The following is a 230,686-nucleotide window of genomic DNA, read 5'->3' as shown; positions in this document are numbered from 1 at the left end:
AAATTAGAAAACCCGAATTTTATTGAAGAAAACCTAAATGACATTTGTGCTTCTATTCAATATACGATTATCGAAATTTTGATGGACAAATTAAAATTAGCCGTCAAAGAAACCGGAATCAGACAAATTGCCATTGGCGGCGGAGTTTCTGCCAATTCAGGTATCCGAACACGACTGAAAGAAAGCGAAGGCAAATATGGCTGGAAAACTTTTATTCCGAAATTCGAATACACCACCGATAATGCCGCAATGATCGGAATTGTAGGCTATCAAAAATATTTATCCAATCGTTTCGAAACTTCTGCAGTTGTTTCGAAAGCACGAATTCAATTTTAACTATGCAATTATTTTACAACCCGAATATAGACGAAACCACTGAAAGTTTTTCTTTCGATAAGGAAGAAAGCCGACATATCATAAAGGTTTTACGCAAAAAAGATTCGGATATCCTACACGTTACCAATGGCCTGGGATTTTTATTTGAAACCGAAATCACACTGGCTTCCGACAATAAATGTACTGTACAGGTGCTTTCCGTAACCAAAGCCGATCAGCCGAAATTTAAGCTGCATCTGGCCGTTGCACCAACCAAGATGAATGATCGTTACGAATGGTTTTTGGAAAAAGCAACCGAAATTGGCATTCAGGAAATTACACCTGTTTTTTGCGATCGTTCCGAAAGAAAAACCATTAATCCGGAACGTTTTGAGAAAATCATCCTTTCGGCCATGAAACAATCCAACGAGACATTTTTGCCAAAATTGAATCCGGCGATTTCCTTCAAAGAATTTATAAAACAACAAAACGAAGGCTTACAATTGATTGCCCATTGCGAAGAAACGGATAAAAAATCACTAAAAGAAGTTTTAAAGCCTAATGAAAATGTGACAATATTAATTGGCCCTGAAGGTGATTTCTCGGAAAAAGAAATTGCGCTGGCTTTAGAAAACAATTTCAAACCTGTGGCTTTGGGAAATACGCGTTTGCGTACTGAAACTGCTGCGCTTGTGGCTTGTCACAGTGTAGTTTTTTTTAATGAGAACAATTAATCAAAGATAATTTGTCGTCAGAATTAGGCTGGCTTTGTCATTTCGGCGAAGGAGTCCCGAGCGATAGCGAACAGAGAAAGCAAATCTCCGCAAGAAACTCGACAAAGATTGAAAACATCAGGAACGGAGCTGCTTGCGAAGATTTCTCCTCCTCGAAATGACACAACATACCGCATATAAAGAGCAAATTACCCGATAATTTATAATACATGAAAAAAATATTTTACTTATTATTTCTCGTTTCCCTTTCCTCCTTTTCTCAGGAAATTGCTTTGCTAAAATACAGCGGTGGCGGCGATTGGTACTCAAATCCTACTTCCCTGCCCAATTTAATCCAGTTTTGCAATTCGAACATTAATACACGAATTAAAGCAAAACCTTCCACTGTTGAACCGGGCAGCCCTGATTTGCTTTCGTATCCTTTTGTGCACATGACAGGACACGGAAATGTGGTTTTTAGCGACAGTGATATCAGTAATCTTCGGAATTATTTAACCGGTGGTGGCTTTTTGCATATTGATGACAATTACGGAATGGACCAGTATATCCGAAAAGAAATCAAAAAAATATTCCCCAATACTAATTTGGTTGAAATTCCGGCCAATCATGCTATTTTTCAGAAACCATTTCCTTTTCCGAACGGATTGCCAAAAATTCATGAGCATGACGGTACCCGCGCACAGGCTTTTGGAATTTTTATTGAAAACAGACTGGTGCTGCTGTACACCTACGAATGTGATTTGGGTGATGGCTGGGAAGACCCGGAGGTACATAACGATCCCGCTGCGGTAAGAGACAAAGCGCTTAAAATGGGCGCTAACATTATCAATTATATATTTACCAATTAAGAGTCAACAAGTGCAGCTTACCCACGAAGAAAATCAATTTAAAAGAAAAACGTTTCCTATAACGCTGGTTTGTGACCATATTTATTTCCAGCAGAATATCGGTTCCCTTTTTAGAATTGGGGAAGCTTTTGGTGTAGAAAAAATAATTTTTTCAGGAAAAGATATCCCGCTGACACCCCGAAAAATAAACAAAACTTCAAGAAGTACGCACCTTCATGTACCTCATTTCATTATTGAAGAAACAAAGGATCTCATTACTTACCTAATCGAAAACAACTTCGAAATTATTGCCCTGGAAATTGCCAGCAATAGTAAACCTCTCAAAGAAGTCATACTTCCTGAAAACAAAAAGATTGCACTTTTGATCGGAAGTGAGATTGATGGAATATGTGACGAACTGTTAAAAATTTCGAACCAGATTGTACACATAAATATGTTTGGTAACAACAGTAGTATGAACGTTGTACAAGCTGCAAGTATAGCTTTGTACGAAATTACTTCGTAAAAAAATAGTCGGTTTTTTTGTAAGAACTAGACTATACAAGGGTTTGTAAAATTCTCACAAATAATTTATTGTAAAAGTTTTGCCACAAAGTTTTTTTGTTATAAAATTGCGATATTGTTTAACTAATCAACAATATTATAACAAAAAACCCCTATTATTATGAAAAAAGTTTTTTTATCTGCAATTACAGCACTGTTGCTGTTTTCTTGTCAAAATGATCAATCTGAAAGTATGAATTCAGAAAAAAGTGCTATGGCGCGTCGTGCCTGTGCTACACAGGAAGTGTTAGAAGCACAATTGAAAGCCGATCCTACTTTGGCAATCAGAATGAATCAAATTGAAGCCTTTACTTCAGAGCAATTGATTAAAGGATTCTCAGGCCGTTTGGTAAATGGCAAAATCGAAATTCCTGTTGTAGTAAACGTTCTTTACAGAACTACAGCAGAAAACATTTCAGCTACACAAATTCAATCTCAAATTGATGTGTTAAACAAAGATTTCAATGCTTTAAATTCAGACTACAACAGTGTACCAGCACTATTTGCAGGAGTAAAAGCTAATGTAGGAATCACATTTGTATTAGATCAGATTATCAGAAAATCTACTACAAAAACTTCATGGGGAACTAATGACGCTATGAAAAAAACAGCTCAGGGTGGTTTAGCGCCAACATCTCCAACAACAAAACTTAACTTATGGTCTTGTACTATTGGTGGTGGAATTCTTGGTTATGCACAATTCCCTGGAGGAGCTTCTTCTACAGACGGTGTGGTAATCGATCCTAAATATTTCGGTTTATCTGGTTCTGCAAATGCGCCATATAACTTAGGAAGAACCGCTACTCACGAAGTAGGTCACTGGATGAACTTACGTCACATCTGGGGAGATGCAACTTGTGGAAGCGATTTAGTTTCTGACACTCCTACACACAACACTGCTAACTATGGTGTACCAGCTTACCCACATTACAGTACTTGTTCAGGAACTCCTGTAGAAATGACAATGAACTACATGGATTATACTGATGACAATGCGATGTACATGTTCTCTACCGGACAAAAAAACAGAATGGCTGCGATCTTCGTTACAGGAGGTCCTAGAGCTGGTTTTGGAATCTAATCCAAAAAGAATAAATAGTATGATTAAAAGCGGGATGTTATTTCATCCCGCTTTTTTTGTTTTCACCAATATATTCAAAAGCTTTTTCCCTATATTTACTCTAAAAACCCTAACATGATTACATCTAAAATTATATCTAACGGAATTTTAAGAGCTTTGGCAACTATCCTGATTATTGGGATTGTTTTGTATTTCTTATATACAATACAAACTGTAATTGTCTATTTATGCATTTCGCTCTTATTGTGTCTTATAGCCAATCCGCTGGTACAATTTTTAAAAAATAAATTAAAATTCGGTAATTCATTAGCAGCAACAACCACGCTTATCCTGTTTATTTTATTAATGGTTGGTTTTATCTTCTTATTTGTTCCGCTGATTATTTCGCAGGCCAATAATTTATCTTTACTGGATACTCATAATTTGCAGCAACAGTTTACGGAGACAGAGCGTAGTATTGAACTCTATTTCAATATTCCCCATGTTGATTTAAATAAAGTCCTTAAAAGTTCTAAAGTAACTTCCATGCTTGATTTTACTTATTTTACCTCCTTCATTAATTCTATCTTAGGCTTTATGGCAGATATGGGAATGGGGCTGGTTTCTGTATTTTTTATTACCTTTTTCTTTGTGAAGGATCAGGATGCCTTTAAAGCCTCGGCCAGAAGAATTCTTCCGGACAGTAATGAAGAAAAAATCCTGAACTCAATTGCCAAAATAAATCATTTTCTAACCCGTTATTTCATCGGTTTATTATTGCAATTGACGGTGGTGTTTATTTTATATTTAATCGTCCTGATCATCTTCGGAAATAAAAATGCTTTTGTGATTGCCTTTTTATGTGCGATCTTAAACATTATTCCGTACATCGGGCCTATTATCGGAACGGTACTGGCCGGAATTTTAACCATGATTAGTATGATAGGAATGGATTTTCAAAGCGAAATCCTGCCCAAAACCATCTATGTAATTATTGGTTTTTTACTGGTTCAGGCGATTGATAATAACATTAGTCAGCCTATAATTTCATCAAAAAGTGTAAATTCGCACCCGTTGGAAATATTTCTTATTACACTAATCAGCGGAATCACTTTTGGGATTGTCGGAATGATTATCGCTATTCCGGTTTTTACCATGATAAAAGTAATTTTAAAAGAATTTTTTCCTGACAACAAAATTGTCTCCGTATTAACCGAAAGAATTTAGCCTTGAACACTTCAATTTTAAGCAAACCTATTCAGGATTTTATAACTGAAAATAGTGGTGCTTCGATTTCAAAATTAGCCCTTCAGAAAAACCCTTTTCCGGAAACAGAATGGATTTTAATTTTAAATCAGATTGAAGCCAAAACAAAAGCGAAAGACAAGCTTCCAACCTGGTTTTCAACAGAAAACATTATTTATCCCGGCAAAATTTCGGTTGAACAAACGTCTTCCGAAAGGACTGCAGCTTACAAAGCTTCGTTAATTTCCGGAGAAACCTTAATCGATCTTACGGGTGGTTTCGGGGTCGATGATTATTACTTTTCAAAAAACTTCCGAAACATTACGCATTGCGAGATCAATGAAGATTTATCTGCCATCGTACAACATAATTTTGAACAGTTAAAAGTCGAAAATTGTACGTTTCATGCGGCTGATTCTAGTACAGTCTTAAAAGACTCCAGCCAAAAATGGGACTGGATTTATATTGACCCTTCCCGAAGAAATGATGCGAAAGGCAAAGTTTTTATGCTCAGGGACTGCTTGCCGAATGTACCGGAATTATTAGATTTTTACTTTGAAAAAACAGATGCTGTCTTGATAAAAACGGCACCATTATTAGATATTTCAGCAGCCCTTTCCGAATTAAAACACGTTAAAAACATTCATATCATCGCGCTTGAAAACGAGGTCAAAGAATTGCTTTTCGAAATTCACAATCGTTATTCAGGAGCCATCACGGTCAAAACGGCCAATATCTTAAAAGATAACACCGAAACCTTTGAATTCCTATTAGGTGATAATTCGGCTTTTGCATCGTATCATTTACCGCAAAAATACCTGTACGAGCCCAATTCAGCTATTATGAAATCGGGCGGATTTGATGAAGTCAGTTCTGTTTTCCAGATCAATAAGCTTCACAAGCATTCCCATTTATATACTTCAGATGAATTAATCGATTTCCCCGGAAGGGTTTTTGAAATTGAAAAATGTATTTCGTACAGCAAAAATGAAATGAAAACGGAACTCCAAAACCAACAGGCTAATGTGACCACCAGAAATTTTCCGGACACGGTAGAGAACATTAGAAAAAAATGGAAAATAAAAAATGGAGGAAATCTGTATTGTTTTTTCACAACTGATAAAAATGATCACAAAATAGTTTTAATTTGCAGAAAAATAACTTAAAAATGAAACAACTAATTACTTTAACTTTTTTTCTTTTAACCCTTACTGCATTTGCCCAAAAACCTTGTGAATACAGTGTAAACGTAAACGACTCTATTGGTACTTATAAAATAACAAATGAATACCTGATGAGCGAAAAATACTTTGGAGGCAGCTTCAGTTATGTTTTCTTTTCACTCGCACAGACAGACGGCCTCCCTACTTTAAATTTACAGCTCATCCAGAAAAGCAAAGATTTTATAAAAGCGAATTGTTTTGACAAAAATTCAAAAATATTCCTTCAGCTGGAAAACGGAAAAATAGTGACACTAATGCACATCAACCAGGAAAGCTGCGGTACGCTTATTCAGGATGAAAAAGATTTTAGCAACCGTGTCAATACAGGGATTTTTATGTTTATGAAAGACAATTACGAAGAGCTGAAAAAATCTCCCATCTCGATTATGCGAATCAAGTACCTGACCGATACAGAAGATTATATCGTAAAAAGAGAATTGACCTCTGAGCTAAATGGCAAAGTATCACATCCGAATACGTATTTCATGGAAAACATCAGATGCGTCGAATAATTAGTCACATTTCCATTTTTGGTTAGAAACACGATCTTTCAGGCCTGCTTTTAAATTATAATGCCACCATTCCGAATCAAAGGAATTGAAACCGTTTTGTATCATTACACTTTTCAGATACTTTCTGTTGGCCCTTACCGGTACCGGAAGTTTTTTAAAATTATGGCCGGCTTCCACTCCGAAATAATCGAAAGTGGTTCCCATTTCCAGTTCTGTTCCTTCAGCATTCACTAACGAAATATCTACGGCTCCTCCTCTATTATGGATGGAGCCTTTTTTAGGATCTGCCACGTATTCGGGATTCGGCACAATCTCCCACATTTTCTGCTGAATAGACAAAGGCCTGTAGCAATCAAAAAGCTTTATTTTGCAGCCATTTTTCATAAATTCTTTGTTGGCGGCTATCAGTGCTTTGACCGTCTTATACCGCAGCATACATTCGGCACAATCATAGACTTTTGCTTTCAGGAAATTATCTGCTGTTGCGTATTTCATATCGTAGATAAAATCATCACTGTATTCTTTTAAGTTGACAAACGTGGTATCGGCAACTTCAGGACTGCTGGTGTACGTTTCATTTTGGGCATTTACGGCAAAAGCCGCTAAAAAAATGCAGGCAAAGAATATTTTTTTTATAGCTGAATTCATGAAATTTCTGTTGTAAAGTAAGTAATCAAAAAAGGATTTACGAATTTAAGGAAATTAATCTAAAGTGATTGAAACCTAAATAGTAAAAAGTAAAACGAATAAAAAGTGTTTCCGTATTATTTTTTTGCAGCACAAATCTCATTTTCAAAACAGCTGTAGTCCCGCTATCCGCTGTATCTTTTACTTTTTAAAGAAAAAAGCAAAAGGATGCCGCTGCTATCGGGGCTGAATCATCGCTTTTTATATTTAGTACAATCTTTGCAAAAGCATCCGATAATAAATTTGAAGTGTAACAAAGGCATAACATAATCGTCTTACCGTTAACAATTTATATAAATATGGAATCAGCGAAAAAAACAGCAAGAATAGCAGGTTTATTGTATCTAATCATTGCCATCACCGGCGCTTTTGGAATTATGTATGTTCCGACAAAATTATTTGTGAGCGATGACATTAACCTTACTGCGAAAAATATTCTGGACAACGAATTACTGTTCCGTTTTGGGATCTTTAGTAATTTAATTTGTCAGACCGTTTTTGTATTTCTGGCTTTGACCTTATACAATTTATTTAAGAATGTCAATGGCCATTTAGCCCGGACTTTGGTCGCGTTAGTCATTGTGGGTGTTCCGATTGCGTTTTTTATCATTTTTAATGAATATTATATCCTGCTTATCCTGAAAGAGAATTTTATGAACAACTTCCCTTCTATTCAGCAAAATGCACTGGCCATGTTAAGCTTAAAAATGTATGGCAACGGAAATGTTATTATTGGAATTTTCTGGGGACTCTGGCTTATTCCGTTTGGGCAATTATCATATCAGTCAGGGTTTATCCCAAAAATCCTTGGTGTGCTTTTGATTCTTGGCGGCTTATGTTATCTCATAGACACAACAGCCTTTATTTTATTTACAGAATATCATTCCATAACCGGTATCTTAGTCGGAATTACATCTGCAACCGCAGAGTTTGCGATGGTAGGCTGGTTATTGATAAAAGGAGTAAAAACTAAAAAATGAATTTAAACTGGAACGACGTTAATTGGATTTTTAAACCTGAAGGTTCATTAAGAGACATTTATATTAAAAATGTAACTATTGAAGACTGGATTATAGTAATAGATCATCTCAATCAAAACTATAGCGTAAGGTATGGTAACGATATTGATAATAACAAGACAAATAAAATAGATAAAGAGTACGTACTTCAATATTTTAGTGATGAAACTGCAGGTATGGAAATAAAATTAGCATCTATTTTCATCGATAAGATAATGATAAACCTTCATTTTTTTTCTGATGAAGAAATAGAATTTGATATTGATCCCAAGGAAATAAACTCAAATACTGATTTAGAGATTATTATTGGGTTTATGAATGATATGAGCCAAATTCTAAACAAAGAAACAATTCTTACCGGTGAAGGAGAAAGTGATTATCCGCTTATTGCAGTAGATTATGGGCGCAAAAAAATAGTATTTGTTAGTAAAGAATGGATGTAAATGCTTAATCGACCATTAATTTTTTAATCTATCGAAAACTATAATTCCTTAAATTTGTTTGTACCCGTCGAAAAGAATTTCATTTCTGATTCTGAAACACGGTTAGGATAAAAAAGCCAACAACCTGCAAACAAGATTTTTAAATGATAATCATTAAACATTATATAGAAGATTTCTTCACTACTTTCAAAGGTTTTGAAGATTTCCAGCCCTGGGAAATTACCAATGACCTGAAACGTATTATTGAAAACATAATTCCAACCCTGAACGAAGATTACGTAATTACAGATCAGGTCGCTATTCATAAATCTGCCATTATCGAGGAAGGCGTTACCCTAAAAAACCCGGCAATCATCTCCGCCAATTGTTATGTTGGTGCACATGCGTATTTCAGGGAAGGTGTTTATTTAGAGGAGAATGTCCGAATTGGTCCGGGTTGCGAAATCAAAAACAGTATTATTTTTTCAAATACTGCAATTGCTCATTTTAATTATATCGGCAACAGTATTATTGGCAAAAATGTCAATTTTGAAGCCGGTTCGATTGCTGCCAATCATTATAATGAAAGAGAAAACAAAAAAATTTCTGTTCTTCATGATTCCCAAATAATTGAAACCCATTCCGAAAAATTTGGCTCACTAGTGGGTGACCATTCCAAAATTGGGGCCAATGCTGTACTGTCTCCCGGAACACTATTAATCAGAAAGTCTATCGTAAAAAGACTTGAACTGATTGAACAGGTTGTCCCTAAAGAGCAATAAGCATAGAAATATTTTAATTGACAGATTATGAGAAAAGCATTGGACTATTTTGTATTAGATGTGTTTACAAACAAGAGCTACAGGGGAAATCCGTTGTCTGTCGTCTTTACAGAAAATGAATTATCCCTATCTGATTATGAGGATATTGCCCGGGAATTTGGGTATTCTGAAACTTCTTTTGTGCACTATTCAGAGCAAAACCAATTGTTACAGGTAAGATCTTTTACTCCAATTGGATTTGAGGTAGACGGAGCCGGACATAATTTATTGGGGGCAGTGTGTGCAGCAATGTTAAAAGATAAAACTCTTTTTCCTAAAGATTCGCTGCAGCATGTAATCATGAAAACCGCATCGATTCCAATTTATATAAGCTTTAACGAACATAAGTTACCTGTTGTAAAAATGCTGCAAAAACCGGCGGTCATAGGAAATTCAATTCCGGCTGAACAAACAGCATTAGCATTGGGATTATCCCTAAAAGACCTCGATATTCCTGATTTTGTTCCCGTAATAGTACAGACAGAAGTTGCACATGCCATGATACCAATACAAACTATAGAAATCCTAAATGCTATCAAACCAGACAACAAGCTGCTCATAGAACTATCAAAACAATATGATTTTGAGGGATTCTACTGTTTTGCATTTACCGGCGAAAAGAAGGGGACTATTGTGCAGTCCCGTTTTTTTAACCCGATAATAGGTATTGATGAGGATGCAGCAACAGGAACTGCAGCGGGCCCGCTGGCAGGTTTATTTCTGCATCAAAAAATCATCGAAAAAAACAGCAGCTATCAGATATTGCAGGGTGTAAAATTAAACCAACCCTCCTTAATAGAAGTAGCAGTGAAAGATAACGGCGTATTGGTGGGGGGATCTTCTGTAATTACAATGGAAGGAAAAATTTATATCGAAGATTAATCTGAAAATTGCATTACAAAATTTAGTGCATTTTTAATCTTTACTTTGCGACAATTTTTTCTTGATGATCTGAAGTCTGGCTTCAATTTCTCCTATATCATTCAAAACCGTGGTATGATATTTTTCGTTTGGCTCATTAACCGCATTTGGATCACCATTATCAGGAGCAAAAAGATCATTCAGATCTACTTCCGGAAAATTCCTGCTTAAACTCATTAAAAATTCAGGGCTCATCTTAGCAGTTCTGTTTAGATATCTTCCAACCATAGCTTCACTAAAACCCATAATCAATCCTACCTCTTTTTGCTTAAGACCCTTCGCTTTAAAGAATCTTGCTAGTTTAACATTATACATATCTTTATATTTTTATTTAAAATAAAACAATTCGTACATTTTTTCAGTTAAAACATATGTTTTGTATATTATTTTTCTTACATTTACATTCTAATGCAAGATTAAGTAATAAATATCAAATATATGTCAAAATTAGTAAAAAATAATAAGGAGGACGAAGCGCATTCACACAATGTACAAGCTTATAATTTTATAGATGAGCATTTGCCTTATACTTATGTTGAGCCAACTATTCAATGTTTAATTCGAAAAGGATACCCAGCACCAAGTAAAACTCTTGTCAGAAATGTAAGAAATAAAATAATTTTCAGAAACGATATTCTTCTTGCATTGGTCGAAGTTGCGAATGAAAACAAAGAAGCTGTTGAAAAAATAAAACTTTTAACCTCGCAAAAAAATAATGACGAGTGTTAATTACTAAAAGCCCGAATATGTTACACCTAGATTCAGAACCATCAAATACTGTCATTACAGCATCAGATTACCAGGAGTTAGCTTCATTTCAAAACTGTCAGCAAGATTTTCGCGCAACAGAGGTTTATATCGATTTTGGTAAACCGCTGTACGGAATGTCACCGGAGCAATATCTGGAAGGACTCAGAAACCATAACGAATGTTTTCAGCCACTGAAATATCTCTGATCGGGATTTACAGGTACAAAAAAAACCACTTAATTAGTGGTTTTTTTTGTACTATTTGCGCGAAAAATCTAAGCCTTCTAAAAATTCCAACATTAAAAAATTCCCATATTTTCGGGTTTAATGGTAAATCCCAGTCGTAACATGCTTTTGTGTTCCTGATAATCAATTAAACTTTCTGTGTATCCTACAAACCATTGAAGTGTCAGATAATAATTTTCACTTTTATACGGCCTCCAGTTTACCTGTGTCTGCAAGGATCCGTAATTAATAAGTCCACTTCCCTTTCTGAAAAGAATATCCGCACTCCATCTTCCGGGTTGTATCTGGTAAGTGGCGCTCGCTTCACCATAACCCACATACTTGGTAAGTCCGGGATTATCGTCTTTATCAACAAGCGGGATCCATCCTCTTAACCCTACAATCCATCGTGGCGAAACTTGTGATTTGAGCGAAAAAGCAAGCATGTTCCAGGTTCTCGAATAAATAGAATCCCTTCCGTTTGATTCGTGCTCGAAAGCAACCGATCCATAGGTCAGCCTTCCGCCTTTTAAATAAAACGGGCGTACCAGGGCCACTCCGGGATTAAAATTAATTTCTGAGAACGGTTTTGAGCTGGCATAAATATCCCAAAACGCTTTTTGACTGTACATCAGATAAGGAAAAAAACCACCCCATAAAGGTTTTGAATTCAATCGCAGCTTAAAACTTACCTGATATTTGACATCGGCAGTATTGCGTGTAATATCTGTATTGACAGGTACTCCCGTTAAAAAATAATTGTCTTTGTGAACAGAAAAACTAGGTTCTTTCAGGAGCGAATCGGCGGCACGGAAATTTTTCTTAGGCTCTACTAGTTGTGAATTTGCAGTGATTGAAAACAAAGCGAAGCAAAGCAATAGGTATTTTAAATACATTCTTTAGGGTGTAAATTGGGGTTATTTTTAGTTTTGAAACTAATGTACGTCATTTCAACGACTCCTTTTAACTCAATAAATATAAGAGTTAACCCTAAAACCATCTGCCTGCCCTTACGTTTAAATTAAAAAACTAATCCTGTAATCTGAAAATTTCATCAAGCTCAATAACAGAGGTTCCGGCAGAGAATATTTTTGGTGCTTTGGTTAATTTTTCTGCCAGCACAGTTGTTGGCATAGGTTTGAATGTTCGGAACAAGCCGATCGCATTCAGCCCTTTTAGCAGGGAACCCATTATTTTTTCACCAAATCTATCTGAACCTGCTCTTAGCAACAGACCTGGTCTGAAGATAATGTATTGCTCGAAATCAAGCTGTGCAATCTTATCTTCAAGTTCTCCCTTTATTTTAGAATAAAAAACACTGCTTTTTGAAGAAGCTCCATAGGCAGACAACAACACAAGAGAAGAAACCCCGTTTTCCCGGGCTAATGCGGCGAAAGTGGCCGGAATCTCAAAATCTATTTTCCATTGGTTTTCTTTTGAACCTGCGGCCTTTAAGGTCGTGCCTAAACACGAGGACATAATATCACCAACGATCAGCTCCTTATAAGCATCTACAGTAGAGAAGTTAATAATGTGTTCGATGAGTTTTGGGTTTTGTTTTCCTGTTGGTCTCCTTACAAAGATCGTAATTGTTGTATAATCCTTATCTGCCAAAAGCCTGTCCACCAGTAATTTTCCTGTTGCGCCTGTTGCTCCAATAACCAATGCTTTCATAATAGTAATTTATTAAAAATGATTTCTAAATAAAATATAAGCAAATTAAGAATTAAAATCCACTGTGTATACTTTCATCGGCATCGCTTTGCCTCTTAAATGTATTTCTCAGCCTTCTGCATATTGATGAATTTCCGCCCTCGAAACCAGGATAGCATCTATAAGTCCTAGTCTAAAATAAAAAAAAACATCTATAAAAAAACAGCGAATAGCTCCTGTACTTGAGATTGATAGTTATTCATTAAATGCACTTTCATCTCCATTTCCATCTTTCTTTTAAGTCCATCTTTTTATGTCTAAAAAAAAATAAAGGTAAAATTTCTCCGAATAACCTTTTAGTAACAGTATCATAATATTTACGGATAGTACGATTTCTCTTTTTAAGTACTTAAAAGTAAGTAAGAATTATAATTCAAAATATTTAGAAGTACCATTTTCAAAATCAAGGTCGCTACTACCGATAAGCATTTTTTAATTGTCTGCCGGTTATAGCTATCCCATAATTTATCAATTGAATTTTAAATAGGTTATAAACAATTAAACTAGAATTATGAAAAAACAGAATCGAAAAAAGATTTTAGGTAAGGTCTTCATTATGATGCTATCGGCTCTTACATTCTCCTGTCAGGACACAACATTGGAGGAAGCAGCAGCTACCGCTACGGTAAAAAAAGAACAAAATTTCAAAAAAATGAGTACAGCGGCAAGTTCTGACCTGGCCAGAAGATGGGCTCCTATCCACTACAAAGATGTAGATGCCACAGGAACCTATGCCGAAGGAGGAAAATCAGATTACCTTACGGCTATTAACTATGACAATGACTGGAATGGGGAGAACAACTGGAACAACCTTCCTGCTTATGCCAATTCTTTAGCGGCACATTGTTATTATTCGGTAGTAGAATCAAATACACATTACTTTATTACGTATGCTTTTTTCTCTCCGAGAGACTGGACAGATAATCCCCTTCTATACCAACTGGACCAACATGAGAATGATTTGGAAGGTGTATTAATGATTGTAGAAAAAAACGGTTCTGCCTATGGTACCTTGAAAGGAGCTGTAACGGTAAGCCATTCCGATTTCTTTTCGTATGTACCCTCCGGAAGTTCTTTTGTAAGCGGACTGGAAAGTATTGACGGAACATTACAAATGAGAGACTTTAACGGGGAATTGCATCCTGTTACAGCCCAGGATGCCAAAGGACATAGTCTCAAAGCGTGGCCACAGCATGATATAGACGGAGATGGCATTATCTATTACCCTTCTGCAAGTGGAGTGGCACAAATACCATCTGATAATTACGACAACTATGTGGAGTACAAACTGGTCGATATTTTTGAAACCGGAGGATTATGGGACCAGCGATTCAACACTCAATTGTTTTCCAGTCCGGCCGGAGGATTTACAGGAAATGATTTTAAAACCGGTGGTGCCAACGCACCATGGGCATGGAATGACGGAAATGATGCCATAGTACAAGGCGGTGAATTTGCAACGGACCCAGCCAAATTAGCTGATAATTATTTTGACGGAGTCGGCAATTTTTCCCGTACGTATACTGATAACAAATATAATGCTGCTGCCGGAGGTATTGTAACTGTTTACCAAAATTGCAATTACACGGGTTATGCGATTGCTTTGCCTGTCGGAAATTATACATTGGCCCAGCTAAAATCGTATGGGGTTGTCAATGATGACCTGTCTTCTGTTCGCTTAGAAAATGGATACAAAATTACCCTGTATCAAAACGATAATTTTGGAGGAGAAGCTGTTGTAGTAACAGCAAACAACAGTTGTTTAGGAGGTTTTAATGATAAAGCCAGTTCTGTAAAAATTAGTGCTCTTTAAATTTTATTTTTATCTATCGTCTCTGCATTAATTTTAAATTTATACAACAAAAAAGCCACTCAATAGAGTGGCTTTTGATTTTAATAACGCAATAGCCAGACGTACGATTCAACGTTTTCTTTAATTGTGTATTTTAATTACGATTAATACCTGCTGACATTTCCAATTATTGTTCGTTCAGTTCGAAAAAGAACTAAAAGACGATGCAACTAAATCATTTTACAGCTTGTAAATTCAAAAAAAGAGACGACCCTTCAAGATCATCTCTTCTTTTTCAGTTAACCAAATAGTTATTCTGTAAAAATACCTCATCTGAAACACTACCCAAGTAACCTATTTACTTTTTCACCTGCATCATATTAATCCTTAACTTATTAGGATCAGAACCTTCTGAAAGGAAAACCAAATACTTTCCGTCAGTGGTTCTTCTCATAGTCTGCGCGGGCTGAATCATTTTTATTCCTTCCTTTTTTGAAGTATTTACTATGGTATCTTTTGTTTTTAGCAGATTTCCTTCATTGTCCAGCAGGGCAAAAGTGGTCTTCTGAATTTTAGTACTTTCCTGAGTCTTAAAAACATTCCAGGCTAAAAACAGCTTATCCTCAGAATAACGTCCAATCTGCATTCCCCAGCCTGCTGTTTCGTCTATAGCTGTACTCGCATAATTGGTCAGCCAATTCTCTTTGATTACTTTCTGTGAACTGGTTCCAATACCCGAAACAATAGCAACGCGAACATCCCTTACGATTTTATCTGTACTATGGTCCCTTTGCGTAGCATACACAATAGCCAGATTACCATTCGGTAAATTAATGACCTCCCCGGTTGATGATTTGGTAACGTTTTCACCACTTTTACCGGGAATATCAAAGTAGTTCAGGAATCCCAATCTTCCTTTATTAACATCCCAGCCCTCCACGAACAAAGATCGTTTCGGAAGTGCATCACCATGGGCAAGTGCCACATAACGGCCATCCGGAAGCGGCAGAAGTCTTTGATCGAAGTTGTGCGAAATATACCAGTCCCTCAGAAAAGTTCTTTCGCCTGTTTCCGCTTTGTAGAAGCCCAACCAGCCTGCCTGATGCCCTGATGCCCTGTGTCCCATGTAAACGCCGAAAGTATCTCCTGCTTTATTGTAAGTCATTATGGCCTGCCCGGCCTGCCCTGTAGCTATATTGGCCGGATCGCAGTCTTTCCATAGATCGATCGTATATTTTACAGTTCCATTACTGTCAAAACAATAAAGCTTTGGATTTTTGCGTAATGTATTGTCTGAATTTACATCGGAGGTTCCCATTATATAACGCCCGCCACTGATTTTATCATAACCCAAAAAGCGTGTGTTTCCAAGATTTAAGGCTGCCGGCAACGGATTCTCTGCTACTATCTGTTTACTTAGCAATGAAATCTTTGTAAAATGCCTGTGTCCATCCAGTGCCGTATTACTTCCCTCCCAATACACATCGATCGTATTATCGTCATTTGCAGAAAAGAAAATACTTGGCCAAACGGCAAATGTTGCATTTGCGGATGAAGTCAGTGCTCTCAGATTTTCGGGTAACGTCACTTCAAAAGAAGAGTAAGTATTTAGGGGATCATCATTAGTTTCTTCCACCACGACAGGTTTGACATCTCCTGTAACAGCTTCATTTTCATCTTTAGAACAAAACATAAACGCTAGAACGAAACTTAAAAATAGTATCTTTTTCATTGTTTTATTTTTAAAATGTTTAAAAAAATTTAGTTTAAATTTTCATGGTTTTTTAAATCGAGCGCAAAGTTATAACCTAATAAGCCGCAAGGTTTCCTAATTACAATAAATGGTTATTTACTGTAATAAGTGGTATTTAGAGGCTAATTAGTGGAAATATAGTTTTATACTTAAAAATGTAAAAGATGTTCTTCAACAAACAGGAATAGGGAAATGCCATGGAAATTATTTGCTATTGAGTTCGTGCTGCAAGAGATTAGAAAAACATAGTGCAATACTGAAATAAATAATAGTAATTTTATCTTTACAGAAAATGGATTTAAAAATGGCCTCTAATGGATCAACTACTTAGCTTCTTTGTTGCGGGAACAGCTTTATTACTTGCATTTTTGTTGTTTGCCAATATTAATCAGGCAAATGGTACCGTTAACCGATGGTTTGGCGCCTTTATTTTATGCATTTTTCTGATTCAGTTCAACGATTTACTGGAGAAAACTGAGTTTTTGCAAACGAGAATGCTTCTCAACGATTTTCTCGGCATAACCGATTTTATAGTAGCGCCTGTTTTTTATTTTAGCATCCTTTATTTTATTCAGCCTGACCGGCAATGGCGGGTAAAAGATAATTTGCATTTTGCATTTGCTTTGATAATCCTGCTCTTACTCTCTCTGTCACTCCTCATCGAAGTACCACCGCCTACAGCAGCCGATAAAAAGAGCGCCGCCGTAATCAGTGCCGTTTTTAATTTTGTTTTTTGTTTTCAGGTTACTGCGTATTGTATTGCCGCGTACCGGGAAATTACCGCTTACCAGAAGCATTTGTTTCTTTACACTTCCAATACCAGGGCAATCAATTTAAAATGGTTACAGAAGGTGGTGATTTGCGTTTTGATGATCACCAGCCTCTGGTTATTTGATATTGTTTTTAAAGCAGCAAAAACCAATACTTTTTTTGACCATTTTGCGAGTCTGATTTATCTGGGTGCGATTTTTTTTATTACCTACTTTTCATTAAAACAAAAGGAATTTTATCAGCCTGATAAACAGGAAAAAGAAGAAATTGAAGTCCTTATCACTGAAGCTTCAGTTCCGGATGTAAACCAGAAAAAACTAATTTCCGATACGGACTTAGAAGTCATGAAATCGCTCTTACTTCAGGTAATGGAAGATAAAAAACCTTTTTTGGACCCTGAACTGAGTTTATTCAGACTGGCATCCCAACTGGATATTTCATCTCATATTCTTTCTTACATCATCAATAAAGGATTTGATGAAAATTTTTATCAGTTCGTTAACCGCTATCGAATCGAAGAAGCTAAAAAACTGATTCAAAATCCTGCTATGGAGCATTTAAGTTTACTTGGAATTGCTTTTGAAGTGGGTTTTAATTCCAAGACTGTTTTTAACACTACTTTCAAAAAAGCGACCCATCAGACGCCGTCCGAATTTAAAAAAACAGCTTCGACTGCTGTATAAATACTGTTTAAGGTTTTTAAGAATAGGTTCTGATTCATAAATCAGAACTTCAGGACGGTAAATAATACTAATATTTGTATCGAATTTACCTAAAAACAAAACCTAAAATGCGATTGACAATCTTTAAAAAAACAACCTCAAAATTAAATTCGTACAAAACCAAAAGCACCGGATTAACCCGTCTTTTCATCGTGACTATTTTTGCTCTCTCCTTTAGCTCCTGCTCGGATGATGATAAAAAGGCGGCTCCGGAATATCCGGGAACTCCCGTAGACCTGGGAACCCATAAACTCATGACCTATACGGTTTCCGGTAAATCGAAATATCTGGTTGTTTTTGAATCAGGTCACGGAAATGATCACACCTCCTGGTACAGCACCGGACAATCATCAGAGATCTTGTCTATAGCCCATTTTTTAAATTCGGATGTGTTATTATATGACAGAGGCGGCTACGGAAAATCTGGTATCAGCACGGCACCCAGAAATATAAATACCTTACGATCTGAGCTTGAAAAAGTCGTGGATCAGTTTGCACAAGGCAGAAAAGTAATACTGGTTGGGCATTCGTTAGGAGGCGTGATCATTCGTGATTATGCTATAAAAAATCCGGCAAAAGTCGCTGGTTTGGTATTTGTTGATGCTTCTCATGAAAAGTACAATCATTTTTCACAAGAACAGATCGATGGCTTTTACAATACCTATAAAAATACTTACGGGACAAATTCCGGTATCGCACTGGAAACACTGCAGCTGATTGCGGATTTTAAATACGCCGCAACGCTGCCTAATCTGCCTGATGTTCAGGTTATTGCCATAACTAGTATGAAAGTTGATGCCGAACATGATGCCGCCGACAGACAATTATGGTATGATTCTAAAGAAGCACTAAAAGCCGGTGTGACTGATTTCACCCATATTACAACGGTAAAATCAGGACATTTTATCCAGCTTGAAGAGCCTGAACTTGTTTTGGGGAACATTAAAGTATTGTTAGTAAAACTGCCGCTTTAAAATTACCGATAAATAAGAGAATTGTACCGAGAGCCTGAAGAATTTTCTGCTGCAATGGGTATGAGTCATTCCAGTCTTTTCAAGAAGATAAGCTATTTCAAAATTAGATATAATATTCTGACAAATCCTGAGCCTGCTGACTCGTGACGTTCCTTTATATTTAACCGTTTTTTCTAACTTCGCTTGAATATTGATAGCTATGCAAATTATTGAAAATACCTCTTTTTGTTTATTTAAAAGTTAACTTTTAGTAATTCCAATCAAAACGCCCTTCGCGTACTTCCACTTTTTCACCTGAAGAATTGACGCCATCAAACCAAAAAGTTCCTGAAATAATTGATTTTTGCAAATCAATACGAGTAATTTTTATCTCACCAGTTTTCAATGTATTAGTACAATAAATATTTTGCACATTGGGAAAATAACTTCCTGCACCACCCGTAAAATCATTATCATCTTTAGAATTTTTATTAAGCATATAAGTTTGTCCAGCTATTAATGTAATTCTTTGTGTCTGAAGACTTACAGTTTTCACGCCACCACCTCTTAAATCTGAAAAAGCCATTGTGAAAAAATACTCTCCTCCTTGTAGTTGATAAAAACAATTCACTTCGGAATTATTACCTGCCGGATTTGCCAAATCAACTTTCCTTTAGCTAATTGCACAAATCTATTGTGTTAGATGTTAGTAGCTGGTTTGTTTCTTGATTTTTGGCAAAATATCTGTTTTAAATATCTCAATTAATTTCGGAACATCTTCATCGCTTTTTTGATATCCACCAGTATTTTTCGATTTATCAAAAGCTCCAACCAAATTCAGTTTTAGTGTATTTGAATTTTTCCAAAAAACCGTTTGTTCTTCGTAATTTAAATTATATTCATAATTTTGAATGCTAGATTTTTTAAATAAAAGTGTAACATAGTATTTATACCCATCTTCCTTTGAGCCCGTTGTGTCCGTAATTTGATACACAATTCTGGAATCCGATAATCTTAAATTACGCAATGATTTTTCTAAATTTAATTTTGAAACGGAATAACTATATTCTTCAAGAGGTTCAAAGGTTGAGCTAATTTGAAGAATTGCATAAAAAAAATAAAAGAATATTATTGAGCATAATATCCCGATTGAAATTAAAAATATTTTTAAATACTTCATATTTTTGTTTTGTCTTTTGTTTAGGTACTTGCCAATAAAGTTCCGTTACTACAGCTGGTTTGGTACTAAATTAAACCCATTTTTCAGATTTGACAAATCATTTAAAATACAAAACAATTTTCCCATTAAGCCAATTGTCAAAATCCGTAATACTAGCTATCCCCGGGCACTTTTTTATTTACTTAACGATTTACAATTATAATTTTCGAATGATTCCTTTAATTCTTCTTCAAATTCTTTCGGCATTTTTAATTTCACATTGCAAAAGTCCTTCATTTCATAAAGCTTTGTATTTTCATTGAATAGTATTGCTTTTGAAGACATATAGTCAGAATTATAAAACCAAATATTTGAGTTTTCATCAACGTATAGACACCAGTAATGATAGTTACTAAAAGTTTCATTTAGGCTCTGTTGAAATAGAATTTTATTTTGTGAATCTCTAATAGCAAATAGTATAGAATCATCTTTTAATTCTTTTACCAATATATTTCGGTGCTTAGGATTTCGAATATAATAAATTCCAGGCTCACTAATAAATCCAGATTTAATACTCTTACTTTCTAATACTGACTTTCCACACGATATAAAACAAAATAATAAAAGTAGATGAAATATTTTTTTTGTCATTTTCAATTTCGTTTTTTTTTAATACCCCATAACAACATTTTCTTCCTTTTTCATCACTCCTGCTTTTAGGCTTATATTTTAGCTCTGTTTCAAATTTACTTACTTTTTTACTTGAAACAAAAATCGTTTCGAATCTTTATTTTACTTTTTTTGAAACAGTTTTTGTTTCAAAATTCTTTTTAATTCTATTTTGAAACAACCTGCAAGAAAATTTAACCGGTAGCGTCTTCAGTAAAATTAATTATATTTTAACTTCGTTGCACAAGTCCCTTTCCGATCATAAAGCATTGCAGTGCACAAACAGTTTTTTCTTTCTTTACTGATGAGCATAGTGCAATTGACACAGGTCTTGCAATTTTATTAAAAAAGTTCATCAGCAGTAGGCTCCGAGAAGGTAAAGATTAGTACTAAATCAAAATCTATTCAATGATTTTGTCGAACCATTAAAACCCTGTAATTAATTTTAGTTAACTTTAAAAACTCGTACCTAATTTATTTTAATCAACTATAACGAATGTCCACTCTTTATCAAAGCCCAGAAATCATTATTCGCGAATTTTTACCTCAGGAGCAACAAATATTTTTAGATCTCTTTAAAGACACTGAGGTCACACAATACCTTCCTCTAACTTCACCGGAAAGATATGTGGAGATGTTTCAGGAACTCATTGAAAATTATAAAAACAAAAATCTTAGCCGATGGGCGATCTTCGATACTGTCAGTAATAATTTCATAGGAATCTGTGTTGCCCGCATTTTTGTACACAACACCAGCCAGATAGAAATCGGATATGTACTTAGCAAACCCTACTGGGGAAAAGGCATTGCTACTGAAGTATGCAGAGCTATAACGGAATATAGCTTTGCCAATACAAATACCAAAGAAGTGGTAGCCATTACAGCCCTGGACAACACTGGCTCACAAAATGTACTGCAAAAAGCGGGATTTGAGCGATTAAATAATCTAACACGAAATGAAGAAGAGCTGGCGTACTTCAGAATAGAAAGACCCTTGGTTTAAACGGATTTCGGAAGAAGGAAATCACTCAGCACAATTAAGCGGCACATACTACTAAAACAAAATCTAATAAAAACAAAAAAGCCACTCGATTGAGTGGCTTTTTGTGAACGCAGAAGGATTCGAACCTTCGACCGCCTGCTTAGAAGGCAGGTGCTCTATCCAGCTGAGCTATGCGTCCATTATTTTTAATTCCTCGACCGTCTGCTTAGAAGGCAGGTGATCTTAAATTAGTCGGGGTGGCAGGATTCGAACCTGCGGCCTCCTGCTCCCAAAGCAGGCGCGATAACCGGGCTACGCTACACCCCGAAAAGCAAATTATTATGCGGAGAGACAGGGACTCGAACCCTGGCGACGGTTACCCGTCGACAGATTAGCAATCTGCTCCATTACCGCTCTGGCACCTCTCCAAGCTCAAGGAACGTGTCCTGTTTTGCGGTTGCAAATGTAAGACAACATTCCATATCTCACAACTATTTCTGTGCTTTTTTTAATCTTTTTTCAATCTTTTTTTTAAACCACTTCACAATCAAACGAATAGAATTAACAAAAAATTGATATTAAATTTAAAATTCAGTCTAATTAATACAAATTGACTCAAAATTTGAATATATTCAAATAAACCGTAAATTTGCTTGATTAACTAATATTAACAGAAAATGAACAAAAGAGTTGTTATCGTTTCTGCCGTTAGAACACCTATCGGAAGTTTCATGGGAGGTTTATCTACCGTACCCGCACCAAAATTAGGCGCTGCCGCTATAAAAGGAGCCCTTCAAAAAATTAACCTGGACCCAAAATTAGTTGATGAAGTTTTCATGGGGAACGTAGTTCAAGCCGGAGTTGGACAAGCACCTGCACGTCAGGCGGCACTTTTTGCCGGTTTGTCTGAAGAAGTTGCGGCTACAACCGTAAACAAAGTTTGTGCTTCCGGAATGAAAGCTGTAATGTTCGCCGCTCAGGCTATTGCCTGCGGAGATGCTGAAATTGTAGTCGCCGGAGGAATGGAAAACATGAGCCTGATCCCGCACTACGTACAAATGCGTAACGGAAACAAATTTGGTCCTGCTACCATGCTGGACGGAATGCAAAAAGATGGTTTGACAGATGCTTACGATAACAACGCAATGGGAGTTTGCGCTGACTTATGTGCATCAGAGTACAAAATTACTCGTGAAGAACAGGATAATTTTGCCATTCAGTCGTACGAAAGAAGCGCCAAAGCATGGGATGCCGGAAAATTTGACAATGAAATTGTACCGGTCGAAGTTCCGCAAAGACGCGGAGAACCTGTTATAGTTTCCAAAGACGAAGAATACACCAATGTAAAACTGGACAAAATACCTTCTCTGGCTGCCGTTTTTACAAAAGACGGAACGGTTACTGCTGCAAATGCCTCGACCATCAATGACGGAGCTGCTGCATTGGTTTTAATGTCTGAAGAAAAAGCAATCGCCCTTGGATTAAAACCTCTGGCTTACATAAAAGGCTACGCCGATGCTGCACAGGAACCAAAATGGTTTACCACAAGCCCGGCAAAAGCATTACCAAAAGCATTAGACAAAGCAGGAATTGCCATTGGCGATGTGGATTATTTCGAATTCAACGAAGCTTTTGCGGTAGTTGGATTGGCCAATTCAAAAATTCTTGGTCTTGATAACGACAAAGTAAACGTAAATGGTGGTGCCGTTTCATTAGGTCACCCTCTTGGATGTTCAGGAGCGAGAATTATCGTAACTTTATTAAATGTCTTAGAACAAAACAATGCTAAAACCGGTGCTGCAGCCATTTGCAACGGTGGTGGCGGTGCTTCGGCAATTGTTATCGAAAGAGCTTAAAACTATATTATTTCAGGAGTTGTTTCAAATAGAAATAACTCCTGATTTCATCTTATAAATTACCCTAAATGTTCGGAATTTGCAACCTTGCCATAGTACCTGTTCGAGCTGAACCAAGTGACCGAAGCGAAATCGTTACACAACTTTTGTTTGGCGAGCACATCGAAATAATAGAACGTCAAAACCAATGGGCGCGAATAAAAATTCAGTTCGATGACTATGAAGGCTGGGTAGATTCCAAACAATATCAGGTTATTTCGGAGGCCAATTATAAGCAATTAAGCAATGAAGCCATTATTCTGAATGCCGATTTAATTGACTATATCAGTGCGCCGGAAAATCTATTATTACCCATTCCGCTTGGTGCTTCTTTGTCTTTTTTGAATAACAGCGAAATCAATACCTCTAATTTTGATTTTGAAGGAACCAAAACCAGCGGCATAAAACCTAAAAGTGCCTTGATCAATACTGCTTTTATGTATCTGAATGCACCTTACCTTTGGGGCGGAAAAACCCCTTTCGGAATCGATTGTTCCGGTTTTACACAAATGGTGTATAAACTAAACGGCTACAAAATTCACCGCGATGCCTCACAACAGGCGCTTGAGGGAGAACCTTTGAGTTTTATTGAAGAAAGTGAAGCCGGTGATCTGGCCTTTTTTGATAATGAAGAAGGGAAAATCATTCACGTGGGTATCATTATGGACAACAACTACATCATTCACGCCAGTGGAAAAGTCCGCATTGACCGTTTAGACCACTTAGGAATTTACAATCCTGAATTGAATAAACACACACATAACCTCAGGGTAATCAAGAAAATTATTTAATTTTTTCCCGCAGATTTTGCAGATCACGCAGATCTATAAAGAGAAAATCTGCCAAATCAGCTAAATCTACGGGAGAATTTTAAAGCCGTGTCATCCGCGTTTTAATTTTACGCATTAATTATTTAGCCACTGATTACACAGATTAACACAGATTTTTTTAAATCATTTCCAATCCATCAATCTGTGACAAAAATCAAATTCGAGAAAATTCGGGCAATTCGTGGCAATTCGTGGCAAAACCTTAAGCACTAATCCGAATCGTTTTCCTATACTCCGAAGGGCTATTTCCTCTCTGTTTCTTAAAAAATTTATTGAAATGGCTTTCATCCGTAAAACCAAATTCATACGCAATTTCGTTGATGCGTTTTTCACTAAACTGCAAACGGTGTTCGATTAATTTCGTTTTATAATTACTAATATATTGCTGCATCGTTTCGTTAGCGTGTTTCTTAAAATAACGCCCTAAATACGTATTCGAAATTCCAAAATACTCACTAAGCGATTCCGCTTTTATTCGTTCCGGATAATAAATATTGTTCTGAATGTATTGCAGGATATCCATCGCTTTTGCCTCACAGCCAATATTGACCTGTTCCGGCAGGTATTTCGCAATATTTCTGGCTACAATAATAATTAGCGTATTGACCAATTGCTGAATCAGTTCCTTATTATACACATCTTTATTCTGATGTTCGCGCATAATCGCTTCGATCATCACTTTTACCAGGCACTTATCTGAATCCAGTTTTAAGATACAGCCCGGCTGATGATTCGCATTTTGAAGTATGTATTCCAAACGCTGAATGTTTTCATTTTGCAAACTCGAATCCTTCAGGTAAATATCATTAAACCGCAAAAAGAAAAAGGTCGTTTGGGTTTCAATAGTAAAATTATGACAGTCTTCAGGCGTCAGCAAAAACATATGCCCCGCATCGTAAGTGAAAATATTTTTGTTGATACATTGTGAGCCGGTACCTTCTAAAATATAGACCAGTTCAAAAAAATTATGACGATCTCCAACATCCGGATATTCCTCCAGTGTCTCAAATGAAACCGTAAACGGTTCGTATAAATTTTCTTTTTTCATGTAGATGAATTTAGATTGCGGCTGCAAATATACCTAAAAAACACAAATATATACAAATTAAAGGTTGTAAAAATGGTATAATTTTGCTCCATAATTTTTTAAGCACAAAATACAACAACATGGAATATAGAAAATTAGGTACTACCGAACTCGAATTATCAGCCATTACATACGGCGCATTTGCAATTGGCGGAAACATGTGGGGTGGAAACGAAAAAAAGGATTCAATCGACTCCATTCACGCTTCAATTGACAATGGCGTCACCACTTTAGACACCGCTCCTTTCTACGGATTTGGTTTAAGCGAAGAAATGATTGGTGAAGCTTTAAAAACACAGGACCGCTCAAAAGTGCAGCTGCTGACCAAATTTGGTTTAGTGTGGGACGGAAGCAATAACGGCAGAGGGGAATTTTTCTTTGACGCCGATGACAACGGAAAAAAAATACCGGTATACAAATTCGCTTCCAGAGAAAACATCATCAAAGAAGTCGAAGAAAGCCTGAAAAGACTTAAAACCGATTATATTGATTTATTGCAAATTCACTGGCCCGACGCCACTACTCCTATTCACGAAACCATGGAAACGATGGACTTACTGATCCGACAAGGAAAAATCAGGGCTGCGGGAGTTTGTAATTACAGCGTTTCCCAATTGGAAGAAGCACAAAAAACCATCCAGCTGGCCTCCAATCAGGTTTCCTACAGCATGCTGAATCGCAGTATCGAAGCTGATCTGGTTCCGCTTACAGTTGCCCAAAATATCGGAATCATTGCGTACAGCCCTATGGAAAGAGGATTACTGACCGGAAAATATTTTACCGACAGCAAACTAAAAGACAACGATCACCGAAATGGGTATTTCGGTCAGTTCGATCTTCAGAAAGTAAAAACTTTAGTCGAAGAATTAAGTTCCTTAGCACACGACAAAGAAGCAAGTTTAGCGCAGTTGGTTTTACGCTGGACTACTTTACAAAAAGGCATTACCATAGTGCTGGCCGGAGCAAGAAATGCAGAACAGGCAATATCGAATGCCAAAGCAATGCATTTCGACCTATCCGTTTCCGAATTGGAATTCATCAATCAGGCCATTTCTAAACTATAATAATAATTTGGGTGTGTCCCTTCGGGTCGGGCTTTCGGCTATATCTTTTTTTTCGTTCCTCAAAAAAAGGATACCGCCTCTATCCCTCACACAACCTTACAAATACAGCAGAACATTTACATTATGAAGAACATATTTATCATCAACGGCGGGCAAAAATTTGCTCATTCAGGCGGGAAATTCAACCAGACAGTTCAGGACTGGACAACTGAATTTCTTTCCCAAAACAACAATTACGAAATAAAAACGACCAATATCAACAACGAAATCAACCTTCAGGAAGAGGTGGAAAAATTCGTCTGGGCAGATGTAATTATCTATCATACGCCTGTTTGGTGGTTTCAGTTACCGAATCTCTTCAAAAAATACATTGATGATGTTTTTACACAGGGACACAACAACGGAATTTATAAAAGTGACGGAAGAAGCCGCGTCAATCCGGATATCAATTACGGAACCGGCGGGCTTTTACACGGCCGAAAATATATGCTGACCACAAGCTGGAATGCTCCGAAGACAGCTTTTACCTTACCGGGGGAATTCTTCGAAGAAACTTCTGTGGATGACGGTGCCATGTTTGGTTTTCACAAAATGAACAAATTTACAGGAATGGAAAAACTGAACAGCTTTCATTTTCACGATGTTGAAAAAGGTGCGACCGCGGAAAACATTAGCATCTTTAAACAAGATTACACAAGACATTTAGAAGCAACTTTTAAAAATTTATAAATCATGATTTCAATTACAGCAATTTTCAACAGCAAAGCAGAACATGCTGAAAAACTACAAGACATGCTGAATCATTTGGTGACCGAAACCAGAAAAGAAACGGCCTGCGTACGTTACGATCTGCACCAGTCCGAAAATGTTTTTATTCTCTGGGAAGAGTGGCAAGATCAGCCGGGACTTGACCTACACAACAATCAATCGTATTTACTTGATTTTATTGCACAAAGCGAAGCACTGGTATCTACTCCGATTCAGGTGTATAAAACAACACAAATTTTGTAAAGAAATAAAAGTTTTTTTAGCCACGAATTGCACGAATTTTCACGAATTAAGCTTTTAAAATTGCGAAAAAAAATTAGTGTTAATTCGTGCAATTCGTGGCAAACAAAAAATCCTTTTTAATTTTATAATCTGTGGTAATTTTTTTTAAATATTACTTAATCCCGCCAAAAGCACCAAAACACATATTCTTGTGTAAAATTTCGACACTTTTAAAACCAACTTTCTTCATCAGGTCCAACTGGTAATTCATCGATCTCGGCGTGTCTTCCTTTTCCACATAATCCAATACTTTCTGACGGTATGCTGCACCGCCGATTCCTTCCAGATAGTCGCCATAACGCTGCCAGGTATAGTCGTTTAACAACTCGGTATCCTGCGTAATCAGGTCTGAAATCATAAAACAGCCTCCGGGTTTTAATAATTTAAATATCTTGGCAAAAGTGTTTTCCCAATCGGGATCATCACGCAAATGATGCAAAACAGCCCCGGCCAGAATAATATCAAAATGGTTTTCCGGTAAATCTACTTCGCGGATATCTCCCTGCTTTACTTCTACCCTTCCGTTTGTTTCTTTTGACACTCTTTCAAAAGCTCTTTCCAGCATGGGCAAGCTCAAATCGACGAGAGTGCAATTTAAATCCGATACTTTCGATAACATTTTTAAAGTATAATTTCCGGCTCCACAGCCAATATCCAGGACATTTTTGGCATTCGGAACAATTCTTTTTGAGGCTTCCGTGATGAGCTCCAGCGAAATGGTAGCGTCAATGGTAGCCACCTGACCCGTTTCTAAATTCGAAAATCGTTCGACATCATTGTCAAAGCGTGTTCTGATTTCTTCGATAGTTGATTTTTTCATAATTTTTAGTTTTAGCTTTTTGCTTTTGCCACAGATTAAAAGATTTAAAAGATTTTTTTTATACTGTGTGGAAATATGTTTGCCACGAATTCCACGAATTTGCACTAATTTTTTATTTTTCTCACGAACAATGCGGGTTTCAACGAGTTAACACAGATTTTTTCGCGTCTTTCAAAAATTTTAATTCGCGGAAATTAGTGCAATTCGTGGCCAACAAAAATCCTTTTAATCTTTTAATCCGTGGCAAAAAACCCGCGCAAACCCATTAAAATCCGTGGGTATTACTTTTTTTGTAAAAGTATTTCTTTCTTATATACTTCAAAAATACTTATTTTGTCAATTATTAATACTTAAAAGGTATTTATGGAATTACGACACTTAAAATATTTCCTGGCGGTAGCCGAAGAATTAAACTTTACAAAAGCCGCAGAGAAACTTTGTATCTCACAACCGCCTTTAAGCCGTCAGATTATTGAACTGGAAACGGAAATCGGTGCACGTTTATTCCATCGGAATAATAAAAAAGTAACACTTACCGAAGCCGGAAAATATTTCGAAAAAGAAGTCACAGCTCTTTTTCAGGACCTGGCACAAATTACAATCAAAACGCAGAAGATAGCGCAGAATGTTTCAGGAGAATTCAGCATCGCTTACATCAGTTCGATTTATTCCGGTGTGATTTCAGAATTAATACAACATTTGAAAGCCGCATTTCCTTATGTCAGTTTCAAACTTTTTGAAATTTCCACCACCAAACAAATCGCAGCTTTAGAGTTGCGAAAAATTGATTTGGGAATCATTCGCTCTCCTGTAAAATCGCCGAAAATAAAATCGCAATTGTGGTTTCGCGACGGATTCTCTGTTGTTTATAATAAAAGGAACCTTCAAATTAATTCTGAGGAAGAGATTTCAGGTCTGAAAGATGAAACTTTTGTGTTTTTCAACAAAGATTATGCGCCGCATTATCATGAAGTTTTACTGGAACTGTGTGCTTTTTATGGTTTTACACCCAAAGTAGTTCATGAATCCAACAACATTAATTCGATTGTACAACTCGTTAAAAACGGTTTGGGAATTTCGATTGTCCCGTCTAATATCGCACGAAACAATTCTGACCCCGAAATCGGATTTATAGAATTGAAAAAAGTCAATCTGTTTACCGATGTTTCCCTGATTACCTCAAAAGAAGACGAGTCGCAAATCACAAAAGTAGCTGTCGATTTTTTGTTGAAGAAAAATAGTTGACGCTAACGCTTCTTTATAATTTAATCTCATAAACTCGCAAAGTTTATTTTAGTTATTTGATTAGTTTGTCATTTCGAGGAACGAGAAATCTACGCAAGTAGCTCCGCAACGAGAGTCCAATCTTTGTCGAGTTTCTTACGGAGATTTCTCGTTCCTCGAAATGACAAACAGCACGGATAATGTATAGTCATTATACTTTGCGCCTTTGTGTGATTAATTCAAAGCTTTAAAAAACATCTTAAAAAAGGAAAACCGTAAAATTAAATTAGTGTAAGTTTTTAAATTGCATCCTATAATTGTGATCACGCAAAGTCGCAAAGATTATCATTTAAGCTCTTAATTGGAAAGATTAAAAATCTGTTGAAATCTGTGAAATCTGCGTTAACAAAAAACTTTGCGACTTTGCGTCTTTGCGTGATTAATTAGGAACCTAAAAAAACCTAGTAAATATTTGCTTAATAAAAAACAATTCGCAAAAATCAGTAGAATTCGTGGCAAAAAAGTTACAATTTATCACATTGAAATCACTTGAAAAGAATGAACTTTTAAATACCTTAGCAGCTTATTATAGTACCTAAATAAATTCAATAAAAATGGCGGAGCAATCTTCAATTCAGTGCCCAAACTGCGGAACGACTATCGATGTAAATGACATACTGAAACATCAGTTAGAAGACAGTATTCGTAAGGAATTCCAGCAAAAGGCCAATGCACAATCGAGGGAACTGGAGCTTAAAAATGAGCAATTCGAAAAAGCCAAATTAGAATTTGAAGCCAAAAAGAAACAGGAAAACGAACTTTTTGCAGAACGTCTGGAGCGTGAGAAAAAAGTAGCTGAAAAAGAAATCACCGAAAAACTAAAAACCAAACTGGACGAAGAAAACAAAGACCGTTTACTCGCCATGGAAAAGGAACTTTCAGAGAAATCGGAAAAACTTCGTGAGCTTAATAAGATGGAAGGTGAAATTGCCAAATTGCAACGCGAAAAACTGGAAATGAAAGAAGCCATTGAAGCTGAAGCACAAAAACAGCTTAATGCTACTTTGGTTTTAGAAAGAGATAAGATCAGAAAACAGGAAGAAGAGAAAAACGAACTCAAAATAAAAGAATACCAAAAGCAATCAGACGATCAAAAGAAACTGATTGAGGAAATGAAACGCAAGCAGGAACAAGGTTCCATGCAATTGCAGGGTGAAGTAATGGAATTAGCGATTGAGGAATGGCTGGCCAATAATTTCCCTTTGGACAGTATAGACGAAGTTAAAAAAGGCGCCAACGGAGCAGACTGCCTTCAGATTGTCAATACCCGCGAATTGCAAAATTGCGGTTCTATTTATTACGAAAGCAAGCGCACCAAAGCCTTCCAACCCGCATGGATTGAGAAATTCAAAAATGATATACGGACCAAAAGGGCCAATATTGGTGTGCTGGTGACTGAAGTGATGCCGGCAGGAATGGACCGAATGGGAATGCGCGACGGCATCTGGATTTGTACGTATGAAGAATTTAAAGGTCTTAGTGCCGTTTTGCGTCAATCTTTGATACAAGTGAGTCAGGCGGTTCAGGCACAGGAAAACAAAGGCGATAAAATGTCGATGTTGTATGATTTTTTAACCAGCAACGAATTCCGTTTGCAGGTAGAGGGAATTGTGGAAGGCTTTACACAAATGCAAAGTGACCTGGATTCCGAAAAAAGAGCCATGCAGCGTATCTGGAAACAACGTGAAAAACAAATCGAGAAAGTGGTGCATAATACGTTAGGAATGTACGGTTCGATTCGCGGTATCGCCGGAAACGCCGTTCAGACCGTAAGGGCTTTAGAATTGGATTTTATTGAAGACGATAAGGAGGAGGATTCTAAGGAATTGTTAGAATAATAATTGATTAATATAACACTGGTGGTTTTAAGGATTTAAATGGATAGACACGGATTTTTCTTTTTTTCTTTACTTGTGAAAACAAAAAAAACGCTAATCGACCTTCCTGAAAACGAGAAGTTTTCCGGAAGGATTAGAAAGTGTCAATCTCAGATTTTCGATTGAATAGGTGGTGGTACTTTGCAGCGCTTTGGTAAATTCGCCTTCTTTATTTCCGGGCGCACAAGCCATCATAGTCGAAATTACTTTTGAAAATCGCAACAGGTCTTTTTCATAAAAAATACTGCCGCTGATTGCATTACAGCCTCCGTAACCCATAAATTTATTTTCAGAAGAATTGATTTCGATTCTTGGTAATTCCCTTTGAAAATCGGTTACAAAAACTTTGAATCCGTTTAGTTCTTCCAGAACCCAGATATCGTGAAGACGATAATCGGTATTGTAATTGCCGCAGCCTTCTAATTTTGTAAAAGTAAGCTCTTTATTATTTTTAATTTCAATGGAGACTTTATAAGGAGAAATGGCTCCCGACATCGAATTCTGGCATTCCAGCTGCTGAATCGAAATGGTTGCGGTTGCGGTTGCATTAGCCACTTTATACATTTTTATATTGGCATCCATCGCTTTTATGGCTTCCTCCGCGGGAAAAATTAATTTCTCCTTCCCTGTAATTAAAGATGTAAATTCGATACCTTCCTTTCCCATTTTTACTCCCCAGAAAGGTTCGTTTCCGGTTCCTGTAAAGTAATATTTCATTTGATCCTCCTGAGTTCCGTATTCAGAAGTGGTTTCTTTTGTATCAGAAATTTTGCCGGCTGTCGGTTTACAACCTGTTATCAATGAAAGTAATAGCAGTATTAAAAGTGATTTCTTCATAGCATTTTATGTTAAGACGATCTTATCTATATAAAACATCGGTAAAATTCTTATGAATTTACAACATTTATTTGAAATTCTTATTTAGAATCTTTTCAAATTTACAAACATTCTCCCCTTTCAAACGTACACACAACCCGTACTACGTAAAAGATTACGCTGAAATACGTAATTAATGATTCATTCAATTTTAAAAAAACAAACATTGCTACGTATTTTTATAAGTATAAATACTTATATTTGCGTAGTAATACTTAATTAAAGAAGCGATGATTAAAGTAATAGTAGTTGGAAACGGCATGGTGGGTTACAAGTTTTGCGAAAAATTCATTGCAAAATCAGGACAGGAAAAATATCAGATTACCGTATTTGGTGAAGAACCGAGGCGTGCTTATGACAGAGTTCATTTAAGCGAATATTTCGGAGGAAAAACAGCAGATGACTTATCACTATCCACCAGCGAATGGTATTTAGAAAACCATATTACCTTGAACACCTCTGAATTAATTACTGATATTAATCGGGAAGATAAAACTATACATACGCACTTAGAGAAAACACATCAGTACGATTACTTAGTGCTGGCCACCGGATCTTCTGCCTTTGTCCCTCCTATTGACGGCGTAGAAAAAGAAGGTGTATTTGTATACCGTACCATCGAAGATCTGGATGCGATCATGGCGTACGCTAAAAAAATAAAACTAAAAGGGGCAACAGAAGCGGCAGTTTTGGGTGGCGGTTTATTAGGTCTTGAAGCAGCAAAAGCGGTGAGAGATTTAGGCCTGAACCCACATGTAGTTGAATTTGCTCCAAGATTAATGCCAAGACAGCTCGATAAAGGGGCCAGTGACATGCTTCAGTCTAAAATCGAAGAACTTAACATCGGAATTCATCTTAATAAAAGTACCCAATATATTGACGGAAACGAAAGCATAACGGGAATGATGTTTGCCGATGATGAATTGTTGAAAGTGGACATGCTGGTTATTTCGGCCGGAATTAAACCGCGTGACGAATTGGCCAGGGTGTCAGGACTTGAAGTTGGTTTGCGAGGCGGAATTGTGGTAAACAATCAGATGCAGACCTCAGATCCTTCTATTTATGCGATTGGCGAAGCCGCACTTTACAATCAAAACATTTACGGACTTGTGGCTCCGGGTTACGAAATGGCCGATGTGGCTGCCGAACAAATCCTAAAGGGTTCTAAAATCATGAGGGAAACCATCGACATGTCTACACAATTGAAATTAATTGGTGTGGAAGTGGCAAGTTTTGGTGATCCTTTTATAGAAAATGAAAATGTTACCGCTATTATTTATGAAAATAAACTAAGCGGTGTTTACAAAAGAATCAATGTCACCAAAGATTCCAAAACCCTGCTGGGCGGAATACTGGTAGGGGATTCCAGCGATTATAATTCGCTTTTTCAGATTTTCAGCAATGCAATGGCTTTACCCAAAAATCCGGAAGACCTGATTTTAGGTTCCCGTGATGGTGCTGAAGCCTCTTCATTAGGAAGTGTTATGGATTTGCCGGATACCGCCGTAATCTGTTCCTGCGAAAATGTGACCAAAGGAGCCATCTGCTGCAAAATTCTGGACGAAAGCTGTTCCGGTTTTTCAGATGTTGTGAAACAAACCAAAGCCACAACTGGCTGCGGAGGCTGCAAACCTATGGTTTCGGATCTGGTCAAAGCGGCGCAAAAATCCTTAGGCAAAGAAGTCAAAGATGTGATTTGTGAACATTTCAATTATACACGTCAGGAATTATTCGATCTGGTAAAAATCAATAAATACGAAAACTTTTACGACGTTATCGATCATCATGGTTCAGGTGACGGATGTGAAGTCTGCAAGCCTGTCATTGCTTCTATTTTCTCCAGTATTTATAACGATACAGCCAATAAACATGTCACCACTCAGGATACAAACGACCGGTTTCTGGCCAATATTCAGCGCAACGGAACCTATTCTGTAGTGCCAAGAGTGGCCGGAGGTGAAATTACTGCCGAGAAATTAATCGTAATCGGCGAAGTGGCCAAACAATTTGATTTATACACCAAAATAACGGGCGCCCAGCGTGTTGATTTATTCGGGGCACATCTGAGCGACTTGCCAAAAATCTGGAAAATTTTAATTGATAATGGTTTTGAAAGCGGTCATGCCTACGGAAAATCACTTCGTGCCGTAAAAAGCTGCGTTGGAAATGCCTGGTGCCGTTACGGAATGGACGACAGTGCCGGATTTGCCATTGAACTGGAAAACCGATACAAGGGAATCCGTTCTCCTCATAAACTCAAAGGCGGAGTTTCAGCCTGTATTCGCGAATGTGCCGAGGCGCGTGGAAAAGATTTCGGACTAATTGCTGTTGAAGGGGGCTGGAATTTATATATCGCAGGAAATGGAGGTGCCAACCCAAAACATGCCGTTTTACTGGCAGAGCAAATCAGCAAGGAAACCGTTATCAAATACCTGGATCGTTTTTTAATGTATTACATCCGCACCGCTGGTCCGCTGACTCGAACTGCCACCTGGCTGGAAAAACTGGACGGGGGCTTAGACTATCTGAAAGAAGTAATTATCGAAGACAGTCTCGGAATCTGCGAAACTTTAGAAGCTGAAATGGCGGCTTTAGTAGGCACTTTTGAATGCGAATGGAAACAAGTTCTGGAAAAACCAAGATTGTTAAAGCGTTTCAGCCATTTTGTGAACTCGGACGAGAAAGATGACAATATTGTTTTTGTTCCCTTAAGAGATCAGAAAATGCCAAAATCCTGGTCGTAAAAGCTCCAAAAAAAAGAAAAAAAATCAAAAATGTTTGCTGCCTTTCTTACCCTCCTTTTTACTGCTTAATCAGCTGCTGATTGTAAAAAGAAGGTAAGAAACAGGAACTTAAAAACACATTCCAATGGAAGAAATCCTAAATCAATACCAAACCGTACAGCTAAGTGATGCGACAACCTGGTTCAAAGCCGGTACAGTAGATGACTTTCCAACCAATCGCGGCGGCTGTATTAAATACAAGAACAAACAAATTGCCATTTTCAATTTCGCCCGCCGCAATGAATGGTATGCCTGCCAGAATGCCTGTCCGCATAAAATGGAAATGGTTTTGGCCAGAGGCATGACAGGATCTGCAGATGACATCCCGAAAATTGCCTGTCCGATGCATAAAAAAACTTTTTCCCTGGTCGACGGAACAAACCTAAACGGGGACGATTTTAAAATTGCCACCTATCCTGTTAAAGTGGTGGATAACGAAGTGTTTGTTGGTTTTATTGATTGATTTTACACAATCTTGTCATTTCGACGAAGGAGAAATCTTCGCAGGAAACTCTATTATCAAAAGCAAATATTAGTTGAAAGTGTTAATCTTTGCAGAGTTACTCATGAAGATTTCTCCTTCGTCGAAATGACAAAACTGTAGAAACTATTCTTTTGTTTCCCGCAGATTTTGCAGATTTTTTTTTGAGGAAGCTATAAGTAATCTGCCTGATCTGCAAAATCTGCGGGAAAAAACACAGCTCCTAATTTCAATAAAAGTACATTTTCAAAACATTTACACGAACAAGTTAATTCTGTATCTTTGAAATCTATTATTTAACCAAAAAAATGAATACACCTTTTCAAAAAGCAAGCGAGTGGATTGATGCCGAAAACGCTCAGGATCCTAACATCGAATCCGATCAGAATACCGAATATCCGAAAGAATTACTGTATTCCAACAGGATGTATGAAAGGCTGATGCAGTTTGAACCCGAAGCCTCCGAAGAAATTCAGATTGCTTCAAAAGCGCAGCATATCTGCCGATGGAAAGTAGCACGCGAATCCTACCCAATGGATCGTGTGGGTTATTTGAGATGGAGAGAAGACCTGAAAAAATTTCATGCCAAAACCACTGCCGGAATTTTAGAAAAAGCAGGGTACGATCAGGCTTTTATTGATCGTGTTTCTTTTTTGATTGAAAAAAAATTACTTAAAAAAGATGCCGAAACACAATTACTGGAAGATATCATCTGTCTGGTTTTTTTAGAATATTACCTTGATCCGTTTGTACACAAACACGATGAAGAGAAACTAAAAAATATCATCAAAAAAACCTGGGATAAAATGTCTGACAAAGGACACCAGGAAGCCCTGAAAATCAATTATTCTGAAGAAAACCTAAACTTAATAAAAGCGTCTTTAGGGTTGTAACTTATTTTTTATGAAAAAAAGCAATCAGGAAGCAGCGGATAAAATTACCTTCAAAAATTTACGCCGTCTGTATTTTTTTGCACTTTGGACTATTGCTATAACCATTATTTTAAGTCAGGTTTTAGTGCAGTACAACTTAAAACAGCAGCTGAGCGATTCTAAAATCATCAATATCTCGGGGAAGCAAAGAATGCTCAGCCAGAAAATTGTTAAAGAGATATTGATTTTACATTATGTTTCCGACACAGTACCTGCCAAACAAATTTCGCATTTAAAAAGTGTTTTGGAACTTTGGAAAACCACTCAAAATGCACTGGAAAATGGAAGCGACAGCTTGGCTTTTCCAAAGGAAAAAAGCGAAACGCTGCGTCAATTATATGCCGATATCAATCCAATTTTCAGCAGTATTACAAGCGATACCGATTTGTTTCTGCTAAATTTAAAAAACAAACGCAATCCGGCAGTTAATCAGAAACTGGTTCAGAATATCCTGAAAAACGAAGGTGCTTTTCTTTCGAAAATGAACCAAATCGTAAGCCAGTACGATCTTGAAGCCCACGAAAAAGTAACCGAACAACGCAAAATAGAATACTGGATTTTTGCTTTTACGCTATTTGTGCTGCTGATGGAGTTTTTCTTCATCTTCAGACCTACCAATAAAAAAATAGAAAAACTCATTGCCAAGCTTTTAACTTCTGAAAAGAAAGCCTTAAAACTGGCCTACGATACCGAAATCATTAGTGAGATCAAAGAAAACTCGGTTAAAGAATTAAAGTCACTAAATTATGCCATGGAAAATACGCTTTTGTATTGTCGTATAGCTCCCGATGGCTCCATTATACATATTGGGGAAAAATTTGCCAAACTTTTAAATTACACCAAATTCTCTTCGCGTAAAACGTTTTCCCAGGTTTTAACCACAGATGAAAAGGAACAGCTTAACATGGACCGCCTTATTTCTGAAAAGCAGCGCAGCGGCTGGCAGGGCGAAATGAATATCATTAATAAAGAAGGACAAAATATCTGGCTGGATTTATCTATGGTTCCGGTCACGATCAAAAAAGAAGAATCTGAACTTTTAATCATTTGTTTTAATATTACGGAACGCAAAAAAGCACAGCGCGAAGTGGAACGCCTGAATATTGAAAACAGCACCGAAAAAATCAATCAGCAAAAGATTATCTCCAGCAGAATTGTCGAAAACCAGGAAAACGAACAGAACCGGATTGCCAAAGAAATTCATGACGGAATCGGACAAATGCTTACCGGGCTTAAATTCAGTTTAGAAAGCATCAACCTGGAGGATAAGGAAAAATCAGCCCAGAAAATTGAATATTTAAAAAAACTATCTCTCGACATCATCAAAGGGGTACGCACGGCAACTTTCAATTTAATGCCTCCCGAATTAAGCGATCACGGTATTGTTTCATCCCTTTCGAAACTGACACAGGAACTTTCAAAACTGACCGGAAAAGAAATCCTCTTTTATAACAAAACGGATTTCAGCCAGCGTTTGGATTCATTAATAGAGATTAATATTTACCGTCTGACACAGGAAGCGATCAACAACGCCATAAAATATGCCGAATCCTCCCATATTATTGTACAGCTTTCGCACAGCCAGACTTTACTAAGTATTATCGTCGATGACAACGGAAAAGGTTTTGACATTACAGCTGTTGACAAAAAGCGAAACAGCGAATCCGGAATGGGATTATTATTTATGAAAGAAAGGGTTCAATACATTAACGGACGTGTTTTCATCAAATCTATTCCGGGTGAAGGGACGAGGATTACTTTTAATATACCGATCTGAGAATTTGATAATTAGATAATTTGACAATTAGATAATTACATGATTAGTTGTTTTTAGGTGTCGGTCATTTTTTAGGTATGCAATTTTATAATGTCGAATTGATTGTTTTTTTTTGATTTTCATTTAATCATTTCCAATCCTCCAATAATCCCATTATCAAATTATCCCATTATCAAATTATCTAATTATCAAATTATCTAATCGCCACATTATCAAATTTTCCAATTCAAAAATTACGTATCTTAGCATCTTCTTTAGATGAAAATACGTAAACATTCAGAATCAAAATTAAGTAAAAGATGGGAAATATAATTCGGGTAGTTCTTGCAGATGATCATGTATTTGTACGAGATGGAATAAAATCTTTACTGGAAAACGAAGCAAACATTGAGGTTGTGGGAGAAGCTATTGACGGGGCCGATGCTCTTGAAGTAATAGCAGCTACCCAACCGGATTTACTTATAGTAGATATTCGTATGCCTAACCTGACGGGCATTGAAGTAGTAGAAAAACTTAGAAACAATAATAACAATGTAAAAATTATTATGCTTTCGATGCATGAATCTGAAGAATACGTACTAAAATCCATCAAAGCCGGAGCAGACGGTTATTTACTGAAAGGTTCAAGCAAAGAAGAATTTTTAAAAGCCTTACATACCGTAGCCTTAGGTGGAAAATATTTTAGCGGGGATATTTCGTCTATCCTGATCAATCAGTTGACAAACTCCTCGAACTCCTTAGAACCGAAGCAAACAATAGGTGAAGAAATGATGATTACTAAAAGGGAAAAAGAAATCCTGACACTTTTATTATCCGGAAAGGGGAACAAAGAAATCGCGGAAGCCCTTGACATTAGCAAACGTACCGCCGAAGTGCATCGCTTTAATTTGATGAAAAAGCTGAAAGTGAAGAATTTAATGGAACTTTCGAATAAAGCAACGGAATATTCGCTCCTGTAATTTCTGTTTAAAAGATAAAAATCACCTTTTAAAAATAGTGTTTTAACAAAATACGGAATCAATTTTATGATGTTGGCAAATCTATCAAATTAGATAAAAATACTTAACAATAAATACGTATTAATACTTACATAGTACTTATATTTGATCAAACAAATCTGAGTACTATGAAAAACACAAACCCTTTATCACAATCACACAAGATTCTATTTCTGAATACTTTGGCCTTCACTGTCTGTTTTGCATGCTGGACTCTAAATGGCGTATTGGTTACTTTTTTGGTCGATAACGGTATTTTCCACTGGAGCGTTGTACAGGTAGGATGGCTGCTTGGCATTCCGATTCTGACCGGTTCCATCATGCGGTTGCCCATCGGAATCCTGACCGATAAATATGGCGGGAAATATGTTTTCTCGCTATTGCTACTCCTCTGCTCCATTCCGCTGTTTTTGCTTCCCCTGGCGGATAGTTTTTTTATGTTCGCCTTACTTAGTTTCTTTTTCGGAATGGTTGGCACCAGCTTTGCGGTCGGAATCGGATATACTTCTATCTGGTACCCGAAAGAATGGCAGGGCCGCGCGTTAGGTATTTTCGGAATGGGGAATGCGGGTGCCGCCATAACGACTTTTTTAGCGCCTTCCTTATTAAATCACTTTTCGATAGAAGATCCGCAAAATGGCTGGAAAATACTTCCTGTAATTTATGCTGTTTCACTTCTTGTCATTGGAGTCGCCTTTTTAATTTTCGCCAAAAACAAAAAAATAGAGAACCATACCAAAACAGTTTCCCAAATGCTGCAGTCTTTAAAAAGCGCCCGCGTCTGGCGATTTGGAGCCTACTATTTCTTAGTCTTCGGCTGTTTTGTGGCGTACTCCCAATGGCTGTTGCCCAATTTCATGAATGTGTATCAGACCAGTTTGGTAATGGGCGGTTTGTTTGCAACGTTTTTCAGTTTGCCTTCCGGTGTTATCAGAGCATTCGGAGGTTATTTATCGGATAAATTCGGTGCCCGAAAAGTCATGTACTGGGTTTTAAGTTCTTCTGTTATTTTAAGCGCTTTACTGATGATTCCGAAAATGGAAATTACAACTACAGGGCCCGGCGTTCTGGCAACTAAAAAAGGAACTGTTACCGCTGTTTCCAAAGAGAAAATTAAGATTGGTGAAACTGAATTTGCGGTTGCACAGCAAAATGAAAACGAGGCCGAAAATTCAATTTTCCCAACCAGCAGCTCGTGGCAGCAGGTTGTTGTAGCACAAAATCAAATCGTTAAGAAAAAAGAGCTCCTGGCCAAAGGAATCACCGTCATTAAGTTTGATGCCAATATGTGGGTTTTCCTCGTGCTGGTCATTTTAATCGGAATATCATGGGGAATCGGAAAGGCAGCCGTATACAAACATATCCCCGAATATTTCCCTACGGAAGTCGGCGTTGTGGGCGGTATGGTAGGCATGATTGGGGGTCTCGGTGGTTTCTTCGGTCCCATAATTTTCGGATACTTACTGACTGCCACCGGAATCTGGTCCAGTTCATGGATTTTTATATTAATTTTTTCAGCGATTTGCCTGATCTGGATGCACTATACCATCACTAAAATTATGAATGAAAAACAACCTGTTTTAGCAAAGGTGATTGACAGACAATAAGTACAATAAAAAGTAAAAACTTGTAATTTTTATCCGTAAAAAATCATTTAAACTTCTAAATTTGCCCCGGAATTAAACCAAATACCCATGAAAAAACTAAAATTACTTATTTTATTACTGGCAGGAACAGGCTTCGAAGTTCAGGCTCAGGAATTAGATGTAAACTTACAGATAAGGCCGCGTTTTGAATATAGAAACGGATATAAAACGCTTTTACCTGAAGGACAGGAAGGTACTTCACAAATTTCACAGCGTTCCCGATTAAATTTTAATTATAAACAAGATCAGTTTACGGTAAAACTGACTTTACAAAATACCAGAACCTGGGGAGATGTTGCCACTACTGCAACCGCTGACAAAAACGGCATTGCTGTTTTTGAAGCATGGGCGCAATATGATTTAACAGAAAAATGGAGTGCCAGAATGGGGCGTCAGGTACTTTCCTATGATAATCAGCGTATTTTAGGGGAACAGGATTGGGGACAGCAGGCACAAAGCCATGATGCCTTAACGTTTTCTTTTCATACTGAAAAACAACAACTGGATTTTGGAGGGGCGTATAATTCTGATGCAGAAAATACTTTTCAGACGCCCTATACTGTAGCAAATTATAAAGCCCTGCAATATGCCTGGTACCATGCTAACTTAGATAAATTAGGAGTTAGTTTTCTAGCATTGAATACAGGATATGAATATGCCAATATCGATAAAAAACTACTCGTTGATTACAAACAAACTTTCGGACCCTATTTAACTTATAAAACGGATAAAATAGATGCTAATTTTTGGGTGTACGGACAAACCGGAAAAAGTACAGACCGACAAGTAAGTGCGTGGAATGCCGCTGCAAATTTCGGTTACAATATAACCCAGTCGTTTAAAGCTGGTGTTGGGTATGAATTCTTATCCGGAAAAAATACTACTGACGGAAGCACTGTTATTAAATCTTTTAATCCGATTTTTGGAACGAACCATGGTTTTAATGGTTATATGGATTATTTTTATGTAGGCGGAGGCCATTTAAACAATGTCGGTTTACAGGATGCCTTTTTAAAACTAAATTACAATGTAAACAAATGGCAATTTGCTTTGATGCCGCACGTATTCTTAGCTGCTGCTGACGTAATTACACCTGTAGAAAAACTTGATTCTTACTTAGGAACTGAAATTGACTTTACTGTCGGCTTTAATTTCAAAAAAGAAATCACATTAACAGGAGGATATTCACAAATGTTTGGTTCTAAGACTTTAGAGTACTTAAAAACCGGGGACGCCAGTCATACCAACAATTGGGCATGGTTGATGATTTCTGTAAATCCAAGAATTTTTACCTGGAAAAAATAGTTTTTCTTCAAAATTAACACATCTATTTTACCCTTTTCATATTTTTTGAAAAGGGTATTTTTTTTACCTGCCTAAAAAATTGTTATTTGATTTAATTAGTTATATTTGAAGCGATTATGAACCCCCAATTCTATCCTATGAAACAATTTTTAAAATTTTCCATGCTTACTTTTATTGTAACTCAACCTGGTATTCCTCAAAAATACAATGATGCCTTAATTTCAAAAGGCTCAGAAATAAATTTTGCAAAAACACAAAAACGAGGAATTAAAAAAAACAACATTATTTACTATGTTGAAAATGACTTACAAACCATATCTGCTTACAAAAGCAACAAATTGAAATGGCAGACCAATGTAATTTCTGTTTGTGGAACACCAAAACGTGGAGAACCCCAAATAAGGTATGTAGGCTATAATGATACCAACAAACTTCTTATCGTGATGGGAAAACACAATTTTGCTGAAATTGATATCAATAGCGGAATAACAAAACTTGTTGGTTAAGATTTTCTGTAAATCCTGAATCTTTACTTTTACGAAATAAAATATAAAAATACATCCGGATTATTAAATCTCCTTTGTTAGGACAAAGGAGATTTTTTTTGTCGTAAAATTTAAAAATTAAATTCACAAAATACGTATTTATACGTAAAAATACTTATTTTTGTTTACATCATTATACGTGAATCATCTTAGATAAAGAAATTCATTTACCAGTATTCAAAAACGAGTTCTAATGCAAAATACCAAAATCAAAACTACCTGTTCGTATTGTGGCGTTGGCTGCGGTATTATCGTGACCAACGACGCTAAAAATGGCGTAATGGTCACGGGCGATAAAGAGCATCCTGTCAACAAAGGAATGTTATGTTCGAAAGGAATGAATCTGCATTACGTAGTAAACGATACTTCAGACCGGATTTTATATCCGGAAATGCGCGGCAGCAAATCGTATCCGCTCGAACGCGTAAGCTGGGACACTGCGCTTGACCGAGCTGCGGCAGTTTTTTCGTCGATTATAAAAAAACACGGACCGGACAGCGTTGGTTTTTATATCTCCGGCCAGTGTTTAACCGAAGAATATTACCTGGTCAATAAACTCGTAAAGGGTTTTCTTAAAACCAATAATATCGATACCAACTCGAGGCTCTGCATGAGTTCGGCAGTGGTAGGTTATAAAAAAACCTTTGGAGAAGATTCCGTACCGATTGCCTATGATGATATTGAAATGGCCGATACTTTTCTGATTACAGGTGCCAATCCGGCCTGGTGTCATCCGATTTTGTTCCGAAGAATCGAAAAACACAAAGAGAAAAATCCAAAAATAAAAATCATTGTTATTGATCCGAGACGAACCGATACTGCTGCTTTCGCTGATTTGCATTTGCAGATTATTCCCGGCTCTGACATTATTTTATACCATGCCATTGCCAAGCGCATCATCGAAAAAGGGCATGTCGATCATGACTTTGTAAAAAACAATGCTGAAAATTTCAAAGCCTATAAAGAATTAGTTTTAAGCACTTCTTTGGAAAAAGCCTCCAAACTTTGCGGCATTTCCGTCAGCGATATCAAACTTGCCGCTGACATCATCGGAAAAGCAAAGGGCTTTATCTCGCTCTGGGCCATGGGACTTAATCAGAGCGCTGTCGGGGTAGATAAAAACACGGCACTGCTCAATTTATCGTTATTAACAGGGCAAATAGGAAAACCCGGATCAGGACCATTTTCGCTGACAGGCCAACCCAATGCGATGGGCGGACGCGAAGTAGGCGGCATGGCAACCTTACTGGCCGCACACAAAGACATTGCCAATCCGGAGCATCGCAAAGAAGTTGCTGATTTCTGGGGAGTGGATTCAATTTCAGACCGGCCGGGCTTAACTGCAACAGAAATGTTTGAGGCGCTGGAATCAGGCAAAATGAAAGCCGTCTGGATCATCTGCACCAATCCCTTAGTAAGTTTACCAGATTCACGTCGTATCGAAAAAGCCCTTCAGAACGCCAAATTTGTAGTGGTTCAGGATATTTCACATAAGGCCGATACCGCCAAATTTGCCGATTTGCTGCTTCCGGCTGCTGGCTGGCTGGAAAAAGAAGGAACGATGACCAATTCGGAGCGTCGCATTTCCTATTTGCCAAAAGGAATCAACGCACCGGGCGAAGCACTTCCGGATATTGAAATTTTAATTCGTTTTGCTAAAAAAATGAATTTCCACGGATTCAATTTCAACAGTGCCGAAGAAATCTATAAAGAACACTGCGCTCTTACCAAAAATACCAATATCGATATCTCCTTCCTAAACTACCATCGCTTAAAAACAGAAGGCACTTTTCAATGGCCTGTTCCGGATTACGGACATCCCGGAACGCCACGTCTTTTTACCGATAAAAAGTTTTATACCCCTTCACAAAAAGCAATTTTCAATCTACCAACGGCTATTGAAAATACTTCGGAACAGCCCAATGCGCAATTCCCTTTTATCCTGACCACGGGAAGAGTCCGCGATCAGTGGCATACGATGACCAAAACCGGAAAAGTATCGCGTTTACTGACGCATACGCCGAGTCCGGTATTGGAAATTAATCCGATTGATGCTTTTAAGAACGACATTAAAAATGGGGATATCGTAATGGTATCCAGTAAAAACGGTGAAGTTCGTGTCAAAGCAAAAGTAACCGATTCCATCCGGGAAAAGGTTGTTTTTCTGCCCATGCACTGGGGAAAACAGCTTGAAAATGATCTGAACAGAACCAATAATTTAACCAATACAGTCGTCGATCCGGTTTCTAAGGAACCTGATTTTAAATATACGACTGTAGCAATCAGCAAATATGTAAAACCCTTTCAGAAAATTGCTATTGTGGGTGCCGGAGCTGCATCTTTCCGTTTCATTCAGAACTATCGCGAATTCAATACAACAGATGAAATTATTGTTTTTTCAAATGAAATAAATCCGTTTTACAATCGGGTCCTACTTCCGGAATACATGACCGGAGAATTTTCGTGGGAGCAATTGCTAAAAGTAAAGGATGGCGTTGCACTGCAAAAACTCAACATCACCATGAAAGCCGGTGTTGCGATTGACAAAATAAATTCCGCCGAAAAAACAATTCTGGACAGTTACGGAAACCTGCACGATTTCGATTCCCTTATTCTTGCGACCGGAAGCCGGCCTTTTGTTCCTGAGAATGCACAGTTACATCTTCCGGGACGTTTTACCATAAGAAGAAAGGAAGACGCCGACCGATTAAAAACGTATCTGGACAACACGGGACTGCCGGCTGAAGAACAGCATGTCGTCATTATTGGTGGTGGTTTACTTGGTCTGGAATTAGCGGCGGCCTTAAAGCATAAAAAGGTAAAAATCACTATTATCCAGAGAGCTTCACGATTGATGGAACGCCAGTTAGACCGGATTTCAAGTAAATTACTGGCCGAAGAAGTACAGCTACGTGACATTCAGATTTATTTTGATAATGAAGTAAGCACTGTTTTTGAAACCGATCGTGGCAACGAACTGGAAATTGCATTAAAAAGTGGCAAAATTATAACCGCCAACGCTATTGTTTACACCATCGGAACAATTCCCAATATTGAAATTGCACGCGAAACCGGACTTTCCTGCGGGCGTGGTATAAAAGTAAACCAGTATCTGCAATCTTCAAATCCGGATATTTTTGCGATTGGGGAAATTGCTGAATTCGAAAACAAATTATTCGGAATCACTTCTGCTGCCGAAGAGCAGGCAGATGTTCTGGCCAACTTTCTGGCCGGCGATATCAGCAGTTATTATAAAGGTTCCGTTTTAATGAATATTTTAAAACTGGAAGACATCAATTTATGCAGTATTGGTGCTATTGAAATTCCGGAAAATGATGATTCGTATGAAGAAATAATTTTTACCGATTTAAAGAAACGCTATTACAAAAAATGCATCGTTAAAAATGATTTGCTGGTGGGCGCGATTTTAATGGGAGATAAAAATGAGTTTGCCGAATTCAAAACGATGATTGAAAGTAAAATAGAATTATCCGACAAACGAAATTTACTGCTCAGGGGAAGTTCAACTGCCAAGCCTGTCTTAGGAAAATTAGTGTGTTCCTGCAGTCAGGTCGGAGTCGGAAATATAGAAGAAACCATAAAAAGCGGTGTCACTGATTTTACCGATTTATGTAAAAACACCGGCGCAGGATTAGGCTGCGGAAGCTGTAAAACAGAAGTCAAGGAGATTTTGGCGAAAACTCGTTAGTTTTTAGTCTCAGTCTCAGTTTTCAGTCACAGTATCCCGCGAGAATGAAAACTGCGACCGAGACTGCGACCGAGACCGAGACTGAGACTGAGACTGAGAAGTGAAACAAAAAAAACCTGAAACAAAAAACATGGAACTAACAAGACTAATAGTAAAAGGAGGCGTAATATCCCCGGGAGAATTGAGAGAAGTAGTGCACATGGCTATGGATCAGGGTTTGGAATCCATTTCGTTTGGTTCCAGGCAGGATATTATTTTCCCGAAGGGCATTCAGCCTTTGGAAAAAGAGAAAACAGGGAAACATCATTTTGTATTTCCGGACCAGAAAAGCGGGAATAATATCGTTTCTTCGTATGTTTCTACGGATATTTTCAGAAATACCAGCTGGCTGACGGGAAATCGGTATTTGTATATTTTAGAGCAGTTCAAGGAACAGCCCAAACTTAAAGTCAACATTACAGACCCTAAACAGCAATTGGTGCCCTTGTTCACCGGACATCTTAATTTTATTGCCTCTGAGCATGAAGATTACTGGTATCTGTACATTCGGTTACCCAAATGGGAACGCATGGAAGTCTACCCGGTTTTGATTTATAGTTGGGATATTGCCCGGTTTTATTACGAAATTGAAAGAATCACAGCCGAAGAATCAATTGGTATTGACCTTATTTTTAGTCTGGTCAGCGAAGCTTTAGATACCAACAACAGAACGATTGACCAACCTCTGAATGTTCCGTTTTATCCTTTCCCGTATTATGAAGGAATGAACAGAATGGGAATTGATCAGTATTGGCTGGGCTTGTACTGGCGTAACAATTTATACGATTTGGATTTCCTGAAACAAATGTGCGATTTGTGTTTTGACTGCAAAATCGGGAAAATATGCATTACGCCCTGGAAATCCTTTATTGTAAAAGGAATTCCGAAGGATAGAAAATTAGAATGGGAAAAATTCTTAGGCAAAAAAGGAATCAATGTACGTCATTCGCTGTTAGAACTGAACTGGCATCTCCCTGTGGCAATGGAATGGGCACTGAATCTTAAAACTTTTCTGGTTCGTACGCTCGATCAGTTTGATATCAGCACTTACGGACTGACTTTTGGCTTGTCAGAATACAATCGTGAAGGACATTACTTTACCTCGATTGTGGTCGAAAAAAATGAGTTGCCAAAAGATTTAGCTTCCATTAAAATCAGGGATACCTATAATATATTGTTTGCAAAAAATTTTGATCCCAATACACGTGAATATATAGTGCATTCGCAGGATATTGATAAACTCGAACTGCCGACTATTTTAATCGAATTAAGCCGGAAATATTTCGAAGAACTCGGGACTTCCGTTACCGAGACAACAGAAAATCCACAGAAAAAAGAGCAACCACAACCGGATGTTTATCAATGCCAGGAATGTTTAACGCTTTACAAATCAGAATTCGGAGAAGAAAGCCAGGGAATTCCGAAAGGTGTACTGTTTTCCGATTTACCCGAAACGTACTGCTGCTCCCTTTGCGAAGCCCCTAAAAGTAACTTCAGAATTCTGGAAATTGTCAGGAATTAATACTACACCTATTAAATTCCAATTTTTAAATTCCAAATTCCAAACTTTACTTTTCACAACCCATAACTCACAACTCACAACTCACAACTCATAACAAATAACAAATAACTCATAACCCAAAACTCACAACTCACAACTCAAAATTCACAATTATACAGCAATTTCCTCCATTTTTTCATGTAGAATTGTTAAGAGATTTTACTTTTTATTTTTAGGCAAAAAGTCAAACGATTTAATTTCAAACACTTAAGTTAAAAATTTACCCAAAAACTTAACATTGGAAGACTTGTTTAATGATTATCTTTACTTAACAATCACTTAACAATTTAGTTACATTAGAAATCATTCTTATCTAAAAGGACTTTAACATGGAAAACAACAACGGAGAAATTACTCCTGAAAAAATCGATTCAACAACACCTGAAAATATTCAGCCCGTTGCAGAAGATAAAAAAACTGTAACTACACCGCCTGCAAAAACGCCCGTTCGTAAAGCTGTTCCGGCTAAACCAACAACTGCCGCAGCAACGACCACAACACCAAAAGCAACGACAAAAACAGCCGCAACTACTACACCGAAACCTACAGTTCGAAGAGCTCCGGCAAAAAAAGTTACCGCTCCGGTTTCAACCATAAAACCTGAAGTAATAAAGGACGTTATTGAATCAAAAGAAGAAAAAACTATCGAAACCACTTCAAAAGAAGAAAGTAAGAAAGATAAATCAACAGATAAAAAGAAGAAAAAAGTGAAAGACAAGGACAAGGACAAGGAAAAAAAGAAATTAGCTAAGAAAAAAGATGAGGCTAAAAAAGACAAAAAGAAAGAGAAAGCTAAAAAAGCAAAACTAAAAGCTGCTGCTAAGAAAAAAGATAAAGCGAAAAAAGCGAAGGATAAAGCGAAAGCGAAAAAAATAGCCAAAAAGAAAGCTAAATCTCAGAAAAAAGCAAAAGCGAAAAAGAAAAAATAATGAACAGAAAGGTTTGACTTCTTAAAGTTGAACCTTTTTTTATACCTCTATTTGTTATTTGTGGAAGTTGAAATTATCCTCCAATCGCAATCATGCTGCGGTTATCGAAATGAAGTGAAGGATCATTCATTTCTTCAATAGTCACCATTCCTGCTCTTACTTTCTTTTTATTCCGGATCGATTCCGAGATCAGGCTGGTGATCAATTCACCATTTCGTAAAGGCGTCAGTAAATCCGTTTCTGAATTCGAAAAAAGACAGTTCTTAATTTTTCCGTTTGCCGTAAGACGAATTCTGTTGCAGCCATCACAAAACGGATTGGTAATAGAGCTTATGATTCCGAAATCACCCTGAAAATCTTTTATTTTAAAGGTTCTGGCCGTAAAGTTTTTTTCATCTTCCAGCTTCTGGATTTCTTCTGAAGAAAAGACTTTCGCCACTTCTGACAGAATTTCGCTTTGGGAAACCATTTTACTGCTGTCCCACTCGTTTCCGGCAAAAGGCATAAACTCAATAAAACGAACCGATAGCGGCAAAAACTTTGTTAACCGGACAAAATCGCCAATTTCATTTTCATTAAAATCTTTCATCAAAACGACATTTACTTTTACTTTAAAATCATTATTCAGCAGCAAATGCAGATTGTCAATTACCTTCTCAAACTGATTTCGAAGTGTTACAGTATGAAATTTAGACGAAACCAGCGTATCCAGGCTCAGATTGATGTTTCTGACTTTAAATTCCTTTAAAACAGCTATATGCCGATCGATTAAGATTCCGTTTGTGGTAATGGAAAGTGCAGTTCCTAACGTGGCTAATTTGGAAATAATTTCCGGGAAATCTTTTCGCAAAAGCGGCTCTCCTCCTGTTAACCTTATTTTGTCCACACCATTTTCGACGAAGATTTTGGCAATGGAGAAAATCTCATCGGCAGTCATTAAACTTGCTTTGGGAGATAAGGCAATTCCGTCAGCAGGCATGCAATATGTACAACGCAGATTGCATTTCTCCAGGAGCGAAATACGCAAATAATTGTGTTTTCGCCCAAAATCATCCGTTAAAATCGTGTTAGAGGGAATCATGATTTTTACCTTTTAAAATATGAAAAACATGCAGCAAATGCGGAAAAACAGCATCCATGGATTCTCTTGCGCCATTGGTGGAACCCGGTAAGGCCAAAACGACACTTTTACCTAAGGTTCCTGCCACTGTTCTTGACAACATCGCATACGGGGTGCGCTGCTGTCCATAATTACGAATGGCTTCTTCGATACCCGGAATTCTGCTCTCCAATAACGGAGACAAAGCTTCCGGTGTCACATCCCGCGGAGACAAACCTGTTCCGCCTGTAAAAATAACGAGCTGGTGCTCTTTGGTGAACGCTTTAACCTTTTCCTGAATAACATCAATTTCATCCGGAATGATTTCATAATGTCCGGTTTCTACTCCGTAGGAAGTTAGTTTTTCGACTATGATTTTTCCGGAACGATCTTCTTTATCACCTGCAAAAACGGAATCGGAACAAACAAAAACGGCTGCTCTAATTATGCTTGGAAATTTATTTTTAAAAGACGATTTCCCGCCTTCCTTCTGAACTAATCTGATGCTCGAAATTTCGATTTCCTTGTCGATTGGCTTTAGCATATCGTACATCGTAAGTGCCACGATAGAGGCACCGTGCATGGCTTCAACCTCTACTCCGGTTTTGTAAACGGTTTTGACATCGAAAATAATCTGAATGCTTAATTCCTCGATTTTATAAGCAACAGACGTAAATTCGATTGGAATCGGATGGCAATCCGGAATGGACAAATGCGTGTTTTTTACCGCAAACAAACCGGCCGTTTTGGCCATTTCCAAGACATTCCCTTTCGGAACCAGGTTATTTACTACGGCATCAATCGTTTCCTGTTTGCTTACTTTTACAATTGCAGTTGCAGTTGCAGCACGTAATGTATTTATTTTATGTGTAATATCTACCATTTCTTAGGTATTTTGCTTCCAGGTGAAAGCACCGTTTTCAAAAATTTCCTTACCAAAAATCGGCACATCTGTTTTTATCCAGTTGACGACAGCTTCTGTAGCTTCATAAACCTGTTTGCGCCTTGTAGCCGAAACGAATACAAACAAACAGATTTCTCCGGCTTTTACGATACCTAAACTGTGATAAATATGCATACAGGTCAAATCGAATTTAGCGAAAGCTTTCTCCCGAATGGTATGTAAGGCTTCGTTTGCCATATCTGTATACGCCGAGTAATCGATAGCTGCAACGGTATTCTCGTGAATCACATCTGCGCGAACCTGTCCCAGAAAAATATTGTGCGCCCCGATCGTGTGTTTCGACTGGTGTTTGGCGATCGATTCTGCAATAAATTCAGGAGAAATGGGTCCTTCTATAAATACATTTTTACTCATTGTTTATTTTTTTTTGCCACGAATGGCACGAATTATCACTAATTATTTCTATTCAATAACGCAAAATCTAATTATTTTAATTGTGCCCTTTTATTTTGTTGCCACAGATTGGCTTGATTTGATTGTTTTTTTTGCCACGAATTACATTGATTAGATTGATTTTTTTTTTGCCACAAATTACACGAATTCGCACTAATTCTTTTTGTTACCAATGCATTTTAATTCTCAATTGTTTTTATGTTAAGGCTTTTTCTTTTTTTAATAATTGATTTAAAACTACAGCTCCTCCTTTGATACTTTGTACTTTTTTGAAGTTATTTTTCAGGAGGATTTCCAATGCCATTTTACTTCTTATTCCGGACTGGCAGAAAATATAAATGGTTTTATCCCGGTCTAAATTTTGAATCTCCTTTTCTAATTCGATCAGGGGAATCTGAATACTGTTTTTCAGTCTTATTTCCGGAAGTTCATTCGGGTTTCGAACGTCTAAAAAAAGTACATCTTCAAGATCAATCTGGTTTAAAATCCTTTCGGCTTCAATTTCATTATTGTCTTCTTCAATTTTATATTTTTCTTCAAAAGCTATGCTGTCGATCCTGAAATCATTGTTTTTTTCGAAGCCATACTTTTGCTGTTCGTTATTCAAAATATTATACACCAGCAATTTACCACTCAACACTTCTCCTGTTCCCAGAATCATTTTTAGGACTTCACCGGCTTGTAACAGACCGATAATCCCAACTGAAATTCCGATTACTCCCGCGTCATTGCAATTTGCCGACAGGCTGTTTTCCTCCGGAAAGAGACATCTGTAAGTGGGTCCGTTTTGATAATTGAAAACAGAAATCTGTCCTTCAAATCTAAAAACAGAACCATACACCATTGGTTTATTGGTCAGCAGACACGCATCGTTGATCAGGTATTTTATCGCCAGGCTATCTGTTGCATCGACTATAATATCATAATTTTCAAATAACGAAATGGCATTGTATGCTGCTAATCTTTCTGCAATCGAATTGACTTTCACTAATGGATTTAGTGCTTCTAACATCAATTTGGCTTCATCCGCTTTATATTTTCCTACTGCAGCTGTGGTATAAATGACCTGTCTTTGCAGGTTTGAGATTTCAATCACATCATGATCTGCAATGCCAATTTCACCCACTCCGGCTGCAGCCAGATACGGAAGAACAGCCGCTCCCAAACCCCCTGCACCAATGACTAAAACTTTGGCTTTGGCTAGTTTCTCCTGCCCTTTTTCTCCAATTTCAGGGAGAATAATTTGTCTGTTATAACGCATCGGTGCATTCATACTATTCTTTTTTAACCTCCGGCAAAGGGTGGCAATAAGGCAACAATATCACTTGTCTGTAATTGATAAGCGGCTTGTTTTGGAATTATTTTCTGATTAACTGCAACGCTGAAAGCCATGGAATCCAATTGGTACTTCTCTTCTAAATCCTGCAATAAATCCTGCAGTGAAATATTCGAAGAAGGTACTTTCTCGAAAGCGCATTTCGTCTTTTCGGCAACAGCTCCAAAATATTTAATCTCGATCATTACTTTAAATTTAAATTTTGAAAAATAAATTCATCTTCAAAATGTTCCTGAAAATAGGATGTCAGTTTGGAGTTGTTTTTCACTACCTCCCCGATCACAATAATGGCCGGAGATGAAATATTCTTTTCGGATACTAATTTAGCAATTGAACTCATGGTTCCCACTACTTTCTGCTCGGAATTTTTTGTTCCGTTTTGAATAATGGCAATAGGTAAATCATCTGTGCGGTTTTCTTTATAAATCGAAATAATCTGATCTAACTTATGCATGCCCATCAAAATTACAACTGTAGCGGCTGATTTTGAGGCTAAATGTACATCTTTCGACAATTCATGATTGGAAGTTGTACCTGTAATTACCCAAAAACTTTCGGCTATCTGACGCTGTGTCAAACTTATTCCAACCGAAGCAGGAACACCTAAAGCGGATGAAATTCCCGGAACAACTGCTGTTTCCAGTCCAAATTTTTCTGCATATTCTATTTCTTCACTTCCTCTTCCGAAAACAAAGGGATCTCCACCCTTTAAACGCACTACATGTCCGTGACTGTTGGCCATCGAAACAATCAATTCATTAATCTGATCCTGCGTATAGGCATGACAACCTAAACGTTTCCCAACAAAAATAATTTCGGCCTGCTCGGCGTACTGCAATAATTCTTCATTGACCAGGGCATCGTACAGAACTACATCGGCAGATTTTAGCGCCTTGATTGCTTTAAGTGTAATCAGTTCAACATCGCCGGGACCTGCGCCTACAACTGTTAATTTGGGTGTTTTCAGGTTTTTCATACTGCTTAAATTAGATTGGTATCGAGATCGTTTAATTCATCAATCGAATTAATATTGCTTAAGTGAAAATTTTCATTTTCGGCTATATTGATAATCTGATGGGGAATTTTAGCTATTAAATCCATCATTTTCAGTTCATCTGCTTCTATGGCTTCTTTTATGACGGGAAGCACTTTTTTAGAATAAATTCCGATTAACGGATGCACCTTACTTTCCGAAGCAAAAACGGTAACGCCTGCTTCGTTATTATGTTTTGAAATTAATTCAGTCAATAATCCGGTTGAAATTAACGGAATATCACAGCTTAAGATCAAATTAAACTCGGTTTCAGAAGCTGTCAATGCAGTGTAAATACCGCCCAGCGGCCCTTTATCCGAAATAATATCCGGTATTTTCTGATAGGGCAGGTAATCGTATTCTTTGGTTGCCGTAATCAGTTTTATTTGGTCTGTGATGGGTAAAATCGCCTGAATAATATGTTCAATGAAAGGTTTCTTTTGAAACAAAACCAAGCCTTTCTCGGACTGCATTCTGGTGCTTTTACCTCCACAAAGAATAAATACTGTTAGCGTTTCCATGATTTTTTTATTTCAGGGGTTTACCAATCCTGCTTGTTTTTCTATATTCAGATTTTTTTCTTACTTATTTTTTTGGACTCTTATTTTTCTCTCGCAGATTTGGCAGATTTGGCAGATTTTTTTTTATTAATATTTTTATCTGTGGCTTATATCTTAAACCATTTTTTAAGGAAAAATCAATTTAACGCTTGCCATTAATATTACGGTTCCCAACACAAATTTTAATGTTTTATTGGAGAAATAGCCGCTTCCGTAAAATCCGCCTAAAACACCTCCGATAACTGCAATTGGAACCAGGTAAAAACTTTCCGCTGGAATTGTTTTTCCTCCCAGAAAGAATCCCAGTAACCCTGCAAATGAATTCACAAATATGAATAAACCCGAAATTGCTGCCGATTCTTTGATATTTGCCCATCCCAAAAACAATAAAATCGGACTCAGGATAATTCCGCCGCCAATCCCTAACATTCCGGATAATAATCCGATTGCAAATCCAATAATCAATGCAAAAGGAATATTTATAGGAACTGCTTCTTTTTCTTTAAAATTAAATATGCCGAATAACCTCAGCGCTGCAAAAACCAATACAATTCCGAGAATAATTTTATAAGCCGCATTGTCCAGCGTTACAAAACCACCCAAAAATGCAGCCGGTATCGACGCAATTGCAAAAGGGTAAAACAGCTTAGGCCGGAAATAATTCATTCGATAATAAAAGAAAAATGAAATACTCGAAACAAATAGATTCAGCAGTAAAGCTGACGGTTTCATTATCACAACCGGAAACGCAAAAATCGTCATCAAAGCCAAATATCCCGACGCTCCGCCATGCCCCACACTGGAATACAGGAAAGCAATCACGATTAAAGCAAAGCCAAACAGGACCATATTTTCGGAACTAAGGAGATTCATAGGTTTGTTTTGTTGTTTTAGGTTTAATTTTGTTTCAGGTTTCAGGTTTCAGGTTTCAAGTTTCAGGTTTCAAGTTATCTGCCTATTTACATACTACAATCTATAATCTATATTCTTTACTCTTTCTCACTAAAATCCCCCAATCGGCAACAAAGTCACCAATTCGTCTTTTTTGAGCATTTCCGCATCATTCGGAACAATCAGTAAGCTGTTGGCAATGGCGAAAGAATTTAGCATTGCGGAGCTTTGTCCTCCCAGAACCTCAACGTGGGTTTCATCATAGACAGCTTTCAGAAACAAGGTTTTCCCGGTTGTGTTAGGAATATCTGCATTTAATTTTCGAATCAATTTTGGAAGGTGAATTTCTGAGAAACCCATCTTATTTCTTATGGCCGGATATACATAAACATAAAAATTAGTGAGTGAAGAAGCCGGATTTCCGGGCAGTGCAAACACTAATGTATCTTTTCGCTTTCCAAAAAACATAGGTTTTCCGGGTTTCTGATTGATTTTATAAAACAGTTCTTCCACTTCATTCGCTATTAGGGCCTCTTTTACAAAATCATAATCGCCGACTGAAATTCCGCCGGAAATTAAAACGATGTCATATTGGGGCAGGATCTCTTTTAATACTTTTTTAGTGGCTTTCGGTTTGTCTTTTACCGTATAAACTTTTGTTTTTTTAATTCCGATGGTCTGAAGTGCCGCCTGAAGCATTACCGAATTACTTTCGAATATTTTTCCTTTTGGTAATTTCTTTCCGGGTTTTACCAGTTCGTTCCCGGTGACCAAAATGGCAACTTTTGGTTTTTTATATACGCTTATTTCTGTAATTCCCAAACAAGTTAAAAATCCAATTGCAGCAGGTGTAATCAGAGTATTTGCTTCAAAAACAATATCATCCTTCTGAATCTGCTCTCCTTTGCTGCGTACGTTGGCAAATTGTTCCGGCATATTGGTAATCAGAATCGATTTTTCGTTGGCCATCACATGCTCCTGCATCACTACTGTATCGGCATCGTCCGGTACAAAAGCGCCTGTAAAAATACGGACGGCTTCGTTGAATTCAAGTTTTGTATTCGAATAATCTCCGGCTTGTGACGTTCTTATTACATCATACTGATGTCGTATACTGTGCGTAAAAGCATAGCCGTCCATGGCAGACTGGCGAAAAGGCGGCATAGCAATGGGAGAATGCACTGTTTTTGCCAAAATATATCCTAACGCTTTACCCACCGGGATTTTCTGCGTTGGCATTTTTGAACTGTTTTCTGCTACGATTGTTAAAGCCTGACTAACTTGTATCATGTTTTAATATATAAACTAAGTATAAATACTTATCACAAATATAAGTATTTAATTATAGGATGAGTAAAAAGATTTATTTTATTTTAATGTCTATAAAATTAGTCTAATTTCTTCAAAATCAACTTTAAAACCAGCGTAGTTTTGCGTAAAAAATCATCAGGCCAACGCCAAAATGATCTTTCTCTGACGTTTTTCTACTTTTTCTATATGTTATCCTGAAATTAAAAAGAGGAAAAATAAGTATAAAATACTACAATTAAATGTTTTTAAAAAAATAATTTTAATAGTGATACGATTGCAATACAAAAATTTAAATTATTGATTTACAGTTATTTAAAATAAAAATTAGCCATTTAGCTCCTTTTATTTCTACTCTGAAAAAAAATAATTAAACTTTTTTTTGGATTTTATTATATTAAAATTAACTTTGTCTATAGGATTAGTAGAGTTTATAAATAATATTAGAAACCAAAAAACTATATTTTGAAAACAACCGAAAGCATATCGTACTACATTTTACCTAAAAAATATACATATAACACATTTTGTTATATGTGCTTCTGTTGCTAATCCTCTCAGCCTTATTCGGTCTGTGGATTAATTCCTAACCACAAAATCAATCTGATTCAAAGACGAATATTCCAAAATAACCACAATACAATTTTATTGAAATTACAAAAGTCTGTTGAATGCATTGATTTGTATTGAGCTGGCCTTGAAACAATACCTATAAATCCAAAAAAGAATTAATAACTAAACAAAACTAAAATGAAAAAAATGCAAAGCTGTTGCTGTAAATAAAAAAAGCCATTTCTGCGGCAACAGAAATGGCGAGGCTTAAAGAAAATTTATCGTGAAATAAAGAAAACAAGGAAGAGAGTTGAAAAATCAACTTTCAAGGCTCCTTGTTAATTACTCAAAACCATTACAAAGAAATGAAAAAAATATTAAAGATATACTCATTGCTTTTTCTCTTGCTTTCTTCGGCAGGAATTAGTGCCCAGAACACCACACCACTTATACAATCAAAGCTTGACGGAACCGTTGTCGATGACATTACAAATCAGCCTGTTATCGGAGCTTCCATTACGATTAAAGGTACAACTCACGGGGTTGTAACAGATGCAGAAGGAAAATTTTATTTTCAAACCGGTCAAAAACTTCCTTATACTTTAATCGTCAGTTATATCGGATACAAAAAACTGGAAATCATAGTAGATAAAAATCCGGTTACGATTAGTTTAAAAGAAGAACGACAGGAACTGGATGAATTAGTCGTTGTCGGGTACGGAACTCAGAAAAGAAAAGACATTACAGGTTCTGTAGCTTCTGTTCCAAAAGCCAATTTATCTCAGGTAACCTCATCGGCAGATAACTTATTAAGGGGTGCTGTTGCCGGGGTTGTAGTTACACAAAGTTCAGGTCGTCCCGGCGCTTCATCCAGCGTTCGTATTCGTGGAGGAAACTCGATTACAGCAGGTAATGAACCTCTATATGTTGTAGACGGGATTTTAATTTATAATGACAATAATAACGGTTCAGCAGGAGTTTCTTTTGCCGGAGCCAGTATCAATGTCTTGTCAACTATAAATCCTGCTGATATTGAATCTATAGAGGTTTTAAAAGATGCTTCTGCCACTGCCATTTACGGATCGCGCGGCTCAAATGGTGTCGTAATTATTACCACCAAAAAAGGCACAAAAGGTCAGGATAATATTTCCTATCAGGGTTATTTTGGATTCCAGGATGTTTCAAAGAAACTGCACTTAATGAACGCCGGTCAGTGGGCCAGTTTACGAAATGATGTTCAGGCCAGTATCGGCCAGGCTCCTTCTTTTACGGCTGCACAAATCGAAGATTTCAGAAATTCAGGAGGATACGACTGGCAGTCTGCCGCTTTTAGGTCCTCGGCTCCCGTACAAAATCATCAGCTGTCTTTTTCAGGCGGTGACGAGAGATCCCGTTATGCTATTTCTGCCGGTTATTTTGATCAGGAAGGAACCGTTCTTGGATCTGATTTTAAAAGAATCTCACTTCGTATTAACTACGAAAAAAATTACTCCCAGAATTTTAAATTTGGTGTGAATGCCAATTACAGTAATTCCATCGCAAATGGCGTTGGAACCAACGGAAGTGGCGGAAGAACGCCAAACCCTTTAGTGAGCGCCGTATTAACTGCTCCGGTTGTTCCGATTAAAAATGCTGACGGAAGTTATAATGTGACGAATAATATTTACGCAACTTCAGTAAACGGTTTCGTTCCGAATCCTATTAATGACCTGGAAAATACGATTAACGAGACCAAAATCAACCGAATTTTAACCAGTTTGTTCGGGGAATATAAAATCACTAAAAAACTGACTGCCAAAGTTGCCGTAAGCGGTGACGTTATTAATACGAAACAAAACTATTACGCACCTGCCAATACTACAAACGGTGCAGGAACAAAAGGTTTGGCTTCAATTGGAGACAGACTGGTAAGTTCTGTACTGAACGAGAATACCCTGAATTATAATACTACATTCGGCGAAAACCATAAATTTTCAGTTTTGGGAGGCTACACGCTTCAATATACGCAGGGAGAAACGGTAACTGCCGGAGCAAATACTTTTGTAAATGATTCCAATACTTTTAATGCAATCCAGGATGGTGTGGCTGTAAAACCGTATAGCGATGCCTTCGAAAGTGTCCTGAAATCATGGCTTGCGAGAGTAAATTACTCCTACAGGGGGAAATATAATTTTACGCTTTCCGGACGTGCGGACGGTTCGTCAAGATTTGGTTCTGAATCGCTTTGGGGTTATTTCCCGTCTGCCGGTTTCTCATGGAATATTACCGATGAAGAATTCGCTAATAACATCAAAGGCGTAACCGAAGCCAAACTTAGGCTTACAGCGGGAACAACCGGAAACCAGGAAATTGGAAATTACCTTTCGCTAGCGTCAATGGGTTCTGTAAATTATTCTTTTGGCGGTACTTTATATACAGGATTAGCTCCTACCCGTCTGGCAAATCCGGATTTGAAATGGGAGAAAACAACGCAGTATAATGCTGGTTTAGATTTATCCTTATTAGACCGAAAAGTAAATTTTGTTTTTGACGTCTATTACAAAAAAACAAACGATTTGTTAATTAGCGTTCCGGTACCCTTAACTTCCGGATATGCAAGTGTACTTCAAAACATTGGAGGTGTTGAAAATAAAGGTATTGAAATTGGCTTAACAACTGAAAACTTAAAAACAGAACATTTCTCCTGGAATTCCAACATTGTATTTTCTGCCAACAGAAACAAAGTAGTGTCAATTGGAAACGGAGTCAATCAGTTTTTCCCGGTCGTACCGAATGGTTCTTTATTGCAACAACAGCCTGTAACCGTAAAAGTTGGTTTGCCTTTGGGAACTTTCTGGGGATACAAAACAAATGGTATTTTCCAGACTCAGGAAGAAGTAAATACACAGCCGAAAATCAACAGCTTAGCCAATACAAAAGTGGGAGACCGAAAGTATGTGGATACCAATGGCGACGGAGTTATTACAGCGCTTGACAAAGGTAATCTCGGTACTTCCCAGCCAAAATTTGTGGCAAGTTTCAGCAACACGGTTTCGTATCACGATTTCGATTTGAATTTCTCTTTCCAGGGATCTTACGGCGCAAAAATATTCAATGCTTTAAACCAGCAGTTAGAAATTTCAACGCTGGGAACCAACGCCAATGTTACTTTAGAAGACCGTTGGACCCCAGCAAATCCAAGCAATGAAATTCCGAGAGCGTCCAGTTCTCCGCTGGGAATCGTTTCTGAGCGTTATGTAGAAGACGCTTCTTTCGTACGATTAAAATTAGTTACTCTGGGGTATACCTTACCAAAGAGTGTTTCGAAAAGACTGGGAGCCACCAGTGTGAAATTTTATGTTTCCGCAGAGAATCTGGTGACTTGGACAAAATATACCGGATATGATCCGGAGGTAAGTTCCTACGAACAAAATAACTTATATCCGGGAATTGACTTTGGTTCGTATCCAAACTCCAGAACATTCATCTCAGGCCTGAACGTAACTTTCTAAGTAAAAAAATATCAAATGAAAAAGATCATACTATTATTCCTTTTAAGTGCCGGACTGTTTGTATCGTGCGCCGATTTAGAGGTAACACCAACCTCTTTTGTAACCGAAGATAAGTACTTCAAAACCCAGGATGATGCCGTTGCCAGTGTAGCCGCTGTTTATGCTTCGTTAAGTCTTGATCCGGGCGAGCAGAGTTTATTCGGAAGAAACCTTTATTTCTTAACCGATATGGGGTCTGATTATGCAGCAGCGGGAGTTTCTGCTACAAATCCACAGGTAAGGGCTATGAGCGCTTTAACACATGATGCCACCAACGACCGTGTTCAGGTAGCGTGGAGACAAATTTATGCCGGAATTAACAGAGCAAATGTATCTATTGATAACATTCCGAAAGTATCAGGCTCAGAGACCGTAAAGACCAGATTAATCAATGAAGCAAAATTCATCAGAGGATTATTGTACTTTCAGGCAGTCCGTCTTTGGGGCGGAGTTCCAATTGTTTTACACGAACCGACTTCTATTCAGTTAGAAAGTTTAAAATCAAAAAGAGCCACTGTAGACGAAGTTTATGCACAGATTATTAAAGATCTGACGGATGCTGAAAGCCTGCCTTCTACTTATTCTGCAGCCGATGCAGGCCGTGCCACTTCGGGAGCTGCAAAAGCAATTTTAACCAAAGTGTACCTGACCCGAAAAGACTATCCAAATGCTATCGCAAAAGCCAGGGAAGTAATCAACGGCGGATACGGATATGCGTTGTTTGAAAACTTCCAGGATATCTTTACCAAAACAAAGAAAAACGGAAAAGAACATATTTTCTCTGTTCAGTTTGAGCCGAATCAGGCCGGAAACGGATCCAGCGGAAGTACTTTCCAGTCTACTTCTTTTACCGGATTTACAGCTACAGAACCTGCTGATATTATCTCAGACGTCGCTTTGTTTTATGATATTTATGCTGCCGGAGATACCAGAAGAGATGTGAGTTACGCCAAACAACTGGTCAATCCGGTTACAGGAACCCTTTATACTTTTCCTAAGCCTATTTTTAAAAAATACCTGGATTTAACCAATCTGGCAACGCCTGGAAATACAGCCATTAATTTTCCGCTTATTCGCTATGCTGATATTTTATTGTCTTTGGCGGAAGCCATCAACGAACAGGGAGCGCCAACTGCCGAAGCTTATGAATTGCTTAATCAGGTGAGAAGACGAGCTTTTGGAAAACCAATTACGACTACGGATGCCACTGTAGATTTGGCAGGACTGGATCAAGTCACTTTTAGGGCAGCCATTCAGGAAGAACGTAAAAAAGAATTTGTTCAGGAAGGACAAAGATGGTTTGACTTAGTGCGCTGGGGAACTTTGGTTACGGAAGTCAAAAAAGTAACCGCCAAAAATTCGGTTTCCGAAAAAAACAACCTTTACCCAATCCCGCAAAGCGAAAGAAATTTTGATCCGGTTGGGTTACCACAAAATCCGGGTTACAATTAAACGGCTTCTATTACAAGTAAAAAAAATGATTAAAAAACTGTTCCTTATTGCGTTGTTGGTTGTTGTACCATTTCAGCTGTTTGCACAAAAAAAGCAACCTAACATCATCGTCATTTTGGCAGATGATTTAGGTTTCTCAGATATTGGTGCTTTTGGCTCAGAAATTAAAACGCCGAACCTGGATAAGCTGGCTGAAAAAGGGCTTATACTAAACCAGTTTTATAATGCCGGGCGTTGTTGTCCTTCCCGGGCTGCATTACTCACGGGTTTGTATCCGCATCAGGCAGGTGTTGGGGACATGGTTCAGGACAAGGGGTTTCCGGCTTATCAGGGCTATTTAAACGAACATTGCATCACGATTGGGCAGGCACTTAAACTGGCAGGCTACAACACTATTGTTTCCGGAAAATGGCACGTTGGATTAGTACCATCGGCCTGGGCGGTTAATCGGGGGTTTGATGATTCTTTCACGTTACAAAACAATGGAAGCAGTTATTTTAACTCGGAACCTTTGTATAACGACGGGAGAAAAGTCACTTTTTTAAAAGGAGATAAAGAAGTTATCCGCACAGATACCTCTGCCTATCTGACTCAGGAGATTACCAATTTTGCTGTTAATTCTTTAGAAAAACAGCGAAACCAGCAACATCCTTTTTTTCTGTATGTAGCTTATAATGCTCCGCATTGGCCCATTCAGGCATTGCCGGAAGACATTGCAAAATACAAAGGCAAATATTTGGAAGGCTGGGATAAATTGAGAGCCAGGCGTTTTAAAAAATTAAAGGAAAAGGGAATCGTTGCTAAAAACTGGGACTTATCAGATCGTTTTGAAAAAGTGCCGGACTGGGAAAAACTAAGCCCCGAAGAAAAAGACAAATGGGATACCCGGATGGCCATTTACGCCGCCATGATCGACAGGATGGATGCCGGAATTGGAGAAATCCTGCAGAAAGTCAAGTCTTTGGGAGAAGAAGACAATACCCTTGTTCTTTTTCTTTCAGATAATGGAGGAAGTGCCGATGAGGTAAAAAACTGGAATTATGTGACACAAAAAAATGGCACTCCGGGTTCGGTTGCGTCGATTGACAGTTACGAAAGTCCCTGGGGAAATGTGAGCAACACGCCTTTCCGGTTATTCAAAAAGAACACCCACGAAGGCGGTATTGCTTCCCCATTTATTGCTTATTATCCAAAGCATATTAAGGCAGGTGCAATTAGCAGCAGGGTAAGCCATGTGATTGATATTTTGCCAACTTGTTTAGAATATGCCGGTTTTCAATATCCGGATTCTTTTCAGGGAAAAAGCCTGACCCCCTTAGAAGGTATTCCCTTAAAAAAGGAATTCGAAGGACAACATTCTGATGCGCATGAAGCTTTGTTTTGGGAACATGAAGGCAGCAAAGCAGTAAGAAAAGACCAATGGAAAGCGGTAGCTGAAAACAATCAGCCCTGGGAATTGTACAATCTTGCGACCGACAGAACAGAGACAAAAAATTTGGCAGAATCAGAACCAAAACTGCTCCAAAGCCTGATTGAATTACATCAGGAATGGTCTGTAAAAGTAGGTGTCGAAGATTGGAATAAAATAAAATAAAATAATACAGTAAAAATACTGGTTACATGTCAGGTAAATAAAACTAACAAACGCCAGCTAATCTGCAGGAACTAGTAACCAAAGCAAACAAGTAAAAATTATTACTTAATCAACTAAAAACTATTTAAAATGAAAAAAATTAATAACTACAGTACCATCAAAAGTCCTAAGAAAGGACTTCTGATTACCGCATTACTGGTTGCCCAATTCGGTTTTGCGCAAGAACAACAGGATGCGGGTTTTAAAGGCGTGATCGGCAAAACAATAGCGGATTCTAAAGAATATTGGCCGGAGCCTGTAAAAGCACCTGCCGGAGCACCCAATATTGTCTGGATCTTGTTAGATGACGTCGGATTTGGAGCTTCAAGTGCTTTTGGAGGCTTGATACAAACCCCAACTTTCGATAATTTGGCCAATAACGGTCTGCGTTATACCAATTTTCATACAACCGCTATTTGTGCCCCTACACGCGCCGCTTTATTAACCGGAAGAAATTCGGGAAGAGTACACGTAAGCGGATTTTCGCACACTGTTTTATCAGCAGGTTTCCCGGGCTGGGATGGCCGAATTCCGTCTGATAAAGGAACAATTGCCGAGATTTTAAGAGACAAAGGATATAACACTTTTGCCGTTGGTAAATACGGACTGACTCCGGATGAAGAAGCTTCTGACGCCGGACCTTTTGACAGATGGCCAACAGGAAAAGGATTTGAACACTTTTTTGGTTTTTTAGGTTCACAAACAGATCAGTACAAACCTGATTTAGTAGAAGATAATACGCATGTTGTTCCTGACGGAAGACATTTAACAGACCAGATTACAGACAAAGCCATTGGTTATATCACGAAGCAACACAAAGCGGCTCCGGATAAACCGTTCTTTTTGTACTACGCGCCGGGAGCGGTTCATGCACCTCATCAGGTGGCAGAATCCTGGAGTGATCCGTATAAAGGAAAATTTGATGAAGGCTGGGATGTGTACCGTGAGAAAGTATTAGCCAATCAGAAGAAATTAGGTGTCATTCCGGCAAATGCCATATTACCGGAACGCAATCCACTTATTGCCGACTGGAAAAAACTAACTCCGGACCAAAAGAAAGTGTACGCCCGTTTTATGGAAGTGTATGCCGGATACCTGACGTATACCGATCATGAAATCGGAAGAATCGTAGAACATCTAAAAGCAACAGGTCAATTGGAAAACACACTTATTTTTGTGGCCATTGGTGATAACGGAGCCAGTAAAGAAGGTACCACACAAGGTACAATCAACCAGAATCTTTTTGCCGGCGGCGTATCTGACGAAAAAAACCTTCAGGATAACCTAAACAACATCGGAGAAATCGGAACGGCAAAAGGCCTGAATACCAATTTCCCTTTAGGCTGGGCACAGGCAACCAATTCGCCTTTTAAAAACTGGAAACAGGATGCCCATTCAGAAGGCGGAACCCGTAACCCGCTGATTGTTTTTTATCCAAAAGAAATTAAAGAAAAAGGCGGAATCAGAAATCAATACAGCCATGTAACAGATTTACTTCCGACTACACTGGATATTGCGGGAATCAAAGCACCGGAAACTATTCGTGAAATCAAGCAGGACAAAATTCAGGGTTCTTCTTTCTACGCTTCCCTGAACGATGCCAAAGCAGAATCTTTACACAAAGTTCAGTATTATTATATTTTCGGAAACAGAGCGATTTACAAAGACGGATGGAAAGCTGCGGCGGCACATCTTCCGGATTCCTTTGCTTTAAAAAATTCATTAGGCAAAAACGAAACACCTGCCAAAAGTAATTTCGATACGGATGTCTGGGAGCTTTACAATTTAAATGAAGATTTTAATGAGCGCGTAAACCTGGCTAAAAAATATCCTGAAAAATTAGCAGAGCTTCAAAAATTGTTTGATGAACAAGCTAAGGAAAACAACTTGTATCCGCTAATTGACTGGCAGGATGTATTCAGCAGAAGAATACACAACAACGGAACGGATAAGAGTAAAAACCTTCAGGAATTAATTCGTCAGGCCAATAAACCTGCCGGTACTAATGAATAAAACTAAAAAAGTATGCAGAGTCATTTTCTTTTGCAACTAATGGCTCTGTGATGCAAAAAGTTAAATAATGACAAAAAACGACAAGTATTTAACAAATTTATCAAAAAACCAATCAATAAAATTCTACTAAATCTATAGAGTTAAACGGTTTTATTTTATTTTTGTGATACTATCCAATTTATTGATTTTCAGTATAGGTACAAACCTAAAACTGAAAGGACACTTAAAAAAAATAATAACAAACAAATAAGGTAATCATGAAACGAGTAGACTATGAAATTATCGGAAAAAAGATTGTTGTTGGGGCAATCGTATTTTTAGTTCCACTAGCCATTCTGGCCGGAGGTTTAGCATTAATCAATCAATTTTTAAAATAAGAAATCATGGCAATAGTTCAAAAAGAAAAATTAACGAGAGATTTAAGTATCAGTCTTTTAATATACAGTTTGCCTGTAGTGGCAATTTTCCTTTACTTTAAATTAACGAATGGCCTTGTGAGTGAATCACATATCACCTTACCCGCGTTTTTAGAGTTTGCACAACCCGCATTTCAACACATTCGAACTTGGGGATTAATTGTTTTCATGCTCGTTTTAGGGGCGATAGAATTTGCCGCAGGCTTATACGATGACGAGTGGACAGGCGAAGAACGCAAAATAGATATCGTTTGTTTCTTAGCGCCGAAATTGCTTTTGCCACCCGTAATTGCTTTTTTTAGCCTAACCGCTTTGCCTTACTTAATTCCGAATCTGGCCAATACCCTTTCATGGGTTCCGTTCTGGGGAGGATTTTTCCTGATCGCCATAGCCGATGATTTAACACAATACTGGTACCACCGTTTGCACCATCAGGTTCCGTTTTTATGGCGTTTCCACAGAACGCACCATTCGGCTCCTTACATGGGAATGGCGATGGCTTCCAGACAAAATTTTATTTATACGGTTTTCTTTTCTCAAATTTATCTGACGGCTACGCTGACTTATTTAGGTTTAGGATTACCCGCTTTGTTTGTACTGGTGATCAAAAGTTTCATCACTTTAGGGGCTCATTCCAGCATTGCCTGGGACAAACCATTTTACAAATACAAAGTATTACATCCAATTGCATGGGTTTTAGAGCGTTTGATCTCGACTCCTGCAACGCATCACGCACATCACGCCGATACAAGCGGAGATGGTGTCGGTCACTTTAAAGGCAACTTCGGCAATATGTTTTTTATCTGGGACATCATTTTCGGAACAGGTTTAATTACGCGTAAATTCCCGGAATCATACGGAATGAAATCCTATAAACAAGAAGAGTGGTATGCCCAGTTTTTATGGCCAATATTCAAATCTAAAAAAGAAGGAAGTGCATTGGCAGAAGGCGTTTTATCCGTTCCTCTAAAAGCAAAAGCAGAAATTGTTGCTGCCCCAGGTCCGGTCTACTACGACGAACCGGCTCAGGTATAAAACAGTCCGGAATAAAATAACGAAATCCGAAAACGGCAATCGGAATTATATCATAAAAAATTGGCAGTGCTTTTCAGGTTCAACTTTGAAATACACTGCCAACTTTTATAAAATTACAGAAAATCATGAAAAATAAAATACTCAAAAACAGTCTCTCAGCCCTGCTCCTCCTTTTTACCCTTGCAGGTTTTGCACAGGATAAAAGCTCAAGTGTCGTTTTGCTGGATGCTTTTTATTCAAAAATTAAAACCCAGAAAAACCCGCAGGTAATTGATGCCCGAGGCCCGGAAGAATTTGCGTTAAACCATATTGAAGGCGCTATAAATTTCAATACCAAATCAGAGAATTTCGAAAAAGCAGTGGCCGCCTTAAATCCGTCACAGCCGGTATTTATTTATTCCATTGCCGCTTACCGAAGCGGTCTTTTAGCAACAGAACTAACCAAAAAAGGCTTTTCTGAAATCTATATACTGGAAGGCGGAATTGCCAGCTGGATTGGCGGCGGAAAACCGTTTTATACCAATCTGAAAAGCAAATTGACTTTGCCGGAATACAAAAAGATTGTTGCCGATAACAACTATGTTTTAGTAGATATCGGATCTAAATATTGTGCTACCTGTAAAACGGTAAAACCAATTTTAGAAAACCTCAGAACGCAATACGGGGAAAAACTAAAAATCGTTCAGATTGAACTGGAAGAAAGCCCTCAGGTTATTGCTGATCTAAAAACCGTACGGGTCTTCCCTACTTTGATCTTGTATCAGAATGGTAAAATTGTCTTCAAAAAAGATGGCCTTGGTGATTTGAAAAATGATGTGGATGTGGCTTTGGCTTCTAAATGATCCTTTAATTTCTAATACACATTTTTTAAAATCAAAAATAAACTATGGCATTATCCAAAACAAAAAAGATCATTGTACCGATCCTATTCGTATTATTAATTCTGGTCCTATTTTTATTCTGGCCCATTAATACCGATGGAACTTTAATTAAGCCAGATCAAAAATTAGCCGAAGGAAAGACAGCTTTCCTTGCCCAAAAAGATACGTCAAAAACAGAAAAAAAGCCGAATATTATTATTCTTCTCGCCGATGATCTAGGCAAATATGATATTTCCCTTTACGGAGGAAAAGCTGCTCCTACACCACAAATAGACTCTTTGGCAGCTTCGGGCGTAACCTTTACAGATGGTTATGTTTCAGCTTCCATTTGTTCGCCTTCACGAGCAGGCTTGCTTACAGGCCGGTATCAGGAGCGATTTGGACACGAATATCAGCCCGGAGACCGCTATCCTAAAAACAATCTGGAGTACTACGCCTTTAAATACTTAATCAATACCAACAAGTGGAATTTAAATCCAAAAATAGCTTACCCGAATGAGGCTTCAATTGCCACTCAGGGCTTGCCTAAATCTGAAATTACCTTTGCCGATTTAGCTAAAAAGCAAGGATACAAAACGGCAATTATCGGAAAATGGCATCTTGGGCACAACAAAGGATTTTTCCCGCTGGACCGTGGTTTCGATTATCATTACGGATTTTATCAGGCCTTTTCCCTTTATACACCGGAAGATGATAATCCGGACATCATCAACCATCATCACAAAGATTTTACCGATAAAACCATTTGGGGAAATGGCCGTGTCGGAATCGGGCAAATTCGTCGTGATACCACCATTATCAAAAATAAAGCCTATCTCACCGAAACATTTGCTGATGAGGCAGAAACCTTTATCGATAAAAATAAAACAAAACCTTTTTTATTGTATGTTCCGTTTAATGCACCACATACGCCGTTTCAGGTTCGAAAAAAATATTACGATCGTTTTCCGAATGTAAAAGACGAAAACAAACGGGTCTATTTTGCGATGATCAGCGCGTTGGATGACGCGATTGGAAGAATAGTAGCCAAAGTCAAAAAAGAAGGACTGGAAGAAAACACCTTAATCATTTTTGCAAGTGACAACGGCGGTGCCGATTATACTTTTGCTACCACCAATGCCCCATTGAAGGGTGGGAAATTTTCTCATTTTGAAGGTGGCATCAATGTTCCTTTTGCCCTTTCGTGGAAAGGAAAAATCAAACCACATACGGTTTACAAAACTCCTGTAAGCTCTTTGGACATCTTTAGTACAATTGCTGCCGTGACCCATTCCGGTCTGCCAAAAGACAGGGTTTATGACGGGGTCGATCTGATCAGCACCGTCAATGATCATAAGATAGCACACAAAGATTTGTACTGGCGGTCAGGCGATGCAAAAGCAGTAAGAAGCGGTGACTGGAAATTAATCATCAGCGGAAAAACGCAGGAACAATGGTTGTATAATCTCGCAAAAGACAAATCCGAAACCACAGATCTTGCACAAAAAAATCCGGAGAAAGTAAAAGAATTACAGGCTGCGCTGCAAAACTGGGAAAAAGGACTGATCAAACCGCTTTGGCCGAACTTAACGTATTATGAATTCGATTTTGGCAAACAAAAATATTTTGTGGACTTATAACCGGCATCAGGTCGTGCAATTGTTCAATTGCCTCCAGCTTTAGTGGGAGATTAAAGAAGATCATTGCGAAAGGCCTTAGCCAAACAAACATTAGGCTAAAGCCAACCTTCTTTAACCTTCTAAATACCAAGCAGGAGGCAATTAAAAAAGCTTTAGGAAGATTGCAGAAAAACAATTAATAAATACGATTTGTAACAAAAATAAAACCCTTAAGTTGTTAAAATCTGTGACCTAGAATTGTTCAATTGCCTCCAGCTTTAGCTGGAGATTAAAGAAGATCATAGTGAAAGGCTTTAGCCAAAAAATAGGCTAAAGCCAACTTTCTTAACCTTCTAAATAGCTCCGGCTAAAGCAGGAGGCAATTAAAAAGAATAGAGACTTTCCATAATAATAACAATAAATAAAAAACACAATGTCAGCCCAATCCAAAAAAATCACCATTCACGAAGACTGGACCGTCGTTATTCTGGGATTTCTAATAATAGGGATTTCCCTGTTTCTCTTTCTTCCTTCAGTACCTGTTTTCAAATGGTCAAATCCGGCAAATTTACTAAGTGATGTTTTTGATTTAGAAAACCTTCAAATTCTTTTATTACAATTTGTCTATTTCCTTTCCATAGGAACAACAGGTGCGTTTTTGATTGGGAAACCGGTAAAAAACTTTTTAGTCGTTTTCCCGGTTGTTTATGTACTGACGCTAATTTCATTAATTATTGCCGGAAATACTTTCGTAAAAGGAATCAATCTGGAAGCCGTTATTTTCAGTCTGATTATTGGTTTGGCGATCGGTAATTTTTTCAGGCTGCCCGAATGGTTTCGTACGGCACTTTCTACAGAAGTTTTTGTAAAAATCGGACTGGTTTTGCTGGGAACCAGCGTTATCTTTTCAGACATTCTGAAAGCAGGTTCACTGGGACTGTTTCAGGCTTTGGTAGTGGTGCTGTCAGTTTGGTATTTTGCCTTCTGGCTTTGCCGTAAACTAAAAGTGGATGATGAACTGACCATGATGATTTCGAGCGCGGTTTCCATCTGTGGCGTTTCTGCTGCAATCGCGACTTCGGGAGCCATTAAGGGAGATTCGAAGAAATTGTCGTATGTCATTTCGATGGTCCTGGTAACCGCCATTCCGATGATGATTTTCATGCCGGTTATTGCGCGTTATTTCAATTTTCCCGAAGAAGTAACCGGAGCCTGGCTGGGCGGAAGTATTGATACCTCCGGAGCTGTTGTGGCTTCCGGAACCCTTGTTGGGGAAACCGCTTTAAAAATCAGTACGATTGTAAAATTCTCGCAAAATGTATTATTGGGACTGGCTGCCTTTGTGATCTCTGTTTATTGGACTTACACCAAAAACAGCTCTGCTGAAACTGCAGATTCAAAACCAACACTGGGAATTATCTGGGAACGTTTTCCAAAATTTGTTATTGGCTTTATTGCCGCTTCCCTTGTCTTTTCTTTTCTGCTTACTCCTGAAACCCGGGATAATGTAAAAGACAGTTTAAAGAATATCCAGGGACTTTGGTTCGCACTGGCTTTTACCAGTATTGGCTTAGAAACGAACTTCAAAGATTTGTTTAGCAATACCAGTAAAAAACCGCTATATGCCTTTTTAATAGCTCAGCTATTCAATATTATCCTTACGCTCCTGATCGCATTTGTACTTTTCAGTACCTGATCGGGTTTAAAATTTAAATACAACAGAGAATGAAAAAAATATCAATTACACTGTCACTGCTTCTTTCTGCAGCCTTTGTGGTTCAGGCACAAAATAAAATTGAAGCTACAAAACCCAATATCATTTTGATTATGGTCGATGATATGGGCTATTCGGATTTGGGAAATTATGGTTCGGAAATAAAAACACCGAATCTTGACAAACTGGCAAAGGAAGGAACCCGACTGCGTGAATTCTATAACAATTCCATTTGTGCCCCAACCAGGGCATCTTTACTCACAGGTCAGTATCAGCATAAAGCCGGCGTTGGTTTTTTTGATGTCAATTTAGGATTACCGGCTTATCAGGGATATTTAAACAAAGAGTCCCTGACACTGGGAGAAGTTTTTCGCTCAGGCGGATACAGTACCCTTTTATCCGGAAAATGGCACGTGGGTTCAGAAGATCAGGCACAATGGCCCAACCAGAGAGGTTTTGACAAATTTTACGGCATCTTAAAAGGCGCTTCGAATTATTTCGATACCAAACCCCTTCCCTTTGGAAAGACGCCTTATCCTGTAAAACTGATCCGAAATAATGAAGAACTGCATCCTAAAGATGATTCGTATTATTTTACAGATGAAATCGGGAATAATGCAGTTGATTTTCTGGACGAGCAGAACAAGGAAAATAAGCCCTTCTTTTTGTACCTCGCTTTTACCGCGCCACACTGGCCACTTCAGGCAAAACCGGTTGATATTGCCAAATACAGAGGGAAATTTGATGAAGGCTGGGATATTTTAAGAGAGAAAAGAATTCAGAAATTAAAAGAGAACGGCATTTTACCGGCAGATCAGACCGTAGCGCCAAAAGATCCTGAAGTTCCGGAATGGAATAAACTGACTTACGACGAAAAGCAGTTCTGGAAGGCAAAAATGGAAGTCTATGCGGCCATGGTAGACAATATGGATCAGAATGTGGGTAAGGTTCTGGAAAAAATAAAAGCGCTGAAAAAAGATCAGAACACCCTGATTATTTTCATTTCGGATAACGGCGCGCAGGGTGGTTTTAATACTTATAATCCGCTTGGAAGAGGATTAGTACGGAATGAAGGTCCTGTCGGAACTTCCGGATCCTTCGATTATCAGGAACAAAACTGGGCGTATTTGTCGAATACTCCTTTACAGCAATATAAAAACAATATGCACGAAGGTGGATTCAGTTCCCCTTTTATCGCCTGGTTTCCTTCTAAAATAAAAGCAGGAAGAATAGACAAAGGAACAGGACATATTATTGACCTTGCTCCTACTTTCTATCAACTCGCCGGAATTGAATATCCTAAAGAATATAATGGTGTGACCTCAAATCCTTTGGTTGGAAAGAGTTTACTGCCTGTTTTATTTGATAATGTTTCGCAGGTAGACAGAGGCGCACCATTATTTTGGGAAAGAGCCGGAAATCGCGCCGTAAGGGACGGTAAATGGAAACTGGTATCTATTTATCCGTCTTACGAATGGGAACTGTATGATATCGAAACAGACCGTGGCGAAACCAAAAACGTAGCGCAGCAAAATCCCGGAATCGTAAATAAACTTGCTGCCGAATATTTCGAATGGGCTGACAAAACGGGAGTAGTAGAATACAGCAAATTCAAGCTAAAAGCGGAACAGATGCCCGGCGGTGCTGCCCTTAAGAAATAGAAAATAATTTCCTGCAGGAGGTCTGAAAGTAAAAAGTTTAAGACCGATTTTTTTTTAGAAAACCAATTATAAACAAAAGGCGATTGCATTGAGCAATCGCCTTTTTATATAGTAAAGTAAGCTGAATTAATTTTATCTGAAATCGTTTAGTGATTTTTCAATAATCTCAAGACATTCCTGAATTTGAGATTCTGTCATCACCAAAGGCGGTGCCAGTCTGATTTTATTTCCATGAGTTGGTTTTGCCAACAATCCGTTGTCCCGGAATTTCAGGCAGATTTCCCAGGCCAGATCAGAATCTTCACCACAATTAATTACAATGGCATTTAACAATCCTTTACCGCGCACTAACGTAATCAGGTCATTTCTTTCTGCAATTTCGTTTAATCCTTTTCGCAAGATGATCCCCAAACGCTCAGCATTTTCAGCTAATTTTTCGTCTCTTACCACTTCAAGTGCCGCAATTGCAACCGCCGCTGCAACAGGATTTCCACCAAAAGTAGAACCATGTTGTCCCGGTCTGATAACATTCATAATTTCGTTATTCGCCAAAACTGCAGAAACCGGATAAACACCACCTGAAATCGCTTTTCCTAAGATTAAAATATCAGGCTGTACATTTTCGTGATGAACGGCCAATAATTTTCCCGTACGTGCAATTCCGGTCTGAACTTCGTCTGCAATAAACAGTACATTATGTTTTTCACAAAGCGCTTTTGCTTTCGCTAAATATCCTTCGGACGGAACGTAAACTCCGGCTTCACCCTGAATAGGTTCAACAAGGAATCCGGCAATATTTTTTGAAGATTCCAAAACTTTTTCCAAAGCTTCCAGATTATCATATTCAATTTTTATAAATCCGTCTGTAAAAGGACCGAAGTTTTTACGGGCACTTTCATCATTCGAAAATGAAATAATGGTTGTTGTTCTTCCGTGAAAATTGTTCTCGCAAACAATAATCTGAGCCAGGTTTTCATGAATTCCTTTTACTTCATACGCCCATTTTCTGCAAAGTTTAAGAGCAGTCTCAACCGCCTCAGCACCTGTATTCATGGGTAATACTTTATCGAAACCAAAATAATTGGTAATAAATTCTTCGTAATTCCCCAATTTATCATTGTAAAAGGCTCTTGAAGTTAAAGTCAGTTTCTGCGCCTGCTCTGTCATTGCTTTTACAATAACCGGATGGCAGTGTCCCTGATTTACGGCAGAGTAAGCCGATAAAAAGTCATAATATTTTTTTCCATCAACATCCCATACATAAACGCCTTCGCCTCTTTCTAAAACTACCGGAAGCGGATGGTAATTGTGCGCTCCGTATTTATTCTCTTTTTCGATCAAAACTTCTGATTTTGACGAAAGTATTTCCTGCTGATGTCCCATGATATTTTCTTTTTACGGAAACAAAAATATAAAAATTATTTATTTACAAGCAAAAAAAACTAACTTTTAACTCAATTAAGAGTTATAAAAATCAAATTTATTGTTTAAGTCGAAATAAAAGTCAATTTTCTATTTAACACCAAGTTTTCATTCAGACTTATTTCTATCTTTACATCCGGTAAATCAGTAAAAGTTAGCAACATGGATATCTTAGATGAATTTGACATAAAAATTATTAAAGAACTGGAAAAAGACGGAAGAATCGCCTTTTCGACGATTGCTACTAATTTAAAAATTTCAAATACGATGGTGCACCAGCGCATCAACCGTTTGTTTGAACAGGGCATCATTACCGGCATCAAACCGATTCTGAATGAAAAGCAGATTGGTTACGATTGGGCTTCTTTCACAGGAATTACACTGAATAAGGATTCGGACTCCGAAAGGATCATTGAAGCTTTAAAAGAAATTCCGGAGATTACGGAATGCTACTTTGTAACCGGATCGTTTACGCTGTACCTGAAAATCACGGCAAAAAACCACGAACATATGCGTAAAATATTATATGAAAAAATTGATAATATTCCCGGAATTGCCAAAACAGACTCCATGGTAGAACTGGGTTGTGCTTTTAAAAGGAACATAAGCTTATAAACAACTAATTATTAAATAATTAATCGACTAAATCATAGTTTGACAAACCTCATAAGAAATATCTTTTGAGGTTTTTTTGTAACATAATATTTCTGATATTTGTTAAAAATTGTAAAACTATGAAAAATTCAGCCCTGCTACTCTTCGCTACCATATTGTTTTCAAACACTATAAATGCACAATTGAAAACGGTGAAATACACTGACGGTGCTCAGGTATTAAATGGTTTATCTATAAAAGCTGCTAAAAAAAGCAGTCAGAATCCCGGAATCTTACTTTTACCGGCATGGTTAGGAATTGACAATGCTTCTAAGCAAATTGCCGAAAACTTATCAAAACTTGGTTATACTGTTTTCATCGCTGATATCTATGGTGAAGGAAACTATCCCAAAAATACTACTGAAGCAGGAAAACTGGCAGGTTATTATAAAACTAATGTTACCGAATATCATAAAAGAATCAATTTGGCTTTGCAGGAATTAATCAAATCCGGTGCAAATGCTGATAATATTGTTGCGATCGGATATTGTTTTGGCGGAACAGGAGTTCTTGAAGCTGCACGTGCACATCTGAACGTAAAAGGTGTTGCTTCCTTTCATGGTGGTTTAGGCAAAGATGCTGCAAGAGCCGTTGAACCTATTACAGCCAAAGTTTTGGTTTGTCACGGCGCAGATGATCCCTATGAATCTGCAGCAGAAATTACCGCTTTCCAACAGGAAATGCGTGACTCAAAAGCCGACTGGCAAATGATTTACTATGCCAATTCTGTACATTCTTTTACCAATCCTGAAGCCGGAAATGACAATTCAAAAGGAGCGGCTTACAATGCTGTTGCCGCCAAAAGATCATTCGAACATTTACAGCTTTTCTTAAATGAAGTTTTGAAAAAATAAGATTTGAAACAGCCCTTGAATTTGAAGGATTTAAATGGAATTGGCAAATATTATTATATGAAAATTTCGTTCAAATTCGTTTAGCTTCTATAGTTCGTGGCGAAAAAGAATAGCCCGCAGATTTAACAGATTGACACAGTTAGTAAAAAATTAATTAAATCTTTTACCACGGTAGCAATCAGGCGCAAACCGTTTAAATCCATTAAATCAGGGAGCAAAAAAAATCAATAACAAAACCAAATTAACCAAAAATTACCAATGTCACATAGTCCGATTAGAAAAGATAAAACCTGTTTAAACTGCAGGCATGTTGTGGAACAAAAATTTTGTCCGAATTGCGGACAGGAAAATACAGATAGCCGAAAAACATTTCACCATTTATTTATTCATTTTTTTGAAGACTTAACGCATTACGAAAATGCTTTCTGGAAAACGATCAAAAATCTGCTTTTTAAGCCTTCAACCCTAACCAAAGAATATCTTTCCGGAAAAAGGCTGTCGTATCTGGCACCCGTTCGTTTGTATATTTTTATCAGTTTTATCACTTTTCTTTTAATAGCTTTATTCCCCAGCAAAGTGAGTGAAGGACTAAATAAAAGTGAAAAAGAGCTGGATACCGCTCAAATAATAAGTCAGGCGAATAAGGACGGTGAAATGAAAATTTCCAGTAAGTTTTTTGACCTTAAACCCATGAAAGAAATAGATTCCATCCAGAAATATGGAAAAGAAGACGATAAACTTTCCGATTTTCAATACTGGGCTTATGAGAAAGTAGTTCACGTTACCGAGCATAATACTAAAAAGGAAATCATTGAAAAATTTATTGAGTCCTTTTTTCATAATATCCCCAAAATATTGTTTGTCATCATGCCATTTTTTGCTTTCTTTTTGTGGATTTTTCACAATAAAAAGAAATGGTACTATTTTGACCACGGGATTTTTACACTGCATTATTTTTCGTTTCTGCTTTTAATCTTTCTGATCTTGTTTATCGTCAACCGGGTAATGGGTTTATTTGGGGAAAATAGTCCTCTAACCGTTATATCCGATATCATAACATTTGTCGGAACAATATGGATGTGCTATTATTTTTATCCTGCACATCATCGTTTCTATGGGGAAACGAGAATTGTTTCTTTTATAAAAAGCGTATTTTTATTCTTTATAAACTCTCTTTTTATTTTATTTTTACTCATATTTTATATTTTTTACACATTCATCAATTTACACTAAACCAAAAATGAAAAAACTTGTAATTTTATTATTAATTACTTCTGCATTTTCATGTAAAAATGCGCAGCTGGCTGCCTCTAAGGACAATTCAGATCCAACCAAATACATGAAAGTCATCACCGAAAAGGATTTAAAAACAATGCTATACGTTGTTGCATCAGATGAAATGGAAGGCCGTGAAACGGGTTCAAAAGGACAGAAAAAAGCCGGTCTTTACATGATTGAGCAATACAAAAAGAACGGGATTTCATTTCCTAAAGGGGCAAAAGATTACTATCAGCCCATTCCGGCGGCATTCCTGAATGCAAAACGCAACGAAAATTTACCGGATTCCGAAAATATCTGGGCGTATATTGAAGGTTCTGAAAAACCGGATGAAGTACTGGTAATTTCAGCACATTATGACCACGTTGGAATTAAAAACGGTGAAGTTTACAATGGTGCTGATGATGATGGCTCCGGAACTGTAGCGGTTATGGAAATTGCAAAAGCATTCGCAAAAGCCAAAAAAGACGGACACGGACCAAAACGTTCTATCCTGTTCCTTCACGTTACCGGAGAAGAGCACGGATTACACGGTTCCCGTTATTATTCTGAAAACCCGTTGTTCCCAATTGCCAATACGATCACTGATATCAATATTGACATGATCGGACGCCGCGATGCAGAACATGCAAAATCCAATAATTATGTTTATGTAATTGGTGCGGACCGTTTGTCTACGGAATTACATAATACTGTGGTAAGCCAAAACGAAAAATACACTAAAGTAGACCTGGATTTTAAATTTAATGACCCGAAAGATCCAAATCATTTTTATGAGCGTTCTGACCACTATAACTTCGCAAAACATGGTATTCCTGCTGTTTTCTTCTTCAACGGAGTTCACGAAGATTACCATGGAAAAGGCGATGAACCTCAAAAAATCGAATACGATGCTTTAACCAAAAGAGCACAATTGGCATTTGTTGTCGCCTGGGATTTAGCGAACAGGGAGAACAGACCGGTAGTGGATAAGAAATAGGTACAGAGAGGCAAAGGGGCAAAGGTTCAGAGTTTTTTTTAGATACTGAGATACTAAGTTGCTAAGGTTCTAAGCAAAGAAAGCAAAAGGGATGAGTTTAAAAACTCATCCCTTTTTTTATAGTATAGATCCCAAAAAGAAAACCTTAGTAACTCAGAACCTCAGCAGCTCAGCAGCTTTTAAAAAAACCTCTGTACCTTTGAAACTTAGTACCTCAGCACCTTTCCTTTCGCTCAGTCTGACAAATATTGTGAAGATCCCGGAATTCGAATGAAATTTTGAACACAAAAAAATAAAAAATAGTTTACCCGACACACAAGTTTACAAAAAACAAAAAGGGATGAGTTTTCAAAAACTCATCCCCTTTTTTACAGTATAGATTCCAAAAAGAAAACCTTAGTAACTCAGGACCTCAGGACCTCAGCAGCTTAAAAAAAAACCTCTGTACCTTTGCCACTTAGTCCCTCAGCACCTTTCCTTTCGCTAAGTCTGACAAATATTGTGAAGATCCTGGAATTTAGATAAAATTTTGAACACTAAAAATAAAAAATAGTTTACCCGACACACAAGTTTACAAAAAACAAAAAGGGATGAGTTTAAAAACTCATCCCTTTTTTATAGTATAGATTCCAAAAAGAAAACCTTAGTAACTCAGCACCTCAGCAGCTTAGCAGCTTTAAAAAAAACCTCTGTACCTTTGCATCTTAGTACCTCAGCACCTTTCCTTTCGCTCAGTCTGACAAATATTGTAAAGATCCCGGAATTCGGATAAAATTTTGAACAACAAAAAATAAAAAATAGTTTACCCGACACACAAGTTTACAAAAAACAAAAAGGATGAGTTTTCAAAAACTCATCCCCTTTTTTTATAGTATAGATTCCAAAAAGAAAACCTTAGTAACTCAGGACCTCAGCAGCTTAGCAGCTTTAAAAAAAACCTCTGTACCTTTGCCACTTAGTCCCTCAGCACCTTTCCTTAATCATTCATAGAAATCAAAAACTCCTCATTATTTCTGGTTTTTTTGAAACGTTCGTTTACAAAATCCATCGATTCTACCGGATTCATATCCGACAGGTATTTGCGCATGATCCACATTCTTTGTAATGTCTTTTCGTCTAATAACAAGTCGTCGCGACGTGTACTTGAAGAAGTCAAATCAATAGCCGGGAAGATACGTTTGTTGGCGATTTTACGATCCAGCTGTAGCTCCATGTTACCGGTACCTTTGAATTCCTCAAAGATAACCTCATCCATTTTAGAACCTGTTTCGGTCAATGCAGTTGCGATGATACTTAATGAACCTCCGTTTTCCACATTTCTTGCCGCTCCAAAGAAACGTTTTGGTTTTTGTAATGCATTAGCATCAACACCACCACTTAAAACTTTTCCGGATGCCGGCTGAACTGTATTATAAGCTCTTGCCAAACGTGTAATGGAATCTAATAAAATCACCACATCATGTCCGCATTCTACCAGACGTTTTGCTTTTTCAAGAACGATATTGGCAATTTTCACGTGTTCCTGCGGCTCTCTGTCAAAAGTAGAAGCAATTACTTCTCCGCGAACACTGCGCTGCATATCGGTAACCTCTTCAGGGCGCTCATCGATAAGAAGAACGATAAGGTAAACCTCAGGGTGATTGGCAGCAATTGCATTGGCAATGTCTTTTAATAACATTGTTTTACCGGTTTTCGGTTGTGCAACTATCATACCACGCTGTCCTTTTCCAATTGGAGAAAATAAATCGATAATACGGGTTGAAACGGAACTGCCTTTTTCGGCCAGTTTGAATTTTTCAGAAGGAAAAACCGGGGTTAAGTGTTCGAAAGAAACTCTGTCGCGAACTACTTGCGGATCGTGGCCATTAATTTTAAGCACACGCACTAAAGGGAAAAATTTCTCGCCTTCTTTAGGAGGGCGTACCACTCCTTTTACGGTGTCTCCGGTTTTTAAACCAAATAACCTGATTTGTGAAGTGGATAAATAAATATCATCCGGAGAGGCTAAATAATTATAATCTGAGGAACGTAAGAATCCGTATCCGTCAGGCATCATTTCAAGCACGCCTTCACTTTCTATAATTCCGTCAAACTCAAAGTCTGAATCCCTGAAATTATTCTTTTTATTCTTCTGATTTGGATTCTGATTGCCGTTATTCCCGTTTCCATTCCCGTTTTGATTTGGATTCTGATTCTGATTCGGATTTTGAGCTGCCGGAACCTGATTTGGATTTGGATTCTGGTTTTTATTCTGATTCGGGTTTATCTTTTTTACCGGAGCAGGTGTTTCTGCTTTTTCAGCTGTTGCTGCCGGAGTATCAATAGTTTCAGGAGTTTCCTCGGTGACAACTTCTTTTACTGTTTCTTTTTCTTTCTGCTGAGCGACCTTTTTTTCGTAAGCTGATTTATTAAATTTTACGATTTTTGGTCCCTTTTTTTCAACTGTCTTTTTCTCTGAAGCTTCTGCTGCTTTCGGGGCCTCTTCCACAGCCACGGGAATTTCAGTTTTAACAGGGGTTTCATCCACTTTATCAAATTCCAAAACCGGGGCATTTTTGCTGATAGCGGCTTTTTTTACAGGAACAATCCTTGCTCTTTTGGGCTTGTCATCCACTATTTCCGCATTGGCGACAGCACTAACAGGCGGTGCCACGGTCGCTTCCTGGTGTGCTAATATCTGACTGATTAAGGTCTCTTTTTTAACGCCATTAAACTTTATAGTTTTAGCTAACTTAGCTATTTCTTGAAGCTCAGAAAGCTTCATTTCTTTTAATGCAGAAATATCAAACATGAATGTTCTATGAATTTAATTATTTTAACAGAAATACTGTAAAAGAATAGGTAGATAATTGTTTTGAATTGACCGCAGTATGAAGTGCTTACGGTATTATGATGCAATAATACGAATAAAATTTTATCATACAATAGTATTTATAAAAAAGAAAATATATTTTTGTAAAACAAATTCAGACCATGATACAACGAATTCAGACCGTATATTTAATTCTTACCTTCATTGTAACGGGGGTATTGGTGTTTTTTATCCCACTTTGGACATTAAGCAACGGAAAAGCATTTTATTTTATGCAGGATCAGGTGTACACTGTTTTACTGGGTCTGAGTACCATGCTGACGATTATCAGTATTATTTCATATAAGAAAAGACAAAACCAGTTTGTAATGGGCAGACTGAATATAATATTAAACTTAATTTTATTAGGATTATTTGTATATCGATCACTAAATTTATCTGGAGAGACAGTTACTGTTTCTGAGAAAGGTATTGGGATGTTTCTTCCGATTGTTGCTATCGTGTTATTAGTTTTAGCTAATAAGGCCATCAAGAAGGACGAAGATCTTGTAAAATCTGTAGATCGTTTGAGGTAAACCTATAAACTTAATTTATTTGTGTGAAAAAACCCGGATTTTATAATTCGGGTTTTTTTGTGGCTGCAAATTAATACCACATTATATTTAGCGTTAAAAGTGTTTTATTTGTAAGTTATTATTTATAAATTTGCCTGCACTATCAGAAAGGGCAATGAAGAAGAAAATCAGAATACATTTAGCAGACGACCATCAGGTACTTATTGACGGGCTTGCTAATTTATTAGGTACGGTCACAGACTTTGAGGTTGTAGGCCTCTCTCTCAACGGAGGGACTATTTATGAAGGTGTACTGGCCAGTAAAGCTGATATTTTATTACTGGACATCAGCATGCCTCTTAAAGACGGAATTAGTGTCCTCAAAGAATTCGGTCAAAAGAAATTTCCCTGCAAAGTCATTATTCTTTCGAGTTATGATGACTTAAAAATAGTAAAAGAAGTCATGAAACTGGGTGCCAGAGGCTATCTTACCAAAAAAAGCGCAGGCGAGAACATTATTGAAGCCATTAAAGCAGTAAACCGGGATGAAGAATATTTTGACAATTATATAAGAGAAAAAATCTTTGCCAGCTTCACGCACAACAATCCAAAATTAAATAAAAAGCCTTTTACCGGCAATCAACTGCTGAGCGAAAGAGAACTTGAGGTGATTACCCTGATATCACTTGAATACAGCGGCAAAGAAATAAGCGAACAACTTTTCATAAGCCTGAACACCGTAGAAACACACCGGAAAAATATAATGAAAAAGTTAAAACTCAAAAATGTGATCGGTATTGTAAAATATGCTTTAAAAAACAATTTGATAAATCCATGATTAGCCCTTTTTACATGTCCTTTTTAAGAAATATACTGATTTTTATTTTATTTTCAATCACAACTGCAGGTCCTGCTTCCAGCCGGGACAGCCTGCTTCCGGAAAAGACTGAAATCACTATCAATTCCATAAAAAAAGAACAGCTGCAGCTTATCAAAACCGACAATAAAAAAATCGTAAGCCTCATTATTATTCTCGTCATCCTGCTCATGATGTTATCTTATTTTTATTATCGCAACGGTGAATTAAAACGAAAAAACAAACAAAAAGATATCAAACAAAAAATACAGCTCAACATCATTAATTCCGGTATTGACGGTCAGGAAAATGAGCGTAAAAAAATTGCCGCTTTTTTACATGACAATATCAATTCTTTACTTTCTTCCGTTGGTTTACATCTCAATACATTCTCTACCCAACACAATATTCAGTCCGAGGAAATCACAAAAGCAAAGGCCATTTTAGAGGAAGCCCATGATCGGTTGCGCGATATGTCGCACGAACTTATACCCGCCCTTCTGGTTCGTTTCGGGCTATTGTTTGCTTTGGAAGATTTATGCGAGAAAAATACAAATCACAATATTCACTTCCAGTTTTTAAGTTCAGTTCCCGGCGAAAAAAGATATCCTGAAAAATTCGAAATGAAGATTTATTTTATCGTATCAGAACTCCTTAACAACATCATAAAACACAGTGGGGCCACAAAAGCCCAAATTTCTTTACGCGAAAACGAAAACTGGTTTATTCTAATTATTCAGGACAACGGAAAGGGATTTAACGCCGGAAAACAAAACGAAACGGAAGGTTTTGGCCTCAACCGGATCAGGGCACGAATTAAAAAATTAAAAGGAAGCATGACTATTATTTCCAAAGCAAATGAAAATACCGGAACTTCTGTAAAAATAAAAGTTCCGATTTCATAGAGGGTTATTTTTTACCGATTTCTATAATCTCCAGATCTTTGATTTTATCATCATCAATTACAAATCGCAACATGGTTCTCATTTGATGGAATCCGCTTTTACCGGCTGCCCCGGGATTCATATGCAATAAATTATTCTTTTTATCAAACATGACTTTCAGGATATGGGAGTGTCCGCAAATAAATAATTTAGGTGGGTTTGCCGAGATTTCTTCTCTGATATTTGGATTGTATTTTCCCGGATAACCTCCAATATGAGTTATCCAGACGTCTACATTTTCACATAAAAAACGATTGTGTAACGGAAATTCCAATCTGGCTTTTGCGTCGTCTATATTCCCATAAACACAGCGCAAAGGTTTCAGTTTTTTTATAGTATCAGTAACATTCAGATCACCAATATCACCAGCATGCCAGACTTCATCGGCCTGTGCCACGTATTTTAAAATCACATCATCTATATGGCTGTGCGTATCGGAAAGAAGGAGGATTTTTTTCAATTTTTTAAGGTACAAAGGTTCAGAGGTGCAAAGGTACAAAGATTTTTTGTGGAGGTACAAAGGTTCAGAGAGACAAACGCACAAAGGTTCCCTTTTAGCTACTGAACCACTATGGTTGTTGGCGCTAAGTATTGTTTTTTTTAAAGTTTTTACAGACGCCATGGAATCATAATTTAAACTTATTAACACCAATAAAATGTTTGTCTGAAAAGAAAACCTTTGAGCCTCTGAACTCTGAACCTTTGTACCTTTGTACCTCCAAAAAAAACTCAGCACCTTAGCTCTTCAGAATCTTAGGACCTTCAAAGAAAAAAATCTTTGTACCTTTGCCGCTCAAAACCTATGAACCTTTACCTTGAGATATTTTATTCAATTCGCATACAACGGAACACAGTATCACGGCTGGCAAATTCAGCCCAACGCCTCCTCTGTTCAGGAAACCTTAAACAAGGCACTTTCGGTTTTGTTAAATTCTTCTATAAATGTTATGGGAGCCGGGCGAACAGATACAGGAGTTCATGCGCAGCTAATGTATGCCCATTTTGATTTTGAAGCTCCGGTTGATACTGCGATGTTAGTACACAAACTCAACTCCTATTTACCAAAAGACATTGCGATTTTTGATCTTATCAAAGTTCATGATGATGCACATTGCCGGTTTGATGCGACGAAGCGAACGTACGAATATCACATCAACACTGTTAAAAATCCGTTTCTGGAGGAATTGAGTTGGTATTTTAATCAAAAATTAGACGTAGTTTTGATGAATGAAGCTGCGAAAATCTTACTGAATCACACCGATTTCCAGTGTTTTTCGAAAGTGAATACGGACGTAAATACATTTGACTGCACGATTTTTGAGGCGTACTGGACGCATGAAAACAACAAGCTTGTTTTTACGATTTCGGCGAATCGATTTCTCAGGAATATGGTCCGGTCTATTGTCGGTACGCTGGTCAATATTGGTTTGCATAAAATTTCACTGGCGGATTTTGAAAACATCATTGCCAGTAAAAGCAGAGAAAAAGCCGGGTTTTCAGTTCCGGCACACGGATTATATTTAACCGATATATCTTATGATTATATCACAAATTAGCCCTGATTGCAGTGAAAAGCTTTTTTGAAAAAAATATAGTTTTTTGTAATTTTTATGGAGCGACCAGCGGAAGCTTTATAAAAATATTACAAAAACATATTTTTAAGAAAAACTTGTAACGGAAAGCAGGAATAGCTCCTTAAAAGTAAATGAAAGCAAAAGCATTTGATACCCGTTTATTCAAACGAATCCTAAAATATACCAAACCTTACAAAGGGCGCTATTATGGCGTTATTATCTTTGCCGTTTCCCTGTCCGTTTTTGCAGCACTCCGCCCCTATTTATTAAAACAAACGGTCGACGGCTATATCAAAACACACGATCAGCATGGATTGCTGATGTACATCATATTGATGGGCGTTGTCCTTCTGATGGAAGTTTTCTCCCAGTTTTATTTTGTGTACTGGGCAAACTGGCTTGGACAGGATATTGTAAAAGACATCCGTACTAAACTTTTCAAACATATCTTAAGTTTCAGGATGAAATATTTTGATCTGGTTCCGGTGGGACAATTGGTTACCCGGTCGGTTTCGGATATTGAATCGATAGCGCGAATTTTCAGCCAGGGACTGTTTATGATTATCAGTGACCTGATGAAAATGCTGGTGGTACTGCTTTTTATGTTTTACATGAACTGGAAACTAACCTGGATTGTGGTCGTTGCCATGCCAATTCTGGTTTTCATTACCCGAATTTTCCAGCGTAAAATGCAGGTTGCCTTTGAGGAAGTTCGTACGCAGATTGCCAACATGAATTCGTTTGTTCAGGAGCGTGTTACCGGAATGAAGATCGTACAGCTTTTTAACCGGGAGCGAATTGAAGCCGAAAATTTCAAAGAAATAAACAACAAACACAAAGTGGCCTGGATAAAAACCATCCTGTACAACTCGATATTTTTCCCCATTGCCGATATTATTTCATCGATTACACTGGGACTGGTAGTCGTTTATGGCGGATTCCGAATTCTGAACGGGGACCATTTTACTACTTTTGGAGATTTGTTTTCCTATACGATGTTCATCGGAATGCTTTTTAATCCGCTGCGACAGATTGCGGATAAATTTAATGAGATGCAGCTGGGCATGATTGCGGCCAATCGTGTCTTTGATATCATCGACACTCAGGATCACATTCAGGACACCGGAACGCTGGAAGCACCTGTTTTTGATGGAAGCATTGAATTTAAGGAAGTCCGTTTTAGTTACATCCCGGAAGAAGAAGTCATAAAAGGAATTGATTTATCGGTTGCCTCCGGCCAGACGATAGCTATTGTAGGATCGACAGGTGCGGGAAAATCGACTATTATCAATTTACTGAATCGCTTTTACGAAATTAACAGCGGAACTATTTATATTGACGATCAGAATATCGAGAACTATACGCTGGCTTCCCTCCGAAAACAAATTGCCGTTGTTTTACAGGACGTGTTTCTGTTTGCCGATACGATCTACAATAATATTACGTTACACCATCCGGAGATTACCCGGGAACAGGTTTTGAATGCTGCTAAAAAAATCGGAGTGCATGATTTCATTATGAGTCTGCCCGACAATTATGATTTTGATGTTAAGGAACGTGGTGTTATGCTTTCATCCGGGCAGCGTCAGCTGATTGCTTTTTTACGTTCTTATGTGAGTAACCCGAGTATTTTGATTTTAGATGAAGCTACTTCGTCTATTGATACGTATTCGGAAGAACTGATCCAGCGTGCGACTGAAACCATTACAAAAGGAAGGACTTCGATTATTATTGCACACCGACTGGCCACAATTGTAAACGCAGACAAAATTGTAGTGATGGACAAAGGTTTAATTGTGGAACAGGGAACACATCAGGAATTGCTGAACAAAACCGACGGCTATTATAAAAACCTTTACGATTCACAATTTTCGGTAGCCAATTAATTTTTAATTTCTAAACTAACTATCCTTTTTTGAAATTCAGATTTAGCAATATTACCTCCAGAAGAGCGTTCCTGATTTACGGAACAATCTCTATTTTGCTTACTGTGGTTTCGGTGTATTTCCTTAGCAGCTTAATTACGGATCTTACCGAAAAATCCAATGAAGAGGTGGCGCAGCGAAATTTCATCAAAAAGCAGGAATTTATGTCGCAGGAATTTTCAAAGTTTCTGGAACAGGAAAATCAGATTAAAAATGTTGTAAAGATTAGTAATTCCAAAAACCTTTCTGCCAATCTCGAAGTACTGAGTTCAATTCAGATGACAAATTCTTTACTAACTAATAATTGGTTTAAGATTAATGATCGTGAAATTCATTTTGGGAATGATACCGTTTCTGTTGCATTAAAAAAAAACATTCGCGATTTTGCTCTTCAAAACACAACTGCACAACACATCAGTACCATTATTCCCCAGGGAAAGGAATGGATATGGAGAATTTATTTTAAATTAGTTGCTCCTGATCATACTACTGTACGGTATGGTTATGACATCAATTTAAAAGCATTACACGATTATTTTGCAACAATTGACGGAACAGCACCCAATTATGCGTTTGTATTTGATCAGAAAGGTACCTGCATCTTTCACCCCGAATCCGATTTTATAGGAAAAAATGTGTACGATATAAGTTCACTACAGGCTTCAGATACTATTTTCAGCAAGAACCATGATTATGTAAAAAGGGTAACTTTATCGGAATATCTCAAACTTGATGTCATCCGGTTTACTAAAAGAGTGAACTTAAAAGGTTCTCACTGGTACATTTGTGTCAGTTTTGTGAAAGATTTTGTGGTGGAGAACGTTACTACAATAAAAAAATATACCACCTTAATTTATTCGATTACGACTGTAATGCTTCTTCTGATTTTCTATCTGTTTACATATGCAAACCGAAGAGCGTATCAGGAAAAAGAAGTAGTTATTCAGGAAAAAAATACACTGCTGGTAGAAAACGAAAAAATTGTCAAAGAAAAGGCGCTGATGCAGTTACAGCAATTGATAGAGCAGATCAATCCGCATTTTTTATTCAATTCGTTAAACTCGCTTTATATGTTAATTGACAGCGATGTAAAAACAGCGCAGAAATTCACCCTGAATCTGTCCCGTATTTATCGTTATCTAATTGATCCGCCAGAAAAAAATATCGTTCTGCTTAAAAATGAACTGTTATTTATAGAAAAATATATTTTCCTGCAACAGACCCGTTTCAGGGAAGAGTTGTTTTTTTCTATTGAAATTGAGGATGAATCGGCTCTCACCAAAAGTGTTCCTTACCTGTCCTTTCAGATTATTATCGAAAATGTCATAAAACACAATATGGCTACTTCGGAAATTCCGTTGCACACCAGGATTGTTATTAAGACTGATCATGTTGTTATCTCTAACAACCTGCAGCCCAAACAAAATTCAGAGCCAGGTACCAAATTTGGGTTAAATTATCTAAAGAGCATTTATAGCCACTATGCTAAAACTGATTTTCAGGCTACAGAAAAAGAAGGCAATTTCGTATGTATTATGCCTTTAATTGACATTCACTCCTAAAAAAAAGCCATTCACTCCTTTTCCTTTTTTTTTTGACCGGATAACAAATATTTTCGAGCAAAAATTAACCTAAAATTAACACCACAATGAGGAAAAAGGCAATCCTGTGTAACTTAAAAGTAATCGTCGCATTAGTTTTATTTTTATTAGGTCCTATTTCTGTTTTTTCACAAAAGAATAAGAAAAAAGAAAATACTACCGAAATAGAAAAAGATAGCACATCTTCCAAAAAAGGAAAAAAATACAATGACCTTGTAAAAAAAGGAACTGTAAAAAAAGGTCTTTTTAATATTATCCAGGTTAAAACAGATGTCTATTTTGAAATTCAGGACAGTTTATTCGAAAGAGAGTTTTTAGTAGTAAACAAATTGTCCCAGGTTCCTTTTCAGGTGAATGATTTCGGATACAATAAAGGAATGAATTACGAAAACAAAGTAATCACTTTCTATAAAGATACAGTAGCAAAGAAAGTTTGGGTAAAATCTTATCTTCCTAAAGTTTCGTCTCCGAAAGACGATGCGATAACCGCTTCGGTAAAAGATAATTTTTCAGAATCCATTATTGAAGTATTTGATATCGAAACCAAAAATAATGATTCGACTTCGGTTGTTATTAAGGTCAACAAGATTTTTGACGGAAAACAAAAAAGCTTTAACGATGTCCTTAGCAATATCGAATTTGGAGGTTCGGTACAATCGAATTTATCCTATATCGAAAGTTCAAAAGCATTCCCGAAAAATGTTGTGGTAAAATCACAATTGACCACTTCGATTAGTGAAGGCGGCCCTGCTTTATCTGTAACCCTTGGGGTGACAAGCAATATTGTTTTACTTGATAAAGTTCCGATGAAACCCCGTTTTTCCGATAACCGCATTGGCTATTTCACCGAAAAACACTGGTATTTTGCCGATGCCCAACAGGCAATGGTTGAAAAAGAACTGATTACCCGCTGGAGATTAGAACCAAAAAAGGAAGATGAAGAAAGATATCTGAAAGGTGAATTGGTGGAACCTAAAAAACCTATCGTTTATTATATCGATCCTTCGACTCCAAAACAGTGGAGAAAATATATTATTGACGGTGTTCACGACTGGCAGGTTGCTTTTGAAAAAGCCGGTTTTAAAAATGCTATCATTGCCAAAGAGCCTACAGAAGCCGATTTGGATTTTGATATTGACGATGTACGTTATTCTGTTATTACTTATGCCGCTTCGCAAAAGTCAAATGCGATGGGACCATCGGTTGTTGATCCAAGAAGCGGTGAAATTATTGAAGCCGATATTATCTGGTGGCATAATGTAATGACGTCTTTACAGAGCTGGATGCGTATTCAGACCGGACCAATTGATCCGAAATCAAGAGGAAATACCTTTAGCGACGAACATATGGGAGAAGCGATCCGTTTTGTATCGTCTCACGAAGTAGGTCACACTTTTGGACTGAAACATAATATGGGGGCTTCTTTTGCTTATGATGTTGAATCATTACGTTCTAAAGAATTCACGGCAAAAATGGGTGGAACGGCTCCTTCGATTATGGATTATGCCCGTTATAATTATGTAGCACAACCGGAAGATAATGTGACGGCTATCACTCCAAAAATTGGTGAATATGACAAATACGCTATCGAATGGGGATACAGATGGTACGCTAATAATGATAATGAGAGATTAAAACTGAATTCATTAATCACTTTACATCAAAACGATCCGATTTATTTTTATGGCGAACAACAGGGAGACGTAATTGATCCGCGTTCCCAATCGGAAGATTTAGGAAATGATGCTGTAAAAGCAAGTGAATACGGATTGAAAAACCTAAAACGTGTCGTAGATAATATTTTAGACTGGACATACGATAAGGATCAGTCTTATTACGAAACGGCAAAATTATACATTGGAACGATTGGCCAGTGGCAATTGTACAACCGTCACGTACTAAACAATATTGGCGGAATCTATCTTAACGTAACCGTTCACGGAGACAACAAACAAAGCTACGTTCCGGTTCCTGCTGCCATGCAAAAAAGAGCAGCAGATTATTTAGTAAAAAATGTAATAACGATTCCGCAATGGTTGTTTTTCAATCCGATTCTGGACAAAACGAATCCGTTAAAAGATTCTCCGCTTGGACCTTACGAATATACACCTTACACTTTGGCAAGAGAATTACAATGCGGAATATTGTACGATTTATTGAGCGACGAACGTTTATTAAGAATGACGGAGAATGAATTATATCAGCGTAATGAAACCAAAGAAAAGGTTTTTACCGTAAATGAATTATTCAAAAAATTACATCAGCAGATTTTTGCCCCGACGATCCTAAACAAATCACTAACGATTCTGGAGCGTATGACCCAAAAGAATTATGTAGATATTTTAATTGTTTCGACCAATAAAATATTTGAAAAAACAGAACCTAAGAAAACAGTTGATTTACACACCTTAAACATGCCTCAGTTATGTACGTATATGCAGGACGGAGAAATGATAAGAAACATTAATCAGTACTCTTTAAAAAGAATTACAGAAGTCACTTCTGATAAAAAAGGAGAACTTGGAAAAGTGCTTCAGCTGTTAAAAAGCAAAAAAAATACCGGAGATCAGTCTACTCAGAACCATTATACCGATTTAATACAAAGAATAGAAAAAGCATTAAGTAACACAACCTTTTAATAAATAACCCCCAAAAACATGAGAAAAATTTTACATGCCCTACTGCTTCTCCTGGCCATCGCAGGATACTCGCAGGAAACCCGAACTATTACGGGTATAATACTAGACGAAGCGGATCAGTCGCCAATACCCGGTGCATCGATTTTTGTTGAAAACAATTCGATTTCAAACAAAACATCCTATGCCGGAATTATTCAAAGTGAAGGTATCGGAACAACTACCGACTTTGATGGTAAGTTTAGCTTGAAAATAGCAAAGAACATTACTTCTTTGAGAGTTACTTTTATGGGATACAAATCGTATACTCTTGAATTAGATGCTCAGAAAAATTATACTGTCAGCTTAAAATCTGAGACTGCAAAGCTTCAGGAAGTAGTGGTAACAGGTTACCAGAAAATTGAGAAAAGAAAACTTACTTCTGCCGTTACAAAAATTGACATGTCTGCGATTCAACAAACAGGGGTTTCGAGTATTGACCAGTTGTTAGTTGGACAAATTGCAGGGGTTGCTGTGAGTACTCCGTCTGGAGCACCGGGAGCACCGGCAAAAATCAGAATCAGGGGTACAGCTTCTTTAAGTGGCACACAAGATCCGTTATGGGTACTGGATGGTTTACCATTAGAGAACAATGAAGTCCCAAAAAACTACGATAAGGACAATATCGATAATCTTACTAATTATTCTATCGCAGGTTTAAACCCGGACGACATCAAAGATATTACTATTTTAAAAGATGCCGCTGCAACTGCTATTTATGGTGCCCGCGCCGCAAATGGTGTAATCGTAGTAACTACTAAAAAAGGTAGAGCAGGTAAAATGGTAGTAAGTTTCAATACGAATACTTTTATTACGCAAAGACCTGAATTTTCTAAATTAAACTTAATGAACGCAAGTGAGAAAGTTGATTTAGAACTTAGCATGGCAGGCCGTGAAGATTTAACTTATAGAGACACCGGTGGTGATATTGCTCGTATCCTTAACGGGTCGAATGAATTAGCAGCTTTCAGAGCCGGTGGATTCTCTTCTTTAAGCCCTCAGACACAACAATCTATTAACAGCTTAAGAGGAAACAATACCAACTGGGGTAACTTATTGTACCAAACTGCAATAAATACACAACACGGTTTAAGTTTATCCGGAGGTGGTGAAAAATCAGATTACTATTTCTCTTTAGGATACTATGATGAAAAAGGAACTACTATTGGAACTGGTTTCAAACGTTACAACTTAACGTTAAAAAACAACTATGAAATCACAGACAAATTTAAAGTTGGTGTTGGAATCTTCGGATCTGAAAACAAAACTATTTCTTATTTGACCGATACGGATGCTTTTACTAATCCTGCAAATTACTCCAGAAATGTAAACCCGTATTTAACTCCTTACAACGCTGACGGAAGTTATAAATATGATAAAGACATATCAGGTTATTCAGATCGTTACGTGCCTTTTAACTTCCTTGAAGAAAGAGCCAATACCTCTTATGATTTAAAAACCAGAGCCGTAAAAGCTTTATTGGATGCTGAATATAAAGTAACTAAAGACTTAAAAGTAACAAGCCAGTTAGGTTTACAGTTGGATAATACGTCCAGCGAAAAATATGCGGGTAAAGAGACTTATTACACTAGAAAACAAAGAGAAAAATCAAGATATTTCTCAAACGGAGCGTTCAATTATTTCCTTCCTGATGGTGGTGTGATCCAAAACAGTAATACTGACTTTTTCCAGTACAACCTGAAAACAATGATCAACTATTCTAAAGTTATTGGAGAGAAACACGAAATTGAAGCAATGGTAGGTAATGAGCTAAGAAGAAATTACAATACCTTTGTTGCTACTAAAGGATTTGGTTTTGATAAAAATAATTTAACTACACAACAAATTATTTTCCCAACGACATCTTTTGCTAACGACGCAGATTACAAAACGTATATTAAGACTAAAAATGAAAACGCTTTTGCTTCCTTTTTTGCAACAGCTTCTTATACCTATGACAGAAAGTACAGCTTCTTCGGAAGTGTCAGATACGATGGTTCAGATTTATTTGGTGTAGATCCAAAATATAAATATTTACCACTTTGGTCTACTTCTGCTTCATGGGCCGTTTCTGAAGAAGATTTCTTAAAAGATAATTTAACACTTTCTAACTTAAGACTTCGTGCTTCTTACGGATTACAAGGAAACATTGACAAGGGAACTTCTCCATATGTAGTGGGTAGAGGAAGCAGTACTATTATTTTACCGGGACAATCAGAACCTACACTTGTAGTGGAAAGTCCGCCAAATGATAAATTACGTTGGGAAAAAACAACAAATACCAACTTAGGTATGGATCTTGGTTTATTCAATAACCGTATCAGCATTGTAACCGATTTATACGGAAGAAAAAGTACAGACCTTATTGGTTTAAGAGCACTTCCGTTAGAAAATGGTTTCGAATACACGAATTTAAACTGGGCACAAGTAAGCAATAAAGGTTACGAAATTACTTTGTCGACCAAAAACATCGACCGTCCAAACTTTAAATGGAATACAAGCATTAACTTTTCTCATAACAAAAGTAACATTGACCGTATCGAAGTACGTGACACTGATTACCTGCCGAACAGAGAAGGACGTGGTGTAAATGCTATTTTTGGATTTAAAACAAACGGAATTGACGAAAACGGATATCCTTTATTTGTAAACAAAAAAGGAGAAACGGTAAACACTCAGACATTCTTTGGTTTATTTGATCCGTATGCTGATTTCTTCCCTGGAGAATTGACGCAGTCAAAATTATCAGCAAGCGAATTCAGAGATTTGTTTACCTACTTAGGAGACAGAGACCCTAAATTTACAGGAGGTATCACGAATACTTTCAAAGTAAGTAATTTTGATCTTACCATTGCTGCTTCTTTTAATTTAAAACAAACAGTAGTAAGAACTCCTCCTTACAACGGAACAACAGTTGACAGAGGACAAAATTACAGCAATGAAATTTTGAATGCATGGTCACCAACGAACACTTCATCTAATTTACCTGCAATTAATGGTAAAGATTCAGGAACAGGAGATTCTTACATGGCATACCTATGGTATTCCGGACAAAACCAAATCCCGACTTACAATTATTTAGATACATGGGTTAGCGAAATGAGTTATATGAGATTGAGCAGTATGCGTTTAGGTTATACATTCCCTAAAGCGTTTACAGACCAAATCAACATTCAAAGTATCCGATTCAATGTTGAGGCAAGAAACTTATTCGTAATCAGTTCTGACTACAAAGGTTACTTTGACCCTGAAACATTCGGAAACATTTATGCACAACCAGTTCCTAAGTCATTCACTTTAGGATGTAATGTAACTTTCTAATAAAATTTAAAGATGAAAAAATTCTCAAAATATATAGCCCTTTTTGTTGCGGCACTTGCGGTAACAAGTTGCGACGATTACCTGGATATTACACCTGTAGGCCGTGTTATTCCACAAACACTTGAACAATATCGTGCCGTTTTAACGACAGGATATGCAAGTTATCCGGAACACAAATCATTGACTGCAGTTCGTACAGACGAATTGACAATGAATGAATTTAGTGATGAATTAAATGTTTACAAAGACATTTATACCTGGAAAGATTCTAATCCGGACCGTATTACCTTTACGTTCCAATATCAGGATCTGTATACTGTAATTTTCTACACGAATGTGGTCATCAACGAAGCAGCGTCAAAATTAGAAGCTTCACCTGAAAAAAACCAACTAGTAGGAGAAGCTTATGCATTAAGAGCAATGGCATACTTTGATTTGGTAAACCTTTTTGGTAAACCTTACAGCGCTGCAACTGCAGGTTCAGACAAAGGAGTTCCTTTGGCACTTGAGATCGATTTAGAGCAGGCTTTTGTACCTGAAAGTGTTGGAGTAATTTACAATCAGATTATTGCCGATACGCAGGAAGCGGAGAAATTAATCAATTTAGATACACAGGCAACAGGTAAAAACTACCGTTTTTCTAAGGCTGCCTTATTTAGTTTAGAAAGCCGTATCTTTTTGTACCAGCAACAATGGCAAAAATCTTTTGATGCTGCAAACAAAGCTTTAGCGATCAACAGCACTTTAGTGGACTTAAAAGCTACACCGGTTTTCGCAACTAAATTCAATTCAAAAGAATCAATTTTAGCCCTTGAAGACGGATACATTAACGGTCTTAAAGGAACATCTTATGCTTCACCTGACCTAATTGCGGCTTACAGCAAGACTACTGATTTACGTTTTCCTCTTTACTTTTTAGCAAACGGAAGCCGTTTCAGAATTCAAAAAGGAGGTAACGATGATCAAAAATGTTCTTTCAGAACTTCTGAGTTGTATTTGACAAAAGCAGAAACTGCATTAAAACTGAATAATATTGGTGAGGCTAAAACAACTGTTTTAAGCTTTATCAAAAACAGATATACTGCGGCAGGATATACACAACTTGAAACTACTGTCAGTGCAATGAATGCTGCTGATTTAACCAACTTCATTTTGGAAGAAAGACACCGTGAATTTGCTGTTGAAGGACACCGTTGGTTTGATTTAAGAAGAACAACACAAAAAGAAATCATCCATACACTAGATGGTGACACTTACAAACTGATACAAAACGATCCGCGTTATACCATTATCTACCCGGCAAATGCGAGATTAAACAATCCCAATCTATAATACCTATTGTTTTTTTTGAAAGAGGTCCAGTTGCAAAACTGGGCCTCTTTTTGTTTATTAAAGCAGTAAAATAAAAACACATTACCTGGTTTAAACGTTCTCGTGAAACAAAATCCCTTCAAAATTTGAATAAAAAAACAATTCAGTATCATCAATTATAAAGCTTAACTAATATATTTGCAGAGTCAAATACCAGCTTTGTAGTAGTATCAAAGCAATACACCATTCAAAAGAAGATGAAAATTGCCATTGTTGAAGATGAATATCTTGCTTCGAGTTATCTGAAATCTATTTTAGAACAGCAAAATATTGTACCGATCGCAGAAATAACAGTTTTAAAATCGGTAAAAGAAGCCGTTGTTTTTTTTGCTGAAAATAACGTTGACCTGGCTTTTATGGACATTCATCTCGGCGACGGAAAAAGTCTCGAAATTTTCGAAAAAACCATTATCGCCTGCCCTGTTATTTTCGTTACAGCTTATGATTCTTACGCCATAAGGGTTTTCAAACATTTTACGATCGATTATCTCCTGAAACCTTTTGAAGAACAGGAATTGTTTGAAGCACTGGAAAAATTTAAAAAAATAAAAAACACTTTCAACAGCGATGCTACCATTCAGTCACTGGTTGCACTCGAAAATCCGGAAACCAGCAAAATCCAGCGTCACTTTTTAGTCAACCACGGATACAAACTTATTTCTGTTAACGAAAATGATATTACCTACTTTGTCGCTTCGGGCAAGCACCTTTTTATTTATGTAAATTCAGGAAACAGCCATTTATACGATAATACCCTTACCGACATCATTCACAATCTGGATCCGGTTATTTTCTTTAAAGTCAACAGAAAATACATTGTAAACAGAAACATTATCAAAGAAGTCATCAAACATTCCAATCAGAAAATCGAACTGAAACTTACCGTTCGACCTGTAGAAGACGACCCGATAATCATCAGCAAAAAGGAAATAAACAATTTCAAGAATTGGCTTGATCAGTAAATTAATGCTAATTTTTGGTTCAAAAAAGTATTGGTTTTTAAATTTTAGGCAGTAAAATCCGTTTTCAAATGCTAAAAAAGTTCTTAAAAAAGTTAAAATAGCGTTATAAGAATCATAAAACTGCCCTTCAAAACCAATCCTATAGCCTTTGTCCTTTTTGAATTTTTTATATTTGAGAATCAAATCAAATGTAAAAGACAATGCCAATAAATAGATTTTATCCAAACGAAGAATTCAAAGAAATAGAAATAAATGCCTCTTTGCAACTTAAATACGCCATTTCAAACAGAGGAAGATTAATAAGTTTTACCGACGAAATACAAAACGGCCGGCTTTTAAAAGGAGGCCTAAGCGACGGATATCCGACATTCCGTTTCAAAGTGAAGAAAGATGACAAAATTGTCAATAAATATCTTTTCTTATATAAATTAGTAGCGCAGTATTTCATTCCGAAAAAATCAGAAGAACAAAGTTATGTACTCCATCTGGATTACAACAGAAGCAATGATGATGTCAGCAATTTACGCTGGGCAACAAAAGCCGAAATGATGGAACACAGCCGCAAAAGCCCTCATGTAATTCAGGCCAAAAAGAATCTGATTGAACACAACCTAAAAGCCGACGGAAGAAAATTAACCACGACCAAAGTGATGTTAATAAAGAAAATCCTGGCCAGGCCCGAACAAAAAACGCGTCTGAAAATGATTGCCAAGCAATTTGGCGTAAGCGAAATGCAGATCAGAAGAATTGCCAGCGGTGAAAACTGGGGACATATTAAGGTTTAATCAACTTTACTAAAATACTAAAGGTAAAATGTGAGATGTAGGATATTTAAATCAACATTTCACATTTTACCTTTTTACTTTTTTACAACTTACTATTTTTTTAAAATAAATCCTTAAATTCGCAATCACAAATAACAAAGAAATTGAAAATGAGTTTCGGATTCATAAACTTCATTTTCGGTAGTAAATACTAAAAGCAAAAAAAATGAAATACGACGTTATTGTTTTAGGAAGTGGTCCTGGCGGATATGTTACAGCAATTAGAGCTTCACAATTAGGTTTTAAAGTAGCTGTAGTTGAAAAAGAAAACCTAGGTGGTGTATGTTTGAACTGGGGATGTATCCCGACAAAAGCATTGCTAAAATCAGCTCAGGTTTTTGATTATCTGAAACACGCTTCTGACTACGGATTAAAAGTTTCTGAATTTGATAAAGATTTCCCTGCTGTGGTACAACGCAGCCGTAATGTGGCAGATGGAATGAGCAAAGGAGTTCAGTTCTTAATGAAGAAAAACAAAATTGACGTTATTGAAGGTTTTGGAAAACTAAAACCGGGAAAAAAACTTGACGTTACAGACAAAGACAATAAAGTTACCGAATATAGTGCAGATCATATTATCATTGCAACCGGAGCACGCTCCCGTGAGTTACCAAACTTACCTCAGGATGGTGTAAAAGTAATCGGATACCGTCAGGCAATGACATTACCAACACAGCCAAAATCTATGATTATTGTAGGTTCAGGAGCAATTGGAGTGGAGTTTGCACATTTCTATAACTCAATGGGAACAGATGTTACTATTGTAGAATTTATGCCAAATGTGGTACCGGTAGAAGACGAAGATATCTCAAAACAATTTGAAAAATCTTTGAAAAAAGCAGGTATTAAAGTAATGACCAGTTCTTCTGTAGAATCATTGGATACTTCAGGAGCGGGTGTAAAAGCAACAGTAAAAACAGCTAAAGGAGAAGAAATCCTTGAAGCTGATATCGTACTTTCTGCAGTTGGAATCAAAACAAACATTGAAAACATAGGTCTTGAAGAAGTTGGTATCGCTGTTGACAGAGATAAAATCTTAGTAAACGCTTACAACCAAACCAATATTCCGGGTTATTACGCGATTGGAGATGTTACTCCTGGGCAGGCTTTAGCTCACGTAGCTTCTGCTGAAGGAATCAACTGTGTTGAAAAAATCAAAGGATTACACGTAGACCCAATCGATTACGGAAACGTTCCGGGTTGTACTTACGCAACTCCTGAAATCGCTTCTGTTGGTCTGACTGAAAAACAAGCAAGAGAAAAAGGATACGACTTAAAAATTGGTAAATTCCCGTTCTCTGCTTCAGGAAAAGCAAAAGCATCCGGTAATTCAGACGGATTCGTAAAAGTAATCTTCGATGCTAAATACGGAGAATGGTTAGGATGCCACATGATTGGTGCCGGAGTTACAGATATGATTGCTGAGGCAGTTGTAGCCCGTAAACTGGAAACTACAGGTCACGAAATCCTAAAATCCATCCACCCTCACCCAACAATGAGCGAGGCTGTTATGGAAGCTGTAGCTGATGCTTATGGCGAAGTAATTCACTTGTAATACAAAACCGTTTTACGGTTACATATAATTTTCAATTTAAAGAATCCGATTCGCCTTCGCAAATCGGATTTTTTTCATTTAGTATATACTCATTTTCACGCAAAGACGCAAAGTCGCAAAGTTTTATATTCGATTGCTTAAAATTGCACAAAATAACAGAAAAAAACTTTGCGACTTTGCGACTTTGCGTGAGATTTATTAGCAACAATTATTAGAAAAAATAAGGTTTGTGATAGCAAGCCGGATTGATTTTATTTAACATCTGCTTATTTTTTCACGCAAAGTCGCAAAAGCGCAAAGTTTTAAATCCCATTACTTAAAACAGGACCGTTTTTATTTAAGGCTTTTTTTTACTAAGTCACCAATGCTTAAAGCATAGAACAAAACTTTGCGACTTCGCGTCTTTGCGTGAGATTTAGTAACAAACATTTAAAAAAGATAAGGTTTGTGAGAGCAAGCCGGATTGATTTTATTTAACATCTGCTTTTATTTTTCACGCAAAGTCGCAAAGTCACAAAGTTTTATATTCGATTGCTTAAAATTGCACAAAATAACAGAAAAAAACTTTGCGACTTCGCGTCTTTGCGTGAGATTTATTAGCAACAATTATTAGAAAAAATAAGGTTTGCATAAGCAAGTCTGATTTATTCAGGTACTTCAAAATACCATAAATAAAAATAGTAACCTTTTAGTATCAAATTACAAGACGAATTCTAACAATAAAGTGGTAATTTTGCGGCTCCCCAAAACAAATCTACCCATGAAAAAAATATTTTTCATTATTGCGCTTTCTGTTATTTTTTCGAATAGTTTTTTTGCCCAAACAAAAACCGGAACACAAAACATCTTCGAAAAAAAATACGATTACGTCAATGACTTCGAAAAAATTCTGACTCCAAAACAGATACAAACTTTAAGTGCAACTTTAAAATCCTGTGAAACAAAAACCGGACACAAAATTGTTTTAGTGACTACCTCGTCCATAAGTCCCTACACTGACCTTAGCGATTACTCTTTAGAGCTTGACAAATATCTAAATACAAGCCTGAAAATCGATGCTTCCATTATACTGGTGATAAGCAAACAATTAAGACAGATACAAATTCGCGGACTTGAAAAATTACGGAATAAACTTAGCGACAAGGAAGTAGAAAGCATTGTATCGACTTTTGTAATTCCCGAACTAAAAAAAGGAGATTACTATAAAGGTTTACAAGAAGGTACAGACCGAATTATAAAAAAGCTGGAATAGAAGAAACTTTGATTTGATCTGGAGCAAATAGATAAAAGTATAATTTTGAATAAAATATCTTTATTCTTTTAGAAACCATTGTCATCCTGAGCGAAGTCGAAGGGCACCCTGAGCGAAGTCGAAGGCTATTCTACACTAAAAGGGCTTCGACTCCGCTCAGCCTGACAAAAGTTTGAATTCCACCCAACGAGTTAAATTTAAATTAAAATCCGATTTGTGAAGCAGGCCGCATTTTTTTTGAGCATTTCCTTTTGATTTTCTAAAAATCACCCAAACCCTTTCCCTCCTACTACATTCCCAAAACAAAACAATTACCCTTTTAAATTGTTAAAACCCAAAATACCAATCATAGTTGACAGAGCAAAAAATCGTGTCACAAATTGACAATTCCAACGATATAAAATTGAGTTAATTTTAACATTTCTATCTAAAAAAAGCCAAATGTTAATTTTAAAAATATTTCATTTTAACAGTTAGTATTTCTGTTATGTTTGTACCATAAACTCAAAATAACTATGACTGAAATTACTTCTTATTGGTGGGTACTATTACTTGTATTCTCCATTTTATTTTACAAATTTGTACTTCGTGTTTTCTTCGGAATGGTAATCGTTCCCGAAGACAAAATTGGTCTCGTGACCAAAAAATTCGTTTTGTTTGGTGCCGACAAATCCCTTCCGGATGGCAGAATCATTGCTACGAAAGGAGAAGCAGGTTACCAGGCACAAACTTTAGCTCCCGGATTGTACTGGGCCATGTGGATTTGGCAATACACCGTAGACATGACCGGATTTACGATTATTCCGGAAGGTAAAATCGGGCTTGTTTTAAGTAAAGACGGAAAGGAAATTCCAACCGGACGAATCCTGGCCCGAAAAGTAGACAGCGACAACTTTCAGGATGCCACCTCTTTCTTAAACAATGGCGGTCAGAAAGGACGTCAGACTGCTTTTATCACCACGGGTTCGTACCGTATTAATACCTTTCTGTTTGAAATTGTAATGGCAGACCAGATAAAGATTTACGAAAACATGATCGGAATCGTTACAGCTCTCGATGGTGAACCGATTCCGCAAGGGCAAATTGCCGGAAAATTTTTAGAAGGACACAACAACTTTCAGGATTTCGATCAGTTTCTGGACAAAGGCGGAAACCGTGGTTTACAGCCTCAGGTCATGCTGGCAGGTTCTTATTATATCAATACCTGGGCAATCCTGATTGAACAGAACCCAATGACCGACGTGCCTATTGGTTATGTCGGAGTTGTAATCTCCTATATTGGTGAAGACGGACAGGATGTTACCGGTGATACTTTCAAACACGGAAATATTGTTTCAAAAGGACAACGTGGTGTCTGGATGGAACCACTTGGACCGGGAAAATATGCATTAAACAAATACACCACCAAACTGGAGGCCGTTCCGACTACTAATCTGGTTTTAAACTGGGCGAATGCACGAAGCGAATCCCATAATTTAGATAAAAATCTGTCTACCATTACCGTTCGTTCCAAAGATGGTTTCCCGTTTAATCTGGATGTAGCACAGATCATTCACGTTCCCGCTGCCGAAGCACCAAAAGTTATTGCCCGTTTCGGAAGCATGAACAACCTGGTTTCTCAGGTTTTAGAACCTACGATTGGTAACTATTTCAGAAACTCGGCTCAGGACAGCGATGTGATTTCGTTTTTATCGACCAGAAAAGAACGTCAGGAATCTGCCAAAAACCATATCAAACTGGTTCTGGACGAATACAATGTAAATGCTGTTGATACCTTAATTGGTGATATCGTTCCGCCGGATTCCTTAATGAAAACGCTAACCGACAGAAAACTGGCCGAAGAGGAACAAAAAACCTATCAAACCCAAAGAATGGCGCAGGAACAACGTCAGGGAATGGAGAAAGAAACGGCAATTGCCGACATGCAGAAAGAAATCGTTCGTGCTTCACAAAGTGTTGAAATTGCACAACGTACCGCCGATGCCACTGTTAAGAAAGCAGAAGGAGATGCTACCAGTTTAAAACTAAACGTAAACGCAGAATCCGAAGCGACAAAAATGCGCGCTAATGCTGAAGCAGAAGCTACAAAAGCCAGAGCCGGGGCACAAGCCGAAGCGACCAAACTTAATGCAAGTGCAGAAGCTGAAAGAATCTCCAAAACCGGTTTAGCCGAAGCGGAAAAAATCATGGCGATTGGTAAATCTACAGCAGAATCCTATCAATTACAGGTTACGGCGATGGGCGGTGATAATTTCACCAAATACAAAGTTACCGAGGAAATTGGTAAAGGAAACATCAAAGTAATTCCTGACGTATTAATCACCGGAAATGGCGGTTCTGATGGTTCGATCAGCGGTTTATTAGGTTTGAAACTCATGGAAATGATGGATACCGACAAAAACGTAAAGAATCCTAAAAAATAATTCGTTTCAATTTTTAATACTAATCCGATTTGTGAAAGCAGGTCGGATTTTTTTTTATTACATAATTTTAAGTCAGTCACTATTTGAAATCAACTAATTTAGATAGTGAAATTTCTAAAGCAACTGCAATTTCAAAAAGAGTATAAAGTGTAGGATTCACTTTTCCATTTTCAATTTTTTCAATAGATTGACGGTCTTTATTACAGGCTCTCGCCAAGTCAGACTGGCTCCAACCTTTTTTTTCCCGGAGTTCAATAATTCGTTGACCTATTTTTTCTTTTAACTTATCTCGTGTCATAAATCAAATGTCATGCAATTTGCTGACAAATTTGTCATATTAAAATACGACATGTCGATTATTTATCTTACATTTGTCATATAATTATACGACAATGATGCATTCAAGAAAACTAAAAATTCACGCGATATACAAATCAAGAAATCGCAAAATCACAACAACTCCTGTAATAAGACTTGCTGGCAAATGGCTTAAAGAACTTGGATTCATTGAAGGTCAAATGGTAAACATAAAACAACAAAAAAATAAGCTCACCATCACGATTGAAAAAAAAATATAAAAAATCATTTTTCTTTCAACCAAAAAAACATCGATATTCAATAACTTTATCACTAAATAATAAGGTTATGAAAGAGATTTATATTGTTGAATTTCCATCCAATTTGGGATTAAAAGAACCGCAGCCCGGAAAAGAACCGGGCGTAAAAAACCTGCCTGATTGGTTGTGGAAACATAATTTACACAAAATCATTCAGCCCAAAAATACCATAAGACTTGATGCGCCAAAGTATTCAAATAACAGAGACACCAAAACGCAAATTCTCAATGCCAATTCGCTGGCAGATTACGCCAGAGAACAGGCTTACTTAATCAACAACTTACTTTCCCAGAATAAACTTCCATTTGTACTGGGAGGAGATTGCAGTATCCTCCTCGGAGTTGCTATTGCTTTAAAACAAAAAGGAAATTACGGCTTATTTTATCTCGACGGACATACCGATTTCATGGACGTTTCCTTATCCGAAACTGGAGGTGTGGGCGGAATGGCAGCTTCAATCGCAACAGGAAACGGACCTGAAAAACTCACCAATATACTCGATTTAAAACCTTATATAAAAGAAGAAAACCTTTGGTGCGTGGGCAACCGCGAATATGATGATGCCTATGAAAATGAAATTCGCAACTCTTCCGCGACGTATGTAAGCCTGCAGGAATTACGAAAACAAGGCATTTCAAACTGCATTCAGTCTTTTCTTTCTGAAGTTGAAAATAAAAACCTCGACGGATTCTGGCTTCATATAGATGCAGACGTTTTAAACGATTCCATAATGCCCTGCGTAGACAGCCGCACTCCGGACGGTCTTACTTATGAGGAATTTAATGAACTTACCTCCTATTTGTTTCAAAGTGATCAGTTGACCGGGCTTGAAATCACCATTTTAGATCCTGATCTCGACAAAACGGGCCAATACACCAAAGATTTTGTCCATCATCTTACCACTACTTTCAAAAAATACAATAAAGTAAATCCTTCACTTTAAGACAGCAATATCTAAAATTTTATTTTAAATTAGTTGAAACAATACGTTTTCCTGACTAAAAGATATTTTACAAAACCGAACTATTTAAATTTTTCGAAAACATGACATTAGAAGAATACAAAAAAGAATTTACAGAAGACGATGCTGTGGGATGGCTGGAAATCGATAAACAATTCGACCGCCTTTACCCAAATCAGGAGCCCAAACATTTTGCTCCGGCGATATCGTATATGCTGGGTGGAGAACACCCACTGGACGGCGTGAGTATTTACGAAAGCAAAAAGCAAACGGATCATTTTCATTTTGTAACCTATGGTTTTTCGGAATTGTATTATGATGAAGAAAAATTAGACAGTGAATACAGTAAATGGGGATTTGAACTTACTTTCAGATTAAAACCCTTTGCCGGTGACACTGAAAACCCGGGCTGGGCAGTGGCGCTGCTGCAAAACATCGCCAAATACGTGTTTAGCAGCGGAAACTGGTTTGAGGAGTTTCATTATATGCCTGCAAACGGACCTATCCGACTCGATACCGAAACCGAAATCACCGGCTTGCTATTTGTAACCGATCCCGAAATCGAAAAAATAGAAACGCCGCACGGTGAAGTTACGTTTCTGCAAATCGTCGGAATTACTACCGCAGAATTTGACGCTATAAAAGAAGGCAGCAGAACGGTTGAAGAAGTAGTACAGGAATTAAAAGAAAACAATCCGTTATTAATTACAGATCTCACCAGAAAATAATAAACAGGGCTTCTTAAACCCTAAAAATCCAGAACTAAAAATGATAAAAAAAATTGCTTTCCTATTGGTATTCTTTCAATTGCTTTCCTGTAGCAGCAGCAGTACTACAGGTGCTTCCAGTGAAAACTCCTTAAACGGAAAGTGGAACTGGGTCAGTTCAACGGGCGGATTTATAGGTTCAACGCTTACACCCGCATCCGAGAAAAAGACAATGACTATTGAAATTTCAAACTCCGCTATAAAAAGATATGAAAATGGAAAATTGCTCTCTGAAAATACTTTTGAAATAAAAACCCAGAATTCGATTTATGGTGACAATAAAAAAATGATTGTCATCGAAGACAGGCCAAGTCAGTCTTTTGAAATTAAAGACAACAAATTATTTCTAAACGATGAATGTCATGATTGCTATCAATCGGAATACGTTCGAATAAAATAAAACGATAATCCAGCCTTAAAATGAATAAAATAAAAATTGTACTGGCACTTCAGCTGATTTTCTTTTTCTCGTACGCAAGCCCAAAAGTACATCAGCCCGTACTTGGCAACCCTAAAGAAATGACTTTCGACAAAAGTGAACTGGCCAAAAAATGGCTTGTAAAAGCTATTGAAAATTTCTTTAAACAGGAATCTGCCGATATGAGTTCCATAACGACAAAAAGTTATAACGAATACAAATCCGACGCGATGAATATCGATATGGGCGAAGAAAGCCTGACATTAGAACAATTCAATAAAAAATGGAAAAAGAAATATGATGTAAAACATGTCGGATATGATGGTTTTCTAATCTCTGGTCAGGACTGGGGAAAAATTATGGTTTCTAAATGTGAATTATCAAGTGCTAAAGGAAATGTATATATCTTTCAGGTCATCATGAAAGATACCCAATATAAAGCCACCTACAAAAGAGACATCAAAGTTATCGAATCCGGAAAATCATTTTTGATTGATGATGTGAAGGAATATTAGGGGTGAAAAATTTAAATTCCAAAAATTAAATTCCAAATTCCAAATTTTCAATCCAATAGTCCAACTATCTAAAAACACAACAATCCAAAAATCCAAAAAGCTAAAAATCTAACAATCTAAAAATCTAAAAAAAGCCACTTTCTGGCTACGACAATAATAGTTTTGGCTAAATCTGTTCTTTGAATCTTACGCAACTTTGTATTATAAAATAACATACAGATGAAAATTATAATTACAGGTTCTTTAGGGAACATCAGCAAGCCACTGGCTCAGGAGTTAGTGCAAAAAGGACATGAAGTGACGGTAATCAGCACCAGCACTGAAAAACAGGCAGAAATTGAAAATTTAGGGGCTTCGGCAGCCATTGGCTCCGTTGAAGATGCAGCTTTTTTAACCAAAACTTTTACGGGAGCAGATACGGTATATTGCATGATTCCGCGTTCAAATTATTTTGACCCAAATCTTGATCTGGATGCTTTTACCCGAAAAATTGGAGATAATTATGCTGAAGCTATTGAAAAATCAGGTGTAAAACGCGTCGTTTTCTTAAGCAGTATTGGCGCACATTTAGAACAAAATTCCGGAATTATTCAGCGTTATAATGAAATCGAAACCGTTTTAAAAAAGCTTGATGTCTCCATTACCTTTATGCGTCCGACTTCATTCTTTTATAATTTAGAAGCTTATATTCCGCAGATTAAATTTCAGGGAGTTATTGCTACGAATTACGGAGCTGACAAAATGGTGCCGTGGGTTTCTCCAAATGATATTGCCGCTGCCATTGCAGAAGAAATCACCACCCCGCTTAACGGAAAAAAAGTACGTTATGTTGCAAGCGAAGAACTTACAGGTGACGAAACGGCCCGTATTTTAGGCGAAGCCATTGGAAAACCCGATTTAAAATGGGTTCTGATCAGTGATGAAGAAGCCTTAAACGGATTAATAAATGTAGGCATGCAGCCCAAAATTGCAGCAGGACTGATAGAAATGTACGCCGGACTTTACAATGGTTTACTGGGGGAAGACTACTACCAAAACAGGCCAGCAGTAATGGGAAAAACAAAACTGGCTGATTATGCCAAAGAATTCGCTTCCGTTTATAATCAGAAATAAGTACCTTAGACTATGGCAAATCTACAACCGCTCCGAATAAAAAGCATCAGCGAATTTCATCAGTTTCGTAATTTGCCAAAACCCGAGCATCCTTTAGTGAGCGTTTATAATTTCGAAGATTTAAAATATCTGAACGAAGATGAACCGCGAAGCCTCATGCTTGATTTTTATTCGATTGCACTAAAACGAGGTGCAAATGCCAAAATGAAATACGGGCAGCAGGAGTACGATTTTAAGGAAGGCGTTTTGTTATTTCTTTCGCCGGGTCAGGTTTTTTCTATAGAAGGTAATGCAGAATTACAACATACAGGATGGTCTTTATTGATCCATCCTGATTTTTTATGGAATACACCGCTTGCCAAAAAAATCAAACAATACGAGTATTTTGGCTATTCGGTTCATGAAGCCCTGCACCTATCGGAGAAAGAAGAAAAAATGATTATCAATATCATCAAAAACATTCAGCAGGAATACCAGTCGAATATTGATAAATTCAGCCAGGAGGTTATTATCGCTCAGATTGAATTGCTGCTCACGTATGCCGAACGTTTTTACAACCGCCAGTTCATTACACGTAAAATAAGCAATCATCAGATTCTGGCCCGTCTGGAAAACCTGCTGGAGGAATATTTCAGCACCAACACATTGGCTAAAAACGGCTTGCCAACAGTGCATTACATTGCAGAAGCCTTACATGTCACTCCCAATTATTTAAGCGTATTGCTGAAAACACTCACAGGTCAGAGCACACAGCAGCACATTCATGATAAACTGATCGAAAAAGCCAAGGAAAAACTTTCCACAACCGATTTATCCATCAGCGAAATTGCTTACGAGCTCGGTTTTGAGCATCAGCAGTCTTTCAGTAAATTATTCAAAACCAAAACCACCTTCTCCCCTTTAGAATTCAGGCAATCTTTTAACTGAATAAAGAAATCTCCTGATCCGGATTACCATTCCTAATTTTCATAAATTCGCTGCATCATCTTACGCGAAAAGTTAATAAAGCAATAATTTTTAAATTCCTAGGCTGTTATTTCTTAACTTAGTTAGCTTTTAAATTTTTGGAATCATGACTAAGAAATATATTGCAAAGGACTTTTTGAAACTGGCTGCAAAAGGGCATTCACATGAGGCTTTCCGGCTTTATGTGGGTACCAATTTTAAGCATCATAATGTTTATTTTAAAGGAGATGCCAATACTTTGATGCTGGCCATGGAGGAATCGTCAAGACAAAATCCAAATAAGATTTTTGAAATTCATCATACTATTGGAGATAAAGATATGGTTGCCGTACATTCGCATGTAAAGCAAAACAGCAACGATCGCGGTATTGCTGTAGTTCATATTTTCAGGTTTGAATCCGATAAAATAATAGAGCTCTGGGATTTAGGACAAGCCGTCCCTCCCGAAATGGTCAATGAAAACGGGATGTTTTAGTTTTTAGTCACAGTCACAGTTTTCAGTCGCAGTTTGCAACTGAGACTGAAAACTGTGACTGAAAACTGAGACTGAAAACTGAGACTGAAAACTGTGACCGCGACTGAGAATAAAAACTAAAAATCTGTCCGGCTGAGCGAAGTCGAAGCCCCGCAACGGAAAGTCCTTCGACTTCGCTCAGGATGACACCGAAAACTGAGACTGAAAACTGAGACCGAGACTGAGACTGAGACTGAAAACTGAGACTGAGACTGAGACTGAAAACCGAGACCAAAAACTGAGACTAATTTAAATAACAAAAAAGTGGCACAAAATAAAACGACAGAAACCGAAAACAGTGTGACTCATTTTATCAACGCTGTCGAAGATTCAACAAAGAGAAACGACTCATTGGAACTGGTCAGACTGATGCAGCAACAAACCGGGTATACACCAAAAATGTGGGGCGCAGCGATTATTGGTTTCGGAACCTACCATTATAAATATGCCAGCGGTCATGAAGGTGATGCGCCGCTTGTGGCTTTTTCGCCAAGAAAAGCTGCCATCTCGTTTTATTGTTATCTGGAACCCGAAAACAGGGAAGAATTACTTTCCCAGCTTGGAAAACACAAATCAGGAAAAGGCTGTATTTACATCCAAAAAATAGCGGATATCAATATTGAGGTCCTCAAAAAAATGATTTCGCTTTCCGTTGAAAACTTAAATAAATTATATCCACCCCAATAAACTATGACCCTCACTTTTATCCTACTTATTCTTTTAGTCCTTGTTCTTATTTACGTTTTCAAACATCCGCGCTATGGTAAAAAGCCAGCTGGCGAAAGACTGGCCCTGATTCAAAAATCGCCACAATTTAAAAATGGCAGATTCGAAAACGAAAACTTCACGCCCGAACTTGCAGAAGGTTATGGCTATTTTGATGTAATTTCTAATTTTTTGTTTAAAAAAGTACACCGAAAAATTCCGACCGATTTAATTCCTTCGATTAAAACCAATTTACTGGAACTTCCTATTGATCAGGATGTCTTAGTCTGGTTTGGGCATTCTTCTTACTTTATTCAGCTTGAAGGAAAACGTTTTTTAATAGATCCCGTTTTTAGCGGTAATGCCTCCCCAATTTACGGAACTACAAAAGCATTTAAAGGAACTGATATTTATACGGCCGATGATTTTCCTCCAATTGATTATTTATTAATCACACACGATCATTATGATCATCTGGATTACACAACGATTTTGCAACTGAAACCAAAAATAAAAACAGTAATCTGTGCGCTTGGTGTGGGTTCACACTTTGAATTTTGGGGATTTCCAAAAAATGCGATTATTGAAAAAGACTGGCATGAAAAAATAGAACTGGATGCAAATCTTACACTTTACACCACTCCTTCCCGACATTTTTCGGGCAGGGGGCTTAAACGCTGCAATACGCTCTGGACTTCATTTGTATTAGAAACCAGCAATTTTAAAATGTATCTTGGCGGCGACAGCGGTTACGATACGCACTTTGCAGACATTGGTGCTAAATTTGGCCCTTTTGATCTGGTACTCATCGATAACGGCCAGTACAATCCTGCATGGAAGTACATCCATAATTTGCCTGAAGATGTCATCAAAGCCATGAAAGACCTAAAGGCAAAAAGAGTCTTCCCGGTACATTCCTCAAAATTTGCACTGGCCCTGCATCCGTGGGATGAACCATTGAAAAAAGTAACGGAATTAAATGCTTTATCAGAAAATCCGATTCCATTAGTGACACCAAGGATTGGCGAATTAGTGGAACTCAAAAATGAGAAACAAGAATTTCAACAATGGTGGAAAGGCGTACACTAAATGATTAAAACAACCAAAACCGAAAACTTGAAACTAAAAACCAATCTCTTACTAATTGCCTTTCTGGCTACATTTGCTGCTTTTTCCCAAAATACGTATGTCTTTTTAGGTTCATACAACAGGGACAAAGCAGCGGAATCTATTGTGGTATATCAGCTGGATACTTTAAACGGAAAACTAACCAAAATAACTTCGGCAAAGGACCTCATTAATCCATCTTTTTTGACCGTATCGCCAAACGGAAAATACGTGTACGCCTGTACAGACAGCAAAACCCCAAATGCAGGAAGCGTCAGCAGCTTTGAATTCAGTCCCAAAAATAAAACACTTACTTTCCTCAATAAACAGTCCAGCGGGGGCGAAAATCCGGTTTATGTTTCCGTTCATAAAAATGGTAAATGGCTGGTAAACGGCAATTATACCGAAGGAAGTGTTTCGGTTCATCCTTTGCTGGAAAATGGCGCAATAGATTCGATGGCGCAAAATTTTCAATATACAGATGGAAGCGTTCACAAAGAAAGGCAAACTCGTTCACACGTGCATTCCACTGTATTTTCACCACAATATGATTATCTGTTCCTTCCTGATTTAGGTGCTGATAAAATACGTTGTTACCAATTTGATGCAACCCTGAAACAGCCTTTGATTGAAGCTACCGTTCCTTTTACCAAAACAGCTCCGGAAAGCGGGCCGCGCCATTTCACTTTTCATCCGAATCAAAAATTTGGGTATTGTATCGAGGAAATGTCAGGATCAATCAGTGCTTACGAATATGAAAACGGAACTTTAAAAAAAATCCAGCACATCAGTACCCATACGGATGCTATTACTGAAGGTTTTGAAAGTTCAGACATTCATATTTCGCCCGACGGGAAATTTTTATATGCCACCAACAGGGGGAAAGAAAACAATATTGCCATTTTTTCGATTGATGACAAAGGGATTTTAACCAACATCGGCTACCAATCGACTTTAGGGAAACATCCCCGGATCTTTGCAATAGATGAAACCGGCAAATTCCTGATCGCATCCAATGTCATTACCGGAAATGTGATTGTTTTTAAACGAAATCCAAAAACCGGATTACTTAAAAAAGCAGGAAAAGCGGTAAAACTGGAAAATGTTTCCTGTGTCCAGATCAAAAAAATATAATTTTAAAACAGCTAAACATGAATACATCCCTCTTAAATCTGCAGCCAGAAATTTTAGAAGATAATCTGGTCAAATTAATTCCTTTGCAGGAAAATCATTTTGAGGAACTTTATAAAGTCGCATCCGATCCTTTGATTTGGGAGCAGCATCCGAACAAAAACCGCTATGAAAGAGAGGTTTTCCAAAATTTCTTTGAAGGTGCCATGGAAAGCAAAGGCGCGTTTCTTATTGTCGATAAAAATACAGGCGAAATAGCCGGAAGTACCCGTTTTTATGACTATGAACCGGAAAACAAGAGTGTTTTTATCGGTTATACTTTTTACGGAAGAAACTTTTGGGGTACCGGATTTAATACACAGGTAAAGAAGATGATGCTGGATTATGCTTTTAAAACGGTCGACAAAGTTCAGTTTCATATCGGGGCAGAAAATTACCGTTCGCAAAAAGCAATAGAAAAACTAGGTGCCGTAAAAGTAGAAGAAATAGATGTAGCGTATTACAACGAACCCTCCCGTCATAATTTTGTCTACGAGATAAAAAAAGAACAATAAAAAGAATAAAAATGAAAAGAATCACTGTTTTCTGCGGTTCCAGTTTTGGAACGGAAGAAATATATAAAGAACAAGCGACCCTTCTTGGAAAAACATTAGCCAAACACAATATAGAATTAGTGTATGGCGGAGCAAACGTGGGTTTAATGGGTGCCGTAGCAGACGGAATCCTAAATGAAGGTGGAAAAGCAATTGGTGTTTTACCCGATTTCCTGCGTTCCAAAGAAATTGCACATCAGGGCCTGACCGAATTAATCCTGGTCGAAAGCATGCATGAAAGAAAAACCAAAATGAGTGATTTATGCGATGGCGTAATTGCACTACCGGGTGGTTTTGGAACGCTCGAAGAACTGTTTGAAATGCTGACCTGGGCACAATTAGGCTTGCACAAAAAACCGATTGCGATTTTAAACATCGATGGTTTTTATGATTCTTTACTAGAACTGACCCAGACCATGGTGGATAAAGGCTTTTTGAAAAACGTCAATAAAGAGATGCTTCTGGTAAGTGATAATATTGATGATTTATTGGATAAGATGAAGCATTACGTTGCACCGACTGTTGGAAAATGGATTGATAAAGAGAAAGTATAGATCCTTTTTATTAAATTAGGGGTTTGGTAAAAAAGTCTCAGGGCTCAGTCTCAGTCTCAGGGCTCAGTTTCAGTTTCAGAGTTGACTTTACTTTTTACTTTTCACAACAGACATTTTACAAACTACCAATTATGAAAACAGAGAACAACAAATTCGCAAAAGCCGAAATGCTGATCAGAAAACCTGTTTCAGAAGTTTTTCAGGCTTTTATAAATCCCGAAATCACCAGTAAATTTTGGTTTACCAAAGGTTCGGGAAAATTAGAAGAAGACCAGTCTACGGAATGGACCTGGGAAATGTATGGCTTTTCACTGACGGTCCTGACGAAAGTCATAAAGGAAAACCAGAAGATTGTAATCGAATGGGGAAATCCGGATGAAATCACTTTAGTAGAATGGATCTTTACTCCTTTAGATGAAAATGAAACTTTTGTAAGCATCACCAATTCCGGTTTAAAAGGAGATTCTGATAAAATAATTGATCAGGTCAGAAATTCAACTGAAGGTTTTACGTTGGTTTTAGCGGGCGCAAAAGCCTATTTAGAACATCATATTCAGCTTAATCTGGTACTGGACAGATTCCCGAAAGGGCTGGCGTAAGTTAGGAAGTGGCAGTCGCAGTCTCAGTGGCAGTCTCAGTCTCAGGTTCTGTGGACAACCTGAAACTTGAAACTTCAAACCTGAAACTTGAAACTTGAAACTTGAAACCTGAAACAAAAACAACCAAAAATGGATACCAAAAAACCCGAAAATATAGACGAATACATTGGCGGTTTTCCAACTGAAGTGCAGGAAATTCTGGAAAAAATCCGCGTGACGATTCAGAAAGCCGCTCCGGATGCCAAAGAAAAAATTAGTTACGCGATGCCGGCTTTTGAGCAAAACGGAATTGTCGTTTATTTTGCTGCTTTCAAAAAACACATCGGCCTGTACGCTTTACCTACTGGTCATGAAAATTTTAAGGAAGAACTTTCAAAATACAAATCCGGAAAAGGTTCTGTACAATTTCCTTTAAATGAAGCAATGCCATTTGCCTTAATTACCAAAATTGTAAAATTCAGGGTAAAAGAAAATCTGGAAAAAGCAAAAAATAAATAGCCGAATGAATCTGACCGAACATTATAATCAGCTCTATAAAAAATCTTCCAAAGCTATTCGTTCCGGAAATTATACTTTAGATCCACAGATCAATAATGAAACAGATTCCCGTTTTGGAATAACACTACTCATTCGTCCAAACGACGCCGTAAAAGCAAACATTCAGTTGTTTTTAGCCGCTTTAAAAGAAGTAGAACCCACACAATATTATTACCCTGATTCCGATATTCATATCACGGTAATGTCAATTATTTCGTGTTCGGAGGAATTTCGTTTAGATCAGATTTCACCTAACGACTACATCGGGGTTATTTGTAAAAGCCTGGTGGATCTGGATGGTATTACAATTAAATTCAAAGGTGTTACAGCTTCTCCTTCTGCCTTGATGATTCAGGGTTTCCCAACGGATGAATCGCTCAATAACCTTCGTGACAAACTGCGTGATGATTTTAAAAATTCGGGCTTGCAGCAAACTATAGACAGTCGCTATACCATTACTGCGGCACATGCTACTATAATGCGTTTTCAGGAAGAACTACAGCATCCGGAGGAATTGATACAGGTTGTCGAAAAATTCCGTGATTTTGATTTTGGCGAATTTAAAGTTGAAAATCTGGAATTAGTGTATAATGACTGGTATCAGAGAAAAGGAAACACCATTCATTTGGCAGATTTCATTCTTTGATTTTTTCAGCGTAGTTTTTTTGCCACAACCCGATCGGCAACGAGCAGGCGAAGCAATTTCATGAATCAGATATGTAAAATTGCTAAAAATTCGTGCCAATTCGTGAAATTCGTGGCAAAAAACTATTCATTAAACTTCCCAAAGTGCCATAAAACACCCGACGGATCGTGCAAAAAACATTCGCTTCCCCAATCCAAATGGCGTATTGGAGTTAATTTTATCCCGTATTTTTCCGTTACGTTGAGCGCCAGCAATTCCTGGTAATAACGATCCACATCATCGACTTCAAGAAAAATCATCGTGTTTTCGATCCACTCTTTTGCGTAGTAATCCTGAAGGTAAAAGGCAATTGCACCACTTTTAAAAACAGAAAAATTAGTTTCTAAAACCGTTTCTTCAAATCCAAGGTCACGATAAAAACTTCTCGACAATTCGAAATCCTTAGCACCAATAAAAGGCCGGATTGATTTGATCTTATGTTCCATTTTTATGCTTTTTAAAATTACGGTTCAATAAAAGTTTATCTATCAAAACCCATTTGTTTTCTTAAATCCAGGTTCAGGCTGTATTGTTCGGCAATGGGAATAATTTTTCTTGCATTTTTATCGATATCACTTCCTTCTTTACTCCACAGAAAAGGATAAAAATTAAAAACTTCATCACCTTTTAATTTCGAAACTTCTGCTCTCCACCCTTTCCATCTGCTTCCTTCATAGAATTTCTCCAGGTCATTATTAAAACAAAACTGCAGGAATTCCGGATAATTGATTTCAAGTGGTTCAAATTCCAGACTGTCGGGTGAAAAATAATAAATCATCCCTACATCAGTACCCAACGCCCCGCCGTTCATAAGATAGAAACCTCCGATGGCATCATCTGCAATTAATAAGAATGCAGGCGTTTCACCAAATTCCTTAAATGATTTTCCTTTATTCCAGTCTGGCAGTGTTCTGTTGAATTTTGCATTTCCGGAACCTAAAATTCTTATCCAGCCATCATCGATTAAAAGTCCGCCGGTCATAAAAACAATTGCTCCCATGGCAGACTGGGTGGTAACCTGAGTATGATACAGCGCTTCTTTTGCTTTCGATGGCTCTGTCGGCAGAATCTCTACTTTATTTTTTGCATTTTTAATCCAGCCTTCTACAACCGCCCATCCCGGATCCGTTTTATTTATAAGTTCGTCAGCCTGTTTCATTTTATTTTGTCCTGATGTCATTAGCGTTACAGACATCGCTATTATGATAAAAAAATTCTTTGTCATACCAATTATTCTAGCCTTTTTTTAAAATACTTCCCAAACCTCTACCAATCTGTTCAATCGCTTCGATACCTTTTGTAAGTGGTGTTGCTGTAAAATCCTCGTACGCATCCATGGCGCTTTCTTTTCTGTCGTCTTGTGGATACACCAAAATCAGGTTATTATCATCAAATGATTTTTCGAATTTCTGGGGCAGTTTATCAAAGATCGACTGATACGAAACAGACCCTTTACGGGATAAATTAAACACAATCAGATCCGTTGGCGTGATTTCATCTGAAATCGCTTCAAAATCTTCCCAGTCCAGAATACTTTTAAAACCTAATTTCGCATTCAGTCTCAGATTCGTGGCAATCTGCGAAATCGCCTGATGCGTTTTGTATTCCGCATAAATCACAATCGGAACACTTAATTCCTGGGACAAACGACAAATTTTCTGAAGCAAAAGATGAAATCCAATTCCCCTTTCCGAAAAAGGCGGGCAAATAAAAACCAGTCTCTTTTCTTCTATAAATGTTTTTTGAAACCTGCAGATAAAGAGGCTTTTGTCGACATTGTTAATGATTGAATCTACATTTTCTCCAAAAATCTTATCCAGGAAACCTGTTTTTCTTGGCCAGCCTATAATGACAATATCCGCCATAATTTCTTTTGAAGTACGTGCAATTCCGCTTGCTGGATTGTGATCAATTCGGGCAATGGTATTGATTTTTACTTCTGAGGCAGAGCCCTGAATAACAAACTTATCCACCGCTTTTTTATATTTCAGGATATTAATCTCGGCCTGATCATTATTTGGTACGATCGTTAACAACGTCACCGGATTGGCAGATTTCTTATCTTTTATTAAAAGTGCAAAATCGAGCAGGCTCGCCGTTGCCGAAGTCTTGGCCAGAGGAATCAAAATATGCTCTTCTAAGATCTGGTCCTTATTGGTGTCTTCATGGGAAACTTCTTCTTCGCAGATTGCAATTTTCTTGGCCGCTTTTTCAGTAGCGAAAGAAGCCACGATACAGGTTATTAAAATTAGGATAATCGTCCCGTTAAGGATATTCTCATCCAGTATTTTAGCTTTAAATCCAACCAGAATAACGGCCAGGGTTGCTGCGGCATGTGCACTGCTCAGTCCGAAAATAAGCTGTCTTTCGGTTTTGGTATATTTAAAAACGACCTGTGTAAAAAAGGCGGCAATCCACTTTCCGAAAATAGCGACAACACTTAGTGTCCCGGCTACAATCAAGGCAGTCGGCCCACTTAAAATCACACTGATATCCACCAGCATACCAACAGAAATCAGGAAGAACGGAATAAACAATGAATTTCCGATAAACTCAATCCGGTTCATCAGGGCAGACGAATGCGGAATTAAAGGGTTTAATGCCAAACCGGCAACGAAAGCACCAATAATCGGCTCCACTCCCGCTACTTCTGCCAAAAATGCGGCGAAGAAAACGACAGAGAGTACAAAGATATAGTGTGCATGTTTTTCACTTTCCAGTTTTTTGAAGAACCATTTGGCAATCCTCGGAATGACCAGAAACATAATGGCGGAGAAAATGGCCAGTGAAACGCCTAATTTTATCCAGAAAGCCTGGTTCAGGTTTCCCTGACTGCTTCCCATAATCACGGCCAGAATAATCAAAACCGCAGTATCGGTAAGGATTGTTCCCCCAACCGTTATGGCAACTGCCTGATTTTTGGCAATTCCGAGCTTACTCACAATCGGATAAGCAACGAGGGTATGCGTGGCAAACATGCTCGCCGTTAAAAAACTCGCATTAAAATCGTAATTCAGTAAGTAAAAACAAACCGGAAAACCAATCGAAAGCGGAAAAATAAAGGTAAACAAGCCAAACAGCAAACTCTTGTTCCTGTTGGCTTTAAATTCGTTCATATCGAGTTCCAGACCGGCAATAAACATAATATACAAAAGCCCGATAGTCGAAAATAAATCTACGGCCGAGTTTTTTGCCAGAATATTAAGCCCGTGAGGCCCTATGATGACTCCGGAAATAATAAGACCAATAATACCGGGAATATTTATTTTCTTTAATAAAATCGGGGATAATAAAATAATGAAAAGTATCAACGAGAAAATCAATACTGGGTTGCTTAATGGTAATTCGAATTCTTGTAAAAAATGCTTGAAAAATTCTATCATAGTGTAATTTTATCTTCTTTGTAGTATTCTAATTTTTCGCAAAAATGATGCATTAATTAAAATGAAACCACTGAAGTCTTAGTTTACTGATTTCTTTAAAAGGGATAAAAAAATCAAATTCTTTAGTATTTGCTTCACTACAAAAATACCAAAAAAACGACGAACTCTTTACGAAAGTTCTATATTACGCATTTAAAATTATTTCGTTGTCAAATTATTAAAATTTAATATCTTTTTTAACAAAACCGCAAGATTAACAAATGATAATTAAACTTCTTTGCATTATTCAATTATCTTTGTCTTACTAAAAATTGAACAATGGAAGAATGTATCTCTGTTTTTGATATGCTTAAAATTGGTGTCGGGCCTTCCAGCTCGCATACTCTTGGTCCCTGGCGTGCAGCCGAACGTTTTTTGGAAGAGTTAAAAAACGAATCAATTTTAGACCGCATCAAACGGGTAAAAGTCGATTTATACGGATCACTTTCTTTAACCGGTAAAGGTCATGCTACCGATCTGGCCGTTATGTTGGGCCTGAGTGGTCAGGATCCTGAATATATTCCGGTTGATAATATTGCCGGAATCATAAAAACTATCGAAGATACAAACGAAATTATTCTGGGGAATGCCTATAAAATTCCGTTTTATTTTCTTCAGGACATTGTTTTCAATAAAGAATTTCTTCCTTTCCATGCTAACGGATTAAAATTTACCGCTTATCAGGAAGACGACTCTGAATACGAATCTACTTTTTATTCTATTGGAGGAGGTTTCGTCGTGAAAGAAGAGCGTGAAAATGCAAAAATCAAAGAAGTCATAAAATGTGCCTTCCCCTTCCCGATTCAAAATGCGGTTGAGCTTCTGAACTATACTGTTTCGGAGAACAAACTGATTTCTGAAATTGTTTACGAAAACGAAAAATCAATGCGTCCGGAAGCGGAAATCCATTCCGAATTAATGCGTATCTGGAATACGATGCTCGAATGCATGTACATCGGCTGCCATACCGGAGGAATCCTTCCGGGAGGCTTACACGTTCGCAGGAGAGCTTTTGACATGCATCAGAATTTAATTGGTTTATCCAACTACAATTCCCCGCAGACCTGGCTGGAAGAGATTCGAAAAACCGAAGTAAAATTTCGTCAGATCCTAAAATGGGTAAGTTGTTTTGCACTTGCCGTGAATGAAGTAAATGCCTCCCTGGGCCGTGTTGTAACAGCACCAACCAACGGAAGTGCCGGTGTCATACCTGCTGTATTGATGTATTATCTGGTGATCGAAAACCATAACGCCGGAGAAAAAGAAATCAAACAATTCCTGATGGTTGCCGGAGAAATTGGAAGTATCTTCAAAAAAGGGTCTACCATTTCGGCTGCAATGGGCGGTTGCCAGGCAGAAATTGGCGTGTCGTCTTCTATGGCTGCTGCTGCGCTTTGCGAATTAATGGGAGGATCTCCTGCCCAGGTGCTAATGGCTGCCGAAATTGCCATGGAGCATCATTTAGGTCTGACCTGTGATCCTATTGGCGGTCTGGTTCAGATTCCATGCATCGAAAGAAATACAATGGGTGCCATAAAAGCCATAAATGCCGCCGAATTAGCATTGGAAACGGATTCCAAAAATGCAAAAGTGCCATTAGACAAGGTAATCGATACCATGTGGCAGACCGCAAAAGACATGAATTCCAAATATAAAGAAACTTCCGAAGGAGGTTTGGCAATTGCCGTAAATATGGCTGATTGCTAAAAAATAAAGGTTGCCACGAATTGCACGAATTTACACGTATTACTATTTTGCTTCTTTGCAGATCAAAAAATTTGTGAAATTCGTGCAATTCGTGGCAAAAACGCTTCCAAAATATACTCCATGAAAAAATACTACTTTTTTGCTGCCTTATTTTGCTCCATACTATTGCATTCCCAGGAACGCTATTTCCTGAATTCAGATACACGTTTGTATACTTCCCCGAGTACTTCCGCTGAGTTTCTCGGATATTTTAAATACGGAGCCGAAGTGCAGTTACTATCCGAAAACAAAAATGGCTGGTATAAAGTAAAAGCCGATAATTTATCCGAAGGTTTTGTTCCGGAGAAATTCGTTGCCACACGATTAAATTCAGCCGATGTGAAAGTAAGGGACAATGAAAACCCACTTATCGAAGGCAATGATAACTATTACGGCAGCAGTCATCTTTTTGTTATAGTCGCGGGTTTAAAAGCAAGGGCACAACCCGATAAAAACTCGAAAATTAAAGAAGTTTTATATACCGGCGATCCTGTACCTATTAATTACCTTCCTAAAAACCCGGAAGAATGGGTGAATATTGGCGGGAATTTTAGTGATGAATACGCCCGGTTTACTTTACGAAAATTTGTTGGCAAAAGACCTGATTTCAACACCTTACTCAAAGACTTTGACAAACTGGACCCTACGAATAGTACAGAACGTAAAACGGTTGGTGAACGACTGGTAGAACTGGCATGGAATAGCGATAACGCAACCTTAAGTCCGGCTTATCAGAGATATTATGAGGTTGTCAAACAAATAAACGACCCGAAACTTCTGGCTGATACCGAGCTGAATATCATTATAGCCAAAGGATTGGCCAAACACAAGACACCGGAACAAATCCTTGCTTTCGTTAAAAAATCAGAGTTTGTCCTGAAAGGAGTAAAAACCAAATCATTGTTTCTGACACAGAAAGATTTAGTGAAGGTCTTCGGAAAACCGGTAAAAAAAGCAACCATAAGTGATGAATGCGGTCTTTACCTGAGTGACCTATTTTATTACTATCCCGATTTGGAAGCTTCTGTAGATGAAAAGCAAAACCAGGCAGAAATAACCAGGGTTTTTATTAACGAAAACAACAAACTTGTTTTTAATGCCAATGCAGCCTTAGACCATACGGTATCTGAAAAAGCATTTATCGAAAAATACGGTTCGTATATTGGTGCCTCCATAAAAGCACCGCATCTTTACTCCATACAATTGGAAGACAGCGAATTTAAAATAGAATTCAGGGATGGAAAGTTATTTAACATCGAAATATTCTTCTATTGCTGATTTCAATCTATAATTATTCAATACTTTTACATCTTCAAAAAAAAATAAAATGTCAGTAGCAAAAAAAGATTATAAAAGAATCACAACAAAGTCATTAATCGAAATGAAAAGCAACGGAGAAAAAATCTCTATGCTTACCGCTTACGATTTTACAATGGCTAAAATTGTGGACACCGCAGGAGTTGATGTGATTTTAGTGGGCGATTCAGCATCAAACGTTATGGCGGGTCACGAAACGACATTGCCAATTACCCTGGATCAGATGATCTATCACGCTTCGTCTGTGGTTCGCGCTGTAGAAAGAGCACTGGTAGTCGTTGATTTACCTTTTGGAAGTTACCAGTCGGATCCGAAAGAAGCGTTGCGTTCTGCCATTAGAATCATGAAAGAAAGCGGCGGCCATGCTGTGAAACTTGAAGGAGGAAAAGAAATTAAAGAATCGATCAAAAAAATATTAAACGCCGGAATCCCGGTTATGGGACATTTGGGTTTAACACCACAATCTATCTATAAATTCGGTACCTACAGTGTTCGTGCAAAAGAAGACCAGGAAGCTGAAAAACTAATCGAAGATGCCAAGCTTTTAGAAAAAATTGGTTGTTTTGGTATTGTTTTAGAAAAAATCCCAGCCGATTTAGCTAAAAAAGTGGCAGAAAGCATTTCAATCCCCGTAATCGGCATTGGTGCAGGCGGTGGCGTTGACGGACAGGTTCTGGTTATCCATGATATGTTAGGAATGAACAACGAATTCAGTCCGCGTTTCTTACGCCGCTATTTGAATCTATACGAAGAAATGACAAAAGCTATTGGTCAGTATGCAGCTGATGTTAAGTCGAGTGATTTTCCGAATTCCAGCGAACAATATTAGGCTAGATTGTTGGATTTTTTGATTTTTTGATTGTTGGAAAACGAACTTAATTAAGGTAAAATAAAATTATAATGCACAGATTTAAGGATTTAGAAATTTGGAAATCAAGCAGAAAATTCTGTTCTGAAATTTATAATGTTACATCAAATTTCCCTGAGTCAGAAAAATTCGGTTTATCGAATCAATTGCGTCGTGCTTCTGTATCTGTACCTTCTAACATTGCTGAAGGATGTTCGCGAAGCAGTAACAAAGATTTTTCAAGGTTTCTCGAAATTGCAATTGGTTCTATTTTTGAAATTGAAACTCAATTGTTAATTTCTTTCGATTTAGGTTATATAACTCAAATTAAACTAGATGAATTATGTATTAATCTCGAAAGAATCGTAAAAATGACATCAAAATTTAAATCTACTTTGCTATAAAGTTCATTCGAACAATCTAAAAATCCTATAATCTAAAAATCGATTTTGAAAGTACTTTCTAATAAAAACAACCTTCAAATCCTGCACGAAGACAACCATATTATTGTAGTCAATAAACGAGTAGGCGATATTGTGCAAGGCGATAAAACCGGTGACAAGCCTTTATCTGATGTTGTAAAGGAATACATTAAAGACAAGTATAACAAACCCGGAGATGTATTTCTGGGGGTAATCCACCGTTTGGACAGGCCGACTACGGGAATCGTGGTTTTTGCCAGAACCAGCAAAGCATTAACGCGAATGAACGAAATGTTCAGCAATCGCGAAACACAAAAAACCTATTGGGCAGTTGTTAAAAATAAACCTGTAGAAACAACTGCCAAATTGGTTCATTTTTTAAAAAGGAACGAAAAAAATAATACTTCAAAAGCCCATTTAAAAGAAGTACCGGACAGTAAAGTTGCCAGTCTGGATTATACCGTTTTTAAAGAACTTCAGAACTATGTCGCTTTAGAGATTAATCTTCATACCGGTCGCCATCATCAGATTCGCGCGCAACTGGCTGCGATCGGCTCTCCGATAAAGGGAGATTTAAAATATGGCTTTGACCGCAGTAATCCCGACGGTGGCATTCATTTGCATGCCAGAAAATTAGTTTTTGTACATCCTGTTTCCAAAGAAAACATAACAATCGTTGCCCCTGTGCCCGATGAAACCATCTGGAATGCACTGTGATTTTATGATGAAATTGTTACTATTTTAAATTTTATCGATTAACTTGCAAAGTCAAAAAAATAAGTTAATCGCAAAATGGACTACAAAAACGACATCGGATACAGAAAAGAAACGCTAAAAAAGTTATTGTATAACATTCAGAAAAGCGAGGATTTAATTGTAAAAGCTTTATACGATGATTTTAAAAAACCTGAGTTTGAAGCTGTTTTAACCGAAACCAATTACGTCATTTCAGAATTGAAAGACACCATTAAGAACATTCATAAATGGGCAAAACCAAAACGTATTTGGCCTTCACTTCTTAATTTTCCCTCAACCGATTATATTTACAAAGAGCCCTACGGAAAAGTTTTGGTAATTGCCCCGTGGAATTATCCTTTCCAGCTTGCGTTGTGTCCCGTTATTTCAGCTGTTGCAGCAGGAAACAGGGTTGTTTTAAAACCTTCGGAACTGACACCCCATACTTCGGCAATCATCACAAAAATCATCCAGAAAACCTTTCATGTCAATCATGTTGAAGTGTATGAAGGCGGTGTAGAAGTTTCCAGCACACTACTGGCACAACGCTGGGATTATATTTTCTTTACCGGAAGTGTAGCCGTTGGTAAGGTTGTTGCCAAAGCCGCTGCAGAAAACCTGACGCCCGTTACTCTTGAATTAGGCGGAAAAAACCCTTGTATTATCGATGAAACTGCCGATCTGAAATTAGCGGCCAAAAGAATTGTGTGGGGTAAGTTTATCAATGCGGGACAAACCTGTATTGCTCCCGATTACATTCTGATTCAGAAGAATATGAAAATCAATTTTCTCTCTTTTCTAATGGAAGAAATCACAAAGGCCTATGGTAAAAAAATGGAAAAATCACCTGATTTTGCCCGAATTATCAATACCAAAAACTGGCTGCGTTTAGTCAGTATGATTGATCCCGAACGAGTACTGTTTGGCGGAGAAACAGATGCTAATGCCTTATATATTGCACCCACGCTGCTGGAAGAACCTGCTTTGGACAGTGCCGTGATGAAAGAAGAAATTTTTGGCCCGATTTTACCGATCCTTACTTATGAGACTGAAGATGACATTAAAAATGTAATCAGCCGCTATGAGAAACCTCTTGCATTTTATGTTTTTAGTGACAACAAATCTTTTGCCAGAAAACTGATTACCACCTACTCTTTTGGAGGCGGCTGCATCAACGATACTGTTGTCCATTTTTCTAATAAAAGACTGCCTTTTGGCGGTGTCGGCCATAGCGGCATAGGAGCGTATCACGGTCAGTTGAGCTTTGATATTTTCTCGCATCATAAAGGAGTAGTCAAAAAAGGAAACTGGCTTGACCTGCCCATGCGATATGCCCCGTATAAAGATAAATTGACAGCAATTAAACGTATATTAGACTGGTTATAAGCACTAAAACATTTTAGTAATGTTTTGTAGATTCTTTTATGGAATTGATTAAAAATATTATATTTACGTCTGAATAACATTAAATAAAACAGACTATAACACAATTTTACTCAAAAAAATGAAATCTACACTTGACCAAATCGAAGACATTAGGAAAAATGGCTATTCATTAGATTTTTCGAATGTTTTCAACCACGCTTTCGAAAACTATAAAAAAATAGCACTTTATGCAGGATTAATATTACTCGTATTTTCGATTTTAGCTTTTTTCCTTGGAGGAGGAATTTTAGTGGCACTATACGGTGTTGAACATTTTAACGAACAATTCTTTAAAAACCTGCAAAGCGAACAAACGGATAATTCAGTCTTGCTGATTTATACACTGGTAATCGCATTTGTCTCAGCATTTTTAAGTCCGTTTACGGCTGGATTTCTAAAAATGGCCGATTGTGCCGACAAAGATGAAGCTTTTAATGTTTCTACTATTTTTTCCTATTACAACTCACGCCACTTTCCGAATCTTTTTATAGCGGCCTTATCCATCTCTTTGCTGGGAGGATTAATTTCAGTTGGCTTTAGTTTGTTGGGTATTATGTTTGTCGATACTATCATTACAATCGTGATCACCTTATTTACAACCTTGACCCTTCCGCTTATTATTTTTGGTGAACTGAACGCAATAGAAGCGATCAAATCGAGCGTTATGATTGTGAGCAAACAACCCTTCGTAATTCTTCTTTTGGTAATTGTTGGAGGACTGGCTTCTATGGTTGGTTTTATTGGCTGTTGCATTGGTATCGTATTTACAATTCCGCTTACATACTCCGTAAATTATGCGATTTACAGAGCTATTATATTAAATGATGAAGATGAAAATTCCATTGATTCTATTGGTCAGTCGGATTCCTATAATTAAAAATTTTCTAAAATAAAAAAGGGGCTTAACCTACTCCGTTTAGAAACTTAAAAAAGCTATTTACTAAACCAAATATCCCCCAAATACTATGGTACAAAACTATAGTTGTATTCATTCACTGATTTCAGGAATCGCCATTTTTGGAGATGCCCTGAAATCAGGCGGATTGAACTGGTTTGTAATCAATTCTGATATTATTTTCTATAACAATCCGAAAATCATTATTTTAGGATTATCCTTAGTCGGATTTCTTACTTTACTGATTTATCAGTTTTTCAGAATTAAAGCTAAAATCGGGTATTTCATCGAAAAAAGAAAAGAAGATGACACCACGAGCAGGGAATATCAACTCTATATTTTATTCTTTGGGATCGCCATTATTGTCATTGAAATTATCAATGAAATCTTTAAGATTAGACCCAAAAGTTTATTAATTACAAATTCCGCCATCGGTTTTTTTGTGCTGGCGGTTTATTTTGTAACCGATAAAATAAAAGCATTGAGAGATAAGATCCAGCCCATTTTTATCTTTTCCTTCTTTATTTACATTTCCTATGTTGCATTCAATATCGTGTACCTTTCAAATGATGTGGTGCCGATTATTGTTTTTTTGATTTCATTCTTCTTTGCTTATAATATTTTAAAACCAATCAGAATGTATTGGTTTTTTGTTGCACTGGCTTTTACATTTCAGATTATAACAATTGTTTTTCATTTAATTCCATTAAAGTCCTCGATATTATTAATCAATTTTTCAATTCTGATTTTTATTATCAATCAGGTAAAATATGCCGTTTTATTAAACAGTCGTGATAATTTCAGATTTACAAATGAAATTGTGCACAAAGGAAATTCCCTGACCATTGCGACAAATCAAAAAGGGGAAATACTGTTTTGCAGCGAAACAATTACTTCCATTTTAGGATATCTTCCGGATGAAGTGATGGCAATGAAATTCTGGAAACTGACGGAAGACCAGGAATTCATAAAGGAAAACCACAATAAGAATCAAATTGATAACAAACTCTATATCCAGAAATTAAAAAATAAAAACGGTGAGTACAAATACATCCAGTGGAAAGATAAAAAGTTTTCTGAAGACTTAATTATCAGTATTGGCCAGGACGTTACGGAGCAGATTATCGTTCAGGATCAATACAAAAACCTGATTCAGACCGCTACGGATATCATATTTGAAATAAATGTAGATGGTTATTTTACTTTTGTAAATGAATTTGGGTTTTCTATTCTCGGATATTTTGAGCATGAGATTATCATGCAGCATTATTCCAATTTCATTCATGAGGATTATATAAAAAATGCGGTTGACTTTTACGAAAACCTCGAGCAGAACGAAATCAACTATCCAACGATTGAAATCCCGATTTTAAAGAAAAACGGCGAAGAATTATGGATTTCCCAAAAGGTAATTATTCGCAAGAATGACCTGGGCCAGACTATCGGTTTTGCAGGTATCGCAAGGGATATTACTGAAATAAAAGACATCGAAAACGAGAAAAAAAGACGTCTTGAAAAAATTGAATCCTACAACAACTCCACCAAAAAATTATCGACGACCGATTTTCGAAATTACAGTAATTTTCAAACCGTAATCGATTATATCATTCAGGAAGCTGCAACAGTATCTAAAACAAACAGAGTTAGTTTCTGGCGGTACTCCAATGATATTATCACCTGCAAAAACTTATTTAGCTGGGACAATCAGACCCTAAGTGATAAAAATATTCTCGATAAGGAATCGTATCCGATTTATTTTGAAACCTTAAAAAACAAAGCCATTATAAACGCTCCGGATGTTTTCAACAAACTGGAAACCTCTGAATTTAAGGAAGTTTATTTCATTCAGAATAAAATAAAATCAATGCTGGACGTGCCCATTTTTCTCAACGGGCAGCTGGCAGGTGTAGCTTGTTTTGAAAGTACCGAAGAAAAACGGGACTGGGACAATGAAGACATCAATTACGCCCGAACCATATCAGATGTCATTTCCCTGGCAATTTCATCTCAAATGCGGCTTAAAGCAGAGAAAAAACTGGAACTGAAAAGTGAACTGCTTTCTGCACTGGCACTTTGTACGGAAAAGTTTTTAATGAGTAAAAGTACGCAAAAGATGTTTGAGGAAACTTACGAAATTATTGGTGAAGCCTCGAATGTCGATCATATCTTTTATTACGAAAAAGATTTTGAAACCAAAACCATTAGCCAGCAATACAAATGGTCCAGAGATGGCGTAAAACATCAGATAACAGAGCTGCAAAATTTTACGGAAGAAAATTTAAAAGAAATAATTGAACATTCCCAAAGTAAAAAAGTTTTAAGCACCTTAACACAAAACCTCGAGGATACTTTTTTCAAAAATTTACTGGTCACCAACGAAATCAAGTCCATTTTGATTTTGCCTTTGTATGCCAATAATAACTTTTCCGGTTTTATCGGTTTTGATGATTGCACTAAAGAAAGAAAATGGACGGACGATGAAATCTACATTTTCCAGACACTTGCCAACAACATTTCATCCGCTTTAGACCGAAACAGAAACCAGGCGAAAATCAAAGAAAGTGAAGATGCCATCAAAGCCAAAGAACTGGCAGAAGCAGCCAATAAGTCAAAATCTGATTTCCTGGCCAATATGTCTCATGAAATTCGTACGCCGTTGAATGGAATTATCGGATTTACCCATTTACTGATGAAAACCAATCTGGAAGAAATTCAGGAAAAGTACATGACGACCATCAATCAATCGGCGCATTCTTTACTGGAAATCATCAATGACATCCTTGATTTTTCTAAAATTGAGGCCGGAAAACTGGAACTTTTTATAGACCTCTACGACATTCAGAAAATATTAGGCCAAATATTTGACTTAATCGTTTATGAATCCAACCAAAAAAGTCTTCAACTTGAACTGAACGTTGATCCAAATGTCCCGAAATACATCTGGACAGACATTGTACGTTTAAAACAGATTCTGATCAACCTTCTATCCAATGCCATTAAGTTTACAAACGAAGGCAGCATCAAATTAAATGTTTCTGTTATTGAGCAAAAATCAGAGGATAATTACATCATTCGATTTTCGGTCGTGGACACCGGAATTGGCATACTCGAAAAAAACCAGAAGAAAATATTCAAGGCTTTTTCTCAGGAAGACAGCTCCACAACACGAAAATTCGGAGGAACCGGTTTAGGACTAACCATCTCCAATCAGCTGCTGGCGCTGATGGAAAGCCGTTTACAGCTTAAAAGCAAAATAAACGAAGGAAGTAATTTTTATTTCGACCTGAATTTAAATATCAGCCATAAAAGCATCAACGAGAAATACAAAATTGTATCTAAAACCATCAATAAGGAATTTGATCTGAATTACTATTCCAATCAAAAAAAATTAAGCATCTTAATTGTCGAAGACAACAAAGTAAACATGCTGTTGCTGAAAACAATCCTGAAAAACCTGAATATCAATACGCTTATTTACGAATGTGAAAATGGGTATGAAGCAGTAAATCAAATTGAAAACATAAGCCCGGACCTGGTTTTTATGGACATCCAGATGCCGATCATGAACGGTTATGAAGCGACAAGGGCCATCAGGAATACATTAACGGGTAAAAGCATTCCGATAATCGCTGTTACAGCCGGTGCGGAAAAAGACGAACGAAACAAATGTATCTCCGCCGGAATGAACGATTACATCTCAAAGCCCATTATTCGCGGTACTGTTGAAGAAGCATTGTCGAAATGGATAAAATAGAAAAAGTTAATCCTGTGCTATAACTGTATTTTCAAAAAAATCTATAAATTCGTACAACTAAAATTACAACAACCATTAAAACAATATACTATGAAGTGGCTAGGCAGAAGACAAAGTGATAACGTTGAAGACCGAAGAGGCTTATCCGGCGGAAAAGTTGCCGTAGGAGGCGGAGTTATTGGTATCATTATTTTGTTGCTAAACGTTTTTGGTGGTGAAACCGGCCAGACGGTTGGGAATGTATTACAGCAAATGCAGGGCGGACAACAGCAAACTGAAGCAGCAGCACCGCTAAGCAAAGAAGAGAAAGAAATGGGTGACTTTGTGAGGGTTGTCTTAGCCTACAATGAAGACACCTGGAGCAGGATATTCGAAGAAAATGGCATGACGTACGAAAAGCCAAAATTAGTCCTTTTCAGAGGTTCTGTAGAAACAGCCTGCGGGGGAGCATCCTCTGCTTCGGGACCCTTTTACTGTCCCGGTGACAGAAAAGTATATATGGATCTGGACTTCTTTGAAGAACTAAAAACAAAATTCGGAGCCAAGGGTGGTGACTTTGCAATTGCGTATGTGATATCGCATGAAATTGGCCACCACATTCAGACCTTACTCGGGACTTCAGAAAAAATGCGTGAAGAACAACAAGGCAAAAGCGAAGCTGAAGCTAATAAACTTTCTGTAGCTTTGGAATTGCAGGCTGACTTTTATGCCGGAGTATGGGCCCATTACAATAAAGAGAATCTAGATGCCGGAGATATAGAAGAAGCTTTAAGCGCTGCAAATGCAGTTGGAGATGATGCCATTCAGAGCAAAATGCAGGGCCATGTAGTACCTGATTCCTTTACTCATGGTACATCAGAACAAAGAATGTACTGGTTCAAAAAAGGGTTTAACAGCGGAGATATTAAACAGGGAACCACTTTCGAGGAAATAAGATAATACTACAACCAAATATAATAAACCAATTAAGGCACAACTTGTATGTTGTGCTTTTTTTGTGTCCAAAAAAAAGTAAAATTCCAATATTTAAATTCCAAATTCCAATTTTGGTGCGGATAAAAAATCTTGAGGAGATGCAAAAAAAGTAAATTTCAATATTTAAATTCCAAATTCCAATTTTGGTGCGGATAAAAAATCTTGCGGAGATGCAAGAAAAGTAAATTTCAATATTTAAATTCCAAATTCCAATTTTGGTGCGGGTAAAAAATCTTATCGGAAATGAGACAATAATGTTGATCCAATTCTATTGAAAAAATTTGATTTGGAATTTAAAATTTTGGATTTGAGATTTCGAACTTGGAATTTGGAATTTAAGAATTGTAATTTAAAACTTCGATTTAAATTAATCGCACAAAAAAAGCCTTGAATTTCTTCAAGGCTTTAAATTTCTGGGTGGCTGACCGGGTTCGAACCGGCGACCCGCGGCACCACAAACCGCTACTCTAACCAGCTGAGCTACAACCACCATTTTGCTTAGCGGTTGCAAATATATAACAAAGGTTTACTTCTACAAAGAAAAATTTGAAAAAATTACATCAAATTTTCTAAGCTATTGACTGCCAAACACCTTTCAACAGTAAATCCTTCCGCAAAATCTTTCCCAACAAGCCTTCCTAAGTCCTGCGCACGGTAATTTAAGCTTTCCAGGAAGTTTTTGCTTGTAATGGGTGTCGCAGGTTCTTTCGAATTCGCATCATAAAATTGTGTTTTATAAGCCAGGATTGCTTCTATTTTTTTCTGTTCAAAGCCGGTGATATCTACCACGAAATCCGGCTCAATGTTTTTCCACTGAATATAATGGTATACTACTTTGGGTCTCCAGGCTTCCTGGTTTACGCCGTCAAGTGAAGTTTCAATTTTCATCAGTCCCGACAAGAAGCATGCATCGGAAACCAACTTACTTCCCTTACCGTGGTCGATATGACGGTCGTCAATGGCATTGCACAAAACGATTTCAGGTTTGTACTTTCGGATCATCCTAATGACTTCCAGCTGATGTTTTTCGTCATTGGCAAAAAAGCCGTCACGCATCGCCAGATTTTCACGAACCACGACCCCTAATATTTTTGCGGCGGCGGCGGCCTCTTCGTCTCTGATTTCAGCCGTACCACGTGTACCCAGTTCACCGCGTGTTAAATCCACGATGCCGACTTTTTTACCCAGTGATACTTCTTTTAAAATAGTTCCGGCACAACCTAATTCTACATCGTCCGGGTGTGCGCCAAAGGCTAGTATATCTAATTTCATTTTGTTTTTTTGTTTTTTTTGTTTCAGGTTTCAGGTTTCAGGTTTTGGGTCGCAGTTTTCAGTCTCGGTCGCAGTCGCAGTCTCAGTATGCAGTGCGGCTGTAAACTGAGACTGACACTATTTTTTTCACTTCCTCAAAACTCTTTTCATCGTCATCGACTTATTGACGCTTTCCTCCCACTCTTTCTCAGGAATACTTTCTTTGGTGATGCCGCAGCCCATGTATAAAATAGCTTTATCATCCTTAAGCTGCATGCTTCGTAAATTTACAAATAAATCCGAGCTTATCGCGTTTGATGCCAGGCTGCTGTTTAATTCGCCTAAAAAACCCGTATAAAAAGTCCGGTCATAGTTCTCGTTTTCAATGATAAAGGCTTTTGCTTTCTTTTTAGGCAAACCGCAAACGGCAGGCGTTGGATGCAAAGTGTCAATTACTTCTTCCAAAGTTGAATTGTCATTTAAAACACCCGAAATATCGGTTTTAATATGCCAGATCGATCCTGCTTTGATGCTGTAAGGCTCCGTTACCTGAACCGACAAAGCGACTTCACGCAATCTTTTTACAATAAAATCGGTTACATATTGCTGTTCGTCTTTTTCTTTTTGCTGCCAGGAAATTTCCGCTTCGAAGTTGGCTTTCTGCGTTCCGGCCAAAGCAGTGGTTTCAAATACGTTTCCGTTGGCTTTTAGTAATTGTTCAGGCGTTGCTCCCATCCAAAAACCGATTTCGGGATGAAAAAAGCAATAACTAAAAGTAGTCGGATACAATTGAATCAATTGCTGGAAAGTCATCACAAAATCGAAATCGGTTACATCCACACTTTCGCTTCGTGACAATACCACTTTTTTGAATTCTTCGTTTTTAATTGCCTGAATTCCTTTGGCAACTAAGTCTTCATACTGTTTTTTAGCAACCGGATCAAAATCTGCATCGTTCCTTTCAACCGGACTGAACTCAATATTTTCCTGTTCAGCAGTCATGATTTCAGATTCGTTTTCCGGAATCAGGATCAGTTGCTTTTCATCAAAAGAAGCAAATACAAATCCTTTTTCGGTAAAATCAGAAACGGTATGCAGTATATTATTTTGTTGTAACAGCCCAATCATTTTAGTGGAATTGGGTTTGGAATAAAGTACAAAGGGTAAATTTTGTTCTTTATGTAATTTTATTTTTGAAAAGAAATTATTCATGATAGTTTAAAAGTTGAGCTTGATACTCTAAAAGTTCTTTTTTGGCCTGAAAAAATGTTTTTGACAAAACATCCTGATAATCATTCATTGATCTGGACAGCAACTGTAAAACTTCGTCCAAATATTGATTACCATTAAAATAAACCCATTCTTCAGACAAATATTTATCGAATGCTACTCTCATATCAGTTGTAATAGCTTTTCTGTAAATATCATTCCCCAAGATCTTTTCGATCTGAATCCTAAATTGCTTTTCTTCTTTTTTTAGCAAAACCATATTTTTTTCAATAACATCAAAAGTGGCTACATGATGCATAAATTCAGAGACATTTAACATCTTAATATAATACCCGAAATCTTCATCGTAATGCTTATCCAGGTCAAAAAACTCTTTATATTGTCTTTTTAACTCTTCTCCTTTATGCTGCTTATCTGCCAGCTCCTTAAAATAAGAATAAATGGCAGTATCATTTTTAAGAATTTTGTCTTTGATTTCTTTTAAATCAACCTTAAGTTTATCAATAAGCTCACTGCAATTTTTTGATGAAATTTTATGACCATCATAATTGAATGATTTTATTTTGTACAATCCATTAGCAATTTGCTCCAAAAGATTAATGTCCTTTTCTAATGAAATCGAACTGAAAACCAAATCAATTGAGGCATTACTAAACAAATCACTCAATTCGTATTTTTCCGAAGAAGTAAATTCCGTAGCTTCTAAATCAAATAAATTTGGATTTTTATTATCATAATAATGATTGTAAATTTCATTAAACGAACCTGATAAGAACTCACTTTCAAACTCTTCAAAAAACTGCTCGTTTTTATTGTAAACAACAGCATCCGGATATGAAACTGCCGAAAACAGTTTATCGGTAAATTTACTTTGCAGGTCAATACGATCGTTTAGCAGACAGGTGGCTAATCTTTTATTTTCCAGTGGTTTTTCTATATTTAATTTTTGCAGTTCTGAAATCCTGTCTTCAATGCTAGGATGTGTGTCCCATTTGTTTTCTATAGTAAGCTTTGATTTATTGTAGCGATTCAGGAAATCTGTAGTCAATTGTGGTAAATCGTCCTGAACTTCTAATTTACTTTTAGCAGCAATAAAATTCATGACCAAAGTCTGTTGTTCGTATACATTTTTTGTAGCAATAGAGTTTGGAATTTTGTTTCCATAATAATCCAATACCCTGTTGAAAGAATGATCTGCCAAATCCAGACGCAATAACGAAGTAATCAAAGGCTGAGAGCCGGTCACTCCCGCGGCAACAGCATCTGCATGAAATTCCATTTGTCTGGACAAACCGTAATAACTTAAGTTGACCACCTGATAAACCTGTCTTAAAACCCATTGAATTCCCTGCACTATTTTTACGGCCAGTCCCGCAAAAAAAGCAAAATATCCATTTACACTTCCCCAGCTTTGGGCAATAGAATGATACGAATCATTATCGTATAACATATTGTGAATAATCCTGTTTACATTGTAAACATAACTTCCTACTTTCATGCTTCGTTGTGAAAAGTGTCCAAATTCATGCGCCAGAATAGCTTTAAGTTCTAATTCTGAAACTGAATTGATAAGTCCAACACCAATTTGAAGATTTTTCTTGATAGGAAGAAACATGCTCCAGAAATTAGAATCGTAAAAAACCGAAGCATTAACATCGGAAGACAAATACACTTTTTTAGGAAAATCTGTTTTTACTGACTTTACAATTTCACCAATAAACGCAAACAATTCCGGTTCTTCTTCTTTCGTAATTTCAATTAAATGAGAACGATCGACAACATTTTTTACAAAAATAAATTTGAACAAAAAAATGAGTACCAGAATTCCCATGCATAACAATCCCGCGCCAATCATAATAGTCACAAACATAGGTTTTGCAATTATGATCATCAGACCGCAATAGCCAGCCAGAATAGTCAGGCCAATTCCTGAGAAAATCAAGGTCAGGTAAACAATAAAAAAGAAAAGAACGGAAAGAATCGCTTTTATGGTCATCTTTTTAAACGTAGCAGAAACAGAAGCTGTATTTTTTTGAGTCATTAATTTTATAGAATAAATTTTTATTTTTTCTTTCGGTCCAGAACCATATTCGTCAATTTGCAAAGTGAAATCAGATTGCCTTCTTCGTCGGTAATTTTAATTTCCCAAAGATGGATACTTCTTCCTTTATGAATGATGCGTGCGGTTCCGAAAACATAACCTTCGCGAATACTTTTCAGGTGATTGGCAGAAATCTCGATGCCTCGGACTTCCTGCTCTTTTGGGTCTATAAAGAAAAAGGAAGCTGCACTTCCAACGCTTTCAGCCAAAGCAACCGAAGCGCCGCCGTGTAAAAGTCCCATTGGTTGATGAACGCTCGGATTTACAGGCATTTTGGCTACTAAAAAATCTTCGCCTGCATCTATATATTCTATTTTCAGCGTTTCCATCAGTGTGTTTTTAGTGAACTGATTGCAACGCTCTAATATTTGTTCTTTTGTATAATTCATTAAAATGGAATTTAAAGCCGTAAAATTAAAGAAAAGAAGAGATACAAATTATAAAATACAATTGTATTATTAAAATGATCTTCGAACCTGTCAGTTTTTTGTTATTTTTACACCAACAATCAAAATTTATCTTTGGCTGAAAATTATATTTTTTCCCACAGATGGCACAGATTACCAAAGATTAAAAAGTTTATTTACTTAAAGTAGAAAATCATTTAAATCTTTAAATCTGTGGCAAAAAACAACAAACATATTCAGATGCGTCACTACTATATCCTCTTCATTTTCGGAATATTTTTAACTGCCAGTTCCTGCCGGACTGATTTTGACACCGTTGCCAGTTCCGGGAATTTAAAGTTTTCAAAAGATACCGTTTATCTGGATACGGTTTTTAAAAACATTGGTTCCGCTACTTACCAGCTTAAGGTGTACAACAAAAGCAAAGACGATATTTCGATTCCGGTTATTCAGCTTAAAAAAGGGCTAAGTTCCAAATACCGAATGACGGTGGACGGAACAAACGGAAACAATGGCAAAATCTTCAATAATGTTACCCTTCTGGCCAAAGACAGTTTGTACATTTTTATAGAAACAACGGCAGATATTACAGATGCTGATCCGACTGATTTTTTATATACCGACGAAATTCAATTTGACAGCGGCGCTAATCTTCAAAAAGTGGCTTTGGTTACCTTAATTCAGGATGCCGTTTTTTTATATCCCAAACAAAATCCGGACGGAAGCAAGGAAAAAATTCAGATCGATGGTAAAGCTGTGGATGGTTTTTATCTCGATGAAAATGATGCTGCAAACGGAAATGAACTCCTTTTTACGAAACAAAAACCGTATGTTATTTATGGTTACGCAGGAGTTCCTGAAAATAAAACCGTCACTTTCGAAGCCGGTTCCAAGGTGTTTTTTCATGCTAATTCGGGGCTTTTTGTAGATAAAAATGCTTCCCTGCACATTAACGGAGCGGTTTCAACAACTGAAAAATCAGAAAATGAAGTTGTTTTTGAAGGCGATCGTTTAGAGTCCCTTTACTCGGATATTCCCGGACAGTGGGGCGCCATTATTCTCGCGGACGGGAGTACCAATCATGCCATCAATCATCTGACACTAAAAAATGCAACCATTGGTTTATCCATCAGAAACCAGGACGCTACAACGGTTCAGCTAAAAAACACACAAATTTATAACTGTTCGCAATACGGCATTTTAGCGAAGCATGCACGAATCAAAGGGGAGAATATTGTCATTAATTATTCCGGTCTGGCAGCTTTATCCTGTGTTTATGGCGGAGATTATAGCTTTACGCAGGCTACTTTTTACAACAACTGGCCAAGCAGCGACCAGTTTGCCGTTAACTTAAGCAACCGCCTGCCCGGAGCAACTCCGGAAACGAAAGACCTGACTCAGGCTACTTTTAACAATTGTATTATTTATGGTTCCAGTACCAATGAATTTAATCTGGACAAAGGCACCAATGCGCAATTTGTCTATCAACTGAACAATTGTTTATTGAAATTCAGCAGCACCAGCAAAAATCCCGATTATCAGTTTAAAGATGATGCCGTGCATTATACCAACATCATTCTGAATGAAAATCCAAAGTTTTATAACGTCTCTCAGAACAAGTTCAATATTGATAAAACTTCTGCCGCTTTCGCGAAAGGAGATCAGGCGTATATAATTCCGTTAGACATTTTAGGAACTACCAGAACTTCTCCGCCGGATTTGGGTGCTTACCAGAGTGCTGACTTTCCAAAATAAAGATTTATTACAAAGCGCAAACAGGACGCTTTTACCATATAAGTGATATAAGTTCATTTAAGGTTCCTTCAATTTCGCCGCAAAGACGCAAAGTGACAAAGTTTTTTATTTGTAAGGCTCAAATTCAAACTTTGTCACTTTGCACCTTTGTCCCTTTGAACCTTTGAACACTTAAATGGTAAAAAAAACAACCGTAAGAATATATATCTAAAAATAATCATTCCTTAACCCAGCGTATTCATAAAAGTAGTAGATTTGGTACAACAATAAATTAAAACACTATTAATCAATTTATTACCAACCAAACATTAAACAAATTTTATGAAAAAAAGCTACTCTTCGTTTCTATTACTGGTCTTCACTATCGCGGGTTTTGCGCAAATCCCATCGGGTTACTACAGCACTGCCACCGGAACCGGTTACACTTTAAAAACACAATTATATAACATCATTAAAGGTCATACCGATAACGGATATGCCGGTTTGTATACGACTTATCAAACTTCCGATGTTGATAATTTCTACGAAAATGACGGAACTGTTTTGGACATGTATTCTGAAAATCCGTCCGGAACAGATCCTTACAACTATACTACAGGAAGCACACAAAGATGTGGCAGTTATTCCGTAGAAGGAGATTGCTACAACAGGGAACACATCATTCCGCAATCTGTTTTTAACGAACAATCACCAATGGTTGCCGATGCTCATTTTATCACACCAACCGACGGAAAAGTAAACGGGATACGTTCTAATTATCCGCATGGAACCGTGAGTTCAGCAACTTATACTTCTCAAAACGGAAGCAAATTAGGTTCAAGTGCCGTATCCGGATATTCGGGAACTGTTTTCGAACCTGTAAATGCTTTCAAAGGCGATATTGCCCGAATGTATTTTTATTTTGCAACCCGTTACGAAAATACCGTTGCAGGTTATTCTTATGCGATGTTTGACGGTTCCAGCAATAAAGTATTTACAACTGCTTTCCTAAACGTTCTTTTAGCGTGGAATGCACAAGATCCGGTAAGTGCGAGAGAAATTGCCCGAAACAATGCCGTTTATGCCCGTCAGAACAACAGGAATCCGTATATCGATCATCCGGAATATGTAAATCAAATCTGGGGAGGTACTGCTCCTTCCGGAGACACTACAGCTCCAACTGCTCCAACAAGTTTGGCTTCAACAACAAAAACTTCAACATCTATTACAGTTGCCTGGAATGCTTCTACAGACAATGTAGCCGTGACAGGTTATGATGTTTACGCCAATAGCGTTCTGAAAACAACTGTTTCAGGTTTAACGGCAACTATTACAGGTTTAACGGCTTCAACAAGTTATTCTATTTATGTAAAAGCTAAAGATGCAGCAGGAAATACTTCCGCTTCAAGCAGTACGATAGCGGTTACTACCAATAGCAGCGGAACCGGAGGAACTGCAACCGATTTGCTTTTCTCTGAATATATTGAAGGTTCCGGAAATAATAAAGCGCTGGAAATTGCCAACAATACGGGAAGCTCCGTTAGTTTATCAGCCTATACGGTTAAAAAACAAACGAATGGTGCAGGTGCCTGGAGTACCGGTTTAGCCCTGAGCGGAACTTTAACGACAGGAAGTAAATTTGTAATTGTAAACAGTTCTATTTCTTCGACTTGTTTTTCTACAAGCGCAGCCAATATTTCGACCAGCGGAACGGAGTTAATGTTTAACGGAAATGACGCTGTAGGTTTATTCAAAAACGGCGTTTTGATCGACATCATCGGAACTTTCAATGGCGGAACTGCAAACTTTGCCGTAGATGTTACCTTAAGAAGAAAATCGACGGTAACTTCTCCATCAACAACTTTCAATTTAAGTTCACAATGGGATTCGTATACCACAGATACCTGTAATAACCTAGCAAGCAAAACAGCCATTGCAGCCAAAGAAGAGGAAACTTCCGGTTCTGATGAAATTATAATTTATCCGAATCCTTCCAACGGAAACTTTAATATCGGTTATACTAACTCAGACGCTCCTTATTCTATTGAAATCGTTTCATTTTCGGGACAAAAAGTTTTCGAAAAACAAAACATTACCAATCCCGAAATAGGAGTTAGTCATCTGGCTAAAGGAATATACATTGTTGTCATCACGAAAGATGAAAAAACAGTGTATAAAAAGATTATCATCAACTAATAAAATTATATTTTCAGTAAGTAAAAAGCGGCAAATTGCCGCTTTTTTGTTTTAGTAAATTTTAAAATTTAATTTTCCCGCAGATTTTGCAGATTGAGCAGATTTATTTCTATTATAAATGCGCTCAATCTTTTATTAATCTTTGTATCTGCTAAATCTGCGGGAGATTAAAAAACAAAACAAAATCGAACTTCTTAAATGAACTTACATCACTTACATGGTCAAAAAAAGCGTATGGATTTTTGCACGCAAAGTCGCAAAGCCGCAAAGTTTTTTATTTGTAAGGCTTAAATTCAAACTTTGTTCCCTTGTCCCTTTGCACCCTTGCGCCTTTGAACCTTTGAACACTTATATGGTAAAAAAAGCATCCTTTATTTTTTTTAAAAGACTTCGTTTTCAAATTTGCGCTTACTATTTATTTACACTAAATTTGCACCTCAATACAACAAACTACACAAAATGATCCATTTCTTTGAAAACCAAAGCAAAACTGTTTTTGCAGTACAAACGCAAAACGAAATTTCGGCTCAAGACATTTCAAAACTAAACTGGCTTTTTGCCAACTCCAATAAGATCGAAAAATCCGCGCTGTCGGATTTTTTTGTTGGTCCCCGCGCCACGATGATCACACCCTGGAGTACAAACGCTGTAGAGATTACTCAGAACATGGGTATCCCGGGCATCATCAGAATTGAGGAATTTCATCCGGCAACGGAAGATTTTACCGATTTTGATCCGATGCTTTCTCAAAAATTCAGCCAGCTGGATCAGGAAATTTTTACGATCAACGTACAGCCGGAACCTATTCTGGAAATCGATGATATTGCGACTTACAATAAAGTAGAAGGTTTGGCTTTAAGCCAGGAAGAAGTAGATTATTTAGACAATCTTGCGGCAAAACTGGGAAGAAAACTAACCGATTCTGAAATTTTTGCCTTCTCACAAGCCAATTCAGAGCACTGCCGTCACAAGATTTTCAACGGAACTTTTGTTATTGACGGTGAAGAAAAAGAAACTTCTTTATTCAAATTAATCAAGAAAACATCACAGGAAAACCCTAACGATATTGTTTCTGCTTACAAAGACAACGTTGCTTTTGTAAAAGGACCAAAAGTGCAGCAGTTTGCACCAAAATCAGCTGACAAACCAGATTTTTATGAAGTAAAAGAATTTGATTCGGTTATTTCATTAAAAGCAGAAACACACAATTTCCCAACCACTGTAGAGCCTTTTAACGGAGCAGCAACAGGTTCTGGTGGAGAAATCCGTGACCGTTTAGCAGGTGGCCAGGGTTCTTTGCCATTGGCAGGAACTGCGGTTTATATGACTTCGTATTCACGTCTGAAATCGGCTGATTCTGCTCAGGAGGACAGAAAATGGGAGAATGCAGTTGAAGAAAGAAAATGGCTGTACCAGACTCCAATGGACATTTTAATCAAAGCTTCCAACGGGGCTTCTGATTTTGGAAATAAATTCGGGCAACCGTTAATTACAGGTTCGGTTTTAACTTTCGAACATCAGGAAAACGACCGTAAAATTGGTTACGATAAAGTAATCATGCAGGCGGGCGGAATTGGTTACGGAAAACTGGATCAATCAATCAAAAAGAAACCACAGGAAGGCGACAAAATCGTTATTCTGGGAGGAGAAAATTATAGAATCGGAATGGGTGGTGCTGCAGTTTCGTCTGCCGATACCGGAGCTTTTGGTTCAGGAATTGAGTTAAATGCGATTCAGCGTTCGAATCCGGAAATGCAAAAACGTGCTGCCAATGCCATTCGTGGTTTGGTGGAAAGCGATCATAACCCAATTGTTTCGATTCACGATCACGGTGCGGGCGGACACTTAAACTGTCTTTCTGAGCTAGTGGAAGAAACAGGAGGCCTAATCGATTTAGATAAATTACCGGTTGGAGACCCGACACTTTCAGCAAAAGAAATTATCGGAAACGAGTCTCAGGAAAGAATGGGATTGGTGATCGGTCAGAAAGATATTGACATTTTACAAAGAATTGCCGACAGAGAGCGTTCCCCAATGTATCAGGTTGGAGATGTAACGGGAGACCACCGTTTTACTTTCGAATCCAAATCAAATGGTTCAAAACCGATGGATTATGCATTGGAAGATTTCTTCGGAAGTTCTCCTAAAACGATCATGACCGATAAAACAATCGACAGGAAATATGCTGATGTTTCGTATTCGGCAAATGATTTCGAAAGTTATTTAAAAGACATTTTACGTTTGGAAGCAGTGGGTTCAAAAGACTGGCTTACGAATAAAGTAGACCGTTGTGTAGGTGGAAAAGTAGCCAAACAACAAAATGCAGGACCGTTACAATTGCCTTTGAACAATGTAGGTGTAATGGCTTTGGACTATTTAGGAAAAGAAGGAATCGCGACTTCTATTGGTCACGCCCCTATTGCTGCTTTGATTGATCCGGTGGCAGGAAGCAGAAATGCTATTGCCGAATCGTTATCCAACATTATCTGGGCTCCGATTAAAGACGGAATGAAAGGAATATCGTTATCAGCCAACTGGATGTGGGCCTGTAAAAACGAAGGGGAAGACGCTCGTTTGTACGCTGCCGTTGAAGGCTGTTCAGAATTTGCAATCGAATTGGGGATCAACATTCCGACAGGAAAAGATTCCCTTTCGATGAAACAAAAATATCCAAACGACGAAGTAATCGCACCGGGAACGGTTATTATTTCTGCGGGAGGAAATTGTATCGACATCAAAAAAGTAGTAGAACCTGTTTTACAGAAAAACGGAGATTCTATTTATTATATCAATTTGTCTCAGGATGCTTTCCAATTGGGAGGTTCCTCTTTTGCACAAATCAGAAATACGATCGGAAAAGAAACGTCTACCATAAAAGATGCTTCTTTCTTTAAAACGGCGTTCAATACGATTCAGGAATTAATCTTAGACGATCAGATCCTGGCAGGACACGATATCGGAAGCGGTGGTTTAATTACCACTTTACTGGAAATGTGTTTTGCGGATGTAAATCTGGGTGCTAAAATTGATTTTTCTGCTTTCGCGGAAAAAGATTTGTTGAAAATCCTTTTCGCTGAAAACATCGGAATTGTGTTCCAGGCGAAATCTGACGCAGATGTTGAAGCTAAATTAAAAGGAAACAATATCGAATTTTTCAAAATTGGTTCCGTGCAAAGTACGCCAAGTTTGGAATTTGGAATTTATAATTTGGATATTGAAAAATATAGAGACATTTGGTTCGAAACTTCTTATTTACTAGACCAGAAACAATCTAAAAACGGAAGAGCCCAGGCCCGTTTCGAAAATTATAAAAATCAGGTTTTAAACTATACGTTTCCGGCACATTTTACAGGAAAAAAACCAGTAATCGACGCTTCGAAACCAAAACCTAAGGCTGCTATTATCCGTGAAAAAGGAAGTAATTCCGAGCGTGAAATGGCAAACGCTATGTACTTAGCTGGATTTGATGTAAAAGACGTTCACATGACCGATTTGATTTCAGGTCGTGAAACACTGGAAGACATTCAGTTTATCGGTGCTGTGGGTGGATTCTCTAATTCCGATGTTTTAGGTTCTGCCAAAGGATGGGCCGGAGCTTTCTTATACAACGAAAAAGCAAAAACAGCTTTGGATAATTTCTTCAAAAGAGAAGACACATTGTCTGTCGGAATCTGTAACGGCTGTCAGTTGTTTATGGAATTGGAAGTCATCAATCCGGAGCATGAAATACACGGAAAACTATTGCATAACGAAAGCCAGAAACACGAGAGTATTTTTACTTCTGTAAAAGTTCAGGAGAATAATTCGGTGATGTTATCGACATTGGCCGGAAGTACTTTAGGAGTCTGGGTTTCTCACGGAGAAGGAAAATTCAATTTGCCTTTAGCCGAAGAAAACTACAACATTGTTTCTAAATATGCTTACGAAGGGTATCCGGCAAACCCTAACGGTTCGGATTATAACACCGCAATGATGTGTGACAAAACCGGAAGACATTTGGTGATGATGCCTCATATTGAGCGTTCGACTTTCCAATGGAACTGGGCACACTACCCAAAAGACAGAAACGACGAGGTTTCCCCTTGGCATGAAGCTTTTGTCAATGCCAGAAAATGGATTGAGAAAATCTAAAAAAAAATATAAAACGCCCGATAATTCGAGCGTTTTTTTTTGCCACGACCCGAGCGATAGCGAACAGGCGAAGCAATTGCACGAATTTTCACGAATTTTTAATTTTTAATTTTTTTTAAATAACCACTCCCATAGCTATCGGAATAAAGGTTTAAAATAATTATTAAAACGGCTCAATTATTTGCAATAAGCAAATAGTTAATTCGTGAAAATTCGTGCAATTGCTTCGCCTGTTCGCTATCGCTCGGGTCGTGGCAAAAACCCTCACATACACCTTTAAAAATAAATTGTAAAAAATTGCCCCGACGCTATCCCTAATAGCCGGGGCATTTTTTTTTTAACGTTTTAGTGAGGAAGCGATTCCGGTGGCCATATTCGATACTCCGAAAGCAAACAATCCGGCAGCAATCGCGCGCTGACCTGCAAAAAACTGATTTTCTACAATAGCATTGCTAAAGAAATGCCCGCCTATTAATCCAGCCACCAGTCCTAAAACAATAAGACTGATATGACGCCATGGTTCCGGATCCGGTGGCGGTGGCGGCCATTTTTTCAATAAATCCCTTAACCATCCCGGATAACCTGTACCGCACCATCCCATTATCAAAAAGAAAGTTGTTTCCATCTTCTATATTTTTAAAATAATGCCTACTCTTTTGCTTTTCGGCTTACGCTTTTAATTCATTTCAAAACTATCATCTGCAGGCTTTATGTCTCTTATGTCACTTCCTGTTTTTTACAGGGGAAAAAGACCCTTTTTTTGCCTGGCAATGAAACCCTTAAAACAGGCTAAGCTTAATTTAATAGTATCTTAAGACAGTTTATTTCAGTGTATTTCATTCGATAAATATCTTTGTCTTTATGAAAATTTACCTGCAAAAAATAACACTGCTGATCCTTTTATTTAGTATAAGCCCATATACATTCAGTCAAAATTCAGCTGCTGTAAAAGGAACTGTGACCGACGGGAAGCTTCCCGTAGAATTTGTTGACGTTGTGCTGAGAAGCAGCAACGACTCCACTACAGTAGTTTCGTATGCCGTGACCGATGCTTCAGGAAATTTTTTACTCGAAAATATAGCTTCAGGTGATTATCAGTTGCAATTCAGGTTAATCGGATTTAAAACCGTCTCTCAAAAGATAAAATTGGCAGGTGCTCCGCTCAGTCTCGGAACAACTGTCTTACAAAATGATACCCACGTATTGAATGCGGTGACCGTAAATTCACGAAAAAAACAAATTCACAAAACAGACGAAGGCTTTGTTTTTAATGCGGCTTCGAATATTTCACAAACCGGCGGAACTGCCACAGATATGCTGAAAAGTATTCCGACAGTTGCTGTTGACGCAGATGGCGCTATTTCACTCAGAGGAAAAACACCCATGATCTTAATTAATGGAAAAAACTCCGCCATTACCAATATGGACCAGATCGCGGCAAGCAGCATCGAAAGTATTGAAGTCATCAGCAATCCGACCGTAAAATACGACGCCAATGCAGAAAGCGGGATCATTAATATTAAACTTAAAAAAAACAACCAAAACGGCCTTAACGGTGCGGTAGTGCTGGGCGGTGGCTTTGGAGCCAAAGGCCGAATGAACAGTTCCGTGCAGCTGAACCAGAAAACAGAAAAATGGAATTTTGGCCTGGCCTATGACAATCGTTTTGCCGGAAGAACTAAAAAAATAAAAGGAGACCGCACCAATTATTTGATTGATGACGAACATTTCATTAATCAAAACAGAAATGACGAACGTACGGAAGGCCTTCAAAATTTAAAATTCAATGCTGATTTTACCCCGGACGAAAGAAATACGTTTTCTCTTGAAGCACTTGGCAATCTGGAAACGCAGGATAATGATGAAACCTTACAGACAAAAGTCAATACCAACACCAATGATTTTTTCTCCAATAATACCAGACATTCTTTGGAATTAGAACGTTCGAAAGTAGCCGAATTCGCTTTTAATTACGACCGTAAATTTTCTGATGACCGCAAAAGCCTGAATGCGGGCATTACCTCATCTTATAATTTCCACAGGGAAAACACCAATATTGACACCAATAATTACGATGAAAATCAAATGCTGACCGGAAATCCTTTTTTGCAAAGAACTCATAATTATGAAAAAGAAAACATCTCGAATGCTACCCTCAACTATACATTTCCGCTTGCAGAAAAATCAATAATCGAAACGGGGTACAAAGGAACCTTCCGATTTTTCAATTCCGATTTTCAAAGCTCAGATCAAATCAATAACGATTATGCAATTAATCCGCTCGCCAGTAATATTTTTGATTTTGATGAACAAATAAATGCCGTTTACGGAATGCTGAATTCCTTTATTGGAAGCACAGAAAATCCAAAATGGAAATACAACCTGGGGATTCGCGGCGAGCAGGTTTCCAATAGCGGAAAAACACAAACCAACAGCGATGCTTTTTCCAATCATTATCTTAAACTATTTCCATCGGCTTCTTTGCAGCGGAACCTAAAAACCGATGAATTCTTAAAATTCGGGTACAGCAAGCGTATCAATCGGCCTGATTTAGACAATCTGAATCCATTTATAGACATCACCGATGCTTTGAATCCGCATACCGGAAATCCCCATTTAAAGCCTGAAATCATCCATATCGTTGAAATGAGTTACAATACCGAATGGGATAACTATTCGTTTTCCACCAATGCTTTTTACAGAAATGCCAACAACACCATCAAACAATATGCAGTGCTTCAGGACAATGGTGTTGTTTTACTGCGCCCTGAAAACATTGGAAAAACAATTACCTATGGTTTAGAAACTATTTTCAGTTTTAAACCGGCTCCTTTTTATGATGCCAACATTAGTGTAACGGCTTTTCAGCAAAACATAAAGGCGGACAACCTGGCTCAGGACGTGGTTCAGAATGCTTTTAGCTGGTACGGAAAAATGATTCATAATTTTATTCCGTGGAAAGGCGCTAAACTGCAGCTCATCGGCAATTACAATTCGGCACTGGCTACGCCGCAGGGAAAACGAATTCCGGTTTATAATGCTGACCTGGGTTTTCAGCAAAAATTAGGAAAAGGAAATGCGCGTTTAGGACTTGTGGTTACCGATATGTTCAATACACTTGAAAGCGGTTATAAAAACAATACTTCCCTCTTTAACAGCAACCGGACTTCAAAATCAGACACCCGGGCATTGCTGCTTACTTTTGCCTATACTTTCAAATCTGATTTTAAAGAAAAACTACTCGAAAATCAATTTTCAACCGAGTAATTTCCCTTTGGAAATGAATTGTTTAAAAAAATTCTCATTCTTGTAATTTGGATTCATTTTTTATAGAAATTTGAACTATATTCGCCTAAAAAATCCTGCCACGGAATTTTTTGAAGGCCCAAAAACAACTAAAACCTACATAGAAATGAAAATTTTAAAAGCATTCCTCTTTGCATTATTTTTTATTGCTACCCAATCCTATTCACAGGAAATTAATATAGACAAAATCCTTTACAAAGGCCGTGAGCGTTATATCACTACTACTATCGAATATCCGATACAGGGAACTTTTTTACCTATCGGGCAAAAAGAGCCCAGCACAGTATTAAATCCGGACGGTACAGGAGTGATTCAGAACGACGATTTAAGCAAGAAAAAGATCAACTGGGGAATTGAATGTACCGAAGAAGGTGTTCCGGTTTTTAAGGAAGGCTTCAACAGTAAATCCTATACGTTCTGGTACCGAACCAATGACAGTGATGAGTGGAATTACACCCAGCTTTCTATCCATTTCGCCAAAAAGAAAATGTTCCTGATGGGAGAAAGAGTAAAAAGCTACGAAGATTTTAATGTGCAGTAAATCGCGTCCCACAAATTAAACATTTCTCGCTTTTTACTAAAATTTGCTATAAAAAAGAAAACGTTTTCGTTGATTTTTAATAGTACCTGTAATTTTTGCCATAAAATTTCATAAAACTAAAAATTATACCCATTTTTTATTTAATTTGCGGTAAAATTCAATATATTAAACATGGTTTCAATCACACGCCTTTTTGATTTTCCTTATTATCAACAAGAAACTTACGACCTTCCGGTTGCTCTGGCTACCAAAAAAAATGGAGCCTGGGAAAAAACATCCACTCAGGAATATATTGCAAAAGCAAATGCCGTATCAAGAGCATTATTGCGTATGGGCGTTCAGAAAGAGGATAAAATTGCATTAATCACTTCAAATAACCGCACGGAATGGAATATCATGGATATTGGTATTTTACAGACCGGGGCACAGAACGTTCCGATTTATCCAACGATTGCCGAAGAAGATTACGAATATATTTTAAACCACAGCGGAAGTATTTACTGCTTCGTGTCCGATGATGAAGTACTTCAGAAAGTAAATGCGATCAAAGCCAACGTTCCGACGTTAAAAGAGGTGTATTCCTTTAACGAAATTGCAGGCTGCAAACACTGGTCCGAATTACTGACTTTGGGTGCAGACGAAAGCAATCAGGCTGAAGTGGAAGCGAGAAAAGACAGTATAAAAGCGGATGATTTAGCTACTATTATTTATACCTCAGGAACTACAGGAAGACCTAAAGGAGTAATGCTCTCCCACCACAATATTGTTTCGAATGTGTTGGACAGTGCACCGAGAATTCCTTTTGATCCGGGAAAAAGCACCGCATTGAGCTTCCTTCCTATTTGTCATATTTTTGAAAGAATGATTTTATACATCTATCAGTATTATGGCGTTTCTGTTTATTTTGGAGAATCTATTGACAAAATCAGTGATAACCTGAAAGAAGTAAAACCAACCGTGATTACGGCTGTTCCAAGACTTCTGGAAAAGGTTTACGATAAAATTTACGCCAAAGGCGGCGAATTAACCGGAATAAAGAAAAAATTATTCTTCTGGGCTATTGACCTGGGTTTAAAATACGAGCCTTACGGAGCCAATGGTTTCTGGTACGAATTTCAGTTAAAAATTGCCCGAAAACTTATTTTCAGTAAATGGAAAGAAGGTTTGGGAGGCAATTTAGATTTAATGGTTTCCGGAAGTGCTGCTTTACAGCCGCGTTTAACAAGAGTTTTTGCCGCTGCCGAAATTCCGGTTATGGAAGGGTACGGTTTATCTGAAACTTCACCGGTAATTGCTGTAAACGACCAAAGAAACAAAGGTTTCAAAATTGGAACCGTTGGAAAAGTAATCCGTAACGTTGAAGTGAAAATTGCGCAGGACGGAGAAATCCTATGCAAAGGTCCAAACGTTATGTTAGGCTACTTCAAAGACCCTGAAAAAACAGCAGAAGCTTTACAGGACGGGTATTTCCACACCGGGGATATTGGCGAAATTGACAGTGAAGGTTTCCTGAAAATTACAGACCGTAAGAAAGAAATGTTCAAAACCTCAGGCGGAAAATACATCGCTCCGCAATTGATTGAAAATGCCATGAAACAATCGCGTTTTATTGAGCAGATCATGGTAATTGGTGAAGGCGAAAAAATGCCGGCTGCTTTTATTCAGCCTAACTTTGAATTCGTAAAAGAATGGGCTAAAATCCATAAAATTACTTTGGGAAGTTCCAATGCCGAAATCGCTTCCAATCCGGATGTCATCAAACGCATCGACGAAGAAATCGAAGGAATCAACGAAAAATTCGGTCACTGGGAAAGAATCAAACGTTTTGAACTGACTCCGGATGTCTGGTCTATCGATGGCGGACAATTGACTCCAACATTAAAATTGAAACGTAAAATCATCAAAGAAATCTATAAAGATCTTTACGCTAAAATTTACGGGCAAAATTCATAATCAAAATACTATAACCAACGCAAAACGGCTGTCATCTGACAGCCGTTTTTCTATATTTTTATTCTTATTACCAAATCACTATAATTTATAAAATGCTTCTGTAAGATAAAAAACTGTATCGATAAAAAACAGATTACTATCAAAAGTCAGAACATTTTCGTCGTGCAAATCTTCAAGGATAATGCCTGCTTCAGGATTAAAATAATCGTTATTTCTGGTATTTATAAAACCGTTTGAAATTAAAAATTCCCCGACGTATTCTAATTTTGTAGTACTATTAGATTCTACAAATTTCTGTTCGACAACAGCATAAAGTATATCCTTTTGTTCATAAAACCCGATTAACTGGTAAGCGGTATCCGGAAAGAAATAATTATGTAGTAGTAAATTATTCAAATAATCTTCCCAGGATTCGTAGTAGATAGTATCGTTAAGCTTGATTACTTTATGTTTGTTTTGAAGATACACTTTTTGCTCAGCACCCGAAGAGATAAAAGCATTCATATTTATAAAGGTAATCCAAAAACTATTCCTGTTACAAAATTCTCTTATTAACGCTCTTTCTTCACTTTTGATTTGCTTTCCTGACTCAAACGTTCCGCCTGGGCTCTTGCTTTTTCTAAGGTAACGGGAGATTGTTTGGATAGTATTTCCATGCCTAACCTGGCTCTTTCCTGAAATGATATTTTGTAGTTCATGATCCATGATTTTGTATACTGCAAATATAGAAATAAATAGTAATTAACGCGTTGGGGGTAATTTACTGAAACGCTGATGTGATCTGAAAAACAAATACATAAAAATTATAAATTTCAATAAAACTTTTTTATTCTTATAGAAATCAATGTCACCCTGAGCGGAGTCGAAGGCTTTTTTGCATGAAAAGGGATTCGACTCCGCTCAGCCTGACACCAGTTTTGAATTACACCCAACAGGTTACTATTAACTATCTATTTCGGAAATTTCAATAAACATTTTTATTCTTATAGAAATGAATGTCGCCCTGAGCGGAGTCGAAGGCTTTTTTGCATGAAAAGGGCTTCGACTCCGCTCAGCCTGACACCAGTTTTGAATTACACCCAACGGGTTACTATTAACTATCTATTACGGAAATTTCAATAAAACATTTTTATTCTTATAGAAATCAATGTCGCCCTGAGCGGAGTCGAAGGCTTTTTTGCATGAAAAGGGCTTCGACTCCGCTCAGCCTGACAATAGTTTTGAATTACACCCAACGGGTTACTATTAAATAGCTATTTACGGAAATTTCAATAAAACATTTTTATTCTTATAGAAATCAATGTCGCCCTGAGCGGAGTCGAAGGATTTTTTGCATGAAAAGGGCTTCGACTCCGCTCAGCCTGACAATAGTTTTGAATTACACCCAACGGGTTACTATTAAATAGCTATTTACGGAAATTTCAATAAAACATTTTTATTCTTATAGAAATCAATGTCACCCTGAGCGGAGTCGAAGGCTTTTTTGCATGAAAAGGGCTTCGACTCCGCTCAGCCTGACAATAGTTTTGAATTACACCCAACGGGCTACTATTAAATAGCTATTTACGGAAATTTCAATAAAACATTTTTATTCTTATAGAAATCAATGTCATCCTGAGCGGAGTCGAAGGGCACCCTGAGCGGAGTCGAATGCTTTTTTGCATGAAAAGGGCTTCGACTCCGCTCAGCCTGACACCAGTTTTGAATTACACCCAATGGGTTAATGCAAAACGGCCGTCAGATGACAGCCGTTTTTTTTATTAGTTTAATCTTTTAGTTTATTTCTTAGTTAGCCTTCGTTACACTAATTTTTTCCAGTGTTACTTTAGCATCTCCGGCTCCTGATTTTTTAATGATAATTTCAAAGTTCTTGTCTGTATTGATTAAGTCATCTGAAATATAGTAGGAGAAATTCACTTTTATCCCGTCTTCGCTTATCGGATGATCGTCTTCCATTCCATGATCGTGGGCTACTCCAAAGAAAGTCATTGTGCCTACATATTGGTCCGCTTTGCCCGGATATCTCAGAAAAACGGTATAGTAATCTTTTGGTTCTTTGTATACCGATACACTTAAATTTAGTACTAATTTAGAATTGGCACTTTTAAAAACTTTATTTGTGCTTTTGGCCAATGTACTCGTTACTTTATGACTAAAAGCACTAGTCCCAAGCACCTTCCCTACTTTCTGTTCCCAAACCACCTGCTCTTTTGAATCCTGAAAAGCAATTTTCTTTTTTGATGCCGTTTCATTGGAAGCTAAAACCGGAGTCGTAGAGCCGTAAAGCAGGTTATCATATTTATAATCCAGATTAAAAACAATCTTGTATACTTCTTCCATCGTATAGGTAATATGTTTGCCATCGGGAGTGATAAACTCATAAGTCCACGGATTCGCTTTTAGGTCCTCCAGGCTCGGACGCTGGCCATAAGCCGAAACATCCCAGGATTCCCAAATACGGTCAATCATACTATGGTGCAGCCAAAAAACAGGGTCGAATCCGGCAGACGGAACATTGGCCATCAAACCTGAATATTCCTTCTGATAGATTTCATTATAATACGTTTCACCCGGATTGGCATATTCTCCGCCGATAAGATCGTGCATGTACCCGTGAGGTGCAATTTCGAGGTTTTTGCTAAATCCGGCCTTTCCGCTGAAAGAAGGGTTGGTTTGTAATTCTCCCAGTGCCGACTGAATCTGATCGACCTGATCCGGAAGGATCGGCTGACCGTTGTTCAGGATACTATATCGCGCTGCCGTATACAAAGAACCCGATTTGTCTGTTAATTGTGCCGGCATAATGTTTTCGGAAACTTCCTTGCTGCCGTAATTCCAGTACGGAAGAGCAAAGTCCTCTTTTCCTGATAATTCACGGACAATTTTTTCTAAGTACCAGATGTACATTCTGTGCCATAAAAGAAAATTCAGGGACGCACTGTCTGATCCGTTGTGCGTACAATCGGCCCATGCCCATAGTTTATCTTTACTGGTCTGATATTGCGGACAAAGTACATTTTTGCCATTAATGACCGTCGGAATATTGTGTATCGCTCCCTGATAATACCAGGCCAGGCCATTATCGCAGCCCATGGCACGCATTTTTTCAAAAGCGGTATTCATGGCTACCAGATTGGCCTTTCCTTCAGGCGTATCAACATTCCAGCGCGTATATTTCGCATTGGCATTACCCTGACCAAAGGATAATCCTGTGATCAGCATAATAAAGAATAAGTTCGTAATTTTTTTCATGTTGTTTGTTTTTGGGTGAATATTGAATTATTAGTTTCCTTTAAAGCACTTCGACTTCAAAGGTTAAAATCTTGGCATACTCCGGATTGGCTTTATCGTAAATCTTAAATTTTACAATGCCATTGCCCTTTTTGTTCTCCGGAATGACATGTATGGCAATAAATCCCTGCTGATCTGCATTGAGTTTATTAAAAGCCGAACCTTTTGGAATTCCGATCTGGCAGGCACCATGCTGGCACATCGAACAATCCCATTCTTTAGGAAACGTATTCGACACTGTTTCCCAAACCAGATAGATGGGTTTATTGGAAATGTTTTCGACTTTGATTTTAGAAATATCCAGTCGTTTCGTTTTCAAAACGCTCTCTTTATTGGTGGCATTGCCCACTACCGTAAAAGTAGGTTTGCTTTGTGCAAAGGAGAACGAAAACGAAAAAAGGAGTATAAAATAAAATAGTGTTGTTTTCATAAGTATTGGTTTTAATATTAATAAAATACCGGAATACCGGCGTTGTAGCTTATTTTTTTGGAAACCGGATCTGTAAAGTGATACCCGATCTTTTCCTGGTCTGAAACATTTTCTAAAAAAACCTCCAGTTCCATACATTCGCCCGGTGGAAGCTTTACTTTACACGCTCCGGAAAATGTAGTCAGGTTCTTCTCATTTCCGGAAATTAGCCTGACTTTTGCCTGAGACGGAAACTGTATGTCATTCCGGTACAGCCCCGCATTAATCAGACGCAGCAACACGGCCTCTTTTTTGTTTGCCAATACTTGCAAGCCTTTATTTTTAGTGGCGATCTGGCCATTAATTAAAAAGTACTGTGGTTTGAAATCCGGCAGCACTACAGGCTTATTGCTCGTATCGTATGCCGTACCCATAATCGCATCGGTATGCCATTTCGGATCAATTTCAGTACTACACCATAGTGCCTCAGCCAGCCCTTTAGCGGGTAAAACATCGGTTTCTTTCGGACGTATGATAATGACCCCAAACATGCCTGCCTGAAGATTAAAAGGATAATTTTCGGGACTATAATACAGGTACGTTCCTGCTTTTTGAGCCACAAAAGAATAAAACCCGTGCTCCATATGATGCACCGGCTCTTTTTTGGTCAGGACTTCATTTTCGGCAGTACGCTGCACAAATTCAATTTCACGGCAATACAGCGACACCGGATTTCCCTGCGAAATATTCCAGAAATCAATATTGATACTATCTCCTACCTTCATATCGATCTCCGATCCCGGCAAAGTAACCTGTCCCGAAAGCGAGTTTGTAAAACCAAAAGTCCGAATCGGTGCCTTTTTTTCAATGAGCAGCTTTCCTGTGGTACGGCCAATAATTAATCGTTCGTTTTGAGAAAACAAAAAGGTGCTGACGAATAAAAAAGAAAATACCAGTGTAATTTTATTCCGTTTTTTCATTTTATAAACTCCCATTAATATGACTGTACCGTATTGGCCAATTCAAATTTAGAGTTATTGCGAGTTACACAACTGCGTACAAATACCTGTTTTTGTAGTAAAAATCCCAGTTTAAGATTCCCCTAATTTCCTGTATAGATGAGGATTCCCGGAATGAAGTTTTGTTTTTATAAGAAAAATATTTCTTTTTATTGGGGTATTGGGGATTATAAAGTATAGGATTCCTGCCGTAGCCAAATATATCGCAGGTTCTGATGAAAAAATATTTTTTACTACATTTGCTAAAAATGTAATCTTTTTATTACATTTGTTTCTATCTAAAAATGACACCTGAAAAATTTCTGTTGTGAAACAAAAATCCAAATAAAATGTACAACAGTTGTGTTGTAAAAATTCTGTTGAGATAATAAATTACAACAAAAAATTTACAACAATTCTGTTGGAGAAACTTATGTTGAAATAATAATTACAACAGAAAATCTACAACAACCGTGTTGTAAAAAGAGAATAGAAATTAAATTGTAAACCATATTAAAATACAATAACCTTAAGCAAAGTGATGAAAGAGGAGAAACAATTTGGAGAACTATTTGGATTCAGGCACAATGAGATAGCCAACATAGTGGGTGTATCGCAAGGGCTCTGGTCGATGTATGCAATAGGAAGACGCAGTCTGCCAACAAGAGCCTACCTAAGACTGGCCAAAATGATCATTTTTGAAGAACAACAAAAAAATAATCCTCCTGCTGTCCGGCAGCTGGAACCCGAACAAAGGAAGCACTGGGAAGACAAGCTGAACCTCAACCAAATCAGTCAGCATAACATTATCAAAAAACTCAGAGAACATCAGGAAAAATATGAGCCTGCGCGGAAAGGTTTGGATCTTCTTGCTTTTATGACAGACGAATCACAGGCTGCTGATTTTGTAGCAGACGAAATGGAAAAAAGACGCAAAGACACATTTTTCCCGGTCGTAAAAGCACGATTAGAAGGCGTTATCGAGAGAAACAGCCTTCACCTCCAGGAACAGTACGAATTAAAACTCCAGGTCCTGCAATACGAGGAAAAATGCCTGAAAGAGAAACTGTCTGTTCTTTGAAAAAGTTTACAGTTCCAGTTTGCAGTCACAGTTGCAGTCGCAGTTTACAGTCGCAGTTTACAGTCACAGTTTGCATTTTCACATTTAATGACTAACATATAACTCATAACTCAAAACCCACAATTCTTAACATTTTTATTGTTATTTTTGAAAGATGAGCACAGCAACCAAACTCAAACACATTGGCCGAAATTAAAATTATCATTCAAATCACTAAACATTTTTAAAACATGAATAAAAAAACCTATATTATATTTCTGATCATTAGTTCTTTAGTTTTAGTAGCAGATATTTGTTTTGATATTTTCTCAAAAGATATTAAAAAGTTAAGCTTTTGGATCTTTTTAACCCTGAACGTATTCTTTTTATTAAAATTAAAATCCCAAAAAAAGACCTCTTAATATAATTTAATATCCCATTAAGCCTGATCGACATTTTAAGTATTTACATCACACATTTTCCTATTTTCTAATCTTCACATTTTCTAATTTCTTTATTCATAATTATTATCTTTGAACTATGAGCACAGCAACCAAACCCAGACACATTGGCCGAAACATAAGCCGAATCAGAGAACTTCGCGGTATGAAACAAGAAATACTTGGAGAAGCTATTGGAACAAGCCAGAAAAATATTTCCGTTATTGAATCCAGCGAAACTGTTGATCCCGAAAAACTGAAAGAAATTGCAAAAGCTCTTGGTGTTACGGTAGAAGCTATTGAAAACTTTTCTGAAGAATCTGTTTTTAATTTCTTTAATAATTTTTATGATAATAGTGCCAACAATGGTCAGGGAAATGGCAATACTAATCATAATGCTTGTAACTTCAATCCTCTTGACAAAGTGGTGGAACTTTACGAACGTTTGGTTCAGGCTGAAAAGGATAAGGTGGAGTATTTAGAAAAATTGATGAAAGGGAAATAATATTCTTTTTTCTTATATATAAAATGCGCAATGGGAATTGCGCATTTTATATATTAAGATTGTTGCTGTGAATTTGAAACCTTTTAAAATTGTCAAAAATAAATGGATTTAACTAGCTATAATTTATCGACATCAATTAAATTATCTCCAAACCATTCTTTTGCAGTTTCAAATATTAAACCATTTTCAGTTTTATTTATGCCATAATAATATACTGCTAAGTCTTCTTTCGCTCTTGTACAGCAGACATAAAATATCTTTTGTGTTCTCTCTAGAACACTTTGGTTTCCACTTTTTTCAAAAAGATATTTAAAATTATAATCATTCCATTTTCCATTATCTAATACAACTAAAACATTATCAAATTCATCTCCTTTGGTTTTATGTTGAGTAGAAAATGGTGTTTTGCCTTCTAAGTAATTATACAAATTTATAAACTCAGAAAAACTTACTTCTTTAACTTTGTCATAAAGATATTTTTTTTCTACTATGAACTTGTTAAATCTATCATCTTTGTGACTATTTAATAATCCTGTGTGATTAACAAAATTTAATATGTTTTCTATTCTTTCGTTACGCTTTAATTTTAAATCGTCAATTATTTTTTTCAACCTCTTTTTAAAAGTTATAATACCTTCCCCTTCTTGTTTTTTTAAATCAATTATTTGTAAAAACTCATTGAATTTATTTTGTTCATAAAGATCAATAGAAAATTGAATTTTATACAAAAATTTAATTAATACATCCCTTTTTGAACCTTTTTTACTTTCGTCTTCTTCATTTTGTTTTTTGTCATCAATCAAATTATCTTTATCAAAAAAGAGCGATCTAACTTTTTGGTACTTTTCTTTCTTTATGGAATTATAAAGATGAATATGTTTTACGTCTAATCCTTTTTCGATCTCTTTCATAACTTTAATTTGATAAACAAAATCAATCTCAGTAATTCCAGTTTCTTCTTTAAATTCTCTAATAAGAACTTTATGCTCCTCTTTTATTGTATTATCCTCTATTGGTTTAATTTGATCTAATAGGCTTTGGACTCTTGATTCCTTAGTTGGATATAACGATTTTAAATTTTCAATAAATTTTAACGCTGTGAAGGATTTCAAACCTAAACTAGTAATTTGACTAACTATAACAGATTTTAGTGCAGTAATTATATCTTCAACGATAATATTTTCATCATAAACAAAACTTATAATTCTTATATATTTTCTAATTGCTTGTAAATATTTCACTATAGGATCCTTATCATATATCTCAATAAGATTTGGAAATCCAGCTTTCTTTGCTATTAAATTATGTGTAAGGTTTAATTCTTTTGTTTCTTTATTGTTTTCAAAATTCCATAAATGGGCTTTTATTAAATTTTGTTTCACAACTTCATTTTTTTCTTCTTGACTATAATAAAAAATTACTTTTCCCTTTTTTACTTCTCCAGATTTTTTATCCATGTTTGGTGCATTCTTATCATTTGAATGACTCTGAACTAATCCATCTGTTCGTAATTCATTTGCTAGATCATAAACTTGTTTGGGGTTTCTTCTATTCTGAGTTTTTTGAACTTCCCGTAGCTTATCATCTTGTCCAATATACTCGTCAAGATTACCGATTCCGCCTTCATAAATAGATTGCATTGCATCTCCAAAAAAACCTACAATTGATTTTTTTTTACTGTTTTTTAAATGATTTAAAAATATCTCAATTACTTCTTTTTGTGTATCTTGATATTCGTCAATAAAAATAAAGGGGAATTTATCTTTAACTACAGAACATAATTTTATTGAATTTTTAAACATTCTTTCCGCTAATATAATAACTTCATCATGTGAAATTATTCCATCCGCTACCCTTAAAAAATTATCATATTTGATTTTTTCTAATTTGTCATAATAATCTAATCCAACTTTTTCATTATTTATCGTACTTATTTTTGAATTACTATCATTTATTAATTCAATCAAGTTTTTCTTTAAATCTTTTTGATAATTACTAATACAATCCCAAAGAAAGTCATGAATTGTTGTTACATTCAAGTTTTTATGATTAACTCTTTCTTCAATTTCTTTTACTGCTGCATTTGTATAAGTCATGCAAGCAACTTTTATAAACGGATTCTCCTCTATAACCTGTCTAATAACTTGAACTAAAGAATATGTTTTACCACTTCCCGCACCGCCACTCAACAAAAAATTATTTCCGTTGTCAATATGTTCAAATATTTCTTGAACCTCTACTTCTAAATCTGCTCTTTTCGTAACCATAACAATCCTTGTTTTATATATGCGGGAATTTTCCATTCACTATAATTTTCATCACTATTTAGAAGAATATCTATAGCAAAGGAACCTTTACTTTCAATACATTTTTCCCCAAAATCATATGCATCCTTTGAATTATCATAAAATAATGGCATGTTTTTTAATCCATTGAATTTACTTCTATTATTCTTTATGAAATTAATATTCTCATCTATATTAAAAAATGCGTCTTCGAAACTTCTAGCACAATAATCTTTCACATCTTTTATTTGAAAAGCTATCTGTAAAAAACCATCCTTGCTATTTGTCCAAGTTGACCCTTTTAAAAATCTTTTTTCTTCTTCAGATTTGTCCAATAAATCAGAAAAAAGTGAACCTGGAAAAAAGAATTTTAAAGTTGGATTAGTTGTTTTTTGCCCTTCTCTAACCCTACAACTAAAGTCAGCTTGTCTATCTATATCTTTTTTAGTTTTTTTTATTTCTCCTTTACTATCTCTAATAAAATCTCTTTTTACAGAATCTAAATCAGTTATAATTAAACTTTTTACTCCAATAAAATTTATAAATCGTTCGAAAATATTTGCATAATTTCCTACTTCTACAATTGATATATTTTGTGAAAGCAATTCAAGTTCATTATCAAGTAATGCTTCTTCTAAATCAATTTTTTTCATCATTGCAGGTAAAAGAATTCTCTCAGTATCTCCTTCTATAAAAATAGCCTTATCCGCAAAAAACAACTCAGATCTATTTAAGGTCAAATATTGTTTCAAGAATCTAAAATTTTGCTCCTCTCCTGCTACTAGATATTCATTTTCCAAATCTTTTAAGTTCTTTGAATTAATATTATTTTGACTTTCTTTTTTTAAATATTTTATAGCATTAAAATCTTTACAATTAGAAACAATATGTGATGAATGCGTAGAAATTATATATTGTAGTTTTTTATGTCTACATCCATTCTTTATAATACCCTCTTCCAAAAGTGACTTTATGTTATTAATAAATATATATTGCATTTGTGGATGTGTATGTGCTTCTGGTTCTTCAATAAATAATAAATTTATATCTGCTGGTTTTTCATTTTTAGCCCTCTTGAATTCTTGAAGAAGTATTTCAATTTCAAAAATCATACTTATTAGATTCATATAACCTAAACCATTATAAAATTCTGGTAAGGTATTAGATGCATCATGTTCATAGATTACTGTAGTATTTCCCTTTAGCAACTCTTTTCTTTCTAATGAAGAAATTACTTTTATAACAGATTCTCCTTTTTTTATTCCTCCAAATCTTTCAACTTTTCCTACTATTTTTTCAAAAAGAGAATTATAAACATTTGTGAGGGTTTCGTCTGTTTCAATCAATGTTTCTTTAAATTCATCTATACTTCTTGTATCCTCTTCATTCTTTTCACTTCTTTCATAAATTTGTGATGTTTGAGAAGAAAGGGTTTTATCAGCTTCTTTATTCGTTACATTTCTCCTCGCACTTATATACTTAAAATTTATAATATTTTTTAAATTTACTCTTGTTGAAATATTATCTAAATCAATGAAATGCTTTTCTAGCATAATTTTCTTTTTATAATCCGATGCTATAGATTTCTTCTTATACTGGAAATATTTATCATGATATAGCTTAAAGAAAATTTCAAATCCTTTCTCTCTGTATAATTTTCTTTCTTTTTGAGGCTTTCCTTTTTCTTTTTCTAATGATTCATCTAGTTTTCTTCTCTCATCAATTTTAAAAGCTTTAAAGTCAGATCTTAAAATTTTATATTCATTAAAATGTAAAGAATAATCATATCCTAAAATCAAATAATTATTATCAGGATCTAAATCCATCATTAATTTTGATATATTTTCAAAATCATCTTCATCAGAATAAGAAACAATTAACCTTAAAGTAATGCCATGGATATGTTTATTAAAATTTTCTTCGGTCAATTCATCTGATGATTCTATTAAATTTTTAATTTCTTCTTTATATGATATATTGAAATCATCTGATGAAATTTTTTTATTTTCAGATTGATTTATAAATTTATCTAGAGCACTCAATATTGAAGTTTTTCCTGAATTATTTTTTCCTAGAACAAGTGATAAATCTTCCTCTAAATCTAATTTTAAATCTTTTAGAAGTCTAAAATTTTTAATTAATACTGATTCTACTTTCATATTTTTTTATTTTAATTATCTCCTAATAATATTAGTTTTTCAAAAACATTTTCATCAAAGGTGCATGGAATTTTAATAATAACTTTACGGATTTCCGTAAGTTCTTTTATAAATTTCAAAATTGCCTTTCTTGTCAAATATATATAAACAAAAAGCCTTTAAACCCAGTAAAAACACCTGATTTAAAAGCCTACGAATAATTTTATATAGAATTCCTAAATCCCAAAAAAGCTTTTAGCATTCCTCGTAGTTTCCGCCACCACTTTATCTAAAGAAATTCCTTTAAACTGCGCCACCGTTCCCGCCACAAAAGGCAGAAAAGCAGGTTCGCAACGGCGTTCGTGGTATTTTTTCAGGAGGCTGTTGGGTATATTTTTCGGCAGCATGAAGGGCGCATCGGTTTCGATCATCATTCGGTTGAGCGGTACGTATTGAATCACTTCTTTTAAATGCTCAAAACGTTTACTGTCGGATATCGCTCCGGTAAAACCCAAATACAATCCGTTATCCAGATAGGTTTTGGCTTCGGGCAGACTTCCGGTAAAACAATGCACGACTGCTTTTGGCAATTGCGGCAAATAGTCTTTTGTAATGTCCATAAACTTTGCAAAAGCGGCTCTTTCGTGCAGGAACAATGGCTTCTGAACTTCAATCGCCAGTTCTAATTGGGCTTTGTAACAGCTTTCCTGTATGTTTCTGGGCGAAAAGTCACGATCAAAATCGAGTCCGCACTCGCCTACTGAAACTACGTGTTTCTGCTTTAATAAATTTTGCAGTTTTGAAATGCTCTGTGCATCAAAACTCTTCGCATCATGCGGGTGAATTCCGGCTGTTGCGTACAGTACTCCGGGATATTGTCGGGCGATTTCAGCCGAGGCTTCACTATTTCGGACACTGGTGCCGGTGAGTATCATTTTGGCTACATCAGCATCGAGTGCGTCTTGTACGACATCGTCTATGTCGTTTTGGAATTGTTTATTGGTTAAATTAATTCCTATGTCTATGTATGTATTCATTTTTTTAAAGTTACTGAGATTCTAAGAGGCTAAGGTTCTGAGGTTTTTCCTCTTTGAGTCTTTATTATTTATTATTTTTTGCCTTGAAGACGTAAAGAGAGAAGTTTTTTTGGGTCTGTTTTTTTTTTTTAATCACGCAAAGGCGCAGAGTCGCAAAGTTTTTTACACACAGTTTGTCATTTCGACGAAGGAGAAATCTTCGCAAGTGGCTCCGCAATTAAAAGCCAACCTTTGTCGATCTTACAACGAAGATTTCTCCTTCGTCGAAATGACATAAAATGAGGAGAAATCTTCGCAAGTGGCTCCGCAATTAAAAGCCAACCTTTGTCGATCTTGCTACGAAGATTTCTCCTTCGTCGAAATGACATAAAATGAGGGTAAATCTTAGCGAACTTTTGGATCAAAACCTTTGAATCTTTGCCACTCTGAACCTCTGAACCTTTGCCACTTTGAACCTTCCTCCTAAAAATCCCCATAATACACCTGAAAGCACGGCAATTTTAGGTCATTTCTCCAGGTATCTACTACCTGGTTTCGGTCGTCTAAAACGAATTCTACAAAGTACTTGTCTTTTATAAATTCGTGATAGATTTCGGTTTTGATGATCGAATCTTTTCGGTTATCCTGGGTTTTACGCATGATGAGGTCATCGTATTCGATTTCGTGTTTTTCGAGAAAACGCAATGTCGGTGCTTTGTATCGGTCTTCTCTTCCGGAAACCAATAGTATCTGATATCCCAACTTTTTGTAATTTCTCAGAACATTCGCCACCGGATTGTTGATTTCGTCTTCGTCGCATTTGCTGGCGTCAAAAGGATTTCTTCCGTTCATTAAGGCGAGCGTTCCGTCAAGGTCACAAATTATGGCTTTTGGCAGGTCGGGGTTTTGGGTGCAGTATTGAGGCGAATCTTTAAAGAATTGTCTGTGCATTTTTCGGATTACTTTTTCTCCGACAGGTTTTTCTCTTAAAGCATCTCTTTCGATACAAATCGCAACATCTGTATTTACTTCTCTCACTTCAACTTCAACCTTTTCATTGAATTTTGCATTGTATTCCTGCACCAATTGAGAAACGCGTCTTAGGTTGGTTTCCGATAAATTGGTATCATCGATCACAATGCTTTTTCCATCTTCTAAAGCTTTTACGATTAATACATCACGTACTTTTTTAACAAACTTTTCATTGCTTTGAGAGGTAATTCCGTTATCAAACATCGCACGCAAATCATCTCTGTTGATTCGTTTGTAGGCTTCCGGATTTTCTGCAATTATCTTTTTTGCCAAAGTCGATTTTCCACTTCCCGGCAATCCTTTCATTAAAATTACTTTTCTCATTTTATTCTTCTCCTTTATTAAACGGTTTTTCAAAAGTCGGCCGGATCATTTTCCAGATAATCTCCGAATAATCCCTGTTGTCCAGCATCGCAAATAATACTCCTGAATATTGAAAAGTCTGGAAATACAAAGCAGTTTCTTTGCGCGATTCCAAAATTTTAAAATCGTTTTTACATTGATTTTCAATTACCGAATATTGATTCTCTAAATCGCCTTTGGTTTGTTTTACCCAGTCGAAAAATTCATCAGGAACACGTTCCAGAATCTCTTCCATGGGCTGATTGGTTTTTAAATATTCCCAGATGTTCACGTTGGAAACCTGAGTGACGATTCGGTGTAAACGAAGGTATTCTTCAAATTTAATTTTCACACGGAAATTGTTCGCATATTTAATGATGAAACCTTCTTTGTTATTGACATCCAATCCTTTTAAAGTCATAATGTCTTTGATCCCGTGATATTTTTCAACCACAGGAAAACCAATATTTTCTAACGGGAATTCTGCTCCGGTTTTTATATCAACAATCGCCAGCAAAACCAGTTCTTCTGCCACGCCGTAATCTAATACAATTCGGTTTTGAGGATAAATAATTTCAAACAAATAGGTTTTCGTTTTATCCAGCAATGACCACGAGTTTCTGTATTTTCCGTGCAGCAATTCATTCGCTTTATCGGACTGGTCGCTTGCAAAAGAACCTCTGCTCGCCATAAAAGGTACATCGTTGATCCAATACAAAATTCCCAATGAACCGTCCATTTTATCATACACTTCAAAAGCAGCATCAGGAAGCAGCTGATTTTCCATTTCGCCTAAATTGAAAAACTTAGGAAAAGGCCTTGCGATTATGTTATCATTCTGATCTAAAATCAATCCTCTGCAGGCTAAGGTTACCTCATTCCAAACTCTTTCGAATTGGGCATTTTGCGTATAATTATAAATGTATAAATCATGCTCGGGATGTTTGTTTACCCGTACATAATTTTTGGAAATCATTTCTTTTAAAAGCGTTGTATTCATTGGTTCTTTTCTTTGAACAAAGATTTCAATTTTGGTGCGCAGTTATTTTGCGTAGATTGTTTTTTTTAAGGGGCAAAGTTGCAAAGGGACAAAGTAACAAAGGTTTAGTTAGCCACAGATTAAACGAGTAAAATGATTTTTTTCTCATTTTATGTCATTTCGACGGAGGAGACTCGAGCGATAGCGAACAGACGAAGTAAATCTCCACGAGAAGCTCTACAAAGATTGACTTTCGTTACGGAGTTGCTTGCGAAGATTTCTCCTTCGTCGAAATGACAAATATTACGCAGAAAAAACTTTGCGACTGCGGCTCTGCGAGATTAAATTTACCAAACTTTGCAAAGACGCACAGCAGTGCGTCTCTACAAAATCTTTGTACCTCTGTCCCGATAGCTATCGGGATTGCCCATTTGTACCTTTCCCCTTAATCAATTAATAATTGGGTCACTGCTGCCGGATTTAGAGCCCATTGTGCTGTATAAACCTCATCAGCATTTTGATCTTCGGTAATTGTCAAGCCTTGTGCTTCCGCTTTAAGTTGTAACAGACTACCAATATTCAATTTGCTGCTTAGTTTTGCCAACAACGCCTGAACTCCTTTAAAATCGAGACCTTGCACCACCTGACCTCCGAAAGTCATCTCTAGCCAGACGATTTCTCTTTTGGCTACATCCAAAACTCCGAAGACCAAACCTTTGGCCACATTCTGCGTCACACGAACCTGATGATCTACACATGACGGATCGTATGCCACTCCGGTTTTCTCGGAGATTTTCATCGGGTATTTGCTGTTCATCCAACCCACGACAAGATTTGGCGTGATGCTTCCGTTGCTGTAGGCATTGCAGGTAAAAGTTACAAATTTGGCATCGGCTTTGGCCAATTCGTCAATGTTGATGTTGATATATTCGGCGGTTCCGATTTTATTCGGAATACTTCGGATATCACCACTATGCTGACAACCTGTTGTAGTCAATCGGCTGAAAGAACAAATATCCGTACTGTTTGCATACGCGATATGACAGCTCAAATCCATATCTAAGTGCTGTGCCGGTAAATCCTTTCCCCATTGCATAAACAACCGTACTTCATTGCCTTCAATCGGGAAACGTGTTCCCATTAAAGCCACCGGCAAATCCTGAACAGTATCACTTCGATCTCCTATAGCAACCGGAATACTAAACAATTGCGGATCGATATAGATCGTTTTGTTCGTATTAGCAATAGCTGCAAATCGTTTTTTCAGGGCCAAAAGGCATAATTCTTCGATTTGATTTTTCATTGCTTCCAATTGCAGATCATCGTACAACTTCAATAAACCGTTTGGTTCAATTCGTTTGTTGGTTCCGCCCAAAGGTTTCACACTTCTGTGCACGTTTTTGTCAAAGTAGTTCTGAGCATACATATTTAAGGTAAACACCAGTCGGGCCGGAACTTTATCGATGATTTCTTCAAAATGTGAAATGGTCTCGTCTGCACCAAACCATAACATATTAGAGAATAACGAACGTGCAAACAATCCCGGACGCTGTTTCAGCAATGCGAATGTTTTATCGGCATCAAATTTTAATCGTGATGTGGTCACTTTACTTTGCCAAACGTCATACACCTGATTATAAAATACATCCATCAAAAAAGCTAATTTTTCAAAACCTTTTCTTTTGCTGTATTCTGCCAGACGCAATGCCCGGATAAAACGAACCCACATTCCTCTTTTCGGATGCATGATTTCGCACATGGCTTCTACTTCCATATCCAGATTATTTAACCAATTGGCTGCCATCAAACATTCTTTACGGGAATATTTTAATTTCAAATCTTTTTGAGAAGCAATTCTTGCCTGCGCACTTGTGTCTAAAACAAGGTGGAAATGCTGCGCGTTTTTTGACGCACGTTTCACAATTGTTTTTGGCTCGATAATCTGAAGTATTCCGGTATTTTTATACCATAAATAGCGTAAGATATCCGTTGGCGTTTTTAAAAATTGAGACGCTTCGGCTTCGTTACCATTTTCAATCAAAAGATCGATCACCAGCATCAAAGTCTCCTTCATTGCAATATCGATTTTTGGCAAAGGCAAATATTGCATTGCTGTTTTTAAACTATCCACTTGCGTAGCGTCTAAAGCCGTTTTAGATTGCAATAACGATTTGTAAAAGTCTTCCAACTCTTTTTCTGTCCACAATTCCAACACTTTCAATTTACTTCCCTGTCCGAAGTTTTCGATTGTACCAAATGCAAACGGAGTTCCGCAAAACGGACAGCCATTGTATCTTTCCAAAGGAAAAGTATTCCCGGGAATGGTATGTCCGCATGGTAAAGCCGTTCCGTTTTTGGTTTTAAAAACGGTTGCGAAGAAAGTTGCAATATGATCTAAAACAGTTTCTCCGGTAGGTATATTCCATTCTTTCACCAAAGGTGTCCAGTTTTTATCGGTTCCAAGAACTTCATTCAGCGTTTCTAAAACTTCGACTTTATAATTTGGATTTACATTATTTAAAGCGTGTAATAACGATTCGGAAAATGTAAATCCGAGTTTTGAAACATTGGCCATTAAAACCGATGTTGTTCCTGATAAATTTTTGATATCATTCGCTATCATTTCTGATGGAATGAAAATAGCGTTTTGACGCAGACTGATTTTTAATAATGCTTTTGTTTTCATTTTTTTTAATTTTTAAAATTTAGATAATGGTGTTTCTGGTTCTACCTAAAAGATTTGAAGTAAGAAACACTTGACCTTAAATTCGAGTGTAATGGATTAACTGATTCAAAGTGACAGTTTGGTGGGTTTCCCCGGAAGTAAGTTAATCTTGACCCTCATTTTATTACTGATAATTTAAAAACTCGCCGGACTCGAACCGGAAATACCGATTTTCTGAAGTAAGTTTTAATTGACCTGTAATAGTGAAGCAGATGGGATTCGAACCCACGACCCGGACATTAAAAGTGTACGAAGTAAGTTTTGATTGACCTTTTGAGGATAATTTCAAAACTACCTGCTCTAACCGCTGAGCTACTGCCTCCTTCTAAATTGTGTTAACCGGTAATGGTGTAAGTGTGTACGTGGAAAGTTTTTCGAAGTAACTCAAACTTGACCCTGTTAACGCAATTTTTTATTTCAATGAACTTGTTTTATTTCCTGAGCAAAGATTTCAGAAGTAGTGCGCAGTTATTTTGCGCAGTAAAAAAAGAATTCTATATTTGAGTAAAAAAGGAAATGAATCTAAAGCAAAAGTTTACGGAATTGCTCACCAATATTGGTTTTGAAGAAAAGGAAATCCAGCGAAACTGGTCTGATTTAGAAAAGGCATATTCCAATAAATCAAGGCATTATCACAACCTTACTCATATCAATGATATGGTTGAATGTTTTGAAATGTATGCTGATCAGCTTCAAAATCCTAACGAAGTTTTATTTGCTGTTTTTTATCACGATTACATTTATAAGAGCACTAAAAAAGATAACGAGCTCAAAAGTGCCGAATTTGCTTTGTCGATCTTACCTGAAAATATTTCATTTGACAAACAACTTCTTTTTGATGCTATTTGCGCGACACAGCAGCATCAGCACCATACAATTGAAGATATTAACTGGTTAATTGATTTTGATCTGAAGGTTCTTGCCCGGGATTGGGATGCCTATCAAATTTACTTTGAGCAAATCAGAAAAGAATACCGCATTTATCCAAATTTTCTCTACAAGCCCGGAAGAGCAAAGGCTTTAAAACATTTTCTGGAGAATGAATTTATCTATCAGACTGCTGAATTCCGAAAATTGTATGAAGATAAAGCGCGATTTAATATTGAAAAAGAAATTTTGTTATTAACGTAGATGTACCGTTGTTAAACCCGACAGGTTTTAAAAACCTGTCGGGTTTATTGCGCGAAAAGAAAAAGATTGAAACGGAAAGCCCGATTCGCCGTGGCGAAACACGCCCAAAACACGAAACTATGTCACAAAACAAAAATGCCTTAATACGGTACAAAACGATCGACAAATGCCTCCAGAATAAATACCGGCAATGGACTTTAGAAGATTTAATCGAATGTTGTTCTGAAGCTTTATTTGAATATGAAGGCCGTGAAAACTCCATCAGTAAACGAACGATCCAGATGGATATTCAGTTGATGCGAAGTGAAAAACTGGGCTACAACGCCCCTATCGTTGTATACGATAAAAAGTTTTATAAATATGAAGACGACGAATTTACCATCACCGATATTCCGCTGACGGAAACCGACATGAATGTCTTAACCGAAACCGTTTCGATGCTCAAACAGTTTAAGGATTTCTCTTTATTCAGCGACGTATCAGATATACTGCAACGTCTGGAGGATAAAATCTATTCCGAGAAATCACATACCAAACCTGTGATCTATCTGGATAAAAACGAAAATCTGAAAGGGTTACATTATTTAGATGAAGTGTATCAGGCGATTATCAAAAAAGTCGCGCTTGTCATTACCTACAAATCCTTTAAATCCAGAGAAGAAACCAAGTTTTATTTTCATCCGTTTATTTTGAAGGAATTCAATAACCGATGGTTTTTAGTTGGAAAGAAAAAAGGTTCACAGCCCATTACCAACCTGGCTTTAGACCGGATTATTGCCATTGATTACGATTTTAATGTACCGTATTTAGAAGAAGATTTTGATGCCGATTTGTATTATAAAAATGTAATTGGCGTAACGGTGAATACGGGTTTGCAGCCCAGAAAAATCGAACTCTGGATTGATGAAATAAACGCTCCGTACGTATTGACAAAACCGCTGCATCCGACACAAAGACTGATCAGGCAAAATGATGACGGTACCATTATAGTGCATTTACTCGTGATTCCGAATTATGAAATGGAACGTCTGCTATTGGGATTTGGCTGTGGCATCGAAATCCTGAAACCGGAAGGCCTGCGGAACCGGATGAAAAAAAACCTTCAAATGGCACTTGAAAAATATAAGGAGTAAATTTTATTCGCATTAAATTCAGTTTTTTTTACCAAATGCGGAATTAAAAGAGGATTTAAAACCATAAAAGATTTTTTACGCTGGCAAATTTGTTAAAATCTCAAAAAAGAATAGTATATTTCAATTCAAAAACTAACCCTAAACCACTCTGTTTCAGAGACATTTTTTCATTAACCAAAAATTTATTTAAAAATAATATGCACGCATAGTATTTTTTGATTATATTTGAAATCGATATAGTTACTTATGAAAGACAAAACAATAGATTATATTTTAAGAGCCACCTGGCAGGCTGTATCAAGAATGTATAACGAGGAAGCTGCTAAATACGATGCCACTATGGCGACAGGATTTGCCCTTTTGAGTATAGACAAAGAAGACGGAACTCCATCTACGGCTTTAGGCCCAAGAATGGGAATGGAAGCCACAAGCTTAACCAGAACCTTAAAATCAATGGAAGACAAAGGTCTGATTGTCCGCAAAAAGAACCCCAGTGACGGACGAGGTGTTTTGATTTACCTGACCGAATTTGGAAAAGAAAAAAGAGATTTATCTAAAAATACAGTGCTGAAATTTAATGAAACGGTTCGGAAACATGTTTCTGACGAAAAACTAAAACATTTTATTGAGGTTTCGGAAATCATCAATGAATTGATTCAGGACAAGAACATATTTAATCAAACAGAAAAACCGGAAAATGAATAACCTTATTTTCTAAAACATATCAGATTCCATACAAAAAACAAATAGTAACAAATTATGAAACGCACAATTAAAAAAGTCGCTGTAATCGGATCCGGAATTATGGGTTCAGGAATAGCTTGCCATTTTGCCAATATTGGTGTTGAAGTTTTACTGCTTGACATCGTACCCCGCGAGTTGACAGAAGCTGAAGCTAAAAAAGGATTAACGCTTGAAAGTAAAGTGGTTCGCAACCGAGTGGTAAACGAACACTTAGCGAATTCATTGAAATCAAAACCCTCTCCTATTTACAGTCAGAAATTCGCCAACAGAATTACTACTGGAAATACAACGGACGACATGGCAAAAATTGCCAATGTGGACTGGATTATTGAAGTTGTAGTGGAACGTCTGGATATTAAAAAATTAGTATTCGAACAAATCGAAAAATTCCGTAAACCGGGAACTTTGGTTACTTCTAACACTTCCGGTATTCCGATTCACTTTATGAGCGAAGGAAGAAGCGAAGATTTTCAACAACACTTCTGCGGAACCCACTTTTTTAACCCTGCGCGTTACTTAAAATTATTTGAAATTATTCCTGGTCCGAAAACTTCCACTGAAGTATTGGATTTCTTAAACGAATACGGATCTAAATTCTTAGGAAAAACTTCGGTTGTGGCTAAAGATACTCCGGCATTTATCGGAAACAGAATTGGTATTTACGGAATCCAGAGTTTGTTCCATTTGGTAAAAGAAATGGGATTAACAATTGAAGAAGTGGATAAACTGACTGGTCCGGTTATCGGTCGCCCAAAATCGGCTACTTTCCGTACCGTTGACGTTGTTGGTCTGGATACTTTGGTGCACGTTGCCAACGGTATTTATGAAAACTGCCCGACTGACGAACAACACGAATTGTTTAAACTTCCTGATTTTGTCAACAAAATGATGGAGAATAAATGGTTGGGAAGCAAAACAGGACAAGGTTTTTATAAAAAAGTAGATAAAGATATTTTGTCTTTAGACTTAGACACATTAGAATACCGCGCTGCCAAAAAAGCAAATTTCGCTACACTTGAACTGACAAAAACTATTGATAAACCAATCAACCGTTTTAAAGTTTTAGTGAAAGGAAAAGACAAAGCAGGAGAATTCTACCGTAAGAGTTTCTCTGGAATGTTTGCGTATGTTTCCAACAGAATTCCTGAAATCTCAGACGAATTATATAAAATTGATGATGCGATGAAAGCCGGTTTCGGATGGGAAAATGGTCCATTTGAAATTTGGGACGCCATTGGTGTTGCCAACGGAATCGAAATCATGAAAGCAGAAGGTTTAGAGCCGGCTGCATGGGTTACTGAAATGTTAGCTTCCGGAAGCGAGAGTTTCTACTCTGTAAAAGAAGGCGCTTCTTATTTCTACAATATCCCAACAAAATCACAAGTTAAAGTTCCGGGACAGGATGCATTTATTATCCTGAACAACATTCGCGAAAGCAAAAAAGTATGGAGCAATAGCGGCGCAATTATCCAGGACTTAGGTGACGGAATTTTAAACTTAGAATTCCAGTCTAAAATGAATACCATTGGCGGCGACGTTCTTGCTGCTATCAATAAAGCGATTGACTTATCTGAAAAAGAATATCAGGGACTGGTTATTGGTAACCAGGCAGCGAATTTTTCTGTTGGAGCCAATATCGGAATGATTTTCATGATGGCCGTTGAGCAGGAATATGATGAATTGAACATGGCAATCAAATTGTTCCAGGACACGATGATGCGTGTTCGTTACTCCGGAATTCCGGTTGTAGTAGCGCCTCACGGAATGACTTTTGGCGGTGGATGCGAAATGAGCTTACACGCTGATAAAGTGGTTGCCGCTGCAGAAACCTACATGGGATTGGTTGAATTTGGTGTTGGTGTACTTCCTGGTGGTGGCGGATCTAAAGAAATGGCTTTAAGAGCTTCAGATCTTTTCCGTAAAAACGATGTGGAACTAAACGTTCTTCAGGAGTATTTCTTAACGATCGCAATGGCAAAAGTATCGACTTCAGGTTACGAAGCTTTTGATACCGGACTTTTACAACATGGTAAAGATGTGATCGTCGTAAACAAAGACCGTCAGATTGCAGAAGCTAAAAAACATGCGTTGTTAATGGCTGAAGCGGGTTACACGCAACCGATCAGAAGAACAGATGTGAAGGTTTTAGGTAAACAAGCACTTGGAATGTTCTTAGTGGGAACCGATCAGATGGAAGCCGGAAAATATATTTCTGAGCACGACAAGAAAATCGCCAACAAACTGGCTTACGTAATGGCCGGTGGTGATTTATCTGAAGCCACTTTAGTATCGGAACAATATTTATTAGATATCGAACGTGAAGCTTTCTTATCTCTTTGTACAGAGCGCAAGACTTTGGAGAGAATTCAGTATATGTTAACTAAAGGAAAACCACTTCGTAATTAGAAAATAGAACAAAGAGAATAGAATATAGATATAAGACTTTAAGTCTATTTTCTATACTCTTAAAAAATAGAATAAAGAGAATAGCATATAGATTTTGAGACAAACTAACAGTCTATTTTCTATAATCTATTTTCTATAATCTTAAAAAACAAAAACAAATGAAAACAGCATATATAGTAAAAGCTTATCGTACAGCAGTAGGAAAAGCACCAAAAGGGGTTTTTAGATTTAAAAGACCTGATGAATTAGCTGCAGAAACCATTCAGTTTATGATGGATGAACTGCCTGATTTTGACAAAAAACGTATTGATGACGTGATGGTAGGAAATGCCATGCCGGAAGCAGAACAAGGTTTGAACGTTGGACGTTTGATCTCTTTGATGGGATTAAAAGTGGAAGATGTTCCCGGTGTTACTGTAAACCGTTATTGCGCGTCCGGACTAGAAACGATCGGAATGGCAACGGCTAAAATCCAGTCAGGAATGGCAGATTGTATCATTGCGGGTGGTGCAGAAAGCATGAGTTTTATTCCGATGGGAGGTTACAAACCAACTCCGGATTATAAAGTTGCAGCTGCAGGTCACGAAGATTACTATTGGGGAATGGGTTTAACAGCTGAAGCAGTGGCAAACCAATACAAAATCTCGAGAGAAGATCAGGATGAATTTGCTTATAACTCTCATATGAAAGCCCTAAAAGCTCAGGCTGAAGGGAAATTCGACAAACAAATCGTTCCGATTACTGTTGACCAGACTTTCATTAATGAAAATGGAAAAAAAGAAACGAAATCATACGTAGTAAAACAAGATGAAGGTCCAAGAGCCGGAACTTCTGTGGCTGCATTGGCTGGTTTGAAACCTGTTTTTGCTGCTGACGGAAGCGTAACTGCCGGTAACTCTTCCCAGATGAGTGACGGTGCTGCTTTTGTTTTAATCATGAGCGAGGATATGGTGAAAGAATTAAACCTGGAGCCAATTGCAAGATTGGTAAACTTTGCTTCTTCCGGTGTTGAGCCAAGAATCATGGGTATCGGTCCGGTAAAAGCAATTCCGAAAGCCTTAAAACAAGCCGGTTTAGAATTGAAAGATATTGACTTAGTGGAATTAAACGAGGCTTTTGCTTCCCAGTCTTTGGCTGTAATCCGCGAGTTATGTTTAAATCCGGATATCGTAAACGTAAACGGTGGTGCGATCGCTTTAGGTCACCCTCTGGGATGTACAGGTGCTAAACTTTCTGTTCAGTTATTCGATGAAATGAAACGCAGAGGTAACAAATACGGAATCGTGAGTATGTGTGTGGGGACTGGACAAGGAAGCGCAGGAATCTACGAAGTACTATAGATAAAGTATACGTTTAGTTTGTCATTTCGACGAAGGAGAAATCTCCGCAAGTAGCTCGACAAAGATTGACAAACTATGCGGATACGCCGCGGAGATTTCTCCTTCGTCGAATGACAAGATTGAGGAAATATTACTATAAATAAAAAACATACAAAAACAAAAGCAATGGCAGATACAATCGAAAAAAACGTAACCCGTGGTGGTCAGTTTTTAGTTAAAGAAACAAAATGCGAAGATGTCTTTACACCAGAAGATTTTTCGGAAGAGCAGTTAATGATGCGTGACTCTGTAAAAGAGTTTGTAGACAAAGAATTATGGGCGCATAAAGATCGTTTCGAGAAGAAAGATTATGCGTATACAGAAGCTTCTATGCGTAAAGCAGGTGAATTGGGACTTTTAGGAGTTGCCGTTCCGGAAGAATACGGTGGATTGGGAATGGGATTCGTTTCTACTATGTTAGTTTGCGATTACATTTCGGGTGCTACGGGATCTTTCTCAACTGCTTTTGGTGCTCATACCGGAATTGGAACTATGCCAATTACACTTTATGGGTCTGAAGAACAAAAGAAAAAATACGTTCCTAAATTGGCTTCCGGAGAATGGTTTGGAGCTTATTGTTTAACGGAACCGGGTGCAGGATCTGATGCTAACTCCGGAAAAACAAAAGCCGTTTTATCTGAAGACGGAACGCACTATAAAATTACAGGACAAAAAATGTGGATTTCGAATGCAGGTTTCTGCAGCGTGTTCATCGTTTTTGCCCGTATTGGAGACGATAAAAACATTACAGGTTTCATCGTAGAAAACGATCCGTCTAACGGAATTTCCATGAATGAAGAAGAGCATAAATTAGGAATCCGTGCTTCTTCTACACGTCAGGTTTTCTTCAACGATACAAAAGTACCGGTTGAAAACATGTTGTCTGAAAGAGGGAATGGTTTCAAAATCGCCATGAACGCTTTGAATGTGGGTCGTATTAAACTGGCAGCAGCTTGTTTGGATGCACAACGCAGAGTGACTTCAAATGCAGTAAAATATGCTAACGAAAGAATTCAGTTTAACACTCCAATCTCAAGCTTTGGAGCGATCCGTTCTAAATTAGCTGAGATGGCAACGAATGCCTACGCCGGAGAAAGTGCTTCTTACCGTGCTGCAAAAGATATCGAAGACCGAATTGCTGCGCGTGAAGCGGAAGGAACTTCTCATCAGGAAGCCGAATTGAAAGGTGTTGAAGAATATGCTATCGAATGTTCTATCCTGAAAGTAGCGGTTTCTGAAGACGTTCAATCTTGTGCTGATGAAGGAATTCAGATTTTCGGTGGAATGGGATTCTCTGAAGATACTCCAATGGAAAGTGCCTGGAGAGATGCCCGTATTGCCAGAATCTACGAAGGAACAAACGAAATCAACAGAATGCTTTCTGTAGGTATGCTGATCAAAAAAGCAATGAAAGGCCATGTTGATTTATTAGGACCGGCTATGAAAGTTTCTGAAGAATTAATGGGAATCCCATCTTTCGACACGCCTGATTTCTCTGAATTATTCGCTGAAGAAAAAGGAATCATCGCTAACCTGAAAAAAGTTTTCTTAATGGTTGCAGGAAGTGCCGTTCAGAAATACGGACCGGATTTAGATTCTCACCAACAGTTATTAATGGCTGCTTCTGATATCTTAATCGAAGTGTATATGGCAGAAAGTACTATTCTTAGAACGGAAAAATTAGCCAAAAATCAAGGTGAAGCTAAAGTACAGGAGCAAATTGCAATGGCAAAATTATACTTGTATAAAGCGGTAGATATCGTAAACTCAAGAGGAAAAGAAGGAATTATTTCTTTTGCTGAAGGTGACGAACAACGTATGATGTTAATGGGATTAAAACGTTTTACAAAATATACAAACAATCCAAATGTGGTAGCCTTAAGAGAGGTTATTACTTCTAAATTAGTAGCAGAAAACGAATACTGCTTCTAATATAAAAATAGTTTTTAGCTTTTAATTTGTTTAAACCCGCACTTGTCCGAAACAGTGCGGGTTTATTTTTGCTTTTTTTTTTGTCATTTATTTTTTTACCATATCGTAGAGGCGCACAGCAGTGCGTCTACACAATGACGAGACGCGCTGCTGTGCGCCTCTACATTATCTTTGAGATCATTTCACAAATCTTTATTAAAATTACATTTCTGTTACATATCTGATAGTGAATTTTCAATTCTAATGTTTTATATTTAGCATTTCAAAAAACTAATAGCTTAAAAATGAAACAGATTAACCTGATTGCCTTATTTTTTCTGTGCTTTTGTACCACAAATACCTTTGCACAAAAAAATAAAAAAATGGATATCATCGCTTATTACACCGGTGATGATAAATTGATTAACGAATACGAAGTCAACAAACTAAACCAGATTATTTTTAGTTTCTGTCATTTAAAAGACGGCAAACTAAGTGTTGATTCCCCTAAAGATTCTACCACCATTAAATATTTAGTTTCTTTAAAAACCAAAAATCCACAACTTAAAATTGTTTTATCACTTGGAGGCTGGGGAGGCTGTGAGCCTTGCTCTGCTGCATTTTCAACTGCCGAAGGGCGATTGACTTTTGCTAAATCAGTAAAAGAAGTAAGTACCTATTTTAAAGTAGACGGTTTAGATTTAGACTGGGAATATCCTGCCATTGAAGGGCTTCCGGGACATTTATTTCAGGCTGCTGATAAAGCTAATTTCACCGAATTAATTAAAATTTTACGTTCTACGTTAGGAAAAAAATACGAATTGAGTTTTGCTGCCGGAGGATTTCAAAAATATCTTGACGAATCCATAGACTGGAAAGCTGTGGCACCATTGGTAAATCGCATCAACATCATGAGCTACGATCTGGTTAACGGCTATTCTAAAGTTACCGGACATCACACCCCGCTATACAGTACCAATCCGAACGAAGAATCAACTGACAGAGCCGTTACCTATTTATTAAATCAGGGAGTTCCTTCCGAAAAATTAATTATTGGCGGTGCCTTTTATTCCAGAACATGGAAGAATGTTGAAAACATAAACAACGGTTTATATCAGCCCGGAGAGCATATCGAAGGCGTTAACTTTAAAAACTTTGCCACAACCTACACGGAAGCAAACGGCTGGAAATCTTTTTGGGATGAAAAGGCAAAAGCACCGTATTGGTATAATGCGGCTTCCAAAACATTTGCGACATCAGATGATCTTAAATCGATCAAAGCAAAAACCGAATATGTTAAATCGAAAAAACTGGGCGGAATAATGTTTTGGGAACTTACTTTAGACAGTCCTCAAAACGGAATGGTAAATGCTATTTATGAAGTTAAAAATGCAAAATAGATTCATTTGAATAAATAATAAACGGCTGCGATTTGAAAAATGGCGGCCGTTTTGTTTTCTGTAAAACTCCGGAATTATATTTTCGCTTTTAGCGCTTTAATTTCACCATCGTAAGAAATGGAAGCCCTGTTATTACTAGTAACAGAGACATTTGTTCCGCCATCAAAAAAAACAGTAAACAAAAGATTGTAAACATCATCTTTACCTTTTACGTTCATTTTCACGATATAGCTTCTTTTCTTTTTTTCTATCGTAATATTCTCCGGTTTGCCTTCAAATTTCATTCCTCCGTCAGCTGATCCATACGCTACGTTATAGCCCCGTCCAAAAAAAGGCAGATCACACACCACATTCTCTTCGGTAACTTTTATCGTATACGTATTGTAATCGAGAATAATCATTCTGTACCCTAAAGGATTGGCTTTCTCTGCATTAAATACAAAATTTTTTGAACCAATAAGATTTTCAGTTTCTTTCCGCTTTTGAAGCTCTCTTGCTGCTCTAAGTTCTTTTTTAGATTTTTCCTGCGCTATAACTGATAAACTTAAACAGCAAAATACCATTACTAAAATAAGGGATTTAGTTTTCATAAAATAATTTTTAAACAGAGATACTTAAGAAAACAAGGATGAAAAGATTCTTTTTCATCACTATAAAATTTAAATAGTAATCAATTAGAAAATTGTATTTCAATTTTTTTTGATTAAAAACCAGTACTAATTTAAGTAATATTTTTGGCTATTTCGATTAAAAAAGGCTTAAACGTAGCCTAGTTTTAAATTTTTTTTAACTTTTTGGCTCCAAGTTAATCGGTATTTTTATGTTAAATTTACTTAATCTTTAATTTAAAAGCCTCCAATATGAAAAAAGTAATTCTTTCTATCGCTATAATTACAGCCTTAATAATTGGCTGTAAGACCAGTACAAAATCAAATGATGTCAAAACGCTGACCGTTAATTTAGAGCCAAAAAGCAATAGTACCGTAAGCGGAACTGCCACTTTTACGGAGAAAAACGGCAAAGTAACTTTTGTAGCAAAAGTCGCTGGTCTGGAACCCGGAGTTCACGCCATTCACATTCATGAAAAATCAGACTGTACTGCTGCGGACGGAAGTTCTGCCGGCGGACACTGGAATCCTACATTTAAAAAACACGGAAAATGGGGTTCAGCCGAATACCATAAAGGTGATATAGGAAACTTTACCGCCGATGCAAAAGGAAACGGAACCATTACTTTAACGACTGACGAATGGTGCGTTGGCTGCGGTGATGCAACAAAAGATGTACTGGGGAAAGGTTTAATCGTACACCAGGGAACGGATGACTTTACAACACAGCCGACCGGAAATGCCGGAGGCAGGGTTGCCTGTGCCGGAATCATCAAATAAAAAAACAATAACCACTATTTTTCACAAAATCTAGTGGTTATTTCATTTAAAAACTAATCTTAACACAAGAAAAAGATATAGCTTTGTGTCCTCAAACTAAAGTTAATGATTAACGCATCGGCATCAGGCTGGATAGATAAATTTTTTAGCGAACAAAAGTTTTCAGAAGCTATTCCTTTTGAGACTATAGATTCGTTTTATTATAAAATCAGGGAAACCGGTTTTATCTATGGCCATATCATATCTATAGATTCCCAGATTCCTATTCCGATAAAAGGCTGGTTTAAAACTGAAATTTCGAAAGTAGCCCTTTTGAACACACTGTATAATGTTTTTTGTTTAGAGAAAAGAAACTCTGAACCCGGCAATTTTATCACTGAAGCCCTAAAATTTTACAAACAAATGAATCCGGAAGGATTTAGCCTGTTTAAAATTTTGCTGCCAAAGGATAGCCCTTCCTTTGCTTTAGAAAATATTATCGATGAGAGAGTGCAGACCAATGATAGTATTATCAGTAAAAACTTTTCGCATCTGGTGACCAACGCCTTGTTATTTATAGATGTTTTGGCTTTCAGGCAATATTTAGCGCATGGGGAAATTCCCGAAAAATATTTAAAGCGAATTGAAGAAACGGTTCTTGGCATTGTAGCTCTGGCCTTAAAAACAAAACCCGTTAAATCGCAACATGACGATTTGCTGATTAAACTTTTTGAAGCTTCCATACGCTATTCAAAATTCTCAAAAGTCACAGTGGATACTTTGGAGACCCTGCAACTTGAGTATTTTAGTAATAAACTCGAACAGTACTATTTAATAGACATGGCCGGAATGGCCCTGTGGAGCGATGGTGTTGTTGAAAACGAAGAGGCCTATTTTTTATATTCCTTAGGTTCCATGATGGGCGTTTCGGATGATTTTGTAACCCACAGCATTGACACAACCCATACATTTATCACCACGCATAAAAAGAAAATTCCGTATTTTAATTATTCTAATCCGGTCAAACACTTTTATGATCAGATGACGCATACCGTTGTAAAACTGATTGTAAGGAACAAAAACCGATTGGTCAAGGAAATTGTTCAAAGCAAAGAACTAATGGTTCTGCTGGCTTATTCAACAACCAGGGATCTGGATGCCAAAGAAAAGAAAAAGGTAAAAAAACAATTGCTGGACATCTGTAAAACGATTCCGTCGCTAACTATATTTTTATTGCCGGGCGGAAGTTTATTGCTTCCAATTTTAATCAAGTTTATTCCAACCTTACTACCGTCAGCTTTTAACGAAAATCTCGACGAAAACGAATAAAAAAAATCGCCCTTTTGAGGCGATTTTTTATTTCTATTTTTAAAGATCCAGCTGGTAAACTTCGTCAAGTTCTTCATTCGAACTAATATTTACATTTAAATCGGTTACAAAACCGGAGTTTAATCCGTAAACCCATCCGTGAAGCATTAATTCCTGACCGTTTTTCCATGCACCCTGTACAATCGAAGTCTTTGCTAAGTTGTACACCTGCTCTTTAGCATTAATTTCAACAAAAGCATTAAAGCGCTCTGTCTCATCTGTAATTGAATTCAGGTACTTGTCGTGCAGGCGGTATTCATCTTTAATATGACGAATCCAGTTATCAATAATTCCAACAGACTGGTTACCCATTGCCGCTTTTACGCCACCACAACCATAATGTCCGCAAACAATAACATGTTTTACTTTCAATACGTTTACTGCGTAATCTAAAACGCTCAGCATATTCATATCAGAGTGCACCACCATATTAGCGATGTTTCTGTGTACAAAAACTTCCCCCGGTTTAGCGCCAATAATTTCATTTGCAGGAACACGGCTGTCTGAACATCCAATCCATAATAATGGCGGCGTTTGTCCTTTGGCTAAATCTGCAAAATAATTAGGGTCTAACGCCAATGACTTTTCAACCCACTCTTTATTGTTTTCTAATAATTTGTTATAAAACTCTCTCATTATTTTTTATTTTTTTGAAAGGTATTTCTAAATAATGAAACATCTCAAAATAACTTTACTGTAAAGTTACCCTATTATTGCTACATAGTCCACTTTAGAAATACCTTTATATGTTTAATTTTTAAAATCTTCTTTTATCACTTCTTTTTTAACCAATGCTCTCTTGGCAACATCATAATAATGTTCGATAGACACGTGGTTATTAATTTCCGGTGAATTTTCCAACTGATATGCTTTCTTGAAGCCTTTTAGTTTTACTTTGATATTTTCATCCACAGCGCGGGTTTCCTTAAACTCGCGAATCAAATCCAGAACATCATGTGCAATATATTCCGTATCGTGCGCATTGATGATTACTTTAGAATTTTCAGGAATCTCACTTAAAGTCAACTTAATAGCCGCCTTATTCAAAAATGAAACTTCCTGCGCTAAGTCGATATGAATAACATCTCCGTCTTCGTATTCTTCTTTTTTGAAGCTGTATGCTCTTTTCAGGTTACCTCTCAATACGAAAATAATACTGATGATGATTCCCAAAGCAACACCTTTCAGTAAATCCGTAGCCACTACAAATACTAAAGTCGCAATAAAAGGAGCGAACTGGTATTTTCCTTTTTCCCAGAAATGCAGGAACGTTGCCGGTTTGGCTAATTTATATCCCACTAAGATCAAAACGGTTGCTAAAGTAGCCAATGGAATTTTATTTAAAATTGCCGGTATAGACAAAACGCTTATCAGTAAAAGTACTCCGTGAATGATGGCCGACATTTTAGATTTTGCTCCTGCATTGTTATTCGCAGAAGATCGAACCACAACTGATGTCATTGGCAAACCTCCTAAAAGTGAACTTAAAATATTACCAATTCCCTGCGCTCTAAGTTCTACATTGGTGTTGGTATAACGCTTCTGAACATCCATTCTGTCAGCAGCTTCAATACATAATAAAGTTTCAATAGAAGCTACAATCGCAATGGTAAGAGCCACAACCCAAACCTGCGGATTTGTTACCGCACCAAAGTTGGGCATTATTAAAATAGACTTAAATTCGTCAAAAGATTGTGGAACCGGCAAAGAAACCAAATGTTCTTTGGCAATGGCCAGCGAACTGTCTGAAGAAATAAAAATTTCGTTCAGTACTACTCCTGCAACAACAGCTACAAGTGCTCCGGGCACTAATTTTAGGTTTTTTAAGAACGAAATCTTATCCCATGAAATGAGTATGACCAAAGAAACCAGTGAAATTACTACTGCGCCTAACTGAATGTGATTCAGGAGATCAAACAAAAACGAAAAAGTATTACTTCCATCGTTTTGAACAAAAGCCTGATCACCTTCAAAATCAGCATCGTAACCAAAAGCGTGCGGCAATTGTTTTAAGATAATAATGATTCCGATACCCGCCAGCATTCCTTCGATAACATTGGTTGGAAAATAATTTGAAATACTTCCGGCTTTTAAAAATCCTAATGCTAACTGAATTAATCCAGCAATAAAAACAGACAGTAAAAATACATCGAAAGCGCCAAAATCAGTAATAGCTGTTAAGATAATAGCTGTCAGACCAGCTGCAGGTCCAGATACACTAATGTGGGACTGGCTTAAATAGCCTACCACTATACCCCCAATAACACCCGCGATAATTCCGGAAAATAAAGGAGCTCCCGAAGCCATTGCAATACCTAAACACAATGGAAGAGCAACCAGGAAAACCACTAAACCTGAAGCAAAATCAGATTTAAGGTTGGCAAAAAGATTAATTTTTTTTGTCATAATACAATACTAAAAATGGATACATTAAAGATCTGCTGCATTTACTATAAATACAGTTGTTTAAAATAATCGGAAGTATTATGCCAAATTTGGAGGAGGAGCGAAAATGCTTGGTGAAATATTATCTAATTTTACAATATTTCCAGATAATATAATTTTAGACTCATTAAAAACCGGCGTAACCAGTTCATGCTGAAATATAGCTGCGTATACAGCTGCTTTAAGTTCTTTGTGCGCTTGCTCTTCTTCAGAAAAACTGAAGGCTATAGAAGTATTACTGCTTTTTTTTATCACCGTTACAATAGTTGGGGTGGATAAAAAAGCAATAAATATGAATAGTAATATGCGAGCGATTAATTTCATTGTGGCAAAAATAGCGTTAAACGAATAAAATCAAAGCCTGAAGGCAAAAAATTTATACAAATTTAACATTCATAAAAAATCAGAATGATAAAATTTCATCATTCTGATTTTAACTTATTTATAATGAGAATTTTATAACGTCTCTTCTAACCAGGCATTCATCATCCAGATGGTCTTTTCCTGCTCGGCAATGAAATCACTCATCATGGAATTGGTTCCTTCATCATTAATTTCACCTGATTTGTTCAGGATTTCTCTCTCGATTTTCAGCAAATCAGATAAAGAATGTACAATCAACTGCACCGCTTTTTCATCATTGGAAATATTTTTTCCTATTGCCAATTTATTGTTTTTGATATAGTCCTCAAAAGTATGAAGCGGTGTTCCGCCAATAGTTAAAACTCTTTCGGCTATCATATCAATTTTTAGCTGGGCGTCTGTGTATAATTCCTCAAATTTTACATGAAGATCAAAGAAACGTTTTCCTCTGATGTTCCAGTGAATTCCTCTTAAATTTTGATAATACACCTGAAAATTGGACAATAATATATTTAATTCTTTTACTACTATTTCTGACTCTTTTACCGGTAGTCCTAAAATATTTGTTTTCATAATCTTGTTTTTTACACTAATTTACTACAAACCTACAGCAAGTTCCTGAAATTTTATATCAATAAAAATTATATTTTCTTATTTTTGCATCAAAAAATACTATCAACATGACAATAACTCAATTGCAATATGTGTTAGCTGTTGCCGAACATAAAAATTTTACACTTGCTGCGGAAAAATGTTTTGTAACCCAGCCTACGTTAAGTATGCAGATTCAGAAAATTGAAGAAGAACTTAACATCCTGATTTTTGACAGGACCAAAAAACCAATTCAGCTTACCGATATAGGGCATAAGATTGTCAATCAGGCCAAAAATATTGTAAATGAAGCAGACAGGATCAAAGATATTGTAGAGCAGCAAAAAGGTTTTATTGGCGGTGAATTTCGCCTGGGAATTATTCCGACCATCATGCCGACACTTTTACCCATGTTTTTAAACAATTTCATCAAGAAATACCCAAAAGTAAAACTCCTTATTGAAGAGTTAAACACAGATGAAATCATTACAAAATTAAAAAACGGGCATTTGGACGCTGCTATTGCTGCAACTCCGCTGGAAGACGAAAAAATCAAGGAGATCGTTTTGTACTTTGAGCCTTTTGTAGCCTACATACCGGAGCATCACGCCATTTTTGAGAAAACAGAAATTGAAGTTTCCGATTTAAACCTGAATGAAATACTGCTTTTACAGGACGGACACTGTTTTAGGGACGGGATCCTGAATTTATGCAAAAATGGTTCTGATATCGACCAGAATAATTTTCAGATTCAAAGCGGAAGTTTTGAAACCCTTATAAAATTAGCAGACGAAGGCCTTGGTACAACGTTACTTCCGTACTTGCACACCTTAGACTTAAAAGATTCCGATAAGCTGAAACTGCGTAACTTCAAGGAACCAAAACCTGCTCGTGAGGTAAGTTTAATTTACCCGAAAAGCGAATTAAAAATGCAAATCATTGACGCGTTAAGATCCACAATTGCCGGAGTTGTAAAGGGAGCCATTGTTTTTCAGAATGTTCAAATCATTAGTCCGCTACAAAAGAAATAAAAATAAAAAAGGAGCCAGCTGGCTCCTTTTTTTATACTTTGATTAGTAGTAAACTTTGTTTTAATTCTGGTTTTTCAATAATGAAATTTAATAACCATTCCTGTAATTGTTCCATTTCGTACGGTAACAGTGTTTTGATAGCTTTTTCTAACTCTTTGCAGAAAAGTATCGGATCGAAACTAACTCTTTCAAGTATTGATTTCGTGTAATCAAACATCATTTTTGACATAATAAAATAAGATTGTTGGGGGTTATCTCTATTTTTAAACTCGCAGCAAATTTAAACAAATATGATATATAAACATTGATTTTAACTTATTATTTTCAAAACTTTAGCAACGAATACGTTTTCTTAATATGTAAAAATCAATTTAGAATGATTACAAACAACTTATTTAAACCTTTTTAAAGGCGCGAAACATCTCCCTTTTACCCGGAGGGCCTGCTAATTTTTCAACCGTAAATCCAACAGCGATCATACTTCTTTTAACAACTCCTCTTGCGGCATATGTGACCAAGACACCGTTCGGCTTCAAACTATTGTACATTTTCTGAAAAATTTCGGCACTCCACAGCTCCGGCTGCACCCTGTATCCGAAGGCGTCAAAGTAAATCAAATCAAAAATTTCTAAATCGTTTATTTCATCAAAAAATTGTTTCCTTTTGGTTAACGAAAAATCTGTACTTATTTTAATTTCCTCATCCCATTCAGCCTCGTGCATTTCTGCAAAAACATCTTTAAAAGCATCGGCCTCTAATTCAGAAACGTAATTCATTTCCAGAACTTCCTTTGCTTCCACCGGATAAGCTTCTACTCCAACATAATTTATGGTTTGCTGTTTTCGGACTCCCTCCAGAAAAGTAATAAAAGCGTTGAGCCCGGTACCAAAACCTATCTCCATAATACGAACCGGATTATTCCCGAATAATTCAAGTCCGTTTTTAATAAACACATGTTTCGCTTCCTGAATAGCACCGTGCTTCGAATGATAGCATTCATCCCATTCCTGCAAATGGATTGTGGTGGAGCCGTCCAGTGTTTTAATTATTTCTCTTTTCACTTTTTTTAAGAATTTACAATAGGATTTCGTTGGTTTTCAAATCAATTTAAGAGTCAAATTTAGTCAAAACAAATGCGTAAAGCCTTAAAAATCGACGGTTTTTTCATAAATTCTTTATAAAACTATGCCAATTATTTAAGTTTGTTATAAGATAAATAAATCTCAGTCAAACGCGGTAATTAATGCAGTTTTACTAAGGAAGTTATATATTTTTACTTAATTTTGCATTTATTAAAACCTATTTTACACCAGATCATTGCTTTAGTTTTTCTATCGAAATGAAAATTCTATAAAACCTTTACATTATTATGAGTACAACTCAAACAAGCAAAATTGAAATCAGAAAAGCTACTTCGTCAAAAATAAGCGCAGTTGACTTTGATAACCTAAGCTTTGGCTCTGTATTTACAGACCATTTATTTGAATGTGATTTTAAAAATGGCCAGTGGCAGAATCCTGTCATTAAGCCATATGCTCCAATTTTGATGGATCCTTCTTCAAAAGTCTTTCACTACGGACAGGCTATTTTCGAAGGGATGAAAGCTTATAAAGATGAAAACAATGATGTCTGGTTGTTCAGACCTGATGAAAACTTCAAACGTTTCAACAATTCTGCCGTACGTATGGCGATGCCTGAAGTTCCGGAAGATGTTTTTATGGAAGGTTTGAATGAATTACTGAAAATAGACCAGGAATGGATTAAAAGAGGAAACGGAAGCAGTATGTATATTCGTCCTTTTATGATTGCAACCGGTGCCGGCGTGGTAGCAAACCCGTCTGACGAATATAAATTCATGATTTTACTTTCTCCTGCACAATCGTATTATGCCGGTGAAGTAAAAGTAATTATAGCCGAACATTACAGCCGAGCGGCAAATGGCGGAATCGGGGCTGCAAAAGCTGCCGGAAACTATGCTGCACAGTTTTACCCAACCAATCTTGCCAACAAAGACGGATTTCAACAAGTGATCTGGACCGATGATGCCACGCACACGAAACTGGAAGAAGCAGGTACCATGAACGTTTTCTTCAGAATAAACGATACTTTGCTTACTGCTCCGACCAGCGAAAGAATTTTGGACGGTATCACCAGAAAAAGTTTAATCGCTATGGCCGAAAAAGAAGGATTGAATGTAGACGTTCGACCTGTGATTGTTTCAGAATTGGTAGAAGCTGCTAAAAATGGATCGCTGAAAGAAATCTTCGGAGCCGGAACTGCTGCCGTTATCAGCGTTATTAAAGGATTCTCTTATCAGGATGTGTATTACGAAATGACACCAGTTGAAAACTCGTATGCTTCTCTTTTAAAAGAAAAACTAACCAGTCTTCAAAACAAACTTTCCGAAGATACTTTTGGATGGACTGTAAAAGTGCAATAAGCAAATAACCACTTAAATATAAAAAACCCGACAAATTTTAAAATCTGTCGGGTTTTACTTTTATAACAGTTTCGAAAAATCCGGTTTAAAATAATTTGGGCCTTTCATTACTTTTCCGTCTTCCCTGTAAATGGGCTTTCCGTCCTCGCCCAGCTTACTCATATTACTGCGCTGAATCTCATCAAAAACAGCTTCGATTTTATCCTGCAAACCGTGCTCGATAATAGTTCCGCACAAAATATACATCATATCTCCCAGTGCATCAGCAATTTCAACTAAATCATTTTTCTGAGCCGCATCAAGATATTCTTCATTTTCTTCTTTCATCAGATTATAGCGAAGGTATTTTTTGGTTTCACCTAAATCTGCAATTGGTGTTTCGCTGTGCCCTATTTTAAAAGCAGTGTGGAATTCCTTAACTGCATCTATTTGCTTTTTCATGATTTTATTTAATTAATTGAACTACCAAATTAGTAACTATTCCTATACAATTCTCTAAATTTGTCAAAAATAATTTCAACTATGTTTAGTCAAGGACAATTAATATTCGCGCTCTGTTTTTTTATTGCATTTGTAATCGTAATGGTATTTGCTTATCGAAAAGATCTGGCATTACACAGGATTTTCTATAAAGGAAATTACAAAGTACTGATTGGTTTCCTTCTTTTTATTGCCATATTATTTGTTATCAAAATATTTTTAAAAAGGTAAATATAGATTTTTTCCTTATATTTAGAAATCAAAAATAAACCCCGTAGATTTTCGCTTATTATTTTCAAATTGTTCTATTTAAACCTGATTTGATCCGAATAGAAGCAAAAAGTGTTATTTAAATTTTATACAGCCCGCAGGACTAGTAATAAAATTTATAACTTTACGACACCAAACAACCTACCCAATGAAGATTTTAAAATATCTGTTTCTTTTAGCGTTACTAAGCCTAGTTGCCCTTACAGTTTTTGTAGCTACTCAAAAAGGAGATTTTTCAATAGAAAGAAGTAAAGTGATCAATTCACCCAGAAACACAGTCTATAATTATGTAAATGATTTTAGAAATTTCCAGGATTTTGAATCATGGTCCGTTGAAGATCCAACGATGAAAATGTCATTTCCTGCGAAGACCATCGGAAACGGAGCCTCTTTTTCCTGGGAAGGCAGTGAAGGAACGGGAAGTTCGGTTACGCGAAATACAAAAGAAGGAGAAAGCATTCATCAAAAAATGACTTTTAACGGAAGTGAGGCAGATGTACACTGGATTTTCAAAGACACGCTGGCCGGTAAAACAAAAGTGACCTGGAAAGCCAAAGGAACCATGAGCTTTATGTTTAAAATTTATACCGCATTAAATGGCGGGTCTGATAATGTGATCGGAACTGTTTATGAAAAAAGTCTTGTAAATATTGATAAAAACCTGAATTACGAAACTAAAACCTATGCGATTAAAGTCAATGGCGTTGTAAAAAAAACAGAGACACCTTATATCAGAATGACTTTTACGAGTGAAATTGAAAAGGTAAACAAGAATGCCAGGGTTGTAATTCCGAAACTGATCCATTTTAGCCAGACCAATGGTTTACACACCAGTGGAAAACCATTTATCATTTACCATACATACGATACGGCAGCCGGTTTAGCCAAAATTTCGATCTGCCTGCCAATAAACAAGGAAATTTCGATAAGTGCCGGAAGCGATATTTTATCCGGAAAACTAAATGGTTTTGAAGCGGTAAAAACGACCTTAACCGGTGATTATTCACATACCGCTGAGGCAATTGCAAAAACAAGGGCCTATATCAACAACGAAAAAATAGTTCCGGATTTAAGCTGGTCTCATCTTGAAATTTTAACCCTTAGTAAACTGGATGTAAAAAGTCAATCTAAATTACTGACTGAAATCTATTTTCCGGTAAAACCTAAGGTCGTTCCGGTTACGGCTGTTCCGGTTTACACACCGCAAACAGAAGAAACCACTACTACCAGCCCTGCTCCTGTAAAACCAAACACGACTGTCAAACCTAAAAAACCTGCTTCTCCTCCTCCAACAACACCTCCGGCAGAACAGGAAGAATCAGAATTCTAAAAAAAGGATAAAAGCAGATTAAACCTTTTGTTTTAAATTCATTCTAACAAGATAAATCAACAAGTTTGACAAACGAGAAGGAATTTATAGCACAATTACTAAATCCCCAAACGCAGAACACAGCGTTTCAAAAACTCTTGTCCGATTATCAAAGGCCCTTGTATGCTCATATTCGAAACATTGTTCTGAATCATGATGATGCCGATGATGTGCTGCAGAATACTTTTGTAAAAATTTTTCAATATTTAAAGAATTTCAAAGGAGAAAGCAAGCTTTTTTCCTGGATGTACCGTATTGCAACCAATGAAGCTTTGACTTTCCTGAACCAGAAAGCAAAACTAAACGGAATAACCTCTGAGGCTTTGCAAAATAAAACGATCGAAAATTTACGGGCCGATGTCTATTTTGACGGAGACGAGATACAATTGAAACTCCAGAAAGCCATAGTAACATTGCCCGAGAAACAGCAACTGGTCTTTAAGATGAAATATTTTGAGGAATTAAAATACGAAGAAATCGCAGAAATTCTGGGGACTTCTGTTGGTGCACTGAAAGCATCTTACCATCATGCCGTAAAAAAAATTGAATTATATGTTACTTCAAATTAAACCTTTTGTTATAAAACATATCTTATAAACATTATGAAAGCATTTAAATTAGAAAACGAACCGAAAATAACGACAGGCTTTAAAACCCCTGAAAATTATTTTAATACTCTTTCAGAGAAAGTTTTACAGCAAATTAATGAGAGAGAAGTAAAAGTGATTCCTTTTTACAGACGCAAAAGGGTTCTTACTATGCTTGCTGCAGCCGTGATTGTTATTGCCCTAATGATTCCGATCGTAAACAACTATAACAACACCTCAAAAGAACTTGACGAAAATACGTTAGAAACCTATTTGGCGTATCAGTCGAATCTGAATCAGTATGATTTAATCAATCAGCTTGACACCAAAGATATCGAGTCGCTTAATAAAAATGTGGCTCTTGAACAGGAAACACTTGAGGACATTCTGTCTTCCAATCCAAATATTGAAAATTTAATCTCAGAATAAAACAAAAACATAAAAATATGAAAATCAAAAATATATTTCCGCTATTTCTATTTTTAGTTAGTTATTCATTTTATGCACAAAATGATAAAGTAGATGAGAAACGCGAAAAAATCAAAGCTTACAAAGTCTCTTTTCTAACCACTGAACTCGAACTTACGTCTACAGAAGCGGAGAGATTCTGGCCTATTTACAATGCGTTTGACGACAAACAATTTGAATTGCGCCACGACAAGATGAAAACGTATTTGCGAAAGCTGGACGATGATAATATCAATTCACTTTCAGAAAAAGAAGCTGCCGTGCTCCTTTCCCAAATAGAAAGCACAGATAAAGAATTATATCTTTTACGTGAAAAGTACATGACGAATCTTAAGAAAGTACTTTCAGCAAAAAAAATACTGAAGCTTAAAAAATCAGAAGATGATTTTAACCGAAAATTACTAAAACAATATCGGGATAAAGCGGCTAAAAACTAAGATTAAAAGAAACAACAGCGATAGGAACCCTATATAATAATACTTACTTTATTATTTAGGGTTCTTATTATTTTAATTAAAATGCAATCGGGCTACTTTATTATGACCTGCCGCAATTGCCGTATTTTTATTGATAAACCGAATGGTAAAGAATTTATTGTCATCTGACAATTCTTTCCAGGAAAGACCTCCGTCTGCAGAATACTGAATGCCTGCAGCACCAACGCAAACCAGTTCCTTTGCATTTCCTCCGGGTACGTACTGTATACAGGAAGCATAACCAAAACCCTGATCTTGGCCTATAAGCTCCCAGGTTTTTCCGCCATCTTTTGTAAATGCCTTATTATCTTTCTTGTGATCAGGAAGTTCATAGTCCCCACCGGCAATAAACCCATGTTTGGAATCGTAAAAATCAGCTGTAAAAATACCTGTCATTGTTTTTCCCTGAACAATGGGCGTATCCATAACTTTCCATGTTTTTGCTTTATCCGAAGAATAAAAAACGCGGGCTTTTTTTCCTCCCGAAACCAGCCAGGTATCATTTCCTTTAATAACTATATTGGAATTGCTGGCAGCAAAAGCGGCTTCACCCTTGGCATTTGTCGGCAATTTATCGGATAATAATTTTGTCCAGGTTTCCCCTCCGTCACGGGTAACAATGATCGAGAACGTATCTTCTGTAGGATCGCCGATTGCAATGCCTTCTTTATCATTCCAGAATTGCATACTGTCGTAAAATACTTTCGAATTGACTTCTTTATAAACCAATTTTACTTTATGCGTCTTTTTCGACACCTGATACAATAAGGCAGGATTGGCGACACTTAATAAATAAATACTTTTTGAAGTCTGGGCAATACTTCTGAATTCTAATTTTAAAGTATCCCTGTAAATATGATCTTCAAATTTTTCTTTTGTACCTAAATCATACCATCCAAAACGGGAATTATCCCCTCCGTACCAAACCTTATTTTTGTCTATTGAAATGGCCCTGATGCTGATTTTATCCTGAAATAAAGTTTCTATTTGTACTGAGGTGAAGCCAGTGTTTACAATATCTTTTTCATTATTATTCAATGTTTTAAAAGACATAAATAAAACAAAAGCACCAAAAAATAAAATTACTTTTTTCATATTAATCACTTTTTTTCATGCTAAAATACAATTAATTATAACATATAAAATATGTTTTGATTTTTTTTCTGGCACAGTAATTGGATACCTCACCATATTAATCTTAATATGATTTGTCATGAAATCGAAACTACTTTTTATAGCATTACTAACATTAGGTTTTAGTACAGTTCAGGCGCAAAGCCAAACTACTGTTTATGCAAAAAATTCAGATATAAGCGACAATTTAGACCTTAGGGCTGTTGCCTCAATATTTGGAGAATCAGCCAATCTCCAGGATTTTGAAAGACGCCTTAATGATCCTAAATATCAAATCTCTAACCTTGACTTAAATGACGATGACGAAGTGGACTACCTGCGCGTAATCGAATCTGTAGAAGACAGAACGCACGTTGTAATCATTCAGGCTGTACTGGATCGTGATGTTTATCAGGATATCGCTACAATTGATATCGAAAGAGACAACTCTAATAAAGTCGTTGTCCAGGTGGTAGGAAACTCTTATTTATATGGGGATAATTATATCTATGAGCCTGTTTACAATGTAGCTCCGGTAATTTACACTTCATTCTGGATAACCAATTACAGACCTTATTATTCTACATGGGGATGGAACTACTACCCTACTTACTATACAGCATGGAGACCTTACCCTATTTACAGATACAGAAGAAATATCAATGTTTGTATTAATGTAAACAACCATTATAATTACGTAAATACGAGAAGAAGTTACAGGGCTCCGGTTTTGTACGCAACAAGACGTTCTTACGGATATGAAACAAGACGCCCAAATTATAGTTTTTCTCAAAGACATGCCAACACCAATAACAGATACGAATTAGATCAGAGACGTGTGGCAACCAGAGAAGCCGGCAGAAACCAAAACGTGAACAACACCAACAGGTACAATCCCGGAAGAACAACTGGTACAGATAACAGAAACAATGATAACAGAAACAATGATAATAGAAACAATGATAACAGAAACGCAACTGTAAACAGACCTTCTGATAGAAATTACAACACCAATCGTGTCACAACGACAAACAGAGATAACGCCGCAAATGTAAACACTCCGGCAAGAGTCGAAAACACGCAAAGAAATGATGTGAGAAGAAACTCGAATGAAACCAACACCAGAGTTTATTCCGAAAACAGAGGGAATTCTAACAGAACTGCTCCGGTACAACGAACAGAAACACCAAGAAGCATGCCCGAAAACAGAGGAGGTTCTGAAAACAGAGCAAACACTTCAAGAGCACAGGCACCCCAAAGAACTGAATCTCCAAGAGCAAATCAGGAATCAAGAGGCAGCCAGCCGCAAAGAGAAAACGGCTCTGGCTCAAGAGGTGGAAACCGAAGAGGTTAATTCTGCTGATTACATTTCTAATAAAAATCAAAGCACAATTTTACGATTGTGCTTTTTTTTATCTTTTTAATTTTAATTGACGCTAATTTATTTTAAAACAGTAAATTTGCAACCGTCTTTTATAAAAACATACATGAGCGCAGCGCATAAAAACTTACACAGTAAGTTGTCTATTGGAGGTTTACTAATCACACTAGGGATTATTTATGGAGATATTGGTACTTCTCCATTATATGTAATGAAAGCCATTCTGGGAGAACACATCATTAGTGCTGACATTGTTTTAGGAGGTATTTCATGTGTTTTCTGGACATTGACATTACAGACTACCATAAAGTACGTTCTTATCACCTTAAGTGCCGATAATCACGGTGAAGGAGGGATTTTTGCATTGTACGCATTAGTCAAAAAAACCAAAATAACATGGCTGATTGTCCCGGCAATTATTGGAGGTAGTGCCCTGCTGGCAGATGGAATTATAACTCCGCCAATTTCGGTTTCATCCGCTGTAGAAGGAATAAAAACCTATTATCCGCAGATTAATACGATTCCGATTGTGATTGGAATTTTATTTGTTCTTTTTACCATTCAGCAATTTGGAACTAAATTAGTAGGTAAATTCTTTGCCCCTATGATGCTAATCTGGTTTACCATGTTAGGAACATTAGGAGTTATTCAGATTTCACATCACCCCGAAGTTATAAAGGCACTTAACCCTTATTATGCGTATCACTTATTACAGATACATCCTGAAGGATTTTTTGTTCTTGGACTTGTATTTTTATGTACCACCGGAGCAGAAGCATTGTATTCAGACATGGGGCATTGCGGAAGAAAAAACATCCGAATCAGCTGGATTTTTGTGAAGCTTACTTTAGTATTAAATTATTTTGGTCAGGCTGCTTTTTTGATCCATCATGAAGGTCAGACGCTACAGGCATTAGGAGGAGAAAATGGAAATCCATTCTATCTGATCATGCCGGACTGGTTTCAGCCGGTAGGAATTGTTATCGCAACTTTGGCTGCCGTAATTGCTTCACAAGCCTTAATCAGCGGATCCTTTACTTTGATCAATGAAGCGATGCGACTTAATTTCTGGCCGAAAGTAAAAATCAAATATCCGACCGAAGTAAAAGGTCAATTGTATATTCCGTCAATCAACTGGCTGCTGTTTTTTGGATGTGTCGGAATTGTTCTCCATTTCGAAAAGTCAAGCAACATGGAGCATGCTTATGGTCTGGCAATCGTTTTATGTATGATCATGACGACTATCTTACTAAACTATTACCTGATCATGAAACGTATTAAGTTAATTTTCATGGTGCCGTTAATTACAATTTACCTTATAATTGAATTTAGCTTTTTAATTGCCAATGTTACCAAATTTGCCGAAGGCGGTTATGTAACTTTAATCATTGCAGCGGTTTTAATTTCGATTATGACCATCTGGTATCTGGCTAAGAAAATCAATAAAAACTATACTAAAATTGTCAAAATCGACGACTATAAAAAAGTATTGATGGAATTGAGTGAAGACTTATCTATTCCAAAATATGCTACGCATCTGGTTTATATGACCAATGCAAACCGTGTTGATGAATTAGAGCAGAAAGTAATGTATTCAATCCTGCAAAAACGCCCAAAAAGAGCTGACATTTACTGGTTTGTACATGTTAACATTTTAACTGAACCTTACAAAACACAATATAAAGTTACCGAAATTGCAAAAGACGATATTTACAGAGTCGATTTTAATTTAGGATTCAGGGAACCAACCAAAATAAACCTCATGTTCCGTGAAGTAATCAGGGATATGGTAAAAAATGGCGAAGTAGATATTACCAGCCGATATGAGTCCTTAAACAAAAATAATATTATCGGAGACTTTAAATTTGTACTGTCTGAGAAATTCCTTTCTAATGACAACGATTTAAGATGGCACGAAAATATCATCATGAACTCGTATTTCTTTATCAAAAAATTAAGTTTATCTGAAGAAAGAGCTTTTGGCTTAGACAGCAGTTCCGTAAAAATAGAGAAATTCCCGATGGTGCTTCATGCTCCGGAAAATATTGGATTAACACGAATTATAAAATAAAGTTATTCCAAAATAAATTCAGAAAACACTCTTTTAAACTTTATTAGAGTGTTTTTTTTCTTTTTAATGAAAGTCAAAATAACAATCAAAATTAAAAATTTAACTTTCAATCAATTAATAGTACCTTTGCAACTCAAATAATTAAAATGAGATTACACAGAAATTTAGTTTATACTACCATCGATTCCTTAAATGCGATCTTCAATGAAGGAGAATATGCAGACAAAGTGGTAGCAAGAGCATTAAAAAAAGACAAACGTTGGGGAAGTTCCGACAGGAAGTTTGTTGCTGAAACGATATACGAAATTGTTCGTTGGAAAAGATTATACGCAGAAATTGCAGAAGTAAAAGAGCCTTTTGACAGGGACAATTTATGGAGAATGTTTGCTGTTTGGGCTGTTCTTAGAGGATACCCTATTCCGGACTGGAGACAGCTGGAAGGAACACCGGAAAGAAAAATCAAAGGCCGTTTTGACGAGCTTTCTAAAATCAGGGCGCTGAAAGAATCTATTCCGGACTGGATGGATGAATTGGGAGTTAAGGAATTAGGCGAAAAAGTCTGGTCAACCGAGATTGCTGCACAAAACCAGCCTGCAAAAGTTATTTTAAGAACCAATACACTTAAGGGAACGAAAGAAAACCTGAGAAATACCCTGATGGATCTGAATATTGAAACAGAATATTTAAAAGACCAGCCGGAAGCTTTAGTTTTAAAAGAAAGAGCAAACGTATTTTTGACGGATGCTTTTAAACAGGGACTTTTTGAAGTTCAGGATGCAAATTCACAACTGGTTGCCCGTTTTCTTGATGTAAAACCAGGAATGCGTGTTGTCGATACTTGCGCAGGAGCCGGAGGGAAGACATTACACATTGCTTCTTTGATGGAAAACAAAGGACAACTGATTGCAATGGATTTATACGAAAGCAAACTGAAACAACTGAAATTAAGAGCAAAAAGAAATGGTGCTTTTAATATTGAATACCGTATCATTGACACTACCAAAGTGATCAAAAAATTACATGAAAAAGCAGATCGTGTCCTGATAGATGCTCCCTGCAGCGGCTTAGGAGTGCTGAAAAGAAACCCTGATGCCAAATGGAAACTGCAACCTGAATTTATCGATAACATCCGTAAAGTTCAGGCAGAAGTTTTAGAGAGTTATTCTAAAATTGTAAAGCCAGGCGGAAAATTAGTGTACGCTACGTGTTCTGTTTTACCATCTGAAAATCAGGAACAGGTAGAAAAATTCTTAAAAACTGAAATCGGAAAACAATTTACATTCGTAAAAGATCGTAAAATTCTGGCCTCAGAATCTGGTTTCGACGGATTTTACATGGCTTTAATGGAACGTAAAGATGCTGTAATTAAAGAATAATTCGAGATAAATTCCTCAAAATAAAAAATCCCAGATTCCAACCGCTAAATTGGAATTTGGGATTTTTATTTTGAACTTTTATTTGTTAAACCAAACTCTGTTTACGCAATAATTTCCCGTTTTCGTTTTCTTTGAACTTTGGAACAAAAACAATTTCTTTTGGTTTTTCATACTTACCTAAACCATCAAAAAAATCAGTTGGAAAATCTTGTTTTTCGCCTTCAATAACCAGAATCAGTTTTTCGCCCAGGACAGAATCAGGAATTCCTGTTACAAAAAATCTTCCGTTAATTTTATCAAGCAGCTTGGCTTCTATTTGTTCGGGAATAAGCTTTACTCCCCCACTATTGATGACATTATCGATTCTTCCTAAAAATATAAACTGGTTTTCCCTTACAATTTCAACCAGGTCATTAGTGACTACAGGATCTTCTGACATAACCGGAATCGTAATAACCAGGCAACCACGCTCATCCTGCTCTATTTTTACATTTGGCAGAACCGTAAAAACATTCTCTCCGACCTTTCTGGCCGCGATATGTGTAATCGTTTCGGTCATTCCGTACGTCTCGTAGACCTCTGTTTTCAGGGGCAATACTTTTTCCTCAAGAGCGGCATCCATCTTTGCTCCTCCAACAATTAATTTCTTTACGTTTTTTAGCGCTTCAATTGAATTTTGAACCTGCAGCGGAACCATCGCGACAAAGTCATACTGAGTAGTGTTTAAAAGTAAAGGCGCCGTACTTGGAGCTACTATATCCAGATCAAGACCTAAAATCAAACTTCTTACGAGCATCATTTTCCCTGCTATAAATTGAACCGGTAAACACAATAAGGCTTTGTCTCCGGGTTCTAAAAGAAAAAAGTCTCCGGTCGCTAAAGCGGAATGGATCATTGCCCGTTTTTCCAGACGAACCAATTTTGGAAGCCCGGTTGTTCCGGAGGTTCTCATTTCGATAAATTCCTTATTATCGAACCAGTCCAGAAGAAATTCGCCAATGGCCTGCTCGTTCGAATCCCCTTCTTTGATATAACTGTAAGCCACACGGCATAAATCTGCCGCGTTGAGATGATATCCGTTTATCTTAAAATAGTTATGGACATTATTATGTGTTAATTCTAACATGAAATTTTTAATTTGATGATTTTACAATAGTAGTTTTACCAGTTAATTTTTCTTTCCAGTTGTTCCAGCCGTATTTTTTACTAAAAATAAAAAGCAGAATCGGGTAAATGACTACAACAGGCAGAATCACGTCTAAACCTGCTGAAGGTTCCGACATATCCTTAAAAATAGAATTCGTCTGAAAAACCGACCAGTCCGAAGTTAGCAACAGTGCCCCTATCAGGTTATTGGCAGCGTGAAAACCTAACGACAATTCAATACCTTCATCCATAAGCGTCAGAACACCTAAAAAGAAGCCTGTACCTATATAATAAATCATAATAATATAACCCATCTTAGCCACTTCGGGATTAAAAATATGCATTGAACCAAAAATTAGCGAGGTCAGCACTAACGGAAACCATCTGTTTTGAGCCAGATTAGCAAATCCCTGCATCAGGTAGCCTCTGAAAACATACTCTTCCGTACTGGTCTGTATCGGAATCAGCACACTGCCAATAACAACCAGAATTACAAATGGAACCAATTTAAAATTCCACACAAAATTTTCAGGGGATTTATAATACACTACTAAAAAACTAATTACAGAGAAAATCGACCATAATCCAAAAGAAAACAAAACCCGGGACCAGTCTATTTTACTGCGGGATGTTGTTATGGACAAAATAGTCTGATTGTGCAGGTATTTCACCACAAAGTAAATTCCGGCAAAAGCAAAAGCGAAAGAAATCATTACCAAAAACAACGTCAGATTGGGTTCAAACATTTTTAAAGCCGAATCACTGTCCGTTGGAAAAGACTTATTTGATTTAAAAGCTTTATAAAGAACCGCAATAGAAAAAGGAATCTGACCAATAAATGAAGCGGTAATGATGAAAACAGATCCTAAAAGATATTTCCAGAATTTATTTTCGGGTTTAATTCCTTGTTCTAAAAACATATTTATAAAAGTTTAAAAATGAGAATTCAGTTTAATAAGTAAGTCTTATTTTTGGTATTGCTAAAATACCGAATTTTTTACTTTAACTATCCTCTAATAAATTAAAAAAATAAAATGATAGAAATTTACCACAATCCGCGTTGCGGAAAATCAAGAAGCTGTCTTGCATTTTTGGACCAGTCCGGTCAGGACTACAAAATCATTCCGTATCTCACAGAAACACCTTCCGTTGCTGATTTAAAATCCTTACTTGGAAAACTAGATTTAAAGCCCCTTCAGTTAGTGCGGGTTAAAGAAAAAATCTGGATCGAAAATTATAAGGAAAAGACCATGACTGATGATGAAATTATCCAGGCTATGGCCGATCATCCCATCTTAATCGAACGTCCGATTGTTATAAAAGACGGAAAAGCCATCATTGGAAGAAATCTGGATGTAGTAGCTTCTTTTTTAGAATGATTATAAAGAACAGCCTTAACATTTTTTTGTGACTTTTCTCTTTAAACCAAAAGCTAAATTTGCGGTCTAAGAAGAAAAAGAAACCAAAAACAACAATGAAACAAATCAAATTTGCTGTATTACTTGTAGTGCTTTTTACAAGTTTTTACAACTATGCACAACAGCCGCCATCTGGCAACAAGGTAAAAGTTACCGGAAAAGTTTTCGAAAAAGTAAGCAGACAACCTTTGGAATATGCTACAATTTCGATTATGGCCCCTAATGATACTAAAGTTATTGCAGGTGGAATTACAAATCCTAAAGGAGAATTTGAAGTGGCTGTTGCTCCGGGAACTTACGACATAAAAATTGAATTTATTTCGTTTAAAGCAACCGAAATCAAACAAAAAAGCATTCAGGGCGACACCAATTTAGGTGTTGTAAATCTTTCTGAAGATGCGGCACAGCTGAATGAAGTTGTCGTTCGTGCAGAAAAATCTACCGTGGAAATAAAACTGGACAAAAAAGTCTATAACGTTGGGCAGGATATGATGGTAAAGGGCGGAACTGTTAGTGACGTTTTGGATAATGTGCCGTCTGTCTCTGTCGATACCGAAGGAAATGTCAGCTTAAGAGGAAGTGACAATATCAGGATTTTAATTGACGGAAGACCTTCAAATGCCATTAATGTGGCCGAAGCTTTACGCCAGCTGCCTGCCGATGCGATTGACAAAGTAGAAGTTATTACCAATCCGTCTGCGCGTTATGATGCCGAAGGTGGTTCAGGTTTAATTAATATTATCCTTAAAAAAGGAAAAAACCAGGGTCTTAACGGAACTTTTATTGCTTCTACGGGACTTCCTGAAACTTATGGTTTAAGTGCGAACCTGAATTATAAAACCGAAAAATTAAACTACTTTACGACTGCAGGGTACAACTATAGAACCAATGAAGGTGGCGGATTAACAAATACGGAATATTTTAATGCTAACGGCAGCCCTAAAGGTTTCTTAGATGAAGATCGTGATACTAAGAGAACAAATGATGGATTTAACGGAAGAGCCGGTATAGAGTGGACAGTTGCTCCGAATACTTTTTGGACAAATGCTATTAATTACCAAAAAAGCACTGGAGATACCAGAGACTTAATTAACTACAATAATTTTGATGCCAATCATATTTTTACGGGAACTTCTTTCCGTTTAAACAATGGGGATACTGATAGCGAAAACGTAGAATATACTTCAAATTTAATTAAAAACTTCAACGATAAAGGACATAAACTTACCGCTGATTTATCGATTTCAAGAAATACAGATGATAGTAATAGTATTATTACTGCAGCTCCAAATTTCAATACTACGTTAAATGATCAGGTTCAAAAACAAGTACAATTACAAGCTGATTATGTTTTGCCATTAGGAAAAGGCAGTCAGTTTGAAGCTGGATACAAAGGAAGTTTTGGCGACCTGAACAACAAATATGTCATAACCAACAATCAGGGTATTCCGGATCCAAAATCATCAAATATTTTAGAATACAAGGAAAACATAAACGCAATTTACACTCAATATGGATTCAAGGTAAATAAATTCTCTTATTTATTTGGTTTGCGTTGGGAAGACACTAATATCGAGGTGAATCTTTTAGATACACAGGAATTCAATACGAAGAAATACAATAATTTATTTCCAAGTGCTTTTATTAGCTACGAAATCTCAGATCAGAGTAATTTTACAGCAAGTTACAGCAAACGTTTATCAAGACCAAGAGGCCGTTTCATGAACCCCGCAGTAAACTATTCAAGTAATGTAAATATCTTTCAGGGAAATCCGGATTTAGATCCCTCTCTAACAGATAAATATGATATCGGATATATCAAACGCTGGGACAAAGTAACATTCAATACTTCCGCTTATTTTGAAGACACAAAAGATGTTTTTAGCTTTGTACGATCTCCTACAGGTGATGTTGTAACTCCTGATGGCGAGGTCGTAACTCCTCAACCAGGTGAAACAATTGATGGAATTCCGGTTATTAAAAGCAGGCCAATTAACTTAGGAAAAGAACAAAAATTTGGTTTTGAGTTTACATTAAATTATACGCCATTTAAATGGTGGAGATTAAACAGTAACTTCAATTTATATAACGTAAAAACTACCGGAGAAAACTCATACACCGATACTAAAGGAAATCTAATAACACAGAACCTTAACAATCAAGCTAATACATGGTTCGCAAGAATTAGTTCAAAAGTAACTTTACCATACAAAATCGACTGGCAACTGAGCAGTGTTTATAACGGCGAACAAAAAACAGCGCAGGGTAAAAACCTGGGTCAATTTTCTATGAATACAGCATTTAGCAAAGACGTATTAAAAGATAAAGCAACAATTGCTTTCAATATTAGTGATATTTTTAACTCCAGAATCATGAGGTCTTATACGTATCTCCAAAATGATACAACATTTGAGAGTCAGACATCCTATGGCGAAATGCAATTCCGTAAACGTCAATTCAACTTATCGTTCACGTATCGTTTTAACAAAGCTAAAAATGAAAGAGAAAAGAATCCTGGCCAGAAAGAAGGAGGAAATGATGGCGGTGGAGAATTTCCGGGATAACTTAGGTTAAAATTCCAAAAATTTTAAAATCCAAATTCCAATTTCGAATACTTAGTTATAAGTTTTAGAAATTGGAATTTGGATTTTTTTTTATTGAAGTTTGAATTTTCTATATTGGAATTTGAATTTTCTACATTGGAATTTGAATTTTCGGAATAAAAAAAAGGACTCGTAAAAACGGGTCCTTTTTTTATGAAATCAATTTAATATTAAATCGATTGTTCTCGCTTTTTCTTTGCTCTCATTTCTTTGAACATTTCCCAGCTTGCTCCCGTAACCCAATAAGATACGAAACCAACTAAGAAGAACATTAACCAAAACCCTATAGTTAGTATGGTTAAGAAAAGTAAAAAACCTAAGTACTGTGAAAATTCAAACATGTTTTCCGGAATTTTTGAATGTAAGCACAAATGTAGCTTTTATATTTTTCCTTGCCAATAAAAACCAAATCAATTTTTATAAAATCACAATTATCCGTATATTTAAACTGATTTTAAATAAGGGCTTTTTTTTTAGTTTTCAGTCTCGGTCTCCGTTTGCAGTTGTAGTCGCAGTCGCAGTTTACGGACTTAGTGTTCTACGATCACATTTTAAAGAATACATTTTACAAATATATTATACAATCAAACAAATGAAATACAGAATAGAAAAAGACACCATGGGAGAAGTTCAGGTCCCGGCCGATAAATATTGGGGTGCGCAGACAGAACGTTCCAGAAACAATTTTAAAATAGGACCTTCGGCATCTATGCCAAAAGAAATTATAGAAGGCTTTGCTTATTTAAAAAAAGCAGCTGCGTATGCCAACTACGATTTGGGTGTTTTGCCTCTCGAAAAAAGAGACGCTATTGCAGCAGTCTGCAACGAAATATTAGAAGGAAAATTAGACGATCAGTTTCCATTGGTGATCTGGCAGACAGGTTCGGGTACGCAAAGCAACATGAACGTAAATGAAGTAATCGCCAACCGCGCGCAGGTTCTTAAAGGTTTTCAAATTGGTGAAGGCGAGCAATTCATAAAAGCAAATGACGATGTCAACAAATCACAATCCTCCAATGATACTTTTCCAACCGGAATGCATATCGCCGCCTATAAAATGATTGTAGAAACCACCATTCCGGGTGTAGAAAAGTTAAGAGATACATTGCAAGCGAAAGCAATAGCTTATAAAGATGTAGTGAAAATTGGCCGTACCCACCTTATGGATGCCACGCCGCTTACCTTAGGCCAGGAAATATCAGGTTACGCTGCCCAATTAACTTTCGGATTAAAAGCATTGAAGAATACGCTGGCGCATTTAGCTGAAATTGCACTCGGAGGAACCGCAGTAGGAACAGGACTTAACACTCCGGAAGGATACGACGTGAAAGTAGCGGAATATATTGCAAATTTCACCAACCATCCTTTTGTTACTGCTGAAAATAAATTTGAAGCTTTAGCAGCTCATGATGCTATTGTAGAAACACACGGAGCCTTAAAACAACTGGCTGTTTCGCTAAATAAAATTGCGAATGACATCCGAATGTTAGCTTCAGGGCCGCGTTCCGGAATCGGGGAAATTCATATTCCCGAAAACGAGCCGGGATCCTCCATAATGCCCGGAAAAGTAAATCCGACACAATGCGAGGCTTTGACCATGGTTTGCGCACAAGTGATCGGAAACGATATGGCCATTGCTGTTGGTGGTATGCAGGGGCATTATGAACTGAATGTTTTCAAACCTGTTATGGCTGCCAATTTCCTTCAGTCAGCCCATTTATTGGGAGATGCCTGTGTTTCATTTGATGAACACTGTGCACAGGGAATCGAGCCGAACCACAAACGCATCAAAGAATTGGTAGACAATTCACTGATGCTGGTTACCGCACTAAATACCAAAATCGGATATTATAAAGCCGCTGAAATTGCGCAAACCGCACACAAAAACGGCACAACCCTAAAAGAGGAAGCTGTTCGTTTAGGTTATGTGACTCCGGAGGATTTTGATGCCTGGGTAAAACCGAACGAAATGGTGTAAAAAAAAGTATTCAGTGTCAGTCTCAGTTTTCAGTTGTTGGAATGGTAAATTTACACTACCCTCCCAGACTGTAAACTGAGACTGCAAACTGAGACTGAGACTAAAAACTTATTCCCCGTCTACATAATCCTGTAAGTAGCTGAATCTCGGGGTCAGTTTCCCTTTCTCCGTTATTTTGGCTCTTTGCAGAATTCCGTCCTTATCTCCATTAAAGAAAGCGGGAATGACATGTTCCATAAATTGTTCGCCGAAACCTTCACTGGCATCTTTTGGAATTTCGCATGGCAGATTATCCACCGCCATTACGACAATTGCGCCGGGATGAAAAACATCCACTTCTGTACCTTCTACCGGCCAATATCCATAGATAGGCTCTGCAATCGTAGAAGCACGCAAGGTACAGGCAATCGGACCATTGACATCACAGGAAATATCGGCTACTACTTTTATCCTGCAGTCGCTGGCATTCAACATTTCCCTTGTCAGAATTACCGGTGCTTCACTGGCGTAAAAATGTCCCGTAAAATAAATATCGGTTACTTTCGTAAATTTTTCAAAATCAGAAACGTAGGCCTCCGGATGTGCCAAAAAATCATTAAAATCAAGAACCTGTCCGTCAATTCTTTTGTTGTATTCCAACACATCCAGCTGCACATAAACCGGTTGCGTATAGTTTTTGGTTAAATAATTTTCAACCGTAATTTCTTTTATTTTTATGGCGTCCAGAATTTCTTTCGCTCCGCTTCCTACTTTACCGGTTCCGGTAATCACAAATTTTAAAGGGGGCAATGTAATGCGTTTCAGATGCATAATCAGGGCATCTTTTCCGGCAAGAGTTTCTGCTTTAGGCAATTTAAACAATTCGAATTTTATTCCGAAAGCGCGAATTCCGTTATAAACGCCGACCATTCCGGCATATTTTCCAAATCCGATCAGCCTTCTGTTGTTGCTGTCTACGATAGTTTCATGATCGTATAAATCGATATTTTTCTCTAAAATAGCTTGTAACAGCTTCCTATTATAAGGTTGTTTCTTGATGGTATGGGAAAAAAAGAAATATGATTTATTTGGTATCAAATTTTCTACCGGAACTTCTTTCACTCCAAATAAAACATCGCAGCCGGAAACATCATCTGTAATAGTTATCCCTAAACTTTGGTACTGAACATCAGAAAATATTCTAATATCTGAACTTTCAACTTTAACTGTAGCGTCTTTATAAAGCTGTTTCAGTTTTGTCAGTTCATTTGGGGCAAAGACAACACGTCTGTCTGGTGGGTTTTTTCTTTCTTTTATAATGCCAAATTTCATTTATATCGGATTAAAGTAAATATTAATATAACTTTTCAAACTCAATTTGTTTCAAATATAACAAAATAAGTTAAATTTTTGTTGTAATTCTATAATTTCAAACAGTTTTATAATGTTAAAAGCTGATGCCCAATCGACTACAAAAAAAAGAAGTTAAAAAAAAGTTAAAAACTATATTCTGCAGATTAAAAAATGGCAAATCAAAAGTATTGAATTCTATATATTTGTTTTTAAAGAATGATGAAAATGAGCTTCCTTAAAAAAACAAATATACCACAAATACTTTTTCTAATCTTAGTTTTAGGATCGTGCGGAAAAGATATCAAGAATAAAGAAAAAGAGATTACAGCGGTTGAAGATACTTTACCCAAGATGAAACCGTTAGGTCCTGAAAAAAAAATAAGCCAGGCTTATATTAATTCAGTAGCAGGAAGAATAAATCACTTTTATACTAAAAACTGGAAAAACAACAGTATGAACGGCGGTTTTCTGGTAGCCAAAAACGGCCAGATTATCTTTGAAAGATATAACGGTTACGCAGATAAAAATGAAGGAACGACTATAAATGCAGATACTCCGATTCATATTGCCTCTGTAAGCAAAGTTTTGACGGCGACCGCAGTTTTAAAACTGGTCAATGCCGGAAAACTGGATTTGGACCAAAAAGTAAACACGATTTTAAAAACCTTTCCCTATCCGGAATGTACGGTTCGAATGTTACTGAGTCATCGTAGCGGAATGAGAAACTACGCTTATTTCACCGACAGGGATAAATCGGTTTGGGACAGGCACAATCAATTGACCAATAAAGATATTCTTGAGCTTCTGGCCACTAAAAATATTGGCCTGGAATCGACCACAGGTACCCGTTTTGCGTATTGCAACACCAATTATGCCATGCTGGCGCTTATTATTGAAAAAATAACCGGTTTGACTTATAAAGAAGCCATGACCGAAATGATTTTTAAGCCACTCGGAATGACACACACTTTTGTTTTCGATTGGGAAAAAGATAGAAAAACAATCGTTCCGTCTTATAAAGGAAACAATGTCGAAATTGGACTGGATTATATGGATGCCGTTTATGGCGATAAAAACATTTTTTCGACTCCGCGCGATTTATTAAAATTTGACCGTGCGAGAAATTCCCCTGACTTCCTAAAACCTGAATTATTAAAGCAGGTTTATACCGGTTACAGCAACGAACGTAAAGGCACCAAAAATTATGGTCTGGGAATCCGAATGATCAATTGGGAAACGGGACAGAATTTTTACTTTCACAACGGCTGGTGGCATGGCTACACTTCATCGTACATTCCGTTGCAGAAAGAAAACATTACCATTATTGCCTTATCGAATAAATTTACGAGAAACACCTATGCTGTACGTAAACTGGCTCCTGTTTTCGGCGATTATCCGTTTAATTTTAAGGACGAAGAATAAAGAATATTTTTCTGAAAATTTTATTACGAAACTAACTTCAAATAGTATAAATTTGCAAACTCATTTTTGGGGTCGACTGGTTTTGACAGCAAGTCGAATTGAAAAGTAAGCACGTCGAGCATTGAGACCTTGCTCGTAAATATAAGATCTTACAATTTTACACGGCGAAAATAACTACGCTTTAGCTGCATAATCCGAATTATAGTAAGATTAGCCACGTCCCTATCAGATAGGGAAGCTGGATTCTCCTTGAAAGCCTTGGTTTGTGGCGTTCAGTAAAGGGGAACCGTAAAAATAGACCTAGATTTCCATGAGCTTCGGGTGGATTTCGAAATTAAGAAGATAAGTGTTGAGTGGTTGTTCCTGACCTAGCTCAACATCGAAAATCCAATCAGGAAATAAACGCGTAGAAAGCTCTTTAGTTGCTTGTTTGGACCCGGGTTCGATTCCCGGCGACTCCACTAAATAATATCGCAATTATCAAATATGTTGATAATTGCGATTTTTTATTTTTAATTCCTCCCCGGCATTAATCCCTATTTCATAACTTCCTTTTGTTCAGGCATTCTGATTTTTACAGGAATAGCCTTTAACACTGTTTGTTACAATTTAGAACACGAAACCGATATCAAGTTGTTACGAATTGCACTAATTTTGACAAACGTAAGATATAAAAACCACGATTTATACTTACGATTAAAAGCGTTTGCCTGCTTCACAGCGAACAGGATGATTCCCAAAAACAAAATAGCAATCCTAAAAAGATCATTTTATTGGATGAAGATTCATCGCTTTTATAACGATTTGCAACTATAAAAGAAAATTAAAATGGTACATGAAAGAGTAATGGAAAAGCTGGCCATTTTGTCGGATGCGGCAAAATATGATGTTTCTTGTTCGTCTGGTCAGAGTAATAGAAAGAATAAAGACAAGGGACTCGGAAATTCCAGCGGATCCGGTATTTGCCATTCCTATACCGAAGACGGACGTTGTGTGGCTTTACTTAAAATCTTACTGACCAATCATTGTATTTTTGATTGTGCGTATTGTGTCAGCCGAAAAAGCAATGATGTAAAACGTGCTGCCTTTACGGTGCAGGAAGTTGTGGACCTTACGATTGGATTTTACCGAAGAAATTATATTGAAGGTTTATTCCTGAGCTCCGGTATTTTTGACAATCCTGATTTTACGATGGAGCGTCTGGTCAGAATCGCCAAAAAATTGCGGTTAGAGCATAATTTTAACGGCTACATACACCTGAAAGCAATCCCCGGAGCCAGTGACGAATTACTCAAAGAAGCCGGAATGTATGCCGACCGACTGAGTGTGAATGTTGAAATGCCAACCGAACAAAGCCTGAAATTACTCGCACCGGAAAAAAATCACAGTGATGTGATCAAACCCATGCACTACCTTAAAAATGAAATTGCCGACCATAAGGAAGAGCGAAAATCCAACTTCAAAGCACCGCTCTTTGCTCCTGCTGGACAAAGTACCCAAATGGTAATCGGTGCCACAAAAGAAAGTGATCTTGAAATTTTAGGAATGGCGGACTATTTTTATCAGCAGATGAACATGCGTAGGGTCTATTATTCCGGATATGTACCGATAAGCTACGACAACCGTCTTCCTGCTATCGGGACGCCGGTTCCCATTATCCGTGAAAACCGTCTGTATCAGGCCGACTGGTTAATTCGCTATTATGGTTTTAATGTCAATGAAATTGTTGGGTTCAACCAGCCCAATCTGGATTTGGATATTGATCCCAAACTCGGATGGGCGCTGCGTAACCTGAATCAGTTTCCGGTCGATATTAATACGGCGGATCTCGAACTTATCAAACGTATTCCCGGAATAGGTTTTTTAAGCGCCAAAAAAATTGTCGCAGCCAGAAAGTTCAAAAAACTCACTGCAACGGACTTACTGAAAATGGGGATTGCCTACAGCCGGGCCAAATATTTCCTGGCATTTGCATCGCCCTTTCTACTGCAGAAGGATTTTACCGCCAGTCAGATCAAAGATCATATTTTAGATACTCAAAAAAGCAAGTACCAAAACGATTTCTCCAATCAACTTTCTCTATTCGGCGCATGACACAGGTAATATATGACGGTACTTTTGAAGGATGGCTCACGGCTGTCTTTGAAATTTACGAGCTCAGATTAAAAGATATCGTTTTTGCAAAAGAAGAACCGGCAACCGGTTTGCTTTTTGCTGCCTCCTATTTTGTGGTAACCGATCCTGAAAAAGCAAAACGTGTTTCCGATGGTTTAAAAAAGAGGCTTTCAAAAGAAGGATTCAAAAGAATCTACAGCACTTTTTTATCCGAAACAGAACAGTCGGAAGATCTTATGTTTCGATTTGCCAGCTATGTTTTCGCCTCCGAAAAAAACATAGAAGAAGATTTGTCCAACAGTGAAGTCTGGGGCATCCGGAAAGCGGCCCAGATAACCCGAAGGGAAAGCCACCGAATGAAAGCTTTTGTTCGTTTTAAATTAACCAAAGACGAATTGTATTATGCTATTATAGAACCCGAGTGTGATGTGCTTCCGGTAATCGAAAATCATTTTAAGAACCGCTATGCCGATCAGCGCTGGCTTATTTATGATGCTAAACGAAAATACGGCATTTATTATGACCTTGAAAAAGTCTCGACAGTGGAACTGCAATTTAGTGACGATGTAAATTCCGCTAAATTCTTAGCTGAAATTTGTGATCAGGAAGAAGCCTTTTTTCAAAATTTGTGGGTACAGTATTTTAATAATGTCAATATTGAATCCCGAAAAAATACACGTCTTCACCTTCGTCACATGCCTAAGCGCTACTGGAAAAACCTGACGGAGAAAGTGGCAAACCTTAAAAAATAAAATAATGAGGCGTATAAAAAATTAAATTAGACCATGAAAAAATCTAAAAGCGCGAATTATTCGTACATATAAGAGAGTTGTTCCCAAACATATCCATGATTTTGTTGAAAGTCCTTCTAAAAAAATTAACTTTGAAGAAAAACATGAAAAATACAATGATCAAAATTTTACTACTGTCGGCAATTTTTTCTTTTGCCAGCTGTAGTGTAACTTCCGGCAGCCATTCGCACAGTTCTAACGGAAAAGTAAAACGCGTGCCACCCGGACAGGCTAAAAAAATGAACGGTGATAAAAGTGCAAAGAAATACGCGCCCGGACAAAACAAATAGTCCGCCAAACTAGTTTATTTACCCGGTTATTTATCTGAAATCTATTTTTGATTGCTTAATTTTTAACTTCGGCTTAGTTTTTGTTTTTAACCTAAATTATTAATCTAATACAACTACGATTATGAAATCTTTAAAACATTTATTGACGATATTTTCTTTTTTCGCCTTGAGCTTTTCTTATGCTCAGGTATCTGTTAATGTAAATATTGGAACACCACCTGCATGGGGACCTTCCGGATACGATAATGCCCGTTATTACTATTTACCGGATCTGGATACCTATTATGATGTAAATACGGCTAATTATATTTATGTAAGTAATGGACAATGGATTCGCGCAAGATCATTACCAAGAGTCTACCGTAATTATGACCTGTATAACGAGTACAAAGTAGTCCTTACTGATTACAGAGGAGACAGACCTTATGACAATTACAAAGTTCATAAAGTAAAATATGGCAAAGGGTACAAAGGAAGCCCTCAAAAAACAATTGGGCAAAGACCTGGCAAGGGTAACAATAAACATGACCACGATCACGGTCCCGGAAAAGATAAAGGCCACGGAAATGGTCATGGTAAAGGAAAACACTAAAAGTCAAAATAATACCATTCAGACTATAATCCGGTCTAATGCACAAAATACCTGTAAGCAAATTGTTTACAGGTATTTTTTTTTATACTCGAGGTTCGCTTAAAAATACTTTTCAAATTTGAGATAAGAATGGTAACTTAGTAAAAATCAATTGCAGTACCTGCACGCTGTTCAAAAAATCGCTTAATGAAAATACTCTGGAAATATTTACAGCCCCATCGCAATCTTGTTTTTCTTTCTTTATTACTCGCCGGAATAGCACAACTTCTCACTTTGGTTGATCCGGTAATATTCGGAAAAATTATAGATCAGTATGCCACCAATAAAAATAACCTTTCTGAAAATGAACTGCTTTCCGGAATATTGTACTGGCTTGGAATTGCACTCGGAATAGCCGTATTCGCAAGACTAAGCAAGGCAGCACAGGATTATTTTACCAGAAAAGCCGTTGCCGGATTTGGAATGTCTATTTTTAACGACGGACTGAAACAAACGCTCAGGCTTTCATATCAGGAATTTGAAGAAAGCAGAAGCGGTACTACCCTATCCGTGCTCCAAAAAGTAAAAACAGATTCCGAACGTTTTATCAATTCCTTTATCAATGTCATGTATTCCTCGCTCATTGGGGTGGGGTTTCTTATCTGGTACAGTATCAACAAAAACTGGCTGCTGGTTCCTGTTTTTTTTGTTGGTGTGGTCTTACTGGGATCGCTAACAGGACTGGTTTCGAAAAAAATAAAAGGCATACAGAAATCCATCAACCGACAAACAGATAAGCAAGCCGGAGTAATTACAGAAAGCCTTAGAAACATAGAACTCGTCAAAAGCCTTGGCCTTACTTTCGCCGAAATTAAACGAATGAATCAGCAGACCCTAAGAATTTACAATCTGGAGATGCAAAAGGCAAAGAAAGTTAGTGTTCTTTCTTTTTTACAGGGCAATATGCTAAATCTCCTCAAACAATCGATTCTGTTTATCTTATTGTGGCTTATTTTCAGAAAGGTACTTACGACAGGCGAACTCATTGCAATGCAATTTATATCGACGGCTATTTTTACCCCTTTGCAGGATTTGGGAAATATGATTATTTTATACCGGGAAGCAGATGCTTCTTTAAAAACTTTCGACCGTTTAATGAGCAGGCCCATAGAAACGCGTCCTGAAAATTCTATTGAAGTTGATAAACTGGAATCCCTTGAATTTAAAAACGTAGTGTTCAAACATAAAACTGCCGGTTACAATGCGATTGATGATATTTCCTTTAAAATCAGTCTGGGCAATACCATTGCCTTTGTGGGTCCCTCCGGTTCCGGAAAATCTACCCTGGTCAAATTGCTCGTTGGCCTTTATGTGCCAGTCGAAGGAGACATTTATTTTAATGAAATTAACTCCGACCAGATCCGATACAATCCTCTGCGAAGACAAATTGGTTTCGTGACACAGGATACACAATTGTATGCCGGATCTATTAAGGACAATCTGCTTTTTGTGAATCCTGCTGCTACCGACGAGGAAATTAATGAAGCCTTAAAGAAAGCATCGGCAGCAGCACTCATTGCAAAAGCTTCCCATGGACTGAATACATTATTAGGAGAAAGCGGAATGAAGCTTTCAGGCGGTGAAAAACAACGCCTTTCCATAGCCAGGGCGTTGTTGCGGAAACCACAGCTGCTTATTTTTGATGAAGCGACCTCCGCGCTGGATTCCCTGACCGAAGAACAGATCACGGCTACAATCCGGGAAATTTCGCAAAGCAGAAAACGAATGACCATTTTAATTGCGCACCGACTTTCTACCATTATGCATGCGGATACTATTTATGTTTTGGAAAAGGGAAAAATTTCCGAAACCGGAACACATGATGAACTACTGGACAAAAAAGGCCTTTATTACTCGATGTGGCGTCAGCAGGTAGGCGAAAGAAGATAAACAACAGGCTGATATGGTGTCAGATAACCGAGATTTAAATTATATAACAAAGCCCGATAATTATATAAATTTAAAATAGGGATCGTCTGTATTTTTGAAATGTCTTTTAAGAGATAAAAACAGGATTTCACCACAACCTTTATCATAAATACATTCGACCATGGCCTACGCAAATAATGATTTAACCCGCTTTTTAGACGCACAAAACAAATTATATCTTACTGCCTTTTCGGAAATTAAAAAAGGGAAAAAAGAATCACACTGGATGTGGTTTATCTTTCCCCAGATAAAAGGACTCGGTAAAAGCAGTATAGCCGATTATTACGCTATTGCAGATCTGAAAGAAGCAACAGCTTATCTTCAGCATCCTATTTTAGAAAAACATCTCGTAGAAATCGCGCAGCTTTTATTGCAATGTAAAAAGAAATCTGCGGAAGGTATCCTAGGGGAATTAGACGCCCGAAAATTGCGTTCCTCACTTACACTGTTCAGTCAGGTCGAAAATGCAAATCCTATCTTTAAAGAACTTTTAGACACTTTCTTCGCAGGTCATTTAGATCCGTTGACATTGTCTATTGCTCATGCAACGATGCCTGCTCTTGAAAAAGTGGCTTAGTTTAAAAGTGAAATAAAACACTCTTAGTCTGATTTTATATAAAAAACTGAAGTGAATTAAAATTCAAATCTTAACTTTATATCAGGCCGCTGGCAACTTTAGTTACCGGCTTGTATAATTAAAAATTCAGAAAAAATGACGACAGAAAATAACAATACCCTTTTTCCAAAAGGCAACCCATTGCCTAATGACTGGTTTAGCGGAGAAGCTTTTTTAACCCCATTAATCGCGAGAGACAAAAACAACGAATTTTCGGCAGGAAGTGTAAGCTTTGATGCCAAAGCACGAACCAACTGGCATACACATCCCAAAGGTCAGGTCTTACTGGTGACGGAAGGCCAGGGATATTATCAGGAAAAAAATCAACCGGCCCGGATTATTAAAAAAGGGGATGTCATCACTATTCCGGAAGATGTCGAACACTGGCATGGCGCTTCAGAAAATACAAACATGACCCACATTGCCATTACAAACTACAAAGACGATTTGCAGGTCACCTGGCTTCAGCCTGTCACAGATGAAGAATACCAAAGTGCCATAACATCAATTAACAATAAGTAGCCGTAAAATTAGTATTTCAATTGACATCGGTATGCTTTCGAAAATTAAAAAAAAGCACTCAGATTTTGCTTTAATATAAACTTCAAAAAAACCTGTAAATCTATTGTTTACAGGTTTTTTACTTTAAAGTTTGGGCTAATTTTAAAAATTGTACTCATTTTCTTTCTATTTTAGCATAAAGAAATAAATACCGAACCGACACAGATCGACTATTGACCATATTAAAGCCTGATAATATGAAAAGTAATTCCTTATTTCGTCCTGTACTATTGATTATAATGCTGCTTTTTCTGTCTGATGTAAAGGCTCAGGGAAAAGGTTTTCAGGTACTCTTTACCACTGAAAATGATTTTTTAGCCATTCATAATAAAGATGAAAATTATACCGGAAGTGCCAAAATAGAAGTCCAGTTTCCGGAACTGGTAAAATGGTTTCCTTTTTTTAAATACAAAAAGCCGGAAGAATCACTGACTATTCAGCGCATTGGCATTGGAGGAACAGCGTACACACCCCAAAATTTAGCAGCATCAGAACCCCTAACAGATGACAGGCCTTACGCTTCACTGATGTTCCTGAATTTCGGAAACACTTCCTATAATCTGGTCACGGGAGCTGTACTGCAAAGTGAAATTGTAATTGGTGCCATAGGAACATCCCTGCCCGGCAATGCACAATCCTACATTCATAAACACCATTGGTTCGGATCCACACGGGATGTGCCCATGGGCTGGGACAATCAGATTGGATACAAGGGATCTTTTATTTTTAATTATAATGCCCGACTGGAATATCCCGTCTTTTCGGGATTTAATGCTGATGGAAAATGCAGCTGGCTGCAACTGCGTTTGCGTGGCGGAGCAGAAGCAGGAAACTATACTGCCAATGTAAAAGGCGGCATTAAAATAAACCTCCTTAATTTAAACAGCGGCATTATGCAGGACTATTCTCCGAGTGTTCCGGGCACTTTTCTAAAAAAAACAAATCTTATTTTTCCTGCCATCCGGATGAATGTTTTTATCACACCAGAAATAAGAGCTGTGGCTTACAACGCCACTTTAGAAGGGCTACTGTTCAGCGATCACAGCATTTATACAATTCCGCATAGCGACATCAACCGCATTGTATTTGATCTAAGTGCCGGAGTAAATCTACTGATCAAAGACCGGGTTTATTTAAAATATGCCTTGTACGGAAGAAGCAGGGAATATAGCGGAGGCAAAGATTTTCATTACTGGGGCGGCATTTCACTGGGATATTCTCCGGCCCGATGGAATCGATAGTGAAATTTTCTGCGGGAAGAATGTTTTTTCACTTAATTCCCTTTAACAAAAACCTTCAAATCCATTCTTTCCTTTCCAAAACCGCATAATGCTTTAACAACTTTCCCTTCTCTTTTTTTGTAATTTTACAGCCATCCAAATCCTTCCTATGAAACGTTCCGGTACGGCAGATCTTCCTTTACATTATGGCCATGTTCCTTTGTGGCTCGCTGACCGTATGTCAAAACTTGGCTTTGCGATTGTCGAGACGATTGCCATGGAATTTTCAACTTCTGAAGTCATCAGTAAGCTGAGCAATCCGTTTTGGTTTCAGAGTTTTGGTGCGGTTATGGGCATGGACTGGCATTCTTCGGGAATAACGACTTCGGTTTTGGGCGCTTTAAAAAAATCGGTAAATCCACATTCGAAAGAACTCGGAATTTACATCTGTGGCGGAAAAGGCAAACATTCGATGCTCACTCCGCAGGAACTTTTGTTTGTAGGCGAAAAAACCGGACTTGATGGTAATGATCTGGCGAATTGCAGCAGGCTTACCGCCAAAGTAGACAACACGGCGATTCAGGATGGTTTTCAGTTGTACCAGCATAATTTTATTGTGGATAACAAAGGACAATGGGCGGTGATCCAGCAGGGAATGAACCCGAATTCGAAAACGGCCAGAAGATACCATTGGCATTCCCAGGATTTAAAGTCCTTTATCAATGAACCTCATACCTTTATTTACGGCGAAAATCAGGGGCCTATTCTTAATCTTACTGCCGGAACAGCGGAGAAATCCCGGGCCGGTATTTTAGAATTATCGAAAGAATCCCCGACCAAAATTATGAAGGAAATGCAACATCTCTCTATGCCGTCACATCATGACGTGAGAATAGAAGATGTTAACATGAAACGTCTTGGAGCGATGTTATGGGCCACACACGAAAACAAACCGGAAGACTTCGAGGACCTTTTACTTCTAAAAGGAATGGGACCAAGAGCCCTGCAATCGTTAGCCTTAGTAAGCGAAATTATTTACGGAACACCAACACGTTTTGAAGACCCTGCCCGCTTTTCTTTTGCACATGGTGGAAAAGACGGTCATCCTTTCCCCGTTCCGTTAAAGATTTACGACGAAACGATTACCACTTTACAAAGAGCAATTAACCGTGCCAAAATTGGCAACAGTGATAAAGTCGATGCGATTCGAAAATTATCTGAAATTTCCCGAAACGCAGAAGAAGGTTTTACTCCAAACACTAATTTTGATGCTTTGATTCAAAAAGAAAGAAACGAATCACATCTATACGGCGGCAAAACCATTTTCGGCGAGGCCAAACCTCCAAAAAACAAACCTGCAAATCCCGGAAATCAGTTGGAATTGTTTTAATTTTTTTAATTTTTTTAAAGCTAGGAAAGCTAAATATCGTAACACACTCATAAACAGATCTGTATTTTCAATTTTAACACGCTTCTTACCCTAAACATGGGAATTATGTAAATCGCAAAACAATAAAATTATCTTAAAGAGGGTTATATTTATATTGAGATAATTTTAACATTAAAAAATTTACATTATGAAAAACCCATTTCTAAAAAAGCAGAATGTTTTCGTATATCTTTCTGTTTTATTCCTGGCACTTACACAGTTATCCTGCAATAACGACGATAACAATAATAATGGTGATGATGACGATGATGACGTACCTGTTGGAACACTTCCTCCGGTAGAAACGAAACCTGCAAACTCCACTTATGTTGCCGCATTTAAAGGGCAAACCCGAATTGCAGGGATAAAAACCGAAACAGCTTATACCAGTAAAGTTTTTGCCGAAGGTCTGGCCAGTCCGTGGGGAATGGATAATTTACCTGACGGAAGAATTATCGTAACTCAAAAAGCGGGTACCATGAGAATTGTTACTCAGGCCGGAACTGTGGGCGGAACAATTACCGGAATTCCGGCAGTAAACAGTAACGGTCAAGGCGGTTTACTGGATGTTGCGGTTGATCCTGACTTTGCTACAAACCGAATGATATACTGGAGTTTTTCATTTAACGGAACTGCAGGTACTGCAACAGCCGTAGCAAAAGGAAAACTTTCTGCAGACGAGACAAAAATCGAAAATGCCGTTGTAATCTACAAAGCGATTCCGGAGTTTAACAGCACGCTGCATTACGGTTCACGCCTTGCCTGGGACAAACAGGGAAATCTTTTTGTAAGTACAGGCGAACGTTCTGATATTGCATCAAGACCGCTGGCTCAAAAATTAGATGCTGCTCTCGGTAAGATTGTACGCATTACCAAAAATGGTGAACCTGCAGCAGGAAATCCGTTTATTGGTCAGACTGGTGTATTGCCTGAAATTTATTCGTACGGACACCGAAATCCTCAGGGGCTTGCCGTACATCCTGTAACCGGAGAACTTTGGGAAGCAGAACATGGTCCGCTTGGAGGTGATGAAATCAACAGAATTGCAATTGGTAAAAATTACGGCTGGCCAACCATTACCTATGGTCTTGAATATAGCGGTGCAAAAATCGGAGATGGTATTACAACCAAAAGCGGTATGGAACAACCGGTTTATTATTGGGATCCTGTAGTTTCGCCAAGCGGAATTACTTTTTACTCAGGAAATTTAATTCCGGAGTGGAAAAATAATTTATTTGCCGCTGCATTAAGTGGTCAGCATGTCGTACGACTTGTCCTTAAAGACAATGTTGTAGTGGCCGAAGAAAGATTACTTACCGCTGCCAACAGCCGTTTTAGAGATGTCTTAGAAGGAAAAGACGGCGCTTTGTATGCTGTTACAGATGGCGCAAATGCTAAAATCTATAAAATTGCAAAATAAGCAGAACAATTGATCAGAGATGAAAAATTTCATTCTTCATCTCTGATCAATCACTGTAATCACTAACTGAAAGGTGTTTTTATATACTTTTCAGTTTTTTTATTTGGATATATGTATTCAACTACGTAGTTTTGTACCTATATCTAATTTGAAATAAAAATGGAAATAAAACTTATCCAGAATGAATATGAAAAAGAAATCGTTGACTTGATTTTAAACATTCAGCAGAAAGAATTCAATGTGCCGATTACCCTGGAAGATCAGCCGGATTTACTGAACATTAAAAACTTTTATTTCGAGTCGGGCGGCTGTTTTCTTGGTGCTTTTATTGATGGAAAACTGGTGGGGACTATTGCTCTGGTTAAATTTAATGCAGAAGACGGAGCCATCAGAAAAATGTTTGTGCGAAAAGAATACAGAGGAAAGGACTATAGTATCGCCCAGCAATTGTTGGAACAATTAATACGATATAGTGAAGAAAACGGCTTAAAAAACTTATATTTAGGAACCGTTACTATATTACAGGCTGCATTGCGATTTTATGAAAGGAATAATTTCATTACCATCCCCAAAGAATCACTTCCTGGTGATTTTCCTATAATGAGACCCGACAATGTGTTCTGTCACTTACAACTAAATCAGACCAAATGAATATAATTGATGAAATAGGAACTCTTGCGCTGTCCACCCGGTTACAGCGCTTAAGTGAGCAATTGCGTAAAGATGGTGCTTTGGTTTATAAATCTTTTAATATTGATTTTGAGCCCAAGTGGTTTCCTGTAATTTATACTTTACATATCAAAGAAATGCTGAGCGTGGTTGAAATTGCAAACGAAATTGGTTATTCTCACCCTTCGACGATCAGTTTACTGAAAGAACTTGAAAAACTAAAAATCATCAGTTCTAAAAAAGATAAAACAGACGAGCGAAAAAGATTAATTGTGCTTACTCCAAAAGGAAAAGAACTCGTTGAAAAAATGCAGCCGGTCTGGACGGTTATGAAAAACACGCTGGCCGAAATTGCTGATAACCAAAACAATCTTTTAAAAGCCATCGAAGAAGCTGAACAAAAATTAGCGACACAGGGCTTTTTTCAGCGTGTTTCGGAACGCAGCAGGTAATATTACAGTTTACCTGTTATTTTTTTTCTATGGTTGTGACCCCATTTTGCCAGTGATTCGATCACTTCTTTTAGGGTATGCCCATATTGCGTTAACTCATACTCGACCGTTATGGGCTGCGTGTTTAAAACCGTTCGTGTCACCAACTGATTTTCTTCCAGGTTTTTCAGTTCCCTGCTCAGCATCTTACCCGAAATTCCTTCCACTTCCCTTAAAAGATCGGTGAATCGTAAAGTACTAAAACACAGGGAAGCAATAATCGAAATCTTCCATCTTCCGTTGAGAATATCCATGGCATCGTGCACTGCCATGATGTTTTTGTTGCATTTTTGCTGGTCGTGTTCTGGCTCTTTTATCATAGCATGTTAGTTAGTTACCCCGATGTCACAGTTACTTTTGGTAATCAGATGACAAAAATAAACTTAAAGTCTTTACTTTTGACAGGAATTTTAAATTTTAATAAAAATATGGCCTTAATAGAAGCACTTCAGTGGCGTTATGCTACCAAAAAAATGAACGGACAAGTTGTTCCGCAGGAGAAACTGGATTATATTCTTGAAGCAGCAAAATTAGCTCCTTCCTCATCCGGTTTACAGCCTTATCAGATTTTTGTAATTTCGAATAAAGAATTACAGGAAAAAATCAGGGCAGTAGGTTTTGACCAGAGCCAGATTACCGATGCATCGCATGTGTTGGTTTTCGCAGCCTGGGACGGATATTCTTTAGAAAAAATTTCAGCGGTATTTGACAGAACGGTTAAAGAAAGAGGATTACCTGCTGAAGCCATGGATGATTATAAAAAAATGCTTTGGGGAATGTACGAGCCTCTTGGTCAGGAATGGCACGCTATACATGCAGCAAAACAGGCTTATATTTCGTTTGGTATCGCAATTGCTGCCGCTGCTGAACAAAAAGTAGACGCCACACCTATGGAAGGATTTGTTCCTGCTGAAGTAGATAAGTTATTAGGACTGAACGAACTTGGTCTTAAAAGTGCTGTCATTCTTACGCTTGGTTACAGAGATGAGGCAAACGACTGGCTGGTAAACATGAAAAAAGTGAGAACGCCACAAAATGAATTCGTAACAGAAATCAAATAAGAAATTAATTTCTGCTTTATTAAAAATGCTTTTGAAATTGCCTGCAAGGTACTTCAAAAGCATTTTTTTTTTAGTTATCAGTTCAGTTCAGGACCACAGTTATCCGAATACTATTTATTTTAAAACATTATCTGAATCTAAAAGTTATTTATCTTTTAAGATGACTTGAATTGCCTCCTGCTTTAGCTGGAGGTTCAAATGAATTCCTGTGAAGGCTTTAGCCCAATAAAATTACAGGTCTTAATTTAAAACGCTTTTTAAAAATTCGGCTAAAGCCTGCGTTGCTTTATTAGAACCTCCAGCTAAAGCCGGAGGCTATTAATTTTATATCTAACACAAAGCTAAACCCGGTTAAAGCAACAACTTAACAAAATCAAAACACTGAATTACAATTACTTAATATTTCTTCATTAAATATTTTACTATATTTAAACAATTTTGATTTTTTATTAAAAATACATGAAATATCAAAAAAGGATAGCGAAATATCGTTATTCAAAAAGCAGCAATAGCTGAAACATCCTCCATTTACACGTTCTTACATCTGGTCTGATCTTTGTCCATCTTATGATCACTAAACCAACCAGAAAAACTGAGCTGTAAGGAATTTTAATCCTTTTTACCTGAAATCCTCTTTAAAAACCGACTCATCCTTTTTCAATCTTTTATACTATAATTATGAAAAAATTTTACGAAACAGAGACCCATTTTGCCGATACGGGCGATCGGAAGATTGCCTATCGTTCTTATGGTAAAGGAAAAACGATCATTTTTGTAAACCGTTTCAGAGGAACTCTTGATACCTGGGATCCGTTATTTATAACCATGATGGCTAAACGATTTAATGTCATCACTTTTGATTACTCCGGAATTGGCTCTTCAGGCGGAACTATGGCCTCCGACATTGCCATTGTAGCGAAAGACATAAAAGATCTTGCCGACTGGCTGAAACTAGGCACTTTTATGGTTTTAGGATGGTCTTACGGTGGGCTGGTCGCTCAGGCCGCTACTTTATTGTATCCAAATCTGGTCACTCATGCTATTTTATTGGGAACAAATCCACCGGGTCAAAATGAGGTTCCGTTTGAGCAGGCTTTTCTGGATGCTGCCCTAAAACCACTCAATGATTTTGAGGATGAAGTGGTGCTGTTTTTCGAACCGAAATCAGAAAGAAGCCGTGCTGCTGCAAAAGCGTCCCATGACCGGATTCATAAAAAAATAGATGTCAAAAAAATCCCTTCGACTATGGCTGCTTTTCAGGCTTACTTCGCGGGTGGAGAAGGTTTTCGCGAAGATGTTTTAAACTTTAGGGAACAGCTTAAAAAAACAAAAACGCCGGTGCTGGTTATTTCGGGAGATCATGACATTAGTTTTGCGGTAGAAAACTGGTATCCTGTCATCAATCAAATGGTTAATGCACAACTGATCGTCTATTCTGAAACGGGGCACGGACCTCAGCATCAATATCCGGAACTGACTACCAAATACATCATCAATTTTGTGAAATATATGCATTAAAAAAGAGGAAGTTACTGCTTCCTCTTTTACTCAGATTACGTCAAATGCGACATGTTTGATATATTTTCTGTTGTAGGTATACAAAACATGAATTTTTCCGTCTGTGGTCTTTATAATGGCCGGGTAACTGAATTCTCCTTCCGTTTGGTTTTCGAGATCAAAGAGCTTTTTCCATACCATTCCGTTTGATGAATATTCCACGTCAAGGATATTACGTCCGTTAAACCAGTCTTTTCCCTGCGGCAATGGATTATTAACCAGTAAAAAAGCTTTTTTGGATAACGTTAAAGCATCAATTCCCGAATTGGAATTTACCACATTGAGACTATCCGTTTCCGCCCAGTTTTTCCCATTGTCTTTTGACCAGCTTGTTATTATTTTATTGTGTTTGCTTCGCGATAACATCTGAATCGTGTTATTGGCGTGCACTAAAAACGTGGGCTGAATCACATCAAACTGTTTTTTGTCTTCCACCGCTATTTTTTCCCAGGTATCGGTTGCTTCTGTGTACGTTTCAACATGTACCCGCCATTGGTTGTTTTCGGTACTTTCTGTACTGCTGCCGCATAAAATAACGCCAGGAACCACCTCAACGGGTTTGTTTTTGATTGGACCGAGAATTCCTTCGGGCAGGTACTTTGGGGCACTCCAGGTCGCTCCATTATCTTTCGACGTAATCATGGCGCCGAGCCATTCTCTCGGATTTTTTCCGACTTTATAAAACAAATACAAAATATTGCTTTTGCTTTTGCTTTTGAATAATACCGGATTCCAGCACGGCAACGTATCACCTTTAATAATGGCAGGCTGAATCAGATTCTGAGGTACGGACCATTTTTTGTCTTTATACAGCGAAAAATAAATTCCCACGTCTTTTGCGCCTTCATATTTCCCGCCAAACCATGCCGCCATAAGCTGATTGGGCTTAATTTCGACAAGAGTTGCCGCATGGCTGTTATGGGTAACAGGTTCATCGGCAATATAACTTTGCGTAATATTTGCTGCCTGCAGGTTTTTCTTCGGTACAGAGGTACAGGAAACACCAAGCGCCAGCAATAGAATTACTATAGGTTTACATTTTAAAATCATTTTTAATTTATATTTTCAGGTTTTGAGGTTTCATGTTTCAAGTTTCATGTTTCACGTTTCACGTTTCACGTTTCAGGTTTCAGGTTTCAGGTTTCAAGTTTCAAGTTTCAAGTTTTCACTCGCATCTCCCATCTCTCATTATCAAATTATCTAATTATCTAATTATCTAATTCCCAAAAACAGCAAAAGGAGAGTTACCTCTCCTTTTTGCCTTGTTAAGTAACGAATCCCTTAAACTAAACTTTACTTAAACTGCTTATTTTGTATCCCACCAAAGTTTGGTTCCTCCTGAATCAGGACCACCTAATTTTGAGATAGCATCTCTTACGGCATCCCTGTTTGATGAATATTCATTGGTCACAAAGATGACACGTTTCATTAAGCTTTTCCCTACTCCGGCGTCCAGATTGTCTGTATTCAATACCGGGTAAATAACTTTAGCATCACTTCTGCGTAAGTCAGCCCATGCTTCCCAGGATTCAGGGAATATCGCTAAATATTTCTGAACTGCAATTTGTGTACGCTGGTTGGCTACAGAAGCATCCCATGCTACAGGAAGTGTTACGGGAACAGTTTGTAAACCTAACGCTGGATAAGTTGCTGCCACATTTGGCACACTTGGTTTAGAGGTTCCTGAGATATAGTTACTGATAGTGGTAGCATCAGTTATCCCCCATTGTCTCAATGATAAAGCGATACCCTGCTCGTAAAGGCTTTGTGCAGTACCACTCATGTTCCATCCGTTCAATGCACCTTCGGCTCTGCTCAAAAAGTTTTCGGAAGCCATGAAGACTTCAATGTTTTTGGTTTCACTAAGACTTCCATTAGAACCACTTCCGAGTACGTCATTATTGAACATAGAGAATTTAGTAGTTCCAAACTGGCCTTGTAAACCTCCAACCGGTCTTCCCTGATACACACCTGTATCAATTGGAGAGAACCATTTTGCCAATCTTGGATCACCATATCCTACCAAAAGACTTTCCATTGAAGCTGTCATATAATACCCCCAGGCATTTACAATCATATTCATGTTGTTTGGGGTAATATTACTCACTTTAAAAGTAGCACTTTGCTCATTCGTTTCTATAACACCTGCAGCTACTGCAGCTTCTGCCTGAGCTTTTGCTTTTGCAGGATCAATATCCGAAATTCTTAAGGCTAAACGCAGTCTTAGGCTGTTTCCGAATTTTTTCCAGTTTTGTACATTTCCTGAATATATTCTGTCATTAGGCTGAAGTGTACCCACTGTCGTTGCCGAAGTAGCATTTAAGGTAGCATTTGCTTCGTCTAACAGTTTAAAAAAGTCTGCATAAATAAATTCTACACTATCATATGGCACTTTTTCCTTATTGTTCCCTGCTTCTGTGTAAGGAATCGGACCGTAAGCATCTGTCATTTGATTGTACATAAATACTTTCCAGATTTTTAATACGGCAAGAGCGTCAGCATTTCCTGCAGATGCTTTGATTGCATTGTTTAAGGCCGGTACCGCAACGGTGTAAAATCTTAACCATCCACGTCCTTCATACCCATTTACAAATGCATTTCTTTCTGTACCATATCCACAACTTAAATATTGTGTAAAAGTAGAAGGCAAAATACCTGTTGCAATACCCCAGGTTCCCTGATCATCTACTCCCGGTGAAGAGTAAGATCCGTTGTGGATCCCGGCATACAATGCTGAGGCAAATGCGGGACCTGCAAGAGTAGGATCTAACTGATCTTCTGTCAACGTATTTTTATTGGTGTTTATCTCATCAAAATCTTGTGTACAGCTTGAAAAAACACAGAGCATCGACATGACCACTCCTATTGTTTTAATTTTATTATTTTTCATATTATTTCTTTTTTAAATTAAAATCCAAACTTCACATTCACACCATATTCTCTCGTTGAAGGAATATTGAAAGACTCGATACCTTGTAAGTTACCTGTACCCGCTCCTGCTTCAGGATCAAAATATTTCGCTTCGTTTAAGAAGAAAAATAAATTTCTTCCTACTATTGAGAAATCGATATTGGCAAAACCACTGTTCAGCAACATACGTTTTGGCAATGAATAACCAAATACAAGTTCTCTTAATCGGATGTTTGTTGCGTCATAAATAAAAGGTTCTGCTACCGGTGTTCTTTGTCCGATGGCTGTCCAGTATTGTTCAGCGGTAATACTTGTAGTGTTTGGAGAGTACGTTCCGTTTCCATTCGAAACAACACCAGGTACCACAATACCACCTTCTCTTCCGGCTAAAGTTACATCACTTACTCCTAAACCGGCTTCTCTTGCCTGTGAATAGGAGATCACCTCTCCGCCAATTCTGAAATCAACAAGGAAACTTAGTGAAAAATCTTTATATCTGAAATTATTTTTAAAACCAGCTGTCCAGTCCGGGTTGAAATTACCGGCACGAACGCTAAAATCATCTGTTGCCAACGGAATACCCGCAGCGTTTACAATAACCTGGCCGTCAGGGCTTCTTTGGAATCCTTTGATGTATAAATCTCCGTATTCTCCTCCTTTGATTACTTTACTTCTCACTAACCTTCCTTCACCAATAACCAATTCTTCTCTGTTATCGTAGATAGACGTAATTTTTGATTTATAAGACGCGTAATTCGCCATAATATCCCACGAGAAATTTTCGGTCTGGATTGGTGTTGCCGTAAGCGTAAGCTCGACACCTTTGTTTTCGATATCACCACCATTTAACACTGCTCTTGATTTTGAAGAAGATTCAGGCGTATTGATAAAGAAAATCTGATCTGATGTTTTGGTCTGGAAATACGTAAAATCTAATCCCAAACGGTTTTTAAAAAATCTCACGTCTGCACCAAACTCTGTAGAACTTGACATTTCAGGTCTAAGGTTAGGATTTGCAGCTGTAGTCTGAGAATACAACATACCACCGTTACCACCAATATAAGATAATTGTGAACTTGTCTGAAAAGGATCTGTATCATTACCCACTTTTGCGTAAGAACCTCTTATTTTGGTAAAGCTGATCACTTCCGGCAAAGTTACCATATCTGATATTACAGCAGAAAGACCTACCGAAGGATAAAAGAAAGATCTGTTTTGTGACGGTAATGCAGAAGACCAGTCATTTCTTGCTGTTAAATCTAAGAAGAGGTAATTTCTGAATCCGATTTGAGAAAACCCGTAAACGGAATTAACTTGTTTCTCTGACATGGCAGAAAGAGACTGAACTGTCGCTACATTGATTAAAGAAAAATAGTTTCTTTTGCTTAAAACCCCACCGGAATTTAATGAAGAACTGGATTGTTTCAGCATGTTGGCACCGGCATTAAGACCAATTGTAAAGTCACCGAATGTTTCTTTATAAGAAAGTAATGCATCTGTATTAAACTCACTTACGGTTTCATATGACTCACTATAGGAACCTAAGTTGTTGTTAAATGCTCTTGTTGCATATCTGTTTCTGACCAATTTATTCGTCATTTGATCTAAACCGGTTCTTACCTGTAAACTTAACGTATTTGTAAAGTCATATTTAAGAGAGGCAAGACCTATAAATCTGTTTCTTTTGTCTTTACGGGAATCATCACGTAAGGCAGACCAGTACGGATTTCCACCAGGAGAACCTGCTTCGTCTATGAAGTAGTTTTGTTGCAATTGTCCTGCAGCATCCGTGTATTCAAAATTTTTGTATTCGTTAAATTTAATACTACGAGGCAATAAATAAGCAGAGGTACCTATAGACTCTTCACCGGTTCTTAATAAATTATCGATGTTCTGAACGATGTAGTTTGTTTTTACATCCAAAGAAAGTTTATCTGATAATTTACTGGTCAGTCTTAAGTTAAGGTTATGTCTGTCTAAAGCATTACCGCCCACAATACCTTCTGCACGAGTATTTGTATAAGAGAAATATCCTTGTGCTTTTTCATTTCCTGTCGTAATAGACAAGGTATTAGCCAGGTTATATCCTGTTTTATAAAAATCAATAACATTATCCGGTTGTGGTGTATAGCTTGTAGTTGCAGGACCTGCGTAATTAGGATTACGTGATAACTGCCATGCTGCAACCTGACGTCCGTCCAGTTTTGCACCCCAGCTTGATACAGAAATCGGATTGTAAACTCCTCCGTCTCCCTGACCGTATTCGTTTTGGAAGTTGGTTAAATTATAAGCGGAAGAAGCCATAAAATTAGAAGAAAGCGAAACCGAAGTTTTTCCTGCTTTACCGGATTTAGTCGTAATAATAATAACACCATTACTTGCTCTGTTTCCATAAAGAGCTGCTGCGGAAGGTCCTTTAAGAACCGTCATAGAAGCAATATCTTCCGGGTTGATGTTTGAAATACCATCAGGCTGAGTGGTTCCTCCTGTATCAATATCAGGATTTCCTGTTGTGGTTCCGTTACTGATTGGCACACCATCCACTACATAAAGCGGCTGGTTGTTACCATTAAGGGATCTGTTCCCCCTAAGTGTGATTCTTGATGAACTTCCTACCCCGTTTGAAGTAGTAGAGAAGTTAAGACCTGCAACCTTACCGGAAAGTGAGTTGGCAACGTTTAGTGATCTTGCTTCTGAAAGCTCATCTACCGCAATGTTTTGCGCAGAATAGGTAATCGATTTTTTCTCTCTTTTGATACCAAGAGCGGTTACTACTACCTCGCCTAACTGGTTCGTGTCTGCGCCCAACGTAACATTGAGGGTCGATTGTGTTCCAACAGGGATTTCTTTTGTAGCTGAGCCTACATAAGAGAATACTAATACTGCTGACTGGTTTGGAACATTAATACTGTACTTCCCATCAAAATCTGTTGACACACTAGTTTTTGTTCCTTTTACCACAACATTCGCTCCCGGGATTGGAATTCCGCTGGAAGCATCTGTGATAGTCCCTTTTACTGTCGTTTGTGCCTGAAGACTTTGAAATCCGAACAGGCAAACTACCAACAGTAATTTTAGTACATCTTTAATCATATAGTTGTTTTTTGAGTTAATAACATGTTAAATTTAATAATAGGGTTTGTTAACTAATCATTATTTCGACAAATGACAATTTTGAAAAGGTGTACGTTACACATTTATAAAAACCTTCATTTTTTCATAGTTAAAATCCTTACTTTTTAAACCATAACATGTTATTAATCCAAACGATTCTTCCAATTATTAAACGTATTCTTTACGAAATACTTAAATCATTGAATATCCTCTTTTTTTAATGCAACTATTAATTGATGACCTTGAAGCTTTGTTTTTGCAAATTTGTCGAATTTCCGCCGACCATAACTTCAAAATCACCGGCCTCAACCACTCTCTTCATTTCTTTGTCCCACAGACTTAATTCGTCAGCTGTTAAAACAAATTCTACCTGTTTGGTTTCTCCTTTTTTAATGAATACCCTTTTGAAACCCTTCAGTGTTTTCTTCGGAGTAGTGACGCTGCTGTATACATCATCGATATACAATTGCACTACTTCATCTCCGTCATAATTTCCGGTGTTTTTTACATTGACGGTAACTTTAAGTTCTCCGGTACTTTTAATTTCTTTACTGCTTAAAGTAAGATTTGAATATTCGAAAGTCGTATAACTTAAACCATAGCCGAAAGTATAAAGCGGATTTTCGCTTTCGCTCACGTATCGGTGAATGGCAGATGGTTTCTGGTTGTAATAGATAGGCAGCTGCCCGACAGATTTAGGAAATGTAATCGGCAGTCTTCCGCCGGGATTGTAATTTCCAAACAGCACATCGGCTACCGCTTTACCTCCTGCTTCACCGGGAAACCAGCCTTCTACGATGGCAGGAATATTTTCACTGATCCAGTTTACGGAAAGCGGACGGCCGTTTAATAACACGCAAACGACCGGAGTCCCTGTTTTTTGAATCGCTTCTATCAGTTCCTGCTGCATGCCGTGTAAATCCAAAGAAGCTACATCTCTGTTTTCTTCTACCAGTTCGTTTGATTCTCCTAAAACCACAATGGCAACATCGGCTTTTTTAGCAGCTTCTACAGCAGGCTGTAAATTTACTCTTTCTAAATTCCAGCGCAGGTGGGCTCTGGCTCCCCAGCCTCCTTCCCACATTTCTATGCGGACTTTGTATTTTTTGCCGGCTTCGATATTTTTGGGCGTAGTCACCATATTCGTGGCTCCTTTGGTCCAGTTGTCAATCACCAGCTGATCGTCAATCCACATTCTGATTCCGTCATCAGAACTTAGCCCCAGCCAGCCGTCAAATGCTTTTTCTGATTTTATAAAGCCGGTCCAGCGAATCGAAAAATCATCGTCTGCCACCCCGTCTCCCGGAGACCATGGCCAGTCGAATTCCAACTGACTGTCGATACGGGTCAGTGCCGGACTTCCTTCTAAATTTCTATTATTGAAATATTCTCCTTTTAATCCGTTTTGAGATTCATCCGGCGTCAGCAAATAGGCTTTCGGAATGACCTGTCCCATTACGATCAACGGTACGCCTTCTTCATAAATTACGTTTGTTTTGGCTCCCACAACTTGTTTGATCCCTTCTAAAACCGTAGTTCCGATTTTGTTTTTTACCGCATATCCGCCTAATCTTGAGGCATTGGCATTTGGTCCGATAACGGCAACTGTTTTTATATCCTTATTTAAAGGAAGCGTATTGTTTTCATTTTTCAGCAAAACCATCGATTTAAGACCCGCTTCCAAAGCAACAGCCTGATTTTCTTTGGTATGAAAACGGTCTTTGATTAAGTTGGTGGCTGTATAGGGATTTTCAAATAATCCCAGTAAAAATTTCAGACGCAAAACACCTCCCGCTGCACGGTCGATATCGTCCATGGTTAGTTTTTTTTCATTCACCAGTTCAATAACCGTTTTTTGCCAGAACTCGTTTGTAAAATCGTAGAACTGCATATCGACACCAGCCTGAATGGCTACACGGATACTTTCTTTTGGGGAATCGGTTACATTATGCGTGGTCTGAAGGTATTTGATCGCCCCTAAATCGGAAACCACAATTCCTTTAAACCCCCATTCTTTTCTAAGAACATCTGTCAGCAGCCAGTGGTTTGCCGCGCAGGGAATTCCATCTAATTCCGAATAGGCACACATGGTTCCTAAAGCACCGCCTTTTCTGAATGCTTTTTCAAACGAAGGAAGATGATCTTCACGGGCCGAACGCTCTCCCACTAAAATCGGCGAAGAATTTCCTCCCGCCTGCGGAATCCCATGTACGGCAAAGTGTTTCGGTTCTGCAATTATAGAACGGTCTGATTTTAAATCATCACCCTGCATCCCTTTTATAAAGGCCAGACCAATTTCGCTGTTTAAATAGGCATCCTCGCCAAAAGTTTCGGCAACCCTTCCCCAGCGTGGTTCGCGGCCTAAATCTAAATTTGGACCTAAACCAAAATGTACGCCGTGTGCTCTGGCTTCGGTCGCAATAACCTGCCCGACTTTACCGATAAGATTGGTATCCCAGGTGGCCCCAAGACCTATATTCATTGGGAAAGCGGTGCTTCCGTCATCTAAATAACCGTGAAGCATCTCACACATAATAAGTGCCGGAATTCCCCATTTGTTCTTTTTAATCACCTCGCTCTGCAAATCGTTGATCATTTTTGCCGAACGGGGATAAATGTCATGGATAGCACCAATCCCTAAATTCCCAATTTGCACATCGGACTTTGATTTAGAGAAATCTTCTTTTTCCTTGAAGTATTCGCCTTTGTACATGTCCATCTGGCGTACTTTTTCCTCCAGGCTCATTCTGCCTAACAAATCTTTTACACGATCTTCAACAGGTGTTTTTGCATCCTGATACGGTAATTTTTTTTGTGCATACCCTTCGCTGTAAAAACTAAAAGCCATTAGGAAAATAATGGCTGTTTTTTTCATTCTTAATGTTAACATAGTTGTGTTGTTTAGTTTTGTATCACTTTTAGTGTTTTTCCATTCACAAAATCATCGTGAGAGATAAAATAACCCGGGAGTTTTTTTCCGTCTAATTCAATTGTTTTGATTTTGCCATCAGTATTTTTTTCCCTTTCAATTACAATACTTTTATTTTTATAATATTTTGAATCCAGTTGAATGGTTACTTTATCAAACATCGGTGTGGTAATCGTATAGACCGGATCGCCGGGTGCTATCGGATAAATTCCCATCATGGAATACACCAGCCAGGCCGACATGGTTCCGGTATCATCATTTCCCGGCAGGCCTTTGGGTTGATTCTGAAAATATTTCCTAACAAGTTTTTGAACCATTTCCTGGCTTTTCCATTCGTTTCCTTTTATATAGTTGAAGAGATACGGATAAGCAATGTCAGGTTCGTTGGCCATGTCAAATTGTTTGCTGTCAAATACTTTTTGCAACTGGCTGCTAAACGCTTTATCACCACCCATTAGTTTTATAAGTCCCCTGATATCATGCGGTACCATAAAAGCATATTGCCAGGCATTTCCTTCTATAAAACCAATATTTTCTTCAAAATTAGCTCCGGCAACAGGATCAAAGGGTTCGTACCATTTTCCGTCTGCAGTTCTCGGGCGCAGTAATTTTAAATTTTTATCGAATAATTTTCGGTACGATAGGGAACGGTTTTTAAAACGTTTCTCGTCTTCTTTTTTGCCTAAGGCTTTCGCCAAAAGAGCAATCGAATAATCGGAGGCATTGTATTCCTGTGTGGTCGAAACCGGTCCACGGTGATTGGTGCTCAGATAGCCTTTTTCGATATATTCTTTAAGTCCGGGACGCAACGGATTATTTTCGATCTGGTCTGCTCCTTTCAGCATGGCACTGTACGCTTTTTGAATATCAAAATCACGGATTCCTTTTAAGTAGGTATCTGCAATCACAATACTGGCAGGATCTCCGACCATGGTAAAGGTTTCTGTTGCATTTAATTCCCACTTGGGAAGCCAGCCGTTTTCATCATACATTTCGAGCATGCTTTTCACCATATCCGACTGTTGCTGCGGATAGGCCAGAGCCATCAGCTGATGCAGATTCCGGTACGTATCCCATAATGAAAATACGGTGTAACGGGTATTTTTGGTTGTTCCGACTTTCCCTCTTTTGAT

At 37.3% G+C, this 230,686-nt stretch carries 193 protein-coding genes, 5 tRNA genes and 1 other RNA gene (2 of these 199 cut by a window edge); 133 read left to right on the top strand and 66 right to left on the bottom strand.

All coding sequences use genetic code 11. The features are described 5' to 3' along the window. From tsaD to LPB89_RS10285, 8 genes are all read left to right on the top strand, one after another. Positions 1-336, top strand: partial view of a tRNA (adenosine(37)-N6)-threonylcarbamoyltransferase complex transferase subunit TsaD gene (gene tsaD / locus LPB89_RS10320; RefSeq protein ID WP_230701663.1) — the 3' end only. It extends 687 nt beyond the left edge of the window; the window shows 336 of its 1,023 coding nt (coding positions 688-1,023); its start codon lies off the left edge, out of view; it ends in the stop codon at positions 334-336. 2 nt (positions 337-338) lie between these two features. Further along, positions 339-1,049 carry a 16S rRNA (uracil(1498)-N(3))-methyltransferase gene (locus LPB89_RS10315; protein ID WP_230701662.1) on the top strand — a complete coding sequence of 237 codons (711 nt, stop codon included), beginning with the start codon at positions 339-341 and terminating at the stop codon, positions 1,047-1,049. A gap of 209 nt (positions 1,050-1,258) precedes the next feature. Further along, positions 1,259-1,897 carry a DUF4159 domain-containing protein gene (locus tag LPB89_RS10310; protein WP_230701661.1) on the top strand — a complete coding sequence of 213 codons (639 nt, stop codon included), beginning with the start codon at positions 1,259-1,261 and terminating at the stop codon, positions 1,895-1,897. 10 nt (positions 1,898-1,907) lie between these two features. Then, positions 1,908-2,402, top strand: a complete 495-nt coding sequence (locus LPB89_RS10305) for a TrmH family RNA methyltransferase (RefSeq protein WP_230701660.1) — start codon at positions 1,908-1,910, stop codon at positions 2,400-2,402. 159 nt (positions 2,403-2,561) lie between these two features. Beyond that, positions 2,562-3,521, top strand: coding sequence for a zinc metalloprotease (locus tag LPB89_RS10300; RefSeq protein WP_230701659.1), 960 nt, complete (start codon positions 2,562-2,564; stop codon positions 3,519-3,521). 114 nt (positions 3,522-3,635) lie between these two features. Further along, a complete protein-coding gene (locus LPB89_RS10295) occupies positions 3,636-4,727 on the top strand; it encodes an AI-2E family transporter (protein ID WP_230701658.1) in 1,092 nt (363 codons plus the stop codon). Between the two features lie 2 nt (positions 4,728-4,729). Continuing rightward, positions 4,730-5,911, top strand: coding sequence for a class I SAM-dependent methyltransferase (locus tag LPB89_RS10290; protein WP_230701657.1), 1,182 nt, complete (start codon positions 4,730-4,732; stop codon positions 5,909-5,911). Between the two features lie 2 nt (positions 5,912-5,913). Then, a complete protein-coding gene (locus tag LPB89_RS10285) occupies positions 5,914-6,480 on the top strand; it encodes a hypothetical protein (RefSeq protein WP_230701656.1) in 567 nt (188 codons plus the stop codon). On the opposite strand, the gene LPB89_RS10280 is transcribed toward LPB89_RS10285, so the two are convergent. After that, positions 6,481-7,128, bottom strand: a complete 648-nt coding sequence (locus LPB89_RS10280) for a M15 family metallopeptidase (protein ID WP_230701655.1) — start codon at positions 7,126-7,128, stop codon at positions 6,481-6,483. A 338-nt stretch (positions 7,129-7,466) separates the two neighbouring features. Between LPB89_RS10280 and LPB89_RS10275 the strand changes: the two genes are divergently transcribed. The 4 genes from LPB89_RS10275 (at position 7,467) to LPB89_RS10260 (ending at position 10,311) form a co-directional block, all read left to right on the top strand. After that, on the top strand, positions 7,467-8,147 hold the full coding sequence (locus tag LPB89_RS10275) for a DUF4386 domain-containing protein (RefSeq protein WP_230701654.1): 681 nt from the start codon (positions 7,467-7,469) through the stop codon (positions 8,145-8,147). Continuing rightward, positions 8,144-8,629, top strand: a complete 486-nt coding sequence (locus tag LPB89_RS10270; protein WP_230701653.1) for a hypothetical protein — start codon at positions 8,144-8,146, stop codon at positions 8,627-8,629. The genes LPB89_RS10275 and LPB89_RS10270 overlap by 4 nt, the downstream gene beginning before the upstream one ends. Positions 8,630-8,772: 143 nt before the next feature. Then, the gene (locus LPB89_RS10265; protein WP_230701652.1) at positions 8,773-9,390 is read left to right on the top strand and encodes a DapH/DapD/GlmU-related protein; all 618 of its coding nucleotides are present in this window, start codon (positions 8,773-8,775) and stop codon (positions 9,388-9,390) included. Positions 9,391-9,417: 27 nt separating this feature from the next. Further along, on the top strand, positions 9,418-10,311 hold the full coding sequence (locus LPB89_RS10260) for a PhzF family phenazine biosynthesis protein (RefSeq protein WP_230701651.1): 894 nt from the start codon (positions 9,418-9,420) through the stop codon (positions 10,309-10,311). Between the two features lie 33 nt (positions 10,312-10,344). Here LPB89_RS10260 and LPB89_RS10255 read toward each other — a convergent pair whose 3' ends face one another. Next, the gene (locus tag LPB89_RS10255; RefSeq protein ID WP_230701650.1) at positions 10,345-10,665 is read right to left on the bottom strand and encodes a helix-turn-helix transcriptional regulator; all 321 of its coding nucleotides are present in this window, start codon (positions 10,663-10,665) and stop codon (positions 10,345-10,347) included. A gap of 123 nt (positions 10,666-10,788) precedes the next feature. Here LPB89_RS10255 and LPB89_RS10250 point away from each other — a divergent pair, with 123 nt between their 5' ends. Further along, positions 10,789-11,079, top strand: coding sequence for a hypothetical protein (locus tag LPB89_RS10250; protein WP_230701649.1), 291 nt, complete (start codon positions 10,789-10,791; stop codon positions 11,077-11,079). Positions 11,080-11,096: 17 nt separating this feature from the next. Continuing rightward, positions 11,097-11,306: a hypothetical protein gene (locus tag LPB89_RS10245; RefSeq protein WP_230701648.1), complete on the top strand. Its 210-nt coding sequence runs from the start codon at positions 11,097-11,099 to the stop codon at positions 11,304-11,306. Positions 11,307-11,398: 92 nt separating this feature from the next. On the opposite strand, the gene LPB89_RS10240 is transcribed toward LPB89_RS10245, so the two are convergent. Together LPB89_RS10240 and LPB89_RS10235 are read right to left on the bottom strand one after the other, a co-directional pair. After that, positions 11,399-12,220: a phospholipase A gene (locus LPB89_RS10240; RefSeq protein ID WP_230701647.1), complete on the bottom strand. Its 822-nt coding sequence runs from the start codon at positions 12,218-12,220 to the stop codon at positions 11,399-11,401. A 133-nt stretch (positions 12,221-12,353) separates the two neighbouring features. Beyond that, a complete protein-coding gene (locus LPB89_RS10235; RefSeq protein ID WP_230701646.1) occupies positions 12,354-12,998 on the bottom strand; it encodes an NAD(P)H-binding protein in 645 nt (214 codons plus the stop codon). 550 nt (positions 12,999-13,548) lie between these two features. On the opposite strand from LPB89_RS10235, the gene LPB89_RS10230 reads away from it, so the two are divergent. After that, positions 13,549-14,850, top strand: coding sequence for a hypothetical protein (locus LPB89_RS10230; RefSeq protein WP_230701645.1), 1,302 nt, complete (start codon positions 13,549-13,551; stop codon positions 14,848-14,850). 337 nt (positions 14,851-15,187) lie between these two features. Here LPB89_RS10230 and LPB89_RS10225 read toward each other — a convergent pair whose 3' ends face one another. Beyond that, on the bottom strand, positions 15,188-16,561 hold the full coding sequence (locus LPB89_RS10225; RefSeq protein WP_230701644.1) for a hypothetical protein: 1,374 nt from the start codon (positions 16,559-16,561) through the stop codon (positions 15,188-15,190). A gap of 335 nt (positions 16,562-16,896) precedes the next feature. On the opposite strand from LPB89_RS10225, the gene LPB89_RS10220 reads away from it, so the two are divergent. Beyond that, positions 16,897-18,036, top strand: a complete 1,140-nt coding sequence (locus tag LPB89_RS10220; RefSeq protein WP_230701643.1) for an AraC family transcriptional regulator — start codon at positions 16,897-16,899, stop codon at positions 18,034-18,036. Between the two features lie 107 nt (positions 18,037-18,143). Next, entirely contained in the window at positions 18,144-19,049 is a 906-nt protein-coding gene (locus LPB89_RS10215) for an alpha/beta fold hydrolase (protein ID WP_230701642.1), read from the top strand. A gap of 247 nt (positions 19,050-19,296) precedes the next feature. Here LPB89_RS10215 and LPB89_RS10210 read toward each other — a convergent pair whose 3' ends face one another. From LPB89_RS10210 to LPB89_RS10200, 3 genes are all read right to left on the bottom strand, one after another. Next, on the bottom strand, positions 19,297-19,689 hold the full coding sequence (locus LPB89_RS10210; RefSeq protein WP_230701641.1) for a DUF6252 family protein: 393 nt from the start codon (positions 19,687-19,689) through the stop codon (positions 19,297-19,299). A gap of 45 nt (positions 19,690-19,734) precedes the next feature. Continuing rightward, positions 19,735-20,208: a hypothetical protein gene (locus tag LPB89_RS10205; RefSeq protein ID WP_230701640.1), complete on the bottom strand. Its 474-nt coding sequence runs from the start codon at positions 20,206-20,208 to the stop codon at positions 19,735-19,737. 174 nt (positions 20,209-20,382) lie between these two features. Next, positions 20,383-20,838, bottom strand: a complete 456-nt coding sequence (locus tag LPB89_RS10200) for a hypothetical protein (protein WP_230701639.1) — start codon at positions 20,836-20,838, stop codon at positions 20,383-20,385. 514 nt (positions 20,839-21,352) lie between these two features. Here LPB89_RS10200 and LPB89_RS10195 point away from each other — a divergent pair. Continuing rightward, positions 21,353-21,859 (top strand): GNAT family N-acetyltransferase, encoded by a 507-nt coding sequence (locus LPB89_RS10195; RefSeq protein WP_230701638.1) that lies wholly within the window; start codon positions 21,353-21,355, stop codon positions 21,857-21,859. Between the two features lie 104 nt (positions 21,860-21,963). Here LPB89_RS10195 and LPB89_RS10190 read toward each other — a convergent pair. From LPB89_RS10190 to LPB89_RS10180, 3 genes are all read right to left on the bottom strand, one after another. Further along, positions 21,964-22,037: transfer RNA gene (locus LPB89_RS10190), tRNA-Arg, on the bottom strand. 53 nt (positions 22,038-22,090) lie between these two features. Further along, a tRNA-Pro gene (locus tag LPB89_RS10185) sits at positions 22,091-22,165 on the bottom strand. Positions 22,166-22,182: 17 nt separating this feature from the next. Further along, positions 22,183-22,266: transfer RNA gene (locus LPB89_RS10180), tRNA-Ser, on the bottom strand. A gap of 249 nt (positions 22,267-22,515) precedes the next feature. Here LPB89_RS10180 and LPB89_RS10175 point away from each other — a divergent pair. Further along, entirely contained in the window at positions 22,516-23,694 is a 1,179-nt protein-coding gene (locus tag LPB89_RS10175; RefSeq protein WP_127338698.1) for an acetyl-CoA C-acyltransferase, read from the top strand. 68 nt (positions 23,695-23,762) lie between these two features. Further along, entirely contained in the window at positions 23,763-24,524 is a 762-nt protein-coding gene (locus LPB89_RS10170) for a C40 family peptidase (RefSeq protein WP_230701637.1), read from the top strand. 241 nt (positions 24,525-24,765) lie between these two features. Here LPB89_RS10170 and LPB89_RS10165 read toward each other — a convergent pair whose 3' ends face one another. Continuing rightward, entirely contained in the window at positions 24,766-25,611 is an 846-nt protein-coding gene (locus tag LPB89_RS10165; RefSeq protein ID WP_230701636.1) for an AraC family transcriptional regulator, read from the bottom strand. 119 nt (positions 25,612-25,730) lie between these two features. On the opposite strand from LPB89_RS10165, the gene LPB89_RS10160 reads away from it, so the two are divergent. The 3 genes from LPB89_RS10160 (at position 25,731) to LPB89_RS10150 (ending at position 27,725) form a co-directional block, all read left to right on the top strand. Beyond that, a complete protein-coding gene (locus tag LPB89_RS10160) occupies positions 25,731-26,714 on the top strand; it encodes an aldo/keto reductase (RefSeq protein ID WP_230701635.1) in 984 nt (327 codons plus the stop codon). Positions 26,715-26,837: 123 nt separating this feature from the next. Further along, positions 26,838-27,443, top strand: a complete 606-nt coding sequence (locus LPB89_RS10155; protein WP_230701634.1) for an NAD(P)H-dependent oxidoreductase — start codon at positions 26,838-26,840, stop codon at positions 27,441-27,443. 3 nt (positions 27,444-27,446) lie between these two features. Beyond that, positions 27,447-27,725 (top strand): putative quinol monooxygenase, encoded by a 279-nt coding sequence (locus tag LPB89_RS10150; protein WP_230701633.1) that lies wholly within the window; start codon positions 27,447-27,449, stop codon positions 27,723-27,725. 151 nt (positions 27,726-27,876) lie between these two features. Here the strand turns inward: LPB89_RS10150 and LPB89_RS10145 are convergent, their stop codons facing one another. After that, positions 27,877-28,584, bottom strand: coding sequence for a class I SAM-dependent methyltransferase (locus LPB89_RS10145; RefSeq protein ID WP_230701632.1), 708 nt, complete (start codon positions 28,582-28,584; stop codon positions 27,877-27,879). A gap of 363 nt (positions 28,585-28,947) precedes the next feature. On the opposite strand from LPB89_RS10145, the gene LPB89_RS10140 reads away from it, so the two are divergent. After that, complete coding sequence (locus LPB89_RS10140) at positions 28,948-29,829, top strand: LysR family transcriptional regulator (RefSeq protein ID WP_230701631.1); 882 nt, start codon at positions 28,948-28,950, stop codon at positions 29,827-29,829. A 593-nt stretch (positions 29,830-30,422) separates the two neighbouring features. Next, positions 30,423-31,706 (top strand): DUF2130 domain-containing protein, encoded by a 1,284-nt coding sequence (locus tag LPB89_RS10135; RefSeq protein WP_230701630.1) that lies wholly within the window; start codon positions 30,423-30,425, stop codon positions 31,704-31,706. Between the two features lie 93 nt (positions 31,707-31,799). Here LPB89_RS10135 and LPB89_RS10130 read toward each other — a convergent pair whose 3' ends face one another. After that, positions 31,800-32,582, bottom strand: coding sequence for an META domain-containing protein (locus LPB89_RS10130; protein WP_230701629.1), 783 nt, complete (start codon positions 32,580-32,582; stop codon positions 31,800-31,802). 269 nt (positions 32,583-32,851) lie between these two features. On the opposite strand from LPB89_RS10130, the gene nirB reads away from it, so the two are divergent. The 11 genes from nirB to LPB89_RS10075 all read left to right on the top strand — a co-directional run bounded on the left by nirB (position 32,852) and on the right by LPB89_RS10075 (position 49,326). Then, complete coding sequence (gene nirB / locus LPB89_RS10125; protein ID WP_230701628.1) at positions 32,852-35,365, top strand: nitrite reductase large subunit NirB; 2,514 nt, start codon at positions 32,852-32,854, stop codon at positions 35,363-35,365. A gap of 124 nt (positions 35,366-35,489) precedes the next feature. Beyond that, positions 35,490-35,867 (top strand): nitrite reductase small subunit NirD, encoded by a 378-nt coding sequence (gene nirD, locus LPB89_RS10120; protein ID WP_230701627.1) that lies wholly within the window; start codon positions 35,490-35,492, stop codon positions 35,865-35,867. A 326-nt stretch (positions 35,868-36,193) separates the two neighbouring features. Then, positions 36,194-36,778 carry a DUF4202 domain-containing protein gene (locus LPB89_RS10115; protein WP_230701626.1) on the top strand — a complete coding sequence of 195 codons (585 nt, stop codon included), beginning with the start codon at positions 36,194-36,196 and terminating at the stop codon, positions 36,776-36,778. A 10-nt stretch (positions 36,779-36,788) separates the two neighbouring features. Then, positions 36,789-38,594: an ATP-binding protein gene (locus tag LPB89_RS10110; RefSeq protein WP_230701625.1), complete on the top strand. Its 1,806-nt coding sequence runs from the start codon at positions 36,789-36,791 to the stop codon at positions 38,592-38,594. Positions 38,595-38,893: 299 nt separating this feature from the next. Further along, positions 38,894-39,553 (top strand): response regulator transcription factor, encoded by a 660-nt coding sequence (locus tag LPB89_RS10105; RefSeq protein WP_230701624.1) that lies wholly within the window; start codon positions 38,894-38,896, stop codon positions 39,551-39,553. Between the two features lie 167 nt (positions 39,554-39,720). After that, positions 39,721-41,199, top strand: a complete 1,479-nt coding sequence (locus tag LPB89_RS10100) for a nitrate/nitrite transporter (RefSeq protein ID WP_230701623.1) — start codon at positions 39,721-39,723, stop codon at positions 41,197-41,199. A gap of 87 nt (positions 41,200-41,286) precedes the next feature. Then, positions 41,287-42,543, top strand: coding sequence for an alginate export family protein (locus LPB89_RS10095; RefSeq protein WP_230701622.1), 1,257 nt, complete (start codon positions 41,287-41,289; stop codon positions 42,541-42,543). A 137-nt stretch (positions 42,544-42,680) separates the two neighbouring features. Then, positions 42,681-43,049 carry a hypothetical protein gene (locus tag LPB89_RS10090; protein ID WP_230701621.1) on the top strand — a complete coding sequence of 123 codons (369 nt, stop codon included), beginning with the start codon at positions 42,681-42,683 and terminating at the stop codon, positions 43,047-43,049. 232 nt (positions 43,050-43,281) lie between these two features. Then, positions 43,282-46,797 (top strand): nitrate reductase, encoded by a 3,516-nt coding sequence (locus tag LPB89_RS10085; protein WP_230701620.1) that lies wholly within the window; start codon positions 43,282-43,284, stop codon positions 46,795-46,797. Between the two features lie 130 nt (positions 46,798-46,927). Beyond that, entirely contained in the window at positions 46,928-48,358 is a 1,431-nt protein-coding gene (locus tag LPB89_RS10080; protein ID WP_230701619.1) for a rubredoxin, read from the top strand. A 368-nt stretch (positions 48,359-48,726) separates the two neighbouring features. Next, positions 48,727-49,326 (top strand): hypothetical protein, encoded by a 600-nt coding sequence (locus tag LPB89_RS10075; protein ID WP_230701618.1) that lies wholly within the window; start codon positions 48,727-48,729, stop codon positions 49,324-49,326. A 73-nt stretch (positions 49,327-49,399) separates the two neighbouring features. Here the strand turns inward: LPB89_RS10075 and moaA are convergent, their stop codons facing one another. The 9 genes from moaA to glp form a co-directional block, all read right to left on the bottom strand. Beyond that, on the bottom strand, positions 49,400-50,407 hold the full coding sequence (gene moaA, locus LPB89_RS10070; RefSeq protein ID WP_230701617.1) for a GTP 3',8-cyclase MoaA: 1,008 nt from the start codon (positions 50,405-50,407) through the stop codon (positions 49,400-49,402). Next, positions 50,394-51,308, bottom strand: a complete 915-nt coding sequence (gene moaCB, locus LPB89_RS10065; protein ID WP_230701616.1) for a bifunctional molybdenum cofactor biosynthesis protein MoaC/MoaB — start codon at positions 51,306-51,308, stop codon at positions 50,394-50,396. Before moaCB ends, moaA begins: the two co-directional genes overlap by 14 nt. 3 nt (positions 51,309-51,311) lie before the next feature. Continuing rightward, entirely contained in the window at positions 51,312-51,743 is a 432-nt protein-coding gene (locus tag LPB89_RS10060; protein WP_230701615.1) for a molybdenum cofactor biosynthesis protein MoaE, read from the bottom strand. A 235-nt stretch (positions 51,744-51,978) separates the two neighbouring features. Continuing rightward, positions 51,979-53,055, bottom strand: coding sequence for a HesA/MoeB/ThiF family protein (gene moeB, locus LPB89_RS10055; RefSeq protein WP_230701614.1), 1,077 nt, complete (start codon positions 53,053-53,055; stop codon positions 51,979-51,981). Between the two features lie 11 nt (positions 53,056-53,066). Then, positions 53,067-53,303, bottom strand: coding sequence for a MoaD/ThiS family protein (locus tag LPB89_RS10050; RefSeq protein ID WP_230701613.1), 237 nt, complete (start codon positions 53,301-53,303; stop codon positions 53,067-53,069). After that, positions 53,303-54,094 carry a uroporphyrinogen-III C-methyltransferase gene (gene cobA, locus LPB89_RS10045; protein WP_230701612.1) on the bottom strand — a complete coding sequence of 264 codons (792 nt, stop codon included), beginning with the start codon at positions 54,092-54,094 and terminating at the stop codon, positions 53,303-53,305. The genes LPB89_RS10050 and cobA overlap by 1 nt, the downstream gene beginning before the upstream one ends. Before the next feature lie 5 nt (positions 54,095-54,099). After that, a complete protein-coding gene (locus tag LPB89_RS10040; protein ID WP_230701611.1) occupies positions 54,100-54,672 on the bottom strand; it encodes a molybdenum cofactor guanylyltransferase in 573 nt (190 codons plus the stop codon). A 165-nt stretch (positions 54,673-54,837) separates the two neighbouring features. Beyond that, positions 54,838-55,584, bottom strand: coding sequence for a sulfite exporter TauE/SafE family protein (locus LPB89_RS10035; protein ID WP_230701610.1), 747 nt, complete (start codon positions 55,582-55,584; stop codon positions 54,838-54,840). A 129-nt stretch (positions 55,585-55,713) separates the two neighbouring features. Beyond that, positions 55,714-56,892, bottom strand: coding sequence for a gephyrin-like molybdotransferase Glp (glp, locus tag LPB89_RS10030; RefSeq protein WP_230701609.1), 1,179 nt, complete (start codon positions 56,890-56,892; stop codon positions 55,714-55,716). A gap of 935 nt (positions 56,893-57,827) precedes the next feature. Between glp and LPB89_RS10025 the strand changes: the two genes are divergently transcribed. The 9 genes from LPB89_RS10025 to LPB89_RS09985 all read left to right on the top strand — a co-directional run bounded on the left by LPB89_RS10025 (position 57,828) and on the right by LPB89_RS09985 (position 73,395). Further along, entirely contained in the window at positions 57,828-60,953 is a 3,126-nt protein-coding gene (locus tag LPB89_RS10025; protein WP_230701608.1) for a TonB-dependent receptor, read from the top strand. A 15-nt stretch (positions 60,954-60,968) separates the two neighbouring features. Continuing rightward, positions 60,969-62,444, top strand: coding sequence for a RagB/SusD family nutrient uptake outer membrane protein (locus tag LPB89_RS10020; RefSeq protein ID WP_230701607.1), 1,476 nt, complete (start codon positions 60,969-60,971; stop codon positions 62,442-62,444). A gap of 25 nt (positions 62,445-62,469) precedes the next feature. After that, the gene (locus LPB89_RS10015) at positions 62,470-64,038 is read left to right on the top strand and encodes an arylsulfatase (RefSeq protein WP_230701606.1); all 1,569 of its coding nucleotides are present in this window, start codon (positions 62,470-62,472) and stop codon (positions 64,036-64,038) included. A gap of 129 nt (positions 64,039-64,167) precedes the next feature. Continuing rightward, on the top strand, positions 64,168-66,090 hold the full coding sequence (locus LPB89_RS10010; RefSeq protein WP_230701605.1) for an arylsulfatase: 1,923 nt from the start codon (positions 64,168-64,170) through the stop codon (positions 66,088-66,090). Positions 66,091-66,473: 383 nt separating this feature from the next. Continuing rightward, positions 66,474-67,541 carry a sterol desaturase family protein gene (locus LPB89_RS10005; protein ID WP_230701604.1) on the top strand — a complete coding sequence of 356 codons (1,068 nt, stop codon included), beginning with the start codon at positions 66,474-66,476 and terminating at the stop codon, positions 67,539-67,541. Positions 67,542-67,666: 125 nt separating this feature from the next. Next, positions 67,667-68,383 (top strand): thioredoxin domain-containing protein, encoded by a 717-nt coding sequence (locus LPB89_RS10000; RefSeq protein WP_230701603.1) that lies wholly within the window; start codon positions 67,667-67,669, stop codon positions 68,381-68,383. A 44-nt stretch (positions 68,384-68,427) separates the two neighbouring features. Then, the gene (locus tag LPB89_RS09995) at positions 68,428-70,041 is read left to right on the top strand and encodes a sulfatase-like hydrolase/transferase (RefSeq protein WP_230701602.1); all 1,614 of its coding nucleotides are present in this window, start codon (positions 68,428-68,430) and stop codon (positions 70,039-70,041) included. 412 nt (positions 70,042-70,453) lie between these two features. Continuing rightward, entirely contained in the window at positions 70,454-71,716 is a 1,263-nt protein-coding gene (locus tag LPB89_RS09990) for a YeiH family protein (protein WP_230701601.1), read from the top strand. 29 nt (positions 71,717-71,745) lie between these two features. Continuing rightward, on the top strand, positions 71,746-73,395 hold the full coding sequence (locus LPB89_RS09985; RefSeq protein WP_230701600.1) for an arylsulfatase: 1,650 nt from the start codon (positions 71,746-71,748) through the stop codon (positions 73,393-73,395). A 132-nt stretch (positions 73,396-73,527) separates the two neighbouring features. Here the strand turns inward: LPB89_RS09985 and rocD are convergent, their stop codons facing one another. Continuing rightward, a complete protein-coding gene (rocD, locus tag LPB89_RS09980; RefSeq protein ID WP_230701599.1) occupies positions 73,528-74,778 on the bottom strand; it encodes an ornithine--oxo-acid transaminase in 1,251 nt (416 codons plus the stop codon). A 201-nt stretch (positions 74,779-74,979) separates the two neighbouring features. Between rocD and LPB89_RS09975 the strand changes: the two genes are divergently transcribed. From LPB89_RS09975 to LPB89_RS09960, 4 genes are all read left to right on the top strand, one after another. Further along, a complete protein-coding gene (locus tag LPB89_RS09975) occupies positions 74,980-75,432 on the top strand; it encodes an Lrp/AsnC family transcriptional regulator (RefSeq protein ID WP_230701598.1) in 453 nt (150 codons plus the stop codon). A 119-nt stretch (positions 75,433-75,551) separates the two neighbouring features. Next, on the top strand, positions 75,552-76,325 hold the full coding sequence (locus LPB89_RS09970) for a dienelactone hydrolase family protein (protein ID WP_230701597.1): 774 nt from the start codon (positions 75,552-75,554) through the stop codon (positions 76,323-76,325). Between the two features lie 258 nt (positions 76,326-76,583). Continuing rightward, entirely contained in the window at positions 76,584-77,558 is a 975-nt protein-coding gene (locus tag LPB89_RS09965; RefSeq protein ID WP_230701596.1) for a DUF3667 domain-containing protein, read from the top strand. A 7-nt stretch (positions 77,559-77,565) separates the two neighbouring features. Beyond that, a complete protein-coding gene (locus LPB89_RS09960; protein ID WP_230701595.1) occupies positions 77,566-78,582 on the top strand; it encodes a M28 family peptidase in 1,017 nt (338 codons plus the stop codon). A 976-nt stretch (positions 78,583-79,558) separates the two neighbouring features. On the opposite strand, the gene rho is transcribed toward LPB89_RS09960, so the two are convergent. Continuing rightward, positions 79,559-81,373: a transcription termination factor Rho gene (gene rho / locus LPB89_RS09955; protein ID WP_230701594.1), complete on the bottom strand. Its 1,815-nt coding sequence runs from the start codon at positions 81,371-81,373 to the stop codon at positions 79,559-79,561. A gap of 182 nt (positions 81,374-81,555) precedes the next feature. On the opposite strand from rho, the gene LPB89_RS09950 reads away from it, so the two are divergent. From LPB89_RS09950 to LPB89_RS09940, 3 genes are all read left to right on the top strand, one after another. Next, positions 81,556-81,969: a DUF4293 domain-containing protein gene (locus tag LPB89_RS09950; protein ID WP_230701593.1), complete on the top strand. Its 414-nt coding sequence runs from the start codon at positions 81,556-81,558 to the stop codon at positions 81,967-81,969. Positions 81,970-82,123: 154 nt separating this feature from the next. After that, positions 82,124-82,786: a response regulator transcription factor gene (locus LPB89_RS09945; RefSeq protein ID WP_230701592.1), complete on the top strand. Its 663-nt coding sequence runs from the start codon at positions 82,124-82,126 to the stop codon at positions 82,784-82,786. Then, the gene (locus LPB89_RS09940) at positions 82,783-83,709 is read left to right on the top strand and encodes a sensor histidine kinase (protein WP_230701591.1); all 927 of its coding nucleotides are present in this window, start codon (positions 82,783-82,785) and stop codon (positions 83,707-83,709) included. The genes LPB89_RS09945 and LPB89_RS09940 overlap by 4 nt, the downstream gene beginning before the upstream one ends. A 4-nt stretch (positions 83,710-83,713) precedes the next feature. Here LPB89_RS09940 and LPB89_RS09935 read toward each other — a convergent pair whose 3' ends face one another. Beyond that, the gene (locus tag LPB89_RS09935) at positions 83,714-84,208 is read right to left on the bottom strand and encodes a metallophosphoesterase (RefSeq protein ID WP_230701590.1); all 495 of its coding nucleotides are present in this window, start codon (positions 84,206-84,208) and stop codon (positions 83,714-83,716) included. A 355-nt stretch (positions 84,209-84,563) separates the two neighbouring features. On the opposite strand from LPB89_RS09935, the gene truA reads away from it, so the two are divergent. From truA to LPB89_RS09880, 11 genes are all read left to right on the top strand, one after another. Beyond that, positions 84,564-85,304, top strand: coding sequence for a tRNA pseudouridine(38-40) synthase TruA (gene truA, locus LPB89_RS09930; RefSeq protein ID WP_230701589.1), 741 nt, complete (start codon positions 84,564-84,566; stop codon positions 85,302-85,304). Between the two features lie 149 nt (positions 85,305-85,453). Beyond that, entirely contained in the window at positions 85,454-87,208 is a 1,755-nt protein-coding gene (locus LPB89_RS09925; protein WP_230701588.1) for an ABC transporter ATP-binding protein, read from the top strand. Between the two features lie 29 nt (positions 87,209-87,237). After that, positions 87,238-88,809, top strand: a complete 1,572-nt coding sequence (locus tag LPB89_RS09920; RefSeq protein ID WP_230701587.1) for a histidine kinase — start codon at positions 87,238-87,240, stop codon at positions 88,807-88,809. A gap of 86 nt (positions 88,810-88,895) precedes the next feature. Next, a complete protein-coding gene (locus LPB89_RS09915) occupies positions 88,896-91,487 on the top strand; it encodes a zinc-dependent metalloprotease (RefSeq protein ID WP_230701586.1) in 2,592 nt (863 codons plus the stop codon). Positions 91,488-91,505: 18 nt separating this feature from the next. Beyond that, positions 91,506-94,844, top strand: coding sequence for a SusC/RagA family TonB-linked outer membrane protein (locus LPB89_RS09910; RefSeq protein ID WP_230701585.1), 3,339 nt, complete (start codon positions 91,506-91,508; stop codon positions 94,842-94,844). A 12-nt stretch (positions 94,845-94,856) separates the two neighbouring features. Beyond that, positions 94,857-96,176: a RagB/SusD family nutrient uptake outer membrane protein gene (locus LPB89_RS09905; RefSeq protein ID WP_230701584.1), complete on the top strand. Its 1,320-nt coding sequence runs from the start codon at positions 94,857-94,859 to the stop codon at positions 96,174-96,176. A gap of 236 nt (positions 96,177-96,412) precedes the next feature. Then, complete coding sequence (locus LPB89_RS09900; RefSeq protein ID WP_230701583.1) at positions 96,413-97,177, top strand: LytTR family DNA-binding domain-containing protein; 765 nt, start codon at positions 96,413-96,415, stop codon at positions 97,175-97,177. A 200-nt stretch (positions 97,178-97,377) separates the two neighbouring features. Then, a complete protein-coding gene (locus tag LPB89_RS09895; protein WP_230701582.1) occupies positions 97,378-97,962 on the top strand; it encodes an NUMOD4 domain-containing protein in 585 nt (194 codons plus the stop codon). Positions 97,963-98,167: 205 nt separating this feature from the next. Beyond that, a complete protein-coding gene (lpdA, locus tag LPB89_RS09890) occupies positions 98,168-99,556 on the top strand; it encodes a dihydrolipoyl dehydrogenase (RefSeq protein WP_230701581.1) in 1,389 nt (462 codons plus the stop codon). Positions 99,557-100,316: 760 nt separating this feature from the next. Next, entirely contained in the window at positions 100,317-100,808 is a 492-nt protein-coding gene (locus LPB89_RS09885; RefSeq protein ID WP_230701580.1) for a YgcG family protein, read from the top strand. A 515-nt stretch (positions 100,809-101,323) separates the two neighbouring features. Beyond that, positions 101,324-103,231, top strand: coding sequence for an SPFH domain-containing protein (locus LPB89_RS09880; protein ID WP_230701579.1), 1,908 nt, complete (start codon positions 101,324-101,326; stop codon positions 103,229-103,231). A gap of 79 nt (positions 103,232-103,310) precedes the next feature. Here LPB89_RS09880 and LPB89_RS09875 read toward each other — a convergent pair whose 3' ends face one another. After that, complete coding sequence (locus tag LPB89_RS09875) at positions 103,311-103,529, bottom strand: helix-turn-helix domain-containing protein (protein WP_230701578.1); 219 nt, start codon at positions 103,527-103,529, stop codon at positions 103,311-103,313. 94 nt (positions 103,530-103,623) lie between these two features. Here LPB89_RS09875 and LPB89_RS09870 point away from each other — a divergent pair, with 94 nt between their 5' ends. The 16 genes from LPB89_RS09870 to LPB89_RS09795 all read left to right on the top strand — a co-directional run bounded on the left by LPB89_RS09870 (position 103,624) and on the right by LPB89_RS09795 (position 114,974). Continuing rightward, positions 103,624-103,809, top strand: a complete 186-nt coding sequence (locus LPB89_RS09870) for a SymE family type I addiction module toxin (protein WP_230701577.1) — start codon at positions 103,624-103,626, stop codon at positions 103,807-103,809. A 67-nt stretch (positions 103,810-103,876) separates the two neighbouring features. After that, a complete protein-coding gene (locus LPB89_RS09865; RefSeq protein ID WP_230701576.1) occupies positions 103,877-104,791 on the top strand; it encodes an arginase family protein in 915 nt (304 codons plus the stop codon). Positions 104,792-104,892: 101 nt separating this feature from the next. Then, a complete protein-coding gene (locus LPB89_RS09860; protein WP_127338634.1) occupies positions 104,893-105,537 on the top strand; it encodes a suppressor of fused domain protein in 645 nt (214 codons plus the stop codon). Positions 105,538-105,577: 40 nt separating this feature from the next. Further along, positions 105,578-105,976 (top strand): hypothetical protein, encoded by a 399-nt coding sequence (locus LPB89_RS09855; protein ID WP_230701575.1) that lies wholly within the window; start codon positions 105,578-105,580, stop codon positions 105,974-105,976. Between the two features lie 20 nt (positions 105,977-105,996). Then, positions 105,997-106,509, top strand: a complete 513-nt coding sequence (locus LPB89_RS09850; protein WP_230701574.1) for a hypothetical protein — start codon at positions 105,997-105,999, stop codon at positions 106,507-106,509. A gap of 219 nt (positions 106,510-106,728) precedes the next feature. Continuing rightward, positions 106,729-107,622, top strand: coding sequence for an NAD(P)H-binding protein (locus LPB89_RS09845; RefSeq protein ID WP_230701573.1), 894 nt, complete (start codon positions 106,729-106,731; stop codon positions 107,620-107,622). 12 nt (positions 107,623-107,634) lie between these two features. Then, positions 107,635-108,549 (top strand): AraC family transcriptional regulator, encoded by a 915-nt coding sequence (locus LPB89_RS09840; RefSeq protein ID WP_230701572.1) that lies wholly within the window; start codon positions 107,635-107,637, stop codon positions 108,547-108,549. A 145-nt stretch (positions 108,550-108,694) separates the two neighbouring features. After that, entirely contained in the window at positions 108,695-109,063 is a 369-nt protein-coding gene (locus LPB89_RS09835) for a nuclear transport factor 2 family protein (RefSeq protein WP_230701571.1), read from the top strand. 303 nt (positions 109,064-109,366) lie between these two features. Beyond that, positions 109,367-109,789 carry a DUF1801 domain-containing protein gene (locus LPB89_RS09830; protein WP_230701570.1) on the top strand — a complete coding sequence of 141 codons (423 nt, stop codon included), beginning with the start codon at positions 109,367-109,369 and terminating at the stop codon, positions 109,787-109,789. 3 nt (positions 109,790-109,792) lie between these two features. After that, the gene (locus tag LPB89_RS09825; protein ID WP_230701569.1) at positions 109,793-110,896 is read left to right on the top strand and encodes an MBL fold metallo-hydrolase; all 1,104 of its coding nucleotides are present in this window, start codon (positions 109,793-109,795) and stop codon (positions 110,894-110,896) included. 27 nt (positions 110,897-110,923) lie between these two features. After that, a complete protein-coding gene (locus tag LPB89_RS09820) occupies positions 110,924-112,048 on the top strand; it encodes a lactonase family protein (RefSeq protein ID WP_230701568.1) in 1,125 nt (374 codons plus the stop codon). A 17-nt stretch (positions 112,049-112,065) separates the two neighbouring features. Then, positions 112,066-112,599 carry a GNAT family N-acetyltransferase gene (locus LPB89_RS09815; RefSeq protein WP_230701567.1) on the top strand — a complete coding sequence of 178 codons (534 nt, stop codon included), beginning with the start codon at positions 112,066-112,068 and terminating at the stop codon, positions 112,597-112,599. Between the two features lie 11 nt (positions 112,600-112,610). Then, complete coding sequence (locus LPB89_RS09810; protein ID WP_230701566.1) at positions 112,611-113,192, top strand: TIGR00730 family Rossman fold protein; 582 nt, start codon at positions 112,611-112,613, stop codon at positions 113,190-113,192. Positions 113,193-113,323: 131 nt separating this feature from the next. Further along, positions 113,324-113,791 (top strand): SRPBCC family protein, encoded by a 468-nt coding sequence (locus LPB89_RS09805; RefSeq protein WP_230701565.1) that lies wholly within the window; start codon positions 113,324-113,326, stop codon positions 113,789-113,791. Positions 113,792-113,920: 129 nt separating this feature from the next. Further along, positions 113,921-114,289 (top strand): iron chaperone, encoded by a 369-nt coding sequence (locus tag LPB89_RS09800; RefSeq protein WP_127338619.1) that lies wholly within the window; start codon positions 113,921-113,923, stop codon positions 114,287-114,289. Between the two features lie 4 nt (positions 114,290-114,293). Beyond that, on the top strand, positions 114,294-114,974 hold the full coding sequence (locus LPB89_RS09795; protein WP_230701564.1) for a 2'-5' RNA ligase family protein: 681 nt from the start codon (positions 114,294-114,296) through the stop codon (positions 114,972-114,974). A gap of 122 nt (positions 114,975-115,096) precedes the next feature. On the opposite strand, the gene LPB89_RS09790 is transcribed toward LPB89_RS09795, so the two are convergent. Genes LPB89_RS09790 through LPB89_RS09780 form a run of 3 tightly spaced genes read right to left on the bottom strand, consistent with a single transcriptional unit; the run spans position 115,097 to position 118,396 of the window. Further along, a complete protein-coding gene (locus tag LPB89_RS09790) occupies positions 115,097-115,459 on the bottom strand; it encodes a VOC family protein (protein ID WP_230701563.1) in 363 nt (120 codons plus the stop codon). A 35-nt stretch (positions 115,460-115,494) separates the two neighbouring features. Continuing rightward, positions 115,495-116,238 (bottom strand): DUF2625 domain-containing protein, encoded by a 744-nt coding sequence (locus LPB89_RS09785; protein WP_230701562.1) that lies wholly within the window; start codon positions 116,236-116,238, stop codon positions 115,495-115,497. Positions 116,239-116,248: 10 nt separating this feature from the next. Further along, complete coding sequence (locus tag LPB89_RS09780; protein WP_230701561.1) at positions 116,249-118,396, bottom strand: cation:proton antiporter; 2,148 nt, start codon at positions 118,394-118,396, stop codon at positions 116,249-116,251. 318 nt (positions 118,397-118,714) lie between these two features. Here LPB89_RS09780 and LPB89_RS09775 point away from each other — a divergent pair, with 318 nt between their 5' ends. The 9 genes from LPB89_RS09775 to LPB89_RS09735 all read left to right on the top strand — a co-directional run bounded on the left by LPB89_RS09775 (position 118,715) and on the right by LPB89_RS09735 (position 130,515). Next, on the top strand, positions 118,715-120,142 hold the full coding sequence (locus LPB89_RS09775; RefSeq protein WP_230701560.1) for an L-serine ammonia-lyase: 1,428 nt from the start codon (positions 118,715-118,717) through the stop codon (positions 120,140-120,142). Between the two features lie 120 nt (positions 120,143-120,262). After that, positions 120,263-121,459, top strand: a complete 1,197-nt coding sequence (locus tag LPB89_RS09770; protein WP_230701559.1) for an SH3 domain-containing protein — start codon at positions 120,263-120,265, stop codon at positions 121,457-121,459. A gap of 49 nt (positions 121,460-121,508) precedes the next feature. After that, entirely contained in the window at positions 121,509-122,327 is an 819-nt protein-coding gene (gene panB / locus LPB89_RS09765) for a 3-methyl-2-oxobutanoate hydroxymethyltransferase (protein WP_154339276.1), read from the top strand. Between the two features lie 71 nt (positions 122,328-122,398). Beyond that, positions 122,399-122,749 carry a four helix bundle protein gene (locus tag LPB89_RS09760; protein ID WP_230701558.1) on the top strand — a complete coding sequence of 117 codons (351 nt, stop codon included), beginning with the start codon at positions 122,399-122,401 and terminating at the stop codon, positions 122,747-122,749. A gap of 45 nt (positions 122,750-122,794) precedes the next feature. After that, complete coding sequence (locus LPB89_RS09755) at positions 122,795-123,484, top strand: RluA family pseudouridine synthase (protein WP_230701557.1); 690 nt, start codon at positions 122,795-122,797, stop codon at positions 123,482-123,484. A gap of 75 nt (positions 123,485-123,559) precedes the next feature. Beyond that, on the top strand, positions 123,560-124,888 hold the full coding sequence (locus tag LPB89_RS09750; protein ID WP_230701556.1) for an aldehyde dehydrogenase: 1,329 nt from the start codon (positions 123,560-123,562) through the stop codon (positions 124,886-124,888). A gap of 118 nt (positions 124,889-125,006) precedes the next feature. Beyond that, the gene (locus LPB89_RS09745) at positions 125,007-125,804 is read left to right on the top strand and encodes a hypothetical protein (protein ID WP_230701555.1); all 798 of its coding nucleotides are present in this window, start codon (positions 125,007-125,009) and stop codon (positions 125,802-125,804) included. A gap of 88 nt (positions 125,805-125,892) precedes the next feature. Beyond that, on the top strand, positions 125,893-129,576 hold the full coding sequence (locus LPB89_RS09740) for a response regulator (RefSeq protein ID WP_230701554.1): 3,684 nt from the start codon (positions 125,893-125,895) through the stop codon (positions 129,574-129,576). Positions 129,577-129,666: 90 nt separating this feature from the next. Continuing rightward, positions 129,667-130,515, top strand: a complete 849-nt coding sequence (locus tag LPB89_RS09735) for a neutral zinc metallopeptidase (protein WP_230701553.1) — start codon at positions 129,667-129,669, stop codon at positions 130,513-130,515. A gap of 452 nt (positions 130,516-130,967) precedes the next feature. Here the strand turns inward: LPB89_RS09735 and LPB89_RS09730 are convergent. From LPB89_RS09730 to LPB89_RS09710, 5 genes are all read right to left on the bottom strand, one after another. Next, positions 130,968-131,041, bottom strand: a tRNA-His gene (locus tag LPB89_RS09730). A 65-nt stretch (positions 131,042-131,106) separates the two neighbouring features. Continuing rightward, positions 131,107-131,823 carry a bacillithiol biosynthesis deacetylase BshB1 gene (gene bshB1 / locus LPB89_RS09725; protein ID WP_230701552.1) on the bottom strand — a complete coding sequence of 239 codons (717 nt, stop codon included), beginning with the start codon at positions 131,821-131,823 and terminating at the stop codon, positions 131,107-131,109. Positions 131,824-131,949: 126 nt separating this feature from the next. Further along, positions 131,950-133,014: a chorismate-binding protein gene (locus LPB89_RS09720; RefSeq protein WP_230701551.1), complete on the bottom strand. Its 1,065-nt coding sequence runs from the start codon at positions 133,012-133,014 to the stop codon at positions 131,950-131,952. Next, positions 133,007-135,073, bottom strand: coding sequence for a M48 family metallopeptidase (locus tag LPB89_RS09715; RefSeq protein WP_230701550.1), 2,067 nt, complete (start codon positions 135,071-135,073; stop codon positions 133,007-133,009). Before LPB89_RS09715 ends, LPB89_RS09720 begins: the two co-directional genes overlap by 8 nt. Positions 135,074-135,093: 20 nt before the next feature. Then, on the bottom strand, positions 135,094-135,522 hold the full coding sequence (locus LPB89_RS09710; protein WP_230701549.1) for a PaaI family thioesterase: 429 nt from the start codon (positions 135,520-135,522) through the stop codon (positions 135,094-135,096). A 258-nt stretch (positions 135,523-135,780) separates the two neighbouring features. Between LPB89_RS09710 and LPB89_RS09705 the strand changes: the two genes are divergently transcribed. The 3 genes from LPB89_RS09705 (at position 135,781) to purL (ending at position 143,601) form a co-directional block, all read left to right on the top strand. Then, positions 135,781-137,295, top strand: a complete 1,515-nt coding sequence (locus LPB89_RS09705; RefSeq protein WP_230701952.1) for a hypothetical protein — start codon at positions 135,781-135,783, stop codon at positions 137,293-137,295. Between the two features lie 321 nt (positions 137,296-137,616). Beyond that, positions 137,617-139,470, top strand: a complete 1,854-nt coding sequence (locus LPB89_RS09700) for an endonuclease (RefSeq protein WP_230701548.1) — start codon at positions 137,617-137,619, stop codon at positions 139,468-139,470. A 459-nt stretch (positions 139,471-139,929) separates the two neighbouring features. Next, positions 139,930-143,601: a phosphoribosylformylglycinamidine synthase gene (gene purL, locus LPB89_RS09695; RefSeq protein WP_230701547.1), complete on the top strand. Its 3,672-nt coding sequence runs from the start codon at positions 139,930-139,932 to the stop codon at positions 143,599-143,601. A gap of 337 nt (positions 143,602-143,938) precedes the next feature. Here purL and LPB89_RS09690 read toward each other — a convergent pair whose 3' ends face one another. Beyond that, a complete protein-coding gene (locus tag LPB89_RS09690) occupies positions 143,939-144,226 on the bottom strand; it encodes a hypothetical protein (protein WP_154339264.1) in 288 nt (95 codons plus the stop codon). A gap of 236 nt (positions 144,227-144,462) precedes the next feature. Between LPB89_RS09690 and LPB89_RS09685 the strand changes: the two genes are divergently transcribed. The 3 genes from LPB89_RS09685 to LPB89_RS09675 all read left to right on the top strand — a co-directional run bounded on the left by LPB89_RS09685 (position 144,463) and on the right by LPB89_RS09675 (position 149,401). Continuing rightward, complete coding sequence (locus LPB89_RS09685) at positions 144,463-146,868, top strand: TonB-dependent receptor domain-containing protein (protein ID WP_230701546.1); 2,406 nt, start codon at positions 144,463-144,465, stop codon at positions 146,866-146,868. A 145-nt stretch (positions 146,869-147,013) separates the two neighbouring features. After that, entirely contained in the window at positions 147,014-147,448 is a 435-nt protein-coding gene (locus LPB89_RS09680) for a hypothetical protein (RefSeq protein ID WP_230701545.1), read from the top strand. Positions 147,449-147,619: 171 nt separating this feature from the next. Next, the gene (locus tag LPB89_RS09675) at positions 147,620-149,401 is read left to right on the top strand and encodes a long-chain fatty acid--CoA ligase (RefSeq protein ID WP_230701544.1); all 1,782 of its coding nucleotides are present in this window, start codon (positions 147,620-147,622) and stop codon (positions 149,399-149,401) included. A gap of 78 nt (positions 149,402-149,479) precedes the next feature. Here the strand turns inward: LPB89_RS09675 and LPB89_RS09670 are convergent, their stop codons facing one another. From LPB89_RS09670 to LPB89_RS09650, 5 genes are all read right to left on the bottom strand, one after another. Next, positions 149,480-149,920 (bottom strand): hypothetical protein, encoded by a 441-nt coding sequence (locus LPB89_RS09670; protein WP_230701951.1) that lies wholly within the window; start codon positions 149,918-149,920, stop codon positions 149,480-149,482. Positions 149,921-149,952: 32 nt separating this feature from the next. Continuing rightward, positions 149,953-150,099: a hypothetical protein gene (locus tag LPB89_RS09665; RefSeq protein ID WP_230701950.1), complete on the bottom strand. Its 147-nt coding sequence runs from the start codon at positions 150,097-150,099 to the stop codon at positions 149,953-149,955. A gap of 1,087 nt (positions 150,100-151,186) precedes the next feature. Continuing rightward, on the bottom strand, positions 151,187-152,653 hold the full coding sequence (locus tag LPB89_RS09660; protein WP_230701543.1) for a tyrosinase family protein: 1,467 nt from the start codon (positions 152,651-152,653) through the stop codon (positions 151,187-151,189). A gap of 40 nt (positions 152,654-152,693) precedes the next feature. Then, the gene (locus LPB89_RS09655; RefSeq protein ID WP_230701542.1) at positions 152,694-153,122 is read right to left on the bottom strand and encodes a hypothetical protein; all 429 of its coding nucleotides are present in this window, start codon (positions 153,120-153,122) and stop codon (positions 152,694-152,696) included. A gap of 17 nt (positions 153,123-153,139) precedes the next feature. Further along, on the bottom strand, positions 153,140-154,081 hold the full coding sequence (locus LPB89_RS09650) for a multicopper oxidase domain-containing protein (protein ID WP_230701541.1): 942 nt from the start codon (positions 154,079-154,081) through the stop codon (positions 153,140-153,142). Between the two features lie 559 nt (positions 154,082-154,640). Here LPB89_RS09650 and LPB89_RS09645 point away from each other — a divergent pair. Together LPB89_RS09645 and LPB89_RS09640 are read left to right on the top strand one after the other, a co-directional pair. Continuing rightward, positions 154,641-155,180 (top strand): hypothetical protein, encoded by a 540-nt coding sequence (locus LPB89_RS09645; RefSeq protein ID WP_230701540.1) that lies wholly within the window; start codon positions 154,641-154,643, stop codon positions 155,178-155,180. Between the two features lie 519 nt (positions 155,181-155,699). Beyond that, the gene (locus tag LPB89_RS09640; protein WP_230701539.1) at positions 155,700-156,104 is read left to right on the top strand and encodes a helix-turn-helix domain-containing protein; all 405 of its coding nucleotides are present in this window, start codon (positions 155,700-155,702) and stop codon (positions 156,102-156,104) included. A gap of 116 nt (positions 156,105-156,220) precedes the next feature. On the opposite strand, the gene LPB89_RS09635 is transcribed toward LPB89_RS09640, so the two are convergent. From LPB89_RS09635 to LPB89_RS09605, 7 genes are all read right to left on the bottom strand, one after another. Beyond that, entirely contained in the window at positions 156,221-158,371 is a 2,151-nt protein-coding gene (locus tag LPB89_RS09635) for a UvrD-helicase domain-containing protein (RefSeq protein ID WP_230701538.1), read from the bottom strand. Further along, on the bottom strand, positions 158,347-160,548 hold the full coding sequence (locus tag LPB89_RS09630; RefSeq protein ID WP_230701537.1) for an ATP-dependent endonuclease: 2,202 nt from the start codon (positions 160,546-160,548) through the stop codon (positions 158,347-158,349). Before LPB89_RS09630 ends, LPB89_RS09635 begins: the two co-directional genes overlap by 25 nt. Before the next feature lie 215 nt (positions 160,549-160,763). Continuing rightward, positions 160,764-161,564, bottom strand: a complete 801-nt coding sequence (locus LPB89_RS09625) for a TatD family hydrolase (protein ID WP_230701536.1) — start codon at positions 161,562-161,564, stop codon at positions 160,764-160,766. Positions 161,565-162,026: 462 nt separating this feature from the next. Continuing rightward, positions 162,027-162,899 (bottom strand): AAA family ATPase, encoded by an 873-nt coding sequence (locus LPB89_RS09620; RefSeq protein ID WP_230701535.1) that lies wholly within the window; start codon positions 162,897-162,899, stop codon positions 162,027-162,029. A 1-nt stretch (position 162,900) separates the two neighbouring features. Next, positions 162,901-163,917, bottom strand: a complete 1,017-nt coding sequence (locus tag LPB89_RS09615) for an RNA ligase (RefSeq protein WP_230701534.1) — start codon at positions 163,915-163,917, stop codon at positions 162,901-162,903. Positions 163,918-164,341: 424 nt separating this feature from the next. After that, on the bottom strand, positions 164,342-166,582 hold the full coding sequence (locus LPB89_RS09610) for a hypothetical protein (RefSeq protein WP_230701533.1): 2,241 nt from the start codon (positions 166,580-166,582) through the stop codon (positions 164,342-164,344). A gap of 243 nt (positions 166,583-166,825) precedes the next feature. After that, positions 166,826-166,943 (bottom strand) — tRNA-OTHER (locus LPB89_RS09605). A 194-nt stretch (positions 166,944-167,137) separates the two neighbouring features. Here LPB89_RS09605 and LPB89_RS09600 point away from each other — a divergent pair. The 7 genes from LPB89_RS09600 (at position 167,138) to LPB89_RS09570 (ending at position 176,725) form a co-directional block, all read left to right on the top strand. Next, a complete protein-coding gene (locus LPB89_RS09600; protein ID WP_230701532.1) occupies positions 167,138-167,752 on the top strand; it encodes a hypothetical protein in 615 nt (204 codons plus the stop codon). Between the two features lie 119 nt (positions 167,753-167,871). Continuing rightward, positions 167,872-168,885, top strand: coding sequence for a YafY family protein (locus tag LPB89_RS09595; protein WP_230701531.1), 1,014 nt, complete (start codon positions 167,872-167,874; stop codon positions 168,883-168,885). Between the two features lie 246 nt (positions 168,886-169,131). Next, positions 169,132-169,590, top strand: coding sequence for a MarR family winged helix-turn-helix transcriptional regulator (locus tag LPB89_RS09590; RefSeq protein ID WP_127339607.1), 459 nt, complete (start codon positions 169,132-169,134; stop codon positions 169,588-169,590). 54 nt (positions 169,591-169,644) lie between these two features. After that, the gene (locus LPB89_RS09585) at positions 169,645-172,035 is read left to right on the top strand and encodes a 3-hydroxyacyl-CoA dehydrogenase/enoyl-CoA hydratase family protein (protein WP_230701530.1); all 2,391 of its coding nucleotides are present in this window, start codon (positions 169,645-169,647) and stop codon (positions 172,033-172,035) included. A 158-nt stretch (positions 172,036-172,193) separates the two neighbouring features. Continuing rightward, positions 172,194-173,375, top strand: a complete 1,182-nt coding sequence (locus LPB89_RS09580; RefSeq protein ID WP_230701529.1) for an acetyl-CoA C-acyltransferase — start codon at positions 172,194-172,196, stop codon at positions 173,373-173,375. A 165-nt stretch (positions 173,376-173,540) separates the two neighbouring features. Next, a complete protein-coding gene (locus LPB89_RS09575) occupies positions 173,541-175,346 on the top strand; it encodes an acyl-CoA dehydrogenase family protein (protein ID WP_127339604.1) in 1,806 nt (601 codons plus the stop codon). Positions 175,347-175,630: 284 nt separating this feature from the next. Beyond that, complete coding sequence (locus LPB89_RS09570; protein ID WP_230701528.1) at positions 175,631-176,725, top strand: glycoside hydrolase family 18 protein; 1,095 nt, start codon at positions 175,631-175,633, stop codon at positions 176,723-176,725. 74 nt (positions 176,726-176,799) lie between these two features. On the opposite strand, the gene LPB89_RS09565 is transcribed toward LPB89_RS09570, so the two are convergent. Further along, complete coding sequence (locus tag LPB89_RS09565) at positions 176,800-177,315, bottom strand: DUF4251 domain-containing protein (RefSeq protein ID WP_230701527.1); 516 nt, start codon at positions 177,313-177,315, stop codon at positions 176,800-176,802. Between the two features lie 270 nt (positions 177,316-177,585). Between LPB89_RS09565 and LPB89_RS09560 the strand changes: the two genes are divergently transcribed. Together LPB89_RS09560 and LPB89_RS09555 are read left to right on the top strand one after the other, a co-directional pair. Continuing rightward, positions 177,586-178,113, top strand: a complete 528-nt coding sequence (locus LPB89_RS09560; RefSeq protein ID WP_230701526.1) for a superoxide dismutase family protein — start codon at positions 177,586-177,588, stop codon at positions 178,111-178,113. A 105-nt stretch (positions 178,114-178,218) separates the two neighbouring features. Beyond that, positions 178,219-179,421 (top strand): LETM1-related biofilm-associated protein, encoded by a 1,203-nt coding sequence (locus LPB89_RS09555; protein WP_230701525.1) that lies wholly within the window; start codon positions 178,219-178,221, stop codon positions 179,419-179,421. A gap of 39 nt (positions 179,422-179,460) precedes the next feature. Here LPB89_RS09555 and can read toward each other — a convergent pair whose 3' ends face one another. The 4 genes from can to LPB89_RS09535 form a co-directional block, all read right to left on the bottom strand. Beyond that, complete coding sequence (can, locus tag LPB89_RS09550; RefSeq protein WP_230701524.1) at positions 179,461-180,096, bottom strand: carbonate dehydratase; 636 nt, start codon at positions 180,094-180,096, stop codon at positions 179,461-179,463. Between the two features lie 114 nt (positions 180,097-180,210). Beyond that, positions 180,211-181,866 (bottom strand): SulP family inorganic anion transporter, encoded by a 1,656-nt coding sequence (locus LPB89_RS09545; protein ID WP_230701523.1) that lies wholly within the window; start codon positions 181,864-181,866, stop codon positions 180,211-180,213. A 78-nt stretch (positions 181,867-181,944) separates the two neighbouring features. Further along, positions 181,945-182,229 (bottom strand): hypothetical protein, encoded by a 285-nt coding sequence (locus tag LPB89_RS09540; RefSeq protein WP_230701522.1) that lies wholly within the window; start codon positions 182,227-182,229, stop codon positions 181,945-181,947. Positions 182,230-182,361: 132 nt separating this feature from the next. Then, positions 182,362-182,841, bottom strand: a complete 480-nt coding sequence (locus LPB89_RS09535; RefSeq protein ID WP_230701521.1) for a Dps family protein — start codon at positions 182,839-182,841, stop codon at positions 182,362-182,364. A 107-nt stretch (positions 182,842-182,948) separates the two neighbouring features. Between LPB89_RS09535 and LPB89_RS09530 the strand changes: the two genes are divergently transcribed. Next, positions 182,949-183,890: a LysR substrate-binding domain-containing protein gene (locus LPB89_RS09530; RefSeq protein ID WP_230701520.1), complete on the top strand. Its 942-nt coding sequence runs from the start codon at positions 182,949-182,951 to the stop codon at positions 183,888-183,890. A 31-nt stretch (positions 183,891-183,921) separates the two neighbouring features. Here LPB89_RS09530 and LPB89_RS09525 read toward each other — a convergent pair whose 3' ends face one another. Both LPB89_RS09525 and mnmD read right to left on the bottom strand, forming a co-directional pair. Beyond that, positions 183,922-184,119 carry a hypothetical protein gene (locus LPB89_RS09525; protein WP_017496117.1) on the bottom strand — a complete coding sequence of 66 codons (198 nt, stop codon included), beginning with the start codon at positions 184,117-184,119 and terminating at the stop codon, positions 183,922-183,924. Between the two features lie 166 nt (positions 184,120-184,285). Beyond that, complete coding sequence (gene mnmD / locus LPB89_RS09520; RefSeq protein WP_230701519.1) at positions 184,286-184,951, bottom strand: tRNA (5-methylaminomethyl-2-thiouridine)(34)-methyltransferase MnmD; 666 nt, start codon at positions 184,949-184,951, stop codon at positions 184,286-184,288. A 308-nt stretch (positions 184,952-185,259) separates the two neighbouring features. Between mnmD and LPB89_RS09515 the strand changes: the two genes are divergently transcribed. Next, positions 185,260-186,330, top strand: a complete 1,071-nt coding sequence (locus tag LPB89_RS09515; RefSeq protein WP_230701518.1) for a branched-chain amino acid aminotransferase — start codon at positions 185,260-185,262, stop codon at positions 186,328-186,330. A gap of 60 nt (positions 186,331-186,390) precedes the next feature. Here LPB89_RS09515 and LPB89_RS09510 read toward each other — a convergent pair whose 3' ends face one another. Next, the gene (locus tag LPB89_RS09510) at positions 186,391-186,771 is read right to left on the bottom strand and encodes a nucleoside triphosphate pyrophosphohydrolase family protein (RefSeq protein ID WP_154339226.1); all 381 of its coding nucleotides are present in this window, start codon (positions 186,769-186,771) and stop codon (positions 186,391-186,393) included. 457 nt (positions 186,772-187,228) lie between these two features. On the opposite strand from LPB89_RS09510, the gene LPB89_RS09500 reads away from it, so the two are divergent. The 4 genes from LPB89_RS09500 to LPB89_RS09485 all read left to right on the top strand — a co-directional run bounded on the left by LPB89_RS09500 (position 187,229) and on the right by LPB89_RS09485 (position 189,941). Further along, entirely contained in the window at positions 187,229-188,410 is a 1,182-nt protein-coding gene (locus tag LPB89_RS09500) for a transcriptional regulator (RefSeq protein WP_230701517.1), read from the top strand. 65 nt (positions 188,411-188,475) lie between these two features. Further along, positions 188,476-189,018, top strand: a complete 543-nt coding sequence (locus LPB89_RS09495; RefSeq protein WP_230701516.1) for an RNA polymerase sigma factor — start codon at positions 188,476-188,478, stop codon at positions 189,016-189,018. Between the two features lie 33 nt (positions 189,019-189,051). Beyond that, complete coding sequence (locus LPB89_RS09490; RefSeq protein WP_230701515.1) at positions 189,052-189,465, top strand: hypothetical protein; 414 nt, start codon at positions 189,052-189,054, stop codon at positions 189,463-189,465. A 17-nt stretch (positions 189,466-189,482) separates the two neighbouring features. Then, the gene (locus tag LPB89_RS09485) at positions 189,483-189,941 is read left to right on the top strand and encodes a sensor of ECF-type sigma factor (protein ID WP_230701514.1); all 459 of its coding nucleotides are present in this window, start codon (positions 189,483-189,485) and stop codon (positions 189,939-189,941) included. 72 nt (positions 189,942-190,013) lie between these two features. On the opposite strand, the gene LPB89_RS09480 is transcribed toward LPB89_RS09485, so the two are convergent. Further along, the gene (locus tag LPB89_RS09480; RefSeq protein WP_230701513.1) at positions 190,014-191,075 is read right to left on the bottom strand and encodes an oxidoreductase; all 1,062 of its coding nucleotides are present in this window, start codon (positions 191,073-191,075) and stop codon (positions 190,014-190,016) included. A 118-nt stretch (positions 191,076-191,193) separates the two neighbouring features. Between LPB89_RS09480 and LPB89_RS09475 the strand changes: the two genes are divergently transcribed. The 3 genes from LPB89_RS09475 (at position 191,194) to LPB89_RS09465 (ending at position 195,921) form a co-directional block, all read left to right on the top strand. Then, complete coding sequence (locus LPB89_RS09475) at positions 191,194-192,447, top strand: DUF4887 domain-containing protein (protein WP_230701512.1); 1,254 nt, start codon at positions 191,194-191,196, stop codon at positions 192,445-192,447. A 133-nt stretch (positions 192,448-192,580) separates the two neighbouring features. Continuing rightward, the gene (locus LPB89_RS09470; protein ID WP_230701511.1) at positions 192,581-194,545 is read left to right on the top strand and encodes a KUP/HAK/KT family potassium transporter; all 1,965 of its coding nucleotides are present in this window, start codon (positions 192,581-192,583) and stop codon (positions 194,543-194,545) included. Between the two features lie 146 nt (positions 194,546-194,691). Beyond that, positions 194,692-195,921 carry an RsmB/NOP family class I SAM-dependent RNA methyltransferase gene (locus tag LPB89_RS09465; RefSeq protein ID WP_230701510.1) on the top strand — a complete coding sequence of 410 codons (1,230 nt, stop codon included), beginning with the start codon at positions 194,692-194,694 and terminating at the stop codon, positions 195,919-195,921. An 85-nt stretch (positions 195,922-196,006) separates the two neighbouring features. Here LPB89_RS09465 and LPB89_RS09460 read toward each other — a convergent pair whose 3' ends face one another. Further along, the gene (locus tag LPB89_RS09460; protein ID WP_230701509.1) at positions 196,007-197,047 is read right to left on the bottom strand and encodes an AMP-binding protein; all 1,041 of its coding nucleotides are present in this window, start codon (positions 197,045-197,047) and stop codon (positions 196,007-196,009) included. Positions 197,048-197,054: 7 nt separating this feature from the next. Beyond that, positions 197,055-197,987, bottom strand: coding sequence for a CPBP family intramembrane glutamic endopeptidase (locus LPB89_RS09455; RefSeq protein WP_230701508.1), 933 nt, complete (start codon positions 197,985-197,987; stop codon positions 197,055-197,057). A 114-nt stretch (positions 197,988-198,101) separates the two neighbouring features. Between LPB89_RS09455 and arsC the strand changes: the two genes are divergently transcribed. From arsC to fumC, 3 genes are all read left to right on the top strand, one after another. Next, complete coding sequence (arsC, locus tag LPB89_RS09450; RefSeq protein ID WP_230701507.1) at positions 198,102-198,446, top strand: arsenate reductase (glutaredoxin); 345 nt, start codon at positions 198,102-198,104, stop codon at positions 198,444-198,446. Positions 198,447-198,541: 95 nt separating this feature from the next. Then, positions 198,542-201,049: an outer membrane beta-barrel family protein gene (locus tag LPB89_RS09445; protein WP_230701506.1), complete on the top strand. Its 2,508-nt coding sequence runs from the start codon at positions 198,542-198,544 to the stop codon at positions 201,047-201,049. Positions 201,050-201,680: 631 nt separating this feature from the next. Further along, positions 201,681-203,066 carry a class II fumarate hydratase gene (gene fumC / locus LPB89_RS09440; protein WP_230701505.1) on the top strand — a complete coding sequence of 462 codons (1,386 nt, stop codon included), beginning with the start codon at positions 201,681-201,683 and terminating at the stop codon, positions 203,064-203,066. 108 nt (positions 203,067-203,174) lie between these two features. Here fumC and LPB89_RS09435 read toward each other — a convergent pair whose 3' ends face one another. Then, positions 203,175-204,377 carry an NAD(P)-dependent oxidoreductase gene (locus LPB89_RS09435; RefSeq protein WP_230701504.1) on the bottom strand — a complete coding sequence of 401 codons (1,203 nt, stop codon included), beginning with the start codon at positions 204,375-204,377 and terminating at the stop codon, positions 203,175-203,177. Positions 204,378-204,617: 240 nt separating this feature from the next. Between LPB89_RS09435 and LPB89_RS09430 the strand changes: the two genes are divergently transcribed. The 14 genes from LPB89_RS09430 (at position 204,618) to LPB89_RS09365 (ending at position 217,943) form a co-directional block, all read left to right on the top strand. Next, positions 204,618-205,820 (top strand): serine hydrolase, encoded by a 1,203-nt coding sequence (locus tag LPB89_RS09430; RefSeq protein ID WP_230701949.1) that lies wholly within the window; start codon positions 204,618-204,620, stop codon positions 205,818-205,820. Positions 205,821-205,888: 68 nt separating this feature from the next. After that, positions 205,889-206,284: a transfer-messenger RNA gene (gene ssrA, locus LPB89_RS09425) on the top strand. 364 nt (positions 206,285-206,648) lie between these two features. Continuing rightward, positions 206,649-207,914, top strand: coding sequence for a putative DNA modification/repair radical SAM protein (locus LPB89_RS09420; RefSeq protein WP_230701503.1), 1,266 nt, complete (start codon positions 206,649-206,651; stop codon positions 207,912-207,914). Next, on the top strand, positions 207,911-208,687 hold the full coding sequence (locus LPB89_RS09415; RefSeq protein WP_230701502.1) for a TIGR03915 family putative DNA repair protein: 777 nt from the start codon (positions 207,911-207,913) through the stop codon (positions 208,685-208,687). Before LPB89_RS09420 ends, LPB89_RS09415 begins: the two co-directional genes overlap by 4 nt. Positions 208,688-208,830: 143 nt before the next feature. Then, positions 208,831-209,016 (top strand): hypothetical protein, encoded by a 186-nt coding sequence (locus tag LPB89_RS09410; RefSeq protein ID WP_230701501.1) that lies wholly within the window; start codon positions 208,831-208,833, stop codon positions 209,014-209,016. Between the two features lie 121 nt (positions 209,017-209,137). After that, positions 209,138-209,608, top strand: a complete 471-nt coding sequence (locus LPB89_RS09405) for a hypothetical protein (RefSeq protein ID WP_230701500.1) — start codon at positions 209,138-209,140, stop codon at positions 209,606-209,608. A gap of 186 nt (positions 209,609-209,794) precedes the next feature. Next, positions 209,795-211,537, top strand: a complete 1,743-nt coding sequence (locus tag LPB89_RS09400) for an ABC transporter ATP-binding protein (protein WP_230701499.1) — start codon at positions 209,795-209,797, stop codon at positions 211,535-211,537. A gap of 160 nt (positions 211,538-211,697) precedes the next feature. Continuing rightward, the gene (locus tag LPB89_RS09395) at positions 211,698-212,153 is read left to right on the top strand and encodes a DUF1810 domain-containing protein (protein WP_230701498.1); all 456 of its coding nucleotides are present in this window, start codon (positions 211,698-211,700) and stop codon (positions 212,151-212,153) included. 135 nt (positions 212,154-212,288) lie between these two features. Further along, entirely contained in the window at positions 212,289-212,714 is a 426-nt protein-coding gene (locus LPB89_RS09390; RefSeq protein ID WP_230701497.1) for a cupin domain-containing protein, read from the top strand. Between the two features lie 236 nt (positions 212,715-212,950). After that, positions 212,951-213,994: a lipid A-modifier LpxR family protein gene (locus LPB89_RS09385; RefSeq protein ID WP_230701496.1), complete on the top strand. Its 1,044-nt coding sequence runs from the start codon at positions 212,951-212,953 to the stop codon at positions 213,992-213,994. Positions 213,995-214,142: 148 nt separating this feature from the next. Beyond that, the gene (locus tag LPB89_RS09380) at positions 214,143-215,363 is read left to right on the top strand and encodes a DUF763 domain-containing protein (RefSeq protein WP_230701495.1); all 1,221 of its coding nucleotides are present in this window, start codon (positions 214,143-214,145) and stop codon (positions 215,361-215,363) included. A 187-nt stretch (positions 215,364-215,550) separates the two neighbouring features. Next, positions 215,551-216,822 (top strand): PQQ-dependent sugar dehydrogenase, encoded by a 1,272-nt coding sequence (locus LPB89_RS09375; protein WP_230701494.1) that lies wholly within the window; start codon positions 215,551-215,553, stop codon positions 216,820-216,822. 159 nt (positions 216,823-216,981) lie between these two features. Next, positions 216,982-217,473, top strand: coding sequence for a GNAT family N-acetyltransferase (locus LPB89_RS09370; RefSeq protein ID WP_230701493.1), 492 nt, complete (start codon positions 216,982-216,984; stop codon positions 217,471-217,473). Further along, positions 217,470-217,943: a MarR family winged helix-turn-helix transcriptional regulator gene (locus LPB89_RS09365; RefSeq protein ID WP_230701492.1), complete on the top strand. Its 474-nt coding sequence runs from the start codon at positions 217,470-217,472 to the stop codon at positions 217,941-217,943. The genes LPB89_RS09370 and LPB89_RS09365 overlap by 4 nt, the downstream gene beginning before the upstream one ends. A gap of 2 nt (positions 217,944-217,945) precedes the next feature. Here LPB89_RS09365 and LPB89_RS09360 read toward each other — a convergent pair whose 3' ends face one another. Continuing rightward, positions 217,946-218,302: a helix-turn-helix domain-containing protein gene (locus LPB89_RS09360; protein WP_230701491.1), complete on the bottom strand. Its 357-nt coding sequence runs from the start codon at positions 218,300-218,302 to the stop codon at positions 217,946-217,948. 108 nt (positions 218,303-218,410) lie between these two features. Here LPB89_RS09360 and LPB89_RS09355 point away from each other — a divergent pair, with 108 nt between their 5' ends. Together LPB89_RS09355 and LPB89_RS09350 are read left to right on the top strand one after the other, a co-directional pair. Then, positions 218,411-219,043: an NAD(P)H-dependent oxidoreductase gene (locus LPB89_RS09355; protein WP_230701490.1), complete on the top strand. Its 633-nt coding sequence runs from the start codon at positions 218,411-218,413 to the stop codon at positions 219,041-219,043. A gap of 678 nt (positions 219,044-219,721) precedes the next feature. Continuing rightward, positions 219,722-220,561 (top strand): alpha/beta fold hydrolase, encoded by an 840-nt coding sequence (locus LPB89_RS09350; RefSeq protein WP_230701489.1) that lies wholly within the window; start codon positions 219,722-219,724, stop codon positions 220,559-220,561. A gap of 30 nt (positions 220,562-220,591) precedes the next feature. Here the strand turns inward: LPB89_RS09350 and LPB89_RS09345 are convergent, their stop codons facing one another. The 5 genes from LPB89_RS09345 to LPB89_RS09325 all read right to left on the bottom strand — a co-directional run. After that, positions 220,592-221,650 carry an exo-alpha-sialidase gene (locus tag LPB89_RS09345; protein ID WP_230701488.1) on the bottom strand — a complete coding sequence of 353 codons (1,059 nt, stop codon included), beginning with the start codon at positions 221,648-221,650 and terminating at the stop codon, positions 220,592-220,594. Positions 221,651-221,906: 256 nt separating this feature from the next. Next, the gene (locus LPB89_RS09340; RefSeq protein WP_230701487.1) at positions 221,907-223,490 is read right to left on the bottom strand and encodes a SusD/RagB family nutrient-binding outer membrane lipoprotein; all 1,584 of its coding nucleotides are present in this window, start codon (positions 223,488-223,490) and stop codon (positions 221,907-221,909) included. A 17-nt stretch (positions 223,491-223,507) separates the two neighbouring features. Then, a complete protein-coding gene (locus tag LPB89_RS09335; RefSeq protein ID WP_230701486.1) occupies positions 223,508-226,603 on the bottom strand; it encodes a SusC/RagA family TonB-linked outer membrane protein in 3,096 nt (1,031 codons plus the stop codon). A 250-nt stretch (positions 226,604-226,853) separates the two neighbouring features. Continuing rightward, positions 226,854-229,514 (bottom strand): glycoside hydrolase family 3 N-terminal domain-containing protein, encoded by a 2,661-nt coding sequence (locus tag LPB89_RS09330; RefSeq protein ID WP_230701485.1) that lies wholly within the window; start codon positions 229,512-229,514, stop codon positions 226,854-226,856. An 11-nt stretch (positions 229,515-229,525) separates the two neighbouring features. Further along, positions 229,526-230,686: the 3' portion of a GH92 family glycosyl hydrolase gene (locus tag LPB89_RS09325; protein WP_230701484.1), read on the bottom strand. Its footprint extends 1,032 nt past the window's final position; only the last 1,161 of its 2,193 coding nucleotides appear in the window; its start codon lies beyond the right edge, outside the window; it ends in the stop codon at positions 229,526-229,528.

Origin of the sequence: Flavobacterium sp. ENC (assembly GCF_020991415.1) — a bacterium.
In the GTDB taxonomy this organism is placed as follows: Bacteria; Bacteroidota; Bacteroidia; order Flavobacteriales; family Flavobacteriaceae; genus Flavobacterium.
The sequence above is the reverse complement of the archived record's forward strand: the minus strand, read 5'-3'. Positions and strand labels throughout refer to the sequence as shown.

Bases quoted from the DNA above. Each gene is read 5' to 3' on its own strand.
- LPB89_RS10315 (WP_230701662.1), top strand. From the start codon at position 339: ATGCAATTATTTTACAACCCGAATATAGACGAAACCACTGAAAGTTTT.
- LPB89_RS10310 (WP_230701661.1), top strand. From the start codon at position 1,259: ATGAAAAAAATATTTTACTTATTATTTCTCGTTTCCCTTTCCTCCTTT.
- LPB89_RS10300 (WP_230701659.1), top strand. From the start codon at position 2,562: ATGAAAAAAGTTTTTTTATCTGCAATTACAGCACTGTTGCTGTTTTCT.
- LPB89_RS10295 (WP_230701658.1), top strand. From the start codon at position 3,636: ATGATTACATCTAAAATTATATCTAACGGAATTTTAAGAGCTTTGGCA.
- LPB89_RS10285 (WP_230701656.1), top strand. From the start codon at position 5,914: ATGAAACAACTAATTACTTTAACTTTTTTTCTTTTAACCCTTACTGCA.
- LPB89_RS10280 (WP_230701655.1), bottom strand. From the start codon at position 7,128: ATGAATTCAGCTATAAAAAAAATATTCTTTGCCTGCATTTTTTTAGCG.
- LPB89_RS10275 (WP_230701654.1), top strand. From the start codon at position 7,467: ATGGAATCAGCGAAAAAAACAGCAAGAATAGCAGGTTTATTGTATCTA.
- LPB89_RS10270 (WP_230701653.1), top strand. From the start codon at position 8,144: ATGAATTTAAACTGGAACGACGTTAATTGGATTTTTAAACCTGAAGGT.
- LPB89_RS10265 (WP_230701652.1), top strand. From the start codon at position 8,773: ATGATAATCATTAAACATTATATAGAAGATTTCTTCACTACTTTCAAA.
- LPB89_RS10260 (WP_230701651.1), top strand. From the start codon at position 9,418: ATGAGAAAAGCATTGGACTATTTTGTATTAGATGTGTTTACAAACAAG.
- LPB89_RS10255 (WP_230701650.1), bottom strand. From the start codon at position 10,665: ATGTATAATGTTAAACTAGCAAGATTCTTTAAAGCGAAGGGTCTTAAG.
- LPB89_RS10250 (WP_230701649.1), top strand. From the start codon at position 10,789: ATGTCAAAATTAGTAAAAAATAATAAGGAGGACGAAGCGCATTCACAC.
- LPB89_RS10245 (WP_230701648.1), top strand. From the start codon at position 11,097: ATGTTACACCTAGATTCAGAACCATCAAATACTGTCATTACAGCATCA.
- LPB89_RS10240 (WP_230701647.1), bottom strand. From the start codon at position 12,220: ATGTATTTAAAATACCTATTGCTTTGCTTCGCTTTGTTTTCAATCACT.
- LPB89_RS10235 (WP_230701646.1), bottom strand. From the start codon at position 12,998: ATGAAAGCATTGGTTATTGGAGCAACAGGCGCAACAGGAAAATTACTG.
- LPB89_RS10230 (WP_230701645.1), top strand. From the start codon at position 13,549: ATGAAAAAACAGAATCGAAAAAAGATTTTAGGTAAGGTCTTCATTATG.
- LPB89_RS10225 (WP_230701644.1), bottom strand. From the start codon at position 16,561: ATGAAAAAGATACTATTTTTAAGTTTCGTTCTAGCGTTTATGTTTTGT.
- LPB89_RS10220 (WP_230701643.1), top strand. From the start codon at position 16,897: ATGGATCAACTACTTAGCTTCTTTGTTGCGGGAACAGCTTTATTACTT.
- LPB89_RS10215 (WP_230701642.1), top strand. From the start codon at position 18,144: ATGCGATTGACAATCTTTAAAAAAACAACCTCAAAATTAAATTCGTAC.
- LPB89_RS10205 (WP_230701640.1), bottom strand. From the start codon at position 20,208: ATGAAGTATTTAAAAATATTTTTAATTTCAATCGGGATATTATGCTCA.
- LPB89_RS10200 (WP_230701639.1), bottom strand. From the start codon at position 20,838: ATGACAAAAAAAATATTTCATCTACTTTTATTATTTTGTTTTATATCG.
- LPB89_RS10195 (WP_230701638.1), top strand. From the start codon at position 21,353: ATGTCCACTCTTTATCAAAGCCCAGAAATCATTATTCGCGAATTTTTA.
- LPB89_RS10175 (WP_127338698.1), top strand. From the start codon at position 22,516: ATGAACAAAAGAGTTGTTATCGTTTCTGCCGTTAGAACACCTATCGGA.
- LPB89_RS10170 (WP_230701637.1), top strand. From the start codon at position 23,763: ATGTTCGGAATTTGCAACCTTGCCATAGTACCTGTTCGAGCTGAACCA.
- LPB89_RS10165 (WP_230701636.1), bottom strand. From the start codon at position 25,611: ATGAAAAAAGAAAATTTATACGAACCGTTTACGGTTTCATTTGAGACA.
- LPB89_RS10160 (WP_230701635.1), top strand. From the start codon at position 25,731: ATGGAATATAGAAAATTAGGTACTACCGAACTCGAATTATCAGCCATT.
- LPB89_RS10155 (WP_230701634.1), top strand. From the start codon at position 26,838: ATGAAGAACATATTTATCATCAACGGCGGGCAAAAATTTGCTCATTCA.
- LPB89_RS10150 (WP_230701633.1), top strand. From the start codon at position 27,447: ATGATTTCAATTACAGCAATTTTCAACAGCAAAGCAGAACATGCTGAA.
- LPB89_RS10145 (WP_230701632.1), bottom strand. From the start codon at position 28,584: ATGAAAAAATCAACTATCGAAGAAATCAGAACACGCTTTGACAATGAT.
- LPB89_RS10140 (WP_230701631.1), top strand. From the start codon at position 28,948: ATGGAATTACGACACTTAAAATATTTCCTGGCGGTAGCCGAAGAATTA.
- LPB89_RS10135 (WP_230701630.1), top strand. From the start codon at position 30,423: ATGGCGGAGCAATCTTCAATTCAGTGCCCAAACTGCGGAACGACTATC.
- LPB89_RS10130 (WP_230701629.1), bottom strand. From the start codon at position 32,582: ATGAAGAAATCACTTTTAATACTGCTATTACTTTCATTGATAACAGGT.
- nirB (WP_230701628.1), top strand. From the start codon at position 32,852: ATGATTAAAGTAATAGTAGTTGGAAACGGCATGGTGGGTTACAAGTTT.
- nirD (WP_230701627.1), top strand. From the start codon at position 35,490: ATGGAAGAAATCCTAAATCAATACCAAACCGTACAGCTAAGTGATGCG.
- LPB89_RS10115 (WP_230701626.1), top strand. From the start codon at position 36,194: ATGAATACACCTTTTCAAAAAGCAAGCGAGTGGATTGATGCCGAAAAC.
- LPB89_RS10110 (WP_230701625.1), top strand. From the start codon at position 36,789: ATGAAAAAAAGCAATCAGGAAGCAGCGGATAAAATTACCTTCAAAAAT.
- LPB89_RS10105 (WP_230701624.1), top strand. From the start codon at position 38,894: ATGGGAAATATAATTCGGGTAGTTCTTGCAGATGATCATGTATTTGTA.
- LPB89_RS10100 (WP_230701623.1), top strand. From the start codon at position 39,721: ATGAAAAACACAAACCCTTTATCACAATCACACAAGATTCTATTTCTG.
- LPB89_RS10095 (WP_230701622.1), top strand. From the start codon at position 41,287: ATGAAAAAACTAAAATTACTTATTTTATTACTGGCAGGAACAGGCTTC.
- LPB89_RS10090 (WP_230701621.1), top strand. From the start codon at position 42,681: ATGAAACAATTTTTAAAATTTTCCATGCTTACTTTTATTGTAACTCAA.
- LPB89_RS10085 (WP_230701620.1), top strand. From the start codon at position 43,282: ATGCAAAATACCAAAATCAAAACTACCTGTTCGTATTGTGGCGTTGGC.
- LPB89_RS10080 (WP_230701619.1), top strand. From the start codon at position 46,928: ATGGAACTAACAAGACTAATAGTAAAAGGAGGCGTAATATCCCCGGGA.
- LPB89_RS10075 (WP_230701618.1), top strand. From the start codon at position 48,727: ATGGAAAACAACAACGGAGAAATTACTCCTGAAAAAATCGATTCAACA.
- moaA (WP_230701617.1), bottom strand. From the start codon at position 50,407: ATGATTCCCTCTAACACGATTTTAACGGATGATTTTGGGCGAAAACAC.
- moaCB (WP_230701616.1), bottom strand. From the start codon at position 51,308: ATGGTAGATATTACACATAAAATAAATACATTACGTGCTGCAACTGCA.
- LPB89_RS10060 (WP_230701615.1), bottom strand. From the start codon at position 51,743: ATGAGTAAAAATGTATTTATAGAAGGACCCATTTCTCCTGAATTTATT.
- moeB (WP_230701614.1), bottom strand. From the start codon at position 53,055: ATGAATGCACCGATGCGTTATAACAGACAAATTATTCTCCCTGAAATT.
- LPB89_RS10050 (WP_230701613.1), bottom strand. From the start codon at position 53,303: ATGATCGAGATTAAATATTTTGGAGCTGTTGCCGAAAAGACGAAATGC.
- cobA (WP_230701612.1), bottom strand. From the start codon at position 54,094: ATGAAAAACCTGAAAACACCCAAATTAACAGTTGTAGGCGCAGGTCCC.
- LPB89_RS10040 (WP_230701611.1), bottom strand. From the start codon at position 54,672: ATGGAAACGCTAACAGTATTTATTCTTTGTGGAGGTAAAAGCACCAGA.
- LPB89_RS10035 (WP_230701610.1), bottom strand. From the start codon at position 55,584: ATGAATCTCCTTAGTTCCGAAAATATGGTCCTGTTTGGCTTTGCTTTA.
- glp (WP_230701609.1), bottom strand. From the start codon at position 56,892: ATGATACAAGTTAGTCAGGCTTTAACAATCGTAGCAGAAAACAGTTCA.
- LPB89_RS10025 (WP_230701608.1), top strand. From the start codon at position 57,828: ATGAAAAAAATATTAAAGATATACTCATTGCTTTTTCTCTTGCTTTCT.
- LPB89_RS10020 (WP_230701607.1), top strand. From the start codon at position 60,969: ATGAAAAAGATCATACTATTATTCCTTTTAAGTGCCGGACTGTTTGTA.
- LPB89_RS10015 (WP_230701606.1), top strand. From the start codon at position 62,470: ATGATTAAAAAACTGTTCCTTATTGCGTTGTTGGTTGTTGTACCATTT.
- LPB89_RS10010 (WP_230701605.1), top strand. From the start codon at position 64,168: ATGAAAAAAATTAATAACTACAGTACCATCAAAAGTCCTAAGAAAGGA.
- LPB89_RS10005 (WP_230701604.1), top strand. From the start codon at position 66,474: ATGGCAATAGTTCAAAAAGAAAAATTAACGAGAGATTTAAGTATCAGT.
- LPB89_RS10000 (WP_230701603.1), top strand. From the start codon at position 67,667: ATGAAAAATAAAATACTCAAAAACAGTCTCTCAGCCCTGCTCCTCCTT.
- LPB89_RS09995 (WP_230701602.1), top strand. From the start codon at position 68,428: ATGGCATTATCCAAAACAAAAAAGATCATTGTACCGATCCTATTCGTA.
- LPB89_RS09990 (WP_230701601.1), top strand. From the start codon at position 70,454: ATGTCAGCCCAATCCAAAAAAATCACCATTCACGAAGACTGGACCGTC.
- LPB89_RS09985 (WP_230701600.1), top strand. From the start codon at position 71,746: ATGAAAAAAATATCAATTACACTGTCACTGCTTCTTTCTGCAGCCTTT.
- rocD (WP_230701599.1), bottom strand. From the start codon at position 74,778: ATGGGACATCAGCAGGAAATACTTTCGTCAAAATCAGAAGTTTTGATC.
- LPB89_RS09975 (WP_230701598.1), top strand. From the start codon at position 74,980: ATGGATATCTTAGATGAATTTGACATAAAAATTATTAAAGAACTGGAA.
- LPB89_RS09970 (WP_230701597.1), top strand. From the start codon at position 75,552: ATGAAAAATTCAGCCCTGCTACTCTTCGCTACCATATTGTTTTCAAAC.
- LPB89_RS09965 (WP_230701596.1), top strand. From the start codon at position 76,584: ATGTCACATAGTCCGATTAGAAAAGATAAAACCTGTTTAAACTGCAGG.
- LPB89_RS09960 (WP_230701595.1), top strand. From the start codon at position 77,566: ATGAAAAAACTTGTAATTTTATTATTAATTACTTCTGCATTTTCATGT.
- rho (WP_230701594.1), bottom strand. From the start codon at position 81,373: ATGTTTGATATTTCTGCATTAAAAGAAATGAAGCTTTCTGAGCTTCAA.
- LPB89_RS09950 (WP_230701593.1), top strand. From the start codon at position 81,556: ATGATACAACGAATTCAGACCGTATATTTAATTCTTACCTTCATTGTA.
- LPB89_RS09945 (WP_230701592.1), top strand. From the start codon at position 82,124: ATGAAGAAGAAAATCAGAATACATTTAGCAGACGACCATCAGGTACTT.
- LPB89_RS09940 (WP_230701591.1), top strand. From the start codon at position 82,783: ATGATTAGCCCTTTTTACATGTCCTTTTTAAGAAATATACTGATTTTT.
- LPB89_RS09925 (WP_230701588.1), top strand. From the start codon at position 85,454: ATGAAAGCAAAAGCATTTGATACCCGTTTATTCAAACGAATCCTAAAA.
- LPB89_RS09915 (WP_230701586.1), top strand. From the start codon at position 88,896: ATGAGGAAAAAGGCAATCCTGTGTAACTTAAAAGTAATCGTCGCATTA.
- LPB89_RS09910 (WP_230701585.1), top strand. From the start codon at position 91,506: ATGAGAAAAATTTTACATGCCCTACTGCTTCTCCTGGCCATCGCAGGA.
- LPB89_RS09905 (WP_230701584.1), top strand. From the start codon at position 94,857: ATGAAAAAATTCTCAAAATATATAGCCCTTTTTGTTGCGGCACTTGCG.
- LPB89_RS09900 (WP_230701583.1), top strand. From the start codon at position 96,413: ATGAAAATTGCCATTGTTGAAGATGAATATCTTGCTTCGAGTTATCTG.
- LPB89_RS09895 (WP_230701582.1), top strand. From the start codon at position 97,378: ATGCCAATAAATAGATTTTATCCAAACGAAGAATTCAAAGAAATAGAA.
- lpdA (WP_230701581.1), top strand. From the start codon at position 98,168: ATGAAATACGACGTTATTGTTTTAGGAAGTGGTCCTGGCGGATATGTT.
- LPB89_RS09885 (WP_230701580.1), top strand. From the start codon at position 100,317: ATGAAAAAAATATTTTTCATTATTGCGCTTTCTGTTATTTTTTCGAAT.
- LPB89_RS09880 (WP_230701579.1), top strand. From the start codon at position 101,324: ATGACTGAAATTACTTCTTATTGGTGGGTACTATTACTTGTATTCTCC.
- LPB89_RS09875 (WP_230701578.1), bottom strand. From the start codon at position 103,529: ATGACACGAGATAAGTTAAAAGAAAAAATAGGTCAACGAATTATTGAA.
- LPB89_RS09870 (WP_230701577.1), top strand. From the start codon at position 103,624: ATGATGCATTCAAGAAAACTAAAAATTCACGCGATATACAAATCAAGA.
- LPB89_RS09865 (WP_230701576.1), top strand. From the start codon at position 103,877: ATGAAAGAGATTTATATTGTTGAATTTCCATCCAATTTGGGATTAAAA.
- LPB89_RS09860 (WP_127338634.1), top strand. From the start codon at position 104,893: ATGACATTAGAAGAATACAAAAAAGAATTTACAGAAGACGATGCTGTG.
- LPB89_RS09855 (WP_230701575.1), top strand. From the start codon at position 105,578: ATGATAAAAAAAATTGCTTTCCTATTGGTATTCTTTCAATTGCTTTCC.
- LPB89_RS09850 (WP_230701574.1), top strand. From the start codon at position 105,997: ATGAATAAAATAAAAATTGTACTGGCACTTCAGCTGATTTTCTTTTTC.
- LPB89_RS09845 (WP_230701573.1), top strand. From the start codon at position 106,729: ATGAAAATTATAATTACAGGTTCTTTAGGGAACATCAGCAAGCCACTG.
- LPB89_RS09840 (WP_230701572.1), top strand. From the start codon at position 107,635: ATGGCAAATCTACAACCGCTCCGAATAAAAAGCATCAGCGAATTTCAT.
- LPB89_RS09835 (WP_230701571.1), top strand. From the start codon at position 108,695: ATGACTAAGAAATATATTGCAAAGGACTTTTTGAAACTGGCTGCAAAA.
- LPB89_RS09825 (WP_230701569.1), top strand. From the start codon at position 109,793: ATGACCCTCACTTTTATCCTACTTATTCTTTTAGTCCTTGTTCTTATT.
- LPB89_RS09815 (WP_230701567.1), top strand. From the start codon at position 112,066: ATGAATACATCCCTCTTAAATCTGCAGCCAGAAATTTTAGAAGATAAT.
- LPB89_RS09810 (WP_230701566.1), top strand. From the start codon at position 112,611: ATGAAAAGAATCACTGTTTTCTGCGGTTCCAGTTTTGGAACGGAAGAA.
- LPB89_RS09805 (WP_230701565.1), top strand. From the start codon at position 113,324: ATGAAAACAGAGAACAACAAATTCGCAAAAGCCGAAATGCTGATCAGA.
- LPB89_RS09800 (WP_127338619.1), top strand. From the start codon at position 113,921: ATGGATACCAAAAAACCCGAAAATATAGACGAATACATTGGCGGTTTT.
- LPB89_RS09795 (WP_230701564.1), top strand. From the start codon at position 114,294: ATGAATCTGACCGAACATTATAATCAGCTCTATAAAAAATCTTCCAAA.
- LPB89_RS09790 (WP_230701563.1), bottom strand. From the start codon at position 115,459: ATGGAACATAAGATCAAATCAATCCGGCCTTTTATTGGTGCTAAGGAT.
- LPB89_RS09785 (WP_230701562.1), bottom strand. From the start codon at position 116,238: ATGACAAAGAATTTTTTTATCATAATAGCGATGTCTGTAACGCTAATG.
- LPB89_RS09780 (WP_230701561.1), bottom strand. From the start codon at position 118,396: ATGATAGAATTTTTCAAGCATTTTTTACAAGAATTCGAATTACCATTA.
- LPB89_RS09775 (WP_230701560.1), top strand. From the start codon at position 118,715: ATGGAAGAATGTATCTCTGTTTTTGATATGCTTAAAATTGGTGTCGGG.
- LPB89_RS09770 (WP_230701559.1), top strand. From the start codon at position 120,263: ATGAAAAAATACTACTTTTTTGCTGCCTTATTTTGCTCCATACTATTG.
- panB (WP_154339276.1), top strand. From the start codon at position 121,509: ATGTCAGTAGCAAAAAAAGATTATAAAAGAATCACAACAAAGTCATTA.
- LPB89_RS09760 (WP_230701558.1), top strand. From the start codon at position 122,399: ATGCACAGATTTAAGGATTTAGAAATTTGGAAATCAAGCAGAAAATTC.
- LPB89_RS09750 (WP_230701556.1), top strand. From the start codon at position 123,560: ATGGACTACAAAAACGACATCGGATACAGAAAAGAAACGCTAAAAAAG.
- LPB89_RS09745 (WP_230701555.1), top strand. From the start codon at position 125,007: ATGAAATCTACACTTGACCAAATCGAAGACATTAGGAAAAATGGCTAT.
- LPB89_RS09740 (WP_230701554.1), top strand. From the start codon at position 125,893: ATGGTACAAAACTATAGTTGTATTCATTCACTGATTTCAGGAATCGCC.
- LPB89_RS09735 (WP_230701553.1), top strand. From the start codon at position 129,667: ATGAAGTGGCTAGGCAGAAGACAAAGTGATAACGTTGAAGACCGAAGA.
- bshB1 (WP_230701552.1), bottom strand. From the start codon at position 131,823: ATGAAATTAGATATACTAGCCTTTGGCGCACACCCGGACGATGTAGAA.
- LPB89_RS09720 (WP_230701551.1), bottom strand. From the start codon at position 133,014: ATGAATAATTTCTTTTCAAAAATAAAATTACATAAAGAACAAAATTTA.
- LPB89_RS09715 (WP_230701550.1), bottom strand. From the start codon at position 135,073: ATGACTCAAAAAAATACAGCTTCTGTTTCTGCTACGTTTAAAAAGATG.
- LPB89_RS09710 (WP_230701549.1), bottom strand. From the start codon at position 135,522: ATGAATTATACAAAAGAACAAATATTAGAGCGTTGCAATCAGTTCACT.
- LPB89_RS09705 (WP_230701952.1), top strand. From the start codon at position 135,781: ATGCGTCACTACTATATCCTCTTCATTTTCGGAATATTTTTAACTGCC.
- LPB89_RS09700 (WP_230701548.1), top strand. From the start codon at position 137,617: ATGAAAAAAAGCTACTCTTCGTTTCTATTACTGGTCTTCACTATCGCG.
- purL (WP_230701547.1), top strand. From the start codon at position 139,930: ATGATCCATTTCTTTGAAAACCAAAGCAAAACTGTTTTTGCAGTACAA.
- LPB89_RS09690 (WP_154339264.1), bottom strand. From the start codon at position 144,226: ATGGAAACAACTTTCTTTTTGATAATGGGATGGTGCGGTACAGGTTAT.
- LPB89_RS09685 (WP_230701546.1), top strand. From the start codon at position 144,463: ATGAAAATTTACCTGCAAAAAATAACACTGCTGATCCTTTTATTTAGT.
- LPB89_RS09680 (WP_230701545.1), top strand. From the start codon at position 147,014: ATGAAAATTTTAAAAGCATTCCTCTTTGCATTATTTTTTATTGCTACC.
- LPB89_RS09675 (WP_230701544.1), top strand. From the start codon at position 147,620: ATGGTTTCAATCACACGCCTTTTTGATTTTCCTTATTATCAACAAGAA.
- LPB89_RS09665 (WP_230701950.1), bottom strand. From the start codon at position 150,099: ATGAACTACAAAATATCATTTCAGGAAAGAGCCAGGTTAGGCATGGAA.
- LPB89_RS09660 (WP_230701543.1), bottom strand. From the start codon at position 152,653: ATGAAAAAAATTACGAACTTATTCTTTATTATGCTGATCACAGGATTA.
- LPB89_RS09655 (WP_230701542.1), bottom strand. From the start codon at position 153,122: ATGAAAACAACACTATTTTATTTTATACTCCTTTTTTCGTTTTCGTTC.
- LPB89_RS09650 (WP_230701541.1), bottom strand. From the start codon at position 154,081: ATGAAAAAACGGAATAAAATTACACTGGTATTTTCTTTTTTATTCGTC.
- LPB89_RS09645 (WP_230701540.1), top strand. From the start codon at position 154,641: ATGAAAGAGGAGAAACAATTTGGAGAACTATTTGGATTCAGGCACAAT.
- LPB89_RS09640 (WP_230701539.1), top strand. From the start codon at position 155,700: ATGAGCACAGCAACCAAACCCAGACACATTGGCCGAAACATAAGCCGA.
- LPB89_RS09635 (WP_230701538.1), bottom strand. From the start codon at position 158,371: ATGGTTACGAAAAGAGCAGATTTAGAAGTAGAGGTTCAAGAAATATTT.
- LPB89_RS09630 (WP_230701537.1), bottom strand. From the start codon at position 160,548: ATGAAAGTAGAATCAGTATTAATTAAAAATTTTAGACTTCTAAAAGAT.
- LPB89_RS09625 (WP_230701536.1), bottom strand. From the start codon at position 161,564: ATGAATACATACATAGACATAGGAATTAATTTAACCAATAAACAATTC.
- LPB89_RS09620 (WP_230701535.1), bottom strand. From the start codon at position 162,899: ATGAGAAAAGTAATTTTAATGAAAGGATTGCCGGGAAGTGGAAAATCG.
- LPB89_RS09615 (WP_230701534.1), bottom strand. From the start codon at position 163,917: ATGAATACAACGCTTTTAAAAGAAATGATTTCCAAAAATTATGTACGG.
- LPB89_RS09610 (WP_230701533.1), bottom strand. From the start codon at position 166,582: ATGAAAACAAAAGCATTATTAAAAATCAGTCTGCGTCAAAACGCTATT.
- LPB89_RS09600 (WP_230701532.1), top strand. From the start codon at position 167,138: ATGAATCTAAAGCAAAAGTTTACGGAATTGCTCACCAATATTGGTTTT.
- LPB89_RS09595 (WP_230701531.1), top strand. From the start codon at position 167,872: ATGTCACAAAACAAAAATGCCTTAATACGGTACAAAACGATCGACAAA.
- LPB89_RS09590 (WP_127339607.1), top strand. From the start codon at position 169,132: ATGAAAGACAAAACAATAGATTATATTTTAAGAGCCACCTGGCAGGCT.
- LPB89_RS09585 (WP_230701530.1), top strand. From the start codon at position 169,645: ATGAAACGCACAATTAAAAAAGTCGCTGTAATCGGATCCGGAATTATG.
- LPB89_RS09580 (WP_230701529.1), top strand. From the start codon at position 172,194: ATGAAAACAGCATATATAGTAAAAGCTTATCGTACAGCAGTAGGAAAA.
- LPB89_RS09575 (WP_127339604.1), top strand. From the start codon at position 173,541: ATGGCAGATACAATCGAAAAAAACGTAACCCGTGGTGGTCAGTTTTTA.
- LPB89_RS09570 (WP_230701528.1), top strand. From the start codon at position 175,631: ATGAAACAGATTAACCTGATTGCCTTATTTTTTCTGTGCTTTTGTACC.
- LPB89_RS09565 (WP_230701527.1), bottom strand. From the start codon at position 177,315: ATGAAAACTAAATCCCTTATTTTAGTAATGGTATTTTGCTGTTTAAGT.
- LPB89_RS09560 (WP_230701526.1), top strand. From the start codon at position 177,586: ATGAAAAAAGTAATTCTTTCTATCGCTATAATTACAGCCTTAATAATT.
- LPB89_RS09555 (WP_230701525.1), top strand. From the start codon at position 178,219: ATGATTAACGCATCGGCATCAGGCTGGATAGATAAATTTTTTAGCGAA.
- can (WP_230701524.1), bottom strand. From the start codon at position 180,096: ATGAGAGAGTTTTATAACAAATTATTAGAAAACAATAAAGAGTGGGTT.
- LPB89_RS09545 (WP_230701523.1), bottom strand. From the start codon at position 181,866: ATGACAAAAAAAATTAATCTTTTTGCCAACCTTAAATCTGATTTTGCT.
- LPB89_RS09540 (WP_230701522.1), bottom strand. From the start codon at position 182,229: ATGAAATTAATCGCTCGCATATTACTATTCATATTTATTGCTTTTTTA.
- LPB89_RS09535 (WP_230701521.1), bottom strand. From the start codon at position 182,841: ATGAAAACAAATATTTTAGGACTACCGGTAAAAGAGTCAGAAATAGTA.
- LPB89_RS09530 (WP_230701520.1), top strand. From the start codon at position 182,949: ATGACAATAACTCAATTGCAATATGTGTTAGCTGTTGCCGAACATAAA.
- LPB89_RS09525 (WP_017496117.1), bottom strand. From the start codon at position 184,119: ATGTCAAAAATGATGTTTGATTACACGAAATCAATACTTGAAAGAGTT.
- LPB89_RS09515 (WP_230701518.1), top strand. From the start codon at position 185,260: ATGAGTACAACTCAAACAAGCAAAATTGAAATCAGAAAAGCTACTTCG.
- LPB89_RS09510 (WP_154339226.1), bottom strand. From the start codon at position 186,771: ATGAAAAAGCAAATAGATGCAGTTAAGGAATTCCACACTGCTTTTAAA.
- LPB89_RS09500 (WP_230701517.1), top strand. From the start codon at position 187,229: ATGAAGATTTTAAAATATCTGTTTCTTTTAGCGTTACTAAGCCTAGTT.
- LPB89_RS09490 (WP_230701515.1), top strand. From the start codon at position 189,052: ATGAAAGCATTTAAATTAGAAAACGAACCGAAAATAACGACAGGCTTT.
- LPB89_RS09485 (WP_230701514.1), top strand. From the start codon at position 189,483: ATGAAAATCAAAAATATATTTCCGCTATTTCTATTTTTAGTTAGTTAT.
- LPB89_RS09480 (WP_230701513.1), bottom strand. From the start codon at position 191,075: ATGAAAAAAGTAATTTTATTTTTTGGTGCTTTTGTTTTATTTATGTCT.
- LPB89_RS09475 (WP_230701512.1), top strand. From the start codon at position 191,194: ATGAAATCGAAACTACTTTTTATAGCATTACTAACATTAGGTTTTAGT.
- LPB89_RS09470 (WP_230701511.1), top strand. From the start codon at position 192,581: ATGAGCGCAGCGCATAAAAACTTACACAGTAAGTTGTCTATTGGAGGT.
- LPB89_RS09465 (WP_230701510.1), top strand. From the start codon at position 194,692: ATGAGATTACACAGAAATTTAGTTTATACTACCATCGATTCCTTAAAT.
- LPB89_RS09460 (WP_230701509.1), bottom strand. From the start codon at position 197,047: ATGTTAGAATTAACACATAATAATGTCCATAACTATTTTAAGATAAAC.
- LPB89_RS09455 (WP_230701508.1), bottom strand. From the start codon at position 197,987: ATGTTTTTAGAACAAGGAATTAAACCCGAAAATAAATTCTGGAAATAT.
- arsC (WP_230701507.1), top strand. From the start codon at position 198,102: ATGATAGAAATTTACCACAATCCGCGTTGCGGAAAATCAAGAAGCTGT.
- LPB89_RS09445 (WP_230701506.1), top strand. From the start codon at position 198,542: ATGAAACAAATCAAATTTGCTGTATTACTTGTAGTGCTTTTTACAAGT.
- fumC (WP_230701505.1), top strand. From the start codon at position 201,681: ATGAAATACAGAATAGAAAAAGACACCATGGGAGAAGTTCAGGTCCCG.
- LPB89_RS09435 (WP_230701504.1), bottom strand. From the start codon at position 204,377: ATGAAATTTGGCATTATAAAAGAAAGAAAAAACCCACCAGACAGACGT.
- LPB89_RS09430 (WP_230701949.1), top strand. From the start codon at position 204,618: ATGAAAATGAGCTTCCTTAAAAAAACAAATATACCACAAATACTTTTT.
- LPB89_RS09420 (WP_230701503.1), top strand. From the start codon at position 206,649: ATGGTACATGAAAGAGTAATGGAAAAGCTGGCCATTTTGTCGGATGCG.
- LPB89_RS09415 (WP_230701502.1), top strand. From the start codon at position 207,911: ATGACACAGGTAATATATGACGGTACTTTTGAAGGATGGCTCACGGCT.
- LPB89_RS09410 (WP_230701501.1), top strand. From the start codon at position 208,831: ATGAAAAATACAATGATCAAAATTTTACTACTGTCGGCAATTTTTTCT.
- LPB89_RS09405 (WP_230701500.1), top strand. From the start codon at position 209,138: ATGAAATCTTTAAAACATTTATTGACGATATTTTCTTTTTTCGCCTTG.
- LPB89_RS09400 (WP_230701499.1), top strand. From the start codon at position 209,795: ATGAAAATACTCTGGAAATATTTACAGCCCCATCGCAATCTTGTTTTT.
- LPB89_RS09395 (WP_230701498.1), top strand. From the start codon at position 211,698: ATGGCCTACGCAAATAATGATTTAACCCGCTTTTTAGACGCACAAAAC.
- LPB89_RS09390 (WP_230701497.1), top strand. From the start codon at position 212,289: ATGACGACAGAAAATAACAATACCCTTTTTCCAAAAGGCAACCCATTG.
- LPB89_RS09385 (WP_230701496.1), top strand. From the start codon at position 212,951: ATGAAAAGTAATTCCTTATTTCGTCCTGTACTATTGATTATAATGCTG.
- LPB89_RS09380 (WP_230701495.1), top strand. From the start codon at position 214,143: ATGAAACGTTCCGGTACGGCAGATCTTCCTTTACATTATGGCCATGTT.
- LPB89_RS09375 (WP_230701494.1), top strand. From the start codon at position 215,551: ATGAAAAACCCATTTCTAAAAAAGCAGAATGTTTTCGTATATCTTTCT.
- LPB89_RS09370 (WP_230701493.1), top strand. From the start codon at position 216,982: ATGGAAATAAAACTTATCCAGAATGAATATGAAAAAGAAATCGTTGAC.
- LPB89_RS09365 (WP_230701492.1), top strand. From the start codon at position 217,470: ATGAATATAATTGATGAAATAGGAACTCTTGCGCTGTCCACCCGGTTA.
- LPB89_RS09360 (WP_230701491.1), bottom strand. From the start codon at position 218,302: ATGATAAAAGAGCCAGAACACGACCAGCAAAAATGCAACAAAAACATC.
- LPB89_RS09355 (WP_230701490.1), top strand. From the start codon at position 218,411: ATGGCCTTAATAGAAGCACTTCAGTGGCGTTATGCTACCAAAAAAATG.
- LPB89_RS09350 (WP_230701489.1), top strand. From the start codon at position 219,722: ATGAAAAAATTTTACGAAACAGAGACCCATTTTGCCGATACGGGCGAT.
- LPB89_RS09345 (WP_230701488.1), bottom strand. From the start codon at position 221,650: ATGATTTTAAAATGTAAACCTATAGTAATTCTATTGCTGGCGCTTGGT.
- LPB89_RS09340 (WP_230701487.1), bottom strand. From the start codon at position 223,490: ATGAAAAATAATAAAATTAAAACAATAGGAGTGGTCATGTCGATGCTC.
- LPB89_RS09335 (WP_230701486.1), bottom strand. From the start codon at position 226,603: ATGATTAAAGATGTACTAAAATTACTGTTGGTAGTTTGCCTGTTCGGA.
- LPB89_RS09330 (WP_230701485.1), bottom strand. From the start codon at position 229,514: ATGTTAACATTAAGAATGAAAAAAACAGCCATTATTTTCCTAATGGCT.